This window comes from Pseudomonas sp. P1_F7, assembly GCF_056405655.1.
In genome coordinates this window covers 1-230,686 of sequence record NZ_JBFUBR010000005.1, presented here as the reverse complement: position 1 = coordinate 230,686, position 230,686 = coordinate 1, and the positions used below count along the sequence as shown (strand labels likewise).

Genomic DNA, 230,686 nt, shown 5'->3' with positions numbered 1-230,686 from the left:
CCAGCAGTTCGGCGTGCCGACCGGCCGGCGCAGTGGCGAGCCACAGCAGATGGTCATTCTCGGCATGGGCAAGCTCGGTGCCGTGGAGCTGAACCTGTCCTCGGACATCGACCTGATTTTCGCCTACCCCGAGGGCGGCGAAACCGTCGGCGTGAAACGCCCGCTGGATAACCAGGAGTTCTTCATTCGTCTGGGCCAGCGGCTGATCAAGGCCCTGGACCCGATGACCGTCGACGGCTTTGTGTTCCGCGTCGACATGCGCTTGCGCCCCTACGGTTCGGCGGGCGCACTGGTGCTGAGTTTCAATGCGCTGGAGCAGTATTACCAGGACCAGGGTCGCGACTGGGAACGCTACGCGATGATCAAGTCGCGGGTGGTGGCCGGCGATCAAGTGGCCGGCGCGCAACTGCAAGACATGCTGCGGCCATTCGTCTACCGGCGTTACCTCGACTTCTCGGCCATCGAAGCGCTGCGCACCATGAAGCAGCTGATCCAACAGGAAGTGCGGCGCAAGGGCATGGCCGACAACATCAAGCTCGGTTCCGGCGGTATTCGTGAAGTCGAGTTCATTGCCCAGGCGTTCCAGCTGATTCACGGCGGCCGCGATCTGAGCTTGCAGCAGCGCCCTCTATTAAAGGTGCTGAGCACGCTGGAAGGTCAGGGTTACCTGCCGCCGGCCGTGATCGGCGAGCTGCGTGAAGGTTATGAATTCCTGCGTTACACCGAACACGCGATTCAGGCGATTGCCGACCGCCAGACGCAAATGTTGCCCAGTGGCGAGCAGGATCAGGCGCGCATTGCCTTTATGCTGGGTTTCGCCAACTGGACGGCGTTCCACGAACAACTGATGTATTGGCGCGGCCGCGTGGCCTGGCACTTCGGGCAGGTGATCGCCGATCCCGACGAAGAGCAGGGCGCCGAAAGCGAAGTGGTGGTCGGTGGTGAGTGGTTGCCGCTGTGGGAAGAGGCTCAGGACGATGAGGCCGCTTGCCGCCAACTGGAAGAGGGTGGCTTCAAGGATGCCCCGAAAGCCTTGAAGACCCTGGCCAGCTTGCGCAGCAGCCCGCAATTGAGGGCGATGCAGCGTCTGGGGCGCGAACGTCTCGATGCCTTTATTCCGCGTTTGCTCGCACAGGCCGTGGAACATGACAATCCGGACCTGGTACTGGAACGGGTGCTGCCGCTGGTCGAAGCCGTGGCCCGTCGTTCCGCGTACCTGGTGCTGTTGACCGAGAACCCCAGTGCATTGCGGCGGTTGCTGACACTGTGCGCGGCGAGCCCGTGGATCGCCGAGCAAATCACCCGTTTCCCGCTGCTGCTCGACGAATTGCTCAATGAAGGCCGGCTGTTCAAACCGCCACTGGCGCCAGAGCTGGCGGCCGAATTGCGCGAGCGCCTGACGCGGATTCCCGAGGACGACCTCGAACAGCAAATGGAAGCCCTGCGCCACTTCAAGCTGGCGCACCGCTTGCGGGTGGCGGCTTCGGAAATCGCCGGCAGCCTGCCACTGATGAAAGTCAGCGATTACCTGACCTGGCTCGCCGAAGCGATCCTCGAGCAAGTGCTGGCACTGGCCTGGCGGCAAACGGTGGCGAAATACGGCACACCTTTGCGCACGGACGGTTCGTTGTGCGATCCCGGCTTCATCATTGTCGGTTATGGGAAAGTCGGCGGCCTGGAACTCGGGCATGGTTCGGACCTGGACCTGGTGTTCATCCACGACGGCGATCCGCAGGCTGAAACCGATGGACCCAAACCCATCGATGGCGCGCAGTTTTTCACCCGTCTGGGGCAACGGATCATTCACTTGCTGACGGCGCAGACCAACTCCGGGCAGTTGTATGAAGTGGACATGCGTCTGCGGCCATCCGGGGCGTCGGGCTTGCTGGTGAGTTCCCTGGGGGCATTTGCCCGTTATCAGGAGAACGAAGCCTGGACCTGGGAGCACCAGGCACTGGTGCGGGCGCGAGTGTTGGTGGGCAGTCAGGATGTCGGCCAGGCCTTCGAGAAAGTCCGCGCCGCGATATTGGGCAAGACTCGTGATCTGCCGACCCTGCGCCAGGAGGTCAGCGAGATGCGCGCGAAGATGCGCGATAACCTCGGCAGCAAGAGCACGGCGGCCGGCACCGGGGCAAATGCCTTCGAAGCCACGGCGCCGTTCGATATCAAGCAGGACGCCGGAGGTATCGTCGATATTGAATTTATGGTGCAATACGCGGCCCTGGCGTGGTCCGAAACACACCCGCCATTGCTGCGCTGGACGGACAACATCCGCATTCTGGAAGAGCTGGAACATGAAGGGCTGATGCCCGTCGAAGATGCCGGCCTGTTGCGTGAAGCGTATAAAGCGTACCGTTCCGCCGCCCACCGGCAGGCCTTGCAGAAGGATCCCGGGGTGATATCGGGCGACCAGTTCGCAGACGAACGGCGACAGGTCATGCGGATCTGGCGTGAGTTGGGGCTAAGCTGATTCTCGAGGCGGGGAGGCGTAAAGCCTCCCCGGTTCGTTTATGGAAACCACATGAAAATTCTGATCGTTGGGCCCAGTTGGGTCGGTGACATGGTGATGGCGCAGACACTTTTCCAGTGTCTGAAACAACGCCACCCGCAATGCGAAATCGACGTGCTGGCCCCCGAGTGGAGCCGGCCGATTCTTGAGCGCATGCCCGAAGTTCGCCAGGCCTTGAGCTTTCCGCTCGGTCACGGTGTTCTGGAACTGGCGACGCGTCGGCGCATCGGCAAATCCCTGGCCGGCCAGTACGACCAGGCGATTCTGTTGCCCAATTCCCTGAAGTCGGCGTTGGTGCCGTTCTTTGCCGGCATTGCAAAACGCACCGGCTGGCGTGGCGAATACCGCTATGGCCTGCTCAACGACGTGCGCACGCTGGATAAAGATCGTTATCCGCTGATGATCGAGCGCTTCATGGCCCTGGCTTACGAGCCGGGCGTTGAACTGCCAAAGCCGTATCCGCGCCCGACGCTGCAGATCGATCCGGTAACCCGCGAAACTGCACTGGCCAAATTCGGCTTGACCCTCGACCGCCCGGTGTTGGCCCTGTGCCCCGGCGCCGAGTTCGGCGAGTCCAAGCGCTGGCCGTCCGAGCATTACGCCAAGGTTGCCGAAACGAAGATCCGCGAAGGCTGGCAAGTCTGGCTGTTCGGTTCGAAAAACGACCATGCCGTGGGCGAAGACATCCGCGCGCGGCTGATTCCCGGTCTGCGTGAAGAATCGGTCAACCTCAGTGGCGGCACCTCGCTGGCCGAAGCCATCGACCTGATGTCCTGTGCAGATTCGGTGGTGTCCAACGACTCCGGCCTGATGCACGTCGCCGCCGCGCTGAACCGCCCGCTGGTGGCGGTCTACGGTTCGACGTCGCCGGGTTTCACGCCACCATTGGCCGAGCATGTGGAAATCGTACGGCTGGGCATCGAGTGCAGCCCGTGCTTCGATCGCACCTGCCGTTTCGGCCATTACAACTGCCTGCGCCAGCTCATGCCGCAGGCCGTGAACGAAGCCTTGGAGCGGTTGCAAGGCACTGTGGTCGAGGTCAAATAGCTTGCGGGTTCTGTTGATCAAGACTTCTTCGTTGGGCGACGTCATTCACGCGTTGCCAGCGTTGACTGACGCGGCGCGGGCGATTCCCGGCATCAAATTCGACTGGGTGGTGGAAGAGGGCTTTGCCGAAATCCCGACCTGGCATCCGGCGGTGGGCAAGGTGATTCCGGTGGCGATCCGTCGCTGGCGCAAAAACATCTGGCAGACCATCAAGAGCGGCGAGTGGAAGCGCTTCAAGCAAAGCGTTCGTGCCACGAAATATGACTTGGTGATCGACGCCCAGGGTTTGCTGAAAAGCGCCTGGCTGACCCGTTACGTCAAGGCACCGGTGGCCGGCCTCGATAAAAGCTCGGCACGCGAGCCAATCGCTGCGCGCTTTTACGATCGACGTCTGGCCGTTGCCCGCGGGCAGCACGCGGTGGAACGAGTGCGTCAGTTGTTCGCCATCGCGCTGGGCTATGACTTGCCCAAAGGCCTGGGCGACTACGGACTGAATATCGAGCGCCTGGTGGAATTGCCGCGCAAGAATCCTTACGTGGTGTTTTTGCACGGCACCACCTGGGACACCAAGCACTGGCCCGAAGCCTACTGGCGCGAGCTGACCGAACGGGTCGGCTACCTGGGCGTCGGGGTGAAGTTGCCTTGGGGCAATGCACAGGAGAAAGCCCGGGCCGAGCGAATCGCCGCGGGTTTCAAGCACGCTGAAGTGCTGCCAAAACTGAACCTGGCGGGTGTCGGCAAGGTGCTGGCCGGCGCGCAAGCCTGCGTGGCGGTGGACACCGGCCTGGGCCATCTGGCCGCCGCGCTGGATGTGCCGACGCTGTCGCTGTTCGGCCCGACCAATCCGGGCCTGACCGGCGCCTATGGCAAGGTGCAGATTCACATGGCCAGCGACTTCCCTTGCGCACCGTGCCTGCAAAAGAAATGCACCTATCAACCGACGGCCGAAGATGGCCGTCAATTTGACCTGAAACGCGAGTGGCCGTTGTGCTTCACGCGACTGAACCCCGAGCGTGTCGCCAGCAGACTGAGCACGTTGTTAATGGCTGAGGAGCTGCGCTGATGCAATTGGCATTTGTCTTGTACAAATATTTTCCGTTTGGCGGCTTGCAGCGCGATTTCATGCGAATCGCGCTGGAGTGCCAGAAGCGCGGCCATCAGATTCGCGTCTACACGCTGATCTGGGAAGGCGACGTACCGCCGGGTTTCGAAGTACTGGTGGCGCCGGTCAAGGCGTTCTTCAACCATCGCCGCAACGAGAAGCTCAGTGAGTGGATGGAGGCGGACTTGGCCAAGCGCCCGGTGGACCGCCTGATCGGCTTCAACAAGATGCCGGGTCTGGACGTCTACTACGCCGCCGACGGCTGCTTCGAAGACAAGGCGCAGAACCTGCGTAACTCGCTGTACCGTCGTTGGGGCCGCTATCGCCACTTCGCCGAGTACGAGCGGGCGGTGTTCGCCAAAGAGGCGAAGACCGAAGTGCTGATGATTTCCGAGGTCCAGCAGCCGCTGTTCATCAAGCATTACGACACGCCGCTGGAGCGTTTCCACCTGCTGCCACCGGGTATCGCCCAGGACCGTCGCCGGCCAGCCGATGCCGATGAAATTCGCGCAGGGTTCCGCGCTGAATTCGACCTCAAGGACGACGAACTGTTGCTGGTGCAGATCGGCTCCGGGTTCAAGACCAAGGGCGTGGACCGCAGCCTCAAGGCGCTGGCGGCATTGCCTGCCGAGTTGAGGAAGCGCACCCGGCTGTTTGTAATTGGCCAGGATGACCCCAAGTTATTCCAGATGCAGAGCGCGACTTTGGGGCTCGGCGACAACGTCACGTTCCTCAAGGGTCGCAGCGACATTCCGCGGTTCCTGTTGGGTGCTGATCTGTTGATCCACCCGGCGTACAACGAAAATACCGGCACCGTGCTGCTCGAAGCACTGGTGGCCGGTTTGCCGGTGCTGGTGAGCGCGGTGTGCGGTTACGCCCATTACATCGCCGAGGCCGATGCTGGCTTGGTGCTGGACGAACCGTTCGATCAGGAACAACTGACGCAGTACCTGACCGGCATGTTGAACGACGCTCAAGCAAGGGCGGCCTGGAGCCGCAATGGTCTGGCCTTCGCCGAAAGGGCCGACCTCTACAGCATGCCGCAGCACGCGGCCGATGTGATTCTGGCGGAGCACGCTTAAATGAAGTTGATGCTGGCTGAACCGTTCAAGAGCCTCTGGGCCGGACGCGACCCGTTCGCCGAAGTCGAGGGGCTCAAGGGCGAGGTGTACCGCGAGCTGGAAGCACGCCGGACATTACGCACGGAAGTCGATGGCAACGGATTTTTCGTGAAAATCCACCGTGGTATCGGCTGGGGCGAAATCTTCAAGAACCTGCTCACCGCCAAGTTGCCGGTACTCGGCGCGGGCCAGGAGTGGACGGCCATTCAACGCCTGCAGGAAGCCGGCGTGCCGACCATGACCGCCGTCGCGTATGGCGAGAAGGGCAGCAACCCGGCCGACCAGCACTCGTTCATCGTCACCGAGGAGCTGGCGCCGACGGTCAGTCTCGAAGATTTCAGTATCAATTGGGTCAAGCAGCCACCGGAGCCAAAGCTCAAGCGCGCGCTGATCGCTGAAGTCGCACGCATGACCGGCATGATGCACCGCGCCGGGGTCAACCACCGCGACTGCTACATCTGCCATTTCCTGCTGCACACCGACAAACCGGTGACCGCGGACGACTTCAAGCTCTCGGTGATCGATCTGCACCGCGCCCAGACCCGCCCGGCGATCACCTTGCGCTGGCGCAACAAGGATCTGGCCGCGCTGTACTTTTCCGCGCTGGACATCGGCCTGACCCGCCGCGACAAACTGCGTTTCCTCAAAGGCTATTTCCAGCAGCCGCTGCGTCAGATCCTGATTGAAGAAGCGTCTTTGCTGGCATGGCTCGACGGCAAGGCCAACAAGCTCTACGAGCGTAAACAGCGATACGGGGATGCGCTCTGATGTCGGGTTGGAAACTGGATCCGGCCTACAGCGAGCTGGCCGATGACTTTGGCAGCCTCGAGGCTGTGTTTGCGCTGCAAGGTGAGCGTTTGACCAGTGACGTGCTCTCGGAGGTCATCCGTGTCGAGCGCAATGGCGTCAACTATTACGTCAAACGGTATGTGGGTGCCGGCAAAGGCTTGCGGCGTTACCTGGGCAAGCCTCGGGTGAAGATGGAATGGCAGAACCTCAAGCGCTTCGCCAAGTGGGGCATTCCCACTGCCGAAGTAGTGGCTTGGGGGCTGGAGCGGCGCGGTGCGGCCTACGCTCGCGGCGCGATGATTACCCGGGAACTGCCGCGCACCGAAGACTTGTCGGCACTGGCCGAGCGCCGCGACCCGAAGTTGTCGGATCGCGCCTGGGTCGATACCGTCAGTCGCCAGCTGGCCCAATACACCCGGACCATGCACGACCACCGCTTCACCCATAATGATCTGAAGTGGCGCAACCTGTTGATCGACGATGAGGCTCGAGTGTTTCTGATCGACTGCCCCAACGGCGATTTCTGGCGCGGTTTCTGGCTCAAGTACCGTATTACCAAGGATCTGGCGTGCCTGGACAAGGTCGCCAAGTATCAATTGTCGGCTACCCAGCGCCTGCGCTTTTACCTGCAATACCGCAACCGGCCTCGGCTCAACGCTGCGGACAAAAAACGCATCCGGCACGTGGTGAGATTTTTCGAGGGACGCGAATGACTGATTTTCTGGCCGCTGAGGACCGTGCGCTGCTTGAGCGCCATGGCCTCGGCACGTTCGAGGCGCTCTGGGCCAAACAGCTCGATGCGGTGGACGAACCCAACACCGGTCGCGGTGGCTGGAGCAGCGTGTTTCGGCTGGATCTGGAAGGTCATGGTTTTTACCTCAAGCGTCAAAGCAACTACCTGACCCGCACCTTGCGCGCACCGTTCGGCGAGCCGAGTTTCGCTCGCGAGTTTCGCAACATCTCCCGTTACCGGAAGATGGGCATTCCGGCGCTGGACGCGGTGTTCTACGGGGAGCGCAAGGTCAATGGCGAAGTCCGCGCGATCCTGATGACCCGCGCCCTGGACGGTTGGGACGACCTCGACTCGCTGTTGCAGCGCTGGGCTCAATTGAGCCCTGAACAGCACTCGGAAATTCTCAAGGCCAGTGGCGAACTGGCCCGGCAGCTGCACGCTGCGCGCCAGGTGCACGGGTGCTTCTATCCCAAGCACATTTTCATGCGCGCCACCGGCAACGGCTATCAGGCTCAATTGATCGACCTGGAAAAGACCCGGCCGCTGCTGTACGGGCAGCGTGACCGAATCAAGGATCTGGAACCGCTGACGCGTCGCGCGCCCGAGTGGGGCGAGTCGCAACTGCGGCAATTGCTGGCCGCCTATCTGGATCAGCCGCAGGACAGCTCGCTGATCGACAGCTGGCTGCAGCGGTTGACCGCGCGGCGCAGCCAGAAGAGGCCACGCTGATGCGTTTGTCCGAATTGAAGTCTGCCGGCCGCACCCCAAGCTTGCCGCTGAGCGTTTCGCTGGCCGACGCCGCTGGCCCCGCCGAGCTGCAACTGCTGAGCCTGTTACGGGTGTTGCCGGGGCAGCGTTATGTCGGTGCCGGCGTCTGGCGTGGTCGGCCGGTGTTGGCCAAGTTGCTGGTCGGCAGCAAGGCCGCACGGCATTTTCAGCGTGAGCTGGATGGCGTGCGCCTGCTCTCCGCTCAGGGGCTGACCACGCCGCAGCTGTTGGCCGATGGCCTGAAGGACGGCGAGGGTGGCTGGCTGCTGTTTGATTTCCTTGAGCGTGCCGAAAGTCTGGGCGACACCTGGAAGCAGGTTGAGCAGCAGCCCGTACTGTCCGATGGACAAGGGGCGGTACTGGCCGAGGCGTTGGGTGCGATCGGTCAGATGCATCGCAAGGGCCTGTGGCAGGAAGACCTGCACCTGGACAATCTGCTGCGCCAGGGCGGTCGCCTGTACCTGATCGATGGCGCGGGTATCTGCTGCGAGACGCCTGGCCAGCCGCTGTCGCGGCAGAAGGTCCTGGAAAACCTCGGGGTATTCTTCGCCCAGTTGCCGAAGTCGATTGAACCCTTCATTGAAGAGTTGCTGGTGTATTACCTGCTCAGCAACGGTGAACACGCCTTGCCCATGGAGGCGTTGCAGAAGCAGATCGACAAGGTCCGCAGCTGGCGCCTCAAGGACTTCCTGATCAAGGTCGGCCGCGAGTGCACGCTGTTCAGCGTCCAGCGCGGGGCCTTCGGCTTGCGGGCGATCCGTCGCGAGGAAGTGTCGTCGATGGGGCCGGTGCTGGAGCAGGCCGATGCCTTGCTCGATCAGGGGCATCTGTACAAGACCGGCGGTGCGGCGAGCGTCGGCAAGGTCGAGGTGGATGGCCGCACGCTGGTGATCAAGCGCTACAACATCAAGGGTGTTGCCCACTGGCTCAAGCGCTTCTGGCGCCCGAGCCGGGCGTGGCATTCATGGCGCGAAGGCAACCGTCTGGCGTTCCTCGGCATTGCCACGCCCAAGCCGCTGGCGTTGCTGGAAACGCGTTTTCTATGGCTGCGCAGCCGGGCTTACCTGATCACCGAGTATCTGCCGGGGCCGGACATCATCGAACGTTTTGCGCCGTATGTTGAAAGCGGTGATGCACCGGAAGCCGAGCTGGCGGCACTGGATCATTTGTTTGCCGAGCTGATTCGCGAACGCATCAGCCATGGCGACTTCAAGGGGCATAACCTGTTCTGGCAGCAAGATCGCTGGGCGTTGATCGACCTCGATTCGATGTGCCAGCACAGCTCCCTTGGCAGTTTCGCCCCGGCGTATGCCAGGGATCGCGCGCGGTTCATGCGCAATTGGCCTGAAGGTAGCGCCCTTTATCAGGTCATCGATCAGCGTTTGCCCAAGGACATCTCAGGCGCTGCTTAAGCCGCTATCGCGAGCAAGCTCGCTCCCACAGGGATTGGTGGTGAACACAAAACCTGTGAACACCTCAGTTCAAATGTGGGAGCGAGCTTGCTCGCGATGAGGCCGGAACTGCCAACCAAGAAAGCAGACAAGTTCTTGTGAACCGTCCTACGCGATCTTGGGAAGTCATGAACTGTGGCCGAAATCGCCCCAATGCTAGTTTGCCTGACGTTCTCGGAGGTCAGGCTGTGACGATCAAAATGGCAGTTTCAGCGGGTGTTTTATCAGTGTCGCTAATGGGCTGCGGGACCGCTGCCACCGTCCTGCAGGATGAAGCCGAAGCCGCGCAGGGGCTGCGCCGGCAAAAGACTTATTGTCAGTCCATTCCCCGGGTCTACAGCGGCCTCGCTTACGACTTCTGTGTATTAAATGCGCCGCCAGACCCTACGGGTATCCTTGTACCGCTCGTTTTAGTGGACTTGGCCCTGTCTGGCGCGCTGGACACCGTTGTCTTGCCGTTCACAATTTACCGGCAAAGCGTGGACGGCAATATTTCCATCTATTGGCGACCTGCGCGCGGATAAAAATGCCGCGAGGTCCCCGCCGCAGTTGCTGGCCGCTTGCGGCTAGAGGCTTGCCGCTGCTTTTACGCTATAATCCCGCCCTTTAGCTGTCTCTCGCCCATTGCGAGGGCACATTAATTTTTGAGGCGCTTGCGCCTGCATGCAGACTAAAGAGGCTAGACCCCTGTGGCATTGACGATTCTTGGCCTGTCCGGCGCCCTTAGCCATGATCCTTCCGCAGCCCTGTACATCGACGGCAAGCTGGTCGCGGCGGCTGAAGAGGAACGCTTCGTACGCGATAAACATGCAAAGAACCGCATGCCCTACGAATCGGCGAAATTCTGCCTGGAACAGGCCGGTATCAAGCCGTCCGACGTTGACGTGGTAGCGATTCCATTCGCACCGATCAGTCTGTTCGGCAAGGCCCGCTGGCAGTACGCCAAGCGTTACTGGTACGCCCCGGACCGTGCACTCGATGCGATCCTGATGGGCAACCGTCGCTACAAGCGCTATCGCAACAAGATCGTCTGGTGCTTGGAGCAACTGGGTTTTGATCCGAAGAAGATCAAGATCGAGCCGGTCGAACACCACCTGGCCCACGCCTCCAGCGCTTACCACTGCTCCGGTTTCAAAGAGAAGACCGCGATCCTGGGCATCGACGGCAAAGGCGAGTACGCCACGACCTTCTTCGGTTATGGCCAAAACGGCAAGATCCACAAGATCAAGGAATTCTTCGATCCGGACTCCCTCGGCGGCCTGTACGGCGCGATCACCGAGTTCCTCGGTTTCGATATGCTCGACGGTGAGTTCAAGGTCATGGGCATGGCGCCGTACGGCGACGCCAGCAAATACGATTTCTCGCGCCTGGCTTCGTTCGAAAACGGCGAGCTGGTGATCAACACCGACTACGCCAACGTCATCGGCCTGCGTCGCTACAAAGAAAAGGGCAAGGGTTATTACTTCTCGCCGAAGCTGATCGAGTGGCTGGGTCCCAAGCGCGAAGGCGACATCGCCGACGAGCCTTACATCCACTACGCCGCGAGCATTCAAGCGCTGTTCGAAAAAATTGCGCTGCAGATGATCGACTACTACCTGGGCGACGTGCTCAAGGAAACCGGCAAACTGGCCTACGCCGGTGGCTGTGCGTTGAACGTCAAGCTGAACCAGAAAATCATCGCCCGCGACGACGTCAAAGAACTGTTTGTACAGCCTGCATCCGGCGACGCCGGTACCGCGGTGGGCGCGGCAGCCTATGTGTCCCACGCCCGTGGCGTACCGGTCGAGAAGATGGAACACGTCTACCTCGGCCCGTCGTACAGCAACGAAGACGTGATCGCGGCCTGCGCCCGTCACGCCAACAAGCCGACGTGGCGCAAGCTCGACAACATGCCGGAGCAGATCGCCAAAATCATGGTCGATGGCAACCCGGTGGCCTGGTTCCAGGGCCGCATGGAGTTCGGTCCGCGTGCACTGGGCGGGCGTTCGATCATCGGTTGCCCGAGCATTGCGGGCGTGGCTGACCGGATCAACCACCAGATCAAGTTCCGCGAGCGCTGGAGGCCTTTCTGCCCGTCGATGCTCGACACTGTGGCGCCACAGATGATCAAGATCGATCACCCGGCTCCGTTCATGACCTTCACCTTCGAAGTGGCGGAAGAGTGGAAAACCCGCGTGCCGGAAGTCGTCCACGAAGACGGCACCTCCCGCGCCCAGGTGCTCAAGCGCGAATACAACCCGCGCTACTACGACATGATGAAAGCGCTGGAAGTGCTCACCGGCAACGGCGTGTCGCTCAACACCTCGCTCAACCGTCGTGGCGAGCCGATGATCTGCTCGCCGACCGACGCCCTGAACATGTTCTTCGGTTCGGATCTACAGTATCTGATCATGGAAGACATCCTGGTGGTCAAAGAGGGCGCGAACGCCTATGACACGTTCGGCTGAACGCCATGTGCTGCAGTTCTGCCACGGCTATGACGGGCCGTTCCTGGACTGCGCACGGCAGTACGCCAGCCTGTTCGCGGGGACCGGTTATCGAGTGACCACGGTGTTTCTCACCGGGGTTGCCGATGCCGAAGTCGCCGCGGGTTGTGCTTCCGATGAAGTGCTGTTCATGGAGTACAGCTCCAAGGCCATCCGTGGCCTGAAGCTGGGTGCCATCGGCGATCTGCGCAAGATCGCCGCGTCGCGCAACTTCAGTTTCTGCATCGCCCACCGCTTCAAGCCGATCTATATCGCCTTGCTCGGCACGTCGTTGCCGGTGATTGGCGTGCATCACGCTTTTGACGATTACAAGCGTGGCAGCCGCAAACTGTTCGCGCATATTTTCCGCAAGCGTTTGAGTCTGCTCGGTGTGTCCGACGCCGTGCGCGACGACATGCGCCAATGCCTGCCGAAGTGGCCGGCTTCTCGAATTCAGACCTTGTACAACCGTATCGATGTGGACGCCTTGCAGGCGACCCAGGTGTCGGCTCGCGAGGCCCGGGAAACCCTGGGGCTGGCAGCAGATGCGTGGATCGTCGGCAACGTCGGACGGCTGCATCCGGACAAAGACCAGGCCACGCTGCTGCAGGGTTTCGCCGAGGCGTTGCCGGGATTGCCGGCCAACAGCCAACTGGTGATTCTCGGCAAGGGGCGCCTGGAGGAAAACCTCAAGGCTCAGGCCCGGGAGCTGGGCATCGGTGACCGGGTGCTGTTCCTCGGTCAGGTGCCGGATGCGCGCAACTACTTCCGGGCCTTCGATGTGTTTGCCCTGAGTTCCGATCACGAACCGTTCGGCATGGTGCTGCTGGAGGCCATGGCCGCTGGCGTACCTTTGCTGGCCACGGCGTGCGGCGGAGCGAAAGAAGTGGTCGAAGGCGTGGGCATCCTGTTCCCGTTGGGCGATGCCGAGCGCCTGGCCCAAGGGCTGCAACATCTGGCCGGCATGGATGATCAGCAACACCGGCAGTGTGCCGAGTTGATGCTCGAGCGCTTGCGCGAACGCTTCTCCGATCGCGCAGTGCGCGATGCTTTCTGGCACTTGCCGCACGTTACCGAACTGGCACAGAGGGGCTGATGCTCAACCGATTTCAAGGCTGGCGCGAGCGTGGCTGGGCGGTAGTCGACGCCTCGACTTACACCGAAACCTGGCAGCGTTATGGCGGCAGCGTCGCAACTCATCCCGTGGTGGTCGAGCGGCTGGCGCAACTGGCCGACATTCCGGTGCGTTATCTGGCCTGGGTGCAGGGCGATGAGGTCAAGGCGGCGATCCCGACCTGGGGCCGCGACCTTGCCTTGTCCAAGGACGTGCTCAAGCGTCGCGGCAAAAAAGGTCTGTTCGACCTGGGCAACGCCGAGATCATCCTGCCGGCCGCTGCCGATGCCCAGGTGCCTTTGCGCCATCGCGCGCGGTATCTGTCGGCGCTGAACGAGGGCCGTTTCACTGGCATCAAGTTGCAGACCGAACAACTGGCGATGGCCCGCACGCCCGAAGAGCTGTCGAAAAAGTTTCGCTATAACCAGCGCCGCGAATTGCGCTTGCTGGAAGAGGCCGGTGGTGTGGTGCGGCCGGTGTCCGAATTTTCCAGCTTCGATCTGGCGGCGATTTACTGCGACCTGTTCCAGCGTCGCTGGGGTTTCCCGGCGACGGGTGCCGAACGCATGGCCGAGGTCATCGAGTTGCTGCGCGAGTTGCTGATCGGTTCGGTGATTTTCCTCAACGATGCGCCGATTGCGATTCAACTGGTGTACCGCGTCGAAACCCCGCAGTGGATCAGCGTCGAGTACATCAACGGCGGGGTCGATCCCGAGACTCGCGAGTTCAGCCCTGGAAGTGTGTTGAGTTTCCTCAATACCCAAAGCGCCTGGGAACACGCCCGGGCGCAGGATAAGCCGCTACGCTTTTCCTTCGGTCGCGCCGACCGTGAATACAAGGATCGCTGGTGCAACCCCGTGCCGGTCTTCACCGTATGAGCCAAGCCATGAGCCGCAAACAGCAACTGCTCAAGCGCCATCGGCGCAATAAACGTATCGGCCTGCTGATTGCGTTGGTGCTGTTGATCGTCATGGGTGTGCTGGTGGCCTGGTGGTTGCCGCTGGTGCTGGCGGTTCTGGGCTGGATCGCCCACGAAGCCTGGTTTGCCGACCATCTGTTCTACTCACCGAAAGACGATTACCAGTACAGCTTTCCCCCGTACACGCCACAGCCCAAGGTGCACCTGAGCGGTGAACATTTGCGGCTGGACGAGGGCGTGATGCTGGTCGACGACGCGACGCTGGTGCTGGCCCTGCGGGTAAAAAGCACCTGGCTGGGACGGTTTATCGACCCGGTGGTCGAGTTGGCGGGTGGCGAAAACCCGGACCGACAAACTTTCGAACGGGGCGTAAACGGCCTGCGTTACCTCAATCTCAGTGGTCAGGCTCAGGCGCTGTCCCGTGGTGACCTGCGCTTGCGCGGGCGTTTCTGTCGTGTGTTCGGTGAGCCTGTGCTGTGGGCACTGGAACATCCGGATTACCGGCGTCAGCGGGTGATGGTCATCGCGCCCCACGCCGATGACGCCGAACTGGCGGCCTACGGTCTGTACAGCCAGGCCGACGAATCCTGGATCGTCACGCTGACAGCGGGCGAAATCGAAGCCGAACACTATCAGCAGATGGGCCTGAACAAGGTCGATGCGGCCCGCTTGAAAGGCCGTCTGCGCGCCTGGGACAGCATCGCCGTGCCACGTTGGGCCGGCGTGCCCGAGGCTCACTGCGTACAGCTTGGTTATTTCTGTCTGCAACTGGCGAGCATGCAGGCCGCACCTGCCGTGGCGGCGGGATCGCGGGAAGCGGACCTGAGCGACACCCGTCTGTTCCGTCAGTTGAATTCTTTCGCGCTGCCTGCCGATGCCGATGGCGCGCCGACCTGGAACAATCTGCTGGCGGATCTGCGTGAGTTGCTGCTGCGGGCCCGGCCCGAGGTTATCGTCCTGCCGCATCCGACCCTGGATCCGCATCCCGATCATATCTGCGCCCAGGCGGCAGTCCTCGAAGCCTTGCAAGGCCTGGACTGGCAACCGACCACGCTATTGGGCTATGCCAACCACCTGCACGACAACGATCGCTGGCCGATGGGCGATACCAGTGATGGCATCGCCTTGCCGCCCGCCTTCGATTCGGCCCAACCGATGCAGCCTTATTGCCTGCCGATGTCGCTGGAACAACAGCGAGACAAGGCCATGGCGTTGGGCATGATGCATGACCTGCAACCGGCGATGCCGTTCAAGCGCCGTTTGCGTCGGTTGATACAACGCTTGTTGGCCGGGCGGTTGCCGCCCACCTATGGCGAGAACGAGTTCTTTCGCAAGGCCGTCCGGCGCCACGAGCTTTTGTGGTCCCTCAAGCACACACCAGGCAATGTTTCTCAGCGGGGAGAGTTATGAGTCAGCGGTCAAAGGTCCTGCAACTGCAGCCTGACTACAACGTCAAAGCCCATGATTTCGCCGACCTCGCGGAGCAAATCGTCAAGGCCCTGCCCAGTGATCGCTATGAAGTGACCGCTGCGTTTTTGCGCGGCAAACCCGGGCCGGGTGAAGCGGTGAGCCGAGCCGACCGTTCGGTGTACTTCGAGTTTTCCGACAAGTCCCTCAAGGGCATGCGCCTGCGGGCCATGTGGCAGTTGTACAAGTTCTGCCGTCGGGAAAAATTCGATGTGGTGATCTGCAACCGCTTCAAGCCGGTGAACATGATGCTGGCGCTCAATCGCTGGTTGAAAGTGCCGTTGTGCATCGGCATTTCCCACGGCTTTGGCGAGTACGACCGTTTTTACCGGCGCCGCCAGACCCAGCGCCTGATCGATCGTCACTGGCGTTTCGTCGGCGTGTCGCCAGCGGTGAAGCAGTATCTGCTGGACTGTGACTGCGGCTTCACCGACCAGAATACCTACGCCATCACCAATGCCATCGACATCGAGCAAGCCGAAGGTCTGCAACACAGTCGTGAAAAGGCCCGTGAACTGTTGGGCATCGATCCGTCGGTGCGGCTGATTGGTGCGTTGGGACGACTGGTGCCAGTCAAAGGCCATATCTATTTGCTGCAGGCCTTTGCCGCGCTCAAGGACAAATACCCGAATACCCAGCTGGCGATCATTGGCGCCGGCCGTGAAGAGTCGCGCCTGGCCGCGGAAATCGACCGCCTCGGCCTCAGCGGTCGCGCCCATTTGCTGGGGTTCAAGGAAATTGCCCTGCAGTACATTCGCGCTTTCGATATCTGGACCATGCCTTCTTTGGCCGAAGGCCTCGGGCTGGCGCTGCTTGAAGGCATGAGCGGGCATTTGCCGGTGATTGCCTCGAATGTGCCGGCCATGTTGCCGCTCATCGAGGGGGCCGGTGGCCTGGCGATTACACCGAAGGATGTGCCGACGCTGCAGGCTGCGCTGGACACTTACCTCGGGCTGTCGGATGACGAGCTCAAGGCCAAGGGCGAGCAGGCTTTCCGTTATCTGCAACAACACCATGACATCGAGGAATTCCGTCGCGAATACCTCAATCTGATCGACTCCGGCCTGGAACAGGCCCGCAAGGAACAGCCATGAACGACGCGCAACCCATCGTCACGGTCATTATCGCGTCGTACAACCACGCCCCTTACATTGAGGAAAGCATTCTCAGCGTCCTCAACCAGACCTATCAGAACATCGAGTTGCTGGTGGTCGACGATGGCTCGAAAGATGACAGCGTCGAGCGGATCAAGGCGTTGCAGGCCATCCATGGTTTCGACTTCCGGGTTCAGGAAAACCAGGGGCTGACCAATACACTCAACGGTGCAATTGCCCGGGCCAAGGGCAGCCTGATCGTGCCGTTCGGTTCGGATGACATCATGCTGCCGGAGCGAATCGCCACCCAGGTCGCTCACATGGACGGCAAGCCCGAGGTCGGCATTTGCGCCGGTAACATCGAGCTGATCGATGCCGACGGCAATCTCTACCCGGAGAAGCGCCAGCGTCGGGATGTGCCGTTCCGTCGCCTGGACTTCGACGACATGTTCCTGGAACGCAAGCCCTATCCTCCGGCTCCCACCCTGATGATCCGTCGCGAAGCGCTGGACAAGGTGGGCGGTTTCGACCCGACCATTCGCCTGGAAGACTTGCTGATCGAGTTGAAGGTGACCCATGCCGGTTACTTCATCGATGGTCTGAATGTGTTGATGGCGCGCTATCGCAAGCACGCCACCAACTCCTACAAGAACCACCGCTTCATGATCGACAGCATCCTGCGCACCTACGCGCTCTTCAGCGATCACCCGCTGTATGACGAGGTGCGCTACAAGTTTCTCAATTCCATGTTCCTCAAGACCGCCAACCGTGATCGCAAGCTGGCGCGTGAGTTGCTGGCGCAGATTCCGTTCAAGGCCTGGAACAAGAAAACCTGGCGTGGATTGGGCCGGATGTATTTCTCGCGGCTGGAAAAAGACTGAGCCAAGGCTGGACTCAAGGCGCTTTCACCGCAATGCTCCAGCTATCGCACGGTGCGCAACGGAAGCGTCGCGGTCGCGATGGCGGGCAGGTAGGCCGCCATCGCGATAAGCAGGTTGGTTTCTGTCATCAGTGAGCCTGGGTCGGAGAACGCCCGGCCAGCACTTGCCTGTGCAAATTAGCCACGTCGGCTTTCGAAGCCGTCGCGGCGTATCCCTGCAGCAGCGCTTCGAAGTGATCCTCGAACAGCCAATGCCGATCTTCTGCGTAGCGCTGCATGTGGCGCAGGTTGCGCCGACGTAGGGAAGGGCTCAGTGATGACGGGTAAATTCGCAGATCGGCCAGGTCAATCAGGCCGAACTCGCCGTCCTCCAGCACCAGCACATTGCCCAGGTGCAGGGAGCGGAAGTAGACCCCTTGCTGATGCAGTTGAGCCATGAATTTGCCGAAGCGCTCCACCAGTGCCTGGCGTACCGCCGGGGCGGTGATGCCTTGCAGGATCTGGCGCAGCGTGTTGCCCGGCAACGGAGAGTAGTGCACAGCAGTGCTGCCGTCTTCGAACCGGTAAAGGTCGAGAATGGGCGGTGTCGGGATGCCCATGCTGCGCAGTTGCACGCTGTTGACGGCAAAACGATCGGAGTAGGGCGTGAAGCTGCCCGATGTGTACCAGCGACGGCGGCGGAACAGCTTGAGAAAGCTGCCATCGGTCAGGCGCAGGACTTTGGGGCCCAAACCATCCTCTTCGATGACCCGGGCATCGGCAGTCAGTTGTTGCAGGGCGCTTGGCGACGCGGTCTTGATCGGCCTGTCCAGCAGGCGCCTGGCCCGTTGATTGATGCTCAATGCAGCAATCAGTGCCAACGGGATCCACAGCAGGAACCAGTGCTCCTTGGGGCGAGAGATAATCCCGCCACCTTCGGTCAGGCCCGCGCCGATACCGAAGGCCAGCCAGGCCGAGGCAATGATAAACAGCGGTTGCACGCGATGGCGCCGACTACTGATGAAGCTCCACGCAAGGAAGAACAGCCATGGCAGCAGACCGATAATGCCGACGTAGTAGAGCACGCCCAGGGCAAAGCTATGGGGCTCCTGCAGGCTGTAGCCGACGCCTGGGTCCAGGGTCAGTTCGGCGTTGTAGCCGTGCCCGATCCATGGGTGTTCAGCAATCCTGTCCAGGGCCAATTGCCAGAGCTCGATACGGAAGGAGCTGCCTCTTTCGATGATTTTGTGTGTAAACAGCACGAAAGTCGCCGTTCCGGCGATGAACATGGAGACCAGCAGGAAGATCGAGCGTCGACTCCAGCAGATGAAACACAGCCACAGCGCAGCCAGTGTCAGTGCAACCAGTGGGGTTCTGGAACCGGTGGCCAGCACGGTGGCGAACATGATCGCCATCGCCGGTATGCTCAACCAAAGTACCTGGCGTCGCTTGCAGGTCATGCTCAGGCTCAGCCAGTAGGTACAGAAAAAGCCGAAAGCGTGGGAGCTGAGCAGTGGATTGTCGAACGCGCCGACACCGATCAGGCGCATTTCCGGCTGGTAGATCTGGCCGAACCTGTACAGATTGTAGACAGAGGCGATCAGCGCCACCGTTGCGGCGCAGAACAGCAGGGGCTGAATGATTTCGCTGCGATAGCGCACCAGCAGGTAGCAGCCAACGAACAGCATCAGGGTATGCAATGGCGGTTTGAACTGACCAAAGTCGATGTCGTCGCCTGGCCGCCAGCCCAGGCTGAGCAGTGCCCACGCCACAAACAGCAGGACTGCAATGACGACCGGTTCGTGCAGCAGTTCTTTGCTGATCCGCGGGCGCAGGCACAGTGCAATCAGTGCCGGAATGCTGAACAGGCCATAGTAAAGCTTGTGATGCACACTGCGCCCCGGCAGGAAAAACAGTGCACAAAGCAGCAACAAATAACCGAGCGGAAGGATCCACAAACAAATGAAATCGAAGATTCTATTGGAGGTGCTGTTCAAAGCGTTTAATTGCATGCTGAGTAACTTATTCCTGAATTGAGCGACCGTACCAAGGCAGGGACAGCAGGTGGCTATTTGACGCGCCACAATACACAGACTGTATGCGATTGCCAGAACCCTGGGGAAGCTGTGCTAAAGTCAGCGTCCTTTTTCATCGACATTCGCGTGATATGACCGACTCCAGTCTCTCCGCAAGCCCATCGAGCTTGAAAATCTACTTCCGTCTGCTCGGCTATGTCCGGCCGTATATCAGCCTGTTCCTGATCAGCATCGTCGGTTTTCTGATTTTCGCTTCGACGCAGCCAATGCTGGGCTACATCCTCAAGTACTTCGTCGACGGTCTGTCCAACCCCGAAGCGGCGCTGTTTCCAACCGTGCCCTACCTGCGGGATCTGCAACTGCTGCAGGCGGTGCCGTTGTTGATCATCCTGATTGCCGCGTGGCAGGGATTGGGGTCGTACCTGGGCAACTACTTCCTGGCCAAGGTTTCCCTGGGCCTGGTCCATGACTTGCGCGTCCAGTTGTTCAACAACCTGCTGGTGTTGCCAAACCGGTATTTCGACAAGCATAACTCGGGGCATCTGATTTCACGTATCACCTTCAACGTGACCATGGTCACGGGGGCGGCAACAGATGCGATCAAGGTCGTAATTCGCGAAGGCATGACGGTGATCTTCCTGTTTGCCTCGCTGCTGTTCATGAACTGGCGCCTGACGCTGGTCATGGTCGCCATCCTGCCGCTGATCGCCATCATGGTGCGCACGGCCAGCAAGAAATTCCGCAAGCAGAGCAAGAAAATCCAGCTGGCCATGGGGGACGTGACGCATGTGGCGTCCGAAACCATCCAGGGTTATCGCGTGGTGCGCAGCTTCGGTGGTGAAAAGTATGAAGAGAAACGCTTCTTCGACGCCAGCCAGGGCAACACCGACAAGCAATTGCGCATGACCCGCACCGGTGCCATCTACACGCCGCTGCTGCAATTGGTGATCTACACCGCCATGGCCGTGCTGATGTTCCTGGTGCTGTTCCTGCGTGGCGATGCGTCGGCTGGCGACATGGTGGCCTACATCACCCTGGCCGGCTTGCTGCCCAAGCCGATTCGCCAGTTGTCCGAAGTCAGCTCAACCATTCAGAAGGGTGTGGCCGGTGCTGAAAGTATCTTCGAGCAACTGGATGTCGCGCCCGAAGTCGATACCGGCTCCGTCGAGCGTGACGTCGTCAGCGGTCGCCTGGACGTGCGCAACCTCAGCTTCACATACCCTGACACCGAGCGTCAGGTGCTCAATGACATCAGCTTCTCGGTCGAGCCCGGGCAAATGGTGGCGCTGGTGGGGCGTTCGGGTAGCGGCAAGTCGACCCTGGCCAATCTGATTCCGCGTTTCTATCACCACGACAAGGGCGAAATCCTCATCGACGGTGTCGAAGTGGAACAGTACAAACTGTTGAACCTGCGTCGGCATATCGCCCAGGTGACTCAGCACGTGACCCTGTTCAGCGACACCGTGGCCAACAACATCGCCTATGGCGACCTGGCCGGCGCACCCCGTGAAGACATTGAAAAGGCGGCCAAGGATGCCTACGCGATGGACTTCATTGCTCAATTGCCTGAAGGTCTGGACACCCAGGTCGGGGAAAACGGCGTGCTGTTGTCCGGTGGCCAGCGCCAGCGCCTGGCGATTGCCCGGGCACTGCTGAAGAATGCTCCGCTGCTGATTCTCGATGAGGCGACTTCGGCACTCGATACCGAGTCCGAGCGGCATATTCAGGCCGCCCTGGATCAAGTCATGAAAGGTCGTACCACGTTGGTGATCGCTCACCGCCTGTCGACCATCGAGAAGGCCGACCTGATCCTGGTCATGGATCAGGGGAAAATCGTCGAGCGCGGCACCCATGAACAACTGCTGGCGCAAAACGGCTACTACTCGCGCCTCAACGCGATGGGCCTCGACGCCCCGGCCGAAGACATCGCCTGACCCCGGAAGGGCGAGCCTGGCTCGCCCTTTCGCACACCCGACGTGCAACGCGTCCGGTGCTTTGTATCCAGGCCTTTACGCTTCTTGACCAAACCGGAATAAATCCCAAGGGTTTGTATCGGGCTGCCCGGGAAGGCCGGATCAAGGATTTCACAGGCATCGACAGTCTCTACGAGGCACCGCTGCAGGCGGAGTGCGAAATCGATACACAAGCGATGGAGATGAGCGATGCGTGTCGTCGCCTGGCGGGTTTTCTGCTCAAAAAATGAGCAATAAAGCCCGGCGAATCATCCGGTTGCAGCCACCGCACAAGCCGACACCAACCCTGTGTTAATATCGCGCCCCTGTTCATTCTGTATGTGGGTTGCACCATGAAGTTGTCCATGCCGCGATTCGATCAAGCCCCTGTCTTGGTGGTCGGCGATGTCATGCTCGACCGTTACTGGCATGGTGGTACCTCACGGATTTCCCCTGAGGCGCCGGTGCCGGTGGTCAAGGTCGATCACATCGAGGACCGTCCGGGCGGCGCTGCCAACGTTGCCTTGAACATTGCCGCCCTGGGGGCTCCGGCCTCGCTGGTCGGTGTAACCGGCGACGATGAAGCCGCCAACAGCCTGGTCAACAGCCTCAAGGGCGCCGGCGTGCGGGCCATCTTCCAGCGCATTGCGCACCAGCCGACTATCGTCAAGCTGCGGGTCATGAGCCGTCACCAGCAGCTGCTGCGTATCGACTTCGAAGAGCCCTTCGCCACCGACGCGCTGGCGCTGACCGCGCAGGTCGATGAGTTGCTCGAGGGCATCAAGGTGCTGGTGTTGTCCGACTACGGCAAAGGCGCGCTGAAAAACCATCAGGCGCTGATCCAGGCCGCCCGTGCCCGTGGCATTCCGGTGCTGGCCGATCCCAAGGGCAAGGATTTCTCGATCTACCGCGGTGCGAGCCTGATTACGCCAAACCTCAACGAATTCGAAACCATCGTCGGTGGTTGCGCCGATGAGCACGAATTGGTGAGCAAGGGCGCGCAACTGATGCACGACCTCGATCTCGGCGCTTTACTGGTGACCCGTGGTGAGCACGGCATGACCTTGCTGCGTCCGGATCATCCGGCGCTGCACTTGCCAGCCCGTGCCCGTGAAGTGTTCGACGTGACCGGTGCCGGCGACACAGTAATTTCCACCTTGGCGGCCGCGATAGCCGCTGGCGAAGAACTGCCCCACGCGGTGGCCCTGGCCAACCTGGCGGCGGGCATCGTGGTCGGCAAGCTCGGTACGGCGGCCATCAGTGCGCCGGAACTGCGTCGTGCGATCCAGCGCGAGGAGGGTTCCGAGCGCGGTGTGCTGGGTCTTGAGCAACTGTTGCTGGCGGTCGATGATGCCCGCGCGCACAAAGAGCGGATCGTGTTCACCAACGGTTGCTTTGACATCCTGCACGCCGGCCACGTGACCTATCTGGAACAGGCGCGGGCCCAGGGCGATCGCCTGATCGTGGCGATCAACGACGATGCATCGGTCAGCCGCCTGAAGGGGCCGGGCCGTCCGATCAACAGTGTCGACCGGCGCATGGCCGTACTGGCCGGTCTGGGTGCGGTGGACTGGGTCATCAGTTTCTCGGAAGGCACTCCGGAAAACCTGCTGAGCGCGGTCAAGCCGGATGTGCTGGTCAAGGGTGGCGACTACGGGATCGACCAGGTGGTCGGCGCGGACATCGTGAAGGCCTATGGCGGTACCGTGAAAGTGCTGGGGCTGGTGGAAAACAGCTCCACTACTGCGATTGTCGAGAAGATCCGCAAGTCGTAGGAGCTGGCGTAGTCTGCGATCTTTTCCCGTAGCCTGGGGGTCGTAAAATCAAAAGATCGCAGCCTGCGGCAGCTCCTACATGGAGTACGCAGGCTGCGATCTTTTGCGTTTAAGAGCTTACCTTTTTACGCGGCACGATTTTCTTCAGCAGCAGCTTGGCCTTCCCGCGCAACCGCGCCAGACCCGAATCCTTCCCCGGCGGGGTCAGACCCTGCTGTCTCACCCAGTCCTTCCAGCGAATTCGTTCATCGCGAACCAGCCAGCCTTCCTGTTGGGCGAAACTCTCGGCCAGATACAGTCCGCGCGTGCTGGCCGGGTACAGCTGATCCTTTTTCAAGGTGTACAGCTCAGCCATCGGGTGACCGTCCTGCAAGGGCATCAAGTACAGATCGGGGCGCTTGCGGTCGAGGCGGGCGACGAGTTGATCGCCTTCCAGTCGTTCGTCCACATGGAACAGGCTCAGGGATTTGGCTTCCTTGGGAACGTCCAGGCGCAAGTCGTAGATCAGTTGCAGTGAGGCCGTTGGCAAATGCACGTAAGCCCGTGGACGCTCTATCAGCATCAAGTTGGCGCAACGTACCGGCCGCGCCGAGCCGGACAGTGGCGACAAGCGAAACGGCAGGGCTTCACGGTAATGCAGGGCGGCCGAGTAGGGCGTCGGCAGCCAGGTGTCATTGAACCGCCCACCGAGCCAGCCTTCCGGGGTTTCCAGCAGGCATTCTTCGGCTATCTCCTGGATCGCCGTGTGCAAGGGCAGGTTCAGTTCATGGGCCGGCACGTACCCGGAGATCAGTTTGAGCACCACATCGCCACGGTCCTGCCGGCGTTGGCGCACCAGCACCCAATAGTCGCGATTCTGCCAATGCAGGGTCAGGCGCACCGAAACCCCGAGATTGGCCAGTTCCAGGGCAAACCGTTCGCTGTCGCCAACCGTCACCGGCCGACGACGTTGCAAGGTCTGGGAGAAATTCAGCGGCCTGCCGACGCTCTGATAAGCCAGGCCTTCGGGGGTTGCTTCGACGAATAACGGCAGGGTCTTGAAGTTGCTCGGGTTCTTTCTGATGAGCGTACGCGACATGTCGGCTCCTGCTTAAGGCCGCGCGGGCGGCGTCAGTGGCTACGTAGGACCTGGGCAACGGTCGCGACATTGTGGGCGAGGTGCAGCGGATTGATGGTCCCGACAATAGCACTGGCAACACCCGGATGTTCAAACAACAACTCGAAACTGGCGCGCACCGGATCCACGCCCGGACTCAGGCAGGCATGGCCACTGGCGAGGGCTTTCTTGACCAGAATGGCTTTGCCGTGTGCAGCAGCATAGTCAATGACGGCCTTCTCGTTTTGTTCGTTCAGATTGTAGGTGACCATCGCGCAGTCGCCTTGCTCCAGTGCCTTCAAGCCACCGTCGACGGTTTTTCCGGAAAAGCCGAAACCGCGAATCTTGCCTTCGGCCTTGAGCTCGGCGAGGGTCTCGTAGGCTTCGCAGTCATTGAGGATCGCCAGGTCGTTACCATCGGAGTGCACCAGCACCAGGTCGATGAAGTCGGTTTCCAGGCGTTGCAGGCTGCGCTCCACCGACATCCGAGTGTGTGCGGCGCTGAAATCGTGACTGGACTGGCCGTCGGCAAATTCTTCGCCGACCTTGCTGACAATCACCCAATCCTGACGCTGGCCGCGCAGCAACGGACCGAGGCGCTCTTCGCTGCGACCATAGGCCGGGGCGGTGTCGATCAGGTTGATGCCCAGGTCGCGGGCGAGCTTGAGCAGCATGCGCGCTTCATTGTCATCGGGAATCCGGAAGCCGTTGGGGTACTTCACCCCTTGGTCGCGGCCCAGTTTCACTGTGCCCAGGCCCAAGGGAGAAACCAGCAGGCCGGTACTGCCCAACGGGCGATGCAGGTCGTGCAGGGTCGGTTGACTCATGGCAGCAGTTGCTCCCAGGCAGGCACGCCCATTGGCGGCTTCGGTAGTTCAGGCAGCGCTGCCGGGTGGCTGGGCTGGATACCGTCGCGGGTCAGGCTGGCGATGACGCGGTCGGCGAAGTCTGGCGCCAGAGCGAGTTTGGTCGGCCAGCCCACCAGCAGGCGGCCTTCCTCGGCAACAAAGGCGTTGTCGGGGCGGGTCAGGCCTGATTGCAGCGGTTCGGCGCGATCCACGCGCAAGGTCGCCCATTGCACCGTACTCAGGTCGATCCATGGCAGCAATTGGCCGAGTTCTTTCTGTGCGGTGGCGATCTGCTCGGCGGGCTCACGGGTCACGCCTTCGGATTCTGCGATATCGCCGCCCAGGTACCAGACCCATTGGCCATCCGCCGCCGGGTGCGTGGTCACGGTGATGCGCGGTTTGGTGCCACCGCCCAGGCAGTGGGCGTACAGCGGTTTGAGGCTTGGCCCCTTGGCGATGATCATGTGCAACGGGCGGCGCTGCATAGCGGGCTGGCTCAGGCCCAGCGCTTCAAGCAATGCCGCGGTGCCGGCACCGGCGCTGAGCACGATGCGCTGGGCACGGATCTCGCGCTCGTCCACCTTCAGGCCGACCAGCACGCCGCCTTCCAGCAACGGCTCGATCTTCTGACCGGCGAGCAAGCCGTCACCGGCCAGATCGGCCAGGCGCTGGATCAGGCTCGGCACATCGACCACCAGTTCCGCGAGGCGATAGACCTTGCCCTTGAAGCGCTTGTCTTGCAGGGCTGGCGGCAATTGCTCGCCCTTGACCTGATCGACGCGACCGCGCACGGCTTTGCTGGCAAAGAAACTGGTGAGGTTGCCGGCGAGGGTGCCGGGGGACCAGAGGTAATGGGCTTCGGACAGCAGTCGTACGCCGGACAGGTCCAGCTCGCCGTCACCGGCCAGGGCTTCACGCCAGCGGCGCGGCATGTCGGCTATGGCTTCCGAGGCGCCGGTCAGGGCGCCATGCAGCGCGTATTTGGCGCCGCCGTGGATGATGCCCTGGGACTTCACACTCTGCCCGCCGCCGAGGCTGGCGCTTTCCACCAGCACGGTCGAAAAACCCTGGCGACGCAGGCGCGCATTCAGCCAGAGGCCGGCGACACCAGCGCCGACAATCAGCACGTCGGTGGAAATAACGGATGGCATGCAGCGACCTCTGTGTTCAAGACGAGGGCGCAGTATACAGATTCATGGATTGGAGCTGAGACGGGAAAAGGATCGCAGCCTGCGGCAGCTCCTACGGGTGGGGCCGGTCTGCCTTTGTAGGAGCTGCCGCAGGCTGCGATCTTTTTATCAATGCCCGGCAGTTTTGGAAAAGAGCTGGATGACCACAACACCCAGCACAATCAACGCCATCCCCAGCATCGCCGGTACGTCCAGTTTCTGCCCATAGATAAACAGCGCCGCGACGCTGACCATCACGATCCCCATACCGGCCCACACGGCGTACGCTACGCCCACGGGAACGCTGCGCACCACCAGGGTCAGCATCCAGAAGGCGATCCCGTAACCGACGATGACCAACACCAGTGGCAGCGGGGTGCTGATGCCTTTGACCGCTTTCATCGAAACAGTGGCAATCACTTCGGCGCAGATGGCAATGGCCAGGTAGTAGTAAGCGGTCATGGGTCAATCCTCGTGTGAAGTGTTGCTCTCTGAGGTCGGCATTCTAGTGATTCGCCAGATGCGGTAAAGTCATTACCTATCTGTTTAGAAGATGGGTTGAGCCATGAGCATGCAATGGAATCTGGAGCAGCTGCGGCTGTTTGTCAGCGTAGCGGAGCAGCGTTCGTTTTCTGCCGTGGCGCGGGATCAGCGCAAGGCGCAGTCGGCGGTCAGCAGTTCGATAGCGTTGCTGGAAGAAGACCTGGGCGTCAGCCTGTTCGACCGCAGCAGCGGCCGTCAGCCGAAACTCACCGAAGCCGGCACGGCATTGCTGGACGAAGCGCGGGAGGTGTTGCGCCAGTGCGAACGACTCAACGGCCGGGCATTGGCGATGATGCGCGGGCAGGAAGCGCGACTGCGTGTGGCGCAGGATGAGGCGATGCCTTATCAGCCGATCATCGAAAGCTTCGAGGCCCTGGCGGAAAAATTCCCCAGTCTTGAAGTGCAACTGACCAGCGCCGCCCAGGGCGATGTCGCGCGCAAGCTGGTGGAGCGGCGCGCCGATCTGGGGCTGCTGTTCTTTCACGATCAGATTCCCGAGGCGCTTGAGCGGCGGGTGCTGGGCAGCGTGGAAATGGTCACGGTGTGCGGCAAGGATCATCCGTTGGCGCGCAAAGGCGCGGTGGACGGCCAACAACTGGCGCAACATCGGCAGTTGCTGATGTCCACGGAGTCGAGCATTTATCCCGGCAGTGATCCCGCCAGCCCGCAGGTGTGGCGCGCCGACAGCTTCTATGTGATGGCCGAATGGCTGGTGCGCGGCCTCGGCTGGGCCTGGTTGCCACGCCACGTTGTGCAGTACCCGACCTATCAGAACCAGATGGTCGAACTGGTCAGCGAATGGACCCCGCCGGCCCTGGTGGTGGAGCTGGTATGGCGCCGGGATGAACCGCTCGGTCCGGCCGCGCGCTGGCTCGCCGAACGTTTTGCCGTGCACTTGCAGACGATTGGCGAAAAAAGTCGATAAACTCCGCCGCCATGAATAGAACTCTCTATACCGCGCTGTTTTATCTGGGGCTGCCATTGGTAGCGATTCGGCTTTGGCTGCGTGCGCGCAAGGCACCGGCGTATGCCAGGCGCATCGGCGAGCGCTTTTCCTACGGGATGCCGGCGATGAAACCGGGCGGCATCTGGGTGCACGCCGTGTCGGTGGGCGAAAGCATTGCGGCCGCACCGATGATCCGCGCCTTGCTGGCGCGTTATCCGGATCTGCCGATCACCGTGACCTGCATGACCCCGACCGGTTCGGAACGCATCCATGCACTGTTCGCCAATGAGTCGCGCATCCAGCACTGTTATCTGCCCTATGACCTGCCTTGCGCTGCCCGGCGTTTCCTCGATCGGATCCAGCCGAAACTGGCGGTGATCATGGAAACCGAGCTGTGGCCCAACCATATTCATCAATGTGCCAAACGCGGGATTCCCGTGGCACTGGCCAATGCGCGGCTGTCCGAGCGTTCGGCCAGGGGCTACGGCCGGTTCCCCAAGCTGACCCAGCCGATGCTGGCCGAGATGAGCCTGTTCGCGGTGCAGACCGAAGCCGAAGCCCAACGCTTGCGCGACCTGGGGGCGCGGGCGGAAACCGTCGAAGTGACCGGTTCGATCAAGTTCGACCTGACTATCGACCCGCAACTGCTGGAGCGTGCCAGCCAATTGCGCGGGCAATGGCAGGCGCTGGAGCGACCGGTGTGGATCGCGGCCAGTACCCATGACGGCGAGGACGAGGTGGTGCTGGCGGCCCATCGTCAGTTGCTGGTCAGTCATCCCGATGCCTTGCTGATTCTGGTACCACGTCATCCGGAACGCTTCAATTCGGTGTACGGGTTGTGCCTGCAACAAGGGTTTGCCACGGTCCGGCGTTCCAGCGGCGATGCGGTCAGTTCGAATACGACGGTGCTGCTGGGCGACACCATGGGCGAGTTGCTGTTTCTCTACGCCTTGGCTGACAGCGCATTCGTCGGCGGCAGCCTGGTACCCAACGGCGGGCATAACCTGCTGGAGCCGGCGGCCCTCGCCAAACCGGTGTTGAGCGGGCCGCATCTTTTCAACTTCCTCGAAATCGCCGCGCAGTTGCGCAGTGCCGGGGCGTTGCAGGAAGTGGAGGATGCCGAAGGGCTGGCGGTGGCGGTGCAGCGGCTGTTCGAACTGCCGCAAGATGCGCAGCGCATGGCAGAGGCCGGGTTGAAAGTGATGCGCGCCAATCAGGGGGCGTTGCAGCGGTTGCTGGACGGGTTGGGGCGGTTGATCGACCGGTAGCCGAGTCGTCGGACAGAAAAAGATCGCAGCCTGCGGCAGCTCCTACATAGGCTTGATGTTCATCCTGTAGGAGCTGCCGCAGGCTGCGATCTTTTGCTTTTACTGATCAGGTCGCGCTTTCAACTGCTCCTCTGCCGCCTTGGCCAGATCCGGTGGCAGGAAATCCTTGTCCGGGTTGTAGTTGGGATTGAGCCAGCGTGCCAGGGTTTGCAGATCCCCCGGATTCAACGTGCCGGCCTGCTGCTTCAAGCGCAGGTTGTCGAGGATGTAGTCGTAGCGGGTATTGTTGTAGTCGCGCACCGAGGTGTAGAGCTGACGCTGTGCATCCAGCACGTCGACGATGTTTCGCGTACCCACCTGATAGCCGATTTCAGTCGCTTCCACCGCGCTCTGGTTGGAGATGATCGATTGCTTGCGCGCCTGTACCTGCTCGACATCCGTGTTCACCGCGCGGTGCAGGTCGCGGGTGTTTTCCACGATGCTGCGGCGCAGGGATTCGCGTTGCTGCTCGGTCTGGTCCAGCTGAGCATACGATTGACGCACCTGGGAGTTGATCAAACCACCACTGTAGATCGGGATGTTCAGTTGCAGGCCCACGGTCGTTTGCTCGACGTTGCCACCGTACGGCAGGGGCTGGTTGTTCGGGTTGCTGAAGCCCAGTGCGTCGTTGTCGCCTTTCTCGTACTTGGCTATCGCGTCAACCGTTGGCAAGTGCCCGGACTTGCGCTGCTTGAGGGTCTGCTCGGCGGCGCTGACGGCATAGTTGCTGGCCAGCAGATTGAGGTTCTGCCTGCCCGCGGTTTCGACCCAGGCCTTGGCGTCGTTCGGTACTGGCGGCAGGATCGGCAAGTTATGGCTGATGCCCCAGATCGAGTTGTACTGACGGTTGGTCAGGGTGATCAATGCTTCAAAGGCGTCGTCCACCTGGCGCTGCGCAACGATGCGGTTGGCGCGTGCGGTGTCGTAGCTGGCTTGTGAGTTCAATACGTCGGTCTTGTCCGAGAGGCCGACATCGAAACGCTCATTGGATTGATCGAGCTGGCGTTTGAACGCCGCTTCTTCGGCCTTGGTCGAGGCCAGGTTGTCCTGGGTGCGCAGCACGTTGAAATAGCTGTCAGCGGTTTGCAGGATCAGGTTTTGCTCGGTCGCCGAGAGTTGCAGGGCGGCCTGTTCGTTGAATTCCTTGGCTGCCTGGAACTGGAACCAGCGATCAGCCCGGAACAGCGGCTGCGCCAAAGTGGCCTGGTAGGAATGAGCGTCGCGGTTGGACGTGGCGGACGGCTGATCGAGATCCGTACGCACCTCGGAAATATTTGCACCACCCGAGAGATTCGGCAGCAGCCCGGCGCGGGCCTGGGGTACGACTTCTTTCTGCGCGCCGTATTGGGCGATGGCAGCCGCCAGATCGGCGTTGTTGTTGACGGCTTCCTGATAAACACTGACCAGGTCCGTCTTGGCCGATAAGGGCACATCTGCTGCCCAGGCCATTCCGTTGGACGCACAAGACACGGCGAGGGCCAGTGAGAGTTTGCGCAGCATAGACGATCCCTAGAATTGATATTACAGAGGTAATTTGAGCGCCAAGGCTAAGGCCCTGCTTTGACAGCGTCAATGCGCGGCTCAGCGTAGCGAGTGTAGTTGTGCATTGGGGCTGCAACAATCCTGATACTGCGTGTTATTACGCCATTCATCATGGTGTTTGCCGTGGGGTTGGCGTTCTTTGCCGGTTGTGTCTAGACTGGCCGGGTTCTTGTCGGGGTGCCTTGCTATGAGGCTGAGATCGAATAATTTCGGATCCCGTTGAACCTGATCAGGTTAGCGCCTGCGTAGGGAACAAGATTTCTCGTCACCCGGCGAGTCCTCTTGTGCTTCGTCCGGGATGTTGTTCGACAATCGAACACCCCTCGAGTATTGAGCACAGCACAGCTGGTTTTCCAGCACCCGTGCGTCCATTCGTTTACAGGTTCGCTCCGACAAAAAATCCACTGCCTGGATGTGTGTCTGGAGAGCCCGTGATGACTACAAAATCAAAAATCGCAACCAATCTGAGTGACTCGGCCAAGGTCGATCAGCAATCGGTTCAGCCGTTTACCCGCTCGCAAAAAATCTATGTTCAGGGCACCCGCCCGGACATCCTCGTGCCGATGCGCGAAATCAGCCTGGACGTGACGCCGACCGACTTCGGTGGCGAGGTCAACGCGCCGGTGGTGGTGTACGACACCTCGGGCCCGTACACCGATCCCAATGTCATCATCGATGTACGCAAAGGCCTGGCCGACGTGCGTTCGCCGTGGATCGAATCCCGTGGCGATACCGAGCGCCTGAGCGGCCTGAGCTCGAATTTCGGCCAGGAGCGCCTTGCCGATCCGGAGCTGACCAAACTGCGCTTCGCTCACGTCAACAACCCGCGCCGCGCCAAGCCGGGCGCCAACGTCAGCCAGATGCACTACGCGCGCAAAGGCATCATCACCGCCGAGATGGAATACGTCGCCATCCGCGAAAACATGAAGCTGGAAGTGGCCCGCGCCGCCGGCCTGCTGGACCAGCAACACGCCGGCCACAGCTTCGGCGCCAGCGTGCCGAAAATCATCACCCCTGAATTCGTCCGTGACGAAATCGCCCGTGGCCGCGCGATCATTCCGGCCAACATCAACCACACCGAACTGGAACCGATGATCATCGGCCGTAACTTCCTGGTGAAGATCAACGGCAACATCGGCAACAGCGCCCTGGGTTCGTCCATCGAAGAAGAAGTGGCGAAACTGACCTGGGGCATTCGCTGGGGTTCGGACACGGTCATGGACCTGTCCACCGGCAAGCACATCCACGAAACCCGCGAGTGGATCATCCGTAACTCGCCGGTGCCGATCGGTACGGTGCCGATCTACCAGGCCCTGGAAAAAGTCGGCGGCGTGGCAGAAGACCTGACCTGGGAGCTGTTCCGCGACACGCTGATCGAGCAGGCCGAGCAGGGCGTCGACTACTTCACCATTCACGCCGGCGTGCTGTTGCGCTACGTGCCGATGACCGCCAAGCGCGTGACCGGCATCGTCTCCCGTGGCGGTTCGATCATGGCCAAGTGGTGCCTGGCGCACCACAAAGAGAACTTCCTCTACACCCATTTCGAAGACATCTGCGAAATCATGAAGGCCTACGACGTCAGCTTCTCGCTGGGCGATGGCCTGCGTCCGGGCTCGATTGCCGACGCCAACGACGAAGCGCAGTTCGGCGAGCTGGAGACCCTCGGCGAGCTGACCAAGATTGCCTGGAAACACGACGTGCAGTGCATGATCGAAGGCCCGGGCCACGTGCCGATGCAGTTGATCAAAGAGAACATGGACAAGCAGCTCGAATGCTGCGACGAGGCGCCGTTCTACACTCTCGGCCCGCTGACCACCGACATCGCGCCGGGCTACGACCACATCACCTCCGGTATCGGTGCGGCGATGATCGGCTGGTTCGGTTGCGCCATGCTCTGCTACGTGACGCCGAAGGAGCACTTGGGCCTGCCGAACAAGGATGATGTGAAGACCGGGATCATCACCTACAAGATCGCCGCGCATGCCGCCGATCTGGCAAAGGGGCACCCGGGCGCACAGATCCGCGACAATGCCTTGAGCAAGGCGCGTTTCGAATTCCGTTGGGAAGACCAGTTCAACCTGGGCCTCGATCCGGACACCGCGCGTTCGTATCACGATGAAACCCTGCCGAAGGATTCGGCCAAGGTCGCGCACTTCTGCTCGATGTGCGGGCCGAAATTCTGCTCGATGAAGATCACCCAGGAAGTCCGCGAGTATGCGGCCAACCAACGGATCGAAGCGGTCGACGCCGAAGTCGCCCAGGGATTGGCGGACCAGGCCGAGCGGTTCAAACAGGAAGGCAGTCAGCTGTACAAGAAAGTTTGATCTGACCTGAGGTCGGCGGTGCTTGCACCGCCGCCATCGCGATCAAAAGAACAACAAATGTCCCTCTGAGATAACACCCTTGAGCATTCAACCCAGCACTTACTCCCCGGATTCTGCGGTTCCGATCGACAAACGTGTCTTCGGCGGCCGCGATCTGTTTTCCCTGTGGTTCTCCCTCGGCATCGGCCTGATGGTTCTGCAGACCGGTGCATTGCTCGCGCCGGGCCTGGGCCTGTCCGGTTCGTTGCTGGCGATTTTTCTCGGCACCCTGGTCGGCGTTCTGCTGCTGGCGGCGGTCGGGGTGATCGGTAGTGACACCGGCCTGTCGTCGATGGCCGCGCTCAAGCTCAGCCTCGGTACCAAAGGCGCGAGCCTGCCGGCGGTGCTGAACCTGTTGCAGTTGATTGGCTGGGGTTCGTTCGAAATCATCGTCATGCGCGATGCCGCCAGTCTGTTGGGCACCAAGGCCTTCAATGAAGGCAGCCTGTTGTCCAATCCCATGCTCTGGACGCTGTTCTTCGGCGCCCTGGCGACCTTGCTCGCGGTCAGCGGACCGTTGACCTTCGTGCGGCAGATCCTGCGCAAATGGGGTATCTGGCTGCTGCTGGCTGCGTGCGCCTGGCTGACCTGGAACCTGTTCGCCAAGGCTGACCTGGCCGCGTTGTGGGCCCAGACCGGTGACGGTTCGATGCCGTTCGCCGTGGGCTTCGACATCGCCATTGCCATGCCGCTCTCGTGGTTGCCGCTGATCGCCGACTACTCGCGCTTCGGCAAGCGGGCGAAAAACGTCTTCGGTGGCACCGCCATCGGTTTCTTCATCGGTAATTTCTGGCTGATGAGCCTGGGCGTGGCCTACACCCTGGCGTTCGCGCCGAGCGGTGAAGTCAATGCCTTGCTGCTGGCGCTGGCTGGCGCCGGCCTGGGGATTCCGCTGCTGCTGATTCTTCTGGATGAATCGGAAAACGCCTTTGCCGATATTCACTCGGCAGCGGTGTCCAGCGGGATTCTGCTGCGCGCCAAAGTCGAGCACCTGGCGCTGGCCATCGGCGTTATCTGCACGCTGATTGCCCTGCTGGCACCGTTGGCCCAGTACCAGAACTTCCTGCTGCTGATCGGATCGGTGTTTGCACCGTTGTTCGGCGTGGTACTGGTGGACCACTTCATCCTGCGCAAGCGCAGCGCCCAGGTGGCCTCGGCCGCACTGCGCTGGCCGGCGCTGCTCGCCTGGCTAGGCGGGGTCAGCACCTATCACCTGTTGGCCAACCTGTATCCGGATGTCGGCGCAACCCTGCCGGCACTGGTGGTGGCAGGGTTGCTCCAGCTAGTGCTGGGCCGGGTCTTCAGTTACGGCCGGGAAACAGCTCGGGCTTGATGATGCCGTTCAGGCGAGGGTAGGGGATCTTCAGTTCGACGTGGCCCAGTGCGTAAGGTGCGATGGTGCTGGTTTCGTACTTGAGGATCACCCCGCCGTAGGTCAGCGCCACGTTCTGGGTTTTCTGGAACGGCCAGCTCTTCACGAACTCCGGTTCCTGATCGAGCTTGGTGCTGATCAGCCAGCTGTTGTGTGCCACCTGCGCGGCTTTCCAGAACGCGTCTTCCTGCCCCGGCACCAGCATGTCCGACAGCGTCAGCACTTTATGCTGCTGGCGCGAATAGTTGATGAAACCTCGACCTGGGGTGCCATGGGCACCGCCAGTGTCCAGGTAGCTGGACAATTCGATGATCACCAAGCCGTCATGCTGCTCACGTACCTTCGCTTGCAGATAGCTGCTGTTGCGCGGGCCGGCGGTGCGCAGAAACTCTTCGCGATAGGCCGCCAGGGTCGGCGCCACCGGGGCATCGGGCGAGGTGCGGGTCATTTGCAGCAGGCGCTTTTCGATGATGCCGTCCAGTGCAGGCTCGTCCGGAAAGTGCAGGGTGTCGATGTTGACCAGCGGGCAATCCGGGTTGTTGCAACCGGGCTTGAGTTGCTCGGAGGCATCGCGGGTGGTTTCCAGCGGCGTCCGATAGTTGGGCTGGAACAGGCTCGCGCAAGCGCCCAGGGTCAGGGCGATAGCGGCCACGGAGGCGATTTTGAAAAGCGACATGAGCGTCCTTTCTGAAACAGGGGAAGGCAAAAAGTTACCGGCTTCGACTCTCAACAAAGCAGTCAGTTCGCCACTAAGCTAATTAGAGTGGGTTTCGCCCTCACCGTCCATCCCGCTGACGGGAAAGGGGCTGCATCAAACGTCACGGGCGCGTTAGGATGGCGCGAAGTCGAGGCCCAGGAAAAGAAGCAGCCTCGAACAGGATTTGCAGTAAAGAGGATAGTCATGACGGATTTTGCCAACGCCATTCCGACCGCCGTTGATATCGTGCGGCGCGAAAAGTGCTACGAGGGCTTCTACAAACTCGAACGCGTGCACTTGCGTCACGAATTGTTCGCCGGGGGCATGAGCCGCGAGATCAATCGTGAAGTGTTCGTTCGCCATGATGCGGTCTGCATGCTGCCCTACGACCCGCAGCGCGATGAAGTGGTACTGATCGAGCAGTTTCGCGTCGGTGCCATGGGCAAGACCGACAACCCGTGGCTGATCGAACTGGTCGCTGGTCTGATCGACAAGGATGAAGTGCCGGAAGCAGTTGCTCACCGCGAGGCGCAGGAGGAAGCTGGGCTGGTAATCGGGGCGCTCTGGCCGATGCTCAAATACTTTCCATCGCCGGGCGGCAGCAACGAGTTCGTGCATTTGTACCTGGGGCGTTGCGACACTACCGGGGTTGGCGGCCTGCATGGGCTGGAGGAAGAGGCAGAAGATATTCGCGTCACGGTCTGGGCTTTCGAAGATGCCCTGCAAGCCGTGCGCGACGGACGTATTGCCAACGCGGCGAGCATCATTGCCTTGCAATGGCTGGCTTTGAACCGCGTTGAAGTGAGGGGGTTATGGTCGTAAACAAGCTGCGCGATCGCTATCGGGTGGACCTGGTGGGGCTGCAAGCGTCCTGCGAGGCGAACTACGCGCGTCTGATGCGACTGCTGCCGGACATGCGCAGCGAGCCCGCCGCGCGGCGCATCGCTGTGACCCATGGCGACCAGATGCTCGGTGTGCTGGCCCTGGAAGTGCTGCTGACCTGTCCTTACACCACGACCCTGCAAGTGCGTCAGGAACACAGCCTGCCGTGGCTGCCGGTGCCGCAGCTGGAAGTGCAGGTCTATCACGACGCACGCATGGCCGAAGTGGTCAGCGCCGAACATGCGCGACGCTTTCGCGGCATCTATCCTTACCCGAACGCCTCGATGCACCAGCCGGACGAAAAGGCCCAGCTGAACATGTTTCTGGGCGAATGGCTGAGCCATTGCCTGGCGCTGGGGCATGAGTACGAAGTAGTACGTTAGTTGTGAAGCGCAGTTGTGAACTATGTCCGGTTCACAGGTTTCCCCTTTCGATCATCCCCCAGCATAATTGCGGCACTTACCCATCCCCGTGATCACGCCCTGGGAGAACGCCTTGCCGAGCGTATCCACATTGACCACCGCCGATCCGGCGTTGCTGGTGCAACTCTCCGACAGCCACCTGTTTGCCGAAGCGGACGGCGCGTTGCTGGGCATGAACACCCGTGACAGCCTGCAAAAGGTCATCGAACTGGTGCGCGCGCAACAGCCGCGGATTGACTTGATCCTGGCTACGGGGGACCTGTCCCAGGACGGGACGCTGGAGTCCTATCAGCAGTTTCGCGACATGACGCGCCAGCTCGATGCGCCGGCGCGCTGGATTCCCGGTAATCACGATGAGCCGCAGATAATGGCTGAGGCGGCGGTGCAGAGCGCTTTGCTCGAACCTGTGGTGGATATCGGCAACTGGCGGGTCACGTTGCTCGATTCGGCGGTGCCAGGCTCGGTGCCGGGTTATTTGCAGGATGAGCAACTGCAGTTGCTCGTCCGCTCGTTGAGCGAAGCGCCGGAACGCCATCATCTGGTGTGCCTCCACCATCACCCGGTTTCGATTGGTTGCGCGTGGATGGAGCCTATCGGTTTGCGCAATCCCGAGGCGTTTTTTGAAGTGCTGGATCGTTTTCCACAGGTGCGTGCCGTGCTGTGGGGACATGTGCACCAGGAAATCGATCAATTACGTAACGGCGTGCGTCTGATCGCCTCGCCGTCGACCTGCATCCAGTTCGAACCCGGCAGCGAGGATTTCAAGGTCGGGGAACAGGCGCCAGGCTATCGCTGGTTGCGACTGCTGCCCGACGGGCGGCTGGAAACCGGTGTGGAGCGGGTCACCGGGTTCGATTTCACCGTGGATTACGGCTCCAACGGCTACTGACCCCCCCCCTGTAGGAGCGAGCTTGCTCGCGATTAGCCTGAGAACGCCGCGGGGCGCCAGGTTTTCACCGTTATCGTTGACGACCATCGCGAGCAAGCTCGCTCCTACAGTAAACTCCGCCTCTTTTAGCCGACGCACAGGGAGCTCAAATGTCCGGTTCGATCCTTTATATCCACGGCCTCAACAGCTCGCCGTTATCGAAGAAGGCCTGCCAGTTGATCGACGTGATGGAGCGTCTGGGCCTGAGCGAACACTTGCGCGTTCCAGCATTGCATCATCACCCGCGCCAGGCTATCGAGCAGCTGGAACAGGCGATTGCCGAGCTGGGGCGGCCACTGCTGGTCGGCAGCTCGCTCGGCGGCTACTATGCCACTCACCTGGCCGAGCGCCTTGGCTTGAAAGCCCTGTTGATCAACCCTGCCGTCAGCCCGCACCGGATGTTCGACGGCTTTCTGGGAACGCAGAAAAACCTGTATACCGATGAGACTTGGGAAATGACCCACGACCACGTGACGGCCCTGGCCGAACTGGAAGTGGCGGCGCCCCAGGATCCACTGCGTTATCAGGTATGGTTGCAGACAGCTGACGAAACGCTGGACTATCGCCTCGCCCAGCAGTATTACCGGGCATGCGCCTTGCGTATCCAGGCCGGCGGCGACCACAGTTTCCAGGGTTTTGCCGCGCAACTGCCGGCCATGTTGAGTTTTGCCGGCATTGGCGCCGATTTGTATCAGGCAATCGATTTCACCGCATTGTGAGCGATAGCCCCATGAATTCTTTTTTCACCGAACACTGACGACGAGACCCCATGGCCACTCCCAGCGCTAGCTCTTATAACGCAGACGCCATCGAAGTCCTCTCGGGCCTCGACCCGGTGCGCAAACGCCCCGGCATGTACACCGACACCAGTCGGCCGAACCACCTTGCCCAGGAAGTCATCGACAACAGTGTCGACGAAGCCTTGGCCGGGCATGCCACATCGGTACAGGTGATCCTGCATGCCGACCATTCCCTGGAAGTCAGCGATGACGGCCGTGGCATGCCGGTGGACATTCACCCCGAGGAAGGTGTTTCGGGCGTCGAGTTGATCCTCACCAAGCTGCATGCCGGTGGCAAGTTTTCCAACAAGAACTACCAGTTCTCCGGCGGCTTGCACGGGGTAGGTATTTCCGTGGTCAACGCCTTGTCCACCGAAGTGCGGGTGCGTGTAAAACGTGACGGCAACGAATACCAGATGACCTTCAAGGATGGCTACAAGGCCACCGAGCTGGAAATCATCGGCACTGTCGGCAAGCGCAACACCGGCACCAGCGTGTTCTTCGCGCCGGATCCGAAATACTTCGACTCCCCGAAATTCTCCATCAGCCGCCTCAAGCATGTGCTCAAGGCCAAGGCCGTGTTGTGCCCGGGGCTGCTGGTCAGCTTTGAAGACAAGGCCACCGGCGAGAAAGTCGAATGGCATTACGAAGACGGCCTGCGTTCCTACCTGGTGGATGCGGTCAGCGAATTCGAGCGCCTGCCGGACGAGCCGTTCTGCGGCAGCCTGGCCGGTAATAAAGAAGCGGTGGATTGGGCGTTGCTGTGGCTGCCCGAAGGTGGCGACGCGGTCCAGGAAAGCTACGTCAACCTGATCCCGACAGCCCAGGGCGGCACCCACGTCAACGGTTTGCGTCAGGGCCTGCTCGATGCCATGCGCGAGTTCTGCGAGTTCCGCAGCCTGTTGCCGCGCGGTGTGAAGCTGGCGCCGGAAGACGTCTGGGAACGCATTGCCTTCGTGTTGTCGATGAAGATGCAGGAACCGCAATTCTCCGGCCAGACCAAGGAGCGCCTGTCGTCCCGTGAAGCGGCGGCGTTCGTCTCCGGTGTGGTCAAGGATGCGTTCAGCCTGTGGCTCAATGCCAACCCGGAAACCGGCATGCTGCTGGCGGAGTTGGCGATCAACAACGCCGGTCGTCGCCTCAAGGCCAGCAAGAAGGTCGAGCGCAAACGCATTACCCAAGGCCCGGCGCTGCCGGGCAAACTGGCCGACTGTGCCGGGCAGGACCCGATGCGTTCCGAACTGTTCCTGGTAGAAGGTGATTCCGCCGGCGGTTCTGCCAAACAAGCGCGGGACAAGGAATTCCAGGCGATCCTGCCGTTGCGCGGCAAGATTTTGAACACTTGGGAAGTCGACGGCAGCGAAGTGCTGGCCAGCCAGGAAGTGCACAACATCGCGGTGGCCATCGGTGTCGATCCGGGCGCGGCGGACATGAGCCAGCTGCGCTACGGCAAGATCTGCATCCTCGCCGACGCCGACTCCGACGGTCTGCACATCGCGACCTTGCTGTGCGCCTTGTTCGTCCAGCATTTCCGCCCGTTGGTGGATGCCGGTCACGTCTACGTCGCGATGCCGCCGTTGTACCGCATCGATCTGGGCAAAGAGATCTATTACGCCCTCGATGAAGCCGAACGCGATGGCATCCTCGATCGTCTGGTGGCTGAGAAGAAGCGCGGCAAGCCGCAAGTCACCCGATTCAAAGGTCTGGGCGAAATGAACCCGCCGCAGCTGCGCGAGACCACCATGGACCCGAACACCCGGCGTCTGGTGCAGTTGACCCTGGAAGATTTCGAGGCTACCTCGGAAATGATGGACATGCTGCTGGCGAAGAAGCGCGCCGGTGACCGCAAGACCTGGCTGGAGTCCAAGGGCAACCTGGCCGAGGTGCTGGGCTGATGCGTCTGGGCTTTGCCCTGGCCTGTGGGTTGCTGCTGACTTCGATCACGGTATCTGCCGAGCCGGCGCCACAATTGCGCCTGTTGTCCGGGCATGTCGTTGATGGCATGCGCGGTGGCAACCTGTCCGGGCTGGCGCAGTGCGGTCATGATCTGTGGGCGGTTTCCGACCGCGACGATGACCAGATCTACCGCCTCGATACCAGCGAATCTGCCTGGCAGGCCGAAACGGTGCACATCGACGTACCGCTGGTGCCTGACAGCGGTTTGCCCTGGGGGCTGAAGTCTCGCGTCTGGGGGGCTTCGTTCGTGCGTGGCGGCGATCTGGACTTCGAGGGCATCACCTGCGACAGCGCCGGCAATCGTTACATCGTCAGTGAAGGCCATGCCGCTGTCTTGCAAGTGCCGCCAACGGGGCCCGCCGCCTGGCTGAAAATTTCGCCGATGCTGGTTCGCGAGGCGCGGGCCAGAGGTCTGCTATTGCAATTCAATGCGTTGTTCGAAGGGCTGGCGGTCAATCCGGCAGGCGATCAGATGTGGCTCGCCGCCGAGCGTCAAGGTCGCGGACTGCTGATGATCAAGCGCAAACAGACCCTGTGGGATTGTGATGGTGGTTGCGTGCTGCTGAGCGAGGCGGGCATGGAAATGCAGCCCGAGCAGTTTCCCCATGCCAAAGCTGCCTCGCGGGACTTCTCTGACCTGTCGCTGTTCAACGGCAAGCTGTTCACCCTTGAACGCGGCGCCTACCAGATCTGCCGCCGGGATCTGCAGACGGCCAAGGTCGAGCGCTGTTGGTCGTACGCTGCCGAGTTGTTGCAGGAAAACCGTCGTTATCCACAGAACTACGGGCTGGAAGAAGCGTTGATCGTGGATGCCGATGGCGCCTGGATCGGTGTCGACAATAACTTCGGTGCGCGCGTCGATGGTGAAGTCCGTCCGGTGGTCTGGCGCTTCGCTGCACCGGAAGGTGGCTGGAGTGCCAAGCCATGAGACAACAAACCCCGGGGCAGCGCATCGGCCGGGTGTTTATGGTGCTGGCCTGGTGTGCGGCGCTGTTTCTGGCCACGCGGTTTTTCGGCCAGTGGGAAGCGCGTCAGCAAAATCCGAATGTGGTGGTCAGTTCTGAGCAGGGCGAAGGTTTCATTGAGGTGAAACTGGTGAGCAACGCTCAGGGGCATTTTGTCGCCAGTGGTCAGATCAATGGTCAGCCGGTGGACTTCATGCTCGATACCGGGGCGACCGATGTGTCGATTCCGGCGGACCTGGCCAGGCGCTTGAAGCTCGAAGAAGGTTTCGGCGTGACCCTGAGTACGGCCAATGGCCTGAGCCAGGGCTATCGAACCCGTATCGAACGCCTGCAACTGGGCGACATCGTGCTGCGGGATGTACGCGCACTGGTGGCCCCGGGGTTGCATGGCGATCAGGTGTTGCTCGGCATGAGCGCACTGAACAAACTTGAATTTACCCAGCGCGGTGGCACCATGCTGCTGCGCCAGACAACGAACCGATGAGGCCCGCATGAGCGACTCCCTTGATCTCAGCCTGGACGGTGTAGAACGCCGGTCACTGGCTGACTTCACCGAAAATGCCTACCTCAACTACTCCATGTACGTGATCATGGACCGTGCCTTGCCGCATATCGGCGACGGCCTGAAACCTGTACAGCGCCGCATCATTTATGCGATGAGCGAGTTGGGGCTGGACGCCGATTCCAAGCACAAGAAATCGGCGCGTACCGTCGGTGACGTGCTCGGTAAATTCCACCCCCACGGCGATTCGGCCTGCTACGAAGCCATGGTGCTGATGGCGCAGCCGTTCAGCTATCGCTACACACTGGTCGACGGTCAGGGTAACTGGGGCGCGCCGGATGATCCCAAGTCCTTCGCCGCCATGCGTTACACCGAAGCGCGGCTGTCGCGTTATTCCGAAGTGCTGCTCAGTGAGCTGGGCCAAGGCACGGCGGACTGGGGGCCGAACTTCGACGGTACGCTGGACGAGCCGCTGGTCTTGCCGGCCCGTCTGCCGAACATTCTGCTCAACGGCACCACCGGTATCGCCGTGGGCATGGCCACCGACGTTCCGCCGCACAACCTGCGCGAAGTCGCCACCGCCTGCGTGCGCTTGCTCGACGAGCCCAAGGCCACGGTCGAACAGCTCTGTGAACACATCCAGGGTCCGGACTACCCGACCGAAGCGGAAATCATCACCCCGCGCGCCGACCTGCTGAAAATCTACGAAACCGGTCGCGGTTCGGTGCGCATGCGCGCCGTGTATCACATCGAAGACGGCGACATCATCGTCACCGCGCTGCCGCATCAGGTCTCGGGCGCCAAGGTGCTGGAACAGATCGCCGCGATGATGCAGGCCAAGCCGTCCAAGGCCCCGCAAATTGCTGACTTGCGTGATGAATCCGACCACGAAAACCCATGCCGGATCGTGATCATTCCGGGGGCGCGGAAAAACTTCGATCACGATGCGCTGATGCAGCACCTGTTCGCCAGCACCGAGCTGGAGTCGAGCTACCGGGTCAACATCAACATCATCGGCCTGGACGGCAAGCCGCAGCTGAAGAACCTGCGCGCGCTGCTGGTCGAATGGCTGGAGTTCCGGGTGCAGACCGTACGTCGTCGCCTGCAATTCCGCCTCGACAAGGTCGAGCGTCGCCTGCACCTGTTGGACGGTTTGTTGATTGCCTACCTCAACCTGGATGAAGTGATCCACATCATCCGTACCGAGGAGCATCCGAAAGCCGCGCTGATCGAGCGTTTCGCCCTGAGCGAAATCCAGGCTGACTACATCCTCGACACCCGTCTGCGTCAGTTGGCGCGACTGGAAGAGATGAAGCTGCGTGCCGAGCAGGATGAACTGCTCAAGGAGCAAGCCAAGCTGCAAGCCCTGCTGAGCAGCGAAGCCAAGTTGAAAAAACTGGTGCGCAGCGAGCTGATCAAGGACGCGGAAACCTACGGTGATGACCGCCGGTCGCCTATTGTTGAGCGTGCTGAAGCCAAGGCGCTGACCGAGCACGATCTGCTGCCGAACGAGAAAGTGACGGTCGTGCTGTCGGAAAAAGGCTGGATTCGCTCCGCCAAAGGCCACGAGATCGACGCCACCGGGCTTTCCTACAAGGCCGGGGACGGCTTCAAGGCGCTGGCGGCCGGACGCTCCAACCAGTTCGCGGTGTTTATCGACTCCACCGGCCGCAGTTATTCGGTGGCCGCCCACACCTTGCCGTCGGCCCGTGGCCAGGGCGAGCCACTGACCGGTCGCCTGACGCCGCCGCCAGGGGCGAGTTTCGAATGCGTGCTGATGCCCGAAGACGATGCGCTGTATGTGATCGCCTCCGACGCCGGCTACGGTTTCGTGGTCAAGGGTGAAGACCTGCAGGCCAAGAACAAGGCGGGCAAGGCGCTGTTGAGCCTGCCGAACAACGCCAAGGTCATGCTGCCGCGCCCTGTGGCCGATCGTGAGCAGAACTGGCTGGCGTCGGTGACGACCGAAGGTCGCCTGCTGATCTTCAAAATCAGCGACCTGCCACAATTAGGTAAAGGCAAAGGCAACAAGATCATCGGGATTCCCGGTGAACGTGTGGCCAGTCGTGAAGAGTATGTGACGGACATCGCCGTATTGCCGGACGGTGCAACACTGGTGTTGCAGGCCGGGAAACGTACCTTGTCACTGAAAGCGGACGACCTCGAACACTACAAGGGTGAACGTGGCCGTCGTGGCAACAAGTTGCCGCGTGGCTTCCAGCGGGTAGATGCGCTGCTCGTCGAAAACCTCAATTAGGCGACTTAGAAGCGCCGAACTACGAATTAACCCGTAGTTCGGCGCTTTGCGCTGGAGTCGGAACGCATATTCACGGATGATATGGCCTTTCAAGCGCCGGCATTGCCGCGCGTTCTTCATATTTGTTGAGTATTTTCACTGTGGTCAGCCTTTTAGCTACCACCTGGATGGGACGATGACTGCTCTGCGCCTTCCTTTTATTCTTTTGCTCGCCGGCGTTCTTGGCCTGGCGGGTTGCAGCGTTCACCAGCCGGTGTCGTTGTATCAGCTGGACGCTGGTAGTCCGGTTCAGCCTGCACAGAACGCGGGCATGGCGGTATTGTTGGGGCCGGTCACCGTGGCTGACTACCTGCAGCGCGAAACCCTGTTGCAGCGTCAGCCGGATGGCAGCCTGCAAGCCTCGACCGACGGTCGTTGGGCTGGCAGCCTTTCGTCGGATATCGATCAGCTGCTGCTGCGTCAGGTCGCAGGTCGCCTGGACAGCCAGCGCGTAGTGCTGGCCCCGGCGACAGTGGGTTTCACCCCGGACGTTCAGGTGCTGCTGACCATCACGCGGCTGGACTCGGGTGAAAAACAACCGGCGATCCTCGACGCGCAATGGCGCCTGATCGACCGTCGCGGGCAGGTCCGCGACAACCGCATCGTCCATTTGCAGGAACAGCATGCCGGTAGTACGGCGGCTCAGGTCCAGGCGCAGGGCGTGTTGCTGCAACGCCTGGCCGAGCAACTGTCGGTGGCGCTCAAGCCGCTGGCCAATCAGCCGCCGATCGCCGACGTCCCGCGCAAGCCGGCAGCCAAGGCGGCAGCACCTGCGGTAGAACAGGAAAAGCAGCCGAAGATCCCGATGGCTGCGCCGATTCGTACGGATATGGAAGTGTTCCGCTTCTAAGCCTGGACTGAGTCCATACAAAGCCCGCCCTGTGCGGGCTTTGTAGTTTCTGCGGGCTGGAGATCTTTAGCGTCAGTTCCGGCTTCATCGCGAGCAAGCTCGCTCCCACACTTGATCCGGGTTAGCCCAAGAGTGTGCTCACTGAAGATCCCCTGTGGGAGCGACGGTGCGGCGATCCGACCTGCTCGCGAAGAGGCCAGAACAGGCCACAAAAAAGCCCGCAGACGATCACTCATCTGCGGGCTTCCAGGTTTAAAGGCTATAAGATCGCAGCCTTCGGCAGCTCCTACGCCCGACGCTCGTGCATCCGTGCCAATTGCCGTTCCAGCATCGATGGATACGGCTCCATCAACCGTTCCACGCAGCATGCACCTTCAGGGCTGGCAATCGGGCGGATCCGTGCGCGCTGGCGGATCAACGCGTCATCGCTGATCTTGCGTTCCACCAGCAGCAGGTTGCGGCTGTGTTGCGACAAGGCGAGGGCGTCCTGGGCTGGGTCGGTCAGCAGCAGGTCGATCTGGCTCAGGCCAAACAGTTCGTCGCCCAGGGTCAGGCCCAGCTGCAATTGCAGGGTGATGCCGCTGTCCGCGACTTCGATCTGCAACTGGTGGCCCAGGGCCCGCAGCAGCTCGCCACAGCAAATGGCGTTAGTCAGGTAATCGTCACCGCAGTCTTCCGTGTGGAAGAGCATCAGCGTGCTGCCGTCGTTCAAGGTCTCCACTTCGCCTTGATACAGCGATGCGGCCTGATCGAGGCAATCGCGATAGCGTTCGAGCAGTTCTTCAAGACGCGCCCGCGGCAGGCGTCGCAGTTGCTCCTGGGAACCCAGTTGCACTGCCAGCACCGCGCTGTGCTGTGGTACGCTCGGCGTGGCCTTGCGAATCACCGGTTGTGGGGGGCTGTCCAGCGACTCGTCGCGCAGATCGGCGAACGGGTCTTCATCATCGTCGTCTTCGACGGTGCTGACGATCTGCCGTGGCGCTGGCTTGAGCGCCGCTACCGGGCGGCTTTCGTCGAAACTCGGGTCGCGCAGGTTACGGACTTCGAAGGCCGGGTCGGCCTCGTCATCCGTGTCGTCGAATTCCGGTTCCGGATCCGGCACAGGGGCGGGCTCCGGGGCGAAGTTGGCGTGCAGCTGGCGCGCCAGGTCGCCGATTTCGTCCTGGCGGTCGGTGGCCGGGGTGTATTCATCGATATTGCGCAGCCATACCCGCAATTGCAGCAGCGGCGTGGAGAGATAACGCCCCATGCGCAGGCTCAAGGCCAAAGACAGGGCCAGCAGGATGGCGCTCAGGATGCCCATGCTTTGCAGGCTGATGGTCATCGGCTGCTGGAACTGGTCCATGTCCAGGCTGATGCGCAATTGCCCGGCGGTTACGTCCTGGAAGGTGATCTTGCTTTGGTACATGCCCTCGGCTTCGCCCAGCAGGCCATGCTTGGGACGCTGGCCGGATTCGGCGAGGATGCGGTTGTCCGGGCTGTAGATGGCGGCGTGGGCCACCAGCTTGTTCTTGGTCAGGTTATTGAGCAGCACGTTGAGGCTGAGGATGTCGTTGGACACCAACAGCTCGGTGGCCGACGTGGCCGTCTGCGTGGTCAGGCTTTCGCCCAGCGCATCTGCCTGCTCGTGCATGGCCTGCTTGAACTGCAAGCCCATCACGCCGGCATAGATGACCAGGGCCAGGGCGACCAGGATCACGTTATGGCTGGCGATGCGCAATGCAATCGGTACACGGCGGTGGCGCAGTGCCCGGAAGATCAGCAGGAAGAAGTTGTCGGTTTTTACTGGCGTGGGCCGGTTCACTTGAGCTCGGCTCTTTTGTCCGTGAAGTTGACGCGCAGTATAGCGACAGGCCCTAGGCCGTCAAAGCGCTCACGGTGCCCGATGGTCACTGAAAGTGGGTAGAATGCGGTTTTTTTCCACCTGCGGGGGTGCGCCTTGCGCGAAATCGTCCTGATAAACATCACGGGAGTCGACCGTCCGGGTCTGACTGCGGCCATTACCGGCGTTCTGGCCCAGGGTGGTGTGAACATTCTCGACATCGGTCAGGCGGTGATCCACGACACCTTGTCGTTCGGCATCCTGGTTGAAATTCCCGATACCGAACAAGGCAAGTCCGTGCTCAAGGACATCCTGTTCAAGGGCTATGAGCTCGATCAACAGGTGCGTTTCACGCCGGTGTCCGAACAGGATTACCAGCAGTGGGTCGGCAACCAGGGCAAAAAGCGCCACATCGTGACCCTGTTGACCCGCAAGGTGACAGCCGGGCAGTTGCAGGCCGTGAGCTCGATCACCGCCAAATATGGCTTGAACATCGACCATATCGATCGCTTGTCCGGGCGCATGCCGCTGGATACGCCGGCCGACAAGGGCAAGGGCTGCATCGAGTTTTCCGTGCGTGGCGAAGCGGCTGATCCGCAGGCGCTGCGTGCCGAATTCCTCAGCGTTGCCCAGGAACTGAACGTCGATATCGCCTTCCAGGAAGATTCGCTGTTCCGTCGCAACCGTCGCCTGGCGGTGTTCGACATGGATTCAACGCTGATCGAAGCCGAAGTGATCGATGAACTGGCCAAGGCGGCCGGTGTGGGTGACAAGGTTTCGGAAATCACCGAGCGGGCGATGGCCGGTGAGCTGGATTTCCGCGCCAGCTTCAAGGAGCGTTTGGCCTTGCTCAAAGGTCTGGACGTCAATGTGCTGGACTCCATCGGCGCCTCGCTGCGGCTGACCGAAGGTGCTGAAACCCTGTTCGCCGAACTCAAGCGCCTGGGTTACAAGACCGCCATTCTCTCGGGCGGTTTCACCTACTTTGCCAAGCAATTGCAGGCCAAGCTGGGTATCGACTACGTGTTTGCCAACGAACTGGAAGTGGTCGACGGCAAGGTCACCGGCGTCGCCATCGAGCCGATTGTYGATGCGCAGCGCAAGGCGGATTTGCTGAAGGAACTGGCACACAAGGAAGGCTTGCGCCTGGAGCAGACCATTGCGGTAGGCGATGGTGCCAACGATCTGCCGATGCTGGCGATTGCCGGGTTGGGCGTGGCATTCCGCGCCAAGCCGCTGGTCAAGCAGTCGGCGAAGCAGGCGATTTCCACCCTCGGGCTGGATGGCGTGTTGTATCTGCTGGGCTTCCGCGATCGCGACGGCCAGCTCTAGGCACCACAAATAAATGTGGGAGCGAGCTTGCTCGCGATAGCGGTGTATCAGTCAACGAAGATGTCGACTGACACTATGCAATCGCGAGCAAGCTCGCTCCCACATTAGATCTCTACAGATCAGGCCTTTGGCAGGCCCATGCCCTGGCCCATCTGCACCGCTGTACCGGCGGTCATTTCTTCAGCCCACTTCACCTGATCCGGCCCGAACAGCACGACGGCGGTCGAACCCAGCTTGAAGCGGCCCAGTTCTGCACCTTTTTCCAGGTGGATCGGCGCGCGTGCGGCTTCGTCGTAGCGGAAGGTTTTCAGCTCGCGCTTCGGCGGCGTGACCAGGCCGGCCCAGACGGTTTCAATCGACGCAACAATCATCGCGCCCACCAGCACCACGGCCATCGGTCCGCGCTCGGTGTCGAAAATGCACGCTACGCGCTCGTTGCGGGCGAACAGTTCCGGAACGTTTTCAGCGGTGGTCTGGTTGACCGAAAACAGCCGGCCCGGGATGTAGACCATCTCGCGCAGGGTGCCGGCCAGAGGCATGTGCACGCGGTGGTAGTCCTTCGGCGAGAGGTAGATGGTCGCGAAGTCACCACCCATGAACGGCGCAGCGTTTGCCGCATCGCCACCCAACAGTTCCAGCACGCTGAAACTGTGACCCTTGGCCTGGAACACACGACCGTGCTCGATCGGGCCAAGCTGGCTGATCGCGCCGTCGGCCGGGCTGAGGATCGTGCCCGGGGTCTCGTCCAGAGGACGGGCACCGTCTTTCAGTGCGCGGGTGAAGAACGCGTTGAAGTGCTCGTAGGCGGTCAGGTCTTCGACCAGCGCCTGGGACATGTCCACCTGATAACGCTTGGCGAACCAGGCGGTAAAGGCATTCTTGAACCAGCGCACGCGGCATTCGGCGATGCAGCCGGCCAGTCGCGAGAGCAAGTTGTGGGGCAGCAGGTACTGGCTGACGATAAACAGACGCTTGTTCATTAACTGTCCTTAAAAACCTTAAATCTCTACGGGCGTGTCGGGATGATTACCCCACTCGCCCCAGGAGCCGGCGTAGCCTTTGACCCGCGGATAACCGAGAGCCTTGGCCACCAGATAGGTGAAGCCAGAACGATGGTGAGTCTGGCAGTGGGTAATCACTTCTTTGTCTTTGCTGATCCCGAGTTGTTCGAGGATCTGCGGCATGTCGGTGCGGATGCGCAGATGGCGTGCCTGATCCATGCCGGCGGTCCATTCGAAATTGACCGCACCGGGAATGTGTCCGCCCTTGGCCGCCAACACTTTCTCACCCGAATACTCCAGCGGCCCGCGCGCGTCCCAGATTGCCAGGTCGGCGGCGCCGAGGCGGCTTTGCAGGTATTCGCGGGTGGCGGTGGGTTCGTCGTGCAAGGTCAGTGGAACCGGGCCGCCAACAGGTGGCGGGATCTGGATCGACATGGGCAAACCTTCTGCCAGCCAGGCCCGCAGGCCGCCGTCGACATAGTGGTACTTGCTGTGGCCGATAACATCCAGCAGCCAGATGAAGCGTCCGGCCCAACCGCCGCCTTCGTCGTCATACACCACGTAGACCGCATCGGGGTTGTGTCCCAGCTCACCAAACAGCGTTTCGAGTGCTGCCAGCGGGGGCATCAGACCCGGGGCGGGCGCCTGGCCGAGTTGCGTGCGTTTCGGATCGACAAAGCGCGCGCCGGGTATGTGCCCTTCGGCATAGCGGGCGGCACTGGTCAAGTCCACCAGGATCAGTTGGCGGGCGTCGAGGCGAGGGAGCAAGTCGCTCGGCTCGATCACCAGCGGCAAGCCAGAGAAGTCAGACATGTGAGGTCTCCAGAGCACAAAAGGGAGGATTGTAACGCAGCTTATTGGCCTCGGTGGCTAAAGCTGTGCAGGGCTTTCTCGATGCACTGCGCGGTTTTACCGAAGGCCTGTACGGAAATTTCCGAAAACGGCCCGCCGCCTTGATCCGCCACGACGATCATGATCACCCGGCCATTGTTGACCAGCGAGCGCAGCAGCAGGTGTTCGCCGCTGAACTGCGAACGCAGGCTATTGGGCAGCAGGGCCGAGAATTGCGCGTTGTTGGCTGGCGTCAGGCGCACCTGGGCCTGTTGCGCGAGCAGGCGTTGCAACACGTTGCTCTGGCTGACCACGAAGTTCAACCCGGCCGCTTCCTTCGGCAGGCCGGCCGTCTGGTGCACGCGCAGATTGGCGTGGGTGCGGTCGGCCATCAGGATCATTACCCGGCGCATGCCGCACGCTGCGAGGGCATCCCGGGCGGCGATGGTCAGGTGCATGGCGTTGGTGAAGCGACTCGGCTCGACCAGCAATTCGGCACATTGCTTGCGCCACTTCGCCAGGTCTTCGGCGGTGGGTGCCGAGGCCGGCAGCAGCCCGGCGTGGACACGGTTCATGCCCCACGGCCAGATCAGCGATTCGGCGGGGTGCCAGAGGTCGGGCATGGCGTGTTGGCGTGCGCTGTTGGCGGCTTGCTGGTGCAATTGCTGTTGCACCTCATCCATCGGCATTTTCAGGTAAAGGCTGGTCAGGTACTGCCAGCGCTCACTGTGCGGGCTGTCCCAAGCGTGTTGCGCCGACAGTGCCAGCCCATTGGCCAGCAATACTGTATTGGCCGGTTGATTGAGCCAGCGACGCAGGGTCGGATCGTCATCGAGGCTGTTCTGCTGGCGCAATGGATGCTCGCTGTCACGGGCGATGCGCAGGACTTTCACCAGTTCCCGCTGTTCAGTGAGCAACAGGCGATAACCCTGCTGCACCCAGATCGGCAAGCGCCAGACCTCCACCAGCGCCTGGCCGATGTCCAGCAGGCGTACGCCAAACAATTGCTTTTCGACTTTGCGTGCCGACTCACCCTTATGGATGACCCGCATCTCCCATTCTTCGAGCAGTTTCGGATGGGTCAGCGCCAGCGGCCACAGCGGCGAAAGAAACAGCAGGCTGCCCCAGTGGATGTCCTGCCACAGCCGCGCCAGGCGACTGGCAAAAAAACCGTTGGCCTGTTGCGTGGCGTGCTGGCTGATCATCTGCAGCTGACGCAAGGCTTTGGGAATCTCGGACTGGGGTTCGGCCGGCAGGCGCGCGAGCAGCTCTTCGGTGCGCTTCAGGCCGAGGCGATTGATCGCGATCTCAAGGTTTTCCGCAGGCTCGGTCATGCCGCCGTGGGTGTGCCGGTTGGCTTCGCGAATCACACACAAGGCCAGGGCCGGGCTGCCTTGCATGAGGTCGGCGATGTCGCGCAGCGAGCTGCGATTGTCGCGGATGGCCTTGCAGACCCGGTCGTGGCTGGCTTGCGGAACCGGCAGGCGTACGCCATCGAGCAGCTTGACCCAGCCTTCGAGCGTCGTCGGTTTTAGCGGTGGAACGTTCGTTTCGTTAACCATGGTGGGAGGCGATCATCGTCAACATTACCTATGCCCGGATGGGGTCAAATTAGCTTTTCGCCTGAACGGGCTATAGTCTGGCGCAGTTTTGCCGATAAGGAGAAGAAGAGATTTTTTAACTTCCGAATATGACCTTGAACCCGACTCAGTAAGTGCTCTCCTAACCTATGGCTAAAATTATCGGCATCATCGTCGTATTCGCGAGCGTGCTCGGCGGATACGTGCTTTCCCACGGCAAGATTGCCGCCCTGATCCAGCCTTTCGAGGTCATGATTATCGGCGGCGCCGCCCTCGGCGCATTCTTGCAGGCCAACCCCGGCTACATGACGATGCACGTGCTCAAGAAGTCCCTGAGCATGTTCGGTTCACGTTTCAACCACGCCTTCTACCTTGAAGTGCTGGGCCTGATCTACGAGATCCTCAACAAGAGCCGCCGCGAAGGCATGATGGCCATCGAAGGCGACATCGAAGATGCCGCCGCGAGCCCGATCTTTGCCAAGTACCCGACCGTTCTCAAGGACGAGCGCATGACTGCGTTCATCTGCGATTACCTGCGCATCATGTCCTCCGGCAACATGGCTCCTCACGAGCTGGAAGGCCTGTTCGACATGGAGCTGTTCAGCCTCAAGGAAGACCTGGAGCATCCATCCCATGCCGTGAACGGCATCGCCGATGCCATGCCCGGTTTCGGTATCGTCGCGGCGGTACTGGGTATCGTGGTGACCATGGCTTCGCTGGGTGAAGGCGACCAGAAGTCCATTGGCCTGCACGTAGGTGCGGCACTGGTCGGCACCTTCTTCGGTATTCTCGCCGCCTACGGCTTCTTCGGCCCGCTGGCCCATTCCCTGGCCCACGATGCCAAGGAAGAGCTGAACGTCTACGAAGCCATCAAGGCCTCGCTGGTGGCTTCGGCTTCCGGCATGCCGCCATCGCTGGCCGTGGAGTTCGGGCGCAAGGTGCTGTACCCGGCACACCGTCCTAGCTTCGCCGAGCTGGAACAAGCGGTTCGCGGTCGATAAGCCATGGAAAATAACCAGCCGATAATCATCAAGCGCGTCAAGCGCATCGCCGGCGGGCATCACGGAGGCGCGTGGAAAATCGCCTTCGCGGACTTCGCCACGGCGATGATGGCGTTCTTCCTGGTGTTGTGGCTGCTGTCCACCGCCACACCGGAACAGAAAATTGCCATCGCCGGATACTTCAAGGACCCGATCGGCTTTTCCGAAAGCGGCACGCCCTACATCATCGATCTGGGCGGCACGCCGACCATGGCGCCGGAAAACACCCTCAACCCCGAGGTGAAGTCCCAGCCACAGCCGGACAAGGTCACCATCGATACCGACCAGGTCGAAGGCATGGCCGAGCAGGTCGAAAAAGAACGCCTCGAGTTGTTGCTGCAAGAACTGCAGAACAAGGTCGAAGAAAACCCGCAGATGCAGAAGTTCAAGGATCAGATCCTGTTCGAAATCACCCCGGACGGCCTGCGTATCCAGATCATGGACGCGGAAAACCGCCCGATGTTCGACTCGGGTTCGGCCCGTCTGAAACCGTATTTCGAAGACATCCTGCTGGCCATGGCCGACACCATCAAAGCGGTGCCGAACAAGATCAGCATCAGCGGCCACACCGATGCCAAGCCATACACCGGCACCGGTGATTTCGGTAACTGGGAGCTTTCGGCCAATCGTGCCAATGCCGCACGTCGTGCTCTGGTGGCGGGCAGCTATCCGGATGCTCAGGTGGCGCGGGTGGTCGGCTATGCCTCGTCGGCCCTGTTCGATCGCGAGCATCCGTTCAACCCGGTGAACCGTCGTATCGACATCGTCGTACTGACGAAGAAAGCCCAGCGTGCGATCGAGGGATCGCAAGGTGCGGAGCCTGCTGTTGATGCGCCGCAAGGTTCGGCTGCTCCGGAAGCCACACCGGCTACACCGGTCGATCCAAACGCGTTGCCGGCGGATAAGGAACCGCTGCCGGCTCACGAACTTCGGGAGCGTCTGAATCTGTTTGATGACCCGGCGCCGAAACCGGGTGAGCCAGCCAAACCGGCTGAACCGCCCAAGCAGTGACCGAAAAAAGCCGACAGCGATGTCGGCTTTTTTGTACTTGTAAGAATGAATTCAGATCCGCTGCATTGCGAGAAAACTCAAGGAATGAGGTTTGGTCCGAGAATTGTGTAGGACGGGTCTGAGAGCCGTAAACCGGGTTTTACTTCGCTTGGGGCCTCGGTACAGTTCGCCTGTCGCCGACGAATCGGTGATCGACTTTAGCCGGTCGTTTGAGAGGAATGCACAAGCGCCCGTATAATCGCGGCGCTTTTTGCTGCCTGACATATGTCTATGGTGGCTGTGCGTGGGACGCCTTCGGGTGTGCCGGGTTCCTCTGACCGGTCGGCTAACCCGCGTACAGCTGCCACCCCATTCGATTAGCCGCGAAAAGGGTGGGAGTTTCATCTTTCAGACGGAATTCAAACCATGTCCAAATTCCACCCGCTCCAAAGCAACTTCAGCGTCGGGAGCACGCTGTACATCGACACTGAAGCTCGAGCTTCCGATCTTCTCGAAACCGCCACTCACCGAATCAAGGCCGCACGCAACCTGCTCAACAGTGTCACCTGCTTGTGCGTGAAAGATGCTGAAGGTCACGATTTGGAACATTTCGCCAGTGCTGCACACATACTGATACAGGAGGGCTGTGACGCGTTGGATGCGCTGGGCTGGAAGCTGGAAAAGACCGCACGCTGAAAATAGAAAGCCGCAATGTTCGCGGCTTTTTTTGTGGGTGCTGTCTTTTAGAATCCGCGGATGATTCTGGATTTGAGATCGGCGTGAAAGCGATCCGCATTGGATTTGTTAACGCTGCGCACCGACTCGCTACCAGTCACCGACTCTAGTGACATCGAGCGCTTGAGCGTCGACTCGTTGCGATAAGCATCGATAAAGAACTCGATGTCCCGGTCGCTGCTCAGCTTCGGCCATTTATCGAGGTACAGCGGCAGCTCTGTCGGGCCTGTCCTGTACGAGCAGATGCGCCGATTCGTGATGGTCGCCTCGCCGATTTCGAACGGCACCCACCAGGACAGCGCGGTTTTCTCCGACACCACTGCCAGCAGGTGCGTGCATTCGCTGATGTTGCGGGTGATCACTCCGGTGATGTCATCGGTGGTCTGGGATTCGGGATCCAGTACGTCGAGGTAGGTCTTGATGTTGGCCTGGATCAGGCGCGCGTTGATTTTGACCGCGTGGGCGCGATCCATGTGGCGGTAGCTGATAAACACTGGCATCAGAAATGTCCCTTGATCGCGAGTTCGCGGTAGTAGGCGCCGAGGGCGGTGAGGCGGCAGCCGGTGGAGTGGATGGCGGCGTAGTACATGTGTTCGGCGTCCACCGGTTCAACCAGGCTGTGGCGGTTGCACTTTTGCAGTTGGGCGAAGACCTCGCCCTGTTCCGGGTTGAACTCGGGTTCGGTGGGCTCAAAGCTGGGAGCGAGGGGGTACACCGACTCGGCTTCGGGAAACCATTCGGGGAGTTTGCGCAGGATTTCCTTGGGGATCAGCGGCGACACTTCGCGAAGGGAAATGAACTGCGAGACGTTGGTCTTGAACACCGGACGCTGCTCCCAGGCGTCGAGGGCGTTGTCGACAAACGAATAAAGGCTGCCGGGGGTGATCTTGCCCAGGATGTTCGCTGCTCCACCGTGCAGGGCCTGGAGCAACAATCCGGTGAACACGCCGTGCTGCACGCCCTCCATTGCCGGCTCTTCCTTTTTGCAGGCGGTCAGAATGGTCATGCCTTCGCCGACCACGCTGCCTTCGCTGCGCAAGGCGCGCAGTTCGCCGGCCGAGCCGCTCTGGCAACAGTCGAGAATGATCACTTTGTTTTTGATCTTCGTGGCTTTGCTCGCCCAGTTGAGGATGTCGCTGAGGCGAATCCCGTCCTTGGCGCTCTTGTAATCCTGCGGGATCAACATGCCTTCGTCGGTGTCGGTATCGAAGCTGCCATGGCCGGCGAAATACAGCAGCGCGACATTGCAGTCCCCGGAAAACAGCTCGCGGATCTGGTCCTCGAGTTTTTCCCGGCTCAGGTAGTCCTCGGCGGAGGTCAGTACGATGTTCTTGAAGTTCGGATCGCCATTGGCGTCGGTCTTCAGCACAGAGGCCATGGCCATGGCGTCATTGCTGCAGCCGCTCAGGCGCGACACATGGGTGTAGTCGTTGATGCCGATAAACAGTCCCTTGCGCATGGTTACACCGCCGTATGCTGGCGAATCGCATCGATGATGCTGTTGGTGTTCCACGCACATTCGGCATGTGCCGCGTCACGTACCACCGTGGAAATGCGCTCGGCACCGAACGGCTTGATCGCAATGATCACCTTGCCCATGCGCTGGGCGATCTCGATTTCCTTGTTGATCCACTTGCTGTAGGTGGAGTACATCCCGGCCATGATCAATACCGCCGAACACGGGCGAATCTTGTTTTCGATGGCCTCCTCGAGTTGTTTGTCGGTTTTCGCGCCGACAATCGGGTTGTCCGGTGGCACCGAAAAATTCTTGTAGGTGAAACCGGGCTTGGCGTTGAGCAGACGCACGAGATTGTCGTGGGCGTCGGAGTAGTTCCACGAGTGGCTGATGAACAGGTGGTAGGTTTGCATGGGTGTCCCTCGGAGTCGCTGGAGTGCGAAGAGGGTTTGAACTTAGGTGAATACAGGGCGGCCACAAGGTGTCGGCGCGGAAAGAGAAATGCCCTACAAGCGAGCGTGCGCACGCCTTACAGAAAAGTCTGATGTTTAAGCGGGGGAAGATCCAGCCACCGGCCGCCCGGCTGAATGCAGGGCGGTCGGTATGTCTGTTTAGTAGCCGTTTTCCGGCAGGCTGGCGATGATCGAGCGGTAGCTGTTCATCCGTTGCTGCTGCACGCGGCCGTTTTCAAGGGCCTTGAGCAGGGCGCAACCGGGTTCGCGGTCATGCTTGCAGTCACGGAAGCGGCAGGTGCCGAGCAGGTCGTTGAACTCGATGAAGCCGGCTTCGACATCGGCACGGCTGACATGGCCCAGGCCGAATTCGCGGATGCCCGGGGAGTCGATCAGCTCACCGCCGCCGGGGAAGTGGAACAACCGCGCGGTGGTGGTGGTGTGGGTGCCCTGGCCGGACAGTTCGGACAGCGGGCCGACGCGGGTTTCGACTTCCGGAAGCAGGCTGTTGACCAGCGAAGACTTGCCGACACCAGATTGGCCGACGAACACGCTGATGCGCCCGTCCAGTTGCGTCTGCAATTGCTCCATGCCGTTGCCGTGGTGCGCCGACACTTCCAGCACCGGATAGCCGAGGGTGCGGTATACGGCGAGCAAGGCATTCAGCGCAGGCGCGTTGTTGTCGTCGATCAGGTCGAATTTGTTCAGCAGCAATAGCGGCTTGATGCCCGCATGCTCGGCCGCCACCAGATAGCGGTCGATCAGGTTGGCGTGGGGTTCGGGCAGCGGTGCAAACACGATGACGATCATGTCGACGTTGGCTGCAACCGGCTTGAGCTGGCCACGACTATCCGGGCGGCACAACTCGGTGTTGCGCGGCAGTTGCGCCACGATCACGCCGATGCCCTGGTTGCCGGCACGCCAGACCACCTGATCGCCGGTCACCAGCGCCGGCAGGTTGGCGCGCAGGTGGCAACGGAATACCTGGCCGGCCAGTTCGCCGTCGCGGGCCTCGACCTCGACCTGCACGCCGAAGTGCGCGATCACCAGACCGTGCTGTTCCGGGCCCAGATCGCCGCCCTCAAGCGCCTCGACAGCCGAGGACTCGCGTTTGGCGGCGCGGGCAGCGCGTTCGCCCTGAATCTTTTCGATGCGCCAGTTTTGACGACGATTGAGTTGGCGTTTGGCCATGGGTGTTCCGTATCAAGAATGCAGCGATTAGGTAAAACGGCCGCGAGTTTAGCACGCCCGGCTACCGGCCTAGGCTAAACTGCGCAGCATTGCCTAGGAGCCGACACATGGAAAACTCGCAGAACCTGATCTGGATCGACCTGGAAATGACCGGTCTGAACCCGGACACCGACGTCATCATCGAAATGGCCACCATCGTCACCGACAGTGACCTGAACACCCTGGCCGAAGGCCCGGTGATCGCCATTCACCACAGCGACGAAATCCTCGCCGGCATGGACGAGTGGAACACCCGTCAGCACGGTGGTTCCGGGCTGACCCAGCGTGTGCGTGACAGCCGTATCAGCATGGCCGAAGCCGAAGCCGAAACCATCGCATTCCTGGAGAAGTGGGTGCCGAAGGGCAAGTCGCCGATCTGCGGCAACAGCATCTGCCAGGACCGTCGCTTCCTTTATACCCACATGAAATCTCTGGAAAGCTATTTCCACTACCGCAACCTCGACGTGTCCACGCTCAAAGAGCTGGCCGCGCGCTGGGCACCGGACGTACGTGACAGCTTCAAGAAGGGCAGCACCCACCTGGCCCTGGACGACATTCGCGAATCGATCGCCGAGTTGCAGCACTACCGCAAGCATTTCATCAAATTCTGATGGTGTCCGGCGAGGGCTTTCTCTTGCCCTCTTTTGGTGCCTGGGTGAACTGAGTAGACTGCGCGCCTTTTTGCAAGGATCGCCACCATGCTGCTGATGCTCTACCTGATCGCCATCACCACCGAAGCCATGACCGGCGCCCTGTCTGCCGGGCGTCGTGGCATGGACTGGTTCGGTGTGGTGTTGATCGCTTGCGTCACGGCGCTGGGGGGCGGGTCGGTACGCGATGTGCTGCTCGGGCATTACCCGCTGACGTGGGTCAAACACCCGGAATACCTGGTGCTGACCACGGCTGCCGCCATGATCACAGTGTTCACGGCGCGCTGGATGCGGCATTTGCGCTCGCTGTTTCTGGTGCTCGATGCCATGGGGCTGGTTGCGTTCACCCTGATCGGCTGCATCACCGCCCTGGAAATGGGCCATGGCATGTTGGTGGCCTCGGTCAGCGGCGTGATCACCGGCGTCTTCGGCGGCATCCTGCGGGACATTTTCTGCAACGATATTCCGCTGATCTTCCGGCGTGAGCTTTATGCCAGCGTGTCGTTTGCGGCGGCGTGGTGCTACATGCTCTGCATCTATCTGCAATTACCCGATGAACAATCGATTCTGATCACCTTGTTCGGCGGTTTTCTGTTGCGCTTGCTGGCGATCCGTTTTCATTGGGAAATGCCCAAGTTCGTCTACAGCGACGAAGCCTGACGTTCGGCGTGTTGCCGCAACGCCCATTCGACATGTTCACGCACCAGTTGCGAAGGATGTTCCCGTCGCGCCTTCAGCGCCTCCAGCACCGGAATCGTTGAAGGCGCATTGCCCAGGCCCACCGCCAGGTTGCGCAACCAGTTTTCGTAACCGGTCCGGCGCAGCGGCGAGCCTTCGGTGCTGCTCAGGAATTTCTCTTCATCCCACATGAACAGTTCGGCCAGCTGCGCGTTGTCCAGGTTGTGCCGCGGCTTGAAGTCGCTTTCACCGGACGGACGGGCGAAGCGGTTCCATGGGCAGACGATCTGGCAGTCATCACAGCCGAACACCCGGTTGCCGATCAGTGGCCGCAGGTCTTCAGGGATCGCGCCTTTGAGTTCGATGGTCAGGTAGGAAATGCAGCGCCGGGCATCCAGTACATAGGGGCCGACGAAGGCATTGGTCGGGCAGATGTCGAGGCAGGCGCTGCACCGCCCGCAGTGTTCGGTTGCGTGGGGCGGATCGACCGGTAGCGGCAAGTCGACGAACAGTTCGGCGAGGAAGAAATAACTGCCGGCCTTGCGATTCAAGACCAGGGTATTTTTGCCGATCCATCCAAGCCCCGCCTGTTCGGCGATGGCTTTTTCCAGCACCGGCGCGCTGTCGACGAAGGCGCGATACCCAAACGGGCCGATCTCTGCCTGAATTTTTTCCGCCAGTTGTTGCACGCGTTTGCGGATCAGCTTGTGGTAATCGCGACCCAGGGCATAACGGGAGACGTAGGCTTTTTCCGGTTGGGCCAACACTTTCGCCATTTGGGTGTCGCCGGCCAGGTAGTCCATGCGCAGCGAAACCACGCGCAAGGTGCCCGGCACCAGTTCTTCGGGGTGCGAGCGTTTGCTGCCATGGGCGCCCATGTAGTCCATTTCGCCGTGGTAGCCGGCGGCGAGCCAGCGTTCCAGGTGCTGCTCATGCTCGGCCAGGTCGAGGCCGCTGATGCCGACTTGCTGAAAGCCCAGCTCGCGGCCCCAGTCCTTGATGGATTGGGCGAGGGCGGGCAGGTCTGTGGTAATAGCGGGCATGAGACGAGAGAAACCGGAGCTGAGGTGCGTATAATTCTGCCAGACATCGGAGCCCGAAGACGCATGCCGCACACTAAAGATGAATTACCCGACGCGCTGTATAGCGCCGCCCAGGTGCGAGCACTCGACGCGAGCCTGATTTCCGCCGGCACAGCGGGCTTCGAATTGATGCAGCGGGCGGCGCGGGCGACGTGGCGCGCGCTGGTGCGGCAGTGGCCGACAGCGAACGAACTGAGCGTGCTGGCCGGACATGGCAACAATGCCGGGGACGGGTATCTGGTGGCGGCGCTGGCCAAGCGTGCCGGTTGGGCAGTGCGGGTACTGGCGGTGGGGGACCCTCAACGCTTGCAGGGCGATGCGGCGTTGGCCCATGCCGAGGCGGTGTCTGAAAAAGTGGTCATCGAGCCCTGGACCGCACAATCCGGATTGCGCGGTATTGTGCTGGATGCTTTGCTCGGCACCGGCTTGAGCGGCGACGTGCGTGAGCCGTATGCCAGTGCCATCGCCGCGATCAACGCCAGCGGATTGCCAGTTGCGGCGGTGGATATCCCTTCTGGGCTGTGCGCCGATACCGGCCGTGTGCTTGGCTGCGCAGTGTGTGCCGACCTGACGGTGACGTTCATCGGGTTGAAGCTGGGGTTGTTCACCGGTGAGGCGGCGGATGGGGTCGGCGAATTGGTATTCAATGACTTGCACGCCGATCCGCAGTTGATTGGCGGCGCAGCTTTCACCGCTCGTCGTTTGACTGCCGCAAACCTGCCGCGTCCAGCGCCCCGGCACCCGACCTCCCATAAAGGCCGCTTCGGCCATGTGCTGCTGATCGGCGGTGATCGCGGTTTCGGTGGCGCGATCCTGCTGAGCGCGCAAAGTGCGCTGCGCAGCGGGGCGGGCATGGTGTCGGTGGCGACCCGCAGCGAACACGTATCCGCCGCGCTGGCGCGGATCCCCGAGGCGATGGTGCTGGGCACTTCGTCGGCCAATCAGTTGATGGGTTTGCTTCAAAAAGTTTCTGTGTTGGTTGTCGGTCCGGGGCTGGGCCAGGCTGGCTGGGGGCACAGCTTGTTGTCGGCCGCCGCCAACGCGCCGCTGCCGCAAGTCTGGGACGCCGATGCACTGAATATGTTGGCTGAGGATCGTGTGAGTTTGCCCAAGAATTGCGTGCTCACGCCGCATCCGGGCGAAGCTGCGCGTTTACTCGGAATGAGTACGGCCCAGGTTCAAGCTGATCGACCGGCAGCAGCCCATGCCTTGAGTAAAAAATATACAGCGGTCGTCGTCCTCAAAGGTGCCGGCAGCCTGATCGCCCATCCCGACGGACGTCTGGCGCTGTGTCATCAGGGGCACCCGGCCATGGCCACTGCCGGTCTGGGCGACGTGCTGGCCGGTTTGCTCGGCGCATTGCTGGCCCAGGGCATGCAGCCATTCGACGCGGCCTGCCTGGCGGTCTGGCTGCACGCCAATGCCGGGGCGCAACAAGGAAAATCGGGCCGTGGACTGGCGGCCAGTGATCTGATCCCAGTCATTCGTCAGTTGTTGGAGGAGCAAGCACCGTGTCTGAAGTAACCCTGTACCTGGCCGATGAGCAGGCCATGAGCGACTTTGGCGCACGCATTGCCCAAATCACCCAAGGCCATGGCCTGATCTTCCTTGAGGGCAACCTGGGGATGGGCAAAACCACGTTGTCCCGAGGCATCATCCGCGGCTTTGGGCATGTTGGAGCAGTCAAAAGCCCGACCTTCACCTTGGTTGAGCCTTACGAGATCGGCGACATTCGCGCCTTCCATTTCGATTTGTACCGTCTGGTCGATCCGGAAGAGCTAGAGTTCCTCGGTATCCGCGACTACTTCGAAGACGATGCCCTGTGTCTGATCGAATGGCCCGATAAAGGTGCAGGCTTTTTGCCAAAGCCTGACCTGACCATTACCATTAGCCCGCAAGACAGCGGGCGTTCGCTGAAAATTTTATCCCAGGGCTCGCGTGGCGAGGCCTGGTGTGCCGCTTTGGCATTGGAATCCAAATAGATGATGGGGTTAGGTATGCGCTTTCGCGCGTTGGTGGCTGCCGTAGGGGTGTTGTTTTTGGCGGTAACCGTCGACGCTGTGGCCGATTCGAAGGTCAACAGTGTTCGTCTTTGGCGGGCACCGGACAACACACGACTGGTGTTTGACCTGACCGGCCCGGTGCAACACAGCGTCTTTACCCTGACGGCTCCGGATCGCCTGGTCATCGACATCAATGGCGCGACCCTCGGTGCGCCGCTCAACGTCAACACTTCGAACACCCCGATTACCGCCATGCGCTCGGCCCAGCGCACGCCGACCGACCTGCGGGTGGTCATCGACTTGAAAAAGGCTGTGACGCCGAAAAGCTTCTCCCTGGCGCCGAACGCCCAGTACGGCAACCGGTTGGTGGTCGATCTGTTCGATAACGCCGCGGATGCCGCGCCGCCTCCAGCGCCGACACCTTCTGTTGCCACGGTGCCGGCGGTTCCGGTCACGCCCGCGGAACCTGCAATCAAGCTGCCACCAGCCCCGGCCGGCAAGCGCGACATCATTGTGGTGATCGACGCCGGACACGGTGGCGAAGACCCGGGTGCATCGGGTTCTCGCGGGCAGCGTGAAAAAGACGTGGTGCTGGCCATCGCCCGCGAGCTGCAACGCCAGGTCAACGGCATGAAAGGCTTCCGTGCCGAACTGACCCGTACCGGCGACTACTTCATTCCGTTGCGCGGCCGTACCGAAATCGCCCGCAAGAAAGGCGCCGACCTGTTCGTCTCGATCCACGCCGACGCCGCGCCTTCTGCCGCCGCTTTCGGTGCTTCGGTATTTGCCCTGTCTGATCGCGGTGCCACTTCGGAGACGGCCCGTTGGCTGGCCGACAGCGAAAACCGTTCCGACCTGATCGGTGGTGCCGGCAACGTCAGCCTCGATGACAAGGACCGCATGCTCGCCGGCGTGCTGCTTGATCTGTCGATGACCGCATCCCTGACGTCTAGCCTGAACGTTGGCCAGAAGGTGTTGAGCAACATTGGCCGGGTTACGCCCCTGCACAAGCAGCGGGTCGAGCAGGCCGGGTTCATGGTGCTGAAATCGCCGGATATTCCGTCGATCCTGGTGGAAACCGGGTTTATCTCCAACGCTGACGAAGCCTCGAAGCTTGCCGCGTCGAGCCACCAGCAGGCGCTGGCGCGTTCGATCAGCAGCGGCGTGCGCCAGTTCTTCCAGCAGAACCCGCCGCCGGGCACTTACATTGCCTGGCTGCGCGACTCCGGCAAGATTGTGCAAGGTCCGCGTGACCACCGCGTCAACCCGGGCGAGACCCTGGCGATGATCGCCGTGCGCTATCAGGTGTCGCCCGCCACCCTGCGCAGCGCCAACAACCTGTCGAGCGATGAGCTCAAGATCGGTCAGCATCTGACTATTCCGGGCACTGAATTGGCGGCCAAAGAATGAATCAGGTTGTGAACAACAGCGCTCGTATCGAGCTGCTCAGTCCGCGACTGGCGAACCAGATTGCGGCGGGAGAGGTGGTTGAACGCCCGGCTTCGGTGATCAAGGAATTGCTGGAAAACAGCCTCGACTCCGGCGCCAGGCGTATAGATGTCGATGTGGAGCAGGGCGGCGTCAAGTTGCTGCGGGTGCGTGACGATGGCAGCGGCATTTCCGCCGATGACCTGCCGCTGGCACTGGCCCGTCACGCCACCAGCAAGATCCGCAACCTGGAAGACCTCGAACAGGTCATGAGCCTGGGATTTCGCGGTGAGGCCCTGGCTTCGATCAGCTCCGTCGCGCGTCTGACCCTGACTTCGCGCACCCGCGACGCCGATCAGGCCTGGCAGGTCGAGACCGAAGGCCGTGACATGGCGCCTCGCGTGCAGCCTGCGGCCCACCCGGTTGGCACGTCGGTGGAAGTGCGCGACCTGTTCTTCAACACGCCGGCGCGGCGCAAGTTTCTCAAGAGCGAAAAAACCGAATTCGATCACCTGCAAGAAGTGATCAGGCGTCTGGCCCTGGCGCGCTTCGACGTGGCGTTCCATCTGCGCCACAACGGCAAGACCATCCTCAGCCTGCACGAGGCCCATGATGATGCGGCCCGTGCCCGGCGCGTGGCGGCGATCTGCGGGCCAGGCTTCCTCGAGCAGGCACTGCCGATCGAGATCGAACGCAACGGCCTGCATCTATGGGGCTGGGTCGGCTTGCCGACCTTCAACCGCAGTCAGGCGGACTTGCAGTATTTCTTCGTCAATGGCCGTGCGGTGCGCGACAAACTGGTGGCTCACGCAGTACGCCAGGCTTATCGCGACGTGCTGTTCAACGGTCGGCACCCGACCTTTGTGCTGTTTTTCGAAGTCGATCCGACGGGCGTCGATGTCAACGTGCACCCGACCAAGCACGAAGTGCGATTCCGTGAAGGGCGCATGGTTCACGATTTCCTCTACGGCACCTTGCACCGCGCCTTGGGCGATGTGCGCCCCGACGATCATCTGGCGGCGCCAGTTGCCACGGCCATCGTCCGGCCTACCGGCCTCGAGGCCGGTGAGTTCGGGCCCCAGGGTGAAATGCGCCTGGCTGCCAATGCGTTGCTGGAACAGCCTCAGGCTCAGCCGTCGTTCAATACGCCGGCGGGCTCGGGAGCTGGTGCGGGTTATCAGTATCAATACACGCCGCGTCCGCAGTCCGGTGTGCCTGTCGCCGAAGCACAGGCCGCCTATCGCGAGTTTTTTGCGCCGCTGCCCGAGGCCAATGCCGTCGCGCTGCCGGCCGGGCAGGACGACATTCCGCCGCTCGGTTATGCGCTGGCACAACTCAAGGGCATCTACATTCTTTCGGAAAACGCTCAGGGCCTGGTGCTGGTGGACATGCACGCCGCTCACGAGCGGATCATGTATGAGCGTCTGAAGGTGGCGATGGCCAGTGAGGGCCTGAGCGGCCAGCCGTTGCTGGTGCCGGAGTCCCTGGCCGTCAGTCAGCGTGAAGCCGATTGCGCCGAGGAACATGTCGCCTGGTTCCAGCGCCTGGGCTTTGAGCTGCAACGCCTGGGCCCGGAAACCCTGGCGATCCGGCAGATTCCGGCGCTGCTCAAGCAGGCCGAAGCCAACCGGCTGGTCGCCGACGTCCTGGCGGACCTGATGGAGTTCGGCACCAGCGATCGCATCCAGGCGCACCTGAACGAATTGCTTGGGACCATGGCCTGCCATGGCGCGGTTCGTGCTAACCGGCGTTTGGCCCTGCCGGAAATGAACGGTCTGCTGCGCGACATGGAAAACACCGAGCGCAGCGGTCAATGCAACCATGGCCGACCGACCTGGACCCAGCTGGGCCTGGACGATCTGGACAAATTGTTCTTGCGCGGTCGTTGATGAGCCAGTTCCCTCCTGCGATTTTCCTGATGGGTCCGACCGCCGCCGGCAAGACCGACCTGGCCATCGAACTCAGCAAAGTCCTGCCTTGCGAGTTGATCAGCGTCGATTCGGCGCTGGTCTACCGTGGCATGGACATAGGCACCGCCAAGCCTTCCAAGGAGCTGCTGGCGCAATATCCGCATCGTCTGATCGATATTCTCGACCCGGCCGAGAGCTATTCGGCTGCGGATTTCCGCCGTGACGCCCTGGAAGCCATGGCCGATATCACCTCACGCGGAAAAATTCCGCTGCTGGTGGGCGGCACCATGCTCTATTACAAGGCTTTGGTTGAAGGTCTGGCGGATATGCCGGCCGCCGACCCCGACGTCCGTGCGCAAATCGAAGAAGAGGCTGCACGCCTTGGTTGGCAAGCCTTGCACGAACAATTGGCGGTGATTGATCCGGAGTCTGCGGCTCGAATACATCCGAACGATCCCCAGCGATTGAGTCGAGCACTGGAGGTTTATCGTGTCAGCGGTCAAAGCATGACCGCCCTGCGATTGCGACAATCTGTGCAAAGTACCGAAGCAGCCGCTTCGGGACTGCAACAATTGCCCTATACTGTCGCGAACTTGGCCATTGCCCCGGCAAATCGCCAGGTACTGCACGAGCGAATTAAACAAAGATTCACTTTAATGTTGGAACAGGGATTCATTGATGAGGTCGTAGCCCTGCGTAAGAGAAGTGACCTGCATGTCGGGTTGCCGTCTATACGTGCAGTAGGCTACCGCCAAGTCTGGGACTACCTGGATGGCAAGCTGACGTCAGCCGAGATGCAGGAGCGTGGAATCATTGCCACGCGCCAATTGGCGAAGCGCCAGTTCACCTGGCTGCGCAGTTGGACTGATCTGCATTGGCTGGACAGTCTGGATTGCGACAATCTGCCGCGCGCCTTGAAATACCTTGGGACCATCTCCATATTGAGCTGAGTCCTTGCAATTGCCGTCTATCCTTGGGGGTGTGGCGGCTCAAGCCATCTGTTTACCTATTTTTTATATTGAATCCTTAAAGGAGTGCGGCACATGTCAAAAGGGCATTCGCTACAAGACCCTTACTTGAATACTTTACGTAAAGAGAAAGTTGGGGTGTCCATCTACCTGGTCAACGGTATCAAACTGCAAGGCACGATCGAGTCGTTCGACCAGTTCGTTATCCTGCTGAAAAACACCGTCAGCCAGATGGTCTACAAACACGCGATCTCTACAGTGGTGCCGGTTCGTCCAATTCGTCTGCCTAGCGCAACCGAATCCGAAGCTGGTGACGCTGAGCCAGGTAACGCCTGATAGGAGTCTCCTTTGTTCTTTGAGCGCCACGGTGGTGGTGAGCGAGCCATTCTCGTTCACTTGGATGGACAGGACCCTGAGGCGCGCGAAGATCCGCAGGAGTTTCAGGAGTTGGCTATTTCGGCTGGCGCCGAGACCGTCGCGTTTTTCAACGTGCCGCGTCATCGGCCAACCGCCAAAACCCTGATCAGCAGCGGCAAGGTCGAAGAGTTGCGCGATCTGGTCCAGGCCGAACAGGTCGATCTGGTGATTTTCAATCACATCCTCACGCCCAGTCAGGAACGTAACCTCGAACGTATTTTCGAGTGTCGCGTGATCGACCGCACGGGTTTGATTCTCGATATCTTCGCTCAACGCGCCCGCACCCATGAAGGCAAGCTCCAGGTTGAACTGGCCCAGCTTGAGCACATGAGTACGCGGCTGGTTCGTGGCTGGACTCACCTTGAACGGCAGAAAGGCGGTATCGGCCTGCGCGGTCCGGGTGAAACCCAGCTGGAAACCGACCGGCGCCTGTTGCGGGTGCGCCTGCGGCAGATCAAGGGGCGCCTGGAAAAGGTCCGCAGCCAGCGCGAGCAATCGCGTCGTGGCCGCAAGCGCGCTGACATTCCGACGGTTTCGCTGGTGGGTTATACCAACGCCGGCAAATCGACGCTGTTCAACTCGGTAACCGACTCCGACGTCTTCGCGGCTGACCAATTGTTCGCCACCCTCGACCCGACCTTGCGTCGACTCGAACTCGATGACCTCGGTCCGATCGTGCTGGCTGACACCGTGGGCTTCATTCGCCACTTGCCGCACAAGCTGGTCGAGGCATTTCGGGCTACGCTCGAAGAGTCGAGTAACTCCGACCTGTTGCTGCACGTGATCGACTCCCATGAACCCGAGCGTATGGCCCAGATTGAACAGGTCATGGTGGTGCTCGGAGAGATCGGTGCCCAAGACTTGCCGATCCTGGAGGTCTATAACAAACTCGATTTGCTCGAGGGCGTGGAGCCGCAGATCCAGCGCGATGCCGATGGCAAACCGCAGCGGGTCTGGCTTTCGGCGAAAGATGGTACGGGTCTGGATTTGCTCAAGCAGGCCGTGGCCGAGCTGCTTGGCGATGAGTTGTTTGTTGGCACCTTGCGCTTGCCGAACCGATTTGCTCGACTGCGTGCGCAGTTTTTCGAACTCGGTGCGGTACAGAAAGAAGAACACGATGACGAAGGCATCAGTTTACTGGCCGTTCGTTTGCCACGAGCCGAATTGAATAGGCTGGTGAGCCGCGAAGGTTTGCAACCGATGGAATTCATCGAGCAACACACTTTGCAATAAAAGCCTGAGAAAGCGGTTGTGCCGTGGTGACAGGCATTCTGTAGCATTGGTCGGCGCGCCGTGGGTGCGTCTTTGCTTTATCAGATGGAGAGCGCTATGGCTTGGAATGAGCCGGGTGGCAACTCGAATAATCAGGATCCTTGGGGTGGCAAGCGTCGTAACAACGGCGACCGCAAGGGACCACCGGATCTCGACGAGGCCTTCCGAAAGCTGCAGGAAAGCCTGAACGGTTTGTTCGGTGGTGGTAAGAAACGTGGTGGCGACGACGGCGGTGGTCCGGGCAAGAGTGGCGGCTTTGGCGGCCTGCTCGGCATCGGTCTGGTCGTGTTGGCCGCCGTTTGGCTGTACAGCGCGGTCTATGTCGTCGACGAGCAGGAGCAGGCCGTGGTGCTGCGCTTCGGCAAGTACTACGAAACCGTGGGTCCGGGCCTGAACATCTATTTCCCGCCGATCGACAGGAAGTACATGGAAAACGTCACGCGTGAGCGTGCCTACACCAAGCAGGGCCAGATGCTGACTGAAGACGAGAACATCGTCGAAGTGCCGCTGACCGTGCAGTACAAGATCAGCAACCTGCAGGACTTCGTGCTGAGCGTCGATCAGCCGGAAATCAGCCTGCAGCACGCGACCGACAGCGCCTTGCGCCATGTGGTGGGTTCCACCGCGATGGACCAGGTCCTGACCGAAGGTCGTGAACTGATGGCCAGCGAAATCAAGGAGCGCCTGCAACGCTTCATGGATACCTATCGCACCGGTATCACCGTCACCCAGGTCAACGTACAGAGCGCAGCGGCACCGCGTGAAGTCCAGGAAGCCTTCGATGATGTGATCCGTGCCCGTGAAGACGAGCAGCGTTCGCGTAACCAGGCTGAAACCTATGCCAACGGCGTCGTGCCGGAAGCCCGTGGTCAGGCCCAGCGCATTCTCGAAGATGCCAATGGCTACCGTGACGAAACCGTCTCGCGCGCCAAGGGTGAGGCCGATCGCTTCACCAAGCTGGTCGCCGAGTACCGCAAGGCACCTGAAGTCACCCGCCAGCGTCTGTACCTGGACACCATGCAGGAAGTCTTCAGCAATACCAGCAAGGTTCTCGTGACCGGCAACAAGAATGGCCAGAGCAACCTGTTGTACCTGCCGCTGGACAAGATGGTCGAAAGTGGTCGCAGCACCAGCACTCCGATGAGCAGTGCGGCAGCCACCAGCAATGAAGCGAATACGCGTGCGGCAGCAGATCTGCAGCAACAGCAAGCTCGTACCAGGGAGAGTCGCTGATGAGCAATAAATCGCTGATCGCCCTTATTGTCGGCGTCGTCGTGGCGATCGCTGCCTGGAACTGCTTCTACATCGTGGCTCAGACCGAGCGTGCGGTGTTGCTGCAGTTCGGTCGCGTGGTCCAGACCGATGTTCAGCCTGGCCTGCATGTGAAAGTGCCTTACGTTAACCAGGTGCGTAAATTCGACGCACGCCTGATGACGCTGGATGCACCGACACAACGCTTCCTGACGCTGGAAAAGAAGGCCGTGATGGTCGATGCCTACGCCAAGTGGCGCGTGAAGGACGCAGAGCGTTACTACACCGCGACTTCCGGCCTCAAGCAGATTGCCGACGAGCGTCTGTCCCGTCGTCTGGAATCGGGCCTGCGTGACCAGTTCGGTAAGCGCACCCTGCACGAAGTGGTGTCGGGTGAGCGTGATGCGCTGATGGCGGACATCACGGCTTCGCTGAACAAGATGGCTGAAAAAGAACTGGGCATCGAAGTTGTCGATGTTCGGGTCAAGACCATCGACCTGCCGAAAGAAGTGAACCGCAGTGTGTTCGAGCGTATGAGCACCGAGCGTGAGCGTGAAGCTCGCGAGCACCGCGCCAAGGGTAACGAGCTGGCCGAAGGCATCCGTGCCGACGCCGATCGTCAACGCCGCGTGCTGCTGGCTGAAGCCTATCGTGAATCCGAAGAGGTTCGCGGTGACGGTGATGCCCAGGCCGCTGCGATCTACTCCAAGGCGTACGGTCAGGATCAGGAGTTCTACGCGTTCTACCGTAGCCTGCGTGCCTACCGTGAAAGCTTCGCGAACAAATCCGACGTCATGGTCCTCGACCCAAGCAGTGACTTCTTCCACTACCTGGAAAAAGCCAAGCCTTGATACGACGTTGACCTGAATCCTCCCGCCGGGCGGCTAAAACCTCTGGCGGGGTGATCCTTTGGGAAAACGTGTGTATGATGCGGCAGCCGGGAAATTCCCGGCTTTTTTGCGTCTGCATGTTTGATTGCTGTTTTTAAGCAGATGCCGGGCCGATTGGCTCGACAGTTTTTCGAGGAAAGTGGTTGGCGAAGCCGGTAGAAAGGCTTTTCGCTCCGTCGCTCATGCGCGTGGATTGCGCATAAGCCGATCATTTTCTGCTTCACTCAAGGCTCGCCGACAGGCTGGTCGCCCGGATATAGGGGAAGGCGTAATGGCAACGGTAGACCGCTGGCTTCTGCCAGATGGCATCGAAGAAGTACTGCCACCGGAAGCGGCGCGTATTGAAGTCGCGCGTCGTCAGGTGTTGGATCTGTTCCAGAGCTGGGGTTACGAGTTTGTCGTGACTCCCCATATCGAGTACCTGGAATCCCTGCTGACCGGCGCGGGCCAGGACCTGGATCTGCGCACCTTCAAGGTCATCGACCCGCAATCGGGCCGGCAGATGGGTTTCCGTGCCGACATCACGCCGCAAGTGGCACGCATCGATGCGCACACCCTGCGCCGCGAAGGTCCGAACCGCCTGTGCTATGCCGGCAGTGTGCTGCATGCCCAGCCACGCGCCCTGTCGACTTCGCGCAGCCCGATCCAGTTGGGCGCCGAGTTGTACGGCGATGCCAGCCCGAGCAGCGATGTCGAAGTCATCAGCCTGATGCTGGCCATGCTGCAACTGGCCGATGTGCCGGATGTGCACATGGACCTTGGCCATGTCGGCATCTATCGCGGCCTGGCCCGCGCAGCCGGTTTGTCCGGTGAAGTCGAGCAGCAGTTGTTCGATGCATTGCAACGTAAAGCCATCGATGAGGTCATTACCTTGACCGAGGGCTTGCCTGCCGATCTGTCGGGCATGCTGCGTGCGTTGGTCGACCTGTGTGGCGGTCGTGAAGTGCTGGCTGCGGCCCGCGAGCGTCTGGCCAAGGCGCCGGCCCCTGTTCTGGCAGCGCTGGACGATTTGCTGGCGATTGCCGAGCGGCTGTCCGTGCGTTTCCCTGAGCTGCCGCTGTATTTCGACCTGGGCGAGTTGCGTGGCTACCACTACCACACCGGTGTGGTGTTCGCCGTGTTCGTACCGGGCGTTGGCCAGTCGATTGCCCAGGGCGGTCGTTACGACGACATCGGCGCCGACTTCGGTCGCGCCCGTCCGGCTACCGGCTTTTCCACCGATTTGAAAACCCTGGTGACCCTGGGGCGTGCTGAGATCGAGCTACCGTCTGGCGGTATCTGGATGCCTGACAGTACGGATGCGGCACTCTGGCAGCAGGTTTGCCAGTTGCGCAGTGAGGGTCAGCGTGTCGTTCAGGCCTTGCCTGGACAACCTTTGGCCGCCGCCCGTGAAGCGGACTGCGACCGGCAATTGATTCAGCAGAACGGGCTTTGGCAAGTATCGCCACTGGCTTCTTGAGTTTTCCCGCCGGCTGCCGCCGGCACCAAGTTTGCGCGAATGAGGACAAGTGTTATGGGTAAGAATGTCGTAGTCCTGGGCACCCAATGGGGTGATGAGGGCAAAGGCAAGATCGTTGATCTGCTGACCGAACATGCTGCCGCCGTAGTGCGTTACCAAGGTGGCCACAACGCTGGCCACACCCTGGTGATCGACGGTGAGAAGACCGTCTTGCACCTGATTCCGTCGGGCGTGCTGCGCGAAGGCGTGCAGTGCCTGATCGGCAACGGCGTGGTGGTTGCACCTGACGCCCTGATGCGGGAAATCGTCAAGCTGGAAGAGAAAGGCGTACCGGTGCGCGAGCGCCTGCGTATCAGCCCTTCCTGCCCGCTGATCCTGTCCTACCACGTAGCGCTGGACCAGGCCCGTGAAAAGGCCCGTGGCGAGCTGAAGATCGGCACCACCGGTCGCGGCATCGGCCCGGCGTACGAAGACAAGGTTGCACGTCGCGGCCTGCGCATCGGCGACCTGTTCCATCGCGAGCGTTTCGCCGCCAAGCTGGGCGAGTTGCTGGATTACCACAACTTCGTACTGGTCAATTACTACAAAGAGCCAGCCATCGACTTCCAGAAGACTCTGGACGAGTGCATGGAATATGCCGAGCTGCTCAAGCCGATGATGCTGGACGTCACTGCCGAGCTGCACAACCTGCGTCGCGCCGGCAAAGACATCATGTTCGAAGGCGCCCAGGGCTCCCTGCTGGACATCGACCACGGCACCTACCCGTACGTCACCAGCTCCAACACCACCGCTGGCGGTATCGCTACCGGTTCGGGTGTTGGCCCGATGTTCCTGGATTACATCCTCGGCATCACCAAGGCCTACACCACCCGTGTTGGCTCGGGTCCGTTCCCGACTGAGCTGTTCGACGACGTGGGTGCATTCCTGGCCAAGCGTGGCCACGAGTTCGGCGCCACCACCGGCCGTGCCCGTCGTTGCGGCTGGTTCGATGCCGTCATCCTGCGTCGCGCTATCGACGTCAACAGCATCTCGGGTCTGTGCCTGACCAAGCTGGACGTTCTGGACGGCCTGGAAACCATCAACATCTGCGTTGGCTACAAAAACGCCGACGGTGCAGTGATCGACGCACCGACCGATGCCGACAGCTACATCGGCCTGGAGCCGGTGTACGAAGAAATGCCGGGCTGGAGCGAGTCGACCCTGGGTGCCAAGACCCTGGAAGAGCTGCCGCAGGCTGCGCGTAACTACATCAAGCGTGTCGAAGAGCTGGTCGGCGCGCCGATCGACATTATTTCGACGGGCCCGGACCGCAACGAAACCATCGTTCTGCGTCATCCGTTTGCTTGATAAGTCGTTGATGTAAAACACAAAGGCCCCTTAATTGGGGCCTTTGTCGTTTATGCCTGTTGGACGGCATGACCTTTGCTGTGAACATTAAAAAAAGCATTGCTTCCGGCGTGCTATCAAATTAATGGCGCCAAAGCAGAGGGATTTCAGATGTCGGCCGTTCTCTCGTTGTTACAAAGCCGTTTGTTGCGGCCCGTGTTCGTTACCCTTGGTATCGCCCTTTTGGTGCAGGTGCTGGTAGCTGTTGCTCTGACCCGGAGCACGGTGACCGCGCTGGAAGCCGATCTGGGCCTGCGCCTGGGCGCGGACAGTCAAAAGCTCTCTGCTGAGCTCGAGCAGGCAGGGCGCGAAGTCACCTCCAGTCTGGACAAGCTCTCTACCAGTACACGTCAGCGCCTCACGGCCGGTTTGTCCTCGCGACTCAAGGAGGAGCAGGCGCAATTGCGTTCGACCCTGGAAAAGGATCTGAAGGACTCCGCCAGCGACATGGCGCAGCTTCTGGCTTCCGTCGCGCCCCGCGCCATGTGGGACAACGACGTTCCGACACTGTCCGAGTTCGCCCGCCGGGCCCAACGCAATCCCAATGTGCTGTTCGTGGTGTATGACGATGCCACCGGCCAGCACCTGACGCGCTACCTCAACCGGGAAAACCCGATCAACAAGGCATTGCTGGAAAAAGGCCAGGGCGAGCGTGCGCTCGACAAGGTGCTGGATGCGGCGAAAAACGATCCTTCGGTCTTCTACACCGAGGCATCGATCAACCCCAATGGCGTGGAAATCGGCAAGGTCCTGATGGGCGTCTCGACGGCTTCCGTGGAGACTGATCTCGCGGCCCTCGACAAGCGCTTCTCGGCGTTGATTGCCAGCAGCGATCAACTGGTGGGCGACAGCCTCAAGGGTGCGGCCGCTGACAGCGCAACGGCCATGCGCTCGCGCCTGCAGTCGGCGCAGTCCACCGCGGCTGAAATGAAGGCCAACACCACCAGCAGCGTGCAGGAAGCTGCTGCGACATTACGCTGGCGCATTGGCGTGTGTCTGGCGGTGGTGGGTTTCGGTGTCCTGCTGTTGTTGGCGGTGGTGCTCGGTCGCCGAGTGGTCAATCGTCTGAAAATGCTGATCGTTGCCATGGATGATCTGGCGGCGGGCGAGGGCGATCTGACCAAGCGTGTGCAGATCAACAGCAAGGACGAAATCGGCGACATGGCCTCGGCGGTCAATCGCTTTGTGGATAAATTGCAACCGATCGTGCGCGAGGCGGGCGATGTGGCTCAGCGTACCGGTGTGGAAATTGGCGCCATGACCTTGCGCAACGCCGGTGCGGATGCGGCGGCTGGCATGCAGCGCGACGAGGTGGCGGAGAGTTTGCGTGCCTTGTCGCAAATGGCTGATGAGGCGCAGTCGGAAAGCCATGCCATGCAGGCAGCGCTGAAGCAGGTCGTGGACATTCGCCAGGCTACCGATGAGAACACCCGCACCTCGGCGAAAGTCGGCAGTCTGATCGAGGAGCTGGCGGGTCAGGTCAATACCGGCGCGCAAGTGATTGAGCGCCTGGCACAGCAAAGTGAGCAGATTGAGGTCGTGCTGACGGTGATTCACGGCATCGCCGAGCAAACCAACCTGCTGGCGCTGAACGCGGCCATCGAAGCGGCGCGTGCCGGCGAGACCGGGCGCGGGTTTGCGGTGGTGGCCGATGAGGTGCGGGCACTGGCGAGCAAGACGCAGAGCTCCACCGGCGATATTCAGGCGCACATCGTTGCGTTGCAGCAAGGTGCGCGTGAGGCGGTGGCGGCGATTGGTCAGGCCGGACGCCAGGCGAGTGAGGGTTTATTGGTGCTGCGTGACAGTGCACGGTTGCAGCAATCGGTGCAGGCATCGGTCGAGCAGGTCCATGCAGCGATCGGTCTGGCGACCCAGGCTGCGGCGCATCAGGCGCAGGGCGCGCAGGCAGTGCGGGGGCGGGTCCAGACCATTCATGCCCAGGCCGAGAAGGCGGCGCAAGCGGTTGTGGAGACCACGGCGAGCGGCAAGGTGCTCGATGGTCTGGCGGCGCAATTGAAGGCGAGCCTGGGGCAGTTCAGGGCTTAGTGTTTTGTCAGGGATGGCCTCATCGCGAGCAAGCTCGCTCCCACAGTGATGGTTGGCGGACACAAAAATTGTGGGCGCCTCAGATCAAATGTGGGAGCGAGCTTGCTCGCGATGGCGGTCTTAACGACTCAGATACATCCGGGTCGTCAGCAAATAGACCGGCAACCCCGATACCAGTATCAACAACGCCGCATAAGGCGCCGCTGCCGCAAATTCCACATTCGCGGTATGCGCCCAGACTTCCGTTGCCAGTGTATTGAGCCCGGTTGGACTCAACAGCAAGGTCGCCGTCAGTTCCTTCATCGCATCCAGGAACACCAGAGCAAAAGCCGCCCCCAGCGCCGGGAAAATAATCGGCAGTGTCACTCGACAGAACGCACTGAATGACGAGGCTCCCAATGTGCGTGCCGCCTCCTCAAGTTGCGGTGCCGCCTTGTTCAGCGCTGTACGGATCGGCGCCTGGGCCAGCGGCAGAAACAACAGGGCGTAGGCGATCAGCAGCAATGCCGAAGTCTGGTAAAGCATCGGCACGAAGTGCAGGGCGAAATACACCAGGGTCAGGGCAATGACCAGTCCCGGCAGAGCATGCAGCAGATATGGCAAGCGCTCGGCCCAGATCGCCAATTGACCTTTGTAGCGTACGACCAGCAGGCCGACCGGTACCGCCAGCACCAGGCAAAACGCAGCGCCACCCAGCGACAGTGCGAGGGAGGACAGCAATGCTTCGCCGATTGCCGCCACGGGAAAGGCTGCCGATGATCCCACCGCCAGCCAGTAGGCCAGCATGCCCAGCGGAATCCCGCTGCCAATGATTGCCAACAGCAGGCAATAAAGCTGTCCCGCCACGGCCCAGGGGCCCAGTTGAACCTGTTCCGCATGGCGCGCCGCGCCTTGACCGGTGCGCACATGTCGACCTTTACCGCGTGCGCGCAGCTCCAGCCACAGCAGTATCAGGCACAGCGCCAACAGTACCGCTGACAGCATGGCGGCGTTGGCATTGCTGAATTCCAGCTCGAACTGTTGATAGATTGCGGTGGTGAAAGTTTGCAGGCCGAGGATCGACAGCGCGCCGAATTCCACCAGCATGTGCAGGGCAATCAGCAAAGAACCGGCGAGCAGTGACGGCCAGAGCAGAGGCAGGGTGACCCTGAAGAATACGCCCCAGCGGTTCTGTCCCAGCGTGCGCGCTGACTCTTCCAGTGAAGGGTCGAGATTGCGCAGGGTCGCCGCCACCGGCAGGAAAATCAGCGGGTATTTAGAGAGCGTCATCACCAGGATCGCCCCGCCGAGTCCTTCAAAGTGGGCGCTCAGCGAAACCCAGGTGAAGCTGCTGACAAAGGCCGGTACGGCAAACGGCAGGCACAGGATCACACCCCAAAGCCGTCGTCCCGGAAGGTTACTGCGTTCGAGCAGCCACGCCAGTGACAGGCCAATCGCGCCGCACGCGAGGGTGACACCCAGCATCAATGCAAGGGTATTGCGCAGCAGGCCGAATACGTAGGGCCGCCACAGCAGGTGCAAGGCTTCGGCCCAGCCTGCTTGCCAGGCTTTGAGTCCGACATAGGCCAGCGGCAGGAGGCTGAGTACGATCAGCAGCAATACCGGCAACACCAACCCTGGCGGCGGACGCTTGCGGCGGGGCGCGTTGTTGCTGCGCAGGCTGGTGGCAGATAACGATGCGCTCATCAGTTCAAGCCAACGTCACGTTCCAGGTCCAGGGCTTCTTCGGCATTACCGAGGTCGGCTGGTGTGACGTTCGGCGCCTCCAATTCACTGAACGGCTTGAGGCCGCGATCCGATGCCATGCCTTTGTGCAGAGGGTATTCGGCGGTGGTCTGGGTGATCACGCGCTGGCCTTCCTCGCTGGCCATGTAGGCAAGCAATTGCTGTGCTTCTTTGGGGTGTTTGCTGGATTTCAGTACCGCGGCGCTGGAAACGGTGATGAGCCCGCCGACGTCGCCGCCGGTGAAGTAATGCAGCTTCGAATCGAGCTGGCCTTTTTCACGCTGCAGGGCGAACCAGTAGTAGTTGTTCACTAATACCGTCGCGACTTCGCCGTTTTCCACGGCTTTGAGCGCGACCATGTTGTTGCTGTAGGTCTTGCCGAATGCGCGCAGTCCGGTCAGCCATTCTTCGGCAGCGTCCATGCCGTGCACTTTGATGATGGCGACGGCTTGTTCCTGGAAGGCACCGCTGGTGGGTACGAAGCCGACCTTGCCTTGCCATTTTGGATTGGAGAATTCCATCACCGACTTCGGCAGGTCTTTTTCGTCGATCAGTTTGGGGTTGTAGGCCACAACGCGTACCCGGGCGGTCACGCCAACCCAGGTGCCATTGCTGGCGACGTATTCCTTGGGCAGAACGGCCAACGTTGCGTCATCCGCCTTGGCCAGCAGGCCTTGTTCGCCAAGTTTGTTCAGTGGCGGCGACTCTTCGGTGTAGATCACGTCGGCGGGGGAGCGATCGCCTTCTTCGACGATCTGGCTGGCGAGCTGGTTGCTGCTGCCTTTACGCACATTGACGTGGATGCCGGTCTTGGCTTCGAAGGCTTTGGCGACCGCGTCGCCGACTTCTTTGTGTTGACCGTTGTAGAGGGTCAGGGCAACCGGATCGGCCGCTTGGGTGAGGGGAGTGGCGAGTGCCAGGCCGAGCAGGGTGATGGTCAAGCCGCGGCGCAGGGTATTTCGAAACATCATTCGCAGGGTTCCTCACTGTCGCATTGCAAAAACTTGCAACAATGATAAACGATATTGTTTCTCAAATGCGCCTTGCTGATCCCTGTAGGAGCGAGCTTGCTCGCGATGGAGTTGAACGATGACGCGTGCTGGCTGAAAAAATGCGTCGCTTGAGCGTTCATCGCGAGCAAGCTCGCTCCTACAGAGGGGGGGTGTTGTTTTTCAGAAGTCAGAAACGCAAAAACCCGCTTTCGCGGGTTTCTGTGAAATCCAAGGTCGTAACCTTGAATTTGAATTGGTGCCCAGAAGAAGACTCGAACTTCCACGACCGTAAGGTCACCAGCACCTGAAGCTGGCGTGTCTACCAATTTCACCATCTGGGCATTCATCTTCAGCGTTGCCGCTGTTGATGTGGCGCACTATACGGAGAGCATTTTGATCTGTAAACCCCTGATTCTAAAAATAATAAACCAGTGGTCAAAAATGCAAAAACCCGCTTTCGCGGGTTTTTGTGTGAGTCTTGAAATTGAACTAATCTCAAGCTCGAAATTGGTGCCCAGAAGAAGACTCGAACTTCCACGACCTTGCGGTCACCAGCACCTGAAGCTGGCGTGTCTACCAATTTCACCATCTGGGCAGTATCGGCAACGTCTCCGTCGTCGATGGCGCGCACTATACGGAGCGTCTTTTTAACTGTAAACCCCCGGAATCAAAAAAACCTGGAAAATTTCGCCAGCGGTCTTCAAAACAGCTTTGCGGTGTCGATACAGGGCTTTAGATGGGTCGTCTTAGCCTGAAATTTCCCGTTTCATTACGCCTATGCCAAACTAACCCGTATATAGACAAGGTGAAAACTCTCTAATGGCCGATTGGCAGTCCCTCGATCCCGAGGCCGCTCGTGAAGCGGAAAAATATGAAAACCCTATTCCTAGCCGTGAACTGATCCTTCAGCACCTTGCTGATCGAGGTTCGCCTGCTAACCGCGAGCAACTGGTCGAAGAGTTTGGTCTGACCACAGAAGACCAGATCGAAGCCCTGCGCCGCCGCCTGCGCGCCATGGAGCGCGATGCTCAACTCATTTATACCCGTCGCGGCACTTATGCGCCGGTGGACAAGCTCGACCTGATCCTGGGCCGCATCAGCGGTCACCGCGATGGCTTCGGCTTCCTGGTGCCGGACGATGGCAGTGACGACCTGTTCATGAGCCCGGCGCAGATGCGTCTGGTGTTCGACGGTGACCGTGCTCTGGCCCGTGTTTCCGGTCTGGATCGTCGTGGTCGCCGCGAAGGCATGATCGTTGAAGTGGTGTCTCGCGCTCACGAAACCATCGTTGGCCGCTACTTCGAAGAGGGCGGCATCGGTTTCGTGGTTGCCGACAATCCGAAGATCCAGCAGGAAGTGCTGGTGACGCCGGGTCGTAACGCCAGCGCGCAGATCGGTCAGTTCGTCGAAGTGAAGATCACTCACTGGCCGACACCACGCTTCCAGCCGCAAGGCGACGTGGTTGAAGTCGTGGGCAACTACATGGCGCCGGGCATGGAGATCGACGTTGCCCTGCGTACCTATGACATTCCTCACGTCTGGCCTGACGCCGTGCTCAAGGAAGCCGGCAAGCTCAAGCCGGAAGTCGAAGAAAAAGACAAAGAGAAGCGCATCGACCTGCGTCATCTGCCGTTCGTCACCATCGACGGCGAAGATGCCCGCGACTTTGACGATGCGGTCTACTGCGAAGCCCGTCCGGGCAAGCTGCGCCTGTTCTCGGGCGGCTGGAAGCTGTACGTGGCGATTGCCGACGTATCCAGCTACGTGAAGCTCGGTTCGGCGCTGGATGCCGAGGCTCAGGTTCGCGGCAACTCGGTGTACTTCCCTGAGCGCGTGATTCCGATGCTGCCTGAGCAGCTGTCCAACGGCCTGTGTTCGCTGAACCCGCAAGTCGATCGTCTGGCCATGGTTTGCGAGATGACCATCTCCAAAACCGGCGAAATGACCGACTACTGCTTCTACGAAGCGGTGATCCACTCCCATGCGCGTCTGACCTACAACAAGGTCAGCGCGATGCTGGAAACGCCGAAAGCCACCGAAGCGCGCAAGTTGCGCGGCGAATACACCGACGTGGTGCCGCACCTCAAGCAGCTGTACTCGCTGTACAAGGTATTGCTGGCGGCTCGCCATGTGCGTGGCGCGATCGATTTCGAAACCCAGGAAACCCGGATCATCTTCGGTTCCGAGCGCAAGATTGCCGAAATCCGTCCGACTATACGTAACGACGCGCACAAGCTGATCGAGGAATGCATGCTGGCGGCCAACGTGGCCACTGCCGAGTTCCTGAAGAAGCACGAAATCCCGGCGCTGTATCGCGTTCACGATGGTCCGCCACCGGAGCGTCTGGAAAAGCTGCGCGCGTTCCTCGGCGAGCTCGGCCTGTCCCTGCACAAAGGCAAGGACGGTCCGTCACCGAAGGATTACCAGGCACTGCTGGCCGGTATCAAGGATCGCCCGGATTTCCACCTGATCCAGACTGTCATGCTGCGTTCGTTGAGCCAGGCGGTGTACAGCGCCGATAACCAGGGCCACTTCGGCCTGAATTACGAGGCGTACACGCACTTCACTTCGCCGATCCGCCGCTACCCGGACTTGCTCACGCACCGGGCGATTCGCAGCGTGATCCATTCGAAGCAGAACACCCCGCACGTTCGCCGTGCCGGTGCGATGACCATTCCGAAAGCGCGCATCTATCCGTACGACGAAGCGGCCCTGGAGCAACTCGGCGAGCAGTGCTCGATGAGCGAGCGCCGTGCCGACGAAGCGACCCGCGACGTAGTGAACTGGCTCAAGTGCGAGTTCATGAAAGATCGCGTGGGCGAATCGTTCCCGGGCGTGATCACCGCAGTGACCGGTTTTGGCCTGTTCGTCGAACTGACCGATATCTACGTCGAAGGCCTGGTGCACGTCACCGCGCTGCCGGGCGATTACTACCACTTCGATCCTGTGCACCACCGCCTGGCCGGTGAGCGTACCGGTCGCAGTTTCCGCCTGGGTGACACCGTGGAAGTGCGGGTCATGCGCGTCGACCTCGACGAACGCAAGATCGACTTCGAGATGGCTGAAAAAACCATCAGTGCGCCGATCGGCCGCAAAAAACGTGGCACCGAAGCGGCAGCGCCCGCGGCTAAAGTCGAAGCAGAACCGGCCCCGGCGAAAACCGGTCGTCGTCCTGCCAAGGAAAAGGCTGTAGAAGCCTATCGCCCGAGCGATGCGGCGGCGAAAAACGCCGAAGTGCGCAAAAGCCGTGAAATGAAACAGGCGTTGCTGGCCGGTGCGAAAAGCGGCGGTAAAGCGGCGTCTGGGGGAAAGACCAGTCGGTCGACGCCTGACAAGGCCGTCGGCGGCAAGCCAGCCAAACCGAGCAAACATCGTAAAGGTCCGCCAAAAGCGGGCTCGGCTCCAGCCAAGAGTGGCGGGGCGCGTAAACCTAAGGCCAAGCCATGAGTCAGTTGGAAAAGATCTACGGCGTACACGCTGTAGAAGCGTTGTTGCGTCACCACCCGAAACGCGTCAAGCAGATCTGGCTGGCCGAAGGTCGCAATGATCCTCGGGTCCAGACGCTGATCGAGTTGGCCAACGAAAACCGGGTCCAGGTCGGCCAGGCCGAGCGCCGCGAAATGGATGCCTGGGTCGAAGGCGTGCACCAGGGTGTGGTCGCGGATGTGAGTCCGAGCCAGGTCTGGGGCGAAGCGATGCTCGACGAGCTGCTCGATCGCACCGACGGCGCGCCGTTGTTGCTGGTGCTCGACGGCGTGACTGATCCGCACAACCTCGGCGCTTGCCTGCGTTCCGCCGATGCGGCGGGTGCGCTGGCAGTGATCGTGCCGAAGGACAAGTCGGCGACCCTGACTCCGGTTGTGCGAAAAATCGCCTGCGGTGCGGCGGAAGTGATTCCACTGGTTGCCGTGACCAACCTGGCGCGCACCCTGGAAAAACTCCAGCAGCGCGGCTTGTGGGTTGTCGGTACGGCCGGTGAGGCTGAGGTCAGCCTGTATGACCAGGACCTGACTGGCCCGACCATCCTGATCATGGGCGCCGAAGGCAAGGGCATGCGTCGCCTGACCCGCGAGCATTGCGACTATCTGGTGAACCTGCCGATGGCCGGTAGCGTCAGCAGTCTCAACGTTTCCGTGGCGACGGGTGTCTGTCTGTTCGAAGCACAGCGTCAGCGTAGCGTCAAGGCCAAGGCTGCTGCCAAGAAGTCCTGATCCAGTTGCAGTCCCTGTGGGAGCGAGCCTGCTCGCGATAGCGGCGTAACATTCAGCATTAATGTCGAATGTTGCGCCCCCATCGCGAGCAAGCTCGCTCCCACAGTGTTTTGTGGTGTGACATGAATGGGTGGCTGTTCAAATAATCACCAATTACCTTGCACCTCCCTCGCCCCTTCTCTACAATTGCGCCCCTTGCTGCGATGGCAGGCACCAACGTGTCTAGCGTCCGCAAGTCCATAAGTGTCATTCACTCCTTGTCTGACCGCTTTTGAGCGGCAGGCTACAACCCGTAAGGAGCATTCATGCGTCATTACGAAATCATCTTTTTGGTCCACCCGGATCAAAGCGAGCAAGTCGGCGGCATGGTTGAGCGTTACACCAAGCTGATCGAAGAAGACGGCGGCAAAATCCACCGTCTGGAAGATTGGGGCCGTCGTCAACTGGCCTACGCAATCAACAATGTTCACAAGGCTCACTACGTGATGCTGAACGTTGAGTGCACTGGCAAGGCCCTGGCCGAGCTGGAAGACAACTTCCGCTACAACGATGCAGTGATCCGTAACCTGGTCATCCGTCGCGACGAAGCCGTTACCGGCCAGTCCGAGATGCTCAAGGCAGAAGAAAACCGCAGTGAGCGCCGTGAGCGTCGCGACCGTCCTGAGCACGAAGGCGCTGAAAGCGTTGATAGTGATGACAGCGACAACAGCGATAACGCTGACGAGTAATCCACGGACCTTTTAAGGAGCCTATCAAATGGCACGTTTCTTCCGTCGTCGTAAATTCTGCCGCTTCACCGCTGAAGACGTGAAAGAGATCGATTACAAAGATCTCAACACTCTGAAAGCTTATGTATCCGAGACCGGCAAAATTGTTCCAAGCCGCATCACCGGTACCAAAGCTCGTTATCAGCGTCAGCTGGCCACCGCTATCAAGCGCGCCCGCTTCCTGGCCCTGCTGGCCTACACCGACAGCCACGGCCGCTGAGACCGGGCAGTCGACACGTAGCAAAGGATTGAATGCATGCGGGCCATAGCTGAGTTCATCATGCGCGGCCGTATGCAGGCCACTCTCGTAGTGGCTGGATGCGCGGCATTGCCGTTGTTGTATTGGTTGGGTGCTGCCGCAGGATGCCTTGTGCTCTTGCGGCGCGGATTGAGGGACGCCCTGGGCGTTCTTGCTCTGGGACTGCTGCCGGCATTGGCCTGGTGGCTGTACTCCGAAGACCCACGGGCACTTCTGGTGCTGCTGGGGTCTGCGAGCCTTGCGTTGGTTTTGCGCGCAAGCGAGTCCTGGAACCGCGTGCTGCTGGTCAGCATAGCGATGGGAGTGGTGTTTTCAGTGGTGTTGGGGACAGCTTTTGCTCCCCAGATCGAGATGCTGGCGCAGGCTTTGATCAAAGTCATGCCGTCGCTACTCGGCGACGTCTACCAGAAGTTGTCGGTAGACGAACAAGCGCGTTTCGCGTCCCTGATTGCACCGGTCCTGACCGGCCTGATTGCGGCTTTGTTGCAAATCGTCAGCTTGCTGAGCCTGCTTGTCGGGCGCTACTGGCAGGCGTTGTTGTACAACCCGGGCGGTTTTGGTCGCGAGTTTCGCGCCATCCGTATCCCGCTGTTGCCGGCGATGTTGCTGCTGGCGTGCATGCTTCTGGGGCCGAACATCGGTCCGCAGATGGCCATGTTGACGCCGTTGTGCAGTGTACCGCTGGTGTTCGCCGGGCTGGCCCTGATTCACGGGCTGGTGGCGCAGAAGCGACTGGCCAGGTTCTGGTTGGTGGGGTTGTACGTGACGCTGTTGCTGTTCATGCAACTGATCTATCCGTTGCTGGTGGTCCTGGCCATCGTCGACAGCCTGATTGATTTTCGCGGTCGTTCGGCACCGAAAGATGCCGATAACGCGAACGGTGAAGGTTAAAAGTTAAGAGGATTTTCACATGCAACTGATCCTTCTGGAAAAAGTCACCAACCTGGGCAACCTGGGTGACAAAGTGAACGTTAAGGCTGGTTACGGTCGTAACTACCTGCTGCCTTATGGCAAAGCTACCGCTGCGACCCCAGCCAACCTGGCTGCGTTCGAAGAACGTCGCGCTGAGCTGGAAAAAGCTGCAGCAGATCGCAAAGCATCGGCTGAAAGCCGCGCTGCCCAACTGGCCGAGCTGGAAGTGACCATCACTGCCACCGCTGGCGACGAAGGCAAGCTGTTCGGTTCGATCGGTACTCACGACATCGCTGACGCACTGACCGCCTCCGGCGTTGAAGTGCAGAAGAGCGAAGTTCGTCTGCCGAACGGCACCATCCGCAACGTAGGCGAATTCGACGTAGCCGTGCACCTGCACGCCGAAGTTGAAGCCACCGTACGCGTTGTCGTGGTAGCAGCTTAAGCAGCACTTGTCGGCTGGCACCCTCGGGTGCTTGCCGGTAACATCGGGCACGATCCTGTTTACAGGTCGTGCCCTTTGTCTTTCTGAAACTTCCAATTTCAAGTGGCCATGAACGATATCTCCGCTCCTGAGCAATACGATCTGCAAACCGCCGCGCTGAAAGTGCCGCCGCATTCCATCGAGGCCGAACAGGCTGTACTCGGTGGTCTGATGCTGGACAACAACGCCTGGGAGCGTGTGCTCGATCAAGTCTCCGACGGCGATTTCTATCGACATGACCACCGCCTGATTTTCCGTGCGATCGCCAAGCTGGCCGATCAGAACATGCCGATCGACGTCGTGACCCTGTCCGAGCAATTGGACAAGGAAGGTCAGACTTCACAGGTCGGCGGCCTCGGTTACTTGGGCGAGCTGGCGAAAAACACCCCGTCCGTCGCCAACATCAAGGCCTATGCGCAGATCGTTCGCGAGCGGGCGACGTTGCGCCAGCTGATCGGTATCAGTACCGAGATTGCCGACAGCGCGTTCAACCCTGAAGGTCGCACTGCCGCCGAGATTCTCGACGAGGCTGAACGGCAGATCTTCCAGATCGCCGAGGCCCGACCGAAAACCGGTGGCCCGGTGGGCGTCAATGACCTGCTGACCAAGGCCATCGACCGCATCGACACCTTGTTCAACACCGACAACGCCATCACTGGCCTGTCCACGGGTTACACCGACCTTGACGAGAAAACCAGCGGCCTGCAACCGTCCGACCTGATCATCGTCGCCGGCCGTCCATCGATGGGTAAAACCACCTTTGCGATGAACCTGGTGGAAAACGCCGTGTTGCGCAGCGAGAAGGCCGTTCTGGTTTACTCCCTCGAGATGCCAGGCGAATCGCTGATCATGCGTATGCTCTCGTCCCTCGGCCGTATCGACCAGACCAAGGTCCGTTCCGGTCAGCTGGAAGACGACGACTGGCCGCGCCTGACCTCGGCGGTCAACCTGCTCAACGACCGCAAGCTGTTCATCGACGATACCGCCGGCATCAGCCCGTCGGAAATGCGCGCCCGGACCCGCCGTCTGGTACGTGAACATGGCGAAGTCGGCTTGATCATGATCGACTACCTGCAACTGATGCAGATCCCGGGTTCCAGTGGTGATAACCGGACCAACGAGATTTCCGAAATCTCCCGGTCCCTGAAAGCCCTGGCGAAAGAATTCCAATGCCCGGTGGTGGCGTTGTCCCAGCTCAACCGTTCCCTGGAACAACGGCCGAACAAGCGCCCGGTGAACTCCGACTTGCGGGAATCCGGAGCGATCGAGCAGGACGCCGACGTGATCATGTTCGTTTATCGCGACGAGGTGTATCACCCGGAAACCGAGCACAAGGGCACGCTCCCACAGGGATCACATTGAACCTGTGGGAGCGAGCTTGCTCGCGATGGGGTCACCGCAATTTCCGACCATAGCCGTCGGAATTGGTCAAAATTTGTGCTATATTCCGCGCCCGCGAAATTCAATGAAAGCCAACACCGGTTATCGACATGCAAGCAGCCAAGCCGTTATTTGACTATCCCAAGTACTGGGCCGAATGTTTCGGGCCAGCGCCGTTCCTGCCCATGAGCAGGGAGGAGATGGATCAGCTCGGCTGGGATTCGTGCGACATCATCATCGTCACCGGTGATGCCTACGTCGACCACCCGTCGTTCGGCATGGCGATCATCGGCCGGCTGCTGGAGTCCCAGGGCTTCCGCGTCGGGATCATTGCCCAGCCGAACTGGCAGTCCAAAGACGACTTCATGAAGCTCGGCGAGCCGAACCTGTTCTTCGGTGTCGCGGCCGGCAACATGGACTCGATGATCAACCGCTACACCGCGGACAAGAAAATCCGTTCCGACGACGCCTACACGCCGGGTGGCCTGGCGGGCAAGCGTCCGGACCGCGCCAGCCTGGTTTACAGCCAGCGCTGCAAGGAAGCCTACAAGCACGTGCCGATCGTGCTCGGCGGCATCGAAGCGTCCCTGCGCCGTATCGCCCACTACGACTACTGGCAAGACCGTGTGCGCAACTCGATCCTGATCGACGCCAGCGCCGACATCCTGCTTTACGGCAACGCCGAGCGGGCCATCGTCGAGGTCGCCCAGCGTCTGTCCTACGGTCACAAGATCGAAGACATCACCGACGTGCGCGGTACCGCGTTCATCCGTCGTGACACGCCGCAAGGCTGGTACGAAGTCGATTCCACGCGCATCGACCGTCCGGGCAAGATCGACAAGATCATCAACCCGTACGTCAACACCCAGGACACCCAGGCCTGCGCCATCGAGCAGGAAAAAGGCCCGGTCGAAGACCCGCAGGAAGCCAAGGTCGTGCAGATCCTGGCCAGCCCGCGCATGACCCGCGACAAGACCGTTATCCGTTTGCCGTCCGTGGAAAAGGTCCGCAACGATGCGGTGCTTTACGCTCACGCCAACCGGGTGCTGCACCTGGAAACCAACCCGGGCAACGCCCGTGCGCTGGTGCAGAAGCACGGCGAAGTGGACGTCTGGTTCAACCCGCCACCGATTCCGATGACCACCGAAGAAATGGACTACGTGTTCGGCATGCCTTATGCGCGCATTCCGCACCCGGCGTACGGCAAGGAAAAAATCCCGGCCTACGACATGATCCGCTTCTCGGTGAACATCATGCGTGGCTGCTTCGGCGGCTGCACCTTCTGCTCGATCACCGAGCACGAAGGCCGGATCATCCAGAACCGTTCCCACGAGTCGATCATTCGCGAGATCGAAGAAATTCGTGACAAGGTCCCGGGCTTTACCGGCGTGATCTCCGACCTCGGCGGCCCGACCGCGAACATGTACCGCATTGCCTGCAAGAGCCCGGAAATCGAATCCGCGTGCCGCAAGCCATCGTGCGTGTTCCCAGGCATCTGCCCGAACCTGAACACCGACCACTCGGCGCTGATCCAGCTGTACCGCAGCGCCCGTGAGTTGCCGGGTGTGAAGAAGATCCTGATCGCTTCCGGCCTGCGCTATGACCTGGCGGTCGAATCGCCGGAGTACGTCAAGGAACTGGTGACCCACCACGTCGGTGGCTACCTGAAGATCGCCCCGGAACACACCGAGGAAGGTCCGCTCAACCAGATGATGAAACCGGGCATCGGCAGCTATGACAAGTTCAAGCGCATGTTCGAGAAGTATTCGAAGGAAGCGGGCAAAGAGCAGTACCTGATCCCGTACTTCATCGCCGCCCACCCGGGCACCACCGATGAAGACATGATGAACCTGGCCCTGTGGCTCAAGGGCAATGGTTTTCGTGCCGACCAGGTGCAGGCGTTCTACCCGTCGCCGATGGCCACCGCCACCGCAATGTACCACTCGGGCAAGAACCCGCTGCGCAAGGTCACTTACAAGAGTGACGCGGTGACCATCGTCAAGAGCGAAGAGCAGCGTCGTCTGCACAAGGCGTTCTTGCGTTATCACGACCCGAAAGGCTGGCCGATGCTGCGTGAAGCGTTGACCCGCATGGGCCGCGCCGACCTGATCGGGCCAGGCAAGAACCAGCTGATTCCTTTGCACCAGCCATCGACCGACAGCTACCAGAGCGCCCGTCGCAAGAATTCGACGCCGGCCGGCAGCCACAAGGTTGCAGGGGAAAAGACCACCAAGATCCTGACCCAGCACACCGGCCTGCCACCGCGTGCCAGCGATGGCGGCAACCCGTGGGACAAGCGCGAACAGGCCAAGGCAGCGGCGTTCGCCCGCAACCAGCAGGCGGCCAAGGAACGCAAGGACGCGGCCAAGGGCAAAGGCCCCAAACCGACCCGCAAGCCGGTCGTGCCGCGCTAGGCCTCGCTTGAGCTGAACAGAACGCCAACCTTCGGGTTGGCGTTTTTTTTTGTGCCTGAACAACAAGAGATCGCAGCCTTCGGCAGCTCCTACATTGGTAATGCGTACATATGTAGGAGCTGCCGAAGGCTGCGATCTTTCGATCTTCGCGACATATTCGTGCAAACGCTCTCAACCATTTTCCTGCATCGCCCGATTTTGGTGCTGTACTGCCTCAGGCAACCGAAGAAAGCGCCAGCGTTGCTGGATGGCATAACTCTTGCGCGCTTTCCCATACGCTCAAGGCTCGCAGGAGGCACGCCGTGTCGATTCATGTCGCATTGCACCACGTCACGCATTACCGCTATGACCGCGCTGTCGAGCTCGGCCCGCAGATCGTTCGCCTGCGTCCCGCCGCTCACAGCCGCACGCGGATTCTGTCCTATGCGCTGAAAGTCTCGCCCGAACAGCACTTCATCAACTGGCAGCAGGACCCTCAGGGTAATTACCTGGCGCGACTGGTGTTCCCGGAGAAAACCGAGGAATTGCGAATCGAGGTTGATCTGCTGGCAGAAATGGCGATCTTCAATCCATTCGACTTCTTCCTCGAACCCTATGCAGAAAAAATCCCCTTCGCCTATGCCGTCGATGAGCGCAAGGAGCTGGCGCCATACCTGGAAACCCTGCCCCTGACGCCGAAGTTCAAGGCCTATCTGGACGGCATCGACCGCACACCGTTGCCCGCCGTGGACTTTCTCGTCGCGCTCAACCAGCGCCTGAGCGAAGACATCGACTACCTGATCCGCATGGAGCCCGGCGTACAAACACCTGAGCACACCCTCGCACAGGCCTCCGGTTCGTGTCGTGATTCCGCCTGGTTACTGGTGCAACTGCTGCGCAACCTGGGGCTGGCGGCGCGTTTCGTGTCGGGCTACCTGATCCAGCTGACCGCCGACGTCAAAAGTCTCGACGGTCCGTCCGGCACCGACGTGGATTTCACCGATCTGCATGCCTGGTGCGAAGTGTACTTGCCCGGTGCCGGCTGGATTGGCCTGGACGCGACCTCCGGGCTGTTTGCCGGGGAAGGGCATATTCCGTTGGCCTGCAGTCCCGATCCGTCTTCTGCGGCGCCGATCAGTGGCTTGGTGGAGCCGTGCGAGTGCGAATTCAGCCACGAAATGTCCGTGGAGCGGATTTGGGAGGCACCACGGGTCACCAAGCCCTACACCGACGACCAGTGGCTAGCGATTCAAGCCCTGGGCCGACAGATCGATGCTGACTTGCTGGACGGCGATGTGCGCCTGACCATGGGTGGCGAGCCGACCTTTGTGTCCATTGATGACCCTGATGGTGCCGAGTGGAATACCGCCGCACTGGGGCCGGATAAACGGCGCTTGTCCGCCGAACTGTTCCAGCGCATGCGTAAACACTACGCACCCAAGGGGCTGGTGCATTTCGGGCAGGGCAAGTGGTATCCCGGTGAGCAACTGCCGCGTTGGTCGCTCAATTGCTACTGGCGCCGTGACGGCGTGCCGATCTGGCACAACAGCGCGCTGATCGCCGACGAACAGAAAGACTACGGCGCGGATGGCGCACTGGCCGGGCGTTTTCTGGCGAGTGTCGCCGAACGCCTGAAGATTCCGACACGCTTTGTGTTTGCGGCCTACGAAGACAATTTCTATTACCTCTGGCGCGAAGGGATGCTGCCGCAAAACGTCAGTGCCGAAGACTCACGTCTGGAAGAGCCTTTGGAGCGTGAGCGTCTGCGCAAGGTCTTCAGTCAAGGCTTGGACAAGGTCATCGGCCAGGTCCTGCCGCTGGCGCGCACCGCCAAGGGCGACCAGTGGCAGAGCGGGCGCTGGTATCTGCGCGACGAGCACTGCCGTCTGGTGCCGGGGGACTCACCGTTGGGCTATCGCTTGCCGCTGGGTTCGCAACCCTGGGTGAAAGCGGCGGAATATCCGTTCATTCATCCGCAAGACCCGAATCAGGACTTCCCGCCGCTGCCCGACACCGCGCAACTGCAAAGCCAAAGCGAGACTGCCGAGGTGCAAGAGCGCGCACCGAAGATCGACGAATCCGCCGACTGGCTGACCCGCACCGCCTTCTGCGCCGAGGCGCGGGAAGGCCGGTTGTACCTGTTCATGCCGCCGCTGGAGCGGGTCGAGGACTACCTCGAACTGGTCGCGGCCATTGAAGCCACCGCTGAAGAACTATTGTGTCCGGTATTGCTGGAGGGCTATGAGCCGCCGAGCGATCCACGCCTGAGCAACTTCCGCATCACCCCGGATCCGGGGGTGATCGAGGTCAACGTGCAACCGTCCGCGACCTGGGATGAATTGGTCGAGCGCACCGAATTCCTCTACGAAGAAGCGCGCCAGACCCGGCTGACCACCGAGAAATTCATGATCGACGGCCGGCACACCGGTACGGGTGGCGGTAACCATTTCGTGCTGGGTGGCGCGACCCCGGGGGACTCACCGTTTCTGCGTCGCCCGGATCTGCTGCGCAGCCTGATCAGCTATTGGCACAACCATCCGTCGCTGTCCTACCTGTTTTCCGGATTGTTCATCGGCCCGACGTCCCAGGCCCCCCGCGTCGATGAAGCACGCAACGATGCCTTGTACGAACTGGAAATTGCTTTCGCACAAATGCCTGAAGCGGGTGAGGAATGCCCGCCATGGCTGGTGGATCGACTGCTGCGCAATCTGCTGATCGATGTGACCGGCAACACCCACCGCGCCGAGTTCTGCATCGACAAACTCTATTCGCCGGACGGTGCCACCGGGCGCCTCGGGTTGCTGGAGCTGCGTGCGTTCGAGATGCCGCCCCATGCGCGCATGAGCCTGGCGCAACAATTGTTGCTGCGGGCGCTGGTCGCGCGGTTCTGGCGCGAACCCTATGCACCGCCGAAGCTGGCACGCTGGGGCACGGAGCTGCACGATCGCTTCCTGTTGCCACACTTTATCGAACAAGATTTCGCCGATGTCATCGTCGACCTCAACGCCGCTGGTTATCCGGTGCGGTCCGAATGGTTCGCCGCGCATCTGGAGTTCCGTTTTCCCAAGGTTGGCGATTACGCCGTCAGTGGTATTGCACTGGAACTGCGCCAGGCGCTGGAGCCCTGGCATGTGCTGGGCGAAGAGGGCGCCATGGGCGGCACGGTGCGTTACGTGGATTCGTCGCTGGAGCGTTTGCAGGTCAAGCTCAGCGGCTTGCCGCCCCAGCGTTATCTGCTGACCTGCAACGGCATCCCGGTGCCATTGCAGCCCACCGGGCGTGTAGGCGAATTCGTCGCTGGCGTGAGATTTCGCGCCTGGCAACCGGCCAACTGCCTGCAACCGACCATCCCGGTACACGCGCCGCTGGTATTTGACCTGCTCGATACCTGGATGCAGCGTTCGCTGGGCGGCTGCCAATACCACGTCGCCCACCCGGGCGGGCGCAATTACGACAGCTTGCCGGTCAATGCCAACGAGGCCGAGAGCCGACGGATGGCGCGCTTCTTCCGCATCGGACACACGCCGGGGAAACTTCCTGTACCCAATCTGGAAACTAACGATGAGCTACCGATGACGCTCGATTTGCGACGTTTCTAAACCGTACGCGACGCCCGGATTTTYCGTATATCCGGGCGTCATGAGCCTGCGTTAGTCTGACCCTTCATTGCTGTCTGCCGAGCTTTCCATGCCTGACCTGCTAGACCGCTACCCGCTGACGGCGGGCACCTATCACGAAATGCTCGACGACAGTGGCGCCGTGCGCCCGCACTGGCGACGGCTGTTCGAGCAGTTGCAACGCAGCACGCCGGCGCAACTGGTACAGCGCCAGGCCCTGCTGACCCGGCAAATCCAGGAAAACGGCGTTACCTACAACGTCTATGCCGATCCCAAGGGAGCGGATCGGCCATGGGAACTGGATCTGCTACCCCATGTGATCGCAGCCGATGAGTGGCAACAGTTGTCGGCCGGCATCGCTCAGCGGGCGCGCTTGCTCAATGCCGTGCTGGCTGACCTTTACGGTCCGCAACGGCTGATTGCCGAAGGTCTTCTGCCCGCCGAGCTGGTGTTCGGTCACAACAACTTCCTTTGGCCCTGTCAGGGCATCAGCCCGCCTGACGGAGCCTTTCTGCATCTGTATGCCGTGGATCTGGCGCGCACACCCGATGGTCGTTGGTGGGTGACGGCGGATCGTACCCAGGCGCCTTCGGGTGCCGGGTATGCGCTGGAAAACCGCACGATTGTGTCCCGGGCGTTTCCCGAGTTGTACCGCGATCTGAAAGTGCAGCACCTGGCCGGGTTCTTTCGCACCTTGCAGGAAACCCTGGCCCGTCAGGCCCCGAGTGACGGGGACGCGCCATTGGTAGTGCTGCTGACACCGGGGCGTTTCAACGAAAGCTATTTCGAACATTTGTACTTGGCGCGTCAGCTCGGCTACCCACTGGTGGAGGGCGGCGACCTGACGGTGCGCGATGCGACGGTCTACCTGAAGACCCTGAGTGGTCTGCGCCGGGTGCACGCGATCATGCGCCGGCTCGACGATGATTTCTGCGACCCGCTGGAGTTGCGTACCGATTCAGCCCTCGGCGTGCCGGGCCTGCTTGAGGCCGTGCGGCAGGGGCGGGTGCTGGTGGCCAATGCTCTCGGCAGCGGTGTGCTGGAATCGCCCGGATTGTTGGGTTTCCTGCCGAGGATCAATCAATTCCTGTTCGGCGAAGAACTGATCCTGCCGTCCATCGCCACCTGGTGGTGCGGTGAAGCGCCGGTATTGGCCCAGGCCCTGGAAAAACTGCCGGAGTTGCTGATCAAACCGGCATTTCCGTCCCAGAGTTTTGCTCCGGTATTTGGCCGTGATTTGAGTGAAAAACAGCGCCAGGAGCTCGCCGAGCGCATGCAGGCACGGCCATACGCGTATGTCGCGCAAGAACTTGCGCAGTTGTCCCAGGCACCGATCTGGCAAGCCGAAGACGGTCAACTGCAACCCCGTGCCATCGGCATGCGCGTGTATGCGGTGGCCAGCCGCGAGGGATACCGGGTGCTGCCCGGTGGCTTGACCCGGGTCGCCGCGCAAGCCGATGCCGAAGTGGTGTCGATGCAGCGAGGCGGCGCCAGCAAGGACACCTGGGTGCTGGGCGATCGTGCGCCCAGCGGCGAACAATGGAAGGCCCAGCGCAACATCGGTGTACATGACCTGGTGCGGCGCGATCCGTACCTGCCATCGCGGGTGGTGGAAAACCTGTTCTGGTTTGGTCGTTACTGCGAACGTTGCGATGACAGTGCCCGTTTGCTGCGCATCATGCTGGCGCGCTATGTCGACGGCGACGACCCGCAAGCCCTGCAGGCAGCAGTGGAACTCGGCGAACGGCTGATGCTGCTGCCCGAGGAGGGCGAGTTGCCGGAGCGCCTGTTGGCGGCGTTGCTCGGCGATGACTGGCCGTTCAGCCTGCGTTCCAACCTGCAACGTTTGCAGTGGGCCGCTTCACAGGTGCGCGGCAAGCTCTCGCGGGAAAACTGGCAGGCGCTGGTGGAGTTGCAGCGCGAAGCCATGGAACTGGAAACCGAAGAGCCGGATTTCGGCGAGTTGCTGGATTTCCTCAACCGTCTGGTGATGTCCCTGGCGGCGTTGTCCGGCTTTGCCCTGGACGACATGACCCGGGACGAAGGCTGGCGTTTCCTGATGATTGGCCGGCGGATCGAGCGCCTGCAATTTCTCAGCGGCAGCCTGGCGGCGTTCCTTCGGGGCGCTGGGGCTTTCGATCAGGCCGGGCTGGAATGGTTGCTGGAACTGGGCAACAGCAGCATCACCTATCGTTCTCGCTACCTGGCGGTGGCGCAGCTGATCCCGGTGCTCGACCTGTTGTTGCTCGACGAGCAGAACCCTCATGCCGTGTTGTTCCAGTTGAAACTGGTGACCCGCACCCTCAAACGCCTCAACGATGACTTTGGCGTGCCGCGTGAAGCAGCGCTACCGCAATTGGTCGAGCGTCTGGCGCGATTCGACCTTGGCTGCCTGGAAAACCCGCTGTTCGGCGACGCGAGTGTTCGCGCTGCCATCGAAGGGCTGGCCGCGCTGCTGCAAGAGATCGCCGACGCCAGCGGGCAGGTTTCCGATCGCCTGGCGCTACGGCATTTCGCCCATGTCGATGATGTCAGCCAGCGCACGGTGTCCGTCTGATGAGCGCTCACTACCAGATTTTCCACGACACCCATTATCACTATGACAGCCCGGTGTCCCTGGCCCAGCAACTGGCGCATCTGTGGCCGCGGCCTTGTGCCTGGCAGCGCTGCACCGACCGGCAATTGCAGATCAGCCCGCAGCCGACCTCGCGTCGCGATGAGCTGGATGTATTCGGCAATCCGCTGACCCGGCTGGCGTTCGAGCGTCCCCACGATGAATTACTGGTCAACGCCAGCCTGACCATTGAGGTGCTGCCCCGACCTGCGTTGGACTTCAGTCTGTCGCCAGCGTGGGAAGAGACGCGTAGCGCGCTGACCTACAGCAGCCAACCGCTGTCGCCCGAGCTACTCGAAGCCTGTCGATACCGGTTTGAATCTCCGTACGTGCATTTGAAGAAAAACTTTGTCGAGTTCTCGCAAAGCTGTTTTCCGCCCGGTCAGGCGTTGTTGCTCGGCGTGCAGGCTCTGATGGAGAAAATCTTCAACGAGTTCACCTTCGATGCCGAAGCGACCCAGGTGGCGACGCCGCTGGTCGAGGTGCTGGAGCGCCGGCGCGGGGTCTGCCAGGACTTTGCCCACCTGATGCTCGCCTGCGTACGTTCCAGAGGGTTGGCGGCGCGCTACATCAGCGGCTACCTGCTGACCCAGCCACCGCCGGGCCAGCCACGCTTGATCGGTGCCGATGCGTCCCACGCCTGGGTCTCGGTGTTTTGCCCGGTGCTGGGGTGGGTGGATTTTGATCCGACCAACAATGTGCAGCCAGCACTGGAGCACATTACCCTGGCCTGGGGCCGGGATTTTTCCGATGTGTCGCCGTTGCGGGGGGTGATTCTGGGCGGGGGCAATCACGATCCGGAAGTTCGGGTAACGGTGATGCCACTGGAGTAATGCAGATCAATGTGGGATTGCGGTGTCTTGGAGTCATTCGATTGGCCTGTGAGGGTCGGCAGCAAAGCTGCCAACCCTGGACACAGATCCTGTGGGCCTGATCAGATCAACCGGCCCGGAGGTTCTCAGGCGTCTGGCGCCGAGTCTTTCGGTGCATCAACATCGTCTTCTGCCGCCACTTCACCCTCAGGGTTCAGTGCCGCTTCTTCAGCTGTAGCTTTCTTGCGCTGAAGCTTTTCCTCTTTCTTCTGCTCCTTGGCCAAGTCTCTCTGACGTTTGGCGAAGGAATAATTAGGTTTGGCCATGGGCGATCCTCTTGGGTCGAAGGTGAGGTTGAGCGGCGCATATTCTGCCCTGTATCGGTGCCGAGCCGTTAGCTGGGTTTTTGCTCGGCCCATTTTGGCGCTACGGACGGTTGCCAGGCATCCAGAGCATCGAGCAGGGTTTGCGGTGATTCGCTCACTTGCAGCATGTCACGGTGCTGCCCGCGAACGAAGCCTTCGCCGACGATATGATCGAGAAAAGACGTCAATTTGCTGTAGAAACCGTTCACTTCCAGCAAACCCAGCGGTTTGCCGTGGTAGCCGAGCTGGCCCCAGGTCCATACTTCAAACAGTTCTTCCAGGGTGCCAAGGCCACCGGGCAGTGCGATAAAGGCATCGCTGAGCTCGGCCATCCGCGCCTTGCGCGCGTGCATGCCATCGACGACTTCCAGGCGAGTCAGGCCGCTGTGGCCGATTTCCTTGTCCTTGAGGCTTTGCGGGATGATGCCGATCACTTCACCACCGGCCGCCAGGGCCGCATCAGCGACGATGCCCATCAGGCCTACGGCGCCGCCGCCATAAACGAGGGTCAGCTTGCGCTCGGCCAATGCCTGGCCCAAGGCCACAGCCGCTTCACGATAAGCCGGGTTGGTGCCGGTGCTGGCACCACAAAATACACAAACAGATGTTAAAGACATGCCTTGCTCCATGGTCGATCAGGGTCACAGAGTAAAGGCAGGCGCACGGCACTCCAAGGGCTAGACTTCGAGTTCTGGCGTTTCGTATGTACCGCTGGCGCCGCAGGCATAGGCGGCGAGCAAGCTGCACAATAAGCTGTTAATCGACATGACAGACGCTCCATTTGAAGGGGACGGTCTGATGATAGGGCCGGGCCAGACGCTTGGCCGGTAGATAATTTGCATCAGCGTCATAGCTCGAAAGTTGTATACAATTTTTGATTCAAGTCATATGAACTTGCGAAGTTTTCAGGCAGTCTTCTGTCCATTCGCGATTTCGTTAACCCTGCCTTGGAGATTCACCATGTTTGCCAAACTTGTTGCGGTATCCCTGTTGACACTGGCCAGCAGCCAACTGATGGCTGCCGAGTGCAAGACCACCATTGACTCCACCGACCAGATGTCTTTCGACACGAAGGCCATTGAAATCGACAAGAGCTGCAAGACGTTTACCGTGGAACTCAAGCACTCCGGCAGCTTGCCGAAGAACGTCATGGGCCATAATTGGGTGCTGAGTAAAGAAGCCGACATGCAGCCGATCGCCACCGATGGCCTGAGCGCCGGCATCGACAAGAACTACCTGAAAGAGGGCGACGCCCGCGTGATCGCCCACACCAAGATCATCGGCGCCAAGGAAACCGATTCGGTGACCTTCGACGTGTCCAAGCTCGATGCCGCTGAAAAATACGGTTTCTTCTGCTCGTTCCCGGGCCACATCTCGATGATGAAAGGCACCGTTACCCTGAAGTAATCAGGCACACCGCGAAGGGGCCAGAAGCATCGACATATGTTTTGGCCAAAGAAAAGCCCGCTGAAGTTCAACACTCCAGCGGGCTTTTTCATTCACTCACGCCTCAAGGCGCGAACGGCATCACGCGCTTGTGGTGCGTCTTGTTGTACGTGTCGCAAATGATCTTGAACGCTTCCTCACGCACCGGGTTGCCGTGCAGGAAGGCGTCGATCTCGGCGTAGGTCACGCCATGGGAGGCTTCGTCCGGTTTGCCGGGCGACAGGTCTTCGAGGTCGGCGGTTGGGACTTTCTCCACCAGCGACTCCGGCGCGCCGAAGCTGCGGGCAATGGCGCGGACCTGGTTTTTCACCAGGCCACTCAGTGGCGCCAGGTCGCAGGCGCCATCACCGAACTTGGTGAAGAAACCCATCACTGCTTCCGCCGCGTGATCGGTGCCGATCACCAGACCATTGGCCGCGCCGGCGATGGTGTACTGGGCGACCATACGCATGCGCGCCTTGGTGTTGCCGAGCACGAAATCCACCGACACTGCATGTTTGCCTTCAAAGGCTGCCACTTCATTGGCCAGGGATTTGACCGCCGGGCCGATGTTCACGGTGTGTCGCTCGTCCGGTTTGATGAAGTCCACCGACGCCTGGGCGTCGTGCTCATCGAACTGGGTTTCGTAGGGCAGGCGCACGGCGATGAATTTGTAGGCGGCATCACCGCTGCGCTGGCGCAGTTCACGGACGGCCCGTTGGGCCAGCAGGCCGGCGGTCAGGGAGTCGACACCGCCACTGATGCCCAATACCAGAGTCTTGAGCCCGGAGTTGACCAGGCAGTCCTGAATGAAAGTCACCCGCCGGGCGACTTCGGCCTCAAGGGCTGCTTCGTCGGCGAATGGCGGCTGGACCTTGAGCTGTTCAGCAATCTCACGCTGTACGGCTTGCATGAATTCACTCCTTGCTTGATGTATTTGAAAGGGCGGCAGGAACCTGGAAAACGTGTCGCAAGTAAGCGACGAAATTCGGGTCTTTACAGTGCGTCTTGCCTGGCTCGTCGGAGATCTTCGCCACCGGCTGGCCGTTGCAGGCGGCCATTTTAAGCACGATGCTCATCGGTTCGACACCCGGAATATCACAGGTCAGGTTGGTACCGATGCCGAAGCTGACATTGATCCGACCGCGCAGCACCCGGAATATCTCCAGAGCCTTGGGCAGGGTCAGGCTGTCAGAGAAGGTCAGCGTCTTGCTCATCGGGTCGATGCCGAGCTTGTGATAGTGGGCGATGGCCTTTTCCGCCCATACCACCGGATCGCCCGAGTCATGGCGCAAACCGTCGAAAAGCTTGGCGAAAAACAGATCGAAATCGCCGAGGAAGGCATCCATGGTGATGCAGTCGGTCAGGGCAATTCCCAGCAGGCCACGGTATTCACGGACCCAGCAATCGAGTGCGGCGATCTGACTGTCGATCAGCCGTGGGCCGAGTTGCTGGTGGGCCATGATCCACTCGTGGGCCATGGTGCCCAGCGGTTTCATGTCCAGCTCCCGGGACAGATGCACATTGCTGGTGCCGACGAAGCGTCCGGGGAAATCGTGCTTGAGCACATTCACCACTTCTTCCTGCACGCGGTAAGAAAAACGTCGACGCGTGCCGAAATCGGCCACCTGCAATTCGGACAATTCATCACTGCTGGCGTTGGCACTTAGCCAGTCGAACTTGCGGTAGAGCTGCTCGCGGGCCTGCTCCAGTACGATTTCGCGGTAGCGATAGCGGTTGCGCACCTCGCTGACCAGGGCCAGCAGCGGCACTTCGAACAGGATCACATGCAGCCAGGGGCCCCGCAGGCGGATAAACAGCTCACCGTTTTCGAGGCCGGTGTGGATATAGCGCAGGTTGAAGCGAAACAACCCGAGAAAACGCAGGAAATCCGGCTTCAGGAAGCTGATGCGCTCCAGAAAGCTCAATTGATCGGCGCTCAGGCTCAGTTCGGCCAGGCGCTCGATCTGGAAACGGATTTCCGCCAGATACGGGCGCAAGTCCTCGCTGTTACGGCAACGAAACTCCCATTCGACTTCGACGTTCGGGTAGTTGTGCAGCACCGCCTGCATCATCGTCAGTTTGTAGAAGTCGGTGTCGAGCAGGTTCTGCACGATGCGATCGGCAAACACACTCTCGCTCATAACGGGGGTTCTCCACATTGAATAGAGCTAGTGGCGCATAACGGTGATGGGGATTGCCAGCAATTTTTTAGCCTGCAGCAGATCCTTGTGGGAGCGAGCTTGCTCGCGATAGCGGACTGACAGGCAATTCAAGTATTGAATGTAATGACGCCATCCAAGCTCGCTCCCACAGGAGTTGTGCAAAGAATCAGTGTTGTGGAGCCTCCGGGCTGTCGATCTGCTCCAGCATCCACTTCACAAAGTCCCGCACCTTGGGCACTTCCGCCGAATGTTCCGGGTACGCAAGGTAATAGGCGTCGCTGCTGGGCATTGCATGCTGCCAGGGAATGACCAGTTTGCCGTCGGCCAGTTCCTCTTCCACCAGAAAGCGGGGCAACAACGCCACGCCGCAGCCAACCTGGGCGGCGCGGATGCACATATAAAAGGTTTCGAAACGCGGGCCGTGGTAGCTGTGCTCGGTGTGGTAGCCCTGATGCTCGAACCAGTCGTGCCAGGCCTGGGGGCGGGAGGCGTTTTGCAGCAGTACCAGATCGGACAGTTGCGTCGGATCGGTGAACGGTTGGGCAGGCAAGCTGCCCGGGGCACATACAGGAACAAGCTCTTCACCGAACAGCTTCAGGCACTCGGTGCCCGGTCGTGAACCCTGGCCGAAGTAGAACGCCAGGTCGCTGCGACCTTGCAGCAGATCGTCGGCTTCCTGCTCGCTGCACAGGTCCAGGTGGATCGACGGGTGCCGCAGGCGCCAGCCTTTCAGGCGAGGCACCAGCCAGCGTGCGCCGAAGGTTGGAGGCGTCGAGACGCGCAGGACTTCGGTTTCGCCACCGTAGGAACGCAGGTAATGGGTCGACATCTCGACCTGCGTGAGGATCTTTCGCACCTCAACCAGGTACAGATCGCCGGCCGGGGTCATCTGCAGGCGACGGCGCACCCGGCGAAACAGCAGGTGTTGCAACAGCTCTTCGAGTTGTGCGACCTGTTTGCTCACGGCGCTTTGGGTCAGGTTCAACTCTTCGGCGGCCCGGGTGAAGCTCAAGTGCCGGGTAACGGCCTCGAAGCACTGCAACGCAGCGATCGATGGCAAGTAGCGTTTATTCAGCATGGGCGGTCCTTGGTTCTTGTTTCTTATTGCCAGCAATGCACAGCATGAATAAACGGAATGATATCTCTCTTAAAGGTCGTTTGTTGAGTAACCTCCGGGCAGCTAAAACTACAGGTCTGATCAGCCGTGAGTTTCCGGCTGCACGTGTTCTGTCTTTTGCTTGAGGAGTGACCCATGGTTGCCGCATTGCTTGATCGTCTAGGTGTGAACCCGGCCCTGTACCAGAACGGCAAAGTGCCGGTGCATTCGCCGATCGATGGCAGCAGGATCGCCGCCGTGAACTGGGAAGGCGCTGCTGAAGTCGAGCAGCACATCAGTCGCGCAGATCATGCGTTCGAACTGTGGCGCAAGGTCCCGGCACCGCGCCGTGGCGAGTTGGTGCGGCAACTGGGTGACATCCTGCGTGAATACAAGGCCGACCTCGGCGAGCTGGTGTCCTGGGAGGCCGGCAAGATCACCCAGGAAGGCCTGGGTGAAGTTCAGGAAATGATCGACATCTGCGACTTCGCCGTCGGCCTGTCCCGTCAGCTGTACGGCTTGACCATCGCTTCCGAGCGTCCTGGTCACCACATGCGCGAAACCTGGCATCCGCTGGGCGTCGTAGGCGTGATCAGCGCTTTCAACTTTCCGGTGGCGGTCTGGGCCTGGAACGCCACGCTGGCGCTGGTCTGCGGCAACCCGGTGATCTGGAAACCGTCGGAAAAGACTCCACTTACCGCACTGGCTTGCCAGGCGCTGTTCGATCGCGTGCTGAAGAACTTCAGCGATGCACCACCGCACCTGAGCCAGGTGATTATTGGCGGTCGCGATGCTGGCGAAGCCCTGGTCGATGATCCGCGTGTCGCGCTGGTCAGCGCCACCGGCAGTACCCGCATGGGCCGTGAAGTGGCGCCGAAAATCGCCGCACGTTTCGCCCGCAGCATTCTGGAGCTGGGCGGCAACAACGCAATGATCCTCGGCCCAAGCGCCGACCTGGACATGGCCGTTCGCGCGATCCTGTTCAGCGCCGTCGGCACCGCCGGTCAGCGCTGCACCACCCTGCGTCGCTTGATCGCCCATGAATCGGTGAAAGAAGAAATCGTCACCCGCCTGAAAGCCGCGTATTCGAAAGTACGTATCGGCCATCCTCTGGAAGGCAACCTGGTCGGCCCGCTGATCGACAAGCAAAGCTTCGAAAACATGCAGGACGCACTGGAACAAGCCTTGAGCGAAGGCGGTCGGGTGTTTGGCGGTGAGCGTCAGCTGGAAGACAAGTTCCCGAATGCCTACTACGTGTCGCCGGCCATCGTCGAAATGCCGGAGCAGAGTGATGTGGTCTGCCATGAAACCTTCGCCCCGATCCTGTACGTGGTCGGTTACAGCGATTTCCAGGAAGCCCTGCGCCTGAACAACGCCGTGCCACAAGGCCTGTCCTCGTGCATCTTCACCACCGACGTGCGTGAGGCTGAGCAGTTCATGTCGGCGGTAGGCAGCGACTGCGGCATCGCCAACGTCAACATTGGCCCGAGCGGTGCGGAAATCGGTGGCGCGTTCGGTGGCGAGAAAGAAACCGGCGGCGGTCGCGAGTCCGGCTCCGATGCGTGGCGCGGCTACATGCGCCGCCAGACCAACACCGTGAACTATTCGCTGGAGTTGCCGTTGGCGCAGGGTATTACGTTCGATTAAGCAGCTTCAAGCTACAAGCTACAAGCTTCAAGCAAACTGGCTTGCAGCTTGTAGCTTGCGGCTTGTAGCTGCTCCGACAGGAGCTTGCAATGCCGTTACGCGAAGAGTGTCTGTGGGAAAAACTGACGCCGCAAAGGCCGGACAATTCGGCTCTCAAGGGTGAGGTTTCGGTGGATGTCTGCGTCATCGGCGCCGGGTTTACCGGTTTGTCAGCGGCGGTGCATCTGCTGGAGCAAGGCAAGACCGTTTGTGTGCTGGAGGCTCATCGCGCCGGCCATGGTGGTTCGGGGCGCAACGTCGGGCTAGTCAATGCCGGGATGTGGATTCCACCGGACGAGATCGAAGCCGGGTTTGGCGAGGCGGTCGGCAGCCAGCTCAACCGCATGCTGGGGGCAGCGCCATCCCTGGTGTTCAGCCTTGTGGACAAGTACAACATCGATTGCCAGTTGCGCCGCGAAGGCACGCTGCACATGGCGCACAACGCCCGTGGCGAAGCTGACTTGCGCAGTCGTGAAGAACAATGGAAACGCCGCGGGGCGCCGGTGGAGTTGTTGACTGGCCAGGCTTGCGAGCAAGCGACGGGCACCAAAAAGATCGCCGCCGCGCTGCTCGATCGCCGCGCCGGCACGCTCAACCCGATGGCCTACACCACGGGGCTGGCCAAAGCGGCCATCGGCCTGGGCGGTCAATTATTCGATCATTCCCCGGTCACCCGACTCGAACGACAGGGTCAGCGCTGGTCTGTGCAAACCGCCCAGGGCTCGGTCATGGCCGAGAAAGTGGTGATCGCCTCCAATGCCTACACCGAAGGTGACTGGACGGAGTTGCGGCGCAATTTCTTCCCCGGTTATTACTACCAGGTGGCCTCGGTCCCGCTGACGGAAGAGGCCGCCCGGCAAATTCTTCCCGGCGGCCAGGGTTCCTGGGACACCCGCCAGGTCCTGAGCAGCATCCGTCGGGATAAAGACGGAAGGCTGCTGCTGGGCAGTCTCGGTAATGGCAATCAGAAACCGGCCTGGTTTCTCAAGGCCTGGGCCGACCGGGTACAGCAACACTATTTCCCGTACCTCAAACCGGTGGAGTGGGAGTGCACCTGGACCGGTCGCATTGCCTTCACCCCCGATCATTTGATGCGCCTGTTCGAACCGGCGCCCGGTTTGGTGGCAGTCACCGGCTACAACGGCCGGGGCGTGACCACGGGAACGGTGGTCGGCAAGGCCTTCGCCGATTACCTGTGTAACGGAAATCCTCAAGCACTACCGATTCCTTTTGCGCCCATGCAGCCATTGGCCGGGGTGGGGTTGCGCAGCTGTCTGTATGAGGCGGGATTCTCGCTGTATCACGCAGGCCAGTGCCTGCGGATCGTGATCTGAAGGTTGATTTTTGCAGTGGGAAGCGGCGCTTTTTCGATCTGCAGCTAGCCTGTAGTGGTGCGGGTTGTAGCAGTCTCGCACCAGCAGTGTGCACTTCGGTGACGCACGTTGTTACAGGCTGGTTGCACGTCGTTTAAAGCCGCGGTTGCAATGATGGCGCAGGTGGGTTGCGCCTCAAAAAAATAATGGTTTCACCTTCCGCGGTTTAGACGGTTGCACGCCCAATGAAAATGGGCCCGAAACAGTCGAAATAACAAGAAAGCAGCGACTTTTTTCAGAATAAAAAACCGATGGCACGGCCCTTGCTCTGAGCATTCAGTGAAGTCGCAGTGCCAATTAAAAAAAACCATGGAGCACCACCTCATGTCCCAGACGTTTTACAAGAAAGGCTTTCTGGCCCTCGCAGTGGCAACTGCGTTGGGTGTTTCTGCGTTTGCTCAGGCTGACATCAAGATCGGCGTAGCGGGACCAATGACGGGCGCCAACGCGGCATTTGGCGAACAGTACATGAAGGGTGCACAGGCGGCGGCCGATGCGGTCAACGCATCGGGCGGCGTGAACGGGGAAAAAATCGTACTGGTCAAGGGCGATGACGCCTGCGAACCGAAGCAGGCTGTGACAGTCGCCAAGGACCTGACCGAAAAGAAAGTCGTTGGTGTGGTAGGTCACTTCTGCTCCTCGTCGACCATCCCTGCCTCCGAGATCTACGACGAAGCCGGCATCATCACGATCACCCCAGGCTCCACCAACCCCAAGGTGACCGAGCGCGGCCTGAGTGCCATGTTCCGCATGTGCGGGCGTGACGACCAGCAAGGTATCGTGGCTGGCGACTATGTCGTCGACGTGCTCAAGGGCAAGAAAGTCGCCGTACTGCACGACAAGGACACCTACGGTCAGGGCCTGGCGGATGCGACCAAGGCTCAGCTGGAAAAACGCGGCGTGAAGCCGGTGCTGTACGAGGGGCTGACCCGCGGCGAGAAAGACTTCAGCGCCGTCGTCACCAAGATCCGTGCGGCCGGTGCCGACGTGGTCTACTTCGGCGGCTTGCACCCGGAAGCCGGTCCACTGGTTCGGCAACTGCGTGAACAGGGCCTCAAAGACGTCAAGTTCATGTCCGATGACGGCATCGTGACTGACGAACTGGTGACCACCGCCGGTGGCCCACAGAACGTTGATGGTGTACTGATGACCTTCGGCGCTGACCCACGTCTGCTGCCAGACAGCAAGACCGTGGTAGACGCTTTCCGCAAGGCCGGCACCGAACCTGAAGGCTACACCCTGTACGCCTACGCTTCGGTCCAGACCCTGGCCGCTGCGTTCAATGGCGCCAAGTCCAACAAGGGCGAAGACGCTGCCAAATGGCTGAAAGCCAATCCGGTCAAGACCGTCATGGGCGAGAAGACCTGGGACAGCAAGGGCGACCTGAAAGTCTCCGACTACGTGGTTTACCAGTGGGACAAGGACGGCAAATACCACCAGCTGGAAAAACAGAAGTAAGGGCTGGCTCGATCGGATGAACCTCACAGTTCCCTTGTAGGAGCGAGTTTGCTCGCGATGACGTACTGGCAGTCGACAACTTTGTTGAATGTTCAACCGCTATCGAAGGCAAGCCAGCTCCTGCAAGGGCCGTGGTGGCCTGTCTGATCGTGGCTGACATTGCTCCGACGTATATCTGTATTTTCCTTAGAAGAACCGCACAGCCACATGTGCAGGTTCTCATTGCGTGAGATTGCGTTATGGATGGTATTTTCCTGCAGCAACTGGTCAACGGCCTTACCCTCGGGTCGGTCTATGGCCTGATCGCCATCGGCTACACAATGGTCTATGGCATCATCGGCATGATCAACTTCGCCCACGGCGAGGTTTACATGATTTCCGCTTACCTCGCGGCAATCAGTCTGGCTCTGCTGGCATACTTCGGTATTGAATCCTTCCCTCTGTTGATGCTCGGCACACTGATCTTCACCATCGTCGTCACGGCGGTGTATGGCTGGGTTATCGAGCGTGTTGCCTACAAACCCCTGCGTAACTCCACCCGACTGGCACCGCTGATCAGCGCCATCGGGATCTCGCTGATCCTGCAAAACTATGCACAGATCGCCCAGGGTGCCCGCCAACAAGGCGTTCCGACGTTGCTGACTGGTGCATGGCGAGTAGAAGTCGGGACCGGCTTCGTCCAGCTCACTTACACCAAGATCTTCATTCTGGTCGCAGCGTTTGTCGGGATGGGCCTGCTGACCTATGTCATCAAGTACACCAAGCTCGGCCGCATGTGCCGCGCGACCCAGCAAGACCGCAAGATGGCCTCGATCCTGGGGATCAACACCGACCGCATCATTTCCTACGTGTTCATCATTGGTGCAGCGATGGCGGCCCTGGCCGGCGTGCTGATCACCATGAACTACGGCACGTTCGACTTCTACGCAGGCTTTGTCATCGGCATCAAGGCGTTCACCGCCGCGGTGCTCGGCGGGATTGGCTCGCTGCCTGGTGCCATGCTCGGCGGGATCATACTCGGCATCTCCGAGTCGCTGTTCTCGGGTCTGGTCAACTCGGACTACAAAGACGTCTTCAGCTTCTCGCTGCTGGTTCTCGTTCTGGTCTTTCGGCCCCAAGGCCTGCTCGGCCGTCCTCTTGTGTCGAAGGTGTAAGCGATGTCTTCAACCACTAAAAAAACCATTGATCTCAAAAGAAGTCTGGTTGACGCGATTCTTGCCGGCCTCGTGGCCCTGATTGTGTTCGGCCCGATTGTCGGCATCGTCCTCGATGGCTACGGCTTCAACTTGCAGCCCACTCGCGTGGCGTGGATTGTCGCTATTGTCATGACCGGTCGTTTTGCCTTGAGCCTGTTCCTGCAAACCCCAAAGGGCCTGAGAATTCTCGAGGGCTTTGAAACCACCGGCTCCGGGGTTCATGTACTGGCGCCTGATTACAAATCCCGGTTGCGCTGGATCATCCCGCTGATGATTGTCATCGCCGTGGTGTTCCCGTTTTTCTCCAACTCCTACCTGCTGGGCGTGGTCATCCTCGGGCTGATCTACGTATTGCTGGGGCTGGGTTTGAACATTGTGGTCGGCCTGGCCGGCCTGCTCGACCTGGGTTACGTGGCGTTCTACGCCATCGGCGCCTACGGCCTGGCGCTCGGTTATCAGTACCTGGGGCTGGGTTTCTGGACGGTGTTGCCACTGGCGGCGATCACGGCCGGTCTGGCCGGTTGCATCCTCGGTTTCCCGGTGCTGCGCCTGCACGGTGACTACCTGGCGATCGTGACCCTGGGCTTCGGTGAAATCATTCGGTTGATCCTCAATAACTGGCTGTCCCTGACCGGCGGCCCGAATGGCATGGCAGCGCCGTTGCCAACCTTCTTCGGCATCGAGTTCGGAAAAAGGGCGAAAGAGGGCGGGGTGCCGTTCCATGAGTTCTTCGGCATCGCCTACAACCCTGACGTGAAGTACTACTTCATCTACGCCGTGTTGTTCCTGGTGGTCCTGGCCGTGCTGCACATCAAGCATCGCCTGACCCGCATGCCGGTCGGCCGTGCCTGGGAAGCGCTGCGTGAGGATGAAATCGCCTGCCGCTCCATGGGCCTGAACCACGTACTGGTCAAGCTCTCGGCATTCACCATCGGTGCCTCGACGGCCGGTCTGGCCGGGGTGTTCTTTGCCACCTACCAGGGCTTCGTCAACCCGACCTCGTTCACCTTCTTCGAATCGGCGCTGATCCTTGCCATCGTGGTACTGGGTGGCATGGGTTCGACCATCGGCGTGGTGATTGCAGCCTTCGTGCTGACCGTCGCCCCGGAGTTGCTGCGTGGCTTTGCCGAGTACCGCGTGCTGCTGTTCGGCATCCTGATGGTGTTGATGATGATCTGGCGACCGCGCGGTCTGATTCGGATCAGCCGTACCGGTGTGACCCCGCGTAAAGGAGTAGCGCCATGAGCGAAGTCGTACTCAGTGTCGAAAAACTGATGATGCACTTCGGCGGCATCAAGGCGTTGAACGATGTCAGCCTGAAAGTCCACCGCAATTCGATCTTCGCCCTGATCGGGCCCAACGGCGCCGGCAAAACCACGGTGTTCAACTGCCTGACCGGGTTCTACAAGGCCTCCGGCGGCAAGATCGAACTCAATGTGCGTGGTCAGCAGACGAACGTCATCAAATTGCTGGGCGAATCATTCAAGCCGACCGATTTCGTCTCGCCTAAATCGTTCGCCAGTCGGCTGTTCTACAAGGCGTTCGGCGGCACCCATCTGGTGAACCGTGCAGGGCTGGCGCGTACGTTCCAGAACATTCGTCTGTTCAAGGAAATGTCGGTGCTGGAAAACCTGCTGGTGGCCCAGCACATGTGGGTCAACCGCAGCATGCTGGCCGGCATCCTCAATACCAAGGGCTACCGCAAGGCTGAAAGCGATGCACTGGACCACGCGTTCTACTGGCTGGAGGTGGTGGATCTGGTGGATTGCGCCAACCGACTGGCCGGTGAGTTGTCCTACGGCCAGCAACGCCGCCTGGAAATCGCCCGCGCCATGTGCACCCGTCCGCAGATCATCTGCCTCGACGAGCCGGCCGCCGGCCTCAACCCCCAGGAAACTGAAGCGCTGAGCGCGATGATCCGGCTGCTGCGCGACGAGCACGATCTGACCGTGGTGCTGATCGAACACGACATGGGCATGGTAATGAGCATTTCCGATCACATCGTGGTGCTGGACCACGGCATCGTCATCGCCGAGGGCGGACCCGATGCGATTCGTAACGACCCGAAAGTGATTGCGGCCTACCTGGGCGCCGATGAAGAGGAAGTGGTGCTATGAGCAAACCCATCCTCGAACTCAAGGAACTTGATGTGTTTTACGGGCCGATCCAGGCCCTGAAGAAAGTCTCGCTGCACATCAAGGAAGGGGAAACCGTCAGCCTGATCGGCTCCAACGGTGCCGGCAAGTCGACCCTGCTGATGTCGATCTTCGGCCAGCCGCGGGCGGCGGACGGGCAGATCCTCTATCAGGGTGTGGACATCACCCACAAGTCGTCCCACTACATCGCCTCCAACGGCATCGCGCAATCGCCGGAAGGGCGGCGGGTGTTCCCCGACATGACCGTCGAGGAAAACTTGCTGATGGGCACCATCCCTATCGGTGACAAGTACGCCAAGGAAGACATGCAACGCATGTTCGAGCTGTTCCCGCGGCTCGAAGAGCGGCGCACCCAGCGGGCGATGACCATGTCTGGCGGCGAGCAGCAAATGCTCGCCATCGCCCGGGCCCTGATGAGCCGGCCCAAGTTGTTGCTGCTGGATGAGCCGAGCCTGGGCCTGGCGCCGATTGTGGTGAAACAGATCTTCGCCACCCTGCGGGAACTGGCCAAGACCGGCATGACCATCTTTCTGGTGGAGCAGAACGCCAACCACGCCCTGCGGTTGTCGGACCGGGCGTATGTGATGGTCAACGGCGAAATCCGCATGACCGGCACCGGCAAGGAGTTGTTGGTCAACGAGGACGTGCGTAACGCCTACCTCGGCGGGCACTGAGTTTCAGTGGTTATGCACAAGCCCCGGCGCGCAATCGCCGGGGCTTTTTTACATCTCCAAAACACCACTAAACCCTGTGGGAGCGAGCTTGCTCGCGATAGCGGTGTGTCCGTCACCACGATGCAAGCTGTGCCCCAGTCATCGCGAGCAAGCTCGCTCCCACAGGGTTTTTGGTGTGCCTGCAGGAAATTGTGGAAAACAATATTCCCAAGCTCGCAAAGCGCGACATAAAGCCGCTGCAAATAGTTGTTTTGTCACAGTTTTGACTTGTCCCCGTTTGCTGTGGAACCGGCTGTGAATAACGTGGGAGTAGCTGGCTGGAGGCCTTTGAAACCGTGGCTTGCAGAGGTATGGTTGTTTTTTGATCAAGTGCTTTTGCGCAACTTCAAGGCCGCTTTGTCAACCTTTTTGTTCGGGACGAAAGTGCGTGGAATCAGCGTGGACAAGCCTGTGGATAAGTCTGTGACTAAACTCTGGAAAGACCCGGCTGAAGGCCGTGGTTACTGGCTTGGCGCCATCGTCGGTTTGACCCGTCAGTCATGAAAATAGCCAAGGGCTACACAGCGGACGGTTGAGGGTCAAGTAAAAAAATTTCAAAACCCCGCGCAAAGCCTTGTGGATAGCGGCTTACAGCTTTTCCACTTGCCCCCAGAGACTGTGGACCGGCCTGTGGATAACGTGCGCGTACATGGCTGCGGGCCACGCTGGTCAAGGGCTTGCCGGAGTTGGGTGTTTTTTGAGCAGATTGAGCGGTGGTTGCCGCTGTGAACAAGGCCGGGCATGCTGCCTGCTGATTTTCTATTCCAATGGCTGGCGATCAGCCGAAGCAAGGAGAACACGATGTCCAACACCCTGTTTATTACCGGCGCGACCTCCGGTTTTGGTGAAGCCTGTGCCCGTCGTTTTGCCGAGGCCGGCTGGAAACTGGTGCTGACAGGCCGTCGTGAAGAGCGCCTCAATGCGCTGTGCGCCGAGCTGTCGAAGCAGACCGAAGTCCATGGCCTGGTGCTCGATGTGCGTGATCGCAAGGCCATGGAGGAGGCGATTGCCAATCTGCCGCCATCCTTTGCCAAACTGCGCGGGTTGATCAACAACGCCGGCCTGGCCCTGGGTGTTGACCCGGCGCCCAAGTGCGACCTGGACGATTGGGACACCATGGTCGATACCAACGTCAAAGGCCTGATGTACAGCACCCGTCTGCTGTTGCCACGCCTGATTGCCCACGGTCGTGGTGCCGGCATCGTCAACCTGGGTTCCATCGCCGGCAACTACCCGTACCCGGGCAGCCACGTGTATGGCGCGACCAAGGCGTTCGTCAAACAGTTCTCCGTGAACCTGCGCTGCGATCTGCAAGGCACGGGCGTACGGGTCAGCAACATCGAGCCGGGCCTGTGCGAGAGCGAGTTCTCGCTGGTGCGTTTTGCCGGGGACCAGGAGCGTTACAACGCCACTTACGCCGGCGCCGAGCCGATTCAGCCGCAAGACATCGCCGACACAATCTTCTGGGTACTCAATGCGCCGGCGCACATCAACATCAACAGCCTGGAGCTGATGCCCGTGAGCCAGACCTGGGCTGGTTTTGCGATCGAGCGTAAGTCTTAAGACCGCGTAACGGCCTTTCGCGAGCAGGCTCGCTCCCACATGGATCGCATTGAACCTGTGGGAGCGAGCTTGCTCGCGATGGGGCCGGAACGGACACAACAGGACATCAGCTAGACTCCTCCCTCAAGCAACCGGCCCTACCCAGCGGTTTAGAGGTTTTAGAGGAGAACAAGTGAGTAATCGAAGCGAGCAAATACTGCTCAAGCAATCGACCTTCCTGATGCTGGCGGTGGCGATCGCCGGGATCATCACCGGGTTTGTTTCGGGTGCCCAATCCATCCTGTTCGATGGATTTTTTTCGTTGATCGCAACCTTCATCAAAGTCCTGATGCTGATCACCGCCAGGCTCATCGCGAAGGAAAGCAACCAGCGTTTCCAGTTCGGCTTCTGGCACCTGGAACCCATGGTGCTGCTGATCGAAGGCAGCTTCCTGCTGCTGATTGCCATCTATGCGTTTCTCAACGGTGTGTTCGGCATCATCAACGGTGGCCGCGAGATCGAGCTCGGGCTGGTGATCGTCTACGCGGCGGTGTTTACCGTCGTCGAGTTCATCTATTTCTTCTACGTCCGTCATCGCAACCGCAAACTGAAATCGACGCTGATCCAGTTCGACAACATCAGTTGGCTGGTGGACGCGATGCTGTCGGCGGGCCTGTTGGTGAGTTTCCTCACCGCTCTGCTGCTCAAGACCCAGGGCTACGAAAAATGGGCGGTGTATGTCGATCCGCTGATTCTGATTCTGCTGGCCCTGAGCATGCTGGCGCCGTCCTTCAAAATCCTTGGCCCGGCCCTGCGCGACGTGCTGGGGATCGCGCCGGACCAGCTCGACGACAAGGTGCGCCAGGTGATGGACGAGGCCAAGGTCGAGCATGGTTTCGACGACTACTTATCCTATGTGCAGAAGCACGGGCGGGCGTGCTTCATCGAGATTCACATCGTATTGCCGAAGGATTACTGGCTAGACGGAATAGGGCAACTGGACAGTTTGCGTGAGGAAATTTCCGCGAAGCTCGGTAAGCCGGATGCAGCGCGATGGCTGACCATCAGTTTTACCGGGGATCGCAAGTGGACTGAGTGACTGGATTGCCCCTCGCCACAAAGTCAGCCGAGATACTCCGCCAACCCGCGATAACAAGTCGCCAGGTGATAAGGCGTGGTCGACGGCATGTCGCGGCGGCTGACTTCACCGTGCTCGTCACGGCACTCAAACCAGCCGCCGGCATGCAGCGAGCGCTGCTGCAACGCCTGCAACTGGCGCAGTACATCCGCTTCGCTGTCCGGACGCAGCGTCAATGCGCGCAGGTATTCGGCCTGGGCCCAGATACGCTGCGTGGCGTCCCGGACGCCGCCATCCGCTGCGAAGTCGAGCATCGCCCGCACGGCGCCAGTCTGCTGATCGACGCCCGTTTGCTCGGTAAAGGCGAAGGCCCGCTCCAGATCGGCATGCAGCGCCGAATGGCGTAACAGCGCCGAGGACTCCAGCAGGAAATACCACTCGAACTGATGCCCCGGTTCAAACCAGTTATCCACAGACCCCAGCGGCTTTTCCATCAACACGCCGTGCTGCGGATCGATAAACCGCGCGTGCATGGCTGTGCATAACGCGACGAGCGCCTGTTGCACGTCGAGGTCTTCACGCACCGACAGGGTGGCGAGGAATGCTTCGGCCAGGTGCATCAGCGGGTTTTGCAAAGGGCCGCTGTCCAGCGACGACCAGTCGCGGTCGAGCGTGGCTTCGTACAGACCGTCGTCCGTGGCGAAACGCTGCGCAATCACTTCCAGCGAGGCGTTGAGCACCGACTCCACCAGCGGCTCGCGGACCTTGTCCCAGTAATGGGCGCAGGCGAACAGGATGAAGGCGTGGGTATAGAGGTCTTTACGCTGATCCAGCGGCGCACCTTGTGCATCGACGCTATAGACCCAGCCTCCGTGCTCGGCATCGTGGAAGTGCCGCTGCAACGAGCGGAACAATGCAGCGGCACGCTCTTCGGCGCCCGGCACCTGACCGATCAGGCTGGCAAACAGATACAACTGACGCGCACAGGCCATGGCCCGGTAGCGTTGCGGTGGCAGCGGTTGGTGTTCGGCATCCAGCGCCTCGTAGGGCAACGCCATGTCGGCGTTCCAGCCCGGACCTTGCCAGAGCGGCACGATGACGTTCAGGAAGTGCTGTTGCACCGAGGCGAACAGGGCGGTCAGTTGGACCAATGTGGGAGCGAGCCTGCTCGCGATGGGGCCATCACCGGCAACAAAAAATCAGCCCGCCAGCAACCACACCCCGGTCGCCGCCGAAGCCGCACCCGCGAGTCGCACCAACGGCGCTGCCGCCTGCGGCAACACCCGCACCAGCGCATAACCCGCCGCGTGCAACACCGCCGTCGCGGCGACAAAGCCTGCGGCATAGATCCACGGACTCGACATATCCGGCAATTCCAAACCATGCGCCACGCCATGGAACAGTGCAAACAACGCCGTCGCACCCACCGCCATCACCAACGGTGGACGCACTGCCAAGGCAACCGCCAGCCCCAAAGCCAACACGGAAGCGGCAATCCCGCCTTCCAGTCCCGGCAGGTTCAATCCTTCAAAACCCAACAGCCCGCCAATCAGCATGGTCCCGACAAAGGCGCACGGCAGCGCCCAACGCGCAGTACCTTGCTGCTGTGCGGCCCACAGACCGACCGCCAGCATCGCCAGCAAGTGATCGAGACCGCCAAGCGGATGGCTGATGCCGGCGATCAAGCCGTTGTCGCCGTGCCCCGGATGGGCGAAGGCGAGTGCCGGGGTCAGCAGGAAGGCCAGGGCGCCGAGAATGCGTTTGAGTGTCATGGATAAGCTTCCTTGTTGATATGTCGTGATCAGGCTGCGGTCAGCAAACCCTGGCGTTCGATGAAGGCGATGATCTCTTCCAGACCCAGGCCGGTTTTCTGATTGCTGAACACGAACGGCTTGCCGTTGCGCATGCGTTTTGTGTCGCTGTCCATCATCGTCAGTGAGGCACCGACCAGCGGCGCGAGGTCGATCTTGTTGATCACCAACAGGTCGGATTTGCAGATCCCCGGCCCGCCCTTGCGCGGCAGCTTGTCGCCGGCCGAGACGTCGATCACGTAGATCGTCAGGTCGGACAGTTCCGGGCTGAAGGTCGCGGAGAGGTTGTCGCCACCGGACTCCACGAGAATCAGCTCCAGCCCCGGAAAACGGCGATTGAGTTGATCCACCGCTTCGAGGTTGATCGAGGCGTCTTCGCGGATGGCCGTGTGCGGGCAGCCACCGGTTTCCACGCCGATGATGCGTTCCGGCGCCAGGGCTTCGTTGCGCACCAGAAAGTCGGCGTCTTCGCGGGTGTAGATGTCGTTGGTCACCACGGCCAGGTTGTAGCGCTCGCGCAGGGCCAGGCACAAGGCCAGGGTCAGGGCGGTTTTGCCGGAGCCGACCGGGCCGCCGATGCCGACGCGCAGAGGTTGTGTGTTCATGTGATTCTCCAAAATAAGGGGCCCTAGGAACGGAACAGACGGCTGTACTGGCGCTCGTGGGCCATACACGCCAGGGACAGGCCGAAAGCGGCGCTGCCGTAATGATCGGGATCGATTTGAGTGGCGTTCTGTTGAGCTTGTTGAAGCAGCGGCAGCAGTTCGCTGGTCAGGCGCTGGGCGGCCTGCTGACCGAGTGGCAGGGTTTTCATCAGCACTGCCAACTGGTTTTCCAGCCAGCTCCACAGCCACGCGGCCAGGGCGTCCTGCGGGCTGATCTGCCAGGCGCGCGCGGCCAAGGCCCAACCCAGGGCCAGATGTGGCTCGGTGCACTGTTCCAGGAATGTGCGGGCCGGCGCGTCGAGTTCCGGCAAGCCATTGAGCAATTGCTGCAACGAGTAGCCCATCTGCCGGCTCTCCTGATGCAACTCGCGGGTTTCGCGACTGGCGCGATGTGCTTCACAGCTCTGCAGCAATTCGTCCCAGTTTTCCTCGCTGGCGGCCACGCAATGGGCGAGCAGCAAGGGTGCTTCGAAGCGTGCCAGATTCAGCAGCAACTGATCGCTGATCCAGCGCCGGGCGCTGTCGGGATCGTTTACGCGGCCGTTATCCACAGCCATTTCCAGCCCTTGGGAATAGCTGTAGCCGCCAATCGGCAGTTGCGGACTGGCCAGGCGCAACAGCGCCCAGGCCGGATTCATGTGCGTACGCCGAACTGGTGCAGTTTCGGCGCGTAGTTGAAGTCTTCATCACCGTGGCGCGAGTGGTGATGGCCACCGCCGTAGGCGCCATGTTCCGGCTGGAATGGCGCCTCGATGTTCACGGCAACGGCACCGAGTTGTTCGAGCATCGCCTTGAGCACGTAATCGTCGAGCAGGCGCAACCAGCCGTCGCCGACCTGCAGGGCGACATGGCGGTTGCCCAGGTGATAGGCCGCGCGGGTCAGTTCGAAGGCATTGGCGCAGGTGACGTGGAGCAATTGTTCGGGGCGGGCGCAGACACGCACGATTCGCCCGTCTTCGGCTTGCAGGCATTCGCCGTCATGCAACGGCGGCTGGCCGCGCTCCAAAAACAACCCGACGTCTTCGCCTTCGGCACTGAAACAGCGCAAACGGCTTTTGCTGCGGGCTTCGAACGTCAGGTGCAGTTCGGCGGCCCAAGCGGGTTGAGGGTCGACTCTGCGATGAATCACCAGCATCGGAAGGCTTCCAGCAATGGACAATGCTCAGGCTAGAGCAAGGGGCTTGCCAATCGAGGTGATGCGTAGGAAATACCTGACGGAGGCGTAGAGCGGGTGTCGATGGCGTGATTTTTTTGGTTGAAGTTGGTGCGTTGTTATCAATGCTGGATGTGCCGACGCTATCGCGAGCAAGCTCGCTCCCACAGGGTCTTGATCCAGACTGAAGGTTAAGGGTTACTCAGTACTTCCAAGCCCTTGCCAATGCTTGAGGCCGATAAAGATAAACCGCAGTTGCTGGGTGATTTTCGCCTGGGGCGACAGGTGCTCGGGCAAGGCCTCGGCTGGCGGGTCGATGATGTCTGGCAGGGTGGCGAACACGCTCTTGACGATCAGGTCCGCCATGACGCTCAGGTCGGCGATGTCCAGATGCTGCAGTTTCGGCATCAGTGACAAATCCGCCGCCAGGTCCGAGCTGATGTTTTCACGCAAACGGCCGATGGCCTGGCGCACCGGCAGCGAACCACCGTATTGCTCGCGTGCGAGAAACAGGAACTGCGAACGGTTGGCGCTGACCACGTCGAGAAAGATCCGCACCGAGGCATCAATGATGCCGCCCATCACGAATTCGTTGTGTCGTACCAGGCGAATGGTTTCGCGGAATGTCTGGCCGACTTCGCTGACCAGCACCAGGCCCAGTTCATCCATATCGGCAAAATGGCGGTAGAAACCAGTTGGTACGATCCCGGCGGTTTTCGCGACTTCGCGCAGGCTCAGGCTGCCGAATCCTCGGCCGCCATCCATCAGATGCCGGGCAGCATCCATCAGGGCATTACGGGTTTGTTGTTTCTGTTCGGCGCGGGGCAGCATCGCAAGGGTGTTTTCTGGACAGGGACGCGGCGCACTCTAGCAAATCGGCTTTGCCGGCGTCGAACGACTGTAGGGGGATCAAGCGGGGAAGTGCGGCATCTATCAAGCGGACCGCTGAAAAGTCAAAAGCCCAATCCGGGGATTGGGCTTCTTTTCAGGGCGGCCATGGGGCTTAGCTCAGGGCGCTGTTGCGTTCGATCACACGGTCACCACCGCCTTCAGCGAGGGTTTGACCTTGTGGAGTGCGATCCGCACCGTCAGCGGCGAGGGTCTGGCCTTGTGGAGTACGGTCGGAACCATCAGCAGCCAGGGTTTGACCTTGTGGGGTGCGATCCGAACCGTCAGCGGCGAGGGTCTGGCCTTGTGGGGTGCGGTCGGAACCATCGGCAGCCAGGGTTTGGCCTTGTGGGGTACGGTCCGAGCCATCCTGAGTGATCAGGCCTTTTTCTTTCAGGCGATCATTACCACCTTCGGCAAGGGTCTGGCCTTGTGGAGTACGGTCGGAGCCATCGGCGGCGACGGTCTGGCTGAACACCGAGTGGTTTTGTTTCACTTGTGGAGTGGCCTGGTCAGCCGCTGGCAGGGCAAAAGCAGTGCTGGCCAGCATCGAGAGTGTAAGGCTGAGCAGTAGTTGGCGTTTCATGATTGTTTTGCTCCTTGGGGGTGCGAATAAGTGGGTACGAGAGCAATGCTACTCTCGATAAGTCGATATGAAAGTTCATAAACGCAATGGTAATAATCAACGGAATTGATTGTTTGCTGCGGAGGCTCTAGATCGCGCGTTTCCGGCGTACGGTTTTGCACCGAAGTGGGTATTTTCGACCCATCTGTGACGTGCAAAAGTGCAGGTCCGGTAACGCCGGTCGACTGGCTGGTCAGTATTGGACTGGGCGAATTTGGCGAAATCGGTCTATCGATTAAACCTGCCGGTTTTTTATCAGTCATAGATTTCATGGCGGGTCGCTTGCGGCTCACCGTTTCACATGTGCGTCGCAGTCGGGGGCGCTCAGTCGTATCAGGAGCCTTGTGCAATGACGCGCACTCAAAAAACGTTTGTCTGGACCCTTTCCACTTTCCTTACCTTGTTGACGGTGCTGGTGCTGATCATCGTGTTCTTCGACTGGAACCGGATCAAACCACCGCTCAACGCCAAAGTTTCCGAAGAACTGCACCGCGCTTTTGCCATCAACGGCAATCTGTCGGTGGTCTGGCGGCCCGAACCTGATGAAAGCGGCTGGCGCGCCTGGGTGCCGTGGCCCCATGTAGTGGCCGAGGACCTCAGCCTGGGCAACCCGGACTGGTCTAAGCAACTGCAGATGGTCACCCTCAAGCGCGTCGAACTGCGTATTTCACCCTTGGCGTTGCTGGCGCAGCGGGTGGTGATCCCGCGTATCGATCTCACCGAGCCGAATGCCCAACTGCAACGCCTGGCTGACGGGCGCGCCAACTGGACGTTCAAGTTCGCCCCTGAAGACCCGAACGCCGAGCCTTCCAGCTGGGTGGTGGATATCGGCGCGATCGGATTCGACAAGGGCCACGTCACCCTCGACGACCAAAACCTGAAGACTCAACTCGACGTGCTGATCGATCCATTGGGCAAACCGGTTCCGTTCAGCGATATCGTCGGCGACAAGGCGGCGAAAACCGCACAGGAAAAGGGCTCGTCACCCCAGGATTATGCGTTCGCCCTCAAGGTCAACGGCCAGTACCACGGCCAGAAACTCGCGGGCCAGGGCAAGATTGGCGGGCTGTTGGCGCTGCAGGACGCGGCGCGGCCGTTTCCGCTTCAAGCACAGGTGAAGATCGCTGATTCAAGCGTTGAGCTGGCTGGCACCCTGACTGATCCGCTGAATCTCGGCGCCCTGGACCTGCGCCTGAAACTGGCCGGCACCAGCCTGGGCAACCTCTACCCGCTGACCGGCGTGACCCTGCCGGACACGCCACCCTATGCCACCGACGGCCACCTGAGCGCCAGGTTGCACGAGGCGGGTGGCGCGGTGTTCCGCTATGAAGAATTCAACGGCAAGATCGGCGAGAGCGATATCCACGGTAATCTGACTTACGTGGCCAGCCAGCCACGGCCAAAACTCAGCGGCTCGCTGTTGTCCAATCAATTACTGTTCGCTGACCTGGCACCGCTGATCGGTGCCGACTCCAATGCCGAACAGAAGGCCCGTGGCGGTGACAGCAAACAACCGGCCGATAAAGTGCTGCCGGTCGAAGAGTTCAAGACCGATCGCTGGCGCGATATGGATGCTGATGTCGAGTTCACCGGCAAGCGCATCGTGCACAGCGAAAAACTGCCGTTCAACGACCTCTATACCCATTTGGTGCTCACCGATGGCGTGCTCAGTCTCGAGCCGCTGCGCTTCGGCGTGGCGGGCGGCAAGCTGGATGCGCAGATCCGCCTGAACGGCCACACCGATCCCCTGGAAGGCCAGGCCAGGCTCACGGCGCGAGGCTTCAAGCTCAAACAGTTGTTCCCTGGCTTTGAACCGATGAAAACCAGTTTCGGCGAACTCAATGGCGATGCAGATATCAACGGGCGCGGCAATTCGGTGGCCAAGCTGCTGGGCAGTGCCAATGGCAATCTGAAAATGCTTATCAACGATGGCGCCATCAGTCGCGAATTGATGGAGCTGGCAGGCCTGAACGTCGGCAACTACGTGGTCGGCAAGATCTTTGGTGACAAGGAAGTGAAGATCAACTGCGCGGCCGCCGACTTCGGCATCCAGTCCGGCCTGGCGAGTACCCGCCTGTTTGTGTTCGACACCGAGAACGCCATCGTCTACATCGACGGCACCGCTAACATGGCGACTGAACAACTGGACCTGACCATCACCCCGGAATCCAAGGGTTGGCGCCTGATTTCATTGCGCTCGCCGCTGTATGTGCGCGGCAAGTTCATCAAGCCCGATGCCGGGGTCAAGGCCGTGCCGTTGATGCTGCGCGGAGCCGGTATGGTGGCGCTGGGCGTGATCGCCGCACCGGCGGCAGGATTGCTGGCGCTGGTGGCACCAAGCGGAGGCGAACCGAATCAATGCGCGCCATTGCTGGAGCAGATGAAGGCGGGCAAGGTGCCTGTCACCGTCAAGTCAACCAAGTAATCGGGTGCCAGTGACGGCCCCATCGCGAGCAGGCGCAACATTTCTCATGCCAGAGCATGTCCCGACGCCAATGCCTCTTCGCGTAACCACGCAAAAAACGCCCGAACCGGTGGGTGCCGTTCGCGTCCCGGCACGCACAGCGCGCTATAGCCGGCGCCATCGACCTGGATTTCCCCCCGGTACGGCAACAACAGACCACTGGCCACGCTTTCCGACACCAGAATATTGCTTGCCAACACCAGACCTTGCCCGGCAATCGCCGCTTGCAGGGCGTAGTGCTCTTCGTCGTATTCACGCACGGCGGGCGGGCCACTCAGCCAGGTTTCGCCGGAGCGAGCGCACCAGGCCTCCCAGCCGTGGGCATAGAGTCTGGAGTTGTGCCAGCGCACGCTGATCAGCGTCGGGACGCGACTGGTTGCCAGGGCCACCTGTTCTGGCGAGCCGTAGACACCGAAGGACTCATCGAACAGGCACTGGCCGTATAGGTTGGGGTAATTGTCGAGGCTGTAGCGCAGCACCAGATCGACACTGGCGTCCTGGTGCAGATCGATGACCTCGCAGTGGGTATCGAGGCGCACGTTGATGTTCGGGTGCCGAGCGTAGAAGCGCCCCAGCCGTGGCACCAGCCACAGCGCGGCGAAGGCAGCGGTGGTGGAAACCGTCAGGTTGGCGCCGCTGCGTTGCGGGCGCAGGGTATCGACACTTTGCGCCACTTCGAGGAAAGCCCCGTGCAGACTCTGGAACAGCCGTTCGCCGCATTCGGTCAGGCGCACCTGGCGTGGCAGGCGCTCGAACAACGGCACGCCGAGCCAGGTCTCCAGGGAGCGGATCTGGTGAGACACCGCCGTCGGGGTGACTGAAAGTTCTTCGGCGGCAGCCTTGAAGCTCAACAGGCGTGAGGCGGATTCGAAGGCGCGCAGGGCGGTCAATGGCAGCGAAGCAAACATTGAAGACTCCACAGATGAAATAGATTCATCCAGACTGATTTTTTCTCATTTGAAGCAATCCGGCCGCGAGCCTCAAGCTGCAAGCCACAAGACGTTTGAGTTTAGTCCTTGAGGAGATTCAGATGAGTAAAATTCTTGCCGTTCATGCCAGCCCCCGTGGTGATCGCTCGCACTCCCGCCGTTTGGCCGAAGTGTTTCTGACGGCCTGGCAGGCCCGTCATCCACACTCACAGTTGACCCGACGCGAAGTCGGCCGGGCGCTGATACCGCCGGTCAACGAGGCATTCGTGGCGGCCGCGTTTTACCCCGAGCCCGATGCTCGGCCACTGTCGATGCAGGCCGACCTGGCGCTCAGCGACGAACTGGTTGGCGAACTGCTCGGCCACGATGTGTTGCTGATTTCCACACCGATGCACAACTTCAGCGTACCGAGCGGCCTCAAGGCCTGGATCGATCAGATCGTGCGCGTCGGGGTGACCTTCGATCACACCCTGGACAATGGCGTGGCCCAGTACCAACCGTTGGTGCAGGGCAAAAAAGCCCTGATCGTCACCAGCCGTGGCGGCTTCGGTTTTGGCCCGGGAGGCGAACTGGAAGCCATGAACCATGCCGACAAGCTACTGCGCACGGTGCTCGGGTTCATCGGCATCACGGACGTCACCGTGTTGGCTGTCGAGGGCGAAGAGTCCGCCGAGCGCACCTTTGAAATCTCTGCCGCCGAGGCTGAGCAGCGCTTGCTGGTGCTGGCCGGGGAGTTCTAGATGGCCTGGCTGTTTCTGCTGGTCGCCGCCGGGTTCGAAGTCACCTTCGCCATGGGCATGAAGTACGCCGAGGGCTTCACCCGGCCCTGGCCTTCGCTGATCACGGTGGTGGCCGCTGTAGGCGGGATCTACTTCCTGACCCTGGCCATGCGCGAGTTGCCGGTGAGCATCGCGTACCCGATCTGGACGGCCATCGGTTCGCTGGGCACGGTGTTTCTCGGTTTCGCGCTGCTGGGTGAAAGCCTGACCGTGATCAAACTGGTCTCAGTCGGGCTGATCGTCGCGGGCGTGGCGGGGTTGAAGTAGGTGGGATGACATAGACTTGTCGTCGAGTTGTCATCTTCGCTGGTGATGCTTGGTGGATGTCTTGCATCCCGCCTTGCGTCACCGCCCGACCACAAGGATGTCCGCCCATGTCGCAAGGTTCTGCCCCGTGCTACCCGCTGGTGTTGGTCCCGGGAATGCTCGGGTTTATCCGCCTGGTGCTTTATCCGTACTGGTACGGGATCGTCGAGGCGCTGCGCCGCGGCGGTGCGGTGGTGTTCGCGGTGCAGGTCTCGCCGCTTAATTCGAACGAAGTGCGCGGCGAGCAGTTGCTGGCACGTATCGACGAAATCCTGCGGGAAACCGGGGCCGGCAAGGTCAACCTGATCGGCCATAGCCAGGGCTCGCTGACTGCCCGTTATGCGGCGGCCAAGCGTCCGGACCTGATCGCCTCGGTCACTTCGGTGGCGGGGCCGAATCACGGTTCGGAGCTCGCCGATTACCTGCACGAGCATTATCCCCATGACAGCGTATGTGGTCGTCTGCTGTGCTTTTTGCTGCGGATGGTCGGGGCGCTGATGGCTGTGCTGGATACCGGTTACCGCGGGCCGAAGCTGCCGGTGGATGTCCATGCGTCCCATCACTCCCTCACCAGCGCTGGCGTGGCGCTGTTCAACCAGCGTTATCCACAGGGGCTGCCCGAGACCTGGGGCGGTCACGGACCGGAAGAGGTCAACGGTGTGCGCTATTACTCCTGGTCCGGCACCTTGCAACCGGGCATTACCGATCGCGGGCGCAATCTGCTGGACGGCACCAACCGCAGTTGCCGGTTGTTCGCCAAAACCTTCGTCCGTGAAGCCGGGCATTGCGACGGCATGGTCGGGCGCTACAGCTCGCATCTGGGCACGGTGATTGGCGATGAGTATCCGCTGGATCACTTCGATGTCGTCAACCAGTCGCTGGGACTGGTGGGCAAGGGGGCCGAGCCGATCCGCTTGTTTGTCGAGCATGCGGCGCGGCTGAACGCGGCAGGGCTTTAGACCGCGTTATCGTTCTTCGCGAGCAGGCGCCGGATCAGGCAACACTGACCTTACGCCCCAACACCGTCGTCCAGCGCTCGGAAACAATCACCCCACCCAAGGTCAACACCCCACCGACCAAGTGATACATCGCCAATTGCTCATGCAGCACCACCGCCGCGATCAATGCGGTAATCAGCGGCAGCAAATTGAAAAACTGCGTGGTCCGGCTCGGCCCCAAACGCACCACGGCTTGCATCCATGCCAGCGGCGCGACCATCGAAGCCAGCAGGCAGGCGTACAGCACCAGCGGAATGTTCTGCAGGGTCGGGCCGACTTTCGGTGAGGCGAGGAACAGCGGAAACAGCACCACCACGGCCACCAGCACCTGCAAATACAGGAGCACCAGCGGCGGCAGTTTCAGCTGCCATTTTTTCAACAGAGTGCTGTAGACCGCGTAGGCCAGGGTGGCAACCAGCATCATCGCGTCGCCCAGGTTGACCCCGTGCTCCAGCAATGCGCCTAGGCTGCCGGACGACACCACCACCAGGACACCGGCGAACGACAGCACCGCACCGGCCAGGGCCCCCATGGTCAGGCGCTGGCCGAGGCTGATGATCGCCATGGCGAGCGACATCAGCGGCATCAGCGACAGGATGATGCCCATGTTGGTGGCCGAGGTCAGGCTTGCGGCGAAGTACGCCAGACTTTGATAAACGGCCATGCCCAGTACGCCGAGGACAAAGATCTTGCCCAGTTTCGGGCGGATCAACGGCCAATGGGCGAGCACCGGTTTGAGCATGAAGGGCGTGAACAGCAATCCGGCCAGCAGCCAGCGGTAGAAACCGATCTCGGCAGGGAAAATCGCCCCGGCCGACATTTTGGTGATCACGGTGTTGCCGGCCCAGATAAAAATGGCCAGCAAGGGATAAGCGTATTGCATCGGGGAAAACCAGAACGTTAATGAAGGGCAATTATCCACTTGTCTGGATGCAAGCCTATACTTCAATCCAGACAACACGCCCCTGATGACGGACAGCATGAGCAGTAAACACATCGACCTGCTGGATTTCAGCGAACTGCCATCGGCGGTGTACTTCCGCTACGCCGATTTCGACGCCCACGAATACGCCGCACCCCATCGACATCCCTGGGGGACGCTGGAATATGCAGCCCACGGCGTGCTGCACATGGACGTCGAGGGCAGCCGTTTCATGTCGCCACCGCAATACGCGGTGTGGGTACCGCCGCAGATCGAGCACAGTTTCTACAGCCACCAACCGGTCAACTACCGCGCCGTGTGTCTGGCACCCAAGATGTGTGCCGATCTGCCGCCACGAGCCTGCACCCTGGCCATCAGCGACATCCTCAAGGCGATCCTCAAGGACTTCGCTGCCCGGGACGTGAAAATCCCCGAGCAGGCCGCCGATCAGCGTCTGGCCCAGGTGTTGGTGGACCAGTTGCAACGGGCGCCGGTGCATGAATGTTATTTGCCCTACGCCAGCAGTCCCGGACTGCTGGGGATTCTGGAGGCCTTGCAGGCTGAGCCGGGGGACAACCGGCCGCTGTCGGAATGGGCCGCACGCATCCATGTCAGCGAGCGCACTCTTGCGCGGCAGTTCGTGCGGGAACTTGGCATGAGTTTCGGCGAGTGGCGCCAACGCCTGCGCTTTCTGGCGGCGATCGAAGCGCTGGATAGCCAGCGCAGCATTCAAGAGATTGCCTTCGACATGGGCTACAGCACCGGCTCGGCGTTTATCGCGATGTTCCAGCGCCAGGCCGGGTGTACGCCGGAGCAGTATCGACGCAGCCATCTGGAGAACAGGAAGGTGTAACAGGGGTTGTCTACACTCCAGTACGAGGCTGCGCCCCTCGGTGTGGCAACAAGGAGAAAACTCCATGAAGATAATGCGTGCCCCTTTGTTGATGATCGGTTTGCTGCTCTGTTCCCAGGGCTTCGCCGCCACAGCCCAACAGGAAAAGATGACCACCTGCAACGCCGACGCCACGGCCAAAAGCCTCAAGGGCGACGAGCGCAAAGCTTTCATGAGCACCTGCCTGAAGGCGGCACCGGCGGCAAACGATGAGGGTAAGGCCTTGACGCCGCAGCAAGAGAAAATGAAAACCTGCAACGCCGACGCCGCCACCAAAGCCCTCAAGGGGGATGAGCGCAAGGCGTTCATGAGTGATTGCCTGAAGAAAAAATAAACATAGGGCTGAAAAATGTGGGAGCTGTGAGGGCAGTCGAGGCGCTGCAATCATCCAGAACCCCCACTAAGGTCGCCCCACACAATCCCTAGTGCTCGCACCGGATCGCTGGCAGACTGCCAATCCTTTTTATGCCGTTCGTTTTTGAGGCTGTATGCCAACGTTTTCTCAGCGTCAAGTTTTGCTGGTCATCAGCTGGGTCATCATTTTTGGCGGACTGCTGCTGGTGATTCCGCTGCGGTTGCTGCCCAGCCTGCTGGCCGGGTTGCTGGTGTTCGAACTGGTCAACATGCTCACCCCGCAACTGCAACGGCTGATTGAAGGCCGGCGCGCACGCTGGTTGGCGGTGGCGTTGCTGGGGACTCTGATTGTCAGCGTGCTGACGCTGATCTTCGCCGGTGCCATCAGCTTCCTGCTGCACGAAGCAGAGAACCCCGGTGCTTCCCTCGATAAATTCATGGGCGTGGTCGACCGCGCGCGCGGACAACTGCCACCGTTCATTGACGCTTACCTGCCGGCCAGTGCCGCGGAGTTTCGAGTGGCGATTGGCGAGTGGGTGAGCAAGCACCTCAGTGATTTGCAGCTGGTGGGCAAGGATGCGGCGCACATGTTCGTGACGCTGCTGATCGGCATGGTGCTCGGCGCGATCATCGCCTTGCAGCGCGTGCCGGATCTGACCAAACGCAAACCGCTGGCGGCGGCACTGTTCGATCGCCTGCACCTGTTGGTCCAGGCGTTTCGCAACATCGTGTTCGCCCAGATCAAGATTTCCCTGCTCAACACCTTCTTCACCGGGATTTTCCTGGCGGTGGTGCTGCCGATGTTCGGTATCAAGCTGCCGTTGACCAAAACCCTGATCGTGCTGACGTTCCTGCTCGGCCTGCTGCCGGTGATCGGCAATTTGATGTCTAACACCCTGATCACCATCGTCGGTTTGTCGTTGTCGATCTGGGTCGCTGTAGCCGCGCTCGGTTATCTGATTTTTATCCACAAGCTCGAATACTTTCTCAACGCGCGCATCGTCGGCGGGCAGATCAGTGCCAAGTCGTGGGAGTTGTTGCTGGCGATGCTGGTGTTCGAGGCCGCGTTCGGCCTGCCGGGGGTGGTGGCGGGGCCGATTTACTACGCGTACCTGAAGAGTGAGTTGAAGCAGGTGGGGATGGTTTGATCTGCTGGATCTTTGTTGGCTGATCTGGCCCCATCGCGAGCAAGCTCGCTCCCACAAGGACGGCGTATGACCTGTGGGAGCGTGGCTTGCCCGCGATAGAGGCACCTCGGTTTCGGATCAGTCCATCGAGCCGTAGCGTTTTGCAGCCTCGATCGCCAGACCGCTACCGATACTGCCAAAGATGTTCCCTTCCACATGCCGCGCCTTCGGCAGCATCGCCGAGACGCTGTTGCGCAATGCCGGAATACCGCTCGAACCGCCGGTGAAGAACACGGTATCGACCTGATCGACCCGCACATCGGCATCCGCCAGCAATTGGGTGACGCTGTTGCGCACCCGCTCCAGCAGGCTGTCGATGGCCGATTCGAACAGTGCACGGCTCAGGTCCACGCTCAGACCCGCTTCAATGCGATCCAGCGGCACGTGACGGTTGTCGGCGTGGGTCAGCTGGATCTTGGTTTCTTCCACTTCCATGGCCAGCCAGTGCCCGGCGCGTTGCTCGATCAGCTTGAACAGGCGATCGATGCCGCCAGTGTCTTCGATGTCGTAGCGCATGCTGCCCAGGGCCAGCTGGGACTTCTGCGAGTACACCGAGTTGATGGTGTGCCAGGTCGCCAGGTTCATATGGTGGCTGGTGGGCATGTAGGCGCCGCTCTTCATCCGGCTGCCGTAGCCGAACAGGGGCATCAGGCCTTGCAGGCTCAACTGTTTGTCGAAGTCGGTCCCGCCGATGTGCACGCCGCCGGTGGCGAGGATGTCGTCCTGGCGGTTATCCAGGCCGCGACGCTCTGGCGACAGACGCACCAGGGAGAAGTCGGACGTACCACCGCCGATGTCGACGATCAGTACCAGCTCTTCTTTCTCGATGGTCGACTCGTAGTCGAATGCCGCGGCAATCGGTTCGAACTGGAACGAGACTTCCTTGAAGCCAATCTTGCGGGCCACGTCGACCAGGGTGTCTTCGGCTTCCTTGTCGGCCATCGGGTCATCATCGACAAAGAACACCGGGCGGCCCAGTACCACTTCTTCGAATTCCCGGCCGGCGGCGGCTTCGGCGCGGCTCTTGAGCTGGCCGATGAACAGCCCGAGCAGGTCCTTGAACGGCATCGCCGTGCCCAGGACGCTGGTGTCGTGCTTGATCAGCTTGGAACCCAGCAGGCTCTTGAGCGAGCGCATCAGGCGGCCTTCGTAGCCTTCCAGGTACTCGTGCAGCGCCAGCCGGCCGTACACCGGGCGGCGCTCCTCGATATTGAAGAAGACCACCGACGGCAGGGTGATCTTGTCGTCCTCCAGCGCGATCAGCGTTTCCATGCCGGGGCGCAGCCAGCCGACGGTGGAGTTGGACGTACCAAAGTCGATACCCACGGCACGGGCTGGAGATGCGTTGTTCATGTCTTTCAGGTTCCGGTTAAAAAACGGCCGCGCAGTGTATGTCAGAGCGCGCCAGATTCGAAGGCCGGTTATCTGCTAATTCTTCGCAAACAATGCCTTGAAAGATGGGGCATCCCCCCCAAACTACCCTGCATCAACCGGCCAGCCGCGGGAGTGCTTGCAAGAAGCCCCGCCGGCTGCCGATAAACTTCTGCCGCGCCGCCCGGTCACAAACTTGAGATCGGTCAAACCAATGGCTGCAAACAAGCGCATGCTGTGGCCCGTGGCGCGATTTGATAACGGATGGTGATTCCCGCGATGGACTTCAAAGACTATTACAAGATTCTCGGTGTGGAGCCGACAGCAGACGATAAGGCGATCAAGGCCGCCTATCGCAAGCTGGCGCGCAAATACCACCCCGACGTCAGCAAGGAAAAGGACGCCGAGGCCAAGTTCAAGGACGCCTCGGAAGCCTATGAAGCGCTGAAAAGCGCCGACAAACGCGCCGAATACGATGATTTGCGCCGCTATGGCCAGCACGGCCAGCCGTTCCAGGGACCACCGGGCTGGCAGAGCCGTGGCGGTTTCGGTGGTGGTGGCCAGGACACGGGCGATTTCTCGGACTTTTTCAGTTCGATCTTCGGCAACCGTGGGCCAGGCTTTGGTGGTGGAGGAGGACAATCGCGTCGCAGCACTGGACGCAGAGGGCAAGACGTGGAAATGGAGCTTGGGGTTTTTCTCGAGGAAACACTGTCGGCCGAGTCGAAGAAGGTCACCTTCCAGGTACCGCAGTACAACGCGGCCGGCCAGCATGTGAGCAACACCAGCAAAAGCCTGAACGTGAAGATCCCCGCCGGCGTGACCGACGGCGAGCGCATTCGCCTCAAGGGGCAGGGCGCTCCGGGCGTGGGTGGCGGGGCCAATGGCGACCTGTACCTGACGATCCGTTTTGCACCGCACCCGAAATTCGACGTTGAAGGCGAGAACCTGATCATCACCTTGCCACTGGCACCGTGGGAGCTGGCGCTGGGCGCCGAAGTCGCCGTGCCGACCCTGACTGGCAAGATCAACCTCAAGGTCCCGGCCGGCAGCCAGAACGGCCAGCGCATGCGCGCCAAGGGCCATGGCCTGATGAACAAGGCCGGTGAGCGCGGTTACCTGTTCGTGCAACTGAAGGCCGTGATGCCGAAGAAATCCGACGATGACATCAAGGCCCTGTGGCAGGAGCTGGCGAAAAAAGCCGCGTTCGACCCGCGTGAGCATTTTTGATCCCTTAGAACCAAGGAGTCACTGACAATGAGCAGTCCCCTGAACGTTCAACTGGACATGGCAGAATTCTGTGAGGCGACCGAGCTGTCGGACGTCTATGTGATCGAAATCGTCGAACACGGCATCCTCGAACCTCAGGGCACTCAGCCCAAGGACTGGGTTTTCAACGACTACGAGCTGACCCTGGCCAAGCGCGCCGCCAAGCTGCGGCGCGACCTTGACCTGGAATGGGAAGGCGTCGCCCTGGCGCTGGACCTGCTCGAAGAAGTCCAGCAACTGCGGGCGGAGAACCGCATGCTCAAGCAGCGATTGGGGCGGTTGGTGGTGGTCTAGGCAGGATCGGGCGGCGCCGTTGCCGCCCGTCTTTGCAGGGGCCATCGTTGTGGGTGGTACATATATATTTTCAGTATTCGAATAGTCGGTAATTAACACGTGTCCTAGGTGTTTTATGCGTGGCTATTTGGTTTATTTATAGGGGTGGATTTTTAGTAAGTTTGGCACTCTTTAACGTGTGTTGAGAGAGCCAGACAATGATTAAGTTAAATAAGCTATCTACAAGTAGCGGTGTTATCGCGCTCCCTGGATATATGGATTCGCACTATGAATTCATCAAGAATAAACTGCCTGCCTGGCTTCTGGAGACTGCATCGCATCGGCGAAAGGTCTTGCGCGATATCGGGCTATTGAGCTCAGGACGGCATAAACATGCCGCGCAGGATCTTCTGGATGCCTTTAAGTACAGCAGTCAGCAGAGTTGGACTTCGCAGAACTCAGTCGATCAGATGCTGCTTGACCTCAAAGACGCCAAGGCCTTTGCCCGTCCACTTCTGCAGGCAGCGATTCTGGAGAAGTTCAAGGTCTCGGTTGATGTAGATAAGACGTTATTGAGACACGCCGTAGCGAGCCCTGAACCTTTTGCCGATGCCATAGTGTTAAAAAGCAGCCTGCTGGACGCGGCCTTGCACAACTTTACCGAAGACGACGAAACGGATGCCTTTATCGCCACAAGGACCCGGAGCGGAAAAGCACTATTCCTTTCGCCGCAAGGTGCGCTGCCTTTTACGGTTGAACAGTTTGCCGGGCTGTGTCGAGAGTTGGATCTGGGGGGTAAGTATCAGGCGCATATCAATACGGTACTGGGTGTGGGCGACGTGGTGGCAGAGGGCGTTTTGAAGGCTCGGGTCCGACTCAGCCAACAGCATGCGTTTAGTGCGGCGATCGATCTTGCACGACTTCAGGGGGACATCGATGGGGGCCAGCGGGACGGCAGTGTTTATCGCCTGCTGGCGAAGGTCACGGAACAGCCGAATAACCTGATGCTGGATGGGAAACCTGTTCAGTTCAATGGTTTGAAGCTGCTCGGCGACACCGAGCTGCTCGGGGTCCTGCTGATCGGGCCTGATCGCATCAGCGGTGATCACGTGCAGCGCCTGATTGTTTACATCCCCCATGACCCCATCAGTCCGATCAGGGAGTACGCATCCGCACAGCAATTTCATTACCACCTGCGTGAGCAACTGCGGGACCCTGCTTATCAGACGTTTTTCAGCCGGTTTGTGAAGCAGGAGGATAAGGCGCATTTTTTCAAACGGTTGAATGAGCGCCTGACACCGCTCAAGCGGCAACCGAACAGCAATGTGTATGTAAACACCCCTGATCCGGACGCCAGGATCCATATGGAGGAAACGCCGGTCCGAGGAGGTCTGTGGGGATTTCTCTTCGACCAGCAACTGAACAAACTCCTCAACGATGCGAAGTGTGTTGCGGTGTCCACGGCCGATGTCGATGCACAGGCCCGTCACGACAAACTGTTTGGCTATCTAGGGATTGCGCTGTCCGTTCTCAACGTTGTTGCGTTGTTTGTTCCGCCCTTGGGTGTAGCGATGATGGTGGTCATGGCCGCTCAATTGACTGATGAGTTGGTAGAGGGCATCGAGTCACTGGCGCAGGGCGACAGGGACGAGGGCTTTACGTATCTGATGGATGTTGCGCAAAACATTGCTCAGCTTGCTCTCATGTCGGCGGTGGGGGCGGAGAACGCTGAGCCCGTGACGGGCCTCAAGCGCTCTCCTTTTTTTGATTCGTTGAAAGAGGTCACCTTGCCGAACGGAGAGACGCGTTTGTGGAAGCCCGATCTCGCCGCCTACGAACAGAAGGGAAGCCTGCCGCAGGACCTCAAGCCCGATGAATCTGGCCTGCTGCGACACGATGGCCAAGTGTTTTTGACGCTGGGTGGTAAACGCTACGGAGTGAAAAAGGATCCGGTCAGCGGTCAATACAGAATTGCACATCCTGACCGAGCAAATGCCTATGCACCCAAGCTGAACCATAATGGCCACGGCGCCTGGAGCCATGAAGTGGAACAGCCGCGGACCTGGACGGAGCCCGAACTCATGAGGCGCCTGGGGCCGTGCGTCAGCGAGTTCAGCGATACGGAGCTTGTGCAGATTCGCCGAGTCAGCGGCGTAGATGAAAGCGTCTTGCGCAAGATGTACCTCGAAAACGAGCCACCCGCGCCGATCCTGGTGGATACGATCAGCCGATTTGATGCCTACAGGCAGGTCGAGAACTTTATCGCCGACATGAAGAGCGACTTACCCGTCGGGCCGGCAACGGATCATTCGATCAATCAGCTGCATGTCATGACGCGTTATGGCAAGTGGCCGGACACGGTGTCGATACGGATTATCGATGGGCAGGCAAAGACGCTCTGGGAATACGTCAATCCACAGGGCGCACCGGACAAGACACGGATCGTGCAAATACATGATGTGCAGATACGTGGTGGGCGTCTGCTGAGAACGCTCCTGGAGTGCCTCGATGAAAATGAAACCAATGTTGTGCTTGGTCACAGCTCTGGAACCCCCCGCGAGACTCTGGATAACCGCATCAAGACACTGCGCGAGAACATCGCCAGGGCTGCCGAGCGCAATGAAGCCGAGTTCTTCAATGATGTCTACAACGCCAGGAGCGGGAGCAGCGATCCACAGCTCAATTTGATCAAATCGCGCTTTTCCAACGTGTCCACGAGTGTGATTGAACAGTTGCTGGCCGAAGCCAACAGTACTGAACGACAGCAAATGGCCAAATGGGATTTCACCAACAAGTTGCAAACCAAGCCCATCCCCCTGCGCCTGGCAGAGGAGTTGCGCTGGATCCAGCGCGAAGTGCGTGTGTCGCGAGCGTACGAGGGGCTATATCTGGACGCGTTGATGAACCGGGACGCAGAGGCGCTTGCGCTCAACTCGCTCAGGAAGCTGCCAGGCTGGACCAGTGACTTGCGGGTAGAAGTTCGAGATGGCTCGTTCAGCGGGGAGTTGCGAGCCAGTGTCGGCCCGCAAGAGGCCGGCAGTCGAAAGGTTCTGGTGCGCAATGAGGAGGGACGGTATGAGGCCCGCGACCAGGAGGATGGTCATTTACATGGAGCCGATGATTTCTATGCAGCGCTTCAGCATGCCTTGCCGGATGCGCAGCGCCAGGCGATAGGCTTGCCTCATGTGGGGCAAGGGCCAGAGTTGAAAGCGTTGATCAGACAGCATGTGCTGGCTCGCGGTGAATTGCGCTCGCTGTTGAACCTGCAACCGATCAACCCCTGGTTCAGGGCGCCTCAGCGCTGGGTCGATGGTCGCCTGGGCTATCCACTGAGTGGGCGGGGGGCGGGCATGAATCCACGTCAGGTATCGGACAGGGAGCGGGTACTCAGGCTTTTCCCCAACTTCACCGATGGGCAGGTCGAGCGTTTTCTGACGATGTTGGGAACCGAGCGTGAACTGTATCTGGTTAATTTTGAGGCCGAGTATCAAGGCCTCCTGGCTTGGTCGGAGCAATGGCTGTCGACACCTTCCACGCGTGTTTTGTTCGATGGCAGTGTCGTGGTGGTCGATCAGTATGAAAAACAAGTGGTGGTTGAGTTACTCAAGCGCAGTTGGCAAAAACAGACCGCCAGGTACAGTGCCTTTGGTTACCCGCGGGGGTACGAACTGGTTCTGCGAGGACGGACAGTCGGGGCACTTCCGGCTCTGGAGGCATACTTTACCGGTGTGGAATTTGTCGACTTGAGCGGCATGGACCTCGTGGCGGCGCCGAATGAGTTTCTCGATTCATTCCCCGATGTTCGATGGTTGTATCTCCAGGGTAATCGACTGGCCGATACTCCCGCGCAACTGGGCAGTATGCGCAATCTGGTCGGCCTGGATCTTTCAAGTAACAACATCAGGTTAACCCCCGATGCCGCCGCTTTGATTTCCGGTCTGAGTGATCTCAAAAAATTGCAGCTCAGCCATAATCCGTTGGAGCGTATTCCGGATTTCAGTCAAATGGTTGAGCTGACCGAAGTCCGGTTGCAGGCCACCGGGATCAGGCAATGGCCTAGCGGGCTCGAACATCTACGGCGACTGGAACTGCTCGATCTGCGTGATAACCAGCTCACTTCGTTTCCCGATTGGGCGGTGAATCCCCCTCCTGAACAGGCCGTGGCGATCAATCGGCTATTGAGTGTCACAGAACTGAACGGCAACCCGCTTTCCGAACAGGGTGTACAACAGTATGCGGACATTCTGCAGCGCATTTACCTGGAGAATAGCGACGCCGGCGTGATGCCGGTCCCCGTCGATCTGCCAACTGCTCGTGGCGCTGAAGGAGGCGTGCTGGCGCCGTCGGTACAACGGGTCGATCGATGGCTACGGGATATTCCTGTCAGTAAATACACGGCAAGGAAGGAATTGTGGATGCTCCTCGACAGTGAGGCCATCGAACGAGAGGCGGCCGGAGGTGAGGCCGGTCGTGCGGTCAGTGAAAGCGAAGAGTTTTTCCGGTTACTGGAAAAATTGAGCCAGACGGCGGAGTACAAAAAGGCTTATCCCGACCTGCAAGCTCGAGTCTGGACCGTACTGGAAGCGGCTGGCGACAATGCGCAGTTGCGAGAGGAGCTATTCAGGACGGCCGGAGAGCCAGAAACCTGCAGTGATCGAGCGGCCCTGATGTTTAGCGACCTGGAAGTTAAGGTACAGATTCACAAAGCCTTGGCCCATGCCGGAGACAAGGGGGCAGGCCCTGAACTGCTCAAATTGGCCAAAGGGTTGTTCCGCCTGGATGAGGTCGAGGCTTTTGCGCTCAAGGACATAAAAGAGCGCGTTGTCGCGATCATGCGTTCCGGTTTAACCAAACGCGAAGCTGGCAGGCAACTGATATTGATGGATCAGATTGAAGTACGGCTGTCCTACCGGGTGAGCCTCAGGGAAAAACTGGATTTACCGGGTCAGCCTACCCAGGCGGAATACACCGGTTTGCAATACGTGTCTGGCGATAAGCTGGCCGCAGCAGAGCAACATGTGAACAGCCTGAAAGACTCAAAGGCAGAAACTGATTCAATTGCGCGCCGTGATTTCTGGACTGCGTACTTGAAAGAGAAATACAGCTCCAGGTTCGAGCTGGCCTTTGAGCCAATCAATGAGCGACTGGAGCAGCTTGAGCTCGCCAAGGGCGCGATGACCAGTGATCACTACCACACGCAGTCCAGGGCGCTGGCTGCCGAGGCCGAAGTGGTGGAGCGAAAGCTGATCAATTTGTTGACGCCTCAAGAAATACTCGACCTTGAAGAGGAGGTTAACGAGGTGTGAGGCGGCGTGCTGGCTAAATTGGGCCCCGAATGCTGGTAGTAGAGCATTCGGGTTTTTTTTGTCGGGCTAGAACAAGAAGTACCGCTGCGCCATAGGCAGCACATCCGCCGGCTCACACCACAGCAACTCCCCGTCAGCCTTGACCTGATAGGTCTGCGGATCAACGTCGATTTTCGGCAGGTAGTCGTTGTGAATCAGGTCGGTTTTCTGCACGTCGCGGCAGCCTTTGACCACAGCGATTTTTTTCTTCAAACCCAGGGCTTCGGGCAATCCGGCATCCTGCGCCGCCTGGCTGATGAAGGTCAGGCTGGTGGCGTGCAGCGAGCCGCCAAAGCTGGCGAACATCGGGCGGTAGTGCACCGGTTGTGGCGTCGGGATCGAGGCATTGGCGTCGCCCATCAGGCTGGCCGCAATGGCGCCGCCCTTGAGAATCAGCGTCGGTTTCACGCCAAAAAACGCCGGGCGCCAGAGCACCAGATCCGCCCATTTCCCCACTTCGACCGAACCCACTTCATGGCTGATGCCGTGGGTGATCGCCGGGTTGATGGTGTACTTGGCGATGTAGCGTTTGGCGCGGAAGTTATCGTTGCCTTGACCATCGCCGGGCAGTGGCCCGCGTTGTTTTTTCATCTTGTCGGCAGTCTGCCAGGTGCGGGTGATGACTTCGCCGACGCGCCCCATGGCCTGACTGTCGGAGCTGATCATCGAGAACGCACCGAGGTCGTGGAGGATGTCTTCGGCGGCAATCGTCTCGCGGCGAATGCGGCTTTCGGCGAAGGCCACATCCTCGGCAATGCTCGGGTCGAGGTGATGGCAGACCATCAGCATGTCGAGGTGTTCGTCGATGGTGTTGCGGGTGAACGGCCGGGTCGGGTTGGTGGAACTCGGCAGCACGTTGGCAAAACCGCAGGCCTTGATGATGTCCGGGGCGTGACCGCCACCGGCACCTTCAGTGTGATAGGTGTGAATGGTGCGACCCTTGAAGGCGGCGAGGGTGGTTTCGACGAAGCCGGATTCGTTGAGGGTATCGGTGTGGATCGCCACCTGTACGTCGAACCGGTCGGCCACGCTCAGGCAGTTGTCGATGCTCGCCGGCGTGGTGCCCCAGTCCTCATGCAACTTGAGGCCGATGGCACCGGCCTTGACCTGTTCGATCAACGGCTCCGGCAGGCTGGCGTTGCCCTTGCCGGTCAGGCCGATGTTCATCGGGAACGCGTCGGCAGCCTGAAGCATGCGCGCTAGGTGCCACGGCCCGGAGGTGCATGTGGTCGCATTGGTGCCGGTGGCCGGTCCGGTGCCGCCACCGATCATGGTAGTGACGCCGCTCATCAACGCCTCTTCGATCTGCTGCGGGCAGATGAAGTGGATGTGGGTGTCGATGCCGCCAGCGGTGAGGATCATGCCTTCGCCAGCGATGACTTCGGTGCTGGCGCCAATGGCGATGTTGACGTTGGGCTGGATGTCCGGGTTGCCGGCCTTGCCGATTGCCGCGATGCGCCCGTCCTTGAGACCGACGTCGGCTTTGACGATGCCCCAGTGATCAATGATCAGCGCGTTGGTGATCAGGGTGTCGACTACCTCCGCGGCCAGTAGCTGGCTCTGGCCCTGGCCGTCACGGATGACTTTACCGCCACCGAATTTCACTTCTTCGCCGTACTCCCACGGGGAATCGCGATCAACTGTGGGAGCGAGCTTGCTCGCGATGGCGTCAGAGTGGACACCGGATAACTTACAGATCACCCATGATCCTGCCGGCAAATCCAAACACCCGACGATGCCCCGCCAAATCCACCAACTCCACCTCGCGGCTCTGCCCCGGTTCGAAGCGCACGGCGGTGCCGGCGGGTATGTTCAAACGCATGCCACGACTGGCGGCACGGTCGAAAGTCAGCGCGTCGTTGGTTTCGAAAAAGTGGTAGTGCGAGCCGACCTGAATCGGCCGGTCGCCGCTGTTGGCCACCTTGAGGCTGAGGGTGCGCCGGCCGACGTTGAGCTCGATCTCGCCGGGCTGGATCTGGTATTCACCGGGAATCATCAATGGGCACCTTGGAGAATCTTGTAGTAGAGGGCGGTCGGCTTGTAGCGGCCGCTCGGGTCGCAGGCGTAGTCGGGGATTTCACCGGCGCGGGTATAACCCAGCGATTGGTAGAAGTCTTCGGCGGGCGAGCCAGCTTCGGTGTCGAGATAAAGCATGCCGCGCTTTTGCTGCAGGGCAGCCGCCTCCAGGGCACTCATCAGTTGTTGGCCCAGACCACGACGCCGCGCATGTTCGCGCACCAGCAACTTCTGCACTTCGGCACGGTTCAGGCCGTTGGCCTTCTGGCACAGACTCAGTTGCACGCTGGCCTGCACCTGCTCGTCCTTGACCACCACCCACAGCAACACATTGCCCTTGTTCAGGCTGTCCTGGACCTCATCGAAATAGGCGTGGGCCTGGGTGGCATCAAGGTCAGCCATGAAGCCGACACTGGCGCCATAGCCGACGGCATCGAGCAGCAGGTCGATCAGGCCCTGACGATAATGCGCAAAGCTTTCAACGTTGACGCGTCGCAGTTGGGCGGGGTTCATGGGCGATCACTCCTTGTTGGCGGCGGGTGGTTGTGCGCCAGGGTCGAGGGTCAGTTGCATGAAAGTCAGGTCCAGCCAGCGGCCGAACTTGGTGCCGACCTGAGGCATTTGCCCGGTGGTGATAAAGCCGATGCGCTCATGCAAGCGAATGGAGGCGGCGTTGCCGCTTTCGATGGCTGCGACCATCACGTGCTTGCCGCAGCCTTTGGCGCGTTCAATCAGCACTTCCATCAGTTGCGGGCCGAGGCCGTTGCCGCGCTGGTCGCTGCGCACATAGACCGAGTGCTCGACGGTGTGACGGAAACCGTCGAAGGGTCGCCAGTCACCGAACGAGGCGTACCCGAGCACCGTGTCGTCGGCATCGACAATTACCAGAATCGGATAAGCCTGGGATTGCCGGGCGCTGAACCAGGCCTGGCGGTTGTCGAGGTCGACCGCCTGTTCGTTCCAGATCGCCGTGGTGTTGAGCACCGCGTCGTTGTAGATGTCGCGAATGGCTGGCAGATCGGCATGCGCGGCATCGCGGATGTGGTAAGTCATGGCGCGGCCTCAGGCGATGGGTTGGTGGACGGTGACCAGTTTGGTGCCGTCGGGGAAGGTGGCCTCGACCTGGATTTCCGGGATCATTTCCGCAATGCCTTCCATCACTTGTTCGCGGGTCAGCAGGGTGGTGCCGAAGTGCATCAGGTCGGCCACGGTCTGGCCGTCGCGGGCACCTTCGAGCAACGCGGCGGAAATGTAGGCCATGGCCTCCGGGTAGTTGAGTTTCACGCCGCGAGCCAAACGCCGCTCGGCCACCAGGCCGGCGGTGAAGATCAGCAGCTTGTCTTTTTCGCGTGGGGTCAGGTCCATCGTAGACATCCATCAGGGCAGATTGAAAAAGTGTTGGATCTGCTTGCACAGAAAAGCATGATTCAGGTGTTCCATATTCTTGGAGGTATTGCTTCGCGGCCAAGCAACGCAGGCCTAAGCAATCGCCACAAATCAATCAACCAGCCGCGCGCCACGAGTGCTTCACTGGCCAGACACCGTGCAACCAGCAATCCCGGCAACTGCGTCAGATCTCCGCGCACGTCATTGGGTAGCGAGCGGCAGGTTTCCAGCAGTTCGCTGTCGATCTCACCCGTAACCAGCAACGTCGCAAACACCGGTTGCCCATCCAGCCCGATGGGCGAATCCAGCAAACCGTCCGCCCCGACAATGCGCTGGCGTTCATGCCAGAGCAACTGGCCGTCGCGGCGGATATCCAGTTGCGCCTGGAAGTGCCCAAGGTCAAAACGCTCGCCGCAGGCCGGACGGCCCAGGGCGACGACGTCCCAGTAGAGCAACCGCGCATCGCCTTCAAGGTCGATGGAGGTACTGAGTTCCGCCTGGGCAGCGCTGAAAATGATCGTCTCCTGGGGCAACCATTCCAGTGTCGCACCGGCCGCCACCTTCAACTTCAGCTGCTGATAGGCGGGGCCGGCGGCGCGATACCACTTGGCTGCGCCGGGGCTGGTGATTTGCGCCCAGGCATCGCGTTCGACGCTAGCCGAGATGTCCAGCCGATCACCGCCGGCAATGCCGCCGGGTGGGTGGACGATGATGTGCTGACAGACTTCTGGCCCTTCGGCATACAGGTGTTTTTGCACCCGCAACGGACCTTTGTGTCGGCGCTGGACCGGGCGAGTGGAGTTGTCGAATCGGGCGTAGCCCAGCTCCAGTTCGGCGTGCCAACTGGGGGTAAACAAGGCGCCAGATGCGGGAAGAGTCATAGTCAGTGCTTATCCGGAAGTTGTCAGGATATTGCAAAGGCTGTGCCGCAAGGTATCCCGGGCAGGAGGCAGCTATTACTGGGACCTGCGCACCAACAAGGGGCGTGCTATGAAATACCGCGCAACAAATTGGTGCTTAACCACCTTTTAGACATACATATGTACCGCCATCCGTGCTTCCAAAGAACTCAGCATCCAAGCGTCCGCTCCCTCCTTCTGCGGGGCGACTGAACGTCTTGGAGTTTCTTGATGAACAACAATACCGATCGTGAAAATGCTCGAAAAATACTTGAGCAACTTGCAACGCTACCACTTGAGCAATCCGCCAAGGCCGCGCCGGTGCTGCCACCTGTCAGCCCACCCTTCATTTGCGAAGACGATGCTGCGAACTGGTTTCACCAACATGAGCGCGCGCCAGACAAAGAGTACGGTTCACTCATTTTGCAGCGCCCGGATGGTAAGTTTGTCGCGACAACGCCTATATCGGATCAGGCGAAAACTTTTGATTTTGCGCTTTTGCTTGCATACGACCCAGATACCCAGGTAATCAGTCATCCAGTGGGATACCGTTGCGTGGGCAAATGCCATAGCCACCCGGATATCTCCGAGGTGATTGCCACGAATAACCGGTCTTTCAACGAAAATCAGGTTAAGTTACTGAACTCGCTTCCGTCGCAAACTGATCTTTATAAAGCGTTCAATTATAGGGATTTCTTTACACATAATTATGTTTCAGGTCCCTTTGGTTCTCTGGTGGCTTATTCCATGAGTCCGCCGGACACTCCCAGTATTTCTGGATTCTCTTCGTTCACGACACCCGAAAAGCGGATCATGGAAGTTTTGGCCGTCGGTCAGATGCGTGTCCTCCATCCAGGCACAGTCTGGGGTGGGTTTCGCGGCCCGATCACTGCTCAATGGACTCCCAACCAGCCGGTCATACCCGGACCTCCCACCCTCCAACCGTTCTACACGTCGGTTTTTGAAGATCCGGTGTCGGCGTTGAACTCTGCCTTGAGTCGTGTACCCGCGACAGTGGATCACCAGCGTGTAGGGTTTATCCTCAAGCGTCGCGACCGTGACGAATATGTTGCGACATTGCCGTTCAGTCGGCCTGATGGACTATTGGCAATCGAGCAGGTATTTCCCACGACGCCAGACGGTTTTCTGTTACCAGAAAATCATACGTTGGCAGGTGTGTACCTGGGGCCAGAGTTGCTGGCGACGCCACTACCGGAAAAAGACGCTGACCTGTATCAGCAGTTTTTCTCACCCCAGTCATTGGTATTCAGTGTTCTGCAGGCTCGGGAATCAGGGTTGGTGGACACCTCCTTGGGTTATTCGGTGTTCCGCCAGACCCCGGACGGTGCATTGCTGAAGTACCACAGCACGTTTTCCGAAGCCGAAGCCTGGGTTATCAAGACCGAAGGGGCGATGGGCGTCAACATCGATAAACTCTTGCTGGGTGGACATCTGAGCGCTAAGGATTTTGTCTTGTGTGTTGCAGTAACGGGCGTACTGACGGTCGAAAAAAGCAGCCCGCTCTTTGATGTTGCCGGCGTGGTGGGGGCGGAGTGGCTACCCTATGCAGAGTCAAACCGCAGCAACCCGGTCGCTGAATGAACGCGGGCAGTGACCGGCTCAGATTGTGACTAGCCCGCGCACACCTTCGGCTTCCATGTTCTCGCCGCGACCCTGTTGCACGATTTCGCCCCGGGACATCACCAGGTATTGGTCCGCCAGTTCAGCTGCGAAATCGTAGAACTGCTCCACCAGTAGAATCGCCATATCACCCCGAGCCGCGAGTTTTTTGATCACGGCACCGATCTCCTTGATCACCGACGGCTGGATGCCTTCGGTGGGTTCGTCGAGAATCAGCAGGCGCGGGCGGCTGGCCAGCGCACGGCCGATGGCCAGTTGTTGTTGCTGGCCGCCCGACAGGTCACCCCCCCGGCGTTGCTTCATTTGCAGCAGCACCGGGAACAACTCGTAGATGAACGCGGGCACTTCCTTCGCTTCGCTGCCGGGAAACCGCGACAGGCCCATCAGCAGGTTTTCTTCCACCGTGAGGCGGCCGAAGATTTCCCGGCCTTGCGGCACGTAGGCGATTCCGGCGTGCACGCGTTGGTGCGGCTTGAAAGCGGTGATCGGCTTGCCTTCCCAGTTCACCGCGCCGTCCTTGGCCGGCAACAGGCCCATCAGGCATTTGAGCAGGGTGGTCTTGCCCACGCCGTTTCGGCCGAGCAGGCAGGTGACTTCGCCGACCTTCACGTCGAATGTCAGGCCGCGCAGGATGTGGCTTCCACCGTAGTACTGGTGCAGTTTTTCGACTTGCAGCATTCTCGAATTCTCCTCAAATCCCCTGTAGGAGCTGCCGAAGGCTGCGATCTTTTGATCTTGATCTTCAAAGCAAGATCAAAAGATCGCAGCCTCGTTTCACTCGTCAGCTCCTACCAGGGATGAAACTCAGCGACCGAGATAAACCTCGATCACCCGCTCGTTGTCCTGCACCTGCTCCAGCGACCCCTCGGCCAACACGCTGCCCTGATGCAACACCGTGACGTGGTCGGCAATGGAGCCGACGAAGCCCATGTCGTGCTCCACCACCATCAGCGAGTGTTTGCCGGCCAGGCTTTTGAACAGCTCTGCGGTGAATTCGGTTTCGGCGTCGGTCATGCCCGCCACCGGCTCATCGAGCAGCAGCAATTGCGGGTCCTGCATCAGCAACATGCCGATCTCCAGGAACTGCTTCTGACCGTGGGACAGCAGGCCGGCGGGGCGATTGACCGATGAGGTCAGGCGAATGGTCTCCAGCACTTCGGCGATGCGGTCTCTCTGCTCGCCGCTCAAATGCGCACGCAGGCTGGCCCACACTGATTTGTCGGTTTTCTGCGCCAGCTCAAGGTTCTCGAACACGCTCAAGGCTTCGAACACCGTCGGTTTCTGGAACTTGCGACCGATGCCGGCTTGGGCGATCTGTACTTCGCTCATCTGCGTCAGGTCCAGGGTTTCGCCGAACCAGGCCTTGCCGTGGCTGGGGCGGGTCTTGCCGGTGATCACGTCCATCAGCGTGGTCTTGCCAGCGCCGTTGGGGCCGATGATGCAGCGCAGTTCGCCGACGCCGATGTACAGGTTCAGATTGTTCAGCGCACGGAAGCCGTCGAAGCTGACGCTGATGTCTTCCAGGGTCAGGATGGTGCCGTGGCGGGTGTTCAGGCCTGGCCCGACCCGTTGGCCAAGGCCGATGGCATCGCGGCTGCTGCCGGCGTCCTTGTTGGGCTCCACAGGAAAAAACGCTGGTTCGAGCATGAATTCAGCCGTCGCAGTGACTCTCATAGTTCACCTCTTTTCTTCAATAGTCCGATCACGCCTTTGGGCAAATACAGGGTCACGACGATGAACAGCGCGCCGAGGAAGAACAGCCAGTACTCGGGGAACGCCACGGTGAACCAGCTCTTCATGCCGTTGACCACGCCGGCGCCGAGCAGCGGACCGATCAAGGTGCCACGCCCGCCGAGGGCCACCCAGACTGCCGCTTCGATCGAGTTGGTCGGCGACATTTCACTCGGGTTGATGATCCCCACTTGCGGCACGTACAACGCACCGGCCAGACCGCATAACACCGCGCTCAACACCCACACGAACAACTTGAACCCGCGCGGGTCGTAGCCGCAGAACATCAGACGATTTTCCGCATCGCGCAGCGCGGTCAGTACCCGGCCGAACTTGCTCTGCGCCAGGCGCCAGCCGATGTACAGGCTCGCCACCAGCAACAGCACCGTGGCGAAAAACAGTACCGCGCGAGTGCCCGGTTCAGTGATGCCGAACCCAAGAATCGTGCGGAAGTTGGTGAAGCCGTTGTTGCCGCCGAAGCCGGTTTCGTTGCGGAAGAACAACAACATGCCGGCGAAGGTCAGGGCCTGGGTCATGATCGAGAAGTACACGCCCTTGATCCGCGAACGGAAGGCGAAGAAACCGAACACCAGCGCCAGCAATCCCGGTGCCAGCACCACCAGACACAAGGTCCAGAGGAAGCTGCTGGTGCCGGTCCAGAACCACGGCATTTCGGTCCACGACAGGAACGTCATGAACGCCGGCAAACCATCGCCCGAGGCCTGGCGCATCAGGTACATGCCCATGGCATAACCACCGAGGGCGAAGAACAGGCCGTGGCCGAGGGACAGCAGGCCGGCGTAACCCCAGACCAGATCCAGTGCCAGTGCGACGATGGCGTAGCAAAGAATCTTGCCCACCAGCGTTAGCGTATAGGCGGAGACGTGCAGCGTGCTGTCCGCCGGTAGTAGCGACAGCAGTGGCAGTGCCAGCAACAGAACGAGGATCACCACTCCGACGGCAATCGTGACTTTCGGGCCGGCCTTTTGCGTGGCCGTGAGTATCAGGGGCTGGTTCATCAGTCGATCACCCGTCCTTTGAGTGCGAAGAGGCCTTGCGGACGTTTCTGGATGAACAGAATGATCAGCGCGAGGATGAGGATCTTGCCGAGCACGGCACCGATTTGCGGTTCGAGAATTTTGTTGGCAATCCCGAGGCCGAACGCGGCGAACACGCTACCGGCCAACTGACCGACGCCGCCGAGCACCACCACCAGGAACGAGTCGATGATGTAGCTCTGGCCGAGGTCCGGGCCGACGTTGCCGATCTGGCTCAGGGCCACGCCACCGAGGCCGGCGATGCCCGAGCCGAGGCCGAAGGCGAGCATGTCCACGCGCCCGGTGGGTACGCCGCAGCAGGCGGCCATATTGCGGTTCTGCGTGACGGCGCGAACATTCAGGCCAAGGCGAGTCTTGTTCAGCAGCAGCCAGGTCAGCACCACCACAGACAGCGCAAAGGCAATGATGACGATGCGGTTGTACGGCAGCACCAGGTTCGGCAGCACTTGAATGCCGCCCGACAGCCACGCCGGGTTGGCCACTTCGACGTTCTGCGCGCCGAACACCAGGCGAACCAGTTGAATCAGCATGAGGCTGATACCCCAGGTGGCGAGCAGGGTTTCCAGTGGGCGGCCATAGAGATGGCGAATCACCGTGCGCTCCAGCGCCATGCCGATGGCGGCGGTGACAAAAAATGCCACGGGCAACGCGATCAGTGGATAGAACTCGATGGCCTGCGGGGCGAAGCGCTGGAACATCAGTTGCACCACATAGGTCGAGTAGGCGCCGAGCATCAGCATCTCGCCGTGGGCCATGTTGATCACGCCGAGCAGGCCGAAGGTGATCGCCAGACCGAGGGCGGCGAGCAGCAGAATCGAGCCCAGGGACATGCCGCTGAAGGCCTGGCCGAGCATCTCGCCGACCAGCAGTTTGCGTTTGACCTGGGCGAGGCTGGTCTCGGCGGCGGTGCGCACATTCGCGTCGGTTTCAACGCTCGGCTCCAGCAGGCTTTCGAGGCGGGTGCGGGCCAGTGGGTCGCCGGTTTCGCCGAGCAGGCGCACAGCAGCGAGGCGCACGGCCGGGTCGGCATCCACCAGTTGCAGGTTGGCCAAGGCGAGGCTCAGTGCTGCGTGAACGCCTTCGTCCTGTTCGCCAACGAGTTGCTTATCGAGGAATTTCAACTGCGCCGGCTTGGCGCTTTTCTGCAATTGCTGCGCGGCGGCCAGACGGATTTTAGTGTCGGCGGCGAGCAACTGATGACTGGCCAGGGCAGTATCGATCAGACCCCGCAGACGATTGTTCAGACGCAAGGTTTTCGGCTGGCCGTCGAGGGTTAGCTCGCCTTGTTGCAGGGCGTTGATCAGTTCGATACGGGCCGGATCGGGCTGCGCGGCCCAGGCTTCCAGCAGCCGGGCTTGCTGCACGGGATTGGCGGCGACGAAGTCTTCGGCGTCGCCGGCGTGGGTGGCCATCGGCAACAGCAGTGCGATGGCGAAAATGAAGCGGTAAAGGGCGGTGGGCATAGGAAGTCGCCTTGACGCGGACATTGTGGGAGCGAGCTTGCTCGCGATAGCGGTCGTTCAGTCACAGTGATGTTGAATGTGCCGACGTCATCGCGAGCAAGCTCGCTCCCACAGGGATTTTTGTCGGTCTCGAAAAGTATCTTCAAGCCCGACACCCAGTGGCTTAGTTGCTCTTCACCGCATACTCCGGTTTCTTGTCGTTGCCCGGGATGAACGGGCTCCACGGTTGGGCGCGGATCGGCCCTTCGGTCTGCCACACCACGTTGAACTGACCGTCAGACTGGATCTCGCCGATCATCACTGGCTTGTGCAGGTGGTGATTGGTCTTGTCCATGGTCAGCGTGTAACCGGACGGTGCGGCAAAGGTCTGGCCGGCCAGGGCTTCGCGGACTTTGTCGACGTCGGTGGATTTGGCTTTTTCCGCCGCTTGCGCCCACATGTGGATGCCGACGTAAGTGGCCTCCATCGGGTCGTTGGTCACCGCTTTGTCGGCGCCCGGCAGGTTGTGTTTCTTCGCGTAGGCTTTCCAGTCATCGACGAACTTCTTGTTCACCGGGTTCTCGACCGATTCGAAGTAGTTCCACGCCGCCAGGTTACCCACCAACGGTTTGGTGTCGATGCCGCGCAGTTCTTCTTCGCCCACCGAGAACGCCACGACGGGAACGTCGGTGGCTTTCAGACCCTGGTTGGCCAGTTCTTTATAGAACGGCACGTTGGAGTCGCCGTTGACGGTAGAGATAACGGCCGTCTTGCCGCCCGCCGAGAACTTTTTGATGTTGGCGACGATGGTCTGGTAGTCGCTATGCCCGAACGGGGTGTAGACCTCTTCGATGTCCTTGTCGGCCACGCCTTTGGAATGCAGGAACGAACGCAGGATCTTGTTGGTGGTGCGCGGGTACACATAGTCGGTGCCGAGCAGGAAGTAGCGCTTGGCGCTGCCGCCTTCTTCGCTCATCAGGTATTCAACGGCAGGGATCGCCTGCTGGTTCGGCGCCGCGCCGGTGTAGAAGACGTTCGGCGACATCTCTTCGCCTTCGTATTGCACCGGGTAGAACAGCAAGCCGTTGAGTTCTTCGAACACCGGCAGTACCGATTTGCGCGACACGGAAGTCCAGCAACCAAACACCACGGCGACCTTGTCCTGGGTCAGCAACTGACGGCCCTTCTCGGCGAACAGCGGCCAGTTCGAGGCGGGGTCGACCACCACCGGCTCCAGCATCTTGCCGTTCACGCCACCCTTGGCGTTGATCTCGTCGATGGTCATCAGCGCCATGTCTTTCAACGACGTTTCGGAGATCGCCATGGTCCCGGACAACGAATGCAGAATTCCGACCTTGATGGTCTCGGCGGCCTGGACAGTCCAGGTCATGCCCATCGCGGCAATGCTTGCCGAGAGTGTGAAAGCCTTGATCAAACTGCGACGCTTCATTGTGCGATCTCCATGAACTTATGAGTTTTCTTGGTTGGCAGATGCGGACTACTGAAGGTGTGTTTTGCAAGGGCTGTGCCCGGTCGGCAAAAGGCAGGGAAATGTCGTTTTAGAGCGGTTGAACGGTTTGATGGCGCACCATGAAGGATCGCGTCTGGCGCGTTGGTGCGAAGAGCTGCGCCAGATTGGGGCGGGTAGCATCGATCAATTGTGGGAGCGAGCCTGCTCGCGAAGAGGGGGTATCAGACAGCATGAGTGGTGACTGACAAACCGCATTCGCGAGCAGGCTCGCTCCCACAGATTTCAACGATGGCGTATCAGCTTCGGAAACGACGAGTGTCAGCTTTTAATGCAGGTTTCAAAACCATGTCCGCCACCTTCGTACTCCGGGCCGTAGTAGTACTTGGTGAATGAAGCTTTTCCGTCAGGGGTTGTAGCAATTTTCGCAATCCCGACGCCGTAATCCTTGAGCGACGGATCCGTATGGGCAAAGTAAATCGCCAGGGAACTCAAGTTGGCGGCAGCAAATCCGTCATACCGGGAATTGTCGAGCAAGGTCAGCGTAAAACCGTAGGCACCATGTTCGCCGGTACTTTGTTCGGCATTGAGCTTCATGTCGACAACACCTTCAAACGCACCGATATGGCTGTCCATTCCGGTACATTGATATCGGCCGCTGTAGTCAACGCCAGTAAAAGGTGGCTTTGCTGCCCATGCAGGCGTTGAAATAAGTGCGATGGATACGATGAGTTTTTTGAACATGGTTACCTCATTCCGTTCTTGTAGGAGTTATGATAATTAAGTTGTAGGGATAATCGTCATTGAAGTGTGCGAGTGTTTTTATTATTCAACTCGCGGGAGCGGAGTATGAGCATGATAGTGAATTTGTTCAGCGTTAACTCAATACGAGATTTTTCCAGGCATACACGCAGTTTTTAAGTTTATTTTAATTAAACATGGCGTTAACGACGTCGCATCAAACCGATGAAGAACAACCCGCCAATCGCCGCAGTGGCCACACCAATAGGCAAGTCTTCAGGGGCGATCAGTGTCCGGGCAGCGACGTCGACCCAGACCAGAAACAGGCTGCCGAGCAACACGCACACCGGCAGCGCTCTTCGGTGTTCAGCCCCAACCAGACGTCGCGCAATATGCGGCACCATCAACCCGACAAAACCGATCGACCCGCTGATCGATACCAGCACTCCGGTCATCAACGAGGCAATCAAAAACACCCGCAGGCGCACGGTGCGCGCATTCAGGCCCAGGGTCACCGCCGTCTGCTCACCGGCCATCAGCGCATTGAGCGGTCGCGCCATGCCCAACAGCAAAATCAGCCCGAGCAACACACTGGCTGTCGGCACCGCCAGCAGCTCCCAGCGTGCCAACCCGAGCCCGCCGAGCATCCAGAACATCACCGCGGAGCTGGCTCGATGGTCGCCCATGAACAGCAGCAAATTGGCAATCGCCATCATCACAAAGGACACTGCCACGCCGCACAACAACAAACGATCACTGTCGAGGCGGCCTTGGCGATTGGCGATCATCAGCACCACCAGCATGCTCAGCAATGCACCGATAAATGCCGCGATCGGCAAGGTCAGCAGGCCAACGATCTCACCGACATGCAGCACCACGATCACCGCGCCTAACGTCGCGCCGGACGTGGCGCCAAGTAAATGCGGGTCAGCCAACGGGTTGCGCGTCACCGCTTGCAGCACCGCGCCGATCAACGCCAGCCCAGCGCCCACCAGCGCGCCGAGCAGCATGCGCGGGATGCGGATCAGCCAGACGATATGTTCCTGTCCGGGGTTCCAGTCCGGCACACCGAGACCAAACAGTTTGTGCAACAGGATGCGCCACACCACATCCAGCGGCACCCGCGCCGGGCCGAAACCCAGGGACACCACGCACGACACCAGCAACAGCGCACCGAGGGCGATCAGCAACAGGGCGTAGCGACGGTTGATCATTCGCCGTGGAAACCCTTGGCCAGGGTTGCGACTGCCAGCACGTTATCGATCCCCGGCGTGGCCTGCACGTAAGGGATGACGATGAAGCGCTGGTGCTTGATCGCGTCCACTGATTGCAGGGCCTTGTTGCTCAGCAGAAACTGAATCTTCTGGTCGGCGGTGATCTCGCTGTAGTCGACGATCACGATTACCTGCGGATTGTGCTCGACCACGCTCTCCCAGTTGACCCGGGTCCAGCTCGCGTCGACATCTTCCAGGATATTGCGCCCGCCAGCGGCGTCGATCAGCGCTTGCGGCATACCCAGGCGCCCCGAAGTCATGGCCCGGTCTTCGCCGCTGTCGTACAGGAAGACCCGCGGTTTTTCCGCGGGCAGGTCTTTGCGAATGTCCGCCACTTGCACCTGCATGTTGGCGATCAGGGCATTGGCGCGGTCCTGCACGTCGAAAATTTTGCCGAGGTTGCGCAGGTCGTTGTAGGTGTCTTCGAGGCTGGCCGGCGGGCGCTTCATCACGAAGGCGCAGGATTCGCTCAGCTCATACACATTGATGCCCAGCGGCTGCAGGGTTTGTGGCGTGAGATCGCCGCCGATACGCATGCCGTAGTCCCAGCCGGCGAAGAAGAAATCGACGTTGGCATTGAGCAGGGTTTCCACCGACGGGTACTTGGCCGCCAGTTCCGGCAGGCCTTCGAGAATGCTCTGCATCTCGGGCGTCACGGCCTTCCAGCCACTGATGCCGCTATAACCGGCCATCCGTGGTTTGAGGCCGAGGGCGAGCATCATCTGGGTCATGTTGATGTCGTGGCTGAGTGCATGTTGCGGTGCCTGCTTGAAGGTCACTTCGCGGTTGCAGCTTTTGACCGTCAGCGGGTAATGGGTGGCTTCGGCCAATGCCTGGGCGCTGCCCAGCAGCATCACGAGAGAGAGGCAAGAGCGCAGCAGGGAACGCAAAGTCATGGTTGGGTTATCCAGGTGATTCGTGGGTAGCCGTGCAGTGGATGCTCATCGATCAGCGCTTGGACGCCGAACACATTGCGCAGCAGCGCAGCCGTCAAGACTTCTTTCGGCGTGCCGCTGGCGACGATACGACCATGATTGATCACGTACAGCCGGTCACAAAAAGCCGCCGCCAGGTTGAGGTCGTGGATGCTCGCCAGGGTGCCGATGTTCAAGCGCTTGACCAACTGCAAAAGCTCAAGCTGATAACGCGGATCAAGGTGGTTGGTCGGCTCGTCAAGGATCAGCAACTGCGGTTGCTGGGCCAGGGCGCGGGCGAGGATGACCCGCTGTTTTTCACCACCGGAGAGGGTGGCGAACCCGTGGTCTTCGAAGCCCTTGAGGCCGACGGATTCCAGGGCCTGATTGATCAGGTCGCGGTCTTCAAGGGTGTCGCCATCGAACAAGCCTTTGTGCGGCGTGCGGCCCATGGCGACCACTTCCTCGACGGTCAGGCCGAAGGCATCAGGGAACTCCTGCAACACCACGGCGATGCGTTGCGCGCACCAGCGCGAGGATTGTTTCCAGACATTCTGATGATCGAGCCTGACCTCGCCGCTTTCCGGTTTATTGAAGCGCCAGGCACACCGCAACAGGCTGGTCTTGCCACTGCCGTTGGGGCCGATCAGCCCGACGAACTCACCGGCGGCCACGTGTAGCGAGGCATCACGCAGCTGGAATTGGTGATGGCAATGGCCGCCTCCCAGTGGGGACCAGGAAATGTTTGCGAGGTTCAGCGAGGTCATGCAGTGACTCTTGATGTGATACCAAGGGCCCCATCGCGAGCAAGCTCGCTTCCACAGGTCTTACGCAATCCCTGTGGGAGCGAGCTTGCTCGCGATGGGGCCGGGGGTGATGCGCGGGGAGTTTACAGTGCCTTTCGCCCCGCGCATCTCGCCTGTTTCATGATGAAGATGAGGCGCTCTCAGTCTGCCGGGTGAAACGCGACAGCAGCACACGATCCAGCACCCACACCGCCACCAGCGACGCACCCACCAACGGGAAGGCCACCGCGAGGGCGAACATGATCACCATCGCGGTTTTCCATTTTGGCAGGTCATGGCGCAGCGGCGGCACGCCGAGTTTTCCTTGCGGACGACGCTTCCACCAGATCACCACGCCGCTGAAGGCGCTGAGCAAGATCATCAGGCAGATCAGCAGCACCACGATCTGGTTGAACACGCCGAACATTTTGCCTTCGTGCAGCATCACGCCGATTTCCGTGGCACGGGCGACGGTGCCGTACTGCTCGAAACGTACATCGGCCAGAACCTTGCCGGTGTACTGATCGATGTGCAGTGTGGCGTCATTGCGCGGGTCGTCGGCGAATACGGCGATGGTGAACACGCCGGTTGCAGTGGTCGGCAGGGTGATGCTGTAACCCGGTTCGACCTTGCGCTCGCTGGCGATGTTTTGTACGTCCTGCAGGCGGATGGTCGGCGAGGCCGGGCCGGCCGCTGCACCGTCGTGGGCCATGTGCTCGGCATGGTCGCCGGACATCGGCATCGGCGTATTTTCCATGGCCCACGGCACAGTCTGGCGCGTGGTGGTGTTGAGGCTGCGGGCCTCGACGTCGGACTTCGGCACGTCATCCCACATGGCTGCCGGGAACACGTTCCACACTTCGGCGTATTGCTTGCCCCAGAAGCCGGTCCAGGTCATGCCGCTGAGTAGCATCACCAGCAGCAGGGACGCGCCCCAGAACCCGGTGACAGCGTGCAGGTCACGCCACAATATGCGACCACGACTGTTCAGGCGCGGCCACAAGATGCCTGCCGCCTGACCGCGCGGCCACCACAGGAAGAGGCCGGACACCACCAGCACCACGCCCCAACCGGCGGCCAGTTCGATCAGCCGATCGCCGACGGTGCCGATCATCAGCTCACCGTGAATCGACCGGGCAATGGCTTGCAGGTTCTTCTTGGCGTCTTGCTCGCCGAGGATGTCGCCGTGGTAGGGGTCGACGAAAACGTTCAGCTCCTTGCCATCGTTGAGCACGACAAACTGCGCGCTGCGCTCGGCGTTGACCGGCGGCAGGTACTGGGTGACCTGACCTTGTGGATAAGCTGTTTTCACTCGTGTCAGCAGGTCGTCGGCCGGCACGGTGTGATGACCGGCCGGGACGTTGAGCAGGCTGCTGTACATCAGCGAATCGAGTTGTGGCTTGAACAGGTAAATGGTGCCGGTCAGGGCCAGCATCACCATGAATGGCGCCACGAACAATCCGGCATAGAAGTGCCAGCGCCAGGCCAGGTTGTAGAAATTCACTTTGGGCTGTTTCATCACGTGTGCTCCGCTTGGCTGGATCTTTTAGTTGTTTGTTTTTGCGGTTGCTGCGCAACCGATCGCGGGCAAGCCCGCTCCCACAGAGGGAGCGGGTGCCCTCAAGGGTTAGAAGCTCATGTCCACCTTGGTCCAGAGCGTGCGCCCCGGTTCCTTGATGGCTTGCGGGTCATTGGCCGGGTAGCCGAAACCGGCGTTGCCGGCCAGGTTCAAGTGCTCGGCGTAAGCCTTGCCGAACAGGTTGTCGACGCCGCTGCTGACCTTCCAGTTGCTGTTGATCCGATAGGCACCGTTGAGGGAGAACACGCCGAAGCCCGGCGTCTTGTCGAAGTCCTTGCCGACCACGTTGCCCTTGTTCTGGTCGATGCGGTTTTGCGCGGCGACCACTCTCCACAGTGCGCCGGCGCTCCAGTTGTCTTCGCTGTAGGTCAGGCCGAAACGGGCATCCAGCGGCGGCATCTGCGGCAATGCATTGCCATCGCTGCTGTTCTTGCCCCAGGCGTAGGCCAGGGTCGCGTCGGCTTTCCAGTTGTTGGTGAAGTTGTAAGCGGCGCCCAGTTCGCCGCCCATGATTCGCGCGTCGATGTTTTCGGCTTGCGAGGTCGTACCCATCATCGTCGGGGTGTAGTTGAACAGGATGTAATCGCGCACCTGCCCGACGTAAGCCGAGGCCCAGGCTTCGAGGTCTTCGGTCTTGTATTGCAGGCCGAAATCGAGCTGGGTGGTTTTTTCCGGCTTGATCGAATCGAAGGCATTCACCGAACCGGCGGGGCCGGATTTTGGTGAAAACAGCTCCCAGTAATCCGGGAACCGCTGGGTGTGACCAAGGCCGGCATACAAGGTGGTCGGGCTGTCGGCCAGGTCATGCTCGTAGCGGATGAAACCGCTGGGCAGGGTATCTGCGCGGGTGTCGTCGGCGGTCGGATTCGGGCGGGTCATCATGCCCGAGCCGGTGGTCTGCCGATAATCCTTGGCCGAGGCGCGGTCCAGGCGTGCGCCGCTGATCAGGCGGTCACGGTCGGCGGCGTACCAGGTCATTTCGCCGAACACACCGTAGTTATGGAAGTCGGCATCCTTGGTGTAGGGCAGATCCTTGTAGGTGTCGACGCCCATGGCGCCGCGCTTGCGATGCTCGTTGGTCTGCGCGTCGATGCCGCTGATCAGCTGCACATCAGCCCAGCGCCAGGTTGCCTTGATCCGTGCGCCGAGGGTACGGCGGTCGACGTTAGAGGCCATGGGGCCAGCCATCATCCCGGTGCCGGACGGCGTGCGCAGGGTGTAGTTGTCCATCACATGGTCGGCGTAGTTGTAGTAGACCTGCGCTTCGACCTTATCCAGCACCTCGCCGATGTTGGATTGTTCGAAGCGCAGGCCGAGGCTTTCGCGCAGGAACTGCGAACCGTCCATGCTGCGCCCGGCGTAGCGGGCTTCACCGTCGCCACGGCCGGCGGTCAGCTCCAGCAAGGTGTCGGTGTTTGGCGTCCAGCCCACGGCCACGTCGCCGTTCCATTTTTCATAGCGCGACGCCACGGTGTCGTTGTTGCCATCCTGATAATCGTCGGAGTGTGCGGTGTTGCCGATGACCCGCACGTAACCCGACTGACCGCCAGCGGCCGCGTCCACCAGTTTGTCGAAGCGACCGTAGGAGCCGGCCAGCACGCTGGCATTGACCCGTGTGCCGAGTTCGCCGAAGTGCTCCGGTTCGCGGTCGAACAGGATAGTGCCAGCCGAGGAACCCGGCCCCCACAGTACGGTTTGCGGGCCCTTGATTACGGTGAGTTTGTCGTAGGTTTCCGGCGAGATATAGGAAGTCGGAGCGTCCATGCGGCCCGGGCAGGCACCGAGCATCATGCCGCCGTTGGTGAGTATGTTCAGCCGCGAGCCGAACATGCCACGCAGCACTGGGTCGCCATTGGTGCCGCCATTGCGCACCATGGCGAAGCCCGGGATGGTTTTCAGGTAATCGGCGCCATCGCTGGCCGGCACCGGTTGGCGCGGGTCCTTGGGGTTGGTGACGATGGTCAAAGGTGAGCTGGGGGCAACGGCGGTAATCACCGTCGGGCTCAGTTCTTCAGTGTGACCGGAATGTTCATCGGCCAGCGCAGAAGGCGCCAGCAAAGCACCGCACAGGATCGCAGTGGCGTGCCTGAAACGAACGCCGGATTCGTTCAGGGCATAAGAGGCTTGGGCAGGGCTCAAGCACGGGACAGCGGAAAACCTGGACATGACAATTTCCATCGAACAGTCGTAAACGACACGGCCAGCAGCCTGCGCAATCCCTGTGGGAGCGAGCTTTGGTTGTCTTGCGGGCCGTGTGAGATCGGAGGTGGGTGTTTACGCGACGACGGGTGGGGCGCGGGTGCGGGCGCCGGGGAAGAAGGTTTGCCGGGCATGGCCCAGGCGCGGAGAGGGGGTGGAGAAGGTATTGACGGGCGCGATGACGAAGTTGGCGAAAGACACGCCACCGGTCAGCGCCGGGCAATTGAACAGCAGGCTGCAATAACCGCACTTTTCCCACAGCACATGGTGCCCCGGGGCTGGCGGGCAATGCTCGGCAGTGGCTTGCGTGCCATGGTCGGCATGCTCCATCGCCGACATATCCATGTGCATGTCCATGCTCATGCCTGCAGGCATGGTCATCGACATGGCGCGCGAATCCATCGGCATCGACTGAGAGATCAGCGGACCGATAAAGATCATCAGCATGGCGAACAGGCTGATCCAGCTGCCGCGTGTCAGGCTCAATGCCTGATTGCGTGACCTGGATGACCTGGCGCTAAGCGGGCGCATGGGCGTTTTCAGTTCAGGCGATTACGGCTTGTGCACGTGCGCCTGCATGGTGTCCGGCGCCTGCTTCTGCACCGCGACTTCGACCGTCACGTCACCGGACTTCTCGAAGTGCAGCGTCATGGGGAAGCGCTTGCCGTCAACCAGCAAGCTGCGGTCCTTGAGGCCCAGCAACATCACGTGATAGGCCATCGGCGCGAAAGTGACCTCGCCTCCGGCGGGCACTTCCACGCTCGGTACGTGCTGCATTTTCATCATGTCGCCTTGCATCACGTGCTCATGCAATTGCGCTTCGCCCGCGATGGGGGTGTCGACGCTGAGCAGGCGGTCGGTGGTCTTGCCTTCATTGTTGATCACGAAATACGCCGCAACGGTGGGCGCATTGGGTGGCAACTCCTGGGACCACGGATGCGCGATTTCCAGTTCGCCGACCTTGTATTCGTGTGCATTGGCAAAGCAGGCAGGCAGCAGCAACGCGGCCAGAACGATGAGTTTGTTCAACATGGCAGTTCTCCGGAACGATTTAAACGCAGGTCAATTGCGAGAAAAAATCACACCAGAGGGGAGGCACGAGGGTTGAGACTTGGCCATTGCTGGCGCGGTGACGGGCTGTCGAGCGAGGTGGCGGGCAGGCTTCGGTTGGACTCGAAGTGCGCGAAATACAGCTGTGGCGTATGCCCCGGCAACGCCACCAATGGCGCAGAACCCGAGCAGCACCAGCAATGCTGCATGTTGGAATGATCGTCGTTTTGCGGGGCTTTCTGTTCAAGGTCCCCGATGGAAATCGCCACCATCCTGGTGCCGCTGGAGCTGCAGAAACTGCCCCACAACAACTGTTCGGCAGGTGACTTCGTTGTTTGCGCCATCGCTCCGGACATCGGCATGGCGAGCATGTTGAACAGCACTGCGAAGCAGGCTATCCAGGCAATTGCGAGCCGTTGTCGGGACATGGGACAAAATCCGTTTGGGTGGGCGATCAGGCGCGGGCTATTTAGCCTGATCAGGGCCGATAAGTAAAAAGGCGGTGTGCGGTTTGGTGTCGCAGCGTAATCAGACAGCGATGGCATGCAAGCGCAGACCCAAGGCTTTCATAACTTTCATGATAGTCGCGAATTCCGGATTGCCACTACTGCTCAGCGCTTTGTAAAGACTCTCGCGTCCCAGGCCGGCATCACGGGCAATTTGTGTCATGCCCTTTGCCCGGGCGATATCGTTGAGCGCTGCACGTATCAGCACGCCATCTCCGGCATCCTCTTCAATGCAGGCATCCAGATAAGCCGCCATTTCCTCCGGCGTCTTGAGAAACTCGACGGCATCAAAACGGGTAAATTGTTCGGCCATGATTTACTCCTCATTACCGATATTGTGTGCCGGGTGCGCTTGATTGGTTCAGGAGGAGGCGAACTATAGGATTGAGGCCGTAGAGTCGATAGCCAGCTTCGTCTGAGAATACTGCCAGCGGAATCGCAAGGTTTTGCAGGTCTAAGGAATAGTCCTACGCTGATAGGGCATCCAGCATATCTGCCACCGAGCCAAACTCCCGTTCCACACCTGGCAATTCGGGGCGCTTCAAAACAATCACCGGAACCCCACGCTCACGCGCCACTTCCAGCTTCGGCTCGGTCGCCGTGCTGCCGCTGTTTTTGCTGATCAGCACATCGATGTTTCGCCGTTCGAACAACTCACGTTCATCGTCGATCAGGAAGGGCCCACGTGCGCCGATCACTTCGCAGCGCTCGTTGCCCGGATACACGTCCAGCGCGCGCAGGGTCCAGAATTGCTCCGAAGGAATTTCATCCAGATGTTGCAAGGGCTCGCGACCGAGGGTGAACAGCGGTCGACGGAAGGGCTTCAGGGCGTCGATCAGTTCGGCCCAATCGCTGACTTCCCGCCAGTCATCCCCCGCCTGGGCTTGCCAGGCCGGACGCCGTAGCGCCCAGCAGGGAATGCCGCACGAGCGCGCGGCGGTCGCGGCGTTCTGGCTGATTTGGGCGGCGTAGGGGTGAGTGGCGTCGAGCAGCAGATCGATGCCTGAATCGCCAATGAACTGCGCCAGACCCTCGGCACCGCCGTAGCCGCCGACGCGCACCTGGCATTGCAGATCGGTCGGCACCCGACCGACACCGGCCAGGCTGTAGATATGTTGCGGTCCCAGCGTGCGGGCAATGGCCATGGCTTCGGTCACGCCGCCGAGCAACAGGATGCGCTTCATGGAAATGCTCCCGCATGGCCAACGATCCCGCCCTGGCGATCGATGGCAAAGACTTCCACCTGAACCTGCGCCGGCACCACGCTACGGGCAAAGTCCAGGGCGTGCTGACAGACTGCATCACCCAGGGCGACCCCGGCTGCGGCGGCCATGGCCAGTGCCTGCTGGCTGGTGTTGGCCTCGCGGATACTCTGCTGCAACGCCGCATCGGCGCCGACCTGCGCCGCCCATAGCGCCAGTTGCGGCAGGTCAATGCTCGAATGACGACTGTGCAAATCCATGTGCCCGGCCGCCAGTTTGCTGATCTTGCCGAAACCACCGCACAGGCTGAGTTTATCCACAGGTACTTTGCGCAGGTGCTTGAGCACGGCGCCAACGAAGTCGCCCATTTCGATCAGGGCGATTTCCGGCAGGTTGTAGACCCGGCGCATGGTGTCTTCGCTGGCGTTGCCGGTGCAGGCGGCGATGTGCAGGTAACCGTTGGTTTTCGCCACGTCGATGCCCTGGTGGATCGAGGCGATGTAGGCCGCACAGGAAAACGGCCGGACGATTCCACTGGTGCCGAGGATCGACAGGCCGCCAAGAATGCCCAGGCGCGGGTTCATGGTTTTCAGTGCCAGTACCTCGCCGTTCTCGACATTGACCGTGACCTCGAAACCGCCTCTGTAGCCGAGTTCGTCGGCCAGTCGGGCCAGGTGTTCGCTGATCATTTTGCGCGGCACCGGGTTGATCGCGGGCTCGCCGACACCCAGCACCAGCCCGGGCCGGGTCACTGTGCCGACGCCGCGACCGGCCTTGAAGCGAGTCCCCGGTTCGCTGCTCAGGCGCACCTGGGAGTAGAGCAGGGCTCCGTGGGTCACGTCCGGATCGTCACCGGCGTCCTTGAGGGTTCCTGCTTCGGCGCCGTCCTCGGTGAGGCGGCAGAACTCCAGGCGCATCTGCACCTGTTTGCCCTTGGGCAACACGATTTCCACCGCATCGGTCGCTGTGCCAGCCAGCAGCAGGCGCGCGGCGGCGAGGCTGGTGGCCGTGGCGCAACTGCCGGTGGTCAGGCCACTGCGCAGGGGGGCGGGTTGTTCGGCGGTTTCGTCACGCATCGAAGGGTTTCGTCACATCCAGCAAGGTAATCGGCAAGGCCTGGCGCCAGGTGTCGAAGTCGCCCAGGGGTTGTGCCTGGGCGATATGAATGCGGGTCAACTCCCCGCCATGTTGCTCGCGCCAGGCCATCAGGGTCATTTCACTTTGCAGGGTGACTGCGTTGGCGATCAGTCGGCCACCGGGTTTGAGTCCGGCCCAACAGGTATCGAGCACACCCTCGCGGGTGACGCCGCCGCCGATGAAAATCGCATCCGGCCGCTCAAGCCCGGCGAGGGCCTGCGGTGCGTTGCCGCGAACCAGTTGCAGGCCGGGAACGCCGAGGGCATCGCGGTTGTGTTCGATCAGCGCTTGTCGGCCTGCATCGGCTTCGATGGCCAGTGCGCGGCAAGCAGGGTGGGCGCGCATCCATTCGATGCCGATCGAGCCGCTGCCGGCACCGACGTCCCACAACAGTTCGCCGGGGATCGGGGCCAGGCGCGCGAGAGTGATGGCGCGCACATCGCGTTTGGTCAGTTGGCCGTCGTGCTTGAACGCCGAGTCCGGCAGGCCGGCCAGTCGAGACAGGCGCAGCGTATTCGGCTCGGCGATGCACTCTATGGCGATCAGGTTCAGGTCGGCGATCAGCGGATCGTTCCAGTCACTGGCGATACCGTCGACACGCCGCTCGGCTTCACCGCCCAAATGTTCGAGCACAGTTATCCGGCTCGGACCGAAACCACGTTCACGCAGCAGTGCGGCGATGGCGGCGGGGCTGCTGCCGTCGTTGCTCAACACCAGCAAGCGCACGCCGCTGAACAACTGCGTGCTGAGTGCGGCGACGGGGCGGGCAACCACCGACAACGTGACCACTTCCTGCAGGGGCCAGCCCATACGCGCCGCGGCCAGTGAGCAGGATGAGGGAGCTGGAAGCGTCAGCATCTCGGCTGCGGGGAGTTGCCGAGCAAGGCTGGCACCGACGCCGAAGAACATCGGATCGCCGCTGGCCAGGACACAAACGGGTTCGCCACGGTGCGACAGCAGCGACTCAAGGGAGAAAGGGCTCGGCCACGGCTGGCGCTCGCCGCGTATGCACGGCGGGAGCAACTCCAGGTGCCGCTGGCCGCCGAAGATTTTCGCGGCGCGCAACAGCGCATGCCGGGCGTTCTTGCCCAGGCCCTTGAAACCGTCTTCGCCGATGCCTACTACCGTCAGCCAGGGTGTCATGCCATTCCTCAATCACGCATTCAACGTTGTTGGGCGGCATGATAGCGCGGGTTCCTTGAGCTGACTGCCTTCTCTTCCCGACCGGAGTCTTTTCATGAAGCGAAGTAAAGCAGGCATAATACCGCGCACTTTCGCCGTGAATTGCCTCGCCATCTGAACGGGTCCGCCTTGAACGAACGTCCGCTGTCCGCTGCCTTACGCCCCTCGGCCTGTCCGGGGTTGCTGCGTATTGCCCCGGCGCTGGATGGCGGCATCTGCCGGATCAAGTTGAACGGCGGTTCGATCAGCAGCGTCCAGGCCGAGGCCGTGGCGGCTGCGGCCGAGCGTTTCGCCAGCGGAGCGATCGAGGCGACCAATCGGGCCAACCTGCAGATTCGCGGAATTGGCAGCGACCAAACGGCGTTGATCGACAGCCTGCTGGCCGCCGATCTGGGACCGCAAAACGCGGCCGGCGATGATGTGCGTAACCTGATGCTCAGCCCCGGCGCCGGGATCGATCGGCGCATGCTGTTCGACACTCGCCCGCTGGCCGGGCAGATCCTCGCCACACTGCAAGGCCAAGAAGCGTTCCACGACCTCAGCGCCAAGTTCGCCGTGCTGCTTGATGGCGGTGAAGACCTGACGATGCTCGAACATCCCCATGACCTGTGGCTCTCTGCGTTTGAGCAAGACGGCGAGCGACGGCTGGCGTTCGGTCTGGCGGGATGCCCGACGGACAGACCCGCCGGATCGGTTGCACTGGCTGACGGGCACGCGCTGGTGGTTGCGGTCCTTGAGTTGTTCCTTGAACTGGCGCGGCCCGAGCAGACGCGGATGCGCCATTTGCTGGCCGAGTACCCGATCGAGGGCATGCTGTCTCGACTGGCCGAGCGAGTGCCGCTGCGAGCCGTTGTCGGTTGGCAGCGGGTTTCAGACTCCAGTAATTTGCACATCGGGGCCCATCCCCAAGCCGAGTCCGGTCTTGTCTATGTGGGGGTCGTCCCGCCGCTGGGGCGGCTCGATCCCGCGATGCTGCGGGGTGTGGCGCAACTGGCCCGCGAGTTCGGTGATTCGAGCCTGCGCTTCACGCCCTGGCAAAGCCTGCTGCTGCCGAATATCAGCACGGGCAATGCCGCCGAAGTCATTCGGCGTCTGCAGCATTTGGGCTTGCTGTGCGAAGCCCAACAGCCGTTGTCGCGCTTGATCGCCTGCACCGGTTCCAGCGGTTGCGGCAAAGGCTTGGCCGAGACCAAGGGCGATGCCCTGCAACTGGCCGCGCTGCTGCACCGCCATGGACCGGCGTTAAACATACATCTGAGCGGCTGCCCGCGCTCCTGCGCCGCCGCACATACCGCACCTGTCACATTGCTGGCCGTCGCCCACGGTCACTACGATCTCTATTTTCGCGATGCAGGGCAGCCGGGTTTCGGCGCCCTGCACGCACGCAACCTTACTATTGAAGCGGTCGCGGCCCTGCTCGACGCCCGCTCACGGAGCCCCCTTGATGCTTGATTACATCCGCGACGGTCAGGAGATCTATCGCAACTCCTTCGCGATCATTCGCGCCGAGGCCAACCTCGACCGAATCCCGGACGATCTGGAAAAACTCGCGGTCCGTGTGATTCACGCCTGTGGCATGGTCGAGGCCATCGACGGTTTGCAGTTTTCCGCAGGGGCGGGCAAGGCCGGGCGTGATGCGCTGGCGGCCGGCGCGCCGATTTTGTGCGATGCGCGGATGGTCTCCGAAGGCGTGACCCGCGCGCGCTTGCCGGCGAACAATCCGGTGATCTGCACCTTGCGCGACGAGAGCGTTCCGGAACTGGCCCGTGAATTGGGCAACACCCGTTCAGCCGCTGCGCTGGAACTGTGGCGTCCGCATCTGGAAGGCAGCGTGGTGGTCATCGGCAACGCACCGACGGCGCTGTTTTACTTGCTGGAAATGCTCGACGCCGGTGCGCCGAAACCGGCGCTGATCCTCGGCTTTCCAGTGGGCTTCGTCGGCGCCGCTGAATCCAAGGCAGCGCTGGCGGCCGACAGCCGTGGCGTGCCTTTCGTCATCATGCAGGGCCGCCTGGGCGGTAGCGCCATGGCCGCCGCCGCTGTCAACGCCCTCGCCACGGAGATCGAATGATGCAGCAACCTGGACGTTTGATCGGCCTCGGCGTCGGCCCCGGTGATCCGGAACTGATTACCGTCAAAGCCCTGCGCTTGCTGCGCGAGTCGCCGGTAGTGGCGTACTTCGTCGCCAAGGGTAAAAAGGGTAATGCCTTCGGCATCATCGAGGCGCATCTGCAGGAAGCGCAGAATCTGTTGCCGCTGGTGTACCCAGTGACTACCGAAGCCTTGCCGGCACCGTTGTCCTACGAGCAAGTGATCAGCGACTTCTACGATGACGCAGCCGCCGAACTGGCGACGCATCTTGATGCCGGTCGCGACGTGGCGGTGATTTGCGAAGGCGATCCGTTCTTCTACGGCTCTTACATGTACCTGCACGACCGGCTCGCCGAGCGTTATCAGGCCGAAGTCGTGCCGGGCGTGTGCTCGATGCTCGGCGGCGCCTCGGTGCTCGGTGCGCCGCTGGTGTATCGCAATCAGAGTCTGTCGGTGTTGTCCGGTGTGCTGCCGCAGGACGAACTCAAGCGTCGCCTGGCCGATGCCGATGCGGCGGTGATCATGAAACTTGGGCGCAACTTTCCCAAGGTTCGCCAGGTGCTGGAAGAACTCGGCCTGGCCGAGCGCGCGTTGTACGTCGAGCGCGCGACCATGGCCAATCAGAAGATCGTACCGATGGATCAGGTCGAGCCGATGTCCTCGCCGTACTTCTCGTTGATCATCGTTCCTGGCGAAAGGTGGCAAGGCTGATGCCCCGTCCAGTTCCGGCGATTGTCATTCTTGGCAATGGCAGCCTCGCTACCGCACGCAGCATTCAGCAGGTGTACCCCGAAGCCCTTATCCATGGCATGGCCGAACGGGTCGAAGGCGCGGATCGGGTCTATCACGAATTCGGCGCGACCCTGCGCGACCTCTATCAACAGGGCACACCGATCATTGCCCTGTGCGCGGCGGGGATCGTGATCCGCACGCTGGCGCCCTTGTTGCTGGAAAAGGGCGCCGAGCCACCAGTATTGGCGGTGGCCGAAGACGGCAGCGCCGTGGTTCCACTGCTGGGTGGTCTCGGCGGGGTGAATGTGATGGCGCGGGAGATTGCCGCCGCGCTTGAAGTCGCTGCGGCGATCACCACCAGCGGCGAGTTGCGTTTCGGTACTTGCCTGCTCAATCCGCCCAGCGGCTATGCCCTTGGCGATCTGGAACTGGGCAAGCGTTTCGTTTCCGATTTGCTCGCCGGCGAAACCGTGCGTATCGAAGGCGAGGCGCCGTGGCTGGCGCAGGCGCAATTGCCTGAAGATGTGCAGGCCCGACTGGCGGTGCATGTCAGTCATGCCGAACGGGCACCCGCGGCCAACGAATTGTTGATCTACCCGCGCAATGTGGTGGTCGCTGTGGATGCTGGCCTGGTGAACGTCGCGGGGGCGGTGCGCGAAGCTTTGCATCAGGCGAAAATCGCCGTGCAGTCGCTGGCCTGCCTGTTGGCCGCCGACACCGAAATGGCCAGTTCGGGGTTGCGCGAGGCGGCGCTTGAACTGGGTGCGCCGCTGCGTTTTGCCGGCGCTGAGAAGGCGCTTGGCGAACGTCTGCGTACTGCCATCGGCCAGCCCGTTTCCATGCTTGGTAGCGACACCGTTGCCATTGCGGTGGCAGGGCAGCCGCTGGACCCGTTTCAGATCGGCCGCCCGCGTGGACGGCTGGCGGTGATCGGCCTCGGGCCAGGCGCTGCTGAACTGATGGTGCCGGCCGTGAAGGCTGAACTGGCACGCGCCAACGATGTATTGGGCTACGAAACCTATGTGCGCATGGCCGGGCCGTTTCGTGCCGACCAGGTACTGCATTGCACCGACAACCGCGAAGAGATGCAGCGCGCCCGCCACGCTTTCGAACTGGCAGCCCAAGGGCGTTCGGTGGTGGTAGTTTCTTCAGGGGATCCGGGTGTTTTCGCCATGGCTGCGGCGGTGCTGGAGGCACTGCATGAATCCACAGACACCCATTGGCACAACGTCGATCTCGAGATTTTGCCGGGGGTTTCCGCCTCGCTGGCGACAGCAGCCCAGGCGGGTGCGCCGCTGGGGCATGACTTCTGTGTGCTGTCGCTGTCGGATAACCTCAAGCCCTGGGCAGTCATCGAGAAACGCCTGGACCTGGCCGCTCAAGCCGATCTGGCCCTGGCCTTCTACAACCCGATTTCCCGTTCGCGGCCATGGCAATTGGGCCAGGCGCTGGACATCGTCGCCCGGCACCGCGTGCCGCAAACACCTGTCGTGTTGGGGCGGGACATTGGCCGGCCGGGTCAGACACTGCGCGTCACGACCCTCGGCCAATTGACCCCCGACCAAGTCGATATGCGCACGATGGTATTGATCGGCTCATCCTTGACCTGTGTTTTTCCGCGGGTCGGCGGCGGTGATTGGGTTTACACGCCGCGCTGGTACCCAAGCAAGCCAGTCACCTGAGTGAAAGCGGCTTTGCTCAAAGGTCGCTGATGTTCAAGGCAACAACTAACGATAGGGCCTGCGATTGACGAAAGTTGTCGCGGGCCTTTTTATTTTCTAATAGTTCCTGAAATAAGTTCTAAGTGTTTTTACTTTGACCGATTCAACTCTGCGCTTTAGTTTTCAGCTGGTCGCATGAGGCGGCTTATTGATTAAATGGAGATTTAAATGGTCGATATAAAAGATTACTCAGTGGCTCAAGTCGCATTTGATGATGCCATGCAGGATAAGTATTTCGAAGGCATTGCGGCAGAACTGAAAAACGTCGCGCCACGGGCGCGGACCAAGCGTTCCACCTCGATCCTGGGCGCAGCACCGAGTGATTCGTCGGCGCAAGGTGTGGGGGATTCGGTAGTAGGGCCCTCGCTGGTAGTGTTCGACCAGGCGCTTTCGGAGGACGACAGGCAGGATGCGCTGGACTGCCAGCAGTTTGCTGAAGCGCGGGTCAAGAGACTGCCCGAGGGAACCAGCCACGAAGAACGCTACCGGACGTATAACGAGGCTTTGTTGGCGGTGGGCTGGGTGACGGAAAGCTTCACCTACAAGAAATACATCAGCAAACAGCTCACTATCACGATGAATGAGGCAGTGCTACAGGTACTGGAGACCGTCATTTCCAGTGGCACGAGCAGCGTCCTGAACCTGGTGGCATCGGGTTTCAGCAAGCTTAAGGGCGATAAGGAAGCACTGAAGATTGTCGATGCCGGCAGCAAGAAAAACGATGTCGTCAGTTTCAAGGCTGTGCCTTGCATTGCGACGCCAAGCGGTGGCATGTCCATGTTGATGGGTGGCCTGGACTTGGTGGACAAAGAATACAACGGCAACTTTTTATTCGTGACTTACAAGACCCAAGGATTGCAACTTTTCCAGGGCGCCGGTGTACGCAATTTTAATCGACGTTCATTCGAACGAATGAAAAACAAGATGTATGCCTATAACGACAAATTTGCCGATGGTCTTTTCAAACAATTGACGGGTCAATAAGGCGGGCAGGCTTTGATCGATGTAATCGATCAAAGCACTGACTGTATGGGTTAAATATGTCTGCGTCTGTTAATGCTGTCGTAGTGGGAAGTTGCCTGTTGTCCTTTACCCAGGGGGTAAGTTCGCAAGACCAAGCGGATATACAGGACAGCCTGATGTACGCGGAACTGGCGACCAATGAGAAGTACCCGGGTCAGGTGTCGAGGAAGGTCTGGTTCGATTATTTTCAAGGGCGATTGCTCAAGGCGGGATACAGACTCAAGACCATCGTTCCGGCCGAGCCGATCCGGGTCACGAGTGTCCGACAATTGCTCAGCGCCAGTTACAGCGTGATTGGCCGCTTGGGCGTGGAGCGCTTGAGCCAACTTCTCGAGGACACCTATCAGGCGTTGCGGCTGGATGAGTTTGCCTGGGACTTCTTTCGCGGCAATGTTGCCCATGGCGGCTCGGGTATCCTCAAGTGCGCGCCTTGCGAGCGGCTCGCCTCGGGTGAAGTGGTGGTCTGCCTGCTTGGCTTGCGCTACAGCGCGACCGTGATTGAAAGCGACTTTTTCCTGTGGAGCGAGTTCGATCGAGAGCTGGCGATCATTCCCGATGGCGGGGTGTTTGTGTTCGACCGACGGGCGTTTGAAAACTACCGCAAACGGGTCCACGAGAAAATCGAAGCGTATTCGAACAAGGTATTCGTGCGAAAACTCCAGTCCTGACTGAAAGGCTTTGCACGCAATAAACGACAAGGCCCTGTGATTGATGCACAGGGCCTTGTTTTCGGGCTCGGACATACCGTCGCTTCAAGGCACCAGGTAGCCCTTGACCCCGGTAAAGATGATCTGCGCCGCTAACGCACAAACAAACAACCCCATCAACCGGCTGACTATCTGCAAGCCCTGATCGCCAAGAATGCGTTCGATGCGGCTGGACAGATAAAGCACCACCCCCACGGTAAAACTGGCCAGGGCAATACTGACAATGGCCGTGAGCTTGTCGTCCCAGTGCGGCTGGCTCACGCCCATTACCAGCAAGGCACCGATGGTACCGGGGCCGACGGTCAGCGGAATGGTCAGCGGGACGATGGTCACATCCTGTTGCACGTTGTCGGTCTGTACCGCCGACTTGCCTTGTGCCATCCCGAGTGCCGAGATGAACAGGACGCTGCCTGCGCCGATGCGGAATGCGTCCACGGTAATGCCGAAAACACTGAAAATCACTCGGCCGAACAAATACAGGAGAACACTGGAGACCAGGGTGGCGACCGCTACTTTCCAGGCCAGCCGACGCTGTTCCTTGCGCGAATAACCACGGGTCAGGCTGATGAAGCAGGACAACACGAAGAATGGGCTGTAGAGCACCAGCATCTTCAGATAAACGCTGAACAACACATGGAGCATGGTGCCGGGCTCACTGGCGAGGGAAGTCGAGGGGGGAGTCTATCAGGGGTTGCGCAGTCTGTCGGCTCAGGACGTTTGGGTCGTTGCTCGATTCTGCTGGTCACGCTGGGCGACCCAGTGTTCGATCAGTTCGCGCAACTGCGACAATTCCACCGGTTTGGCCATGTGTCCGTCCATGCCGGCCTGTCGCGCACGCTCTTTGTGTTCGGCAAGGATATGGGCGGTCAACGCCACCACAGGGGTACGAACCCGCTGGTTGCCGACTTCCCAGGCACGCAATTGCTGGGTGGCCGAGAAGCCGTCGAGGATCGGCATTTCGCAGTCCATCAGGACCAGGTCGTAACGCTGGGCTTTCATCGCCTGCAAGGCTTCTTCGCCGTTGCAGGCGGTATCCGGTTGCAGGTTGAGCTTGCTCAGCATGCCGCGGATCACCTTGGTCGAGATGCTGTTGTCTTCGGCCACCAGAATGCGGAAGTCGCAGGGGACCTTGACTGGCAGGACCTGACCGCTTGGCACGGGCTGGGTAGTGACGAGACCTTTGTTGCGTTGGGTCAGTTCGTCGGCCAGGGTGGTCTTGAGGGTGTAGCCGGCCACCGGTTTGGCGAGGATGCGCTTGATTCCGGAGTTGCGCGCGATGATCTTGCTCGGCGCATTGCTGATGCCGGTGAGCATGATCAGCAGGATGTCATGGTTCAGGCTCGGGTCTTCCTTGATCTTGGCCGCCAGTTGCATGCCGGTCATGCCGGGCATGTTCTGGTCCAGCAGGACCACATCGAAGTAATCACGCAAATGAGCCTTGGTGCGCAGCAGTGCCAGCGCTTCCTTGCCGGAAGGCGCGGCGCTGACGTTCAGGCCCCAGGCGCTGCATTGCTGCACCAGCACCTTGCGGCAGGTGTCATTGTCGTCCACCACCAATACCCGCGCACCTTGCAGCGGGCCGTCGAGGTCGGAGGTCGGGTGTTCGAGGCGATCCGGGTCCAGCGGCAGGGTCAGCCACAGCGTGCTGCCCTGGTTGCTGCCACTCTTGATCCCGAATTCCCCCTGCATCAAACGGATCAGCTGGCGGGCAATCACCAGACCCAGGTTGCCGCCCAGGTGGGTGGCCGACAGAAAATGCCGGCTGTGCAGTTCGGCGTGCATCAGGGCGTCGCGTTCTTCTGCGTCCATGGGCTCGCCGCTGTCCTGCACGGCAATTCGCAGGCGTGGTTTGGTGTTGCGCTCGTCGAGCGCCACCACGATCAGGATTTCGCCTTCATCGGTTTTTTTCAGGGCGTTTTCCAGCAGGCTCAACAGCGTCTGGCGCAGGCGTGTCGGGTCACCGCTGATCACCCGTGGCACTTGTGGCTGGATGAAGCTGATCAACTCGACGTTTTGCTGCTCGGCTTTGGCGCGGAAGATACTCAGGCAGTCTTCGATCAGTGCGTTGAGATCGAACTGCACATCGTCCAGCTCGATCTGCCCGGACTCGAGTTTGGAGATGTCGAGAATTTCGTTGATCAGTGTCAGCAGTTCGTTGCCGGCGCTGTGGATCGTCTGCACATAGTCGCGTTGCTTGACCGAAAGCGGCGTGCCCAACAGCAGCTCGGTCATGCCGAGGACGCCGTTCATCGGGGTGCGGATCTCATGGCTGATCTTCGCCAGGAACTCGGCCTTGGCGTTGATTTCGGCGTTGCTGGCCGCCAGGTCACGGCTGATGCTGAAACGGTCTTCGGTGATGCGGCGCTGGCGCTCGCTCAATGCAATGCTCATCAGCAGGCCGCTGATGCAGATGAACACCAGCAAGGTGGTGAGCAGGCCGTGGGGTTCGATCAGGGTCAGCCCCAGCAGGGCGGGCAGGATGACCAGTGTCCCGAGGTTGAACACCACCATGGCCGCCACGAAGAGGCGAGCGGGGCGATAACCTTTTTGCCAGTGATAGGCGCTGATGAACAGCATGGTCAGGCCTGCCAGGGCCACCAGGCCGTAGGTAATGAAGTTCAGCGGTAAGGTGTTGACGAACAGCAGCATCAGGCTGCAAGCGGTGATGAACAGGACCTCGCCAAGCAGCAACCGGTTCAGCGGATGCGGCCCGAGCGGGGAGAAGAAGCGATGGGCAAGCATCAGGCCGCAGGGCGCAGTCATTAACAATGCCAGGTAAGCCCCCGGTGTTTGCAGTGCATGCCAGTCCGGTAGCCAGGGGCCGGCGAGGTTCAGCAACAACAGCAGGCTGAGCATCAACAACCCTTCGCACGTCGCCAACCAGAGGGCGCTGTGCGAGCGGGTGTAGGTGTAGCGGATGAGATTGTGCAGGATCAACATGGCGATGCAACCGAACAGCAGGCCATAGATCAGCGTCTGGTTCTGGTTGGCAGCCGCGAGGATCGCCGATTGCAGGGTGATATAGGGGCGTAACTGGTGGTCGGAGGCCAGTCGCAGGTAAACGTCGAGGGGGGTGTCGCTTTGCGGCAGAGCCAGCATGAAGTCGCTGCTGGGCAATGGTCGCTCGGATTGGGGCTGTTCGTTGCCCGTGCTGGATTGATCGATCAGCTTGTCGCCGTCCAGTACGTACATGTTGAACTGGCGCAGGTCAGGTGCGAACACGCGCAGCAACTGTTCGTGTTTGCCCGGTGCAAGCCTGAATCGCAACCATAACGCGCCATCGGGTTCAGCCGCGGTAATACGGTCGAGTTCGATGGGGCTGAATTGATTGGTGTAGCGTGCGGAACGGATGTCGCTCAGTTGCAGGTCACCCTGTTCGTCGAGCAATACCGCCCAGCCACTGCCTTGCGCGGCCTGGGCCGGTAGCATGCAGAGCAAGGTCAGCAAAGTGACGGTCAAGCTTATGGCAATCCTGAGCCAGCGCACGGCGAAATCCCTTCGTTAGGTTGATGCCAGAATATAACGATGCGCGGTGCCGGAATAGCCAGGCAATAAACCGTGTTCATTGCCTGGCGCGGTGTTTACCTTATTCCTGATTTTCGCCACGCTCGCGGGCAATGGCGCGGTAGCCAATGTCCTTGCGATAGAAACAGCCTTCCCAGTCAATCGTAGCCGCCAGTTTGTAGGCCTGCTGCTGTGCAGCATCAACGCTGGTACCCATGGCTGTGGCGCACAACACACGACCACCGGCCGTCACTACCTGACCATCCTTGAGCGCAGTGCCGGCGTGGAAAACCTTGCCTTCCAGTGCCGCGGCCGCATCCAGCCCCTTGATGGCTGCGCCTTTGGCGTAGTCACCAGGATAGCCGCCAGCGGCCAGCACGATACCGACGCTCGGGCGTGGATCCCATTGCGCTTCTACTTTATCCAGCGCCTGCGCCAGGGCGGCTTCGACCAGCAGTACCAGGCTCGACTGCAAGCGCAGCATCACCGGTTGGGTCTCAGGGTCACCGAAACGGCAGTTGAATTCGATGACTTTTGGGTTACCAGCCTTGTCGATCATCAGGCCGGCGTACAGGAAACCAGTGTAGACGTTGCCTTCCTCGGCCATGCCGCGCACGGTCGGCCAGATCACCAGGTCCATGACGCGCTTGTGCACTTCGGCGGTGACCACTGGTGCCGGGGAGTAAGCACCCATGCCGCCGGTGTTTGGACCGGTGTCGCCGTCGCCGACGCGTTTGTGGTCCTGGCTGGTGGCCATCGGCAGCACGTTCTTGCCGTCGACCATGACGATGAAGCTGGCTTCTTCGCCGTCCAGGAATTCTTCGATAACTACGCGCGAACCGGCATCGCCAAAGGCATTGCCTGCCAGCATGTCGCGCACGGCGTCTTCGGCTTCGGCCAGGGTCATGGCGACGATCACGCCTTTACCGGCGGCCAGGCCGTCGGCCTTGATCACGATCGGAGCGCCTTTTTCACGCAGGTAAGCCAAGGCCGGCTCGATTTCGGTGAAGTTCTGGTAGTCGGCAGTCGGGATCTTGTGGCGAGCCAGGAAGTCCTTGGTGAAGGCTTTCGAACCTTCCAGCTGCGCAGCGCCAGCGGTCGGACCGAAGCAATCGAGGCCGCGGCTGCGGAACAGATCCACAACACCGGCAACCAGCGGCACTTCAGGGCCAACGATGGTCAGGGAAACGTTTTTCTCGGCAAAGTCTGCCAGTTGCTCAAGCGCCAGTACGTCGATGGCGACGTTCTCGCACTTGGCTTCGATGGCGGTACCGGCGTTGCCCGGAGCCACGAACACCTTCTGTACGCGCGGATCCTGAGCCACTTTCCAGGCCAGGGCGTGTTCACGGCCACCGCTGCCAATGATCAAAACATTCATTTCAAAAACCTCGGATGACGCTAGTTCTGTTGAGCACCGCAAAGATGCTTTACCTGTGGGAGCGAGCTTGCTCGCGATGATGGCGGCACATCCAGCATCAATTTGTCTGAAAGGACGCTATCGCGAGCAAGCTCGCTCCCACAGTTGATCGTGTACTTAGTGGCGGAAGTGGCGCATGCCCGTAAAGACCATGGCGATGCCAGCTTCATCCGCAGCAGCAATCACTTCGGCATCACGCATCGAGCCGCCTGGTTGGATCACGGCAGTCACGCCCGCCTTGGCCGCATTGTCCAGACCGTCGCGGAACGGGAAGAATGCGTCGGAAGCCATCACCGAACCGGCTACCTGCAAGCCAGCATGTTCTGCCTTGATTGCCGCAATACGCGCGGAGTTCACGCGGCTCATCTGGCCGGCGCCGACACCGATGGTCTGGCGATTCTTGGCGTAGACGATGGCGTTGGACTTCACGTACTTGGCGACTTTCCAGGCGAAGATCAGGTCGTGGATTTCCTGTTCGGACGGTGCACGCTTGGTCACCACTTTCAGGTCATCAGCGCCGATCATGCCGATGTCGCGGCTCTGTACCAGCAGGCCACCGTTGACGCGCTTGTAGTCCCAGGCAGCAGCGCGGTCAGCCGACCACTCGCCGCAGGCCAGCAGGCGTACGTTGGCTTTGGCGGCGACGATGGCGCGGGCCTCTTCGCTGACCGACGGAGCGATGATCACTTCGACGAACTGACGTTCGACGATGGCCTTGGCGGTCTCGGCGTCCAGCTCGCGGTTGAAGGCGATGATGCCGCCGAAGGCGGATTCGGTGTCGGTGGCATAGGCCAGGTCGTAGGCCTTGCGGATGCCGCCTTCGGCATCAGGGCTGACAGCCACGCCGCACGGGTTGGCGTGCTTGACGATCACGCAGGCCGGCTTGACGAAGCTCTTCACGCATTCCAGCGCAGCGTCGGTGTCGGCCACGTTGTTATACGACAGTTCCTTGCCTTGCAGCTGGGTCGCGGTGGCGATGCCGACTTCGGCAGGCTTGGCTTCAACATAGAACGCCGCGCTCTGGTGCGGGTTCTCGCCGTAGCGCATTTCCTGGGCTTTGATGAACTGGCTGTTGAAGGTGCGCGGGAACTCGCTGCGACCTTCAGTGCTGAGGGTGTCAGCCGCTTGGTTCACGGTGCCCATGTAGTTGGCGATCATGCCGTCGTAGGCGGCGGTGTGCTCGAAGGCCTTGAGCATCAGGTCGAAACGCTGAGCGTAGGTCAGGCCACCGGCCTTGAGATTTTCCAGGACGCTGGCGTAATCGCTGGCGTTGACCACGATGGCCACGTCCTTGTGGTTCTTGGCTGCGGAACGGACCATGGTCGGGCCGCCGATGTCGATGTTCTCGATGGCGGTCGGCAGGTCGCAGCCTGGCTTGCTGATGGTGGCTTCGAACGGGTACAGGTTGACCGCTACCAGGTCGATCGGCTTGATGCCGTGCTCGTTCATGATGGCGTCGTCGATACCGCGACGACCGAGGATCCCACCGTGGATTTTCGGGTGCAGGGTCTTCACCCGGCCGTCCATCATTTCGGCAAAACCTGTGTAATCCGCGACTTCCACTGCGGCAACGCCGTTGTCCTGCAGCAGCTTGAACGTCCCGCCGGTGGAGAGGATCTCGACGCCCAGGGCTTCAAGCTCCTTGGCGAATTCGAGGATCCCGGTCTTGTCGGAAACGCTGATCAAGGCGCGGCGGATCGGCAGGCGGGTAGTCTGGTCGGTCATCTCAATTTCCATCAAAAGCAAAGGAAGTCAGCAAAAAAGGCGACCGGTTTTACGCGGGCGCCTTTCTGGTTTGATTGAATGCTTACAACAAATCGTACTGCTTGAGTTTCTTGCGCAGCGTGCCCCGGTTCAGCCCGAGCATCTCGCTGGCTTTGGTCTGGTTGCCCTTGACGTAATTCATCACGCACTCGAGCAGGGGAGCCTCGACTTCGGAGAGCACCAGGTTGTACACATCCGTGACGGCAGCGCCCTCAAGGTGGGCGAAATAATTGTGCAGCGCCTTCTCGACACTCCCGCGAAGGGTCTGGCCCTCTTCGCTCGGTGTATTGAGGTGCTGTTTCAAATTCACGTTGTCGCTCACGGGTGTTGTTCCACTCACTAAAGTCTCGGTCATCATCGTCATGCGGCCACCCACTCTCCGTCCCCTGTCAGGCTCTTGTAACGCTCGGCGAAAAACGCCTGAACGTTGGCGCATTGTGTATCCGTACCATCCAAACGATTGAAGTGGGCGCGAAACTCCCTGGCGCCCGGCAGGGTTGCGAGATACCAGCCCACATGCTTTCGAGCAATGCGCACACCCATGACATCACCATAGAAGGCGTGCAGGGCAGCCAGATGCTCTAGCAGAATGCGTTCCACCTCGATCAGTTCCAGCGCCGGGAGTTTCTCGCCGGTACGCAGGAAATGGTCGATCTCGCGAAAAATCCATGGCCGCCCCTGGGCAGCCCGGCCAATCAACAGGCCATCGGCACCGGTCGCGTCGAGCACGTACCGGGCTTTTTCCGGCGAATCGATATCGCCATTGGCGAAGACCGGGATCGACACCGCCTGCTTGATTGCGGCAATGGTGTCGTACTCGGCTTCACCGGTGTACAGGTCGGCACGGGTGCGGCCATGCACCGCCAGCGCCGTAATGCCTGCCTCTTCGGCGATCTTCGCCACCGTCAGGCCGTTCTTGTTGTCCCGGTCCCAACCGGTCCGGATCTTCAGGGTAACCGGCACATCGACCGCAGCCACGACGGCCTGCAGGATCTCGGTTACCAGGGCTTCATCCTTCAACAGTGCGGAACCGGCAGCCTTGTTGCAGACTTTTTTTGCCGGACAGCCCATGTTGATATCAATAATCTGTGCGCCCATTTCAACGTTGGCACGGGCGGCGTCCGCCAGCATCTGCGCGTCCCCACCGGCGATCTGCACCGAGCGTGGCTCGGGATCACCTTCGTGGATCATGCGCATGCGCGATTTGCGGGTGTTCCACAAACTCATGTCGCTAGTGACCATTTCCGAGACGACCAGTCCCGCGCCCAAGCGCTTGCACAGCTGACGAAAGGGCTGGTCGGTGACGCCCGCCATGGGGGCGAGAATCAAGCTGTTATGTAATGTGTATGGGCCGATGCGTACCGCCGACATAGGACTTCCCTGTTGTGGGGCCGGATCATGAGAGTTCGAAAAAGGGTTGGCATGATACCCGCTCTCGATGACTGGATAAAGGCTGAATTGAACAAATTCTGAACAGTTATTCTGTTATTACCCGTGGTTTGGTTTGCCAGGGGCAGTCAGAAAGCCGACGTTAATCCGGGAGCAATGAAGCGTTTCACTCCGGAGAGTGGAAGCTCAGACTGTAGTTCACGGCCTTGGCGCCGGGGTCGAGAATGTCCAGGGCGATGTGGATCGGCGTTTGTGGAGGCATTTCCGCCATGCCTTCGAGATCGCCATTGAGGTACTCACCGGGTTTGAAGCGGCGACTGGCGATCAGATGGCCATTAAGGTCGGCAAAGCGCAGTTCCAGCAGCGGGAAGGGCTGGGAGAAGGGCGCGCGGTTATAGATGATCGCATCGACCACCAGAGCGCCATTGAACTCGGGATGGCTGCGCACCACCAGGTTGCTGCTCTTGATTTTCGCGATGTCGACTTTGGAGGGCACGGTGCAGCCGATTTGCGGGCACAGTTGCTGGAACCACGGGCGATACTGATCCTGTCGCGCCAGTTCGTCGAAATGGTAGGCGATGTACTGGCCGGCAAGGGCGCCAGCGGCAATCAGCACCAGCAGCAACCACAACAGCCGTCGGCCCCAGGGCGAGCGGCGTTTTTGCCAGTCCAGTTGCAGCGGATCGTCGGTCAGGTCTTGCAGCACTTCGGCGCGCACGCCCGGCTCGCTGCGTTCGCGTCGCTTGCGCAGCGGTTCGATCGAGGGCAGGTTGTCGTCGATTTCGTTCTCGTCGGCGGCCGACAGGTGTTCGTGGTTCAGCGGCGCATCGAGAGGGTCGTGCAGTCGCAAATGGGGTGGCTGCGGTTCGTCGTCGAGATCAACCGGTTCCAGGGACAGTGAAGGTTCGGTGCGCGAGGCTTTGCTCGGTTCGACCGTTGGTTCTGGCGATTCAAGGCTGTCGAAAGGTTCGTCGAGTTGCGCACGATCGGCCGCCGATTCACTGAACAGGCTGTCGGACCACGGCTCTTCGTCATCCTGCCCGGTGCTGTCGCGACGGGCGCTCAGCGAGTCGTCGCGATGGCGGCCAAGCTCGGTGGTCGGCTGGATTTCCCGCTGTTCGAGCCGGGCGAGTTCTACGTCGAGGTCGAGACTGTCCAGATCCAGTTCGGTCGCGCTCCATTGCTTTTGGCTGATGGCGCGCGGCGGCGATGGTTCGAGGGGCTCCGCAGGCTGCACAGGCGGGAGTGGCGTCGCTACCGGTGGTTCCTTGCTGGCCTGCTCAAGCAACTGCCTGGCGGCATTGAACACCTGCAGGCATGAGCCGCAGCGAACCACGCCGCGCGCCGCGCTCAACTGAGCATGGCTGACGCGGAAGCTGGTTTGGCAATGCGGGCACTGAGTGACGAAGCTATCGGTCATGCGGCGTTCCGGATTATGCAGACGGCCATTCTAGCGCCGACGGCCAGTGATGCGCACCCAGCCATCGCGATTGGCGATCGGATCCAGATCGAAGTCCTTGGCGTAGGCGGCAGCGACTTCGTCGCCCTGTTCGGCGAGGATGCCCGACAGCGCCAGGCGACCGCCCGACTTGACCAGGCCAGACAACTGCGGCGCCAGGGAAACCAGCGGGCCGGCGAGAATGTTGGCCACCAGCACGTCGGCCTGAACCTGCGGCAGATCTTCCGGCAGGTACAGCGGGAACAGTTCGTCGGCAATGCCGTTGCGTCCGGCGTTATCGCGAGACGCTTCCAGCGCCTGCACGTCAATGTCGGTGCCCACGGCCTCCTTGGCGCCCAGCAACAGCGCGGCAATCGCCAGAATCCCCGAACCGCAGCCAAAGTCCAGCACGTTGCAGTCTTTCAGGTCCTGGCCGTCGAGCCATTCCAGGCACAGTGCGGTGGTCGGGTGGGTGCCGGTGCCGAATGCCAGGCCCGGGTCCAGCAGCAGGTTTACGGCATCGGGCTCGGGAGCAGCGTGCCAGCTCGGCACGATCCACAGGCGCTGGCCGAAACGCATTGGCTGGAAACCGTCCATCCAGCTGCGTTCCCAATCCTGGTCTTCAATCACTTCGCTGTGATGCTCAGGCAGTGGGCTGCCGGTCAGCAGCTCCAGATGGGCCAGCACCGGGCCGGGCTCGGTGCCACCTTCGAACAGGGCCAGCAGGTGCGTGTGCGACCACAGCGGCGTGGTATTGAGTTCCGGCTCGAAGATCGGCTGATCTTCGGCGTCCATGAAGGTCACCGACACGGCGCCCACTTCAAGGAAAGCGTCTTCATAGGTTTCGGCTTGTTCTGGGCTGATGGCGAGACGTACTTGCAGCCAAGGCATGGCGGGCACCTTTGAAAAATATTGATTGCAGCCTAGCGGGCTGCGGGAAGCGCGCAAGTTTACGCGAGCGCGGCTCAGAAGACGACCATGGCCGAAGGCTGCGATCTTTTGACTTTGCTTGAGAAACAACAAAGCCGCCCGAAGGCGGCTTTGTTGATCGGGTCGAAGCTTAGTGCTTCTCGCCAGCCAGCTTGTGCTCGAGGTAGTGAATGTTCACGCCCCCTTTGCAGAAGCCTTCATCGCGGGTCAGGTCGCGGTGCAGCGGGATGTTGGTCTTGATCCCGTCGACCACGATTTCGTCCAGCGCATTGCGCATGCGCGCCATGGCTTCGTCACGGGTTGCGCCGTAGGTGATCAGCTTGCCGATCAACGAATCGTAGTTCGGCGGAACGGCATAGCCACTGTACAGGTGCGAGTCGACACGGACGCCGTTGCCGCCTGGAGCGTGGAAATGCTTGACCGTGCCCGGGCTCGGCATGAAGGTTTTCGGGTCTTCGGCGTTGATCCGGCATTCCAGTGCGTGACCGCGGATGACCACGTCATCCTGGGTGAACGACAGCTTGTTGCCGGCGGCGATGCTGAGCATCTCCTTGACGATGTCGATACCGGTGACCATTTCCGAAACCGGGTGCTCTACCTGGACACGAGTGTTCATCTCGATGAAGTAGAAGCGACCGTTTTCGTACAGGAACTCGAAAGTGCCCGCGCCACGGTAACCGATGTCGATGCAGGCCTTGACGCAGCGTGCGAGTACTTCCTCGCGTGCGTTTTCGTCGATGCCCGGTGCCGGCGCTTCTTCAAGCACCTTCTGGTGACGGCGTTGCAGCGAGCAGTCGCGGTCGCCCAGATGGATAGCCTGGCCCTGGCCATCGGAAAGTACCTGGACTTCCACGTGACGTGGGTTGGTCAGGAATTTTTCCAGATAGACCATCGGGTTGCCGAACGCCGCGCCCGCTTCGGTACGGGTCAGTTTCGCGAAGGAGATCAGGTCTTCTTCTTTATGCACGACGCGCATGCCGCGACCACCGCCGCCGCCAGCGGCCTTGATGATCACCGGGTAACCGACTTCGCGACCAATGCGCAGAGCGGTTTCTTCGTCTTCCGGCAGCGGGCCGTCAGAGCCCGGAACGGTCGGTACGCCGGCAGCGATCATGGCGTGTTTGGCCGATACCTTATCGCCCATCAGGCGAATGGTTTCGGCTTTCGGGCCAATGAACGCGAAGCCGGATTTCTCGACCTGTTCGGCGAAGTCGGCGTTTTCCGCAAGGAAGCCGTAGCCAGGGTGAATGGCGGTGGCGCCAGTCACTTCGGCCGCGGCAATGATTGCCGGAATGTGCAGGTAGGAGTGGGCGGCCGATGCCGGACCGATGCAGACGGATTCGTCTGCCAGGCCCAGGTGCATCAGTTCCTTGTCAGCCTTGGAGTAAACGGCGACGGTCTTGATGCCCATCTCTTTGCAGGCGCGCAGGATCCGCAGGGCGATCTCACCGCGGTTGGCGATCAGAACTTTTTCCAACTTCGCAGTCATCAAAGGCTCTCCGCGGTTCAAACGATGGTGAACAGCGGTTGGTCGTACTCAACCGGCTGGCCGTCTTCAACGAGGATGGATTCGATCACACCGCTGGTTTCAGCTTCGATGTGGTTCATCATCTTCATGGCTTCAACGATGCACAGGGTGTCGCCTTTCTTCACGGTCTGGCCGACTTCTACGAAGGACGGCGAGGATGGCGAAGATTTGCGATAGAACGTACCGACCATCGGCGAACGGGCAACGGTGCCGTTCAGTGCTGGAGCGGCGGCAGCAGCAGGTGCAGCAGCGGCAGCCGGAGCGGCGGCAGCGACAGGCGCGGGGGCCGGAGCATGCATTGGAGCTGGCGCGTAGTACTGCTGAGCCGGGGTCTTGCTATGACGGCTGATGCGTACGGACTCTTCGCCTTCCTTGATCTCGAGCTCGTCGATGCCGGACTCTTCCAGCAATTCGATCAGTTTCTTAACTTTACGGATATCCATGAATCATCAACTCCCAAGGGTCGGTCAGGGGCGGTTAACTTGTTGTTCAAGCTGTTCCAGGGCAGCCTCCAGGGCCAGTCGATAACCGCTGGCGCCAAGGCCGCAGATCACTCCCACCGCTACGTCGGAGAAGTAAGAGTGATGGCGGAAAGGTTCGCGTTTGTGCACGTTAGACAAATGCACTTCGATGAATGGGATGCTCACCGCCAGCAGCGCGTCACGTAATGCGACACTTGTATGTGTAAAAGCTGCTGGGTTGATCAGAATGAAGTCCACGCCTTCGCTGCGGGCAGCATGAATGCGGTCAATCAATTCGTACTCGGCATTGCTTTGCAGGTGCAGCAAATGGTGACCGGCTTCGCGGGCACGGCGTTCCAGATCCTGGTTGATCTGCGCCAGCGTCGTGGCGCCGTAGGTGCCCGGTTCACGGGTGCCGAGCATGTTCAGGTTGGGTCCGTGCAGAACCAGTAGGGTCGCCATCGGCTGTTCCTTTATTTTCTGTGAGCAATTGTCAGAACCCGGCGACTATGCCGCAAAGCCTTTGTGACTGTCCAGTTCTCTGCAATAGGCAGCACGATGACCGATGTTTGCGCGAAATATATGACTGCTTGATTAAAATTGGTCATTCGCCCTGGCAACACGTTCGGCGAAGTCTTTGGCGTTGATCTCGCCGATCACTCGCACATCGGTGCGTTCGACGCCGTCCTTGCCGAAAAACATCAGGGCCGGTGGGCCGAACAATTGATAACGGTCGAGCAGGGTGCGTTGCTCGGCGTTGCTGGCGGTGATGTCGAAGCGGATCAGCCGGTAACCCTTCAGGCGTTCGACGACGACAGGGTCGTCCAGCACCTCATGTTCGATGACTTTGCAGCTGATGCACCAGTCGGCGTACCAGTCGAGCAGCAGCGGGGTGCCGGACGACCGGGCCTCAGCGAGCACTCGGTCCAGATCGGCGGAAGTGCTGACGGTTTGCCAGACGCTGGTGCCTTGCACAGGCTGGTTGCTCTCGACGACGCGCGGCTGGCCAATCGGGTTGAACGGGTCGGTCTGGCCACTGAACGCGCCGTACCAGCAGGCCAGGGCGTAAAACACCAGGAACATTCCGAGCAACTGTCCGAGGCGCTTGCGCGGCGGCTTGTAGACGAACTCCAGCGCGCCCATGAACAGCCCGACGCCACCGGCCAGCAGGCCGATCAACAGCAAAGTGACCTGGCCGGGCAAGACGCGGCTAAGCAGGCCGATCGCCAGTCCCAGCAACAACACACCGATCGCGTTTTTCACGTAGACCAGCCACGGCCCGCTTTTCGGCAGCCAGGCTGCGCCACCGGTGGCCACCAGCAACAGCGGTGCGCCCATGCCGAGGCCGAGCATGAACAGTTTCAAGCCGCCACCCAGCGCATCGCCACTGGCGCTGATGTACAGCAGCGCGCCGGCCAATGGCGCCGAAACACAGGGTGAAACCAGCAGGCTGGAGACCACGCCCAACACCGCAGCGCCCCACAGTGAACCGCCTTTGGTGCGACCGGCGACGCGGTCCAGGCGACTGCTGATGGCGTGCGGCAACTTGAGTTCGAATACGCCGAACATCGCCAATGCAAACACGGCGAAAAACATCGCGAAAGGCACCAGCACCCAGGCCGATTGCAGCCGCGCCTGCAGATTGAGCTGGGCACCGAACAGGCCCATCAGCGCACCGAGCAGGGCAAAGCAGGCGGCCATCGGCAGCACATAGGCCAGTGACAGATTGAAACCGCGCCAGCCACCGACCTGACCGCGCAGCACCACGCCGGACAGGATCGGCAGCATGGGCAGCACGCATGGCGTGAACGTAAGGCCCAGACCCGCGAGGAAAAACAACGCCAGTTCGCGCCAGCTCCATGGGTAAGCTGTCGCCGGACTGCCGCTGCCGTCGATGCTCAAACGCTCGGTTTCCGGCGGATAACACAGGCCTTTGTCGGCGCAACCCTGATAGGTCACGGCCAGGGTGAAGGCGCGTTGGTCGGTGCGCGGCAACTCGACGTCGAGAATGCCGTGGTAGACCTCGACATCGCCGAAGTATTCATCGTGCTTTTTCTGGCCGTCGGGCAGTTTCGCTGCGCCAAGGACAACATTGGCTGGATCGGCGCGAAACTGAAAACGGTGACGGTAGAGGTAATAGCCTTCGGTGGCGACGAAACGCAGCTTGATCGATTGCGGCGTGCTTTCTACCAGGCTCAGCTTGAAGGCTTCGCGCACCGGCAGGAAGTCGGCGCTGTTGTTGATCGAGCCCAAGGTGGAGCTGGGTCGGTTCTCCAGCAAGCCAGTGGCGCTGGCCGGCAGGGCGAACACTAAAAACAGCAGGCAGAGCAAACGGCGCATGACGATCTCGCGTATCGGAATTGGGCACAGGGGATCTGCGTCGTGCACAAATCAAATGTGGGAGCGAGCTTGCTCGCCATGGCGGTCTGTCAGACGCGAAAAGCCTGAACGGCTGTATGCAATCGACCACCCAGCACCAGAAGATTTTCTCCCTGCTCACGCCCTTTGCCAATGCGCAGCAGGTTATCTCCGCCCAACTGGTGAATCCGCTCACTGTGGTCACGGATCTCGCTGACAGCCCCGCTTTGCTGAGCAGTGACATCGGCGATGCGTACTGCCGTGTCGGAAATGGTCTGGATCGCCCCGACGATTTTATCCAGCGCGCCATCAGCGGCCTGGGCCTGGCTGGCCGTGGCTTCGGCGTGTTCGACCTGGGCGCGCATGCCGTCCACCGATTGCCGTGCGGCGGTTTGCAGCCCTGCGATCAGCGTCTGGATTTCTGCCGTGGCCCCGGCGGTACGTTGCGCCAGTGAGCGCACCTCTTCTGCCACCACGGCAAAGCCACGCCCCATCTCTCCGGCCCGAGCCGCTTCGATGGCGGCGTTCAAGGCCAGCAGGTTGGTCTGGTCGGCAATCGAGCGGATCACCGTCAACACGCCGCCGATGGTGGCCGACTCTTCGGCCAGGTGTTCGATCATTTGTGCATTGCCTTGCACTTCATCCACCAGCGCATGCAGGCCGGTGAGGCTCAGGCCGATGACTTTCTGTCCATGCTCCACGGCCAGGCCGGCGTGGCGGCTGGCGTCGGCGGCCTGGCTGGCATCGCCGGCGACTTGTTGGATGGTCGCTTCCAGCTCACTGAGGGAATCGCGGATCAGTGCCGTGTCGCCGGCCTGATGCTCGGCGCCGCTGTGCAAGTCGTTGCTCAGGTCGGCCAGGGTACGGCTGCTGCCGGCCACCTGCTCGGCGTTGCGGCGAATGGTCCCCACCAGGTCCACCAGATACGCGCGCAAGCGGTTGAGCGAGGCTTCAATGTCATGCAATTCGCGGTTGGTGTTGCCCAGCTGAATGTCGCGGCTGAAGTCGCCTTCGGCCCAGGTCGACAGGGCCGGGGCGAGGTTGGTCAGGGTTCGCGCCAATTTGCGTTGCAGGGTGTCGATCAGCAGTGCGATCAACAGAATCAAGCCGATCATCACGCCTTGCATTAGCCGCACTTCACCCTGGATCTGCCCGTGCTGGGCGCGCACCACCGGTTCCAGCCCGGCAATGGCCTGCTGCACGTCGGCGATTTTCAGATGAGTCGCGGCGCTGAGGTCGGCGCGTTTCTGGATTTGATCGCGAGTGCGCGAGAGCTCGGCCGGGTAGCGGGTGAGCAGGCTGTTGAGCTCGCGCTTGAGGCCGACGCCGGCATCTTCGGCGACGGTTTTTTCCTTGTTTTCAAGGCCCATCATCGAGGCGAAATCATCGGTGTTCGACTCGCTTCTGGTGGTTACGCCCAGTAATGGCAGGGCGTCCAGTTTTTCGGCCTGGGCACGGATGTTGGCCACTTCGCGTTCGACATCGGCGGCCAGTTCACTGCGGCCGCTGCTGACCAGTTTGTCCCGGGCCAGGGACAATTTACCCAGGTGCTGCGATGCGGTGAGCAGTGGCGCCAAGTAGGCCGCATTGCCACTGGCGTACTGGCTGAGTTGATCGAGACTGGCGCCCAGTTCTCGTTCGGCCTGCAGCAGCAGGGCCTGGGGGTCACCTGCCAGTTTGCCGGCGGCCAGCAGGTCGGTTTTGCTGAACTCTGCAAGGTTCGACAGGCTGGGGCGCAACGTCTCGGCCAGAGCCGGTGGCAATTCGCCGAGTTCTTTTTGCAGGTTGTCGATGCCTTGGGCGGCACTGCTCAGGCGCAGTGCATCGCCGTTGCCAAGGTAATCCTCGACGTTGCGGGCGACTTCATTCTGAAATTGCTGCGACAGGCCCAGGTAGCGCTCCATTAATAGATACGGACGCTCAAGGGCTTTCTGCGACCACCACAGCGTAGCGCCGAGGGCCACGCACACGGCCACCAGAAGGAGGGTATTGAGATTGGTCAGCAGCTTCAGGCGCATTACGGACTACCAAAGGCAGAAATGGTAAGTGCCTGAAGTTATTGCGTTTCTGTTACAGGCTTATGACTGTATCGGTCGATTTCGATAAAAAAGTGGCACTTTGCTTTGATGCGCAAGCGGCCTGTACGCGATTGCGTCCGCCGTGTTTGGCGCGATACAGCGCCTCATCTGCCTGATTGGCCATCGTCAGGCTGTCGGAGCTTTCGCATAACTCCACCACCCCGGCGCTGAAGGTGCACCACAGATCCTGTGGTTGAGCGGGGTAGTGAATCTCGGCAAAACGCTGACGGATTTCATCGAGCACGTTGTAGGCCGCTTCGATATCGGTGTCCGGCATGACGATGGCGAACTCTTCGCCACCATAGCGGCCGATGAAATCGGTTTTGCGCAGGCGTTGCTTGAGAAACAGCGCCAGGCTCTTGATCACCCGGTCGCCCATGGGGTGGCCGTGGCTGTCATTGACCCGCTTGAAGTGGTCGATGTCGAGCATGGCAAAGCTCAGCGGCTTGCTTTCGCGGCGGGCGCGGAACGAGCAGTCTTCGAGCAATTGCAGGATGTGCGTGTGGTTGTACAGGCCGGTGAGGCTGTCGCGGACCATCCGTGCCTTGAGGTTGCGGGCCCGTGCCGCGCGGTTGCGCACAGTGGTGATCAGGTGCCGGGGCTTTATCGGTTTGGTCAGGAAGTCATCGCCGCCCTCGCTCATGGCGTCGAGCTGCTTGTCCAGGTCGTCTTCGGCCGACAGGTAAATGATCGGCACGCTGACGTAACGGTCGTTATGGCGAATGACCTTGGCCAGTTCCGTACCGGTGCAGGCCGGCATGTACATGTCGAGGATGATCAGGTCCGGCTGGAAATCCGCCAGTTCGGCCATGGCCTGGATCGGTTCGATCAGCGTCCGGGTGACGATCCCGGCGCTGTTGAGCAGGCGTTCGGTGTGCAAGGCCTGGGCGCGGGAGTCGTCGATGATCAGCACTTTGTAAGGTTCGTACTGGGCCACGCAGGTCAGGACTTCGATTTTTTCCAGCAGGCTCGACGCTTCGAGGGTACCGGTGAGGAACTCCTGGCCACCGGCACGCACGGCGGCGAGGCGGGTCGGGGTGTCGGTTTCGTGCAGGCTGAAGAACAGCAGCGGCAAGCGATGGTCCAGGCCTTCCTGGGCTTCGGCGGCCAGTTTCAGGCCGACGCCGGGGCCGCTGAAGTCCACGTCCATGACAATCGCCGCCGGCAAGCGCTCAACCATCGAGGAGCGAAACGCGTCTACGCTGTCCAGGGACTGGGCGCTGAGCCCGAAGAATTCCAGTTGTTTGGCCAGGCGCTCGGCGCGGTCGTGATCCTGCAGCATCACATAGATGGGCTTGCGCAGCGGTGGCAGAAAGGTTTGATCGAGTTGGTCGCCATGGCGCAGGCCGGTGCGTGACAGGCGCTGCATCAAGCGATTGAGGTCGGTGATCAGGCCGCTGCTCAGGCGTCCGCGATTGGCGTCGACCGCCTCCAGGGACTGACCGATGTGGCGTGCCAGTTGCGTGTGTTCCGGTTGTTCGAAGCGCTCGGCGAAACGCAGCAGGCGCAGATTGGCCTCGCTCAGTTCCGATAGGTCGGCGGTGGACCATTCACTGCGTTGCAGGCGCTGCCATATCTCAAGAATCTGACGAGCCTGATGAATTACCCGCTGGGCAAAGTGGTGCTTGAGGCGCTCGCGGCTGGGGTCTTCTGGCTCGGTCATATCCTGACTACTAGTTAGGGTGCACACTGAGGTCGACTGGTGGCTCTATGCTAGCACCACTTTCTAATCACATGAGTGCTGTACGTCAATAATCTGCAATGTGACCTCATTCAGTTTGTGACCAGGTGGTCTGGTTCTGGCCTTTTAAGTCGCGGTGTGCGGAGGGCGAAGTGCTTTAATCAGGGCACTTGACGGGCGTGGGGCGGCCATTGGCGAGTGACTGGCATTCGGCAGTGCCTGAGTTTTTTGTCAGTTCTGATCGGTCCGTTTTTTGGGTTTCAGAGGGTCAGGGATTCCCTTAGGGGTTCGATCCAAACCATTAGTTGGTTTTGAGGGCCGCAGCGTCGTCGTAAGGGCAGGAACACTTTTCATCCGCAAGCCCGGTAATTTTCCGCATCGGTGCGATGGCGGGTGCCGGGCCAAGGCACGTTGTTGTATGGTTGTGGTCGAACCGTTGACCTCAAGAGCTTGAAAGGATATCGCCATGCTGGACTGGAAGAACCGCACAGGCAGTGCGCCTGAACGTGCCGCTGAACCGAAGTCGGAGACCCGCAGTTATCTGGGCGGTCTGTTGTTCAGCCGGGCGCTGGCCACTCTGCTGGGCATCTACCTGTTGGTGGCGAGTGTCCTGGGCTGGTACTGGAGCCAGGAGCCGGCGCTGTTCCCGGTCCAGCAAACCGCGCAACTGGCGGCCGAGAAAGAAGGCAAGCAGATGGTCGTCGGCTACACCACGGTGGAAACCCTCAAGACCGTCGCCGGCACCTTGCTGACCAAGCCGGGCGGCTACATTTCCAACGACCGGTTCCCGCCAGGCCTGTGGATGGACAACATGCCGAGCTGGGAATACGGCGTGCTGGTGCAGGTCCGCGACCTGAGCCGTGCACTGCGTAAAGACTTTGCCCGTTCGCAGTCGCAGTCCGCCGAAGACGCTGACCTGGCCAAGGCCGAGCCGCGTTTCAACTTCGACAACAAGAGCTGGGTGCTGCCGTCCAGTGAGTCCGAGTATCAGGAAGGCATCAATTCCCTGAGCCGCTATCAGGCGCGTCTGTCCGATCCGAATCAGAAAAGCGCGCTGTTCTATGCCCGCGCCGACAACCTGAACAACTGGCTGGGTGACGTCGGCACCCGACTGGGTTCGCTGTCGCAACGACTGTCGGCCAGTGTCGGCCGGGTCAAGCTCAACACTGCGCTGAAGACCGAGGTCGTGGCACCGGGTGTGGCGCCGCAAGTCGATGAAGAAATCGTCGAAACGCCATGGCTGCAGATCGACAACGTGTTCTACGAGGCTCGCGGCCAGGCCTGGGCCTTGTCGCACTTGCTGCGCGCCATCGAAGTCGACTTCGCCGATGTGCTGGCCAAGAAGAACGCCACGGTCAGCGTGCGCCAGATCATTCGTGAGCTGGAAGCGTCGCAGGAACCAGTGTGGAGCCCGATGATCCTCAACGGCAGCGGCTTCGGCGTACTGGCCAACCACTCGCTGGTCATGGCCAACTACATTTCCCGGGCCAACGCGGCGGTGATCGATTTGCGTCAACTGCTCAATCAGGGCTGAGTCATGGTTGATAACTCTGTCGATGGAATGCGAGAAGCCGCGCACCGTGCGGCTTCCGATGCCGAACAGATCGCCTGGGTCGACGAGCAGGACAACCTGCTCGGCGCCCTGGTCCGTTCCGACTTGCGCGAGCGCGGGCTGATCGGGCGCGGCACCTACATTATGTTGTTCAACTCCGCTGGCGAGCTGTGCGTGCATCGCCGCACGCTGAGCAAGGCAATCTATCCCGGTTACTGGGACGTAGCGGCGGGCGGCATGGTGCTCGCCAGTGAAACCTACGCCGAGTCGGCGGCCCGGGAGCTGGAGGAAGAACTGGGAGTGAGTGGCGTGGAACTGACCGCCCATGACCACTTTTTCTTCGAGGACACCGGCAATCGCCTGTGGTGTTCGGCGTTCTCGGCGGTGTGGGACGGCCCGTTGATCCTGCAACCGGAAGAGGTGCTCGAAGCGCGCTTCATCCCCGTTGATCAGGTGATGCTGGAAATCGAGCAAAAGCCTTACTGCCCGGACTCTCTGGCCGCGTTGAAGCGCTATTTGCGTTCACGCCGGATCGACGTCGCAAAACAGCTATAAATTGGCGCCGATTGGCTCTTAGCAATCGACGTTTTTGCCGTTACACTGCGCGACCTTTTCAAACTGAAACGGTATTGCTTTTTTGTAGGAGCGAGCTTGCTCGCGATGGACGTCAACGATAGCGCGGGCATCCAGAATGAACGCGTCGCCTTTGAGTTCATCGCGAGCAAGCTCGCTCCTACAGTGAAGTGAATGTCGTACCGTTTCAGTAGCGCTGCCCCTGCCTGAGTGGGGCTTCGCGGTCGATAGCCTTCCCGAGTGCTGCGACCAGTCTTTGTCCTCCGAAGAGGATTGCCGGTGGCCAAAAAAGCCGCATCCTTCGCCGCCCTGGGCGGCCTGGTATTTTCCACCGACGCAGGTCGTCATTGCCCGGAATGCAGTAAACCGGTGGACGCCTGCATCTGCAAACAGACCGTTATCCCTGCCGGCGACGGCATCGCGCGCGTGCGTCGCGAAAGCAAGGGCCGTGGCGGCAAGACGGTGACCACCATCACCGGCGTGCCGTTGGCTGAAGACGCGCTCAAGGACCTGGCCACGACGTTGAAGAAACGTTGCGGTACCGGTGGGGCGCTGAAAGACGGTGTCATCGAAATCCAGGGCGATCATGTCGAGCTACTCTTGGCAGAACTGATCAAGCTCGGTTTCAAGGCGAAGAAGTCCGGCGGCTAGCAGCCTCTGTGAAAACCACCCGCGGCTTGATCCGGTCCTGATGGCATTCAGGTCTGGCGTCGTCACCATGGTTTTCACAGAGCCTGTTCATGACCGGTATCTAAACTCACTGCGGTCGGCGGGGTCTATTGCCTCGTTGACGAACCGTCATTTTCATTCTTTAGACTGCGCCGGCCTGAACCCAGGCGACGCACTATGACTTCTTTATAGGGGACTTCGATGTCCGTACGACGCACACGCAAAGACGATGGCAGCCAATGGACAGTTGCGGACAGCCGCAGTGTTTACGGGATTCGCCATTGGGGGGCCGGGTATTTCGCGATCAATGACGCCGGTCGCGTTGAAGTTCGTCCGAACGGTCCGAGCAGCCCGCCTATCGACCTGTTCGAGCAAGTCGACCAGCTGCGCAAAAGCGGCCTGTCCTTGCCGTTGCTGGTCCGTTTTCCGGACATCCTGCAAGACCGCGTGCGTCAGCTGACCGGCGCCTTCGATTCGAACATCGAGCGTCTGGAGTACCAGAGCAAATACACCGCGCTGTACCCGATCAAGGTGAACCAGCAGGAAGCGGTGATCGAAAACATCATCGCCACCCAAGACGTTTCCATCGGCCTGGAAGCCGGCTCCAAGCCTGAGCTGCTGGCAGTGCTGGCACTGGCGCCGAAGGGCGGCACCATCGTCTGCAACGGTTACAAGGATCGCGAGTTCATCCGCCTGGCGTTGATGGGCCAGAAGCTCGGCCACAACGTGTTCATCGTGATCGAGAAAGAATCCGAAGTCGGCCTGGTGATCGAAGAAGCGGCCTCGCTCAAGGTCAAGCCCCAGGTCGGCCTGCGCGTGCGCCTGTCGTCCCTGGCGTCGAGCAAGTGGGCGGACACCGGCGGCGAGAAATCCAAGTTCGGCCTGTCGGCGGCGCAACTGCTGTCGGTGGTCGAGCGTTTCCGCGCAGCTGGTCTAGACCAGGGCATTCGCCTGCTGCACTTCCACATGGGCTCGCAGATCGCCAACCTCGCTGACTACCAGCACGGCTTCAAGGAAGCGATCCGTTACTACGGCGAATTGCGCAACCTTGGCCTGCCGGTGGACCACATCGATGTCGGCGGCGGTCTGGGCGTGGACTACGACGGCACGCACTCGCGTAACGCCAGTTCGATCAACTACGACATGGACGATTACGCCGGCGTAGTGGTCGGGATGCTCAAGGAATTCTGCGACGCGCAGAGCCTGCCGCACCCGAACATCTTCTCCGAAAGCGGCCGTTCCCTGACCGCCCACCATGCCATGCTGGTGGTGCAGGTGACCGATGTCGAGAAACACAACGACGACGTGCCGCAGATCGAGAACAAGGAAGCACTGCCGGAAACCGTGCAGTGGCTGGTAGACCTGCTGGGTCCGACCGACATCGAGATGGTCACCGAAACCTACTGGCGCGCCACGCACTACATGAGCGATATCGCCGCCCAGTATGCCGACGGTAAGTTGACCCTGGCTGAGAAAGCCTTGGCCGAGCAGTGCTACTTCGCCGTGTGCCGTCGCCTGCACAACTCGCTGAAGGCACGCCAGCGTTCCCACCGTCAGGTGTTGGACGAACTCAACGACAAACTGGCCGACAAGTACATCTGCAACTTCTCGGTGTTCCAGAGCCTGCCGGACACCTGGGCTATCGACCAGGTCCTGCCGATCATCCCGCTGCATCGCCTCGACGAAGAGCCGCTGCGTCGTGCGGTACTGCAGGACCTGACCTGTGACTCCGACGGCAAGATCAACCAGTACGTCGACGAGCAGAGCATCGAAACCAGTTTGCCGGTGCACGCCCTGAACGAAGGTGAAGACTACTTGCTGGGTGTGTTCCTGGTCGGTGCCTACCAGGAAATTCTTGGCGACATGCACAACCTGTTCGGTGACACCGACTCGGTGAACATCTACCAGAACGCCGACGGCAGCGTGTACCACGCCGGTATCGAAACCCACGACACCATCGAAGACATGCTGCGTTACGTGCACTTGTCCCCGGAAGAGCTGATGACCCACTACCGCGACAAGTGCGCCAGTGCCCGCATCAGCGCATCCGAGCGCACGCAGTTCCTCGATGCCTTGCGTCTGGGGCTGACCCGTTCGTCTTACCTGTCTTCCTGAGGTAAGCGTCACGCTCATCAGGTTGTCTGAAAATTTTCCGTTCGCTGCGGAAATTTCAGATGACCTGGTGCGGCAATTCTCCTATTCCAAGCGAAATTTCCCGCGTCTCGACGACCCAAAGCATTTGGTCTTCTTTTCGCGTAGGTTATTTCCTAATTTGTATTTCGGCACTCTACTCGGCCATGTCTCTCAGCGAGAATCCCCGGCCGCCCCTCCTGTAGAGAAACCCCGATGTTCAATCCAGTCAGCGAGCCGTCATTTCGTCTGGATGTAGCAGGTCTGCCCGACTCCTTTGAGGTCCTGGCCTTTACCGGTAGAGAAGCCATCAGCGAGCCGTTCGTGTTCGACCTGGAACTGCTGATCGATGACCCGCTGCTTGACCTCGCCAGTTTGCTATACCGCCCGGCCTCGTTGCATTTCGGACCAGCCGGCAACCACGTGCATGGACAATTGCATGAACTCGTCCAGCGTGATCATGCCTCGGGACCCCGGCTCTGCCAGGTGCGCCTGGGGCCAAAACTGGCTTGCCTGGCCCAGCGCTTCAGCCAACGAATTTTCAGCGCCCTTTCAGTGCCGCAAATCCTCGATCAGGTGCTCAAGGAGCACGGTATTACCGGCAAAGATCGACGCCTGGCGCTGAGCGGCGAATACCCGCCCCGGGATTTCTGCACGCAATATCGAGAGTCGGATCTGCAGTTTCTCCAGCGACTGTGCGCCCAGGAGCGGCTTCACTACCACTTCGAACACAGGGCCTGCGGGCACTGCGTGGTGTTTGGGGATGATCAGCAGCATTTTCCAACCGGCGAACCTGCGGTATTGCGCAGCGAGGGCGATCGGCCGGCGGTGCGGCAGTTCGAACGTCAGCGCTGCGGTGGGACAGCGGCGCAGTGTGCCGAATGCCGGACGGACCTGGCGACCTTGCGCAGCGGTCGGCTGATGCCGCTGTCCGGTCATCCGGTTACCGATTGCAACCGGCTCTGGCTGCTGACCCAGGTTGAGCATTGGGGCAGCCAGGATACGACGACGCCTTACCGCAATCAGGCCTATGCCCTGCACTGGCCGGCACCCATCGAGCCGCCCTGTGCGACGGTCAAACCACAAATGCATAGCCTGCAACGGGCGTGGGTCGTCGAGGTCGATGAACCAAGCCCCGACCCGGCAAGGCCGGTACCGGTGCAATTCGACTGGCTTTATCAGGGCGAAGGGGCCACGCCCAGTCATTGCTGGTTACCCCTGGCCAGGCAGTTGCAGGCCTCGACGTTCTCGTCATTGCGGGAAGGGACTGAGCTGGTCGTGGGGTTTGTCGAGGGCGATCCCGATCAACCGCAGATAACCGGGTTACTGCATGCACTGGCAACGGTCGAAGTGACGGACGCTGACACCCCCCAGCCCAGCGGCACCCCTGATGAGGGCCTGGAGCAATGGTTGCGGTCGGGGGAGCCATTGCTGATGTTGTGCCTGCTGCCCGGCGGTGGCAGTTTCAAGCATTGCGCACAAGCGTTGTGTACCTGTCGTCTGGCGACGCAGCTTGGCCAGAGCTCTGGGGCATGATCGTCACACGCACGCCCGAGGCACCCCCGCAGTGGCTGTTGCTGGATGTGCCGGGCACGCCGCAGGCGGGTGTCGCACTTCGGCAGATGTTTGCGCAAGCCCGGTGGTCCGGATTGTTCGAAGCTACGGAGTGGCATGCGCTGCATGAGCAGGGACCGGTCCTGGTCGATTTGCGCACCTGCCCGGCACTGGCCGATTTATGTATCGTCGACGGACAACGCTGGCCCGGATTGCTGATCGTCAGCGAGGCCAGCACTTCGTCGTTGCTGGCGCATTTGCGGCGTATGCTCACGGTCACGCTTGGCCTGCACCGGGCCCTTTTGAGTTACTACAACCCGATCACGGCCAGCTATTTCTTCGATGCTTGCGATGCCGCTGAACTGAGTCGCTGGCTAGGGCCCATCCACCAGTTACGCTGGTTCGGCGGCAGTTGGGCCGACCGCGCGATGGGATGTGAGGGCTGGCAGCGCTTGTCCAACCCGGGGTTGGCGGTCAGCCCGTTGGCCGTCGAGGAAAGCCTCAGCGCCGGGCAGCAGGGAAAATTGCAAACCTGCCTGCTGGAACAGCATGCCTGGCGCTGGAACCGATCCACCGGTGTCGATTTTCCCCGTCTGTGGACCTTTGTGCAGGAAGGGCTGGCGCTGGGTTTCAGCGAGCGCCCAGTGCTTGATGGCTGGATATGGCTACGCTTGCAGTATCCCGACGCCGTGCCCGTGCAGCCGTTGCCGGGCAGGACTCAACAGGAGCGGCTCGATAGCCTGCGTCACTTGTGGCAGAACGATCCACCCTGGTCATGAGGTCGCCCCGTTCAGTGAGTGCTGCCGGCGAACCAGCCATCGTTACGGCGCAGGCGCCAGGCGATCAAGCCGAGGGTCAGACTGCGCAAGAGCATGAACAACAAAAAGGTTATCCACAGGCCATGGTTGCCCCCGCCCTGCAGTGCCCAGCCGAAAGGCAGCACCAGCGCAACGGTCAGCAGCATGCCGTTGCGCATTTCCCGGGCGCGGGTGGCGCCGATGAACAGGCCGTCGAGCAGGTAACTCCAGACGGCAATCAACGGCAGTACGGCGAGGTAGGGCAGGTAGATGAACGCCGTATCGCGCACACTCTGAATGTCGGTCTGTATCTCGATGAACAGGTGCCCGGCAAACAGAAACAGCGCGGCGAAACCCAGGCTCGCCAGCAACGACCAGCCGCACGCCACCACCAACGAACGGCGCAGGGCATCGCGGTCACGGGCGCCAAGCGCATGCCCGCACAGTGCTTCGACCGCGTGGGCCAGGCCATCGAGGGCGTGGGCGGTCAGCAGTAACCCGTTGAGCAGCAGGGCATTGGCCGCGACCGTGGCGTCGCCCAGCCGTGTGCCTTGCACCGTGATCAGGAAAAACACCGATTGCAGCGCCAGGCTGCGGATGAAAATGTCGCGATTGACCGCCAGCAATGGCCGCCAACTCTGCCACAGCGCCAATGCTGCCCAGACGATATGCCCCGGGTAGGCGCGCAGGGCTTTGCGGGTCAACAGTAAGCCGATCAGTGCCCCCGTCCACTCGGCAATCACCGAGGCCCGGGCCGCACCAACCACGCCCCATTCCAGGCCGAGGACGAACCACAGGTTCAGGGCAATGTTGACCAGGTTGGTGCTCAGCAAAATCGCCAGCGGCGCCCGGGCATTCTGGGTGCCGAGAAACCAGCCGACCAGAGCATAGCTGGCGAGCGCCGCCGGCAAGCCAAACAGGCGGGTGTGGAAGAACTCGCGGGTCAGTTGATCGAGCTCCGCCGACGGTTGCATGAAGTGCAACGCGACCCCGCTCAACGGCACGCCCACCACACCCAGCACCACGGCCAGGCCGATGGCGAGTAGCAGGCCTTGCAACAGAATCTGCCGCAAGGCTGCGCCATCGCCACGCCCTGCCGCCTGGGCGGCGAAGCCGGTGGAACCCATGCGCAGAAAGCCCATGGCCCAGGCAAGGAAGGTGTACAGACTGGCCCCGACCGCGACGGCGCCGAGTTGATGGGCGTGGGGCAGGTGACCGATGACGGTGCTGTCGACCAGCGCCACCAGTGGCACGGAAATGTTCGAAAGAATCATCGGCGCGGCGAGTGCCCAGACCCGGCGATGGGTAGGGCGGTCGCGCCAGTCGGCGGTCAGGTTGGACATGCAGGCTCCTTGGGGGAGCGGGCATTGTAACGGCAGATTTGAAATCCGCCGCTCCCACAATGGCTTGTGGTGTCAGTGGATAATCCAGCTGAGCAACCACAGCCCCAGCACCAACCAGATGATCCCCATGATGAACGACGCATTGAGAAAGGCGCGGATCGCCGACCACAGCAGTAACAGCCCGAGGATCAAGGTCACGATGCTGACGACCGAGGTATCCATGCCCAGAGCCTGGGACAAGCCTTCGACAAAATTGCTGCTGGCGTTGCTCAACAGATTGAACAGCCCGCTGAGGCCATCAACGATGAAGCGGATGATCGAGCCGAGTACCTGGCCGAGCCATTCGGAAAAACCTTCTACCTGCATGGAATGAACGTCCTGATTAAAAAGTGGCATGGTTGCCGATTTGAGCCTTTGGCTGCTGATCATGCTGCCGAGTTCCCCACAAGCATAGAGCGTTGCACAGATGAACATGCATCTTCTGCCCCTTGCCTTCACCTGTGATCCCCCCGAAGCTATACGCCTTCAGGAGAGCCCGATGAACCTTGTTGAACTGACCGAACGCCTGCACGCCATCCGTGACCGCAATGACTGGCGGCAATTTCACAGCCCGAAAAACCTGGCCATGGCCGCGAGCGTGGAAATGTCCGAGCTGGTGGAAATTTTCCAGTGGCTGAGCGAAGACCAGTCACGTCAATTGCCGACGGACAAACTCGCCCACGCCGGGCAGGAGGTCGGTGACATCGTGCTTTATCTGTTGCTGTTGTGCAGCGAGCTGGGCCTGGACATGGAAGCAGTGGTGCGCGGCAAACTGGCGGACAGCGAAAGGAGGTTCAGCTGATGAGCGACCGTCATTTCGATCAACTGGCGACCCGTTTCGCCGAAAAAATCTACGGCGGTGCCAAAGGGGCGATCCGTCTGGCGGTGTTGCAGGCCGACCTGGCCGAAATCTTGCCCGACCGTCCGCTGCGCGTTCTGGACATCGGCGCCGGCCTTGGCCACATGTCGTTGTGGCTGGCCCAGCGCGGTCATCAGGTGACCCTCGCCGAGCCTGCCGAACCGATGCTCGAAGGCGCCCGCCAGCGCTTTGCCGAAGCCGGGCAGAACGCCACGTTCATTCAGGCGCCGTGGCAGGAACTGCTCGGGCAGCTCACCGAACCCTACGACCTGGTGCTGTGCCATGCCGTGCTGGAATGGCTGGCCGAACCCCACGCCATCCTGCCGGTGCTGCATCAACTGACCAAGGCCGACGGCTGGCTGTCCCTGGCGTTCTACAACCGTGACGCGCTGATTTATCGCAACTTGCTCAAGGGCCATTTCCGCAAGATGCGCAAGAACGACATGGCCGGCGAAAAGCAGAGCCTGACCCCGCAGCAGCCCCTTGATCCGCGCGAGCTGGCGGCGCAACTTGAAGGTCTGTGGCAGGTCGAAACACAGAGTGGAGTACGGGTTTTTCACGATTACATGCCGGTGGAATTCCAGGCCCGCGCCGAGCTGGCGGACCTGCTGGAAATGGAACTGGCCCACCGTCGTCATCCAAGTTTTGCCGGGCTTGGCCGTTACTTGCACTGGATCTGTCGGCCTGTCTGATCGGAGCACGAAATGAAAAATCATTCAGGTGTACTGGTGTTCTGCCTGGGGTTGGCCGCTTGCCAGGGCAGCAACCCCTATGTCGCCACGTCCAACCCTTTGCCACCTGCGCCGCCCCAGGCTGCCAATACGTTCGATCGAAGCGCCTACCCGGCGGCGCCCCGTGACTACGGCAAGTACCGCAGTTGGGCCTGGCTCAACGGCCATCTGCCACCGGGCACCGCGTGGGCGGACTCGGCGCAGGTTGCCGAAGCGGTCAGCAATGCGCTGGACCAACGCGGCCTGCGCCCGTTGCATGACAATCGTCCAGCGGACCTGTTTGTCAGCGCCGACCTGCGGATGGAAACCCGCTTGCGTCAGGTCCAGGACGACTATTACGGCGGCGGTTATGGCGGCTACAACGGCTACGGCCCTGGATATGGCGGATATGCCACCGTGCCGATCATCCGTACCTATCAGGAACAGGTCGTGGTCGTGCAGGTGGACATGTTTGACGCCAAAAGCGGTCAGCCGATATGGAGCTCCAGCGCTGAAACCGGCAACCGGGGCAGCGAAAGCGAGCGCGCTGATGCCCTACGGGAGGCTGTGGAAAAGGCAATGTCGGCGTATCCTCCTAGTTAGCTTCTTGTAGATAAGAAGCATTCCACAGGATCATGTCTTCAACCGGAGAATCATCATGTTCCGCCGTTTTGTTTTACTGGCAGTGGCCGCGCTGCTCAGTGCCTGCGCCGCCAACCAGGTCAATCATGACTTCGACGCCAGCCGCGACTTTGCTGCCTATCGCAGCTGGACCTGGAAAGAACCCGCCCTGCAATACCGTCCCGATGATCCACGGATCAAGAGCGACCTGACCGAACAGCGCGTCCGTCAGGCGGTTGCCGATCAACTGGATCAGCGCGGTCTGCGCCCGGCCGCTGCAGGCGCCAAGGGCGATTTGAATGTGCAGACCTACCTGATTGTCGAAGAACGGCAACAACAGGTGACCACCAATTACGGCGGCGGCTGGGGTAACCCGTGGTATGGCTACTACGGCGCTCCCATGTATAACGAAACCCGCAATGTCAGCTACAAAGTGGCGACCATCCAGATCGACCTGCTCGATGGCAAGGACGGCAAACTGGTGTGGCGCGGCAGTGACGAACAGATACTCAGCCGCACGCCGAACCCGACGGATCGCCGCGATGCCATCTGGGAAACGGTCACGCGGATATTGGCCAACTACCCACCGCACGCATCCTAGAATCAGCCGGCCTCTCAACCCCTGTGCTCCCACAGGGGTTTTTTATGCTCGACACTGGCGAGCCTGGGGATCGACCGGAACAAAGTCGAAGAGGTGGGTGCCGACTTCAGTTGTCACTCGGGACGCCCATCCCAGGTGATCTAGTCAGGCAGCACAATCGGCAGTTCGATGCAGAATAGCGCCCCCTCGGTGGAGTTCCTGACGCTCAGTTTGCCGCCCATGTTCTCGACGATGCCGTAGCTCACCGACAGCCCCAGACCGGTGCCGACGCCCACCGGTTTGGTGGTGAAGAACGGCTCGAAAATCCGCTCCAGCAGACGCGGGTCGATACCGCCGCCGTTGTCCTCGACCCACAGGCGTACCGAGTGCGTGTCCCGTTCGGCGTACAACGAAATCCACGGCTTGAACCCGGGCTGGGTTTCGCGCTTGTCGAGCAAGGCATCCCGGGCGTTGACCATCAGGTTGATCAGCACCTGTTCCAGTTGATCGACGTAGCCGCGCACCTGCACTTCAAAACCGCTCTCGCTGATGCGCAGCTCGACGCCTTTGTCGCGCATGCCCTCGGACAACAGCGACAGCATGCCTTCGATGGCCTGGGCCGGATTGAACGGTTGCTGTTCGATTTCCGAGCGGCGGCCGAACACCCGCATGTGGTTCACCACCCGCGCGGCGCGCTGCACTTGCGTGTCGATGCGGGTGAGCTTGTCGATCAGGTAGTCGATCTGCGCGTCGCCGTTGTTCAGGCGCTTGAGGACATTGACGATGGCCATGCGCATCACGTTCAACGGCTGGTTGATCTCATGGGCCAGGCCGGTGGCCATTTCACCGAGAGTGGCCATTTTCGCGCTTTGCGTGAGCTGCTGCTGCGAGCGCCGCACTTCGGTGTTGTCGCGCCCCACGGCCTGAACCTCGAGCAATCGGCCCTGTTCGTCGAACATTCCACGATCGGACCAGACCCACCAGGCGTGTTCGCAGCCGGGCAGTTGCAGATTGATCTCGGCGGTGCTGACCGGAAACTCGGGGCTCAGTTGGTGCAACCGCTGGATGAATGCATTGCGCTGTTCCCCGGACATCCAGCTACCCAGATTCACCCCCGGCAGTTGCTCGGGCGCCAGTTCCAGATGCGTGGCCAACGGGCGGTTGCCAAAGGTCAGGGTCAGATCCGGCTGGTAGCGGCAGATCATTGCCGGCGAGTCTTCCACCAGAATCCGGTAGCGCTCTTCACTCTGCCTGACCTGTTCGGTGGCCAGGGTCGCTTCGGTGACGTCCAGCCACAGGCCCAGGGCCTCAACCGGCAAGCCGAGGTCGTCGCGCAACAACTTCGCTTCATCCAGCAGCCAGTGATAGTCGCCGTGACTGTCGCGCAACCGATAGCGCGCGCGCACTGAGCCTTCACGCAGCAACTGCCGGGTGCGTTCGAAATATTGCAGGCGGTCGTCGGGATGCACCCGCTCTACCAACGTTCCGGGTGTGCAGTCGGCGAGGGTCCAGCCGAGCAGTGGCAACAGGCTGTCGCTGAAGAACACCGGTTGCAACGCACCTTCGACATAGCGCTGTACGTAAATCACCGCCGGCGAGCTGGCGATCAGATTGTCCAGGCGCGCATGGGCGGCGGCAGCGCTCTGCTCCTGGTTCTTGATGTCGCTGATGTCGAGCATGAAACCCACCAGCCGACGGTTTTTCCCCACGCCCAGCGGCTGGCCTTGCAGGCGATACCAGATCGGTTCGGGCGCATCGTCGGGGCGATACAGGCGCACGCACAACAGCAGCGGCATGCCCGACTCCTGCAAGTCTTGCAGGCGGATGCGCAGCTCTTCGCGGTCGGCGGGATACACCTGATTGAGCCAGTCCTGCACGGATATACGCGACGTTCCAAGGTTCAGGGTCGTGACCAGCGACGGTGCCAACTGCACCTCGTCGCTGTCGCTGAAAACTTCCCACCAGCCTGTGCCCAGCAACGCTTGCAGCGATTCCAGGCGTTCCAGTTGCAGATGATGCCGGTGCTGGCGCAGGCGTTCGAGCAAGGGGCTGGCAAGCGCGGCGGTGATTTGCAGCCAGTCGCGCTCCGTGACATCGGGAGCGCGTTGTGGCGCCGTGAAGAAACCGCACAGCAACCAGGCGACCACCCCTTGCGCGTCGTGATAGGGCACGGCGAAGCCATCGGTATTGCCGAACGTGCCTTGCAGGCGCGGGTGTTCGCGCAGGGTCAGGTGCTGCGGCGCCGAGCCGCTCAAACTGTCCAGCCCCGTGCCCAGGCGTTGGCCGTTTTGCCACAGTTGCGGGGCATCGGGGGCCGTGTAGTGCTGGTGAATCTGCCAACCCTGTTCCTGCTCATCAAGCAAGGCCAGGGCAATGCCGGGAATCTGAAAACGCTGGGCCAGGCTTTGCAATTGTTCGCCCAGCACCTCGGGCAGGCGCGCCAGGCTGCACAGGCGCAACTGTTCGGCGATTTGCATCGCCAGCACCTGGCATTGTTCGCGGTTGCGCGACTGCCGGCGCTCGAGCAACAAGTCGCCGATGTCGAGCATCTGCAACAGCCAGGTATCGGCCAAGGGTTGCACCCAGCCGCGCAAATGCAGCGGCGGACCGTTGAGACTGTAAAAGTCCAGATCCAGGTTTTTTCCCTGCCAGTCCGCCGGCGCACCTTCGATGACGAGGCTGCTGTGGGGTAACAGGAAGTCGAGCAGATGCGGTGTCAGCGCGCCGGGACTTTGCTGGGCCAGCAAGTGCCGCAGCGGACCACTCAGTTGAACGACATGCCCCTCGGCATCGAGCTGCATCTGCAATCCTAAACTGTGCACCCGCAGTGCCTCTTGCGGCTCCGGCGGGGGCGGCGGATGGCGGTTGAGCAGGCGCCCGAAGAGTTTGTCACCGGCACTCAAAATTACAGGCTCGCCGGCAGATTCGGCACCTGACCGATGCCCGGCAGGTTCAGGAACGGGATGGCGGCGTTGATTTTATTGGTCGGGTAATGAATGGCGACGGTCAGCAATCCGCTCGTGTACGTCGTGGTGAGCACGCCAAAAAAAATGATGAACACCGGGGCGAACTCAATCGCAACGGCACCTTTTTGTTTGTGGGGGAGGCTGGCTTTCATGAGTGCGTCTACCCTGACCATCACTGTGTAATGTCAGCATAGAATCATTCAGACAAAACGGACGTTTTTTACCGTATGCGGAGCTTTGTCCTGTTGATCTGGCTGTTTCTGGCGCCACGAGCCTGGTTTCCTATGAGTCAAGGGCTTAGAACCCATCTTTTACATTTCAGACAGGTGGGCAAGGTGCAGACCAATTATCAGATTGCTTGTGAGTTGGGGATTATCGAGAACACGGTGAAGTTGTTTGTGTCGCAGGTGTTGCAGTTGACGCATATGCGTAATCGGACGCAGTTGGCCTTGTCGCCCAGTAATTCCGGGATGCGGCAGTGGGTTACGGCGCACTGATTTTGTGTACATATCCGATTCTGCGGTAACGGCTGCTTATGGTTTCGCCCTTACGGCGAGTCCCTTTGGCAAACGCCCCAAAGGAACCAAAGGTCTCGCCCCGAACGTACGGCCCCTCGCTTAGGCTCGGGGTTCCTTTGCTCCGGCATTCATCCGGGGCATTGCCCTCCGGTCGGCTTCGCTTCGACCTACATGCAATGAGTTCGACTGCGTCGAACGGCGCTGCGCGCCAGTCCCCGGATGAACACCTCCACTCAGCCTCCCGAGGGGGCGGGTGGATCAAGATCAAGAGCTGCAGGCGAGCTAACGCTCGGCCTGATGAGTGGTGAGAAGCGTGGGTGTACCCCGACCCATTGTGGGAGCGAGCTTGCTCGCGATGGCGGCCTGTCAGCCGACCAATCCTGTGTAGTTTTCCTCAAGTCCCGAGGAAAACTCCGACATGTTTTTAAGGTTGTCCGTCGGAAGTGCGATCTCTAGCCTTTGTCCGTCACTGCAAATTCAGTGATCGGGTTTGGTCGCCCGGGTTTAGAATGGCGCACAGTGCCGCGCTAGCGGCATTTTTGTGCTTGCTTAATGGCGAGCTGTGCGTGGGAGGGCCTAGGCCCTGCCGGGTTTCCATTCCCTGGTCGACCAACCTGCGTACGGTTCGCCACCCTTCTGCTTGGTCGCAGTGATGGCGAACTCCAAATCCAAGAATGGAGATTCACCATGATCAAACCAACCCCAAATCCCCCCGAAACCGACGACGTTTCCCCCTATCAATCCCTCCACTCAAACAAACTCCACGAAGCCGCCGACCGCGCCCTCGATCACTACCTCAATCCGCCCAAGCCACCTGCCGTTCACAAACCCAGCACGATGTTCGTCATCGCCCCGGACATCGACACCGAAACCCTGCTGGCCCACGCCTGTGAGTCGCTGGCGTCGGCGAGTGTGATGGCGAGTGATTTCGCGGGGTTTCTGGAGGGCTCGCAGCGCAACACTCTGCTGGGGATTGCACAGGTGATCATGCTGGGTGAGCTGGCGGTGAACCGGGCGTTGGATAATCTCGATCCGCAAGACTGACCACGGAGCTTTTGTGGCAAGGGAGCAAGCTCCCTCGCCACAGACATCGGCCTTGTCAGGCAATCGGCCGCCAATTTCCGACCATATGCTCCAGATCCCCGGCGCCCACCAACTGCAAATCCCCGCTCGAACCCGGCGCACTGGCCAGCAAAGTCACCTCGGCGGGCAAGCGCACCGGCTTCTTGAACTGCACCATGATCTCAACATTCGCCGTCGGTAGATGCCCGGCCAACGCAGCCAGCGTGTGCGCCTTGTTCCACAAACCGTGGGCGATAGCGGTCGGGAAACCGAAGAGTCGGGCGCTGGCCGCGCTCAGGTGGATCGGGTTGTAGTCGCCGGACACCTTTGCATATTGCCGGCCGATGTCCGGGGGCGCTTTCCAGTGTTCGACTTCGCTCAGGGCCAGGCTCGACTCCAGGTTCTCTTCGAGCGGTTCGCCCTCGAGTTTGACGCCGCGACAGAGCATCCGGCTTTCTGCTTCCCACAACGGGCCCAACTGATCGTCGAGGGTGGTCAGCAAATCGAACGTCGCGCCTTTGGCGTGGGGTTGCAGGTTTTGCACTTGCACGCTGACGCGCACCCGACTCACCCCGCCCATGGGGCGTAGTACGCGAATGCGATTGCTCAGGTGAATCAGGCCCAGCAGCGGGAACGGGAAGTCCCTGGCCGTGAGCAATTGCATCTGCAAGGCGAACCCGAGGATGTGCGGGTAGGTCGGTGGCAGCAGGCCGTTTTCGGCGAAACCACAGACCTTGCGATAGGCCGCCAGGCGCTTGGGATCGACTTCGACCCAGCAACGCAAACCCGAATCGGGCAGGCGGCTGCCAGTGATTTTTCGCCGTGTCGCCGCTCGTGCGTACAACCCCGGTAGGCTGGGTTCGCGGTTGAGTGTGTGCCAGTCGGTGATCATCCTTAAGCCCCCAGAACGCTTTGCCCACACACGCGCAACGCTTGCCCGGTGAACGCGCCGGTGCCCGGTTGCGCGAGCCAGGCCACGGCCTCGGCGACATCCTGCGGCAGGCCGCCCTGACCGAGGGAACTCATGCGCCGACCAGCTTCGCGCAGGCCGAAGGGAATGTGTGCGGTCATCTGTGTTTCGATGAAACCCGGTGCCACGGCGTTGATGCTGATGCCTCGCTCGGTGAGCAGCGGCGCCCAGGCTTGCGCCAGGCCAATGAGCCCGGCCTTGCTCGCGGCGTAATTGGTTTGCCCGCGATTGCCGGCGATGCCGCTGATGGACGCCAGCAGAATCACCCGGCCGTTGTCGTGCAGGGCGCCGCTGTCGAGCAGGGCTTTGGTCAGCACCTGTGGCGCGTTGAGGTTGACCGCCAGCACCGCGTCCCAGAATTCCGGGGTCATGTTGGCCAGGGTTTTGTCGCGGGTGATGCCGGCGTTGTGCACCACGATGTCGAGGCCGTCGGGTAACTGTTCGATCAACTGCGCGGCGGCGCCTTCGGCGCAGATGTCGAGGGTGATGCTGCGTCCGCCGAGGCGCGCGGCGAGGGCTTCGAGATCGGTTTTGGCCGGGGGCACGTCGAGCAGGATGACGTCGGCACCATCGCGGGCCAGGGTTTCGGCGATGGCGGCACCGATACCGCGCGCCGCGCCGGTGACCAGTGCCTTGCGCCTGGCGAGCGGGCGTGTCCAGTCGGTGACTGGCGTCGAGCACGGATTCAAGCGAATGACCTGCCCGGACACGAAGGCGCTTTTGGGCGAGAGGAAAAACCGCAGCGGGCCTTCCAGTTGCGCCTCGGCACCTTCGCCGACGTAGATCAATTGCAGGGTGCCACCGCTGCGCAACTCCTTGGCCAGGGAACGGCTGAAACCTTCCAGGGCACGCTGCGCACTGGCGGCGAACGGGTCGCGCAGGGTTTGCGGATCGCGTCCGAGAATCACCAGGTGTGCGCAGTGTTCGAGGTTCTTCATCAGCGGCTGGAAAAATTCGCGCAGTTGCTTGAGCTGATCGGTGTGCAGCAGATCACTGGCGTCGAACACCACGGCCTTGAGTTTCTGTCCATGGCCGGGAATCCAGGCCGTGGCTATCGACGGCTCGGTGCCGTAGCTGTAGATCGCGTCGGTCAGGCGGTTGGCGAAGGCACTGACGTGTTCCGCCAACGGCCCGCCGCCGATCAGCAGCGCGCCTTCCACGGGTCGCAGCCGGCCTGCTTGCCAGCGCTCCAGTCTGCTCGGCACCGGCAGCCCCAGGGCGCCGACCAGGCGATGGCCGATGGACGAATTGGCGAAGTCGATATAGCGGTCAGACATGGAACGCGCTCCGAAAGCTGGGGTTCAAAGTGTGGACCATGAATGGCGATCAGTCGTTCGATCCACGAGATAAGGCCTACGCTTGGTCATTGCAGGAGGTAGTTTCAATTTTGGCTATTTCATCAGGAGCTTTTCATGACCCAACTGCGCCGCGTCGCGATCATCGGCGGTAACCGGATTCCTTTCGCCCGCTCCAATGGCCCCTACGCCACGGCCAGTAACCAGGTGATGCTCACCGCCGCCCTCGAGGGCCTGATCGAACGTTACAACCTGCATGGCCAGCGCATCGGCGAAGTGGTCGCCGGGGCCGTGCTCAAGTTGTCGCGAGATATGAACCTCACGCGCGAGTGCGTACTGGGTTCGCGCCTGTCGCCCGCCACCCCGGCCTATGACATCCAGCAGGCGTGCGGCACCGGGCTGGAAGCGGCATTGCTGGTGGCGAACAAGATTGCCCTGGGCCAGATCGACTGCGGCATTGCCGGTGGCGTGGACACCACTTCGGATGCGCCGATCAGTGTCAGCGAGGGCCTGCGCAAGATCCTCCTGCAAGCCAATCGCGCGAAAACCACCGGCGACAAACTGAAAACATTCCTGCAATTGCGCCCCAAACATCTGATCCCCGAGTTCCCGCGCAACGGCGAGCCGCGCACCGGGTTGTCCATGGGCCAGCATTGCGAGCTGATGGCGCAGACCTGGAACATCCCCCGCGAAGCACAGGATCAATTGGCTTTCGAGAGCCATCAGAAACTGGCCGCGTCCTACGCCGAAGGCTGGCACAACGACCTGATGACACCGTTTCTGGGCCTGACCCGCGACAACAACCTGCGCCCGGACGCCACGCTGGAAAAGCTCGCCGCGCTCAAGCCGGCCTATGAGAAAAGCGCCAAGGGCACCCTGACCGCCGGTAACTCCACGCCACTGACCGATGGTGCGTCACTGGTGCTGCTGGGCAGCGAGGAGTGGGCCAAGGCACGCGGCTTACCGATTCTGGCCTACTGGCGTGACGGCGAGGCGGCGGCGGTGGATTTCGTCAACGGCGCGGAAGGGTTGTTGATGGCGCCGGTCTACGCCGTACCGCGTTTGCTCGCGCGCAATGGCCTGACCTTGCAGGACTTCGATTACTACGAAATCCACGAAGCCTTCGCCGCGCAAGTGCTGTGCACGTTGAAGGCCTGGGAAGATCCGCAATATTGCAAAACCCGTCTCGGCCTCGACACGCCGTTGGGCTCGATTAACCGCAGCCGACTCAACGTCAAGGGCAGTTCACTGGCGGCAGGGCATCCGTTTGCCGCCACGGGCGGGCGCATTGTCGCCAACCTGGCGAAGTTGCTGGATGCGGCGGGCAAGGGGCGGGGACTGATTTCGATCTGTGCGGCGGGCGGGCAGGGCGTGACCGCCATCATCGAACGCTGAACACAAAAAAACTGTGGGAGCGAGCTTGCTCGCGATAGCGGTGTGTCAGTCAACAAAGATGTTGAAGCTGATGGCCTCATCGCGAGCAAGCTCGCTCCCACAGGGTTATGGGGCGTGCCGGCTGATCAGGTACGGAACCTGCGCACTAACCCGTCCAGCTCATTCGACAACCCGGCCAGGCTCTGGGAATCCAGGCGCGCCGAGTTGGCCAGTTCCGCCACCAACTGCGCATCGCCATGGATCTGGCTGATGTGTCGGTTGATGTCTTCGGCCACCTGATGCTGTTGTTCCGCCGCCGTGGCGATCTGGGTGTTCATGTCGCGGATCACGTCCACCGACTCGCGAATCTGCCCGAAGCTGTTGCGGGCTTCACCGATGCGGGTCACCGATTGCTGGGACACTTCCAGGCTGGCGTGCATCTGTTGGGTCACCTGGCTGGTACGTTTGGCCAGGTTGCCCAGCAGCCCGTCGATTTCCGCCGTGGAGTCGGCCGTGCGCTTGGCCAGGGCCCGCACTTCGTCGGCCACCACGGCAAAGCCGCGACCTTGTTCACCGGCCCGGGCCGCTTCGATCGCGGCGTTCAGCGCCAGCAGGTTGGTCTGTTCAGCGATCGAGCGGATGGTCCCCAGGATCGACTGTATGTCGTTGCTGTCGCGCTCCAGCTGTTGCATCGACTGGGCCGACTGTTCGATTTCCTGGCTCAGGCGATCAACGCTGTTCACCGCTGCATCGATCTGCTGCTGGCCTTCGCGTGCCTGGCGCTGGCCACTGTCGGCGGATTCCGCCGCCTGACTGCAAGAGCGTGCGACTTCGTTGGCGGTGGCGACCATTTCGTGGAACGCCGTGGAGACCATGTCCACCGCTTCACGCTGGCGTCCGGCGGCTTCGGCCATGTCGCTGGAGACCTGGGTCGAACTCTTGGACGTGGCGAGGATCTTGCCCGCCGCGCCGCCAATGTTCTGGATCAGGTTGCGAATCGCGGTCAGGAACTGGTTGAACCAGTTGGCCAGTTGCGCGGTTTCGTCATTGCCACGGATTTGCAGGTTCTGGGTCAGGTCGCCTTCGCCTTGGGCGATGCCTTCCAGGCCGCTGGCCACGCTGCGGATCGGGCGCACGATGAGGCTGGCAAAACTGGCGCCGACGATGGCGAAGATGACGGCCAGGACAGCGGCGATGATGGCGATCAACCAGGTCAACCGGGTCGCGGAGCTCATCACGTCGTCCTGTTTGATCAGGCCGATGAAGGTCCAGCCCAGTTGCTCCGATGGCCAGACGTTGGCCATGTAGTGCTCGCCGTTCAGCTCCACTTCCACCAGGCCCTTGCCGGCCTTGGCCAGTTGCGCGTAGCCGTCGCCAAGGCTGTTCAGCGGTTTGAAGTTGTGTTCCGGTTGTTTCGGGTCCACCAGGACCATGCCGGTGTTTTCCAGCAGCATCAGGTAGCCGGTTTCACCGAGCTTGATCTGTTTGACGATTTCGGTGAGCTGCTTGAGCGTCACGTCGATGCTGACCACGCCGCCGTTGGTGCCCAATTTGTTGTCGATGGTGCGCACGGTGCTGACGTAGGTCGCGTCATCCTGGGCCCAGTAGTAGGCCTCGGTGCGGAACGGCTTGCCGGGTTTGGCCTGGGCCGCCTTGTACCAGGGGCGCTGGCGTGGGTCGTAATTGTTCAGCTTCGGGTCATCCGGCCACGACACGTAGCCGCCCGCCGCCGTACCGAGGATGGCATAGGCGTAGGCCGGGTGGCTGTTGCCCAGGTCCTGGAGCAGGGTGAAGACTTTCTTGTCCGCCTCGCCCTGAGGGACGCTCTCGGCGTTGGCGGCCATGTAAGTCTTGAGGCTGTCGTCGGAGTTTCGGATCAGCGGCTGCTTGGCCAGGTAATCGACGTTCTGGCTGATGCCGTCAAAGAACAATTGCATGGCGTTGCTGACCTGGCGAATCTCGCGGGCACTGCCGTCGATGAATTCGTCCCTGGCATCACTGCGCAGGTTCAGCACAACAAGGGTGGCGACCAGCACCACGGGCAGGCAGGCAATGATTGCAAACGCCCAGGTCAACTTCTGTTTGATGTTCATCCGCGCTCCAGATTTTCTTGTAGGCCCACGCAGTGCAGATGACTCGCGGTTTATTGGCAGCCGTAAACGTTCTTGGTCAACCCGGGTCCTTGAGTGCGGTATCGCTGTTGTTGTCGCAGCGATTGTCGGACAAATCACTTTGTCACTAAGGACTTCGGCTGTTTTCGGAGGAAATTGAGGCCTGTTGGGAAAAATCCTACGGAAGGTATGATCTGTGGTGTCAGTTTCTGTCGCAATTGCCCTCAATACCCTTGCACAACAGGTGACGCAGGCTCGGCTATGATCTGGAGCGACCCGTGGCGGTCGTCGGTTTTTCCTGATGAAATCGGCACATTGTGTGCTTCTGCAATACTCATAGGTCGGCAACCCCTCCCCCCCGTGGGTGGATTGCCGTATAACGAATGACTTTCGCGTGTTTGGTAATAAAGGACCCACAATAAAAGCTGATGAAGACTCCAAAACGCATTGAACCCCTGATCGAGGACGGTCTGGTCGACGAGGTGCTGCGCCCACTCATGAGTGGTAAAGAAGCAGCTGTTTATGTGGTGCGCTGCGGTAACCAGTTACGTTGCGCGAAGGTCTACAAGGAGGCGAATAAACGCAGTTTCCGTCAGGCGGCCGAGTATCAGGAAGGCCGCAAGGTGCGCAACAGCCGTCAGGCCCGGGCGATGGCCAAGGGCTCCAAGTTTGGCCGCAAGGAAACCGAAGACGCCTGGCAGAACGCCGAAGTGGCGGCGCTATTCCGCCTGGCCAATGCCGGTGTGCGCGTGCCCAAGCCGTACGACTTCCTCGAAGGCGTGCTGCTCATGGAGCTGGTGGCCGACGAGTATGGTGATGCCGCGCCGCGTCTGAACGATGTGGTGCTGGAGCCGGACCAGGCCCGCGAGTATCACGCGTTTCTGATTTCCCAGATCGTGCTGATGCTGTGTACCGGTCTGGTGCACGGCGACCTGTCCGAGTTCAACGTGCTGCTGACGCCGACCGGTCCAGTCATCATCGACCTGCCGCAAGCGGTGGATGCGGCAGGCAACAACCACGCGTTCAGCATGCTGGAGCGGGATGTGGGCAACATGGCGTCTTACTTCGGGCGGTTTGCGCCGGAGTTGAAGAAGACCAAGTACGCCAAGGAAATGTGGGCCTTGTACGAGGCCGGCACCTTGCACCCGGCCAGCGTCCTGACCGGCGAGTTCGCCGACACGGAAGAGCTGGCCGACGTGGGCGGAATCATGCGCGAGATCGAGGCCGCGCGCCTGGATGAAGAGCGCAAGCAGGCCGTACGCGCGGCGGACGATGCGCCGCCGGGCAAGACCGAAGAACCGCCTCCACCGTGGATGCAGTGATCGGATAAAGAAAAACCCGGCTTCGGCCGGGTTTTTTGTGGGTTACAGATTCAATGTGACAGACACAATACCTGTGGGAGCGAGCTTGCTCGCGATGACGTCGGCACATCCAGCATTGATGTGTCAGGTACACCGCTATCGCGAGCAAGCTCGCTCCCACAGGTTTTTGCGGTGTCCTGCTATCACGATGGGGCCGTAGTGGCACAACACCCCGACTCAAGATTCTTAAGAATCGGGCAATCCGGCCGATGATCGCCCTGACAGTGCTCAACCAGGTCCTGCAGGGTGTCGCGCAGCTGGCCGAGTTCACGGATCTTCTGGTTCAACTCATCGATATGCTGGCGGGCCAAAGCTTTCACATCGGCGCTGGCGCGCTGGCGGTCTTGCCAGAGGGTCAGCAACTTGCCGACTTCTTCCAGGGAAAACCCCAGGTCCCGCGAGCGCTTGATGAACGCCAGCGTGTGCAGGTCGTCGTCGCCATACACCCGATAACCGCTGTCAGTGCGATGGGCCGCCTTGAGCAGGCCGATGGATTCGTAATAACGGATCATCTTCGCGCTCAGGCCGCTGTGGCGGGCCGCTTGGCCGATGTTCATCGATTGTCCTCCAGGTCCTTGGGTTTCCAGGTTTTCAACAGTAACGCATTGCTCACCACGCTGACGCTAGACAATGCCATGGCCGCACCGGCCAGCACTGGATTGAGGAAGCCGAACGCCGCCAGCGGAATGCCGATCAGGTTATAGACGAAGGCCCAGAACAGGTTCTGCCGAATCTTGGCGTAGGTCTTGCGGCTGATCTCCAATGCGGCCGGCACCAGTCGCGGATCGCCGCGCATCAGGGTGATGCCGGCCGCGTGCATGGCGACGTCGGTGCCGCCACCCATGGCGATGCCGATGTCGGCGGCGGCCAGTGCCGGGGCGTCGTTGATGCCGTCACCGACCATCGCCACCACCCCGGTTTGTTTTAGTGCGGCGACCGTGGCCGCTTTGTCTGCCGGCAGCACTTCGGCATGCACATCGTGGATGCCCAGTGCCTCGGCCACCACCTTGGCGCTGCCGCGATTGTCGCCGGTCAACAGGTGGCTGCTGATGTTCCGTGCGCTCAGTTGTTGCACCGCTTGCAGCGCGCCGGGCTTGAGGGTGTCACCGAAGGCGAACAGGCCCAGCACTTGTGGCTCGGGATTTTGTTCGATCAACCAGGACAAGGTCCGGCCTTCGCTTTCCCACGCGATCGCCGAGTCGGCCAACGGCCCGGCGTTCAAGCCACTCTCCTCCAGCAGACGCCGATTGCCCAGCGCCAGGCGACGCCCTTCGAGGGTACCGGCGATGCCACGGCCGGTCAGGGACTGGCTGTCGCTGACATCGGCCACCTTCAATCCACGCTCGGTACAGGCATCCAGAACAGCCTTGGCCAGCGGGTGTTCACTGCCGCGTTGCAGGGCGCCGGCCAATTGCAGCAGGCTCGCCTCATTACCGTCGACGGCACTTAGATGAGCAATGCGCGGGGCGCCGGAGGTCAGGGTGCCGGTCTTGTCGAACACCACCGCGCTGACTTCATGGGCACGCTCCAGTGCCTCGGCATCCTTGATCAGAATCCCGTAGCGCGCCGCAACGCCAGTGCCAGCCATGATCGCCGTCGGCGTGGCCAGGCCCAGGGCGCACGGGCAGGCGATCACCAGCACCGCCACGGCGTTGATCAGCGCGGTTTCCATCGGCGCGCCATACAGCCACCAGCCGATCAGGGTCGCCAGGGCAATCAGCAGCACGGTGGGCACGAACACCTGGCTGACTTTATCCACCAGCTTCTGGATCGGCGCTTTTGCGGCCTGGGCGTCTTCCACCAGACGGATGATCCGCGCCAGCACGGTTTCCGCACCCAGGGCCTGGGTACGTACCAGCAACCGGCCTTCACCGTTGATCGCGCCGCCGGTGACTTTGTCGCCGGGCTGCTTGGGCACCGGCAGGCTCTCGCCACTGATCAGCGCTTCGTCGGCGTGGCTCTGGCCTTCAACCACTTCGCCGTCCACCGGAAAGCGTTCGCCGGGTTTGACCATCACCAGGTCATTGAGGTGCAGGGCGCTGATGGCGACGTCTTGCTCGTTGCCATCAATCACCCGAATCGCCCGTTCCGGGCGCAAGGCTTCGAGGGCACGGATGGCGCTGGCGGTCTGGCGCTTGGCGCGGCTTTCCAGGTATTTGCCCAGCAGCACCAGGGCGATCACCACCGCCGAGGCTTCGAAATACAGATGCGGCATGCGCCCGGCGGCGGTGGCCCATTCGTACAGGCTCAAGCCATACCCTGCGCTGGTGCCCAGGGCGACCAGCAGGTCCATGTTGCCGGCTCCGGCGCGCACGGCTTTCCAGGCGGCGACGTAAAACCGTGCACCGAAGATGAATTGCACCGGCGTGGCCAAGGCGAATTGAGCCCAGGCCGGGAGCATCCAGTGCACGCCGAAGGGCTGTAGCAGCATCGGTAATACCAGCGGCAAGGCGAGGGCGATGGCGATCATCAAGGCCCGGCGTTCGCGATGCAGGCGCTGTTGCTGGTTGTCGGTTGGCGGGTGTTCGACTTCCCAGACGCTGGCGGCATAACCGGCTTTGCTCACGGCCGCGATCAAGGTTTGCGGATCGATCTGGCCGAGCAGTTCAAGGTGGGCGCGTTCGTTGGCCAGGTTGACGCTGACGCTTTTCACTCCGGCAACCTTGCTCAGCGCACGCTCGACCCGACCAACGCAGGACGCGCAGGTCATGCCGTCGATGCTCAATTCCAGACTGTGTTGCGGCACGCTGTAGCCGGCCTTGGCCACGGCATCCATCAAGGCAGGCAAGCTGTCGCTGGGTGCCTGCACCCGCGCCTGCTCAGTGGCGAGGTTGACGCTGACGGCACTGGCACCAATGACTTTGCTCAAGGCGCGCTCGACACGCCCGGCACAACTGGCGCAGGTCATGCCGGCAATCGGCAGGTCGAACGTGGTGGATTCGGACATCGGTCGCACTCCCTGTAGTAGATGACCACAGGATCAACCTTGCCATGCTGGCAAGGTCAAGTGCCATGTTTCAGATCAAGCAGCCGATCAGTAGCCGAGGCCGGCGCGCTTGAGGTACATCCCTTCCTGAGTCATCGCGATCCGGTACTTGAGTACATCGCCGGCCTTGAGCTGGATATCCTGCGAACCCGGCGCGAGCATGCCCGGATTGCAACCCGGCACCTGACCCGGGAGCAACTTGAGGCGCAGCGAGACAATGCCCGGTGGCAGATTGAACGAAGTGCTCTGCTCCTGAAACAGCCGCGCCGCCAGTTGATCCTGGATGTACACACCGATTTCGCAACTGGTCGCGACTTCCAGGCGCTCGCGGGAAATGATCAGCACACCATAATCCTGACCGGCAGCATTGACCGCAGGCACGGCGGCGAAAAGGCTGAGAAAGCCAAACAGGCTGAAAACTGACCAGCGCATGGCTGAATCTCCTGTGTTCGAGTCATTGATGGGCGCAGCTTGGCCGAGCGAAGCGCTGATTGCCAGCCCGGCAGCTAACTTCAGAACTTGACCTTGCCATGGTGGCAAGCTCGAAACTGGGCTCAACCCTCGGAAAAGGAGTCATCCCATGCAAGTGTTCAACGTTGAAGGCATGTCTTGTGGTCATTGCGTCAAGGCCATCACTCAGGCGGTCCAGGCTAAAGACCCGGCGGCCAGTGTGCGGGTCGATCTGGCGGCGAGGGAGGTTGGAGTCGAAAGTGCACTGACCGCCCAGCAAGTGATCGAGGCGATCAGCGAAGAGGGTTACGGCGTCAAACTGGCCTGAGTTTGATAGTTAGCGAGCTACCGGAATGTTCAAGGCGTCCATGCGCGGCTAGACTGTCGGCCTGCCGACTTCTGCCCCACTGGATGCCTGATGAACTTCCGTACCATTCTGATTCTCGGCGCCTTGAGCGCTTTCGGTCCGCTGGCGATCGATTTCTACCTGCCGGCCTTCCCGGCCATGGCCCTGGCTTTCGGGACGGACGAAAATCACGTTCAGATGACCTTGGCGGCGTACTTCCTCGGCTTGTCCATCGGTCAGTTGGCCTATGGCCCGGTGGCGGATCGTTTCGGGCGACGTATTCCGTTGCTCACCGGTGTCGGTCTATTCACTGTTGCCTCCGTGGCGTGCGCCTATGCACCGAATCTGGAATGGCTGATCGGCGCGCGTTTCGTCCAGGCGTTGGGTGGCTGCGCGGGGATGGTGATTTCCCGGGCGGTGGTCAGCGACAAATGTGATGCGGTGGGCTCGGCGAAAGTCTTTTCGCAGTTGATGCTGGTGATGGGGCTGGCGCCGATACTCGCTCCATTGCTGGGTGGGTTGTTGGTCAACACGACAGGCTGGCAGTCGATCTTCCTGGCCTTGACCGGTTTCAGTGCGCTGGCGGGGCTGGCGGTTGCGACGGGATTGCCGGAAAGCTTGCCGGCCCACATACCGCGTCAACCGCTGTCGGGTGCGCTGCGTCAGTACGGTCGGTTGCTGGCCGACCCGATATTTCTTGGCCATGCCTTGACCGGGGGCATCGCCATCGCCGGGATGTTTGCCTACATCGCCGGTTCACCCTTCATCATCATCAAGCTCTACGGCGTTCCGGCCGAGCATTTCGGCTGGCTGTTCGGCACCAATGCGGCGGGCTTCATTCTGGTGGCGCAGGTCAACGCGCGGTTACTGGCCAAATGTGGCCCGATGTTCTTGCTGGCGCGCGCGGTGTGGGTTTATCTGGCGGCCGGTTTGACCCTGCTCGCTGTCAGCTCTCTGCACCCGGCACACCTGTGGCCGTTGCTGATTCCATTGTTTATCTGTATCGCCAGCCTCGGTTGCATCAGTCCGAACGCCGCGGCCTGCGCGATGAGCGGGCAGGGTGCACGGGCCGGCAGCGCTTCGGCGCTGCTCGGTTGCCTGCAATTCAGCGTGGCTGCCGGTGCCTCTGCGCTGGTGGGCGTGTTGCACGACGGCAGCGCCGTGCCGATGGCCATGGTCATCAGCCTGTGTGGAATTCTGGTGGTGAGCGCGGCGATGCTCACCCGGCGTTTGCAAAATGCCCGGGCGCTGGCGCAAGCCCAGGTTTGAGGCCGGAATCAGCCGGCTGCACGCTGCGGGTGGAGGACGGGAATCTGGTGAGGGGCCTGGATGCGGGCTTCAAGGGTTCGCGTGAAAGCGCGAGCTTCTGCTTCGCTGCGGAACGTCACAGCATGTTGGTCTAAGCGAACTTGCCACTGGGACTTTGCCAGTTCTTTTATCAGGATCTTCATAGCTGAACTCCTCTTGTAAAAGATGTCTCGTAAAAGACGTTACGCAAAAGACTGCCTCGCAGGAGATTCGATTGTAGTCCCGAATTCGAGCACCATTGTGACAAGGATCAACTGTCGGACTGACGGTTTGTAACTAAAAAAACACGACTATTCGATGGCGTCCGGAGAGATTGTCGGCGACCGGAGCTACCCGGTCGCCGAAGGAAAACATGAAATCAGCGATGGTTTTTTTCAGCGCGTCAGAACCCTTCCAGCACGATCTTGCCCTTGGCTTTGCCACTCTCCAGCAGGGCATGGGCACGGCGTAAGTTGGCCGCATTGATTGTGCCGAAGTGTTCGCCCACCGTGGTTTTCAGGGTCCCGGCATCGATCAGCCAGGCGACGCGATTGAGCAGGTTGTGCTGCTCGATCATGTCCGCGGTTTCAAACAGCGAACGGGTGTACATGAATTCCCAGTGCAGTGACAGGCTCTTGCGCTTGAGCTTGGTCACGTCCAGCGACTTGGGGTCATCGATCAGCGCCAGCTTGCCTTGGGGCGCCAATGCCTCGACCAGTTGATCCAGGTGCTGGTCGGTCTGGGTCAGGCTGGCAACGTGGGTGACCTGATCCACGCCGGCACGCTTGAGTGCTTCGCTCAGTGGCTGGCTATGGTCGATCACCAGATCGGCACCCAGTTCCTTCACCCAGCTTTGGGTCTGCGCACGCGAAGCGCTGCCGATGACTTTCAGGGCCGTCAGTTGGTGAGCGAGCTGCGTAAGCATCGAGCCCACGCCACCCGCCGCGCCGACGATCAATAGGCTCTGGCCTTCATCGGTTTTGCCTTCGCGTACTTGCAGGCGTTCGAACAACAGCTCCCACGCCGTGATCGCGGTGAGCGGCAGGGCTGCGGCTTCGGCGAAACCCAGGGTCTCTGGCATGTGGCCGACGATGCGTTCGTCCACCACATGCAATTCGCTGTTGCCGCCCGCACGCGCAATGGAGCCGGCGTAAAACACCTTGTCGCCGGCCTTGAACAGCGTCACTTCACTGCCCACCGCTTTAATCACACCGGCCACGTCCCAGCCCAGCACCTTGGCCGCGCCGCCCTCAGGCTGGACGTTCTGACGCACCTTGGTGTCCACCGGGTTGACCGAGATGGCTTTGACTTCCACCAGCAAGTCGCGGGGGCCGGCAACCGGCTCCGGCATCTCGATGTCTTGCAGAGCCTTGTCGTCACTGATCGGCAACGAGGCGTAGTAGGCAATGGCTTTCATGGGGACTCCTGAACACTAATAAAGAAGAGATTCGATGGGGGAGATGATTGGCTATTTCTTCTGAAGATAAAACCGGCTAAAAGAGCAGTCTCTTTCAATATTTTTTTGATAATCGGTGCTTTTGATGCTGCGTTTCGATGACTTGCAGTTGTTTGTCCGGGCGGCGGACCTGGGCAGTCTGTCCGCCGCCGCGCGGGGCATGGACATGTCGGCGGCGGTGGCCAGTGCGGCGCTCAAGCGCATCGAACAGCAACTCGGCGCCCGTTTATTGGCCCGTTCGACCCGCAGCCTGCGCCTGACCGCCGAAGGCGAGGGCTTTCTCAAGTACGCCCGCGCGGCCCTGAGCAATCTCGACGAGGGCCGGCGATTGCTGGCGAGTGGTCAAGACCAGGTCAGCGGAGTTTTGCAACTGTCGGCGCCATCGGACTTTGGCCGCAATCTGCTGCTGCCCTGGCTCGACGAGTTTCAACGCGAGCATCCGAAACTGACCGTGCGCCTGCTGCTGGGGGATCGCATCGCCGACCTGTTTCGCCAACCGGTAGACATTGCCCTGCGCTACGGTGAACCGGAGGACTCCAGCCTGGTGGCGCTGCCCATCGCCCCGCAGAACCGCCGGGTGTTGTGCGCCACTCCCGGCTATCTGGCTCGTCATGGCGAGCCACGGCATCTTGAGCAACTGGCACAGCACAATTGCCTTTTGTACATGCTCGGCAGCCGGGTCCACGATCACTGGAGTTTTCACGACGGCAAACGCGAAGTCAGCCTGACCGTCAGCGGCGATCGCTTCAGTGACGATGCCGATGTCGTGCGCCTTTGGGCCGTGGCAGGTGCCGGGATCGCTTACAAATCCTGGCTAGATGTCGCCGCCGATGTACTGGCCGGCCGCTTGCAGGTGCTGATGCCGGAACTGCTCTGTGAGCGCGCCCCGCTGAATCTATTGTGCGCCCATCGCGCACAATTGAGTAAGCCGGTGAACCTCTTGCGTGAAATGCTTGCCAGCCGATGTGAATTTTTGAGCAGTCAATTTCCGGGTTTTTCGGATATCGATCATTAGTCGCACGAAAAAAGAGAAATTTCCCTCAGGAACGATCACCACCTATGCCGGGCGGAGGACAGGATCCCGCGACCAACCCGCATATACTAGCGCCCTCATCATGTAGGTAGCGTCGATCCCCCAATGGCGGGCCCACGTTCGAGTCGGTCCGGCTGCACGGTCATCCTTCTGGCCTTCGCAGCATCGGCCAGGCAGCGCAAATGAGTGAGCAAGGCGTTGCCGGGTTTATGGCAGTTTCCACGGATTGGCCGACGACACATTACTGGTCAAGATGTTTCTGGGCAGTAAACGAAACGATTCAACAGGGAGTGAATACATGGAACATGCACCTTGCATCAGCCAGATCGCCACATTGCTGGCTGACCCAAAGCGCAGCGCAATGATGTGGGCCTTGATGGACGGTTCGGCGCGAACAACCGAAGAGTTGGCATTGCTGGCCGGCCTGTCACCGTCTTCGGCCAGTGCACACCTGGGACGTTTGTCCGCTGGAGGTCTGTTGAGGGTTGAAAGCCGCGGCCGCAAACGCTTCTTCCGCCTGGCCGCGCCCGAGGTCGGGGCGGCAATCGAAGCACTGGCCAGCGCGACCTTCGCCAGCGCACCCCAGGATATTCCGGACGTATTCAAACGCAATGCGCCTCTCGTCAAACCCCGGGCGGTGCGTTCGTCATTGCTGAGTGCCCGACTGTGCGACGATCATTTGGGGGGCACCCTGTCCGCCGATCTGTATCAGCGACTGCTGGAGGCAGGCTGGATCGAACAGTTTGATCAGCGGGTTACGGTCACGCTCAAGGGCGCGACGGAGTTGGCGGCACGGGGAGTATTCATCCAGGCGCTGACCCATCACAACGGCAGGGTTGCCTGCGCGTGCCCTGACTGGAGCGAAAGACGCCCGCACATGGGTGGCTCGCTGGGCGCGGCACTGTTGCAGCTGTTCATGCAGTCGGGGTGGCTGAGCCTGCCCAACGATTCCCGAGCCTTGCAGGTGACGGCTTCCGGGCAACGCGAGATCCATCGCTTTGCCCAGGAAACCGAGTTGGAAATGGCGCTGTAGGAGCCGGCTTGCCAGCGATGGCGGCCTCCCATCCAGCATCAATACTGGAGGTGATGGCCTTATCGCTGGCAAGCCAGCTCCTACAAGGATTTGCATTTGCCTTTACGGTTTCACCAACCGCGCATCGAGGCTGTTCTGCGCCAGGCGTTTGGCCTGATCCTGGGTCATGCCCAGGTGGGTGTGCAGCGCATGGAAGTTCTCGGTGACATAACCGCCGAAGTACGCCGGGTCATCGGAGTTCACGGTCACTTTCACGCCGCGTTCCAGCATGTCGAGAATGTTGTGCTTGGACATGTGATCGAACACGCAAAGCTTGGTGTTCGACAACGGGCACACGGTCAGCGGGATCTGCTCGTCGATGATTCGCTGCATCAGGCGCTCGTCTTCGATGGCGCGCACGCCATGGTCGATGCGCTGGATTTTCAGCAGGTCGATGGCTTCCCAGATGTACTCGGGCGGGCCTTCTTCACCGGCGTGGGCGACAGTCAGAAAGCCTTCGTGACGGGCGCGGTCGAACACGCGCTGGAACTTACTTGGCGGGTGGCCCATCTCGGAGCTGTCCAGGCCCACGGCGACGAACGCATCGCGGAACGGCAGCGCCTGGTCGAGGGTCTTCTGCGCTTCGTCTTCGCTCAGATGGCGCAGGAAGCTCAGGATCAAACCACTGGTGATACCCAGTTGCTGCTCGCCATCCTTCAGCGCGGCGGCGATGCCGTTGAGCACCACTTCGAATGGGATGCCACGGTCGGTGTGGGTCTGCGGGTCGAAGAACGGTTCGGTGTGTATCACGTTTTGCTCTTTGCAGCGCAGCAGGTACGCCCAGGTCAGGTCATAGAAATCCTGGGACGTGCGCAGCACATCGGCACCCCGGTAATACAGGTCGAGGAACTCCTGCAGGTTGTTGAAGGCATACGCCTTGCGCAAGGTTTCGACGTCGTTCCATGGCAAGGCAATCTTGTTGCGCTCGGCCAGGGCGAACAACAGTTCGGGTTCCAGCGAGCCTTCCAGGTGCAGGTGCAATTCTGCCTTGGGCAGGGCGTTCAGCCAGTCGTACATAATTCTTTTCTCATCAGGTGCAATGGTCGCCATTCTACAGAGGGTTGCCGCAACAATTGGTAAAACCTGACCAGGCGGTTCATCACACCGCTTCCAGTTCCCGTCGATAAGCGTAGGTATCGGCGAAGCGCGAGAGCAGGAACTCGGCGCAGGTGGTGGCCGGGTATTTCGCCGGGTGCAATGCGTCCTGACAGCCGGGTAGGCATTCGATGCGGGTATCCGGATGTGGCTCGGCGAAGAACGGCATCGAATAACGATCCACGCCGAGCGGGCTGATCACCCGGTGCGGCGTCGACAGGTAACGGTCGTTGCTCCAGCGCGCCATCATATCGCCGAGGTTGACCACGAACGTACCTTCGATCGGCGGCGCGTCGATCCATTCACCTTTGACGTTGCGTACCTGCAAGCCACCGGCGGCGTCCTGAAAGAGCAGGGTGATGCAGCCGTAGTCGGTGTGCGCCCCGGCACCTTGCTGCTCTTCGGAACTGGCGGTGTGGCGTGGCGGGTAATGGATCATCCGCAGCACGCTGACCGGGTCATTGAAGCGTGTGTCGAAGAAGTCGCGCTTAATCCCCAGCGCGATGGTCATGGCCCGCAACAGCGTTTGCGCGAGGGCTTGCATGTCGACGTAGTGCTGTTCCATCAACGCTTCCCAGCCGGGGATGGACGGATGGCGATTGGGGCCACGCAAGGGTTTTTCCGCCAGTACGTCAGGGCTCCCGGCCGGCAAGTGCAGACCCATGTCGAACGTTTCTTTGAGGTCGCTGGGTTTGCTCGGGTCGAGCTGCTCGGTGGCGATGGCGCCGTAGCCACGATGGTGACGGGTCTGGGTGATGTCGATCTTGAGCTTTTCGGCGGTGGGTTGGGCGAAGAAGCGTTTGGCGCTGTCGAGCAGCTCGTCGATTCGCGCAGTGCTGATCGGGTGGCCCTTGATGTAGAAAAAGCCCCACTCACGGCAGGCGAGATCGATTTGTTTGGCGACAGTTTGCCAGGCGATTTGGTCGGTGCTGTAGAGCGGGGCGATGTCGATGATTGGAAGGCTGTTCATGCGATTGTCCTGAAGGTTACGCATACTGGCGAACGCTGAAGAACCCTGTGGGGGCGAGCTTGCTCGCGATGAGGCCAGCACATCAAACATCTCTGCTGACTGAAAGTCCGCCATCGCGAGCAAGCTCGCTCCCACAGGTACCGTGTTCTGACCGGAAGGAATTACTTCGGCATCTCGGCCTTCATGCCTTCCACGTAGTAATTCATCGACGCCAATTCCGCCGTGGTCGCGCTCACGCCCGTTGGGATTTTCTCGACCCCGGCCTGATCCTTGATCGGCCCGGTGAACAGTTGCAGCGCACCGCTCTTGATGTCGGCGATGAGCTGCTCGGCTTCGCTCTTCACCGCCGCCGGCACCAGGTCGCTGATCGGTAGTTCAACCGTGCCTTCCTTCAAGCCGCCCCAGTAGTCCCGGGATTTCCAGTCATGGTCGATCACGCTTTGGGTTGCCTGAATGTAGTGCGGGCCCCAGTCGTTGACGATGGAGGTTAGCACCGCTTTCGGCCCGAAATGCGCCATGTCCGAAGCGTAGCCCACCGCATACACGCCGCGACGTTCGGCGGCCTGGATCGGCGCGGGGCTGTCGGTGTGCTGGAACACCACGTCCACGCCCTGGTCGATCAGGGCGTTGGCGGCATCCGCTTCCTTGCCCGGATCGAACCATGAGTTGACCCACACCACCTTGATCTCGGTGCCGGGGTTGTACTTGTTCAGGGCCAATTGGATGGCGTTGATGTCGCGGATCACTTCCGGGATCGGGAACGAGGCGACGTATCCGACCTTCTTGGTCTTGGTCATCTTCGCCGCAAGGAAGCCGCCGACGTAGCGACCTTCGTAAGTGCGCGCCAGGTAAGTGCCGAGGTTCTTGTCCTGCTTGTAGCCGGTGGCGTGTTCGAAGGTCACCTTGGGAAACTGTTTGGCGACTTTCACGGTCGGGTTCATGTAGCCGAAGGAGGTGGTGAAGATCAGGTCGTACTTGTCCTTGGCCATGTTGCGGATCACCCGCTCGGCGTCGGCGCCTTCGGCGACGTTTTCCACATAGTTGGTGGTGATCTGCGCACCGAATTTTTCCGCGAGCTCCTTGCGCCCCTGTTCATGCTGATACGTCCAGCCGTGGTCGCCGATCGGACCGATATAGACGAAGCCGACTTTCAGCGGATCGGCGGCTACGGCGGTCAGGCTGGCGCTCAGACCGATGGCCGCCGCAACGGCGCAAAGCAGCTTCTTCAACGGACGGTTGTGCATGAATTGGAACTCCATTTTGTTGTGAGGTTGGCTGGGCTCTTTGGCTTGCACAGGGCAATGCAAATTGCTGACCAACAAGACAACAAAACTTGAATCCGCGGTGATGCTATCGCGAGCAGGCGCGCGACAGGTCCTTGAAGTCCGATAACAGTGCATGTCCTTGCACAGCTGCCATCCACTGGTGCGCCAATCCAGATGGTCATGACCCTCCACAAAACCAATGTGGGAGCGAGCAGGCTCGCTCCCACAGTTTTAATCGGTGTTGTATCAGGTCCCGGCAATCAACTGCCGCGCCGCCTGGCTGTGATCGGCAATCAACCCCTTCAGATCCAGCCCCTCGACCTGGCCGTCAATCACCCGCCACTTGCCGCCGACCATCACCCGGTCCGCGCGATCGGCGCCGCACAGTAACAACGCCGACACCGGATCATGACTGCCGGAGAAGCGCAGTTCATCCAGTTTGAACATCGCCAGGTCTGCCTGCTTGCCCACCGCCAATTCGCCGATATCGGTACGGCCCAGCAGGCTCGCCGAACCCTTGGTCGCCCAGCCCAACACGCGCTCCGGGGTGATCTTCTCGGCGCCGTAGCGCAGGCGCTGGATGTACAGCGCCTGGCGCGCTTCGAGCATCATGTTCGAGGCATCGTTGGACGCCGAACCGTCCACGCCCAAACCAAGCAAGGCGCCGGCATCGGTCAGCTCGATGCTCGGGCAGATGCCCGAGGCCAGGCGCATGTTCGAACTCGGGCAATGGCAAATGCCGGTGCCAGCGGCACCGAGGCGGGCGATTTCATCCGGGTTGAAGTGGATGCCATGGGCCAGCCAGGTACGCGGGCCGAGCCAGCCGACACTGTCCAGATAATCCACGGTGCGCAGGCCGAAGCGTTGCAGGCAGAACTCTTCTTCGTCGAGGGTTTCTGCCAGGTGGGTGTGCAGACGCACGTCGAGTTTGTTCGCCAGTTCGGCACTGGCCGACATGATTTCCGGGGTCACCGAGAATGGCGAGCAGGGTGCCAGGGCGATCTGGATTTGCGCGCCGTCACCGCGTTCGTGGTACTCGGTGATCAGCCGCTGGCTGTCGGCGAGGATCACTTCGCCTTCCTGCACGGTCTGCTGCGGCGGCAGGCCACCGTCCTTTTCACCGAGGCTCATGGAGCCGCGCGTCAGCATGGCACGCATGCCCAGTTCGCGAACGCTCTCGACTTGCACGTCGATCGCATTTTCCAGACCTTCCGGGAACAGGTAGTGGTGGTCGGCTGCCGTGGTGCAGCCGGACAGCAGCAATTCGGCCAGCGCGACCTTGGTGGCGAGGGCGAGTTTTTCCGGAGTCAGGCGTGCCCAGACCGGGTACAGGGTTTTCAGCCAAGGGAACAGCGGCTGATTGACCACCGGCGCCCAGGCGCGGGTCAGGGTTTGATAGAAGTGGTGGTGGGTGTTGATCAGGCCCGGCAGGATCACATGCTCGCGGGCATCGAACACTTCGTTGCACGGTGCGGACGGTTGCTGGCCGGCGCCGAGCACTTCGACGATCAAACCGTCTTGCAGCACCAGACCGCCACGGGCATCGAGACCGTTGGCCGTGAAAATGGCGAGGGGATTTTTTAACCAGGTACGGGTCGCAGGCATGTTGGCCGGCTCCTCTGAAAGTTGGGTTCAGGGTTGCCAGCTCAGTGTTGCCCTGTCTGCTGATCCAGGTTCGCCGGGGAGGCGAGGTGCGCAGTGTCGATCAAAACGCCGTTATGGGCAAGCCCGGCCCGACAGGACAACAAAAATCCCTGTGGGGTGTTACCAGGGAATGGTTTCACCCCGGTAATTGATGAAGTGATGCCCGCCCTTGCCGACATACGCATTCACCTGATCGACCAGGCCACGGGTGCTGGTTTCCACGTCGATGTCTGCGCCTTCACCACCCATGTCGGTTTTCACCCAGCCCGGGTGCAGCGACAGCACGGTGAGGCTGGTTTCGCCCAACTGAGTGACGAAGCTGTTGGTCATGGAATTCAGCGCCGCCTTGCTGGCCTTGTACAGTGCCAGTTCCGGCGCATCGGGCATGGTCACGCTGCCCAACACCGAACTCATTAAGGCCAGCACGCCGGTGTCCGGGCGCAGTTGCTCGACAAAACGCTGGGCCAGGTTGATCGGCGCCACGGCGTTGGTGAAAAACAGCTGACCGACTTCGGCCATCGTCGCGCCACCGTTCGGTGTCTGCACCTCCGGGCCCTTGACCCCGGCATTGACGAACAACAGATCAAACACTTCGCTCTTGAGTTGCTGGCTCAGGGCGGACACCGCCTGCTGATCGTCCATGTCGAGCTTTTCGATCCGCACCTTGCCCAGTGCCTGCAAGGCCTCGGCTTTTTGCGGGTCGCGCACGGTGGCGGTGACTTGCCAGCCATCGGCCAGCAGGGTTTTCACCAGCCCGAGGCCAAGCCCCCGGGAGGCGCCGATGATGAGTGCGGTTTTTGCCTTGGACATGAGTGGCTTCCTTGAAAGTTCAGAATCGTGGATTCAATGGACACTGTTGCCCGAGCCGTTGTTGCAACTCGTCGCGCAGTGCGCCGAGTTCGGCCATACGGGCTTCGATCAGTTTGAGTTTGTCTTGCAGCAGTTGCGTGACGGCGCCGTCCGGATCGGGCGACTGCCAGATTGCAGCGACGCTGTTGCCGATCTCGCCGAGAGTAAAGCCCAGTCGTTGAGCGGTCTTGATGTACTGCACCAGTTGCACCATGTCTGGTGGATAGTCGCGATACCCGTTGGCGCTGCGTTGCGCCGCAATCAACCCGCGCTGCTCGTAAAAGCGCAATGTGTCGCGGCTAACGGCACTGGCCTGGGCTAATTCACCGATGCGCATTATCACGTCTCAATGGGGGCTTGACCCTGGAGCATACTCCAGGCTTTAGCCTTGTTGCTCCCTGAATTGATGGAGCAATGTCGATGTGGACTACAACGCAATATCGCCGGTTGGTACAAGGCAGTGCCTGGTACGACTTGATCGTGATGCTCGCGTTTGTCACGCCGTGGAGTTTTACAGCGTTGCATGGGGTTTTGACGGGGATGAGTCAGGCGTTGAGTTTGCCCGGTGACCTGCCACCGTTCGAACCGGCGCACATGTTGATGGCGAATCTGCTGGGGTCGATTGTCTGCGTATGGTCGGTGCTGCGGATTCGTGATCCGCAGCAGGTTTATGGACGGTATGACGCCGTGGGCAGATTCCTGTTCTCGGCCTGGCAGGCTTATGCCCTGATCCATGGCGCGAGTTCGATTCTGGTGGTTTTTCTGGTGTTTGAATTGGCGTGGGGCATTGCTCAGGTGTTGCCAGTGCGGACGCCATCGCGAGCAAGCTCGCTCCCACAAGGTTCTGCTGTGTGATCTGAATTGTTGCCATGCCAGCGATCCCTGTGGGAGCGAGCTTGCTCGCGATGAGGCCAGACCAGACAACCACTAATGCCCGGCCTGCCACGGCTGCCCCAACGACACCGGCGCATACAACCGCGTGCGCAGCGCATCCCGGGACAGCAATACCAACACCACAATGGTCGCGACATACGGCAGCATCGCCAGCAGACTGGACGGAATCGCCAGCCCCAACCCCTGCGCCACCAGGTGCAGGATGCTGGCGAGCCCGAACAGGTACGCGCCCAGCAGCAAGCGCCACACCCGCCAACTGGCGAACACCACCAGCGCCAGGGCAATCCAGCCACGCCCGGCGCTCATGTTCTCCGCCCACATCGGTGTGTAGGCCAGGGACAGATAAGCCCCGGCCAACCCGGCCATCGCACCGCCGAACAACACCGCCAGGGTCCGCACCGCCAACACCGGCAAGCCCATGGCGCTGGCCGCATCCGGGTTTTCCCCGACTGCCTGAATGATCAGTCCGACGCGGCTTTTCAGAATCACCCAGGCCACCAGCGCAAACAGCGCGAACGACAGATACACCAGCAGATCCTGGGCAAACAGCATTCGCCCGATCAGCGGGATCTCACTCAAATAGGGAATCGCCAAGGGTTCAAAACCCGCCAGCGGCTTGCCGACCCACGCCGCACCGACGAAGGTCGACAGGCCCACGCCGAATATCGTCAAGGCCAGACCGGTGGCCACCTGATTGGCGTTGAACACCAGCGCCACCAGAGCGAACAGCGACGACAACAGCATCCCGGCGAGCATCGCCAGCAACACGCCGAGCCACAGATGGCCGGTATTGAACGCGACGATGAAACCGATCACCGCGCCAAACAGCATCATGCCTTCCTGGCCCAGGTTGAGGACGCCGCTTTTCTCGCAGATCAGTTCCCCCAGCGCCACCAGCAGCAACGGCGTACCGCAGCGGACCATGGCGTAGAAAATATTGCTCAGCAGATCGATATCCATCACAGCGCTCCTGCTTGTACGGCGGTGGCTTGGGCGCGACGGGTCCAGCGCAGGTTCAAGCGCGCTCGGTAGAGAATCAGCACATCACTGGCCAGCAGGAAAAACAGCATCATGCCCTGGAACAATTGGGTGATCGCTTGCGGCAGGTTCAGGCTCATTTGCGCGCTTTCGCCGCCGATGTACAGCAGCGCCATCAACAGGCTGGAAAACAGGATGCCGACAGGATTCAGGCGGCCGAGAAACGCCACGGTGATCGCCGCATAGCCGTAGCCCGGCGAGACTTGCGGCACCAATTGGCCGATGGGACCGGTAACTTCACATACACCAGCCAGCCCCGCCAGGCCACCGCTGATCAACAGCGCGAGCCAGATAAGGCGCTTCTCGCGAAAGCCGACGAAACCGGCGGCACGCTTGTCCAGCCCGAGCACCTTGATCTGGAAACCGACAAAGCTTTTCTGCAACAGCACCCACACGGTCACCAACGCGAGCAGGGCGAAATAAACCCCGGCGTGGACCCGGCCATCGTCCATCAGCAGCGGCAAGCGGCTGGCGTCACCGAACATCGCTGACTCGGGGAAGTTGAAGCCGGCGGGATCCTTCAAAGGGCCGTGAACGCAGAACAGCAACAGGTTCAGTGCGATGTAGTTGAGCATGATGCTGGTCAGGATCTCATTGGCGTTGAAACGCGTGCGCAACCACGCCGTCAGGCCGGCCCACGCGGCGCCCGCCAGGGTGCCTGTCAGCAGGATCAGCACCAGCGCCCAGCGGCTTTGCATATCGATGATGTTCACCGCCAGCGCACTGCCGGCCAACGCGCCGAGCAGCAGTTGACCTTCGGCACCGATGTTCCAGATGCGCGCCTGATAGGCGACGGCCAGGCCTAATGCGCACAGCAGTATCGGCAGGGCTTTGACCAGCAATTCGGAGACGCCATACAGGTTGCTGATCGGCGCGATCAGCAACGTGTGCAAGGTCAACAGCGGGTCGTGCCCGAGCGCGATAAACAACAAGGATCCGCAGCCCAGGGTCAGTGCAGCCGCCAGCAACGGCGAGCACCACAGCATCAGGCGCGATTGCTGGCCGCGGGGTTCAAGAGAAAGCAGCATGTGACACTCCGTTAACGCGTGGCGGATGCGAGTGATTGAGGGGCACCGAACTGGCCGGCCATCCAGCCGCCGACATCGCTCAGGTGCGTGTCGACGGTAGCGTGGAGCGCCGACAGTCGACCGCCGCACAGGGTGCCAAGGCGGTCGCTGATCTGGAACAGTTCGTCGAGGTCTTCGGAGATCATCAGGATCGCCGCGCCGGCATCGCGCAAGGCAATCAAGGCGCGGTGAATGGTGGCGGCCGCGCCGACGTCCACACCCCAGGTCGGGTGCGCGGCGACCAGCAATTTCGGTTGCTGAAGGATTTCCCGGCCGAGGATGAATTTCTGCAAGTTGCCCCCGGACAGGCTGCGGGCCGGCGTCTGGCTATCGGGCGTCTTGACGCCGAAACGGCGGATGATGTCCTCGGCCAGTGCTTCGACTTTGCCGCGCTGGATCAGGCCGTTACTCACCAATCCTTGCTGAAAAGCGGTCAGCAGCGCGTTATCCGCCAGGCTCAGCTCTGGCACCGCACCATGTCCCAGGCGTTCGGCGGGGACGAATGCCAGGCCAAGTTGGCGGCGTGCATCGGGGCGCAAATGGGCGACGGGCTCCTTGCCAAAACGGATCGTCGCACTGGCGTTGCGGGGCAGCAGTGCTTCGCCGCTGAGCAAGGCCAGCAACTCATCCTGGCCATTGCCGGCGACACCGGCGATGCCGACAATTTCACCGCTGCGTACTTCAAGGTTGATGTCCTTGAGCGAGCAGCCGAACGGGTCGGGGTTGTGCCAGGACAAGCCATTCACACTGAGGAATGTCGCAGCGCCAGTCACCTTTGGATAATCGGTGATCAACTCCGCGGCTTCACCGACCATCAACCGCGCCAGTTGCTGATCCGAACACTCGGTCGGCAGGCAATGCCCGGCCACCCGTCCGCCGCGCAGTACCGTCGCGCTATGGCACAACGCGCGAACTTCCCCGAGCTTGTGGCTGATGAACAAAATGCTGCAGCCCTCGGCGGCGAGCTGGCGCAGGGTGACGAACAAGTCGTCGGCCTCTTGCGGTGTCAGCACTGAAGTCGGTTCATCGAGAATCAACAGGCGGATGTCCTGCATCAGGCAGCGGATGATTTCCACCCGTTGCCGTTCGCCGATCGACAGGCTGTGGACAAGTCGTTCCGGTTCCAGCGCCATGCCGTAGCGCCGGGACACTTCGCGAATCTTCGGCTCAAGCTGTTTGGGTGTGCCTGCCGCCGCGCCCATGGCCAGGGCGATGTTCTGCGCCACGCTCAGGGTTTCGAACAGCGAAAAATGCTGGAACACCATGCCAATTCCCAAACCCCGAGCCTGGGCCGGGTTGCGCAGGCTCACCCGCTGACCTTGCCAGATCACCTCGCCCGAATCGGCGTGGGTGACGCCGTAGATGATTTTCATCAGCGTGCTTTTGCCCGCGCCGTTTTCGCCGAGCAGGGCATGAATCTCGCCAGGGGCAATGGTCAGGTCGATGGCATCGTTGGCCAGGCAACCGGGGTAGCGTTTTGTGATTCTGCGCAGTTGCAGGCGCGGAATCGGATCTGGGATTGGAGCGGGAATGGGCATGACAGGCTCGGTGCTGTTGGACTTGTGCCTGTGGATAAAGCAATTTTCTGGCCATTAGGTCAGGAAAACCTCGAAGCCCCGCGAGTAGAGGCGTTGAGTACGCAGCTTTCGGATGTGCCACGCAGAGCCCGGCACTACATGGGGGCAATGGTGCAAATCAAGCCCCGATTTCGCTCGTGGGGTTTTGCTCAAAAAATGAGCAATCGACCACAAGCCATACCGTGCAGGGCGCCGAGACGGCCATGAACGGGTTATCCACAGATTGCTCCACAGTATTTGTGCGCAAGCTCAAAGCACGGGCATAAGCACTGAGTGGCTTTCTTCTAAAGGCGATATACCGTTGTAACTATTTGTTTTTATTTGAATTTTATGTGCTTGATGGCAGATTGGACGAAAATTGAGCAAAGTCCGCAAAGCCGTATGACACAAGGGTTACAGCGGTATGTGCTCAGGTTATCCACAGGCGGGTGCACAGCAGATGTGGGCAAATATGGAATAAGTGAAAAACCGGCGTGCCCCAAAAGATCGCAGCCTGTGCTGAAGCCTTTTAGCGCTGCAACAAAATTCGTCCGCGACTCAAATCGGCCAGCTGTGACTGCAAGGTGTCGATCTGCGCATCGCCCACGGCCAACTGCAACTCGACACCATTGGCGGTGAAGCTTTCATCCACAACCAATCCACCTGCCTCTGCCACCCGCAGCTTGACCAGGGCCAACTCGGCGAATCCGCAAGCGCAACCTAGCGGCACCCGGCTGATCAGCTCAACCTTCGGCGCCGCTTGCAGGCATTTATTCGCACCACCGCCATAGGCCCGGGCGAGGCCACCGGTGCCCAGTTGGATGCCGCCATACCAGCGAATCACCAGCACCGCGACCTGATCGCAATCCTGCGCCTCTATCGCCGCCAGAATCGGGCGGCCGGCGGTACCGCCGGGCTCGCCATCATCGGTACTGCGATACTGATCGCCGAGCTTCCACGCCCAGCAGTTGTGCGAGGCATTCAAGTCACTGTGCTGTTCAATAAACGCCTGGGCCTCGGCCGGGCTGGAGATCGGCGCGGCGAAGGTAATAAAGCGGCTCTTGCGAATCTCTTCGCGGTAGTCGCAAAAACCGCTGAGGGTAAATGGCATACGTACCTGAATGGCTACTTAGATGGCAGGTTTCAGGCCGCAGCCCTTGAGAATGATGCGGATCAGGTTGTCCCCGGCGTCTTCCATGTCCTGTTTGGTCAGCCTGGTGCGCCCGGTGACGCGGCAGATCTGCGTGGCGAAGTCGGCGTAGTGCTGGGTGCTGCCCCACAACAGGAAAATCAGGTGCACCGGATCGACCGGGTCCATTTTACCGGCGTCGATCCAGGCCTGGAATACGCCCGCACGGCCCTGGAACCAGGCGCGATAATCCTGGTTGAAGTACTCGGTCAGGCATTCACCGCCGCTGATGACTTCCATGGCGAAAATCCGCGAGGCTTGCGGCTGGCGGCGGGAGAACTCCATTTTCGCGCGGATGTAACGGGTCAAGGCTTCGCTCGGATCGTCCTCGGCGGTGAGGGTGTTGAAGGTGCTGTCCCACAACTCGATGATGTTGCTCAGCACCGCCACGTACAAACCGAGCTTGTTGGTGAAGTAGTAATGCAGGTTCGCCTTGGGCAGCCCGGCATTCTGGGCGATGGTGTTCATGCTCGTGCCTTTGTACCCGTGACGGGCGAACTCGTCTTCGGCGGCTTTGATGATGGTCTCTTCGTTTTTCTGACGAATGCGGCTGACGGGCTTACCGCCGTGGGCTGGGACTTCAAAGGTCATAAGCGCTTCCGAACTGATGGGGGGGACGGCCAGTGCGTTGATAACGTACCCACCGGCTCCAGACAAGTCTTCACACAATAAAACACTACACCGCTCCCACAATTTTCAACGCGTCGCCGCGAGACTCTCGAGAAAACTCTCCAGCACCAGATGGGGGCGACGCCCCTTGCGGGTGACCGACGCCAGGCTCAGGTCGTAGAAGCGCGTTTTTGCTTTCAACGCTCGCAACCGGCCTTGCTGTACCCAAAGACTCGCGTAGTGATCCGGCAGGTAGCCGATATAGCGTCCGGTCAGGATCAGGAACGCCATTCCTTCGCGGTCCGAGGCACTGGCGGTGCAATTGAGCGCTTGATAGTGGGCCTGGATCTCCGCCGGCAAACGGAAAGTGGGCGCGATGGCGTCCTGACTGTTCAGGCGTTCGTCGTCCAGTTGTTTGTCGTCGACATAAAACAATGGATGGCCGACCGCGCAGTACAACAGCGAGCGCTCGCTATACAGCGGTTGATATTCCAGCCCGGAAAGTGCACTGGCCTGCGGCACCACGCCGACGTGCAGACGGCCGTCGAGCACGCCTTGTTCGACTTCATTGGGCGCGATCATGCGGATCTGGATCTGTACGTCCGGGCCGCGTTCTTTCAATTGCGCGAGGGCATGGGTGATGCGCATGTGGGGCAGGGTGACCAGGTTGTCCGTCAAACCAATGATCAATTCGCCGCGCAAGTGCTGGTGCAGGCCGTTGACCTCGGTACGGAAGCTTTCCAGTGCACTTAGCAGTTGCAACGCCGATTGATAGACCTCGCGGCCTTCTTCGGTCAGGGAAAACCCGGCACGTCCACGTTGGCAAAGGCGTAAGCCGAGGCGTTGCTCCAGATCGCTCATCTGCTGGCTGATCGCCGAGCGCCCGATGCCCAGCACGGTTTCCGCCGCGGAGAAGCCGCCGCATTCCACCACGCTGCGGAAAATCTTCAGCAGGCGAATATCAAAGTCGCTGACCTGGGCCAGCGGATCGGGGCGGCGAGTGCTCATGCGGGGTACTCAAAGTTTAGTAGTTGGCTGACTTAACATTAGAAGAGTTGCATTTCACAGACTTTATCCCCGTGGCAATTTAGCTGCAACAACGGTTTTCAATCCTTACGCCGCTTATTGCCTTGCGAGGTTTCGCCCATGAACCAGCCTGAAAACGCTCCGACTTCCCTGGCCAGCCAGCTCAAGCTCGATGCTCACTGGATGCCTTACACCGCCAACCGTAACTTCCAGCGCGACCCACGCTTGATCGTTGGCGCCGAAGGCAGTTGGCTGATCGACGACAAGGGCCGCAAGGTTTATGACTCGCTGTCCGGTCTGTGGACCTGTGGCGCCGGGCACACCCGCAAGGAAATCCAGGAAGCGGTCGCCAAGCAACTGGGCACCCTCGATTACTCGCCTGGCTTCCAGTACGGCCACCCGTTGTCCTTCCAGTTGGCTGAGAAAATCACCGACCTGACCCCGGGCAACCTGAACCACGTGTTCTTCACCGACTCGGGCTCCGAGTGCGCTGACACTGCCGTGAAGATGGTTCGCGCCTACTGGCGCCTGAAAGGCCAGTCGACCAAGACCAAAATGATCGGCCGTGCCCGTGGCTACCACGGCGTGAACATCGCCGGTACCAGCCTCGGTGGCGTGAACGGCAACCGCAAACTGTTCGGTCAGGCGATGATGGATGTCGACCACCTGCCGCACACCTTGCTGGCCAGCAATGCTTACTCCCGTGGCATGCCGGAGCAGGGTGGTATTGCCCTGGCTGACGAACTTTTGAAGCTGATCGAACTGCACGATGCGTCGAACATCGCCGCCGTGTTCGTCGAGCCTTTGGCCGGTTCCGCTGGCGTGCTGGTTCCACCACAGGGTTACCTCAAGCGCCTGCGTGAAATTTGCGACCAGCACAACATCCTGCTGGTGTTCGACGAAGTGATCACCGGTTTCGGCCGTACCGGCACCATGTTCGGCGCGACCACCTTCGGCGTGACCCCGGACCTGATGTGCATCGCCAAGCAAGTCACCAACGGCGCGATACCGATGGGCGCGGTGATTGCCAGCTCCGAGATCTACCAGACCTTCATGAACCAGGCGACGCCAGAGTACGCAGTGGAATTCCCCCACGGCTACACCTATTCCGCGCACCCGGTGGCTTGCGCCGCGGGCCTGGCAGCACTCGACCTGCTGCAAAAGGAAAACCTGGTGCAGAGCGTGGCCGAAGTCGCACCGCATTTCGAAAATGCGCTGCATGGCCTGAAGGGCACCAAGAACATCATCGACATCCGCAACTTCGGCTTGGCCGGTGCGATCCAGATCGCTCCACGTGACGGCGATGCGATCGTGCGTCCGTTCGAAGCCGGCATGGCGCTGTGGAAAGCCGGGTTCTACGTACGCTTCGGCGGCGACACCCTGCAGTTCGGCCCAACCTTCAACAGCAAGCCGCAGGACCTGGATCGTCTGTTCGACGCGGTCGGCGAAGTGCTGAGCAAGATCGACTGATTTCTCCTTCTATATACCTACAAACAACAGGCGTTCCGAAGCGAGCGTCTGTGGACAACTTTTCAGGAGCTTCCATGAGCGTTATTCCGCATTTGATCAATGGCGAACTGGTGACCGAGAACGGTCGCGCGGTTGATGTGTTCAACCCGTCTACCGGTCAGGCTATCCACAAGCTGCCACTGGCGACCCGCGAAACCATCCAGAGCGCCATCGACGCGGCCAAGGCTGCATTCCCGGCCTGGCGCAACACGCCGCCGGCCAAGCGTGCCCAGGTGATGTTCCGCTTCAAACAACTGCTGGAGCAGAACGAAGCTCGCATCTCGCAATTGATCAGCGAAGAGCACGGCAAGACCCTGGAAGATGCTGCCGGTGAATTGAAGCGCGGCATCGAGAACGTCGAGTTCGCTTGCGCGGCTCCGGAAATCCTCAAGGGCGAATACAGCCGTAACGTCGGCCCGAACATCGATGCCTGGTCTGACTTCCAGCCGCTGGGCGTGGTTGCCGGTATCACGCCGTTCAACTTCCCGGCCATGGTGCCGTTGTGGATGTACCCGCTGGCGATCGTCTGCGGCAACTGCTTCATCCTCAAGCCGTCCGAGCGTGACCCGAGCTCGACGCTGCTGATCGCCCAGTTGCTGCTGGAGGCTGGTCTGCCTAAAGGCGTACTGAGCGTGGTGCACGGTGACAAGACTGCGGTGGACGCATTGATCGAAGCGCCGGAAGTCAAAGCGCTGAGCTTTGTTGGTTCGACGCCGATTGCCGAATACATCTACTCCGAAGGCACCAAGCGCGGCAAACGCGTTCAGGCATTGGGCGGGGCGAAGAACCACGCGGTGTTGATGCCGGATGCGGATCTGGATAACGCGGTTAGCGCACTGATGGGCGCGGCATATGGTTCTTGCGGCGAACGTTGCATGGCGATCTCGGTAGCGGTGTGTGTGGGTGATCAGGTGGCCGATGCACTGGTGGCTAAACTGGTACCACAGATCAAGGCGCTGAAAATCGGTGCCGGTACCAACTGCGGCTTGGACATGGGCCCACTGGTGACTGGCCAGGCGCGGGACAAGGTCAGCGGTTATGTAGAAGACGGCGTAGCTGCCGGCGCGACACTGGTGGTAGACGGCCGTGGCCTGACCGTCGCTGGTCACGAGGAAGGCTTCTTCCTGGGTGGTTGCCTGTTCGACAACGTCACGCCAGAAATGCGCATCTATAAAGAAGAGATCTTCGGGCCGGTGCTGTGCGTTGTTCGGGTCAACAGCCTGGAAGAAGCCATGCAACTGATCAACGATCACGAATATGGCAACGGCACCTGCATCTTCACCCGTGACGGTGAAGCGGCGCGGTTGTTCTGCGACGAGATCGAAGTCGGCATGGTTGGTGTGAACGTACCGCTGCCGGTGCCGGTGGCTTATCACAGCTTTGGCGGCTGGAAGCGTTCGCTGTTCGGCGACCTGCACGCCTATGGCCCGGATGGCGTGCGTTTCTACACTCGCCGCAAGGCCATCACCCAGCGCTGGCCGCAGCGTGCGAGCCATGAAGCTTCGCAGTTCGCCTTCCCTAGCTTGTAAGTAGAAGGGCGCAGAAGGCCGACCCATTGGGTCGGCCTTTTTGTTTTCGGGGCTTTTTTGCCCTATATGACAGAATTGTGAAAATAGCTGTTGACGGCAGATTCCAGGTGTCTATAATTCGCCCCACTTCCGGCGCAGTCGAAACGGAAAACTCCTTGGTAAACAAAGAGTTACGCAGGTTTCGGCAGCGGGTTGCTTCAGGTCATCGAGGTCGAAAGGGAGTTGAAAAAGAGGTGTTGACAGCAGCGTGTAACGCTGTAGAATTTGCCTCCCGCTGACGAGAGATCTGAAGCGCAAGTGGTTGAAGTTGAAAAGGAAACTTGGAAAACTTCTGAAAATAATCACTTGACAGCAAATGAGGCTGCTGTAGAATGCGCRCCTCGGTTGAGACGAAAGATCTTAACCAACCGCTCTTTAACAACTGAATCAAGCAATTCGTGTGGGTGCTTGTGGRGTCAGACTGCTAGTCAACAGATT

The 230,686-nt window shown here is 60.7% G+C and carries 201 protein-coding genes, 2 tRNA genes, 4 pseudogenes and 1 riboswitch (1 of these 208 cut by a window edge); of the genes and pseudogenes, 109 read left to right on the top strand and 98 right to left on the bottom strand.

Annotated features, from left to right (window positions below; genetic code table 11):
- The 15 genes from glnE to AC1D1M_RS09410 form a co-directional block, all read left to right on the top strand.
- On the top strand, positions 1-2,470 hold the 3' portion of the coding sequence (gene glnE, locus AC1D1M_RS09480) for a bifunctional [glutamate--ammonia ligase]-adenylyl-L-tyrosine phosphorylase/[glutamate--ammonia-ligase] adenylyltransferase (RefSeq protein WP_477775433.1). It extends 470 nt beyond the left edge of the window; 2,470 of the gene's 2,940 nt are visible here — the last part of the coding sequence; the start codon falls outside the window, past its left edge; it ends in the stop codon at positions 2,468-2,470.
- Positions 2,471-2,521: 51 nt separating this feature from the next.
- Complete coding sequence (waaF, locus tag AC1D1M_RS09475) at positions 2,522-3,556, top strand: lipopolysaccharide heptosyltransferase II (protein ID WP_477775432.1); 1,035 nt, start codon at positions 2,522-2,524, stop codon at positions 3,554-3,556.
- Between the two features lies 1 nt (position 3,557).
- On the top strand, positions 3,558-4,619 hold the full coding sequence (waaC, locus tag AC1D1M_RS09470; RefSeq protein ID WP_477775431.1) for a lipopolysaccharide heptosyltransferase I: 1,062 nt from the start codon (positions 3,558-3,560) through the stop codon (positions 4,617-4,619).
- Positions 4,619-5,740, top strand: a complete 1,122-nt coding sequence (locus tag AC1D1M_RS09465) for a glycosyltransferase family 4 protein (RefSeq protein ID WP_477775430.1) — start codon at positions 4,619-4,621, stop codon at positions 5,738-5,740. Before waaC ends, AC1D1M_RS09465 begins: the two co-directional genes overlap by 1 nt.
- Positions 5,741-6,547, top strand: coding sequence for a lipopolysaccharide core heptose(I) kinase RfaP (gene rfaP, locus AC1D1M_RS09460; protein ID WP_477775429.1), 807 nt, complete (start codon positions 5,741-5,743; stop codon positions 6,545-6,547).
- Positions 6,547-7,281 (top strand): lipopolysaccharide kinase InaA family protein, encoded by a 735-nt coding sequence (locus AC1D1M_RS09455; RefSeq protein WP_477775428.1) that lies wholly within the window; start codon positions 6,547-6,549, stop codon positions 7,279-7,281. Before rfaP ends, AC1D1M_RS09455 begins: the two co-directional genes overlap by 1 nt.
- Positions 7,278-8,030: a lipopolysaccharide kinase InaA family protein gene (locus tag AC1D1M_RS09450; protein ID WP_414914203.1), complete on the top strand. Its 753-nt coding sequence runs from the start codon at positions 7,278-7,280 to the stop codon at positions 8,028-8,030. The genes AC1D1M_RS09455 and AC1D1M_RS09450 overlap by 4 nt, the downstream gene beginning before the upstream one ends.
- Complete coding sequence (locus tag AC1D1M_RS09445) at positions 8,030-9,481, top strand: lipopolysaccharide kinase InaA family protein (RefSeq protein ID WP_477775427.1); 1,452 nt, start codon at positions 8,030-8,032, stop codon at positions 9,479-9,481. Before AC1D1M_RS09450 ends, AC1D1M_RS09445 begins: the two co-directional genes overlap by 1 nt.
- 227 nt (positions 9,482-9,708) lie before the next feature.
- Positions 9,709-10,044, top strand: a complete 336-nt coding sequence (locus AC1D1M_RS09440) for a YceK/YidQ family lipoprotein (RefSeq protein ID WP_477775426.1) — start codon at positions 9,709-9,711, stop codon at positions 10,042-10,044.
- A gap of 165 nt (positions 10,045-10,209) precedes the next feature.
- Complete coding sequence (locus tag AC1D1M_RS09435) at positions 10,210-11,967, top strand: carbamoyltransferase family protein (RefSeq protein ID WP_477775425.1); 1,758 nt, start codon at positions 10,210-10,212, stop codon at positions 11,965-11,967.
- Positions 11,951-13,081: a glycosyltransferase gene (locus AC1D1M_RS09430; protein WP_477775424.1), complete on the top strand. Its 1,131-nt coding sequence runs from the start codon at positions 11,951-11,953 to the stop codon at positions 13,079-13,081. The genes AC1D1M_RS09435 and AC1D1M_RS09430 overlap by 17 nt, the downstream gene beginning before the upstream one ends.
- Positions 13,081-13,977, top strand: coding sequence for an antimicrobial resistance protein Mig-14 (locus AC1D1M_RS09425; protein ID WP_477775423.1), 897 nt, complete (start codon positions 13,081-13,083; stop codon positions 13,975-13,977). The genes AC1D1M_RS09430 and AC1D1M_RS09425 overlap by 1 nt, the downstream gene beginning before the upstream one ends.
- A gap of 8 nt (positions 13,978-13,985) precedes the next feature.
- Positions 13,986-15,428, top strand: a complete 1,443-nt coding sequence (locus tag AC1D1M_RS09420; RefSeq protein ID WP_477775422.1) for a PIG-L family deacetylase — start codon at positions 13,986-13,988, stop codon at positions 15,426-15,428.
- On the top strand, positions 15,425-16,579 hold the full coding sequence (locus tag AC1D1M_RS09415; RefSeq protein ID WP_223447546.1) for a glycosyltransferase family 4 protein: 1,155 nt from the start codon (positions 15,425-15,427) through the stop codon (positions 16,577-16,579). Before AC1D1M_RS09420 ends, AC1D1M_RS09415 begins: the two co-directional genes overlap by 4 nt.
- Positions 16,576-17,460, top strand: coding sequence for a glycosyltransferase (locus AC1D1M_RS09410; protein WP_046039754.1), 885 nt, complete (start codon positions 16,576-16,578; stop codon positions 17,458-17,460). The genes AC1D1M_RS09415 and AC1D1M_RS09410 overlap by 4 nt, the downstream gene beginning before the upstream one ends.
- A gap of 127 nt (positions 17,461-17,587) precedes the next feature.
- On the opposite strand, the gene AC1D1M_RS09405 is transcribed toward AC1D1M_RS09410, so the two are convergent.
- Positions 17,588-19,450, bottom strand: a complete 1,863-nt coding sequence (locus AC1D1M_RS09405; protein WP_477775421.1) for an O-antigen ligase family protein — start codon at positions 19,448-19,450, stop codon at positions 17,588-17,590.
- Positions 19,451-19,605: 155 nt separating this feature from the next.
- Here AC1D1M_RS09405 and msbA point away from each other — a divergent pair, with 155 nt between their 5' ends.
- The 3 genes and pseudogenes from msbA (at position 19,606) to hldE (ending at position 23,201) form a co-directional block, all read left to right on the top strand.
- Positions 19,606-21,408 (top strand): lipid A export permease/ATP-binding protein MsbA, encoded by a 1,803-nt coding sequence (gene msbA / locus AC1D1M_RS09400; protein WP_477775420.1) that lies wholly within the window; start codon positions 19,606-19,608, stop codon positions 21,406-21,408.
- 101 nt (positions 21,409-21,509) lie between these two features.
- Positions 21,510-21,677, top strand: a pseudogene (locus tag AC1D1M_RS09395) (adenylyl-sulfate kinase); the annotation flags it as partial.
- A 102-nt stretch (positions 21,678-21,779) separates the two neighbouring features.
- Positions 21,780-23,201: a bifunctional D-glycero-beta-D-manno-heptose-7-phosphate kinase/D-glycero-beta-D-manno-heptose 1-phosphate adenylyltransferase HldE gene (gene hldE, locus AC1D1M_RS09390; protein ID WP_477775419.1), complete on the top strand. Its 1,422-nt coding sequence runs from the start codon at positions 21,780-21,782 to the stop codon at positions 23,199-23,201.
- A gap of 109 nt (positions 23,202-23,310) precedes the next feature.
- Here hldE and AC1D1M_RS09385 read toward each other — a convergent pair whose 3' ends face one another.
- From AC1D1M_RS09385 to AC1D1M_RS09370, 4 genes are all read right to left on the bottom strand, one after another.
- On the bottom strand, positions 23,311-24,279 hold the full coding sequence (locus AC1D1M_RS09385) for a metal ABC transporter ATPase (protein ID WP_477775418.1): 969 nt from the start codon (positions 24,277-24,279) through the stop codon (positions 23,311-23,313).
- Between the two features lie 32 nt (positions 24,280-24,311).
- Entirely contained in the window at positions 24,312-25,124 is an 813-nt protein-coding gene (locus AC1D1M_RS09380; protein ID WP_477775417.1) for an aldo/keto reductase, read from the bottom strand.
- Complete coding sequence (locus AC1D1M_RS09375) at positions 25,121-26,296, bottom strand: NAD(P)/FAD-dependent oxidoreductase (protein ID WP_477775416.1); 1,176 nt, start codon at positions 26,294-26,296, stop codon at positions 25,121-25,123. The genes AC1D1M_RS09380 and AC1D1M_RS09375 overlap by 4 nt, the downstream gene beginning before the upstream one ends.
- Positions 26,297-26,443: 147 nt before the next feature.
- On the bottom strand, positions 26,444-26,776 hold the full coding sequence (locus tag AC1D1M_RS09370) for a DMT family transporter (protein ID WP_046039768.1): 333 nt from the start codon (positions 26,774-26,776) through the stop codon (positions 26,444-26,446).
- Positions 26,777-26,879: 103 nt separating this feature from the next.
- Here AC1D1M_RS09370 and AC1D1M_RS09365 point away from each other — a divergent pair, with 103 nt between their 5' ends.
- Complete coding sequence (locus AC1D1M_RS09365) at positions 26,880-27,782, top strand: LysR family transcriptional regulator (protein ID WP_191622243.1); 903 nt, start codon at positions 26,880-26,882, stop codon at positions 27,780-27,782.
- Between the two features lie 11 nt (positions 27,783-27,793).
- Positions 27,794-29,071: a lipid IV(A) 3-deoxy-D-manno-octulosonic acid transferase gene (waaA, locus tag AC1D1M_RS09360; RefSeq protein ID WP_477775415.1), complete on the top strand. Its 1,278-nt coding sequence runs from the start codon at positions 27,794-27,796 to the stop codon at positions 29,069-29,071.
- Positions 29,072-29,170: 99 nt separating this feature from the next.
- Here waaA and AC1D1M_RS09355 read toward each other — a convergent pair whose 3' ends face one another.
- Positions 29,171-30,610, bottom strand: coding sequence for a TolC family outer membrane protein (locus tag AC1D1M_RS09355; RefSeq protein ID WP_477775414.1), 1,440 nt, complete (start codon positions 30,608-30,610; stop codon positions 29,171-29,173).
- 205 nt (positions 30,611-30,815) lie between these two features.
- Positions 30,816-30,921, top strand: a riboswitch (TPP riboswitch).
- Positions 30,922-31,086: 165 nt separating this feature from the next.
- On the opposite strand from AC1D1M_RS09355, the gene thiC reads away from it, so the two are divergent.
- Together thiC and cytX are read left to right on the top strand one after the other, a co-directional pair.
- A complete protein-coding gene (thiC, locus tag AC1D1M_RS09350) occupies positions 31,087-32,976 on the top strand; it encodes a phosphomethylpyrimidine synthase ThiC (protein ID WP_477775413.1) in 1,890 nt (629 codons plus the stop codon).
- A 79-nt stretch (positions 32,977-33,055) separates the two neighbouring features.
- Complete coding sequence (gene cytX / locus AC1D1M_RS09345; RefSeq protein WP_477775412.1) at positions 33,056-34,348, top strand: putative hydroxymethylpyrimidine transporter CytX; 1,293 nt, start codon at positions 33,056-33,058, stop codon at positions 34,346-34,348.
- Here cytX and AC1D1M_RS09340 read toward each other — a convergent pair.
- The gene (locus tag AC1D1M_RS09340) at positions 34,317-35,063 is read right to left on the bottom strand and encodes an RsiV family protein (protein WP_477775411.1); all 747 of its coding nucleotides are present in this window, start codon (positions 35,061-35,063) and stop codon (positions 34,317-34,319) included. The two genes, cytX and AC1D1M_RS09340, sit on opposite strands and share 32 nt — an antisense overlap.
- Positions 35,064-35,288: 225 nt before the next feature.
- On the opposite strand from AC1D1M_RS09340, the gene AC1D1M_RS09335 reads away from it, so the two are divergent.
- The 9 genes from AC1D1M_RS09335 (at position 35,289) to AC1D1M_RS09295 (ending at position 44,664) form a co-directional block, all read left to right on the top strand.
- Complete coding sequence (locus AC1D1M_RS09335; protein WP_008016925.1) at positions 35,289-35,906, top strand: NUDIX domain-containing protein; 618 nt, start codon at positions 35,289-35,291, stop codon at positions 35,904-35,906.
- A complete protein-coding gene (locus AC1D1M_RS09330) occupies positions 35,897-36,349 on the top strand; it encodes a DUF1249 domain-containing protein (RefSeq protein WP_007977461.1) in 453 nt (150 codons plus the stop codon). Before AC1D1M_RS09335 ends, AC1D1M_RS09330 begins: the two co-directional genes overlap by 10 nt.
- Before the next feature lie 112 nt (positions 36,350-36,461).
- Positions 36,462-37,277 carry a 3',5'-cyclic-AMP phosphodiesterase gene (cpdA, locus tag AC1D1M_RS09325; protein ID WP_477775410.1) on the top strand — a complete coding sequence of 272 codons (816 nt, stop codon included), beginning with the start codon at positions 36,462-36,464 and terminating at the stop codon, positions 37,275-37,277.
- Positions 37,278-37,426: 149 nt separating this feature from the next.
- Positions 37,427-38,035, top strand: coding sequence for a YqiA/YcfP family alpha/beta fold hydrolase (locus tag AC1D1M_RS09320; protein ID WP_477775409.1), 609 nt, complete (start codon positions 37,427-37,429; stop codon positions 38,033-38,035).
- A 50-nt stretch (positions 38,036-38,085) separates the two neighbouring features.
- Positions 38,086-39,990: a DNA topoisomerase IV subunit B gene (parE, locus tag AC1D1M_RS09315; protein ID WP_477775408.1), complete on the top strand. Its 1,905-nt coding sequence runs from the start codon at positions 38,086-38,088 to the stop codon at positions 39,988-39,990.
- Positions 39,990-40,979, top strand: a complete 990-nt coding sequence (locus tag AC1D1M_RS09310) for an esterase-like activity of phytase family protein (RefSeq protein ID WP_477775407.1) — start codon at positions 39,990-39,992, stop codon at positions 40,977-40,979. Before parE ends, AC1D1M_RS09310 begins: the two co-directional genes overlap by 1 nt.
- Positions 40,976-41,500, top strand: a complete 525-nt coding sequence (locus tag AC1D1M_RS09305) for a retropepsin-like aspartic protease family protein (RefSeq protein WP_477775406.1) — start codon at positions 40,976-40,978, stop codon at positions 41,498-41,500. Before AC1D1M_RS09310 ends, AC1D1M_RS09305 begins: the two co-directional genes overlap by 4 nt.
- Before the next feature lie 7 nt (positions 41,501-41,507).
- A complete protein-coding gene (gene parC / locus AC1D1M_RS09300; RefSeq protein WP_150754803.1) occupies positions 41,508-43,775 on the top strand; it encodes a DNA topoisomerase IV subunit A in 2,268 nt (755 codons plus the stop codon).
- A gap of 175 nt (positions 43,776-43,950) precedes the next feature.
- On the top strand, positions 43,951-44,664 hold the full coding sequence (locus tag AC1D1M_RS09295) for a PqiC family protein (protein WP_477775405.1): 714 nt from the start codon (positions 43,951-43,953) through the stop codon (positions 44,662-44,664).
- Between the two features lie 286 nt (positions 44,665-44,950).
- On the opposite strand, the gene AC1D1M_RS09290 is transcribed toward AC1D1M_RS09295, so the two are convergent.
- Positions 44,951-46,468, bottom strand: a complete 1,518-nt coding sequence (locus tag AC1D1M_RS09290) for an AhpA/YtjB family protein (protein ID WP_477775404.1) — start codon at positions 46,466-46,468, stop codon at positions 44,951-44,953.
- A 135-nt stretch (positions 46,469-46,603) separates the two neighbouring features.
- Between AC1D1M_RS09290 and serB the strand changes: the two genes are divergently transcribed.
- Positions 46,604-47,818, top strand: a complete 1,215-nt coding sequence (serB, locus tag AC1D1M_RS09285) for a phosphoserine phosphatase SerB (RefSeq protein ID WP_253563222.1) — start codon at positions 46,604-46,606, stop codon at positions 47,816-47,818.
- Positions 47,819-47,937: 119 nt separating this feature from the next.
- On the opposite strand, the gene asd is transcribed toward serB, so the two are convergent.
- The 3 genes from asd to AC1D1M_RS09270 are packed head-to-tail and all read right to left on the bottom strand — an operon-like array spanning position 47,938 to position 51,212.
- Positions 47,938-48,798, bottom strand: a complete 861-nt coding sequence (gene asd / locus AC1D1M_RS09280) for an archaetidylserine decarboxylase (protein ID WP_477775403.1) — start codon at positions 48,796-48,798, stop codon at positions 47,938-47,940.
- Between the two features lie 18 nt (positions 48,799-48,816).
- On the bottom strand, positions 48,817-49,632 hold the full coding sequence (gene rhdA, locus AC1D1M_RS09275) for a thiosulfate sulfurtransferase (protein ID WP_477775402.1): 816 nt from the start codon (positions 49,630-49,632) through the stop codon (positions 48,817-48,819).
- Positions 49,633-49,673: 41 nt separating this feature from the next.
- A complete protein-coding gene (locus AC1D1M_RS09270) occupies positions 49,674-51,212 on the bottom strand; it encodes an HDOD domain-containing protein (protein ID WP_477775401.1) in 1,539 nt (512 codons plus the stop codon).
- 167 nt (positions 51,213-51,379) lie between these two features.
- Here AC1D1M_RS09270 and motA point away from each other — a divergent pair, with 167 nt between their 5' ends.
- The 3 genes from motA (at position 51,380) to AC1D1M_RS09255 (ending at position 53,956) form a co-directional block, all read left to right on the top strand.
- A complete protein-coding gene (gene motA / locus AC1D1M_RS09265) occupies positions 51,380-52,231 on the top strand; it encodes a flagellar motor stator protein MotA (RefSeq protein WP_477775400.1) in 852 nt (283 codons plus the stop codon).
- Positions 52,232-52,234: 3 nt separating this feature from the next.
- Positions 52,235-53,281, top strand: coding sequence for a flagellar motor protein MotB (gene motB, locus AC1D1M_RS09260; protein ID WP_477775399.1), 1,047 nt, complete (start codon positions 52,235-52,237; stop codon positions 53,279-53,281).
- A gap of 405 nt (positions 53,282-53,686) precedes the next feature.
- Positions 53,687-53,956, top strand: coding sequence for a hypothetical protein (locus AC1D1M_RS09255; protein ID WP_477775398.1), 270 nt, complete (start codon positions 53,687-53,689; stop codon positions 53,954-53,956).
- A gap of 47 nt (positions 53,957-54,003) precedes the next feature.
- Here AC1D1M_RS09255 and AC1D1M_RS09250 read toward each other — a convergent pair whose 3' ends face one another.
- The 4 genes from AC1D1M_RS09250 to rsgA form a co-directional block, all read right to left on the bottom strand.
- Positions 54,004-54,495, bottom strand: coding sequence for a toll/interleukin-1 receptor domain-containing protein (locus AC1D1M_RS09250; RefSeq protein WP_477775397.1), 492 nt, complete (start codon positions 54,493-54,495; stop codon positions 54,004-54,006).
- Positions 54,495-55,454, bottom strand: coding sequence for a caspase family protein (locus tag AC1D1M_RS09245; RefSeq protein WP_477775396.1), 960 nt, complete (start codon positions 55,452-55,454; stop codon positions 54,495-54,497). The genes AC1D1M_RS09250 and AC1D1M_RS09245 overlap by 1 nt, the downstream gene beginning before the upstream one ends.
- A gap of 2 nt (positions 55,455-55,456) precedes the next feature.
- Positions 55,457-55,864 (bottom strand): TIR domain-containing protein, encoded by a 408-nt coding sequence (locus AC1D1M_RS09240; protein ID WP_477775395.1) that lies wholly within the window; start codon positions 55,862-55,864, stop codon positions 55,457-55,459.
- Positions 55,865-56,062: 198 nt separating this feature from the next.
- Positions 56,063-57,094 (bottom strand): small ribosomal subunit biogenesis GTPase RsgA, encoded by a 1,032-nt coding sequence (gene rsgA, locus AC1D1M_RS09235; RefSeq protein WP_477775394.1) that lies wholly within the window; start codon positions 57,092-57,094, stop codon positions 56,063-56,065.
- A gap of 107 nt (positions 57,095-57,201) precedes the next feature.
- On the opposite strand from rsgA, the gene orn reads away from it, so the two are divergent.
- Positions 57,202-57,744 carry an oligoribonuclease gene (gene orn / locus AC1D1M_RS09230; protein WP_477775393.1) on the top strand — a complete coding sequence of 181 codons (543 nt, stop codon included), beginning with the start codon at positions 57,202-57,204 and terminating at the stop codon, positions 57,742-57,744.
- A gap of 87 nt (positions 57,745-57,831) precedes the next feature.
- Complete coding sequence (locus AC1D1M_RS09225) at positions 57,832-58,443, top strand: trimeric intracellular cation channel family protein (protein WP_477775392.1); 612 nt, start codon at positions 57,832-57,834, stop codon at positions 58,441-58,443.
- Here the strand turns inward: AC1D1M_RS09225 and queG are convergent.
- Positions 58,425-59,504, bottom strand: a complete 1,080-nt coding sequence (gene queG / locus AC1D1M_RS09220; RefSeq protein WP_477775391.1) for a tRNA epoxyqueuosine(34) reductase QueG — start codon at positions 59,502-59,504, stop codon at positions 58,425-58,427. The genes AC1D1M_RS09225 and queG overlap by 19 nt on opposite strands.
- A gap of 63 nt (positions 59,505-59,567) precedes the next feature.
- On the opposite strand from queG, the gene AC1D1M_RS09215 reads away from it, so the two are divergent.
- The 12 genes from AC1D1M_RS09215 (at position 59,568) to AC1D1M_RS09160 (ending at position 74,573) form a co-directional block, all read left to right on the top strand.
- A complete protein-coding gene (locus tag AC1D1M_RS09215) occupies positions 59,568-61,067 on the top strand; it encodes an NAD(P)H-hydrate dehydratase (RefSeq protein WP_477775390.1) in 1,500 nt (499 codons plus the stop codon).
- Positions 61,055-61,525, top strand: a complete 471-nt coding sequence (gene tsaE, locus AC1D1M_RS09210; RefSeq protein WP_477775389.1) for a tRNA (adenosine(37)-N6)-threonylcarbamoyltransferase complex ATPase subunit type 1 TsaE — start codon at positions 61,055-61,057, stop codon at positions 61,523-61,525. The genes AC1D1M_RS09215 and tsaE overlap by 13 nt, the downstream gene beginning before the upstream one ends.
- Positions 61,526-62,956, top strand: coding sequence for an N-acetylmuramoyl-L-alanine amidase (locus AC1D1M_RS09205; RefSeq protein WP_411741614.1), 1,431 nt, complete (start codon positions 61,526-61,528; stop codon positions 62,954-62,956).
- Positions 62,953-64,863: a DNA mismatch repair endonuclease MutL gene (gene mutL / locus AC1D1M_RS09200; RefSeq protein ID WP_477775388.1), complete on the top strand. Its 1,911-nt coding sequence runs from the start codon at positions 62,953-62,955 to the stop codon at positions 64,861-64,863. The genes AC1D1M_RS09205 and mutL overlap by 4 nt, the downstream gene beginning before the upstream one ends.
- Complete coding sequence (gene miaA / locus AC1D1M_RS09195) at positions 64,863-65,834, top strand: tRNA (adenosine(37)-N6)-dimethylallyltransferase MiaA (RefSeq protein WP_477775387.1); 972 nt, start codon at positions 64,863-64,865, stop codon at positions 65,832-65,834. The genes mutL and miaA overlap by 1 nt, the downstream gene beginning before the upstream one ends.
- Positions 65,835-65,927: 93 nt before the next feature.
- On the top strand, positions 65,928-66,188 hold the full coding sequence (gene hfq / locus AC1D1M_RS09190) for an RNA chaperone Hfq (protein ID WP_007902656.1): 261 nt from the start codon (positions 65,928-65,930) through the stop codon (positions 66,186-66,188).
- Between the two features lie 12 nt (positions 66,189-66,200).
- Entirely contained in the window at positions 66,201-67,502 is a 1,302-nt protein-coding gene (gene hflX, locus AC1D1M_RS09185; protein ID WP_057712241.1) for a ribosome rescue GTPase HflX, read from the top strand.
- A gap of 96 nt (positions 67,503-67,598) precedes the next feature.
- The gene (hflK, locus tag AC1D1M_RS09180) at positions 67,599-68,774 is read left to right on the top strand and encodes an FtsH protease activity modulator HflK (RefSeq protein WP_477775386.1); all 1,176 of its coding nucleotides are present in this window, start codon (positions 67,599-67,601) and stop codon (positions 68,772-68,774) included.
- A complete protein-coding gene (gene hflC / locus AC1D1M_RS09175) occupies positions 68,774-69,643 on the top strand; it encodes a protease modulator HflC (RefSeq protein WP_007973264.1) in 870 nt (289 codons plus the stop codon). Before hflK ends, hflC begins: the two co-directional genes overlap by 1 nt.
- 310 nt (positions 69,644-69,953) lie before the next feature.
- A complete protein-coding gene (locus AC1D1M_RS09170) occupies positions 69,954-71,141 on the top strand; it encodes an ATP phosphoribosyltransferase regulatory subunit (RefSeq protein ID WP_477775385.1) in 1,188 nt (395 codons plus the stop codon).
- A 54-nt stretch (positions 71,142-71,195) separates the two neighbouring features.
- Positions 71,196-72,488, top strand: a complete 1,293-nt coding sequence (locus AC1D1M_RS09165) for an adenylosuccinate synthase (RefSeq protein ID WP_007984000.1) — start codon at positions 71,196-71,198, stop codon at positions 72,486-72,488.
- Positions 72,489-72,638: 150 nt separating this feature from the next.
- Complete coding sequence (locus tag AC1D1M_RS09160) at positions 72,639-74,573, top strand: methyl-accepting chemotaxis protein (protein ID WP_477775384.1); 1,935 nt, start codon at positions 72,639-72,641, stop codon at positions 74,571-74,573.
- Between the two features lie 120 nt (positions 74,574-74,693).
- Here AC1D1M_RS09160 and AC1D1M_RS09155 read toward each other — a convergent pair whose 3' ends face one another.
- The 4 genes from AC1D1M_RS09155 to AC1D1M_RS09140 all read right to left on the bottom strand — a co-directional run bounded on the left by AC1D1M_RS09155 (position 74,694) and on the right by AC1D1M_RS09140 (position 77,885).
- Entirely contained in the window at positions 74,694-76,259 is a 1,566-nt protein-coding gene (locus AC1D1M_RS09155; RefSeq protein WP_477775383.1) for an ABC transporter permease, read from the bottom strand.
- Entirely contained in the window at positions 76,259-77,269 is a 1,011-nt protein-coding gene (locus AC1D1M_RS09150) for an iron ABC transporter substrate-binding protein (RefSeq protein ID WP_477775382.1), read from the bottom strand. Before AC1D1M_RS09150 ends, AC1D1M_RS09155 begins: the two co-directional genes overlap by 1 nt.
- Positions 77,270-77,544: 275 nt before the next feature.
- Positions 77,545-77,631, bottom strand: a tRNA-Leu gene (locus tag AC1D1M_RS09145).
- 167 nt (positions 77,632-77,798) lie between these two features.
- A tRNA-Leu gene (locus tag AC1D1M_RS09140) sits at positions 77,799-77,885 on the bottom strand.
- Positions 77,886-78,109: 224 nt separating this feature from the next.
- Between AC1D1M_RS09140 and rnr the strand changes: the two genes are divergently transcribed.
- The 11 genes and pseudogenes from rnr (at position 78,110) to AC1D1M_RS09085 (ending at position 94,760) form a co-directional block, all read left to right on the top strand.
- Positions 78,110-80,737, top strand: a complete 2,628-nt coding sequence (gene rnr / locus AC1D1M_RS09135) for a ribonuclease R (RefSeq protein ID WP_477775381.1) — start codon at positions 78,110-78,112, stop codon at positions 80,735-80,737.
- On the top strand, positions 80,734-81,501 hold the full coding sequence (rlmB, locus tag AC1D1M_RS09130) for a 23S rRNA (guanosine(2251)-2'-O)-methyltransferase RlmB (RefSeq protein WP_007973273.1): 768 nt from the start codon (positions 80,734-80,736) through the stop codon (positions 81,499-81,501). The genes rnr and rlmB overlap by 4 nt, the downstream gene beginning before the upstream one ends.
- A 305-nt stretch (positions 81,502-81,806) precedes the next feature.
- Positions 81,807-82,229, top strand: coding sequence for a 30S ribosomal protein S6 (gene rpsF / locus AC1D1M_RS09125; protein WP_007982042.1), 423 nt, complete (start codon positions 81,807-81,809; stop codon positions 82,227-82,229).
- Positions 82,230-82,257: 28 nt separating this feature from the next.
- The gene (gene rpsR / locus AC1D1M_RS09120) at positions 82,258-82,488 is read left to right on the top strand and encodes a 30S ribosomal protein S18 (protein ID WP_002551829.1); all 231 of its coding nucleotides are present in this window, start codon (positions 82,258-82,260) and stop codon (positions 82,486-82,488) included.
- Positions 82,489-82,524: 36 nt separating this feature from the next.
- Positions 82,525-83,418: a hypothetical protein gene (locus AC1D1M_RS09115; protein WP_477775380.1), complete on the top strand. Its 894-nt coding sequence runs from the start codon at positions 82,525-82,527 to the stop codon at positions 83,416-83,418.
- 19 nt (positions 83,419-83,437) lie between these two features.
- Positions 83,438-83,884, top strand: a complete 447-nt coding sequence (gene rplI / locus AC1D1M_RS09110) for a 50S ribosomal protein L9 (protein ID WP_007973276.1) — start codon at positions 83,438-83,440, stop codon at positions 83,882-83,884.
- A gap of 108 nt (positions 83,885-83,992) precedes the next feature.
- Positions 83,993-85,261 (top strand): annotated as a pseudogene (dnaB, locus tag AC1D1M_RS09105) (replicative DNA helicase); the annotation flags it as partial.
- 152 nt (positions 85,262-85,413) lie between these two features.
- Entirely contained in the window at positions 85,414-87,717 is a 2,304-nt protein-coding gene (locus tag AC1D1M_RS09100) for a YgiQ family radical SAM protein (protein WP_007994999.1), read from the top strand.
- Positions 87,718-88,019: 302 nt separating this feature from the next.
- Entirely contained in the window at positions 88,020-91,295 is a 3,276-nt protein-coding gene (locus AC1D1M_RS09095) for a transglutaminase family protein (RefSeq protein WP_477775379.1), read from the top strand.
- 88 nt (positions 91,296-91,383) lie between these two features.
- Entirely contained in the window at positions 91,384-93,870 is a 2,487-nt protein-coding gene (locus tag AC1D1M_RS09090) for a circularly permuted type 2 ATP-grasp protein (protein ID WP_477775378.1), read from the top strand.
- A complete protein-coding gene (locus tag AC1D1M_RS09085) occupies positions 93,870-94,760 on the top strand; it encodes a transglutaminase family protein (RefSeq protein ID WP_477775377.1) in 891 nt (296 codons plus the stop codon). Before AC1D1M_RS09090 ends, AC1D1M_RS09085 begins: the two co-directional genes overlap by 1 nt.
- 125 nt (positions 94,761-94,885) lie before the next feature.
- Here the strand turns inward: AC1D1M_RS09085 and AC1D1M_RS09080 are convergent, their stop codons facing one another.
- Positions 94,886-95,065: a hypothetical protein gene (locus AC1D1M_RS09080; protein WP_007973286.1), complete on the bottom strand. Its 180-nt coding sequence runs from the start codon at positions 95,063-95,065 to the stop codon at positions 94,886-94,888.
- A gap of 68 nt (positions 95,066-95,133) precedes the next feature.
- Positions 95,134-95,721, bottom strand: coding sequence for an LOG family protein (locus AC1D1M_RS09075; protein ID WP_477775376.1), 588 nt, complete (start codon positions 95,719-95,721; stop codon positions 95,134-95,136).
- Between the two features lie 343 nt (positions 95,722-96,064).
- On the opposite strand from AC1D1M_RS09075, the gene azu reads away from it, so the two are divergent.
- Positions 96,065-96,511: an azurin gene (gene azu, locus AC1D1M_RS09070; protein ID WP_007982021.1), complete on the top strand. Its 447-nt coding sequence runs from the start codon at positions 96,065-96,067 to the stop codon at positions 96,509-96,511.
- A 103-nt stretch (positions 96,512-96,614) separates the two neighbouring features.
- Here azu and nadE read toward each other — a convergent pair whose 3' ends face one another.
- From nadE to AC1D1M_RS09055, 3 genes are all read right to left on the bottom strand, one after another.
- On the bottom strand, positions 96,615-97,442 hold the full coding sequence (nadE, locus tag AC1D1M_RS09065; RefSeq protein ID WP_477775375.1) for an ammonia-dependent NAD(+) synthetase: 828 nt from the start codon (positions 97,440-97,442) through the stop codon (positions 96,615-96,617).
- A 4-nt stretch (positions 97,443-97,446) separates the two neighbouring features.
- Positions 97,447-98,673 (bottom strand): nicotinate phosphoribosyltransferase, encoded by a 1,227-nt coding sequence (gene pncB, locus AC1D1M_RS09060; RefSeq protein ID WP_477775374.1) that lies wholly within the window; start codon positions 98,671-98,673, stop codon positions 97,447-97,449.
- A gap of 187 nt (positions 98,674-98,860) precedes the next feature.
- On the bottom strand, positions 98,861-99,772 hold the full coding sequence (locus tag AC1D1M_RS09055) for a LysR family transcriptional regulator (protein WP_477775373.1): 912 nt from the start codon (positions 99,770-99,772) through the stop codon (positions 98,861-98,863).
- A 174-nt stretch (positions 99,773-99,946) separates the two neighbouring features.
- Between AC1D1M_RS09055 and amaB the strand changes: the two genes are divergently transcribed.
- From amaB to AC1D1M_RS09005, 10 genes are all read left to right on the top strand, one after another.
- Positions 99,947-101,437, top strand: a complete 1,491-nt coding sequence (amaB, locus tag AC1D1M_RS09050; protein WP_223462541.1) for an L-piperidine-6-carboxylate dehydrogenase — start codon at positions 99,947-99,949, stop codon at positions 101,435-101,437.
- A gap of 89 nt (positions 101,438-101,526) precedes the next feature.
- On the top strand, positions 101,527-102,810 hold the full coding sequence (amaA, locus tag AC1D1M_RS09045; protein WP_477775372.1) for an L-pipecolate oxidase: 1,284 nt from the start codon (positions 101,527-101,529) through the stop codon (positions 102,808-102,810).
- A gap of 363 nt (positions 102,811-103,173) precedes the next feature.
- A complete protein-coding gene (locus AC1D1M_RS09040; protein ID WP_477775371.1) occupies positions 103,174-104,307 on the top strand; it encodes a branched-chain amino acid ABC transporter substrate-binding protein in 1,134 nt (377 codons plus the stop codon).
- 239 nt (positions 104,308-104,546) lie between these two features.
- Positions 104,547-105,461 (top strand): ABC transporter permease subunit, encoded by a 915-nt coding sequence (locus AC1D1M_RS09035; protein WP_008001868.1) that lies wholly within the window; start codon positions 104,547-104,549, stop codon positions 105,459-105,461.
- Between the two features lie 3 nt (positions 105,462-105,464).
- Positions 105,465-106,748: a high-affinity branched-chain amino acid ABC transporter permease LivM gene (livM, locus tag AC1D1M_RS09030; RefSeq protein ID WP_477775370.1), complete on the top strand. Its 1,284-nt coding sequence runs from the start codon at positions 105,465-105,467 to the stop codon at positions 106,746-106,748.
- On the top strand, positions 106,745-107,620 hold the full coding sequence (locus AC1D1M_RS09025) for an ABC transporter ATP-binding protein (protein ID WP_008001872.1): 876 nt from the start codon (positions 106,745-106,747) through the stop codon (positions 107,618-107,620). The genes livM and AC1D1M_RS09025 overlap by 4 nt, the downstream gene beginning before the upstream one ends.
- Entirely contained in the window at positions 107,617-108,333 is a 717-nt protein-coding gene (locus AC1D1M_RS09020) for an ABC transporter ATP-binding protein (protein ID WP_007991194.1), read from the top strand. The genes AC1D1M_RS09025 and AC1D1M_RS09020 overlap by 4 nt, the downstream gene beginning before the upstream one ends.
- 327 nt (positions 108,334-108,660) lie before the next feature.
- On the top strand, positions 108,661-108,876 hold the full coding sequence (locus AC1D1M_RS09015; RefSeq protein ID WP_477775369.1) for a hypothetical protein: 216 nt from the start codon (positions 108,661-108,663) through the stop codon (positions 108,874-108,876).
- Between the two features lie 297 nt (positions 108,877-109,173).
- Positions 109,174-109,935: an SDR family oxidoreductase gene (locus AC1D1M_RS09010; RefSeq protein WP_477775368.1), complete on the top strand. Its 762-nt coding sequence runs from the start codon at positions 109,174-109,176 to the stop codon at positions 109,933-109,935.
- Between the two features lie 172 nt (positions 109,936-110,107).
- On the top strand, positions 110,108-111,013 hold the full coding sequence (locus AC1D1M_RS09005) for a cation diffusion facilitator family transporter (RefSeq protein WP_477775367.1): 906 nt from the start codon (positions 110,108-110,110) through the stop codon (positions 111,011-111,013).
- Positions 111,014-111,036: 23 nt separating this feature from the next.
- Here AC1D1M_RS09005 and AC1D1M_RS09000 read toward each other — a convergent pair whose 3' ends face one another.
- The 7 genes from AC1D1M_RS09000 to AC1D1M_RS08970 all read right to left on the bottom strand — a co-directional run bounded on the left by AC1D1M_RS09000 (position 111,037) and on the right by AC1D1M_RS08970 (position 116,095).
- Complete coding sequence (locus tag AC1D1M_RS09000; protein ID WP_477775366.1) at positions 111,037-112,143, bottom strand: AGE family epimerase/isomerase; 1,107 nt, start codon at positions 112,141-112,143, stop codon at positions 111,037-111,039.
- 48 nt (positions 112,144-112,191) lie between these two features.
- Positions 112,192-112,764 carry a HupE/UreJ family protein gene (locus AC1D1M_RS08995; RefSeq protein ID WP_477775365.1) on the bottom strand — a complete coding sequence of 191 codons (573 nt, stop codon included), beginning with the start codon at positions 112,762-112,764 and terminating at the stop codon, positions 112,192-112,194.
- A gap of 29 nt (positions 112,765-112,793) precedes the next feature.
- Entirely contained in the window at positions 112,794-113,408 is a 615-nt protein-coding gene (ureG, locus tag AC1D1M_RS08990) for an urease accessory protein UreG (RefSeq protein ID WP_477775364.1), read from the bottom strand.
- A gap of 23 nt (positions 113,409-113,431) precedes the next feature.
- Positions 113,432-114,106 (bottom strand): urease accessory protein UreF, encoded by a 675-nt coding sequence (locus tag AC1D1M_RS08985; protein ID WP_477775363.1) that lies wholly within the window; start codon positions 114,104-114,106, stop codon positions 113,432-113,434.
- A complete protein-coding gene (ureE, locus tag AC1D1M_RS08980; RefSeq protein ID WP_477775362.1) occupies positions 114,103-114,603 on the bottom strand; it encodes an urease accessory protein UreE in 501 nt (166 codons plus the stop codon). The genes AC1D1M_RS08985 and ureE overlap by 4 nt, the downstream gene beginning before the upstream one ends.
- 216 nt (positions 114,604-114,819) lie before the next feature.
- Positions 114,820-115,452, bottom strand: a complete 633-nt coding sequence (locus AC1D1M_RS08975) for a TetR family transcriptional regulator (RefSeq protein WP_477775361.1) — start codon at positions 115,450-115,452, stop codon at positions 114,820-114,822.
- Between the two features lie 172 nt (positions 115,453-115,624).
- Positions 115,625-116,095 (bottom strand): hypothetical protein, encoded by a 471-nt coding sequence (locus tag AC1D1M_RS08970; protein WP_477775360.1) that lies wholly within the window; start codon positions 116,093-116,095, stop codon positions 115,625-115,627.
- Positions 116,096-116,483: 388 nt separating this feature from the next.
- On the opposite strand from AC1D1M_RS08970, the gene AC1D1M_RS08965 reads away from it, so the two are divergent.
- On the top strand, positions 116,484-118,559 hold the full coding sequence (locus AC1D1M_RS08965; RefSeq protein ID WP_477775359.1) for an AsmA family protein: 2,076 nt from the start codon (positions 116,484-116,486) through the stop codon (positions 118,557-118,559).
- A gap of 44 nt (positions 118,560-118,603) precedes the next feature.
- On the opposite strand, the gene AC1D1M_RS08960 is transcribed toward AC1D1M_RS08965, so the two are convergent.
- Entirely contained in the window at positions 118,604-119,518 is a 915-nt protein-coding gene (locus tag AC1D1M_RS08960; RefSeq protein ID WP_477775358.1) for a LysR substrate-binding domain-containing protein, read from the bottom strand.
- A gap of 110 nt (positions 119,519-119,628) precedes the next feature.
- Here AC1D1M_RS08960 and AC1D1M_RS08955 point away from each other — a divergent pair, with 110 nt between their 5' ends.
- The 3 genes from AC1D1M_RS08955 to AC1D1M_RS08945 all read left to right on the top strand — a co-directional run bounded on the left by AC1D1M_RS08955 (position 119,629) and on the right by AC1D1M_RS08945 (position 121,571).
- A complete protein-coding gene (locus tag AC1D1M_RS08955) occupies positions 119,629-120,267 on the top strand; it encodes an FMN-dependent NADH-azoreductase (RefSeq protein WP_477775357.1) in 639 nt (212 codons plus the stop codon).
- The gene (locus AC1D1M_RS08950) at positions 120,268-120,573 is read left to right on the top strand and encodes a DMT family transporter (protein WP_218430948.1); all 306 of its coding nucleotides are present in this window, start codon (positions 120,268-120,270) and stop codon (positions 120,571-120,573) included.
- Between the two features lie 107 nt (positions 120,574-120,680).
- A complete protein-coding gene (locus AC1D1M_RS08945) occupies positions 120,681-121,571 on the top strand; it encodes an alpha/beta fold hydrolase (RefSeq protein WP_477775356.1) in 891 nt (296 codons plus the stop codon).
- Between the two features lie 34 nt (positions 121,572-121,605).
- On the opposite strand, the gene AC1D1M_RS08940 is transcribed toward AC1D1M_RS08945, so the two are convergent.
- On the bottom strand, positions 121,606-122,493 hold the full coding sequence (locus AC1D1M_RS08940; protein WP_477775355.1) for a DMT family transporter: 888 nt from the start codon (positions 122,491-122,493) through the stop codon (positions 121,606-121,608).
- Positions 122,494-122,590: 97 nt separating this feature from the next.
- On the opposite strand from AC1D1M_RS08940, the gene AC1D1M_RS08935 reads away from it, so the two are divergent.
- The 3 genes from AC1D1M_RS08935 (at position 122,591) to AC1D1M_RS08925 (ending at position 124,926) form a co-directional block, all read left to right on the top strand.
- On the top strand, positions 122,591-123,385 hold the full coding sequence (locus tag AC1D1M_RS08935) for an AraC family transcriptional regulator (protein ID WP_477775354.1): 795 nt from the start codon (positions 122,591-122,593) through the stop codon (positions 123,383-123,385).
- Between the two features lie 64 nt (positions 123,386-123,449).
- Complete coding sequence (locus AC1D1M_RS08930; RefSeq protein ID WP_477775353.1) at positions 123,450-123,758, top strand: PsiF family protein; 309 nt, start codon at positions 123,450-123,452, stop codon at positions 123,756-123,758.
- A gap of 154 nt (positions 123,759-123,912) precedes the next feature.
- Positions 123,913-124,926, top strand: a complete 1,014-nt coding sequence (locus AC1D1M_RS08925) for an AI-2E family transporter (RefSeq protein ID WP_477775352.1) — start codon at positions 123,913-123,915, stop codon at positions 124,924-124,926.
- A 117-nt stretch (positions 124,927-125,043) separates the two neighbouring features.
- Here AC1D1M_RS08925 and AC1D1M_RS08920 read toward each other — a convergent pair whose 3' ends face one another.
- Positions 125,044-126,318 (bottom strand): Hsp70 family protein, encoded by a 1,275-nt coding sequence (locus AC1D1M_RS08920; RefSeq protein WP_477775351.1) that lies wholly within the window; start codon positions 126,316-126,318, stop codon positions 125,044-125,046.
- A 297-nt stretch (positions 126,319-126,615) separates the two neighbouring features.
- On the opposite strand from AC1D1M_RS08920, the gene AC1D1M_RS08915 reads away from it, so the two are divergent.
- From AC1D1M_RS08915 to AC1D1M_RS08905, 3 genes are all read left to right on the top strand, one after another.
- Positions 126,616-127,566 carry a DnaJ C-terminal domain-containing protein gene (locus AC1D1M_RS08915; protein ID WP_477775350.1) on the top strand — a complete coding sequence of 317 codons (951 nt, stop codon included), beginning with the start codon at positions 126,616-126,618 and terminating at the stop codon, positions 127,564-127,566.
- Between the two features lie 27 nt (positions 127,567-127,593).
- Positions 127,594-127,899 (top strand): chaperone modulator CbpM, encoded by a 306-nt coding sequence (locus tag AC1D1M_RS08910; protein WP_477775349.1) that lies wholly within the window; start codon positions 127,594-127,596, stop codon positions 127,897-127,899.
- Positions 127,900-128,096: 197 nt separating this feature from the next.
- The gene (locus tag AC1D1M_RS08905; protein WP_477775348.1) at positions 128,097-133,184 is read left to right on the top strand and encodes an NEL-type E3 ubiquitin ligase domain-containing protein; all 5,088 of its coding nucleotides are present in this window, start codon (positions 128,097-128,099) and stop codon (positions 133,182-133,184) included.
- A 66-nt stretch (positions 133,185-133,250) separates the two neighbouring features.
- Here the strand turns inward: AC1D1M_RS08905 and ureC are convergent, their stop codons facing one another.
- The 6 genes from ureC to AC1D1M_RS08875 all read right to left on the bottom strand — a co-directional run bounded on the left by ureC (position 133,251) and on the right by AC1D1M_RS08875 (position 137,506).
- Entirely contained in the window at positions 133,251-134,924 is a 1,674-nt protein-coding gene (gene ureC, locus AC1D1M_RS08900) for an urease subunit alpha (protein ID WP_477775347.1), read from the bottom strand.
- The gene (locus AC1D1M_RS08895; RefSeq protein ID WP_102669228.1) at positions 134,914-135,219 is read right to left on the bottom strand and encodes an urease subunit beta; all 306 of its coding nucleotides are present in this window, start codon (positions 135,217-135,219) and stop codon (positions 134,914-134,916) included. Before AC1D1M_RS08895 ends, ureC begins: the two co-directional genes overlap by 11 nt.
- Positions 135,219-135,752: a GNAT family N-acetyltransferase gene (locus tag AC1D1M_RS08890; RefSeq protein ID WP_477775346.1), complete on the bottom strand. Its 534-nt coding sequence runs from the start codon at positions 135,750-135,752 to the stop codon at positions 135,219-135,221. The genes AC1D1M_RS08895 and AC1D1M_RS08890 overlap by 1 nt, the downstream gene beginning before the upstream one ends.
- 6 nt (positions 135,753-135,758) lie before the next feature.
- On the bottom strand, positions 135,759-136,292 hold the full coding sequence (locus tag AC1D1M_RS08885) for an N-acetyltransferase family protein (protein WP_477775345.1): 534 nt from the start codon (positions 136,290-136,292) through the stop codon (positions 135,759-135,761).
- Positions 136,293-136,301: 9 nt separating this feature from the next.
- Positions 136,302-136,604, bottom strand: a complete 303-nt coding sequence (locus AC1D1M_RS08880) for an urease subunit gamma (protein ID WP_452624764.1) — start codon at positions 136,602-136,604, stop codon at positions 136,302-136,304.
- A gap of 62 nt (positions 136,605-136,666) precedes the next feature.
- On the bottom strand, positions 136,667-137,506 hold the full coding sequence (locus tag AC1D1M_RS08875; protein ID WP_477775344.1) for an urease accessory protein UreD: 840 nt from the start codon (positions 137,504-137,506) through the stop codon (positions 136,667-136,669).
- Between the two features lie 249 nt (positions 137,507-137,755).
- Here AC1D1M_RS08875 and AC1D1M_RS08870 point away from each other — a divergent pair, with 249 nt between their 5' ends.
- Positions 137,756-139,126 carry a DUF4329 domain-containing protein gene (locus tag AC1D1M_RS08870; RefSeq protein ID WP_477775343.1) on the top strand — a complete coding sequence of 457 codons (1,371 nt, stop codon included), beginning with the start codon at positions 137,756-137,758 and terminating at the stop codon, positions 139,124-139,126.
- An 18-nt stretch (positions 139,127-139,144) separates the two neighbouring features.
- Here AC1D1M_RS08870 and urtE read toward each other — a convergent pair whose 3' ends face one another.
- From urtE to cbiE, 18 genes are all read right to left on the bottom strand, one after another.
- The gene (urtE, locus tag AC1D1M_RS08865) at positions 139,145-139,843 is read right to left on the bottom strand and encodes an urea ABC transporter ATP-binding subunit UrtE (RefSeq protein WP_477775342.1); all 699 of its coding nucleotides are present in this window, start codon (positions 139,841-139,843) and stop codon (positions 139,145-139,147) included.
- 126 nt (positions 139,844-139,969) lie between these two features.
- On the bottom strand, positions 139,970-140,839 hold the full coding sequence (urtD, locus tag AC1D1M_RS08860) for an urea ABC transporter ATP-binding protein UrtD (protein WP_477775341.1): 870 nt from the start codon (positions 140,837-140,839) through the stop codon (positions 139,970-139,972).
- Positions 140,836-141,915, bottom strand: a complete 1,080-nt coding sequence (gene urtC / locus AC1D1M_RS08855; protein ID WP_477775340.1) for an urea ABC transporter permease subunit UrtC — start codon at positions 141,913-141,915, stop codon at positions 140,836-140,838. Before urtC ends, urtD begins: the two co-directional genes overlap by 4 nt.
- Positions 141,915-143,417, bottom strand: coding sequence for an urea ABC transporter permease subunit UrtB (gene urtB, locus AC1D1M_RS08850; protein ID WP_477775339.1), 1,503 nt, complete (start codon positions 143,415-143,417; stop codon positions 141,915-141,917). Before urtB ends, urtC begins: the two co-directional genes overlap by 1 nt.
- 163 nt (positions 143,418-143,580) lie before the next feature.
- Positions 143,581-144,846, bottom strand: a complete 1,266-nt coding sequence (gene urtA, locus AC1D1M_RS08845; protein ID WP_007996683.1) for an urea ABC transporter substrate-binding protein — start codon at positions 144,844-144,846, stop codon at positions 143,581-143,583.
- 339 nt (positions 144,847-145,185) lie between these two features.
- Positions 145,186-145,608: a hypothetical protein gene (locus AC1D1M_RS08840; RefSeq protein ID WP_477775338.1), complete on the bottom strand. Its 423-nt coding sequence runs from the start codon at positions 145,606-145,608 to the stop codon at positions 145,186-145,188.
- A 200-nt stretch (positions 145,609-145,808) separates the two neighbouring features.
- Positions 145,809-146,819, bottom strand: a complete 1,011-nt coding sequence (locus tag AC1D1M_RS08835) for a FecCD family ABC transporter permease (protein WP_477775337.1) — start codon at positions 146,817-146,819, stop codon at positions 145,809-145,811.
- Positions 146,816-147,775, bottom strand: coding sequence for an ABC transporter substrate-binding protein (locus tag AC1D1M_RS08830; RefSeq protein WP_477775336.1), 960 nt, complete (start codon positions 147,773-147,775; stop codon positions 146,816-146,818). Before AC1D1M_RS08830 ends, AC1D1M_RS08835 begins: the two co-directional genes overlap by 4 nt.
- Positions 147,772-148,560 (bottom strand): ABC transporter ATP-binding protein, encoded by a 789-nt coding sequence (locus AC1D1M_RS08825; protein ID WP_477775335.1) that lies wholly within the window; start codon positions 148,558-148,560, stop codon positions 147,772-147,774. The genes AC1D1M_RS08830 and AC1D1M_RS08825 overlap by 4 nt, the downstream gene beginning before the upstream one ends.
- Positions 148,561-148,717: 157 nt before the next feature.
- A complete protein-coding gene (locus tag AC1D1M_RS08820; protein ID WP_477775334.1) occupies positions 148,718-150,097 on the bottom strand; it encodes a PepSY-associated TM helix domain-containing protein in 1,380 nt (459 codons plus the stop codon).
- Positions 150,098-150,205: 108 nt separating this feature from the next.
- A complete protein-coding gene (locus AC1D1M_RS08815) occupies positions 150,206-152,323 on the bottom strand; it encodes a TonB-dependent copper receptor (RefSeq protein WP_477775333.1) in 2,118 nt (705 codons plus the stop codon).
- Between the two features lie 108 nt (positions 152,324-152,431).
- Complete coding sequence (locus tag AC1D1M_RS08810) at positions 152,432-152,887, bottom strand: DUF2946 domain-containing protein (RefSeq protein WP_477775332.1); 456 nt, start codon at positions 152,885-152,887, stop codon at positions 152,432-152,434.
- A gap of 21 nt (positions 152,888-152,908) precedes the next feature.
- On the bottom strand, positions 152,909-153,388 hold the full coding sequence (locus tag AC1D1M_RS08805; protein WP_477775331.1) for a copper chaperone PCu(A)C: 480 nt from the start codon (positions 153,386-153,388) through the stop codon (positions 152,909-152,911).
- 47 nt (positions 153,389-153,435) lie between these two features.
- Positions 153,436-153,834 (bottom strand): DUF2946 domain-containing protein, encoded by a 399-nt coding sequence (locus AC1D1M_RS08800; protein WP_477775330.1) that lies wholly within the window; start codon positions 153,832-153,834, stop codon positions 153,436-153,438.
- Positions 153,835-153,934: 100 nt separating this feature from the next.
- Complete coding sequence (locus tag AC1D1M_RS08795; protein ID WP_477775329.1) at positions 153,935-154,225, bottom strand: addiction module antidote protein; 291 nt, start codon at positions 154,223-154,225, stop codon at positions 153,935-153,937.
- Between the two features lie 154 nt (positions 154,226-154,379).
- Positions 154,380-155,096 (bottom strand): cobalt-precorrin-6A reductase, encoded by a 717-nt coding sequence (locus AC1D1M_RS08790; RefSeq protein WP_477775328.1) that lies wholly within the window; start codon positions 155,094-155,096, stop codon positions 154,380-154,382.
- A complete protein-coding gene (locus AC1D1M_RS08785; RefSeq protein WP_477775327.1) occupies positions 155,093-156,190 on the bottom strand; it encodes a cobalt-precorrin-5B (C(1))-methyltransferase in 1,098 nt (365 codons plus the stop codon). The genes AC1D1M_RS08790 and AC1D1M_RS08785 overlap by 4 nt, the downstream gene beginning before the upstream one ends.
- Entirely contained in the window at positions 156,183-157,394 is a 1,212-nt protein-coding gene (cbiE, locus tag AC1D1M_RS08780) for a precorrin-6y C5,15-methyltransferase (decarboxylating) subunit CbiE (RefSeq protein WP_477775326.1), read from the bottom strand. The genes AC1D1M_RS08785 and cbiE overlap by 8 nt, the downstream gene beginning before the upstream one ends.
- Positions 157,395-157,577: 183 nt before the next feature.
- Here cbiE and cobG point away from each other — a divergent pair, with 183 nt between their 5' ends.
- The 6 genes from cobG (at position 157,578) to AC1D1M_RS08750 (ending at position 163,668) form a co-directional block, all read left to right on the top strand.
- Complete coding sequence (cobG, locus tag AC1D1M_RS08775) at positions 157,578-158,885, top strand: precorrin-3B synthase (RefSeq protein ID WP_477775651.1); 1,308 nt, start codon at positions 157,578-157,580, stop codon at positions 158,883-158,885.
- On the top strand, positions 158,878-159,504 hold the full coding sequence (locus AC1D1M_RS08770; protein WP_458370589.1) for a precorrin-8X methylmutase: 627 nt from the start codon (positions 158,878-158,880) through the stop codon (positions 159,502-159,504). The genes cobG and AC1D1M_RS08770 overlap by 8 nt, the downstream gene beginning before the upstream one ends.
- A complete protein-coding gene (locus AC1D1M_RS08765) occupies positions 159,504-160,235 on the top strand; it encodes a precorrin-2 C(20)-methyltransferase (protein ID WP_477775650.1) in 732 nt (243 codons plus the stop codon). Before AC1D1M_RS08770 ends, AC1D1M_RS08765 begins: the two co-directional genes overlap by 1 nt.
- Positions 160,235-161,938, top strand: a complete 1,704-nt coding sequence (gene cobJ / locus AC1D1M_RS08760) for a precorrin-3B C(17)-methyltransferase (RefSeq protein ID WP_477775325.1) — start codon at positions 160,235-160,237, stop codon at positions 161,936-161,938. The genes AC1D1M_RS08765 and cobJ overlap by 1 nt, the downstream gene beginning before the upstream one ends.
- A 207-nt stretch (positions 161,939-162,145) precedes the next feature.
- On the top strand, positions 162,146-162,961 hold the full coding sequence (locus AC1D1M_RS08755; protein ID WP_477775324.1) for a hypothetical protein: 816 nt from the start codon (positions 162,146-162,148) through the stop codon (positions 162,959-162,961).
- 155 nt (positions 162,962-163,116) lie between these two features.
- Positions 163,117-163,668 (top strand): hypothetical protein, encoded by a 552-nt coding sequence (locus AC1D1M_RS08750; RefSeq protein WP_477775323.1) that lies wholly within the window; start codon positions 163,117-163,119, stop codon positions 163,666-163,668.
- Positions 163,669-163,752: 84 nt separating this feature from the next.
- Here AC1D1M_RS08750 and AC1D1M_RS08745 read toward each other — a convergent pair whose 3' ends face one another.
- From AC1D1M_RS08745 to gcbA, 14 genes are all read right to left on the bottom strand, one after another.
- Positions 163,753-164,349: a MarC family protein gene (locus AC1D1M_RS08745; RefSeq protein WP_111284385.1), complete on the bottom strand. Its 597-nt coding sequence runs from the start codon at positions 164,347-164,349 to the stop codon at positions 163,753-163,755.
- A 66-nt stretch (positions 164,350-164,415) separates the two neighbouring features.
- Positions 164,416-167,193 (bottom strand): hybrid sensor histidine kinase/response regulator, encoded by a 2,778-nt coding sequence (locus AC1D1M_RS08740; protein WP_477775322.1) that lies wholly within the window; start codon positions 167,191-167,193, stop codon positions 164,416-164,418.
- Between the two features lie 100 nt (positions 167,194-167,293).
- Positions 167,294-168,589 (bottom strand): phosphoribosylamine--glycine ligase, encoded by a 1,296-nt coding sequence (purD, locus tag AC1D1M_RS08735; RefSeq protein WP_477775321.1) that lies wholly within the window; start codon positions 168,587-168,589, stop codon positions 167,294-167,296.
- Between the two features lie 156 nt (positions 168,590-168,745).
- On the bottom strand, positions 168,746-170,353 hold the full coding sequence (gene purH, locus AC1D1M_RS08730; protein WP_108230358.1) for a bifunctional phosphoribosylaminoimidazolecarboxamide formyltransferase/IMP cyclohydrolase: 1,608 nt from the start codon (positions 170,351-170,353) through the stop codon (positions 168,746-168,748).
- An 82-nt stretch (positions 170,354-170,435) separates the two neighbouring features.
- Complete coding sequence (gene fis / locus AC1D1M_RS08725; protein ID WP_015093301.1) at positions 170,436-170,756, bottom strand: DNA-binding transcriptional regulator Fis; 321 nt, start codon at positions 170,754-170,756, stop codon at positions 170,436-170,438.
- The gene (gene dusB, locus AC1D1M_RS08720; RefSeq protein WP_477775320.1) at positions 170,753-171,763 is read right to left on the bottom strand and encodes a tRNA dihydrouridine synthase DusB; all 1,011 of its coding nucleotides are present in this window, start codon (positions 171,761-171,763) and stop codon (positions 170,753-170,755) included. Before dusB ends, fis begins: the two co-directional genes overlap by 4 nt.
- A 184-nt stretch (positions 171,764-171,947) precedes the next feature.
- A complete protein-coding gene (locus AC1D1M_RS08715) occupies positions 171,948-173,201 on the bottom strand; it encodes a DUF3426 domain-containing protein (RefSeq protein ID WP_477775319.1) in 1,254 nt (417 codons plus the stop codon).
- Positions 173,202-173,231: 30 nt separating this feature from the next.
- Positions 173,232-174,110: a 50S ribosomal protein L11 methyltransferase gene (gene prmA, locus AC1D1M_RS08710; protein WP_477775318.1), complete on the bottom strand. Its 879-nt coding sequence runs from the start codon at positions 174,108-174,110 to the stop codon at positions 173,232-173,234.
- A gap of 169 nt (positions 174,111-174,279) precedes the next feature.
- Positions 174,280-175,638 (bottom strand): acetyl-CoA carboxylase biotin carboxylase subunit, encoded by a 1,359-nt coding sequence (accC, locus tag AC1D1M_RS08705; RefSeq protein ID WP_477775317.1) that lies wholly within the window; start codon positions 175,636-175,638, stop codon positions 174,280-174,282.
- 17 nt (positions 175,639-175,655) lie between these two features.
- The gene (gene accB / locus AC1D1M_RS08700; RefSeq protein ID WP_477775316.1) at positions 175,656-176,120 is read right to left on the bottom strand and encodes an acetyl-CoA carboxylase biotin carboxyl carrier protein; all 465 of its coding nucleotides are present in this window, start codon (positions 176,118-176,120) and stop codon (positions 175,656-175,658) included.
- Between the two features lie 24 nt (positions 176,121-176,144).
- Complete coding sequence (gene aroQ, locus AC1D1M_RS08695) at positions 176,145-176,600, bottom strand: type II 3-dehydroquinate dehydratase (protein WP_477775315.1); 456 nt, start codon at positions 176,598-176,600, stop codon at positions 176,145-176,147.
- Positions 176,601-176,732: 132 nt separating this feature from the next.
- A complete protein-coding gene (locus AC1D1M_RS08690) occupies positions 176,733-178,478 on the bottom strand; it encodes a protein-disulfide reductase DsbD (protein ID WP_477775314.1) in 1,746 nt (581 codons plus the stop codon).
- Between the two features lie 89 nt (positions 178,479-178,567).
- Positions 178,568-180,514 carry a methyl-accepting chemotaxis protein gene (locus AC1D1M_RS08685; protein WP_477775313.1) on the bottom strand — a complete coding sequence of 649 codons (1,947 nt, stop codon included), beginning with the start codon at positions 180,512-180,514 and terminating at the stop codon, positions 178,568-178,570.
- Positions 180,515-180,566: 52 nt separating this feature from the next.
- A complete protein-coding gene (gene gcbA, locus AC1D1M_RS08680; RefSeq protein ID WP_477775312.1) occupies positions 180,567-182,237 on the bottom strand; it encodes a diguanylate cyclase GcbA in 1,671 nt (556 codons plus the stop codon).
- A 484-nt stretch (positions 182,238-182,721) separates the two neighbouring features.
- Between gcbA and AC1D1M_RS08675 the strand changes: the two genes are divergently transcribed.
- From AC1D1M_RS08675 to AC1D1M_RS08650, 6 genes are all read left to right on the top strand, one after another.
- Complete coding sequence (locus tag AC1D1M_RS08675; RefSeq protein WP_108230350.1) at positions 182,722-183,789, top strand: DUF2333 family protein; 1,068 nt, start codon at positions 182,722-182,724, stop codon at positions 183,787-183,789.
- 3 nt (positions 183,790-183,792) lie between these two features.
- Entirely contained in the window at positions 183,793-184,362 is a 570-nt protein-coding gene (locus AC1D1M_RS08670; RefSeq protein WP_477775311.1) for an NUDIX hydrolase, read from the top strand.
- A gap of 297 nt (positions 184,363-184,659) precedes the next feature.
- Positions 184,660-185,031 (top strand): translation initiation factor Sui1, encoded by a 372-nt coding sequence (locus AC1D1M_RS08665; protein WP_008053936.1) that lies wholly within the window; start codon positions 184,660-184,662, stop codon positions 185,029-185,031.
- A gap of 219 nt (positions 185,032-185,250) precedes the next feature.
- Positions 185,251-187,164 carry an arginine decarboxylase gene (speA, locus tag AC1D1M_RS08660; protein ID WP_477775310.1) on the top strand — a complete coding sequence of 638 codons (1,914 nt, stop codon included), beginning with the start codon at positions 185,251-185,253 and terminating at the stop codon, positions 187,162-187,164.
- A 231-nt stretch (positions 187,165-187,395) separates the two neighbouring features.
- Positions 187,396-188,715 carry a contractile injection system protein, VgrG/Pvc8 family gene (locus tag AC1D1M_RS08655; protein WP_477775309.1) on the top strand — a complete coding sequence of 440 codons (1,320 nt, stop codon included), beginning with the start codon at positions 187,396-187,398 and terminating at the stop codon, positions 188,713-188,715.
- A complete protein-coding gene (locus tag AC1D1M_RS08650; RefSeq protein ID WP_477775308.1) occupies positions 188,712-189,512 on the top strand; it encodes a DUF4123 domain-containing protein in 801 nt (266 codons plus the stop codon). Before AC1D1M_RS08655 ends, AC1D1M_RS08650 begins: the two co-directional genes overlap by 4 nt.
- Before the next feature lie 11 nt (positions 189,513-189,523).
- Here the strand turns inward: AC1D1M_RS08650 and AC1D1M_RS08645 are convergent, their stop codons facing one another.
- Together AC1D1M_RS08645 and AC1D1M_RS08640 are read right to left on the bottom strand one after the other, a co-directional pair.
- On the bottom strand, positions 189,524-190,873 hold the full coding sequence (locus AC1D1M_RS08645; protein WP_477775307.1) for an MATE family efflux transporter: 1,350 nt from the start codon (positions 190,871-190,873) through the stop codon (positions 189,524-189,526).
- A 72-nt stretch (positions 190,874-190,945) separates the two neighbouring features.
- A complete protein-coding gene (locus AC1D1M_RS08640) occupies positions 190,946-191,239 on the bottom strand; it encodes a hypothetical protein (RefSeq protein WP_477754458.1) in 294 nt (97 codons plus the stop codon).
- Positions 191,240-191,411: 172 nt separating this feature from the next.
- On the opposite strand from AC1D1M_RS08640, the gene AC1D1M_RS08635 reads away from it, so the two are divergent.
- From AC1D1M_RS08635 to AC1D1M_RS08620, 4 genes are read left to right on the top strand one after another with little or no spacing between them, the layout of a single operon-like run.
- The gene (locus AC1D1M_RS08635; RefSeq protein ID WP_477775306.1) at positions 191,412-191,714 is read left to right on the top strand and encodes a MazG-like family protein; all 303 of its coding nucleotides are present in this window, start codon (positions 191,412-191,414) and stop codon (positions 191,712-191,714) included.
- The gene (locus tag AC1D1M_RS08630) at positions 191,714-192,463 is read left to right on the top strand and encodes a methyltransferase domain-containing protein (protein ID WP_477775305.1); all 750 of its coding nucleotides are present in this window, start codon (positions 191,714-191,716) and stop codon (positions 192,461-192,463) included. The genes AC1D1M_RS08635 and AC1D1M_RS08630 overlap by 1 nt, the downstream gene beginning before the upstream one ends.
- A 12-nt stretch (positions 192,464-192,475) precedes the next feature.
- The gene (locus tag AC1D1M_RS08625) at positions 192,476-193,084 is read left to right on the top strand and encodes a DUF4136 domain-containing protein (protein ID WP_477775304.1); all 609 of its coding nucleotides are present in this window, start codon (positions 192,476-192,478) and stop codon (positions 193,082-193,084) included.
- A 55-nt stretch (positions 193,085-193,139) separates the two neighbouring features.
- Positions 193,140-193,703 (top strand): DUF4136 domain-containing protein, encoded by a 564-nt coding sequence (locus AC1D1M_RS08620; RefSeq protein WP_056725261.1) that lies wholly within the window; start codon positions 193,140-193,142, stop codon positions 193,701-193,703.
- A 140-nt stretch (positions 193,704-193,843) separates the two neighbouring features.
- On the opposite strand, the gene AC1D1M_RS08615 is transcribed toward AC1D1M_RS08620, so the two are convergent.
- Entirely contained in the window at positions 193,844-196,585 is a 2,742-nt protein-coding gene (locus tag AC1D1M_RS08615; protein ID WP_477775303.1) for a PAS domain-containing sensor histidine kinase, read from the bottom strand.
- 2 nt (positions 196,586-196,587) lie between these two features.
- Positions 196,588-196,800, bottom strand: coding sequence for a hypothetical protein (locus tag AC1D1M_RS08610; RefSeq protein WP_477775302.1), 213 nt, complete (start codon positions 196,798-196,800; stop codon positions 196,588-196,590).
- A gap of 168 nt (positions 196,801-196,968) precedes the next feature.
- Between AC1D1M_RS08610 and AC1D1M_RS08605 the strand changes: the two are divergent.
- Positions 196,969-197,145 (top strand): annotated as a pseudogene (locus tag AC1D1M_RS08605) (LuxR C-terminal-related transcriptional regulator); the annotation flags it as partial.
- 708 nt (positions 197,146-197,853) lie between these two features.
- Entirely contained in the window at positions 197,854-198,210 is a 357-nt protein-coding gene (locus tag AC1D1M_RS08600; protein ID WP_477775301.1) for a DUF6124 family protein, read from the top strand.
- Positions 198,211-198,265: 55 nt separating this feature from the next.
- Here the strand turns inward: AC1D1M_RS08600 and AC1D1M_RS08595 are convergent, their stop codons facing one another.
- Both AC1D1M_RS08595 and AC1D1M_RS08590 read right to left on the bottom strand, forming a co-directional pair.
- Positions 198,266-199,120 carry a MaoC family dehydratase gene (locus AC1D1M_RS08595; RefSeq protein ID WP_477775300.1) on the bottom strand — a complete coding sequence of 285 codons (855 nt, stop codon included), beginning with the start codon at positions 199,118-199,120 and terminating at the stop codon, positions 198,266-198,268.
- Between the two features lie 2 nt (positions 199,121-199,122).
- Positions 199,123-200,475 carry a 3-oxoacyl-ACP reductase gene (locus AC1D1M_RS08590; protein ID WP_477775299.1) on the bottom strand — a complete coding sequence of 451 codons (1,353 nt, stop codon included), beginning with the start codon at positions 200,473-200,475 and terminating at the stop codon, positions 199,123-199,125.
- 135 nt (positions 200,476-200,610) lie between these two features.
- Between AC1D1M_RS08590 and AC1D1M_RS08585 the strand changes: the two genes are divergently transcribed.
- Positions 200,611-201,888, top strand: a complete 1,278-nt coding sequence (locus AC1D1M_RS08585; RefSeq protein WP_477775298.1) for an acetyl-CoA C-acetyltransferase — start codon at positions 200,611-200,613, stop codon at positions 201,886-201,888.
- A 125-nt stretch (positions 201,889-202,013) separates the two neighbouring features.
- Here the strand turns inward: AC1D1M_RS08585 and AC1D1M_RS08580 are convergent, their stop codons facing one another.
- Together AC1D1M_RS08580 and AC1D1M_RS08575 are read right to left on the bottom strand one after the other, a co-directional pair.
- The gene (locus AC1D1M_RS08580) at positions 202,014-202,742 is read right to left on the bottom strand and encodes a methyl-accepting chemotaxis protein (RefSeq protein WP_371317838.1); all 729 of its coding nucleotides are present in this window, start codon (positions 202,740-202,742) and stop codon (positions 202,014-202,016) included.
- A 129-nt stretch (positions 202,743-202,871) separates the two neighbouring features.
- Positions 202,872-203,960, bottom strand: a pseudogene (locus AC1D1M_RS08575) (cache domain-containing protein); the annotation flags it as partial.
- Positions 203,961-204,406: 446 nt separating this feature from the next.
- Here AC1D1M_RS08575 and AC1D1M_RS08570 point away from each other — a divergent pair.
- Positions 204,407-205,300, top strand: coding sequence for a PA4780 family RIO1-like protein kinase (locus AC1D1M_RS08570; protein ID WP_223460179.1), 894 nt, complete (start codon positions 204,407-204,409; stop codon positions 205,298-205,300).
- A 182-nt stretch (positions 205,301-205,482) separates the two neighbouring features.
- Here the strand turns inward: AC1D1M_RS08570 and cueR are convergent, their stop codons facing one another.
- From cueR to AC1D1M_RS08555, 3 genes are all read right to left on the bottom strand, one after another.
- Complete coding sequence (cueR, locus tag AC1D1M_RS08565; protein WP_477775297.1) at positions 205,483-205,896, bottom strand: Cu(I)-responsive transcriptional regulator; 414 nt, start codon at positions 205,894-205,896, stop codon at positions 205,483-205,485.
- Complete coding sequence (locus AC1D1M_RS08560; RefSeq protein WP_477775296.1) at positions 205,893-208,286, bottom strand: heavy metal translocating P-type ATPase; 2,394 nt, start codon at positions 208,284-208,286, stop codon at positions 205,893-205,895. Before AC1D1M_RS08560 ends, cueR begins: the two co-directional genes overlap by 4 nt.
- An 87-nt stretch (positions 208,287-208,373) precedes the next feature.
- The gene (locus AC1D1M_RS08555) at positions 208,374-208,757 is read right to left on the bottom strand and encodes a hypothetical protein (RefSeq protein WP_477775295.1); all 384 of its coding nucleotides are present in this window, start codon (positions 208,755-208,757) and stop codon (positions 208,374-208,376) included.
- A 148-nt stretch (positions 208,758-208,905) separates the two neighbouring features.
- On the opposite strand from AC1D1M_RS08555, the gene AC1D1M_RS08550 reads away from it, so the two are divergent.
- Both AC1D1M_RS08550 and AC1D1M_RS08545 read left to right on the top strand, forming a co-directional pair.
- Entirely contained in the window at positions 208,906-209,103 is a 198-nt protein-coding gene (locus tag AC1D1M_RS08550) for a cation transporter (protein ID WP_150727782.1), read from the top strand.
- A 90-nt stretch (positions 209,104-209,193) separates the two neighbouring features.
- Positions 209,194-210,390: a multidrug effflux MFS transporter gene (locus AC1D1M_RS08545; RefSeq protein WP_477775294.1), complete on the top strand. Its 1,197-nt coding sequence runs from the start codon at positions 209,194-209,196 to the stop codon at positions 210,388-210,390.
- A gap of 8 nt (positions 210,391-210,398) precedes the next feature.
- Here the strand turns inward: AC1D1M_RS08545 and AC1D1M_RS08540 are convergent, their stop codons facing one another.
- The gene (locus AC1D1M_RS08540; RefSeq protein WP_008021930.1) at positions 210,399-210,572 is read right to left on the bottom strand and encodes a hypothetical protein; all 174 of its coding nucleotides are present in this window, start codon (positions 210,570-210,572) and stop codon (positions 210,399-210,401) included.
- Between the two features lie 239 nt (positions 210,573-210,811).
- Positions 210,812-211,825, bottom strand: a complete 1,014-nt coding sequence (locus AC1D1M_RS08535) for a zinc-binding alcohol dehydrogenase family protein (RefSeq protein ID WP_477775293.1) — start codon at positions 211,823-211,825, stop codon at positions 210,812-210,814.
- Between the two features lie 124 nt (positions 211,826-211,949).
- Here AC1D1M_RS08535 and AC1D1M_RS08530 point away from each other — a divergent pair, with 124 nt between their 5' ends.
- Positions 211,950-212,879 (top strand): LysR family transcriptional regulator, encoded by a 930-nt coding sequence (locus AC1D1M_RS08530; protein ID WP_477775292.1) that lies wholly within the window; start codon positions 211,950-211,952, stop codon positions 212,877-212,879.
- A gap of 316 nt (positions 212,880-213,195) precedes the next feature.
- A complete protein-coding gene (locus tag AC1D1M_RS08525) occupies positions 213,196-213,930 on the top strand; it encodes an ArsR/SmtB family transcription factor (protein WP_477775291.1) in 735 nt (244 codons plus the stop codon).
- Between the two features lie 102 nt (positions 213,931-214,032).
- On the opposite strand, the gene AC1D1M_RS08520 is transcribed toward AC1D1M_RS08525, so the two are convergent.
- From AC1D1M_RS08520 to AC1D1M_RS08495, 6 genes are all read right to left on the bottom strand, one after another.
- Positions 214,033-214,986 (bottom strand): adenosine deaminase, encoded by a 954-nt coding sequence (locus tag AC1D1M_RS08520; RefSeq protein ID WP_477775290.1) that lies wholly within the window; start codon positions 214,984-214,986, stop codon positions 214,033-214,035.
- Between the two features lie 82 nt (positions 214,987-215,068).
- A complete protein-coding gene (locus tag AC1D1M_RS08515; RefSeq protein WP_477775289.1) occupies positions 215,069-216,034 on the bottom strand; it encodes a 2-oxoglutarate and iron-dependent oxygenase domain-containing protein in 966 nt (321 codons plus the stop codon).
- A gap of 161 nt (positions 216,035-216,195) precedes the next feature.
- Positions 216,196-217,278 carry a BMP family ABC transporter substrate-binding protein gene (locus AC1D1M_RS08510; protein ID WP_477775288.1) on the bottom strand — a complete coding sequence of 361 codons (1,083 nt, stop codon included), beginning with the start codon at positions 217,276-217,278 and terminating at the stop codon, positions 216,196-216,198.
- 267 nt (positions 217,279-217,545) lie between these two features.
- Positions 217,546-218,904, bottom strand: coding sequence for an 8-oxoguanine deaminase (locus tag AC1D1M_RS08505; RefSeq protein ID WP_477775287.1), 1,359 nt, complete (start codon positions 218,902-218,904; stop codon positions 217,546-217,548).
- Between the two features lie 159 nt (positions 218,905-219,063).
- A complete protein-coding gene (locus AC1D1M_RS08500; protein ID WP_223460154.1) occupies positions 219,064-219,753 on the bottom strand; it encodes an SDR family oxidoreductase in 690 nt (229 codons plus the stop codon).
- Positions 219,754-219,772: 19 nt separating this feature from the next.
- Positions 219,773-220,129 carry a MerR family transcriptional regulator gene (locus AC1D1M_RS08495; RefSeq protein ID WP_223460152.1) on the bottom strand — a complete coding sequence of 119 codons (357 nt, stop codon included), beginning with the start codon at positions 220,127-220,129 and terminating at the stop codon, positions 219,773-219,775.
- An 83-nt stretch (positions 220,130-220,212) separates the two neighbouring features.
- Between AC1D1M_RS08495 and AC1D1M_RS08490 the strand changes: the two genes are divergently transcribed.
- The gene (locus tag AC1D1M_RS08490; protein WP_223460150.1) at positions 220,213-220,647 is read left to right on the top strand and encodes a hypothetical protein; all 435 of its coding nucleotides are present in this window, start codon (positions 220,213-220,215) and stop codon (positions 220,645-220,647) included.
- Between the two features lie 72 nt (positions 220,648-220,719).
- Here the strand turns inward: AC1D1M_RS08490 and AC1D1M_RS08485 are convergent, their stop codons facing one another.
- The 6 genes from AC1D1M_RS08485 to AC1D1M_RS08460 all read right to left on the bottom strand — a co-directional run bounded on the left by AC1D1M_RS08485 (position 220,720) and on the right by AC1D1M_RS08460 (position 227,153).
- Positions 220,720-221,646: an ABC transporter permease gene (locus tag AC1D1M_RS08485; protein ID WP_477775286.1), complete on the bottom strand. Its 927-nt coding sequence runs from the start codon at positions 221,644-221,646 to the stop codon at positions 220,720-220,722.
- Complete coding sequence (locus AC1D1M_RS08480) at positions 221,646-222,752, bottom strand: ABC transporter permease (protein ID WP_477775285.1); 1,107 nt, start codon at positions 222,750-222,752, stop codon at positions 221,646-221,648. Before AC1D1M_RS08480 ends, AC1D1M_RS08485 begins: the two co-directional genes overlap by 1 nt.
- An 11-nt stretch (positions 222,753-222,763) precedes the next feature.
- The gene (locus tag AC1D1M_RS08475) at positions 222,764-224,329 is read right to left on the bottom strand and encodes an ABC transporter ATP-binding protein (protein ID WP_477775284.1); all 1,566 of its coding nucleotides are present in this window, start codon (positions 224,327-224,329) and stop codon (positions 222,764-222,766) included.
- A 547-nt stretch (positions 224,330-224,876) separates the two neighbouring features.
- On the bottom strand, positions 224,877-225,458 hold the full coding sequence (locus tag AC1D1M_RS08470; protein ID WP_477775283.1) for an IMPACT family protein: 582 nt from the start codon (positions 225,456-225,458) through the stop codon (positions 224,877-224,879).
- An 18-nt stretch (positions 225,459-225,476) separates the two neighbouring features.
- Positions 225,477-226,127, bottom strand: a complete 651-nt coding sequence (locus AC1D1M_RS08465) for a TetR/AcrR family transcriptional regulator (protein WP_477775282.1) — start codon at positions 226,125-226,127, stop codon at positions 225,477-225,479.
- 105 nt (positions 226,128-226,232) lie between these two features.
- The gene (locus tag AC1D1M_RS08460) at positions 226,233-227,153 is read right to left on the bottom strand and encodes a LysR family transcriptional regulator (protein ID WP_223460139.1); all 921 of its coding nucleotides are present in this window, start codon (positions 227,151-227,153) and stop codon (positions 226,233-226,235) included.
- A 138-nt stretch (positions 227,154-227,291) separates the two neighbouring features.
- Here AC1D1M_RS08460 and aptA point away from each other — a divergent pair, with 138 nt between their 5' ends.
- Together aptA and AC1D1M_RS08450 are read left to right on the top strand one after the other, a co-directional pair.
- The gene (aptA, locus tag AC1D1M_RS08455; RefSeq protein ID WP_223460137.1) at positions 227,292-228,641 is read left to right on the top strand and encodes an omega-aminotransferase AptA; all 1,350 of its coding nucleotides are present in this window, start codon (positions 227,292-227,294) and stop codon (positions 228,639-228,641) included.
- 74 nt (positions 228,642-228,715) lie between these two features.
- Positions 228,716-230,209 (top strand): CoA-acylating methylmalonate-semialdehyde dehydrogenase, encoded by a 1,494-nt coding sequence (locus AC1D1M_RS08450; RefSeq protein ID WP_056725206.1) that lies wholly within the window; start codon positions 228,716-228,718, stop codon positions 230,207-230,209.
- The last annotated feature ends 477 nt before the right edge of the window (positions 230,210-230,686 follow it).

Bases quoted from the DNA above. Each gene is read 5' to 3' on its own strand.
- waaF (WP_477775432.1), top strand. From the start codon at position 2,522: ATGAAAATTCTGATCGTTGGGCCCAGTTGGGTCGGTGACATGGTGATG.
- AC1D1M_RS09465 (WP_477775430.1), top strand. From the start codon at position 4,619: ATGCAATTGGCATTTGTCTTGTACAAATATTTTCCGTTTGGCGGCTTG.
- rfaP (WP_477775429.1), top strand. From the start codon at position 5,741: ATGAAGTTGATGCTGGCTGAACCGTTCAAGAGCCTCTGGGCCGGACGC.
- AC1D1M_RS09455 (WP_477775428.1), top strand. From the start codon at position 6,547: ATGTCGGGTTGGAAACTGGATCCGGCCTACAGCGAGCTGGCCGATGAC.
- AC1D1M_RS09450 (WP_414914203.1), top strand. From the start codon at position 7,278: ATGACTGATTTTCTGGCCGCTGAGGACCGTGCGCTGCTTGAGCGCCAT.
- AC1D1M_RS09445 (WP_477775427.1), top strand. From the start codon at position 8,030: ATGCGTTTGTCCGAATTGAAGTCTGCCGGCCGCACCCCAAGCTTGCCG.
- AC1D1M_RS09430 (WP_477775424.1), top strand. From the start codon at position 11,951: ATGACACGTTCGGCTGAACGCCATGTGCTGCAGTTCTGCCACGGCTAT.
- AC1D1M_RS09425 (WP_477775423.1), top strand. From the start codon at position 13,081: ATGCTCAACCGATTTCAAGGCTGGCGCGAGCGTGGCTGGGCGGTAGTC.
- AC1D1M_RS09420 (WP_477775422.1), top strand. From the start codon at position 13,986: ATGAGCCGCAAACAGCAACTGCTCAAGCGCCATCGGCGCAATAAACGT.
- AC1D1M_RS09415 (WP_223447546.1), top strand. From the start codon at position 15,425: ATGAGTCAGCGGTCAAAGGTCCTGCAACTGCAGCCTGACTACAACGTC.
- AC1D1M_RS09410 (WP_046039754.1), top strand. From the start codon at position 16,576: ATGAACGACGCGCAACCCATCGTCACGGTCATTATCGCGTCGTACAAC.
- AC1D1M_RS09405 (WP_477775421.1), bottom strand. From the start codon at position 19,450: ATGCAATTAAACGCTTTGAACAGCACCTCCAATAGAATCTTCGATTTC.
- msbA (WP_477775420.1), top strand. From the start codon at position 19,606: ATGACCGACTCCAGTCTCTCCGCAAGCCCATCGAGCTTGAAAATCTAC.
- hldE (WP_477775419.1), top strand. From the start codon at position 21,780: ATGAAGTTGTCCATGCCGCGATTCGATCAAGCCCCTGTCTTGGTGGTC.
- AC1D1M_RS09385 (WP_477775418.1), bottom strand. From the start codon at position 24,279: ATGTCGCGTACGCTCATCAGAAAGAACCCGAGCAACTTCAAGACCCTG.
- AC1D1M_RS09380 (WP_477775417.1), bottom strand. From the start codon at position 25,124: ATGAGTCAACCGACCCTGCACGACCTGCATCGCCCGTTGGGCAGTACC.
- AC1D1M_RS09375 (WP_477775416.1), bottom strand. From the start codon at position 26,296: ATGCCATCCGTTATTTCCACCGACGTGCTGATTGTCGGCGCTGGTGTC.
- AC1D1M_RS09370 (WP_046039768.1), bottom strand. From the start codon at position 26,776: ATGACCGCTTACTACTACCTGGCCATTGCCATCTGCGCCGAAGTGATT.
- AC1D1M_RS09365 (WP_191622243.1), top strand. From the start codon at position 26,880: ATGAGCATGCAATGGAATCTGGAGCAGCTGCGGCTGTTTGTCAGCGTA.
- waaA (WP_477775415.1), top strand. From the start codon at position 27,794: ATGAATAGAACTCTCTATACCGCGCTGTTTTATCTGGGGCTGCCATTG.
- AC1D1M_RS09355 (WP_477775414.1), bottom strand. From the start codon at position 30,610: ATGCTGCGCAAACTCTCACTGGCCCTCGCCGTGTCTTGTGCGTCCAAC.
- thiC (WP_477775413.1), top strand. From the start codon at position 31,087: ATGACTACAAAATCAAAAATCGCAACCAATCTGAGTGACTCGGCCAAG.
- AC1D1M_RS09340 (WP_477775411.1), bottom strand. From the start codon at position 35,063: ATGTCGCTTTTCAAAATCGCCTCCGTGGCCGCTATCGCCCTGACCCTG.
- AC1D1M_RS09335 (WP_008016925.1), top strand. From the start codon at position 35,289: ATGACGGATTTTGCCAACGCCATTCCGACCGCCGTTGATATCGTGCGG.
- AC1D1M_RS09330 (WP_007977461.1), top strand. From the start codon at position 35,897: ATGGTCGTAAACAAGCTGCGCGATCGCTATCGGGTGGACCTGGTGGGG.
- AC1D1M_RS09320 (WP_477775409.1), top strand. From the start codon at position 37,427: ATGTCCGGTTCGATCCTTTATATCCACGGCCTCAACAGCTCGCCGTTA.
- parE (WP_477775408.1), top strand. From the start codon at position 38,086: ATGGCCACTCCCAGCGCTAGCTCTTATAACGCAGACGCCATCGAAGTC.
- AC1D1M_RS09310 (WP_477775407.1), top strand. From the start codon at position 39,990: ATGCGTCTGGGCTTTGCCCTGGCCTGTGGGTTGCTGCTGACTTCGATC.
- AC1D1M_RS09305 (WP_477775406.1), top strand. From the start codon at position 40,976: ATGAGACAACAAACCCCGGGGCAGCGCATCGGCCGGGTGTTTATGGTG.
- parC (WP_150754803.1), top strand. From the start codon at position 41,508: ATGAGCGACTCCCTTGATCTCAGCCTGGACGGTGTAGAACGCCGGTCA.
- AC1D1M_RS09295 (WP_477775405.1), top strand. From the start codon at position 43,951: ATGACTGCTCTGCGCCTTCCTTTTATTCTTTTGCTCGCCGGCGTTCTT.
- asd (WP_477775403.1), bottom strand. From the start codon at position 48,798: ATGAACAAGCGTCTGTTTATCGTCAGCCAGTACCTGCTGCCCCACAAC.
- rhdA (WP_477775402.1), bottom strand. From the start codon at position 49,632: ATGTCTGACTTCTCTGGCTTGCCGCTGGTGATCGAGCCGAGCGACTTG.
- AC1D1M_RS09270 (WP_477775401.1), bottom strand. From the start codon at position 51,212: ATGGTTAACGAAACGAACGTTCCACCGCTAAAACCGACGACGCTCGAA.
- motA (WP_477775400.1), top strand. From the start codon at position 51,380: ATGGCTAAAATTATCGGCATCATCGTCGTATTCGCGAGCGTGCTCGGC.
- motB (WP_477775399.1), top strand. From the start codon at position 52,235: ATGGAAAATAACCAGCCGATAATCATCAAGCGCGTCAAGCGCATCGCC.
- AC1D1M_RS09255 (WP_477775398.1), top strand. From the start codon at position 53,687: ATGTCCAAATTCCACCCGCTCCAAAGCAACTTCAGCGTCGGGAGCACG.
- AC1D1M_RS09250 (WP_477775397.1), bottom strand. From the start codon at position 54,495: ATGCCAGTGTTTATCAGCTACCGCCACATGGATCGCGCCCACGCGGTC.
- AC1D1M_RS09245 (WP_477775396.1), bottom strand. From the start codon at position 55,454: ATGCGCAAGGGACTGTTTATCGGCATCAACGACTACACCCATGTGTCG.
- AC1D1M_RS09240 (WP_477775395.1), bottom strand. From the start codon at position 55,864: ATGCAAACCTACCACCTGTTCATCAGCCACTCGTGGAACTACTCCGAC.
- rsgA (WP_477775394.1), bottom strand. From the start codon at position 57,094: ATGGCCAAACGCCAACTCAATCGTCGTCAAAACTGGCGCATCGAAAAG.
- orn (WP_477775393.1), top strand. From the start codon at position 57,202: ATGGAAAACTCGCAGAACCTGATCTGGATCGACCTGGAAATGACCGGT.
- AC1D1M_RS09225 (WP_477775392.1), top strand. From the start codon at position 57,832: ATGCTGCTGATGCTCTACCTGATCGCCATCACCACCGAAGCCATGACC.
- queG (WP_477775391.1), bottom strand. From the start codon at position 59,504: ATGCCCGCTATTACCACAGACCTGCCCGCCCTCGCCCAATCCATCAAG.
- AC1D1M_RS09215 (WP_477775390.1), top strand. From the start codon at position 59,568: ATGCCGCACACTAAAGATGAATTACCCGACGCGCTGTATAGCGCCGCC.
- AC1D1M_RS09205 (WP_411741614.1), top strand. From the start codon at position 61,526: ATGATGGGGTTAGGTATGCGCTTTCGCGCGTTGGTGGCTGCCGTAGGG.
- mutL (WP_477775388.1), top strand. From the start codon at position 62,953: ATGAATCAGGTTGTGAACAACAGCGCTCGTATCGAGCTGCTCAGTCCG.
- miaA (WP_477775387.1), top strand. From the start codon at position 64,863: ATGAGCCAGTTCCCTCCTGCGATTTTCCTGATGGGTCCGACCGCCGCC.
- hfq (WP_007902656.1), top strand. From the start codon at position 65,928: ATGTCAAAAGGGCATTCGCTACAAGACCCTTACTTGAATACTTTACGT.
- hflK (WP_477775386.1), top strand. From the start codon at position 67,599: ATGGCTTGGAATGAGCCGGGTGGCAACTCGAATAATCAGGATCCTTGG.
- hflC (WP_007973264.1), top strand. From the start codon at position 68,774: ATGAGCAATAAATCGCTGATCGCCCTTATTGTCGGCGTCGTCGTGGCG.
- AC1D1M_RS09170 (WP_477775385.1), top strand. From the start codon at position 69,954: ATGGCAACGGTAGACCGCTGGCTTCTGCCAGATGGCATCGAAGAAGTA.
- AC1D1M_RS09165 (WP_007984000.1), top strand. From the start codon at position 71,196: ATGGGTAAGAATGTCGTAGTCCTGGGCACCCAATGGGGTGATGAGGGC.
- AC1D1M_RS09160 (WP_477775384.1), top strand. From the start codon at position 72,639: ATGTCGGCCGTTCTCTCGTTGTTACAAAGCCGTTTGTTGCGGCCCGTG.
- AC1D1M_RS09155 (WP_477775383.1), bottom strand. From the start codon at position 76,259: ATGAGCGCATCGTTATCTGCCACCAGCCTGCGCAGCAACAACGCGCCC.
- AC1D1M_RS09150 (WP_477775382.1), bottom strand. From the start codon at position 77,269: ATGATGTTTCGAAATACCCTGCGCCGCGGCTTGACCATCACCCTGCTC.
- rnr (WP_477775381.1), top strand. From the start codon at position 78,110: ATGGCCGATTGGCAGTCCCTCGATCCCGAGGCCGCTCGTGAAGCGGAA.
- rlmB (WP_007973273.1), top strand. From the start codon at position 80,734: ATGAGTCAGTTGGAAAAGATCTACGGCGTACACGCTGTAGAAGCGTTG.
- rpsF (WP_007982042.1), top strand. From the start codon at position 81,807: ATGCGTCATTACGAAATCATCTTTTTGGTCCACCCGGATCAAAGCGAG.
- rpsR (WP_002551829.1), top strand. From the start codon at position 82,258: ATGGCACGTTTCTTCCGTCGTCGTAAATTCTGCCGCTTCACCGCTGAA.
- AC1D1M_RS09115 (WP_477775380.1), top strand. From the start codon at position 82,525: ATGCGGGCCATAGCTGAGTTCATCATGCGCGGCCGTATGCAGGCCACT.
- rplI (WP_007973276.1), top strand. From the start codon at position 83,438: ATGCAACTGATCCTTCTGGAAAAAGTCACCAACCTGGGCAACCTGGGT.
- AC1D1M_RS09100 (WP_007994999.1), top strand. From the start codon at position 85,414: ATGCAAGCAGCCAAGCCGTTATTTGACTATCCCAAGTACTGGGCCGAA.
- AC1D1M_RS09090 (WP_477775378.1), top strand. From the start codon at position 91,384: ATGCCTGACCTGCTAGACCGCTACCCGCTGACGGCGGGCACCTATCAC.
- AC1D1M_RS09085 (WP_477775377.1), top strand. From the start codon at position 93,870: ATGAGCGCTCACTACCAGATTTTCCACGACACCCATTATCACTATGAC.
- AC1D1M_RS09080 (WP_007973286.1), bottom strand. From the start codon at position 95,065: ATGGCCAAACCTAATTATTCCTTCGCCAAACGTCAGAGAGACTTGGCC.
- AC1D1M_RS09075 (WP_477775376.1), bottom strand. From the start codon at position 95,721: ATGTCTTTAACATCTGTTTGTGTATTTTGTGGTGCCAGCACCGGCACC.
- azu (WP_007982021.1), top strand. From the start codon at position 96,065: ATGTTTGCCAAACTTGTTGCGGTATCCCTGTTGACACTGGCCAGCAGC.
- nadE (WP_477775375.1), bottom strand. From the start codon at position 97,442: ATGCAAGCCGTACAGCGTGAGATTGCTGAACAGCTCAAGGTCCAGCCG.
- pncB (WP_477775374.1), bottom strand. From the start codon at position 98,673: ATGAGCGAGAGTGTGTTTGCCGATCGCATCGTGCAGAACCTGCTCGAC.
- AC1D1M_RS09055 (WP_477775373.1), bottom strand. From the start codon at position 99,772: ATGCTGAATAAACGCTACTTGCCATCGATCGCTGCGTTGCAGTGCTTC.
- amaB (WP_223462541.1), top strand. From the start codon at position 99,947: ATGGTTGCCGCATTGCTTGATCGTCTAGGTGTGAACCCGGCCCTGTAC.
- amaA (WP_477775372.1), top strand. From the start codon at position 101,527: ATGCCGTTACGCGAAGAGTGTCTGTGGGAAAAACTGACGCCGCAAAGG.
- AC1D1M_RS09040 (WP_477775371.1), top strand. From the start codon at position 103,174: ATGTCCCAGACGTTTTACAAGAAAGGCTTTCTGGCCCTCGCAGTGGCA.
- AC1D1M_RS09035 (WP_008001868.1), top strand. From the start codon at position 104,547: ATGGATGGTATTTTCCTGCAGCAACTGGTCAACGGCCTTACCCTCGGG.
- livM (WP_477775370.1), top strand. From the start codon at position 105,465: ATGTCTTCAACCACTAAAAAAACCATTGATCTCAAAAGAAGTCTGGTT.
- AC1D1M_RS09025 (WP_008001872.1), top strand. From the start codon at position 106,745: ATGAGCGAAGTCGTACTCAGTGTCGAAAAACTGATGATGCACTTCGGC.
- AC1D1M_RS09020 (WP_007991194.1), top strand. From the start codon at position 107,617: ATGAGCAAACCCATCCTCGAACTCAAGGAACTTGATGTGTTTTACGGG.
- AC1D1M_RS09010 (WP_477775368.1), top strand. From the start codon at position 109,174: ATGTCCAACACCCTGTTTATTACCGGCGCGACCTCCGGTTTTGGTGAA.
- AC1D1M_RS08995 (WP_477775365.1), bottom strand. From the start codon at position 112,764: ATGACACTCAAACGCATTCTCGGCGCCCTGGCCTTCCTGCTGACCCCG.
- ureG (WP_477775364.1), bottom strand. From the start codon at position 113,408: ATGAACACACAACCTCTGCGCGTCGGCATCGGCGGCCCGGTCGGCTCC.
- AC1D1M_RS08985 (WP_477775363.1), bottom strand. From the start codon at position 114,106: ATGAATCCGGCCTGGGCGCTGTTGCGCCTGGCCAGTCCGCAACTGCCG.
- ureE (WP_477775362.1), bottom strand. From the start codon at position 114,603: ATGCTGGTGATTCATCGCAGAGTCGACCCTCAACCCGCTTGGGCCGCC.
- AC1D1M_RS08975 (WP_477775361.1), bottom strand. From the start codon at position 115,452: ATGCTGCCCCGCGCCGAACAGAAACAACAAACCCGTAATGCCCTGATG.
- AC1D1M_RS08970 (WP_477775360.1), bottom strand. From the start codon at position 116,095: ATGAAACGCCAACTACTGCTCAGCCTTACACTCTCGATGCTGGCCAGC.
- AC1D1M_RS08965 (WP_477775359.1), top strand. From the start codon at position 116,484: ATGACGCGCACTCAAAAAACGTTTGTCTGGACCCTTTCCACTTTCCTT.
- AC1D1M_RS08955 (WP_477775357.1), top strand. From the start codon at position 119,629: ATGAGTAAAATTCTTGCCGTTCATGCCAGCCCCCGTGGTGATCGCTCG.
- AC1D1M_RS08950 (WP_218430948.1), top strand. From the start codon at position 120,268: ATGGCCTGGCTGTTTCTGCTGGTCGCCGCCGGGTTCGAAGTCACCTTC.
- AC1D1M_RS08945 (WP_477775356.1), top strand. From the start codon at position 120,681: ATGTCGCAAGGTTCTGCCCCGTGCTACCCGCTGGTGTTGGTCCCGGGA.
- AC1D1M_RS08940 (WP_477775355.1), bottom strand. From the start codon at position 122,493: ATGCAATACGCTTATCCCTTGCTGGCCATTTTTATCTGGGCCGGCAAC.
- AC1D1M_RS08935 (WP_477775354.1), top strand. From the start codon at position 122,591: ATGAGCAGTAAACACATCGACCTGCTGGATTTCAGCGAACTGCCATCG.
- AC1D1M_RS08930 (WP_477775353.1), top strand. From the start codon at position 123,450: ATGAAGATAATGCGTGCCCCTTTGTTGATGATCGGTTTGCTGCTCTGT.
- AC1D1M_RS08925 (WP_477775352.1), top strand. From the start codon at position 123,913: ATGCCAACGTTTTCTCAGCGTCAAGTTTTGCTGGTCATCAGCTGGGTC.
- AC1D1M_RS08920 (WP_477775351.1), bottom strand. From the start codon at position 126,318: ATGAACAACGCATCTCCAGCCCGTGCCGTGGGTATCGACTTTGGTACG.
- AC1D1M_RS08915 (WP_477775350.1), top strand. From the start codon at position 126,616: ATGGACTTCAAAGACTATTACAAGATTCTCGGTGTGGAGCCGACAGCA.
- AC1D1M_RS08910 (WP_477775349.1), top strand. From the start codon at position 127,594: ATGAGCAGTCCCCTGAACGTTCAACTGGACATGGCAGAATTCTGTGAG.
- AC1D1M_RS08905 (WP_477775348.1), top strand. From the start codon at position 128,097: ATGATTAAGTTAAATAAGCTATCTACAAGTAGCGGTGTTATCGCGCTC.
- AC1D1M_RS08895 (WP_102669228.1), bottom strand. From the start codon at position 135,219: ATGATTCCCGGTGAATACCAGATCCAGCCCGGCGAGATCGAGCTCAAC.
- AC1D1M_RS08890 (WP_477775346.1), bottom strand. From the start codon at position 135,752: ATGAACCCCGCCCAACTGCGACGCGTCAACGTTGAAAGCTTTGCGCAT.
- AC1D1M_RS08885 (WP_477775345.1), bottom strand. From the start codon at position 136,292: ATGACTTACCACATCCGCGATGCCGCGCATGCCGATCTGCCAGCCATT.
- AC1D1M_RS08880 (WP_452624764.1), bottom strand. From the start codon at position 136,604: ATGGACCTGACCCCACGCGAAAAAGACAAGCTGCTGATCTTCACCGCC.
- AC1D1M_RS08875 (WP_477775344.1), bottom strand. From the start codon at position 137,506: ATGACTCTTCCCGCATCTGGCGCCTTGTTTACCCCCAGTTGGCACGCC.
- AC1D1M_RS08870 (WP_477775343.1), top strand. From the start codon at position 137,756: ATGAACAACAATACCGATCGTGAAAATGCTCGAAAAATACTTGAGCAA.
- urtE (WP_477775342.1), bottom strand. From the start codon at position 139,843: ATGCTGCAAGTCGAAAAACTGCACCAGTACTACGGTGGAAGCCACATC.
- urtD (WP_477775341.1), bottom strand. From the start codon at position 140,839: ATGAGAGTCACTGCGACGGCTGAATTCATGCTCGAACCAGCGTTTTTT.
- urtC (WP_477775340.1), bottom strand. From the start codon at position 141,915: ATGAACCAGCCCCTGATACTCACGGCCACGCAAAAGGCCGGCCCGAAA.
- urtB (WP_477775339.1), bottom strand. From the start codon at position 143,417: ATGCCCACCGCCCTTTACCGCTTCATTTTCGCCATCGCACTGCTGTTG.
- urtA (WP_007996683.1), bottom strand. From the start codon at position 144,846: ATGAAGCGTCGCAGTTTGATCAAGGCTTTCACACTCTCGGCAAGCATT.
- AC1D1M_RS08840 (WP_477775338.1), bottom strand. From the start codon at position 145,608: ATGTTCAAAAAACTCATCGTATCCATCGCACTTATTTCAACGCCTGCA.
- AC1D1M_RS08835 (WP_477775337.1), bottom strand. From the start codon at position 146,819: ATGATCAACCGTCGCTACGCCCTGTTGCTGATCGCCCTCGGTGCGCTG.
- AC1D1M_RS08830 (WP_477775336.1), bottom strand. From the start codon at position 147,775: ATGACTTTGCGTTCCCTGCTGCGCTCTTGCCTCTCTCTCGTGATGCTG.
- AC1D1M_RS08825 (WP_477775335.1), bottom strand. From the start codon at position 148,560: ATGACCTCGCTGAACCTCGCAAACATTTCCTGGTCCCCACTGGGAGGC.
- AC1D1M_RS08820 (WP_477775334.1), bottom strand. From the start codon at position 150,097: ATGAAACAGCCCAAAGTGAATTTCTACAACCTGGCCTGGCGCTGGCAC.
- AC1D1M_RS08815 (WP_477775333.1), bottom strand. From the start codon at position 152,323: ATGTCCAGGTTTTCCGCTGTCCCGTGCTTGAGCCCTGCCCAAGCCTCT.
- AC1D1M_RS08810 (WP_477775332.1), bottom strand. From the start codon at position 152,887: ATGCGCCCGCTTAGCGCCAGGTCATCCAGGTCACGCAATCAGGCATTG.
- AC1D1M_RS08805 (WP_477775331.1), bottom strand. From the start codon at position 153,388: ATGTTGAACAAACTCATCGTTCTGGCCGCGTTGCTGCTGCCTGCCTGC.
- AC1D1M_RS08800 (WP_477775330.1), bottom strand. From the start codon at position 153,834: ATGTCCCGACAACGGCTCGCAATTGCCTGGATAGCCTGCTTCGCAGTG.
- AC1D1M_RS08795 (WP_477775329.1), bottom strand. From the start codon at position 154,225: ATGGCCGAACAATTTACCCGTTTTGATGCCGTCGAGTTTCTCAAGACG.
- AC1D1M_RS08790 (WP_477775328.1), bottom strand. From the start codon at position 155,096: ATGAAGCGCATCCTGTTGCTCGGCGGCGTGACCGAAGCCATGGCCATT.
- AC1D1M_RS08785 (WP_477775327.1), bottom strand. From the start codon at position 156,190: ATGCGTGACGAAACCGCCGAACAACCCGCCCCCCTGCGCAGTGGCCTG.
- cbiE (WP_477775326.1), bottom strand. From the start codon at position 157,394: ATGACACCCTGGCTGACGGTAGTAGGCATCGGCGAAGACGGTTTCAAG.
- AC1D1M_RS08770 (WP_458370589.1), top strand. From the start codon at position 158,878: ATGCTTGATTACATCCGCGACGGTCAGGAGATCTATCGCAACTCCTTC.
- AC1D1M_RS08765 (WP_477775650.1), top strand. From the start codon at position 159,504: ATGCAGCAACCTGGACGTTTGATCGGCCTCGGCGTCGGCCCCGGTGAT.
- cobJ (WP_477775325.1), top strand. From the start codon at position 160,235: ATGCCCCGTCCAGTTCCGGCGATTGTCATTCTTGGCAATGGCAGCCTC.
- AC1D1M_RS08755 (WP_477775324.1), top strand. From the start codon at position 162,146: ATGGTCGATATAAAAGATTACTCAGTGGCTCAAGTCGCATTTGATGAT.
- AC1D1M_RS08750 (WP_477775323.1), top strand. From the start codon at position 163,117: ATGTACGCGGAACTGGCGACCAATGAGAAGTACCCGGGTCAGGTGTCG.
- AC1D1M_RS08745 (WP_111284385.1), bottom strand. From the start codon at position 164,349: ATGCTCCATGTGTTGTTCAGCGTTTATCTGAAGATGCTGGTGCTCTAC.
- purD (WP_477775321.1), bottom strand. From the start codon at position 168,589: ATGAATGTTTTGATCATTGGCAGCGGTGGCCGTGAACACGCCCTGGCC.
- purH (WP_108230358.1), bottom strand. From the start codon at position 170,353: ATGACCGACCAGACTACCCGCCTGCCGATCCGCCGCGCCTTGATCAGC.
- fis (WP_015093301.1), bottom strand. From the start codon at position 170,756: ATGACGATGATGACCGAGACTTTAGTGAGTGGAACAACACCCGTGAGC.
- dusB (WP_477775320.1), bottom strand. From the start codon at position 171,763: ATGTCGGCGGTACGCATCGGCCCATACACATTACATAACAGCTTGATT.
- AC1D1M_RS08715 (WP_477775319.1), bottom strand. From the start codon at position 173,201: ATGACCGATAGCTTCGTCACTCAGTGCCCGCATTGCCAAACCAGCTTC.
- prmA (WP_477775318.1), bottom strand. From the start codon at position 174,110: ATGCCTTGGCTGCAAGTACGTCTCGCCATCAGCCCAGAACAAGCCGAA.
- accC (WP_477775317.1), bottom strand. From the start codon at position 175,638: ATGACTGCGAAGTTGGAAAAAGTTCTGATCGCCAACCGCGGTGAGATC.
- accB (WP_477775316.1), bottom strand. From the start codon at position 176,120: ATGGATATCCGTAAAGTTAAGAAACTGATCGAATTGCTGGAAGAGTCC.
- aroQ (WP_477775315.1), bottom strand. From the start codon at position 176,600: ATGGCGACCCTACTGGTTCTGCACGGACCCAACCTGAACATGCTCGGC.
- AC1D1M_RS08690 (WP_477775314.1), bottom strand. From the start codon at position 178,478: ATGCGCCGTTTGCTCTGCCTGCTGTTTTTAGTGTTCGCCCTGCCGGCC.
- AC1D1M_RS08685 (WP_477775313.1), bottom strand. From the start codon at position 180,514: ATGCGCCTGAAGCTGCTGACCAATCTCAATACCCTCCTTCTGGTGGCC.
- gcbA (WP_477775312.1), bottom strand. From the start codon at position 182,237: ATGACCGAGCCAGAAGACCCCAGCCGCGAGCGCCTCAAGCACCACTTT.
- AC1D1M_RS08675 (WP_108230350.1), top strand. From the start codon at position 182,722: ATGCTGGACTGGAAGAACCGCACAGGCAGTGCGCCTGAACGTGCCGCT.
- AC1D1M_RS08670 (WP_477775311.1), top strand. From the start codon at position 183,793: ATGGTTGATAACTCTGTCGATGGAATGCGAGAAGCCGCGCACCGTGCG.
- speA (WP_477775310.1), top strand. From the start codon at position 185,251: ATGTCCGTACGACGCACACGCAAAGACGATGGCAGCCAATGGACAGTT.
- AC1D1M_RS08655 (WP_477775309.1), top strand. From the start codon at position 187,396: ATGTTCAATCCAGTCAGCGAGCCGTCATTTCGTCTGGATGTAGCAGGT.
- AC1D1M_RS08650 (WP_477775308.1), top strand. From the start codon at position 188,712: ATGATCGTCACACGCACGCCCGAGGCACCCCCGCAGTGGCTGTTGCTG.
- AC1D1M_RS08645 (WP_477775307.1), bottom strand. From the start codon at position 190,873: ATGTCCAACCTGACCGCCGACTGGCGCGACCGCCCTACCCATCGCCGG.
- AC1D1M_RS08640 (WP_477754458.1), bottom strand. From the start codon at position 191,239: ATGCAGGTAGAAGGTTTTTCCGAATGGCTCGGCCAGGTACTCGGCTCG.
- AC1D1M_RS08635 (WP_477775306.1), top strand. From the start codon at position 191,412: ATGAACCTTGTTGAACTGACCGAACGCCTGCACGCCATCCGTGACCGC.
- AC1D1M_RS08630 (WP_477775305.1), top strand. From the start codon at position 191,714: ATGAGCGACCGTCATTTCGATCAACTGGCGACCCGTTTCGCCGAAAAA.
- AC1D1M_RS08625 (WP_477775304.1), top strand. From the start codon at position 192,476: ATGAAAAATCATTCAGGTGTACTGGTGTTCTGCCTGGGGTTGGCCGCT.
- AC1D1M_RS08620 (WP_056725261.1), top strand. From the start codon at position 193,140: ATGTTCCGCCGTTTTGTTTTACTGGCAGTGGCCGCGCTGCTCAGTGCC.
- AC1D1M_RS08610 (WP_477775302.1), bottom strand. From the start codon at position 196,800: ATGAAAGCCAGCCTCCCCCACAAACAAAAAGGTGCCGTTGCGATTGAG.
- AC1D1M_RS08600 (WP_477775301.1), top strand. From the start codon at position 197,854: ATGATCAAACCAACCCCAAATCCCCCCGAAACCGACGACGTTTCCCCC.
- AC1D1M_RS08595 (WP_477775300.1), bottom strand. From the start codon at position 199,120: ATGATCACCGACTGGCACACACTCAACCGCGAACCCAGCCTACCGGGG.
- AC1D1M_RS08590 (WP_477775299.1), bottom strand. From the start codon at position 200,475: ATGTCTGACCGCTATATCGACTTCGCCAATTCGTCCATCGGCCATCGC.
- AC1D1M_RS08585 (WP_477775298.1), top strand. From the start codon at position 200,611: ATGACCCAACTGCGCCGCGTCGCGATCATCGGCGGTAACCGGATTCCT.
- AC1D1M_RS08580 (WP_371317838.1), bottom strand. From the start codon at position 202,742: ATGGTCTCCACGGCGTTCCACGAAATGGTCGCCACCGCCAACGAAGTC.
- AC1D1M_RS08570 (WP_223460179.1), top strand. From the start codon at position 204,407: ATGAAGACTCCAAAACGCATTGAACCCCTGATCGAGGACGGTCTGGTC.
- cueR (WP_477775297.1), bottom strand. From the start codon at position 205,896: ATGAACATCGGCCAAGCGGCCCGCCACAGCGGCCTGAGCGCGAAGATG.
- AC1D1M_RS08560 (WP_477775296.1), bottom strand. From the start codon at position 208,286: ATGTCCGAATCCACCACGTTCGACCTGCCGATTGCCGGCATGACCTGC.
- AC1D1M_RS08555 (WP_477775295.1), bottom strand. From the start codon at position 208,757: ATGCGCTGGTCAGTTTTCAGCCTGTTTGGCTTTCTCAGCCTTTTCGCC.
- AC1D1M_RS08550 (WP_150727782.1), top strand. From the start codon at position 208,906: ATGCAAGTGTTCAACGTTGAAGGCATGTCTTGTGGTCATTGCGTCAAG.
- AC1D1M_RS08545 (WP_477775294.1), top strand. From the start codon at position 209,194: ATGAACTTCCGTACCATTCTGATTCTCGGCGCCTTGAGCGCTTTCGGT.
- AC1D1M_RS08540 (WP_008021930.1), bottom strand. From the start codon at position 210,572: ATGAAGATCCTGATAAAAGAACTGGCAAAGTCCCAGTGGCAAGTTCGC.
- AC1D1M_RS08535 (WP_477775293.1), bottom strand. From the start codon at position 211,825: ATGAAAGCCATTGCCTACTACGCCTCGTTGCCGATCAGTGACGACAAG.
- AC1D1M_RS08530 (WP_477775292.1), top strand. From the start codon at position 211,950: ATGCTGCGTTTCGATGACTTGCAGTTGTTTGTCCGGGCGGCGGACCTG.
- AC1D1M_RS08525 (WP_477775291.1), top strand. From the start codon at position 213,196: ATGGAACATGCACCTTGCATCAGCCAGATCGCCACATTGCTGGCTGAC.
- AC1D1M_RS08520 (WP_477775290.1), bottom strand. From the start codon at position 214,986: ATGTACGACTGGCTGAACGCCCTGCCCAAGGCAGAATTGCACCTGCAC.
- AC1D1M_RS08515 (WP_477775289.1), bottom strand. From the start codon at position 216,034: ATGAACAGCCTTCCAATCATCGACATCGCCCCGCTCTACAGCACCGAC.
- AC1D1M_RS08510 (WP_477775288.1), bottom strand. From the start codon at position 217,278: ATGCACAACCGTCCGTTGAAGAAGCTGCTTTGCGCCGTTGCGGCGGCC.
- AC1D1M_RS08505 (WP_477775287.1), bottom strand. From the start codon at position 218,904: ATGCCTGCGACCCGTACCTGGTTAAAAAATCCCCTCGCCATTTTCACG.
- AC1D1M_RS08500 (WP_223460154.1), bottom strand. From the start codon at position 219,753: ATGTCCAAGGCAAAAACCGCACTCATCATCGGCGCCTCCCGGGGGCTT.
- AC1D1M_RS08495 (WP_223460152.1), bottom strand. From the start codon at position 220,129: ATGCGCATCGGTGAATTAGCCCAGGCCAGTGCCGTTAGCCGCGACACA.
- AC1D1M_RS08490 (WP_223460150.1), top strand. From the start codon at position 220,213: ATGTGGACTACAACGCAATATCGCCGGTTGGTACAAGGCAGTGCCTGG.
- AC1D1M_RS08485 (WP_477775286.1), bottom strand. From the start codon at position 221,646: ATGGATATCGATCTGCTGAGCAATATTTTCTACGCCATGGTCCGCTGC.
- AC1D1M_RS08480 (WP_477775285.1), bottom strand. From the start codon at position 222,752: ATGCTGCTTTCTCTTGAACCCCGCGGCCAGCAATCGCGCCTGATGCTG.
- AC1D1M_RS08475 (WP_477775284.1), bottom strand. From the start codon at position 224,329: ATGCCCATTCCCGCTCCAATCCCAGATCCGATTCCGCGCCTGCAACTG.
- AC1D1M_RS08470 (WP_477775283.1), bottom strand. From the start codon at position 225,458: ATGCCATTTACCCTCAGCGGTTTTTGCGACTACCGCGAAGAGATTCGC.
- AC1D1M_RS08465 (WP_477775282.1), bottom strand. From the start codon at position 226,127: ATGACCTTTGAAGTCCCAGCCCACGGCGGTAAGCCCGTCAGCCGCATT.
- AC1D1M_RS08460 (WP_223460139.1), bottom strand. From the start codon at position 227,153: ATGAGCACTCGCCGCCCCGATCCGCTGGCCCAGGTCAGCGACTTTGAT.
- aptA (WP_223460137.1), top strand. From the start codon at position 227,292: ATGAACCAGCCTGAAAACGCTCCGACTTCCCTGGCCAGCCAGCTCAAG.
- AC1D1M_RS08450 (WP_056725206.1), top strand. From the start codon at position 228,716: ATGAGCGTTATTCCGCATTTGATCAATGGCGAACTGGTGACCGAGAAC.